We start from the raw sequence: 230,686 nt of genomic DNA on the forward strand, positions 1-230,686 counted from the left end.
GCCCAACACCTTCGAGGCGCTGGACTGGCGCGCGTTCTCCCCGGCGGAACAGCAAGCGCGTCTCGAGCAGGTCATCACCGACGAGCGGCGCGCGGGCTTCGACTTCACGCGCGCACCGCTCATGCGCCTGCGCGCCTTCCGCCTCCAGGACACCGTCTGGCGCCTGCTCTTCAGCCATCACCACCTGATGATGGACGGCTGGAGCCTGGGCCTGGTGCTGCGGGAGGTGTTCGCGCGCTACGACGTCCTCCGCTCGGGACAGGCCCCGGCGCTGCCCGCGTCCCCGCCCTTCCGCGACTACCTGGCCTGGCTCCAGCAGCGCGACACGTCCGGCGACGAGTCCTTCTGGCGCGGCTACCTCGCGGGCTTCCGCGTCCCCACGCCGCTGCCGGGCGACACGCGCACCGGCCCCGCGCCGGGGACGCACGCCAGCCACCCGCTCCTGGAGAAGCACCTCACGCCCGAAGCCAGCGCCGCCCTCCAGGGCTTCGCGCGTCAGCACCATCTCACCCTCAACACCGTGGCCCTGGCGACGTGGGCCCTGGTGCTCGCGAGCTACAGCGGCGAAGAGGACGTCGTCTTCGGCACCACCCTCTCCGGCCGCCCGGCCGAGCTGACCGGGTCCGAGGCGATGGTGGGCATGTTCATCAACACGCTGCCCCTGCGCATCCGCGTGCCCGCCCCGGACACTGCGCTGCTGCCCTGGCTCAGAGCCCTCCAGGAGCAGGTGGCGGAGGCGCGCCACCACGAGTTCACCCCGCTCGTCCAGGTCCAGGCCTGGAGCGATCTGCCGCGCGGCACCCCGCTCTTCGACTCGCTGCTCGTCGTGGAGAACTACCCCATCGACGAATCGCTGCGGCAGCGCTCCCTCAGCCTGGACGTGCGCGACCACCACTCCGTCGAGCGCTCCAACTACCCCCTGGGCCTGGGCATCATCCCGGGGGCCCAGGTGCGGCTGCTGCTGTTCCATGACGCGCCCCGCTTCCCGCACGAGGCCATGGTGCGGCTGCTCGAGCACTGGCGCGTCGCGCTGGAGGGACTGGCGGCGCGGCCCCAGGGCCGCCTGGGCGACCTGTCGCTGCTGTCCGACGCCGAGCGCCAGCAGGTCCTGGTGGAGTGGAACCCCGCTCCGTCCACGGACGCGGCCCTGCCCCTGGTCCACCGCCTCTTCGAGGCCCGCGTGGCCCGTGCGCCGGACGCCCCCGCGCTGGAATACGGCGAGGAGACGCTGACGTACGCGGAGCTCAACGCCCGCGCCAACCAGCTCGCGCGCCACCTGCGCCGGCTGGGCGTGGGCCCGGAGCTGCGCGTCGCCCTGTTCCTGGAGCGCTCGGTCGACCTCGTCGTCGCCATGCTGGCCACCCTCAAGGCGGGCGGCGCGTGGCTCGCGCTGGATCCGGCGCTGCCCTCTGAGCGCCTGACCTTCATCGCCGAGGACGCGGGCGCCCCGGTCCTCGTCACCCACTCGGAGCTCGAGCACCTCATCGACCGGCGCGGCTACGTGCTGCTGGTGGATGAGCACGCGGACCGCATCGAGCGCGAGGCCGAAGGCAACCTGGACGACGCGTGGGAGGACGCCGCGCGGCTCGCCTACGTCATCTACACGTCGGGCTCCACCGGCCGCCCCAAGGGCACGCTGCTGACCCACGGCGGCCTGGGCAACACCGCCGTCGGCGCGGGCCGGGCGCATGGCTACCGCGAGGACAGCCGGGTGTTGCAGTTCGCCAACGCCAGCTTCGACGCCTCCGTCTGCGAGGTGTTCGCCACGCTGCTGTCCGGGGCCTGCCTGGTGCTGGCCCACGCGGATGACCTGCTGCCCGTGGAGCCGCTGCGCGCCCTGCTGGTGGACCGCGCCATCTCCGCGGTGACGCTCACGCCCACGGTGCTCGCGCGGATGGAGCCCCGCGACCTGCCCGGGCTCCAGACCGTCATCTCCGCGGGCGAGGCGCTGTCCCCGGAGGTGGCGCGACGCTGGAGCGAGGGCCGCACGCTCCTCAACGCCTACGGCCCCACCGAGGCCACCATCTGCGCCACCATCAGCGGCCCGGTGGAGGCCGAGCGCCCGAGCATCGGCCGCCCCCTGCCGGGCGCGCAGGTGTACGTGCTGGACGCGCGCCTGGAGCCGGTGGCCCCCGGCATGGCGGGCGAGCTGTACGTGGGCGGCCTGGGTGTCGCTCGCGGCTACCTCGGCCGGCCGGACCTCACCGCCGAGCGCTTCGTGCCGCACCCCTTCGCCACGGAGCCGGGAGCGCGGCTCTACCGCACTGGAGACCGGGCGCGTTGGTTGCCCGACGGCGAGCTGGAGTACCTGGGCCGCATCGACTTCCAGGTGAAGCTGCGCGGCTTCCGCATCGAGCTGGGTGAAGTGGAGTCCGTGCTGCGCGCCGCGCCCGGCGTGCGGGACGCGGTGGTGGTGCCGCGCGAGGACTCGCCGGGCGACAAGCGGCTGGTGGCCTACGTCGTCCCCACTCCGGAGTCGCGCGTGGAGCCCCGCGCGCTGCGCGAGCTGCTGGCGTCGCGGCTGCCGGACTACATGGTGCCCGCGGCCTACGTCGCGCTGGAGGCCCTGCCGCTGTCCACCAGCGGCAAGGTGGACCGTCAGGCCCTGCCCGTCCCGGACGGCACGGGGGCCGCGACGACCGAGTACCTGGCGCCGCGCACCGCGATCCAGCAGGGCGTGGCCGCCATCTGGCGCGAGGTGCTGGGCGTGGAGCAGGTAGGGCTCCAGGACGAGTTCATGGCGCTGGGAGGCCACTCGCTCCTGGCCACCCAGGTCATCTCCCGCGTCCGCGCCGCGTTCGGCGTGGAGCTGCCGCTGCGCGCCCTCTTCGAAAGCGCTTCCCTGGAGGAGCTGGCCCAGCGCGTGGAAGCGGCCACGCGCGACGTGACGTCCTTGAAGCTGCCGCCCCTGCGGCGCGCGTCTCGGGACCAGCCGCTGCCGCTGTCCTTCTCCCAGCAGCGGCTGTGGTTCCTGGAGCAGCTGGAGCCGGGGCTCGCCACGTACCACATGCCCGCGGCCATCCGCGTGAAGGGGCCGCTCGACACGGACGCCTTCGAGCGCGGGCTCGCGGAGATCATCCGCCGCCACGACGTGCTGCGCACCACCCTCCACGCCTCGGGTGGCGAGGCCTACCAGGTCGTCGCCGACCAATCGAACTGGCACCTGCCACGCGTGGACCTGTCCACGCTCCCTGTCGAGCAGCGCGAGGCGGAGGTCCGGCGCATCGCGCTGGCGGAGGCGACGAAGCCCTTCGACCTGACCCGGGGTCCGCTGCTGCGGCTGAGCCTGCTCAAGCTGGCCGAAGGGGAGCACCAGCTGATCGTGGTGATGCACCACATCATCGCGGACGGCTGGTCCATCACCGTGCTCATCCAGGAGCTGAGCGCGCTGTACGCCGCCTTCGTCCAGGGCCAGCCCTCGCCCCTGCCGGAGCTGCCGGTGCAGTACGCCGACTACGCGGTGTGGCAGCGCGAGTGGCTCCAAGAGGAGGAGCTGGAGCGCCAGCTCTCCTACTGGCGCCAGCAGCTCGCGGGCGCGCCGCCCGTGCTGGAGCTGGCCACGGACCGGCCGCGTCCCCCCGTGCAGACGTTCCGCGGCGCGGCGTTTCCCGTGCATATCCCCCGCGAGCTGACGGGGGCCCTGAAGGCCCTGGCCCAGCGCGAGGGCGTCACGCCCTTCATGCTGGTGCTCGCCACGTTCCAGGTGCTGCTGTCGCGGTACTCCGGTCAGCAGGACATCAGCGTCGGTTCGCCCACGGCCGGCCGCCGGCTGGCCGAGTTGGAGCCGCTGGTCGGCTTCTTCGTCAACAACCTGGTCCTGCGCACGCGGCTGGACAGCGATCCGTCCTTCCGTGAAGTGCTCCGCCGGGTCTGGGAGACGACGCTGGGGGCCTACGCGCACCAGGACATCCCCTTCGAGAAGCTGGTGGAGGAACTCCAGCCCCGGCGCGACCTGCGCCACAGCCCGCTCTTCCAGGTGTGGTTCGTCCTGGACAAGGCCCGGCTGGCGGACTTCACCACCGGCGGCCTGACGCTGAGCACGGTGGAGACCGACGCCGGGGTGTCGCGCTTCGACCTGGCCCTCTTCCTATCCGACGCGGAGGAGGGGCTGACCGGCACGCTCGACTACAACACCGACCTGTTCGACGCCTCCACCATCGCGCGCATGGCGGAGCACCTGGGGGTGCTGATGGAGGGGATCGCCCGCGCGCCGGACACGCGGCTGTCCCAGCTCCCGCTGCTGCCGGAGCACGAGCGCCAGCAACTGTGGACGCAGGCGCGTCCCGCCGCGCGCACGCTGCCGGAGGTGCCCCGGGTCCATCGCCTCTTCGAGGCCCAGGCGGCGCGCACCCCGGATGCCGTGGCCCTCCTGCACGGCGCCGACGCGCTCACCTACGGCGAGCTGAACGTCCGCGCCAACCAGCTCGCCCGCCACCTGCGCCGCATGGGCGTGGGGCCCGAGATTCTGGTCGCCCTCTGCCTGGAGGATCCGCGCGAGTTCATCGTCGCCGTGCTCGCCATCCTCAAGGCGGGAGGCGCGTGGCTGCCACTGGATCCGACGCTGCCCTCCGAGCGCCTGGCCTTCATCACCTCGGATGCGTGGGCTCCGGTCCTCGTCACCGACTCGTCGCTGGAATACCTGATCGACCGGCGCGGCTACGTGCTGCTGGTGGACGAGCACGCGGACCGCATCGAGCGAGAGGCGGAGGGCAACCTGGATGGGGCTTCGGATCCGTCCCACCTCGCCTACGTCATCTACACGTCGGGTTCCACCGGCCGCCCCAAGGGCACGCTGCTGACCCACGGCGGCCTGTGCAACACGGCGCTGCAGACGCTCGACTTCATGGACCTGGGGCCGGAGCGCCGGCTGCTCCAGTTCTTCTCCACGTCGTTCGACGCCTCCGTGTCGGAGATCTTCCCCGCGCTGCTGTCGGGCGCCACGCTGGTGCTGGCCTCGCGCGAGGAGAAGATGCCGGGGGCGCCGCTGCTGGAGCTGGTGCGCCAGCAGGCCATCACCACGCTGAAGGTCACGCCCTCCGTGCTCGCGCAGCTGGAGCCGGAGGGGCTGTCGGGCGTGCGCACGCTCATCGTCGCGGGTGAGGCGTGCACGCCGGAGCTGGTGGAGCGCTTCGCTCCGGGCCGTCGCTTCGTGAACGCCTACGGTCCCACCGAGGCCACCGTCTGCGCCACCGTGAACACGGCGGTGCGGGCGCGACCTCTCACCCTGGGCCGGCCCTTCCACAACGTGGAGGCGCACGTGCTGGACGCCCGGGGCGAGCTGGTGCCCATGGGTGTTCCCGGAGAGCTGTACCTGGGCGGCGTGGGGCTGGCGCGAGGCTACCTGGGCCGGCCGGACCTCACCGCCGAGCGCTTCGTGCCGCATCCCTTCGCCACGGAGCCGGGAGCGCGGCTCTACCGCACCGGCGACCGGGCGCGTTGGTTGCCCGACGGCGAGCTGGAGTACCTGGGCCGCGTCGACTTCCAGGTGAAGCTGCGCGGCTTCCGCATCGAGCTGGGCGAGGTGGAGTCCGTGCTCTCCCAATCGCTGTCAGTGCGTGAGGCGGTGGTGGTGCTGCGCGAGGACTCGCCGGGCGTGAAGCGACTGGTCGCCTACGTCGTCCCGCGTGAGGGCCAGGAGGTGGACTCCTCCGCCCTGCGCTCGCACCTGCAGGCGAAGCTGCCCGAGTACATGGTGCCGTCCGCCTTCGTCGCGCTGGAGGCCCTGCCCCTCAACGCCAACGGCAAGCTCGACCGCCACGCGCTGCCTCTTCCCGAGGCCTCCGCTTCCGCCCTGGCCTCCTTCGTCGCTCCGCGCACGCCCGTCGAAATCCAGCTGGCCCACATCTGGGCCCAGGTGCTGGGCCTGCCCCGTGTCGGCGTGCACGACAACTTCTTCGAGCTGGGCGGCGACTCCATCATCAGCCTCCAGGTGGTGGCCCGCGCCCGCCTCGTCGGCCTCTCGCTGGCCACCCGCGACCTCTTTCAGCACCAGACGCTCGAAGCCCTCGCCCGCGTCGCCCGCGCCTCCTCCGACGCCCCGTCCGCGGAGCAGGGTCCGGTGTCTGGCCCGGTGCCGCTGACGCCCATCCAGCACCACCTGCTGCACCACGACGCCTCGCACGCTCACCACTTCAACCAGGCCCTGCTGCTGGCCAGCCGTCAGCCTCTGCAGCCCGCGCACCTGGAAGCCGCCCTGCGTCGGCTGCTTTCGCACCACGACGCCTTGCGCCTGCGCTTCTCGCGCGACGCCTCCGTCGCCTGGGCCCAGCATGGCGTGCCGCCCGAGGAAGCCGGCGACGTCCTGGCCCAGGTGGACCGCACCTCGCTGCCCGCCTCCGGCGCCTGGGCCCAGCACGGCGTGCCTCCCGAGGACGCCGACTTCTTCCTGGCCCAGGTGGACCTCTCCTCCCTGCCCGCCTCCGAGCAGCCCCGCGCCCTGGAGGCCGAAGCTTCCCGCATCCAGGCGTCCTTCGTCCTCTCCCAGCCGCCGCTGCTTCGCGCCTGCCTCTTCCACCTGGGCGAGGGCGCCCAGCGCCTGCTGCTGGTGGCCCACCACCTCGTCGTCGACGCCGTCTCCTGGCGCGTCCTCGTCGAGGATTTGGAGTCCTGTTACGCGGCCTTCGCCGAGGGGCACGCTCCAGCGCTGCCTCCCAAGTCCACTTCCTTCCAGACGTGGGCGCGCCGCCTGGAGGCCCACGCGGCTTCCACCGCGCTGGCGCGCGAAGCCTCCCTCTGGCACGAAGCCCTTCGCTCCACCCCGGCTCCGCTGCCCACCGACGCCTCCGGCCCCAACACTCACGCCTCCGAGCGTCGCCTCTCCCTGGCCTTCGACGCTGACGAGACGCGCCTGCTGTTGCAAGAAGTCCCCACCGCCTGGCGCGCCTCCATCGACGACGTGCTGCTGACGGCCCTCTCCCTGGCGCTGCGCGAGTGGACGGGCCAGGCCCTGGCGCGCATCCACCTGGAAGGCCACGGCCGCGAAGCCCTCTTCGCCGACGTGGACCTCTCTCGCACGGTGGGCTGGTTCACCTCCCTGGTGCCCTTGCAGGTGGAGCTGCCTGCTCATGGCTCCGCGGGAGACGCGCTTCGCACGGTGCGCGACGCTCGCCGCCGCCTGCCCCACCACGGCATCGGCTTCGGTCTGCTGCGCTGGCTGGCGCCGCATGACACCGCCGCCGCCCTTCGCGACACGCCCGCGCCCGAGGTGGCCTTCAACTACCTGGGCCAGCTGGATGCCTCCGTCACGTCCAGCCGCTTCTTCTCGCTGGCTTCGGAAGCCATCGGCTCCAACCTCGCTCCCGGTGGCACCCGGCTGCATGCGCTGGAACTCAACGGCTCGGTGATGGGCGGCCGGCTGCAGCTCGCGTTCAGCTACAGCGCGCACCGCCACCACGAGGCCACCATCGCGACGCTGGCCTCACGATTCCAGCACCACCTGCGCGCGCTCATCACCGAGCGCCACTCCGATGATGCCCGCCGTCTGTCGCCGGGTGACTTCCCCCTTGCCTCGCTTTCCCAGTCCGCGCTGGACGCCCTGCTGCGGCGCACCGGTCAGGACATCGAGAACGTATACCCGCTGTCGCCCACCCAGCAGGGCATGCTCTTCCACGCGCAGCTGTCGCCCGACTCCGCCGTGTACTTCGAGCAGTTGTCCTGGACCGTCGCCTCGCCCCTGGACCTGACGGCCTTCCTGGAGGCGTGGCGCACCTGCATCCAGCTGCACCCCATCCTGCGCTCGTCGTTCCACTGGGAAGGCCTGGAGCGCCCCCTCCAGGTCGTCCACGCCGACGTGACGCTCCCCCTCGAGGAACTGGATTGGCGCGGCCTTCCCTCCGCCGAGCAGCAGGCTCGCTTCGAGCAACTCCTCCGCGAGGACAAGCGCCGAGGCCTGGACCTGCGCCGCGCGCCGCTCATCCGCCTCACCGCCGTCCATCTGGGTGAGTCGTCCGTCCGCTTCCTCTGGAGCCACCACCACCTGCTGGTGGACGGCTGGAGCCTGGGGCTGCTCATCAAGGAGGTGTTCTCCCTCTACGACGTGCTCCGCTCTGGCGCGAAGCCAGAGCGCGCCTCGCGGCCCGCTTTCGGCGAGTACATCTCCTGGCTGCACCAGCGGGATGACTCCGCGGACGAGACCTGGTGGCGCACGTATCTGGAGGGCTTCGCCTCGCCCACGCCGCTTCCGGCGGACTCACGTGCCACGCTCGCGAAGGGACAGGCGGCGTCGCACCTCACCTTGGAGCTGAGCCTCTCCACCGAGGAGACGGCGGCACTCCAGGCCTTCGCGCGAAGCCACCAGCTGACGCTCCCCACGCTCGCGCTGGCCGCCTGGGGACTCGCCCTCTCGCACTTCAGCGGCGAGCACGACGTCGTCTTCGGCCAGACCGTCGCTGGCAGACCTCCGGAGCTTCCCGGCTCCGACACCATCGTCGGCGTCTTCATCAACACCCTGCCCATCCGCGTCCGCCGCGCTCCGGCCTCCTCCTCCCCCCTGCCCTGGCTTGCGTCCCTCCAGGCCCAGCAGTTGGAGCTGCGCCAGTACGAGCACGCGCCCCTCGTCCAGGTCCAGTCCTGGAGCGAAGTCCCTCGCGGCACGCCCCTCTTCGAGTCGCTGCTCGTCTTCGAGAACTACCCCCTCGACTCCTCCCTGCTGGGGCCCTCCTCCTCCATCGTGCTGCAGGACATCCACGGCTTCGAGAGCACCAACTACCCGCTGACTCTCTCCGTCATCCCCGCCGCCGCGCTTCGCTTGCGCGCCGTCGCCGAGACGCCCCGCTTCCAGCCCCAGGCCCTCCAGCGCCTGCTGGCCCACTGGCGTCAGGTGCTCGTCTCCCTCACCACCGCGTCTCGCCTGGGCGACGTCTCGCTGCTCTCCCTCGAGGAGCGCCGTCAGCTGCTGCGCGACTTCAACGCCACCTCCTCCCCCTTCCCGGGCGACAGCTGCATCCACCACCTCTTCGAAGCGCAGGCCTCCCTTCGCCCCGACGCCATCGCCGTCGAGTTCGGCTCCCAGCGCCTCACCTACCGGCAGCTCGACGCCCAGGCCAACCAACTGGCCCACGCTCTTCGCTCCCACGGCGTCGGGCCGGATGACCTCGTCGCACTCTGCCTTGAGCGCTCCGTCGAACTCGTCGTCTCCCTGCTGGCCATCCTCAAGGCGGGCGCGGCGTACCTGCCCCTCGACGCGGACTATCCCGCCCAGCGCCTGGCCTTCATGCTCGAGGACGCGCCCCCGCGCCTGCTGCTCTCCTCGCGCGACCTCTCCGCACGCCTCTCCGTTTCGAGTGCGTTGCCCTGCCTGCTGCTGGAGGAAATGCGCCTCAGCGATTGGCCCTCGTCTCCTCCCGCCTCCGCCGTCACCTCCCGCAACCTCGCCTACGTCGACTTCACCTCCGGCTCCACCGGCAGGCCCAAGGGCGTCGCCATCGAGCACCGCTCCGTGCTCCGCCTCTTCCATGGCAACGACTTCGCCCGCTTCGGCCCCGACGAGTCCTTCCTCCTCATCGCCCCCATCTCCTTCGACGCCTCCACCCTGGAGGTCTGGGGCCCGCTGCTCTTCGGAGGTCGCCTCGTCGTCTTCCCGCCCCAGTCCCCCAGTGACCTGAAGCTCCTCCGCCGCGTCATCGAAGAGCACCGGGTCACCACCACGTTCCTCACGGCGGGCCTCTTCTCGCAGGTGGTGGATCTGGAGCCGGACGCGCTCAAGGGCCTGCGGCAGGTCCTCACGGGAGGTGACGTCGTCTCCGCGCCCCACGTGCGCCGCGTCGTGGAGCAGTTCGCCCTTCCCGTCACCAATGGCTACGGCCCCACCGAGTCCACGGTGTTCGCGGTCTGCTTCCGCGCGACGCAACCTGATCAGGTGGGCGCCAGCGTCCCGCTCGGCGCGCCCATCGCGAACACCCAGGTGTACCTGCTCGATGACGCGCTGGCGCCCGTGCCGCTCGGCGCCCCGGGAGAGCTCTTCATCGGTGGCGACGGCCTGGCGCGCGGCTACCTCTCCCGCCCGGACCTCACCGCCGAGCGTTTCGTGCCTCATCCCTTCGCCACGGAACCGGGAGCGCGGCTCTACCGCACCGGCGACCTCGCTTGCTGGCGCGAAGACGGCACGCTGGAGTTCCTCGGCCGCCTCGACCACCAGGTGAAGCTGCGCGGCTTCCGCATCGAGCTGGCCGAGGTCGAGGCCGCCCTCGCGTCCCATCCCTTCGTGCGCCAGGCCGTCGCCCTCGTGCGCGAAGACGCGCCCGGCGACAAGCGCCTCATCGCCTATGTCGTCGCGCAGCCCGAGCAGTCCCTGGACGCAACGCTCCTGCGGGACTTCCTGCGAGAGCGCCTCCCCGAGTTCATGCGCCCCTCGGCCATCGTGATGCTCGATGCCCTGCCGCTGACCTCCAACGCCAAGGTGGACCGCAAGGCCCTCCCTGCACCGGACGGTGCGGCACCGGCCCGCGCGAACTACGAGGCACCGCGCAATGAAATCGAACAGCAACTCGCCACGATCTGCGGCGAGCTGCTGCGCGTGGAGCGGGTGGGCGTGCACGACGACTTCTTCCAGCTGGGCGGCCACTCCCTGCTGGCCACCCAGCTCGTCTCCCGCATCCGCTCCACCTTCGGAGTGGAGCTTCCCCTGCGGGACCTCTTCGAGGCGTCCACCGTCGCGGAGCTCTCCCTCAGCATCCTCCACCTCACCGCCGCCCAGCAGGCGTCGGACGCGGAGCTCGCGTCGGTGTTGGATCAGTTCGAACAGCTCAGCGAGGAGGAGCTGCAGGCGCTCCTGGACGCCGAGTCCTCCTCGGGCTCCTGAGGACCCCCGCTCCTTCCCTGTCATCCCTCTTCGTGCGTCGTCGAGAAGGTCCTGAGATGAAAGCCACCCAGAACCCCCTCCCCCCTGGCCCGAAACAGCACTGGCTCCTCGGCACCGGCGTCCAGCAGGTGAAGAACCCGCTGCGCCTGCTGATGCGCGGGCACCAGCGCCACGGCGACCTCGTCTACTTCAACCTGTTCGAGGGCCCCACCCTCCTCGTCTGCCACCCGGAGCACGCGCAGCACGTGCTGGTGGAGAACGTCCGCACGTACCGGCCCGTCGGGCCGGAGAACGGCCGCGGCGGGCCGCTGCTGGGCCGGGGGCTGTTCGCCAGCCGAGGTGACTTCTGGATGCGCCAGCGGCGCATGGTCCAGCCCGCCTTCCACCGTCCCCGGATGGGCCCCATGGTGGCGGGCATGGTGCGCGGCATCGAGCGGACCGCGGAGCGGTGGGAGCCGCTGGCGCGCTCCGGCGCACAGGTGGACCTGCTCACGGAGATGCGCCAGCTGGTCATCTCCGTGCTGGGCGAGTCCATCTTCTCCCGCGACGCCTACGCCCAGAGCGAGCCCCTGCGCGGCGGCATCGACCTCATCACCCGCGACATGCACGGCCCCCGGGACTCGCTGGTGACGACCGTGCTGGGCCTGCTGCGGATGCTGCCCGCACGCCGCCGCCGCTTCATGGGCGCCATCCAGGGCCTGAACTCGGCCCTCTACGCCCTCATCGCCGAGCGCCGCCAGGCCCCCGACGTGGGGGACGATATCCTGGGCATGCTCCTGGGCGCCCGGGACGCGCAGGGCGAGGCGATGTCGGACGAGCAGGTGCGCGACGAGCTCGTCTCGCTCTTCGTGGGCGGACACGAGGCCACGGCGGTCGCGGCCACCTGGTGCTGGTACACGCTGGCGCGAAACCCCGAAGCCCAGCAGCGCGTGCGCCAGGAGCTGGCGGAGGTGCTGCGCGGAGAGCCCCCCTCGGAGGCCACCGTCCAGCGCCTCGCGTACACGCGCGCGGTCGTGGAGGAGACGCTGCGCCTCCATCCCCCCGCGTGGCGCGTGACGCGTCAGGCCCGGGAGGAGGGGCGCATTGGCGACTGGACCGTGGCCCCCGGGACGCTGGTGGTCGTCTCCCCCTACATCCTCCACCGCCACCCCAGCGCCTGGGAGCAGCCGGAGCGCTTCATGCCGGAGCGCTTCCTCGCCGAACAACGCGAGCGCCGGGAGCAGCGCCAGGCCTACATGCCCTTTGGCGCGGGCCAGCGGCTGTGCATCGGCAACCACTACACGCTGCTGCTCATCACCACCGCGCTCGCCACGTTGATGCAGCGCCACCAGGTGCGCCTGTCGTCGGAGCGACCCGTGCGGGCCATGTCCGGCTCCACCTACCGCCCCCGCGACGGCCTGATGGCCACCCTCCAGCCGGTCGGCTCGGCTTCCTGACCCTTCTGCTCCTCCTACCGAACCCGCCCCCATGAGCGACCTCCTCAAGCGTCTGGCCGGCCTGTCCCCCGAAAAGCAGGCCCTGCTGCTCAAGAAGCTGCGGTCCACCACCCCGGCCGGGCCCAACACGCCCGCGCGGCAGCAGTCCCTTCCTCCGCTGGGCCCCAGGCCCCAGGGGACGAAGGCGCCCCTGTCCTTCGCGCAGCAGCGGCTGTGGTTCCTGGAGCAGCTGGAGCCGGACACCGCGCGCTACAACATCCCCGCGGCGGTGCGGCTCCAGGGGCCGCTGGAAGTCGCGGTGCTCGAGCGGGCCTTCGAAGCGCTGGGGAACCGGCACGAGTCGCTGCGCACCACCTTCCGCCAGGATCCGGAGACGGACTCGGCCGAGCAGGTCATCTCGACCGTCCAGCCCCTGCGGATGCAGGTCGTGGACCTCTCCTCGCTTCCCTCCGAGCAGCGCCAGTCCGAGGTCCTGCGCCGGGCCCAGGCGGAAGCCGAGCGCCCCTTCGACCTGGTGACGGGGCCGCTGCTCAGGGCCAGCCTGCTGCGCCTGGACGCGGAGGAGCACGTGCTGGTGCTCTGCATGCACCACATCGTCTCGGATGGCTGGTCCACGGCGGTGTTCGTCCGGGAGATGGGGACGCTGTATGCCGCCTTTCTCCAGGGCCGCCCCTCGCCGCTTCCGGAGCTGCCCCTGCAGTACGCCGACTACGCCGTCTGGCAGCGGGCGTGGCTGCGAGACGAGGAGCTGGAGCGCCAGCTCTCCTACTGGCGCCAGCAGCTCGCCGACGCGCCGGCCCTGCTGAAGCTGCCCACGGACCGTCCCCGTCCCGCCGAGCAGTCCTTCCGTGGGGCGGGCCATCCGGTGCTCTTCTCGCGGCAGCTCTCCGATGCGCTCAAGGCCTTCGCCCAGCGCGAGGGCGTCACGCCCTTCATGCTGCTGCTGGCCTCCTTCCAGCTCCTGCTGTCGCGTCACGCGGGGCAGGACGACGTCAGCGTGGGCTCCTCCATCGCGGGCCGCCGGCTGGCGGAGCTGGAGGGGCTCATCGGCTTCTTCGCCAACACGCTCGTGATGCGCACCCGCCTGGACGGGGCCCCCTCCTTCCGCGAGCTCCTCCAGCGCGTGCGAGAGACGACGCTGGGTGCCTACGCGCACCAGGACATTCCGTTCGAGAAGCTGGTGGAGGAGTTCAAGCCCGAGCGCAACCTCTCGTACAACCCCTTCTTCCAGGTCCTCTTCACCGTCCTCAACACTCCCGCGTCCAAGCTGAGCGTGTCCGGGCTCACCCTGCGGCTGCTCGAGCTGGAAACCACTGTCTCCAAGTTCGACCTGGAGCTGGCCTTCACGGAATCCGACGGCTGCCTCCAGGGCCTGTTCGTCTACAACAGCGACCTCTTCGATGCGGCCACCATCGCCCGCATGGCCACGCAGCTCCAGACCCTGCTCGAGGACGTGCTGGTCCGTCCCGACGCGCGGCTCTCCGAGCTGGAGCTGCTGACGCCCTCCGAGCGTCAACACCTGCTGCGCGACTGGAACGAGGCCCGGCGGGAGCTGCCTGAAGTCCCCCTCGTCCACCGCCTCTTCGAGGCGCAGGTCGCGCGCACGCCCGATGCTGCCGCCCTGTGCTTCGGCGCGGAGGTGCTCACCTACGCGCAGCTGAACGCGCGCGCCAACCGGCTCGCCCGCCACCTGCGCCGCGTGGGCGTGCGCCCGGAGGTCCTCGTCGCCCTCTGCCTGGATCGCTCCTTCGACTTCGTCATCGCCCTGCTCGCCACGCTCAAGGCCGGCGGCGCCTTCCTCCCGCTGGATCCGCACCTGCCCACCGAGCGCCTGGACTTCATCATCACGGACGCGGTGGCGGCCGTGCTCCTCACGCACTCCTCGGTGGATCACCCGCTCGACCGGCATGGCTACGTGCTGCGCCTCGACGAGGACGAGGCCCACTTCGCACGCGAGTCCGAGGACAACCTGGACTTCGCCCCGGATGCGCGCTCGCTGGCGTACGTCATCTACACCTCCGGCTCCACCGGCCGGCCCAAGGGCGCCCTGCTACAGCACCGCGGCCTGTGCAACACGGCCCTGCAGACCGTGGACTTCATGGACCTGCGGCCCGGCTGCCGGCTGCTCCAGTTCTTCTCTCCCGGCTTCGACGCGTCCGTGTCGGAGATCATCCCCGCGCTGCTGTCGGGCGCCACGCTGGTGCTGGCTTCGCGTGAGGAGCTGATGCCGGGCGCGCCCCTCGTGGACCTGGTGCGCGAGCAGTCCATCACCACGCTGAAGCTCACGCCCACGGTGCTGGCGCAGCTGCAACCCGAGGAGCTCGCGGGGGTGCGGACGCTCATCGTCGCGGGTGAGGCGTGCACACCGGAGCTGGTGGAGCGCTTCGCGCCGGGCCGGCGGTTCGTCAACGCCTACGGCCCCACCGAGGCCACCGTCTGCGCCGCCGTGAACACCGCGCTCCGGCCGGACCGTGTCACCCTGGGACGCCCCTTCCACAACGTGCAGGCCTACGTGCTGGACGCCTGGCTGCGCCCCCTGCCCATCGGCGTCCCTGGCGAGCTGTACCTGGGAGGCGTCGGCCTCGCGCGCGGCTACCTGGGCCGGCCCGACCTCACCGCCGAGCGCTTCATCCCGAATCCTTTCTCCTCCGAGCCCGGCGCCCGCCTCTACCGCACCGGCGACAAGGCCCGCTGGCTTCCCGACGGCGAGCTCGAGTCGCTCGGCCGTCTCGACCACCAGGTGAAGCTGCGCGGCTTCCGCATCGAGCTGGGCGAGGTCGAGACCGTCCTCTCCCTCCATCCCCAGGTCCGCGACTGCGTGGTCCTGTTGCGCGAGGACTCCCCCGGCCACCGGCGCCTCGTCGCCTACGCGGTGGCTGCCGACTCCGAGGCTCCTCCGGAGATCGACTCCCTGCGCACCTGGCTCAAGGAGAAGCTGCCCGATTACATGGTCCCCGCCTCCTTCGTCCTGCTGGAGGCCCTGCCCCTCTCCTCCAGCGGAAAGGTGGACCGTGGTGCCCTGCCTGCTCCGGAGGCTTCCACCCAGCTCCAGGCGGCCGCCTACGTCGCGCCCCGCGACGAGGTGGAACGGCAGCTGGCGGACATCTGGTCGCGAGTGCTGGGTCGTGAGCAGGTGGGCATCCACGACAACTTCTTCGAGCTGGGCGGCGACTCCATCATCAGCCTCCAGGTGGTGGCCCGCGCCCGGCAGGCCGGCCTGGTGCTCACCACGCGCCACCTCTTCCAGCACCAGACCGTGGCCCGGCTCGCGCAGGTGGTCCAGGTCACCTCCCGGGCCGCGACGGAGCAGGGCGCCGTCACGGGCCCCGTCCCGCTGACGCCCATCCAGCAGCACCTCTTCCAGCACGACGCCGCGCACGCGCACCACTACAACCATGCCCTGCTGCTGACCCCGCTCCACCCGCGGGAGCCCGCCCTGTTCGAGCAGGCACTCCAGCACCTGGTGGCGCACCACGACGCCCTGCGGCTGCGCTTCTTCCAGCACGAGGGACGCTGGCTGCAGGAGAACGCCAGCGTGGAGGAGGCCCCCCTCCAGCTGCTCCGGAGGGACCTCTCCGCGACGCCCTCCGGTGAGCAAGCCGCCGCCCTGGAGGCCGAGGCCGCGCGCCTCCAGGCAAGCTTCGAGTTGTCCAAGCCCCCCCTGCTGCGAGCGGCCCTCTTCGAGCTCGGCGAAGGTCAGCAGCGGCTGCTGATCATCGTGAACCACCTGGTGGTGGACGTCGTCTCCTGGCGCGTGCTGCTGGAAGACCTGGAGACGATCTGCCTCCAGCTCCTGCGGCGTGAGCCGCCGTCCCTGCCCTCCAAGAGCACCTCCTTCCAGACCTGGGCCCGGCGCCTCCAGGCCCACGGGCACTCCGAGGCCCTCGCGGCCGAGGCGCCCCTGTGGCTGGAGGATGGGCGCGTGCACGTCGCGCCCCTGCCGGTCGAAACCACCGGAGAGAACCTTCGTTCCTCCGAGCGCACGCACGCGATCACCTTCGAGGCCGAGGAGACCCGGCTGCTGCTCCAGGAAGTGCCCACGGCCTGGCGCGCCCGCATCAACGACGTGCTGCTGACGGCCCTGGCCCAGGCCCTGGCCGAGTGGACCGGGCAGCGGGACGTGCGGGTGCACCTGGAGGGGCACGGCCGCGAGGAGCTCTTCGCGGACGTGGACACCTCACGCACGGTGGGATGGTTCACGTCGTTGGTGCCGGTGCTGCTGCGCGTGCCGTCGGACGGCGGCACTGGCACGAGCCTGCGCGCCATCCGGGACTCGCTGCTCCGGCTCCCGCATCACGGCATCGGACATGGCCTGCTCAAGTGGATGGGGCCGGAGGCGCTTTCCCAGCCGCTTCACGCCCAGCCCCCGCCGCAGGTGGCCTTCAACTACACGGGCCAGTTCGACACCACCGCCGCCTCCAGCCAGCTCTTCGCGAGGGCCTCCGAGGCCACGGGGCCCTCCCTCGCCCCTTCCGGCACGCGACTGCACGTGCTGGAGATCAACGGCAACGTGCAGCAGGGCCAGCTGCGGTTCCTCTTCAGCTACAGCGAGCAGCTGCACTCCGAGGCCACCATCGCGACGCTGGCGTCGCGCTTCCAGCACCACCTGCGCGCGCTCATCACCGAGCGCCACTCCGAGGATGCCCGCCGCTTCTCGCCGGGCGACTTCCCCCTCGCCTCGCTGTCCCAGTCCGCCCTCGACGCCCTGGTGTCGCGCACCGGCGCCAACATCGAGAACGTCTACCCGCTGTCGCCCACGCAGCAGGGCATGCTCTTCCATGTCCAGCTCGCTCCTGAGTCGAGCGTCTACTTCGAGCAGCTGTCCTGGACCGTCGCTTCGCCCCTGGATCTCCAGGCCTTCCTGGAGGCTTGGCGCGTCTGCATCCAGCTGCACTCCATCCTGCGCTCCTCGTTCCACTGGGAGGGACTCGACGTCCCCGTCCAGGTGGTGCACGCCGACGCGCCCTTCCCCTTCGAGGAGCTGGACTGGCGCGGCCTGCCCGCCGAGGAGCAGCGCTCCCGCTTCGAGCAACTGCTGCGCGAGGACAAGCACCGCGGCGTGGACCTGCGTCAGGCGCCCCTCATCCGGCTGACCGCGGTGCGCCTGGGCGAGCACGTGGTGCGCTTCCTCTGGAGCCACCACCACCTGCTGGTGGACGGCTGGAGCCTGGGGCTGCTCATCAAGGACGTCTTCTCCCTCTACGACGCCCTGCGCTCCGGCAACCGGCGCCTCCCCACCTCCCGGCCCGCCTATGCGGACTACATCGCCTGGCTGCACCAGCGCGAGCCGGGCCGCGATGAGGCCTGGTGGCGCACGTACCTGGAGGGCTTCGCCTCGCCCACGCCTCTTCCGGCGGACTCGCGTGCCACGCTCGCGAAGGGGCAGGCCGCGTCGCATCTCGTCTTGGAGCTGGGCTTCTCCACCGAGGAGACGGCGGCGCTCCAGGCCTTCGCACGCGGCCATCAGCTGACGCTCCCCACGCTCGCGCTGGCCGCCTGGGGGCTCGTCCTCTCGCACTTCAGCGGCGAGCACGACGTCGTCTTCGGCCAGACCGTCGCTGGCAGACCTCCGGAGCTTCCCGGCTCCGACACCATCGTCGGCGTCTTCATCAACACCCTGCCCATCCGCGTCCGCCGCGCTCCGGCCTCCTCCTCCCCCCTGCCCTGGCTTGCGTCCCTCCAGGCCCAGCAGTTGGAGCTGCGCCAGTACGAGCACGCGCCCCTCGTCCAGGTCCAGTCCTGGAGCGAAGTCCCTCGCGGCACGCCCCTCTTCGAGTCGCTGCTCGTCTTCGAGAACTACCCCCTCGACTCCTCCCTGCTGGGGCCCTCCTCCTCCATCGTGCTGCAGGACATCCACGGCTTCGAGAGCACCAACTACCCGCTGACTCTCTCCGTCATCCCCGCCGCCGCGCTTCGCTTGCGCGCCGTCGCCGAGACGCCCCGCTTCCAGCCCCAGGCCCTCCAGCGCCTGCTGGCCCACTGGCGTCAGGTGCTCGTCTCCCTCACCACCGCGTCTCGCCTGGGCGACGTCTCGCTGCTCTCCCTCGAGGAGCGCCGTCAGCTGCTGCGCGACTTCAACGCCACCTCCTCCCCCTTCCCGGGCGACAGCTGCATCCACCACCTCTTCGAGCAGCAGGCCGCCCTTCGTCCCGACGCCATCGCCGTCGAGTTCGGCGCCCAGCGCCTCACCTACCGGCAGCTCGACACCCAGGCCAACCAGCTGGCCCATGCCCTTCGCTCCCGCGGCGTCGGGCCGGATGACCTCGTCGCCCTCTGCCTCGAGCGCTCTGTTGAGCTTGTCGTCTCGCTGCTGGCCATTCTCAAGGCGGGCGCCGCCTACCTCCCCCTCGACGCGGACTACCCCACCCAGCGCCTGGCCTTCATGCTCGAGGACGCGCCCCCGCGCCTGCTGCTCTCCTCGCGCGAGCTCTCCGTACGCCTCTCCCTTCCGGACGCGTTGCCCCGCTTGCTGCTGGAGGAATTGCGCCTCAGCGACTGGCCCTCGTCTCCTCCCGCCTCCGCCGTCACCTCCCGCAACCTCGCCTACGTCGACTTCACCTCCGGCTCCACCGGCAGGCCCAAGGGCGTCGCCATCGAGCACCGCTCCGTGCTCCGCCTCTTTCATGGCAACGACTTCGCCCGCTTCGGCCCCGACGAGTCCTTCCTCCTCATCGCCCCCATCTCCTTCGATGCCTCCACCCTGGAGGTCTGGGGCCCACTGCTCTTTGGCGGACGCCTCGTCGTCTTCCCGCCCCAGTCCCCCAGTGACCTGAAGCTCCTCCGCCGCGTCATCGAGGAGCACCAGGTCACCACGCTCCACCTCACCGCGGGCCTTCTCACCCAGGTGGTGGATCTGGAGCCGGACGCGCTCAAGGGCCTGCGGCAGGTCCTCACGGGCGGCGACGTCGTCTCCGCGCCCCACGTGCGCCGCATCGTGGAGCAGCTCGGCCTCCCCGTCACCGCCTGCTACGGCCCCACCGAGTCGACCCTCTTCACGTCCACCCACCGCATGACGCGGCCCGAGCAGGTGGGCACCAGCGTCCCCATCGGCGCGCCCATCGCCAACACCCAGGTGTACCTGCTCGATGACGCCCTGGCACCCATGCCCCTCGGCGCTCCGGGCGAGCTCTTCATCGGCGGCGACGGTCTGGCGCGTGGCTACCTCTCCCGCCCGGACCTCACCGCCGAGCGCTTCATCCCCGACCCCTTCTCCTCCACGCCCGGCGCACGCCTCTACCGCACCGGCGACCTGGCCCGCTGGCGCGAGGACGGGGTGCTGGAGTTCCTCGGCCGCCTCGACCACCAGGTGAAGCTGCGCGGCTTCCGCGTCGAGCTGGCCGAGGTCGAGGCCGCCCTCGCGTCCCACCCTCTCGTGCGCCAGGCCATCGCCCTCGTGCGCGAGGACGCGCCCGGCGACAAGCGCCTCGTCGCCTATGTCGTCGCTCAGCCCGAGCAGTCCCTGGACGTGACGTCCCTCCAGGGCTTCCTGCGAGAGCGCCTCCCCGAGTTCATGCGCCCCTCGGCCATCGTGCCGCTCGATGCCCTGCCGCTGACCTCCAACGCCAAGGTGGATCGCAAGGCCCTGCCATCACCGGACACCCGCGACCCATCTGGAGCGGACTTCGCTCCGCCCTCCACGCCCACGGAACAGGCGCTGGCCGCGCTGTGGACCCAGGTGCTCCGCGCTCCCCGCGTGGGCCGGCAGGACAGCTTCTTCGCGCTCGGGGGCCACTCGCTGCTGGCAACTCAAGTGGTCGCCCGCCTCCGCTCCACCTTCGGCGTCGACCTGCCCCTGCGCGACTTCTTCGAGTCCCCCACGCTGGAGGCCCTGGCGCGCACCATCGACTCGCGCGGCGACGCGGCCCTGGGGCCACGGCTGCCGCCCCTGGTGCCGGGTGCGCGTCCGGCGTCCCCGCCGCTGTCCTTCGCGCAGCAGCGACTGTGGTTCCTCGACCAGCTGGAGTCGGGCAGCGCGCTGTACAACATGCCCATGGTGCTGTGGCTGGAAGGGCCCCTGGACCCGACCGTGCTGGAGCGCTGCTTCACGGAGCTGGTGCGCCGCCACGAAAGCCTGCGCACCACCTTCGCGGTGGAGGAAGGCCAGCCCGTGCAGCGGGTCGCGCCGCCCACCCCGCTGAAGCTGGAGCGTATCGACCTGGGCCACCTGCCCGTGGAGGAACGCGAGCCTCATGCCCGGAGGATCGCGCAGCAGGCCATCCAGCGGCCGTTCCACCTGGGCCAGGGGCCGCTGCTGACCACCACCCTGCTGCGCCTGTCCGATGAGCGGCATGCGTTGGTGCTCTGCATGCACCACATCATCTCGGACGGCTGGTCCATCCCGCTGCTGATGCGCGAGATGGGCACCCTGTACGAGGCCTTCACCCAGGGCCGGCCGTCACCGCTGCCCGAGCTGGCCGTGCAGTACGCCGACTACGCCGTCTGGCAGCGCCAGTGGCTGCGGGAAGAGGAGCTGGAGCGACAGCTCGCGTGGTGGCGCGAACAGCTCTCGGGGGCCCCTTCGCACCTGGAGCTGCCCACGGACCGCCGGCGCCCATCCGTGCAGACCTTCCGCGGGACGTCTCACCCCGTGCGCCTGCCGCCGGACCTCTCCGCCTCTCTCAGGCTCCTGGCCCAGCGCGAGGGCGTCACGCCCTTCATGCTGCTGCTGGCCGCCTTCCAGCTCCTGCTGTCGCGTTACGCGGGGCAGGACGACGTCAGCGTGGGCTCGCCCATCGCGGGCCGCCGGATGACGGAGCTGGAGGGCGTCATCGGCTTCTTCATCAACACCCTGGTGCTGCGCACGCGGATCCAGCAGGGCGCCAGCTTCCGTGAGCTCCTCCAGCGCGTGCGGGAGACGACGCTGGGCGCCTACGCGCATCAGGACATTCCCTTCGAGAAGCTGGTGGAGGAGCTGAAGCCGGAGCGCAACCTGGCGCACAGCCCCCTCTTCCAGGTCTGGTTCGTCCTCAACCAGCCCGAGCCGGGGGCCCGCTCCGTCTCCGGCCTCTCGCTGCGCCCGCTGGAGATGGACCTGGGCGTCTCCAAGTTCGACCTGACGCTGTTCCTCTCGGACACGCCCGAGGGGCTCGCCGGCAGCTTCGAATACAACACGGACCTCTTCGACAGCACGACCATCGCGCGCCTCGGTGACCACCTGCGCCTGCTCCTGGAGACGGTGGTCGCGGAGCCCGCCGCCCGCCTCGACAGGCTGGAGCTGCTGACACCCTCCGAGCGTCAGCACCTGCTGCGCGACTGGAACGAGGCCCGGCGGCAGCTGCCCGAGGCCCCCCTCGTCCACCGCCTCTTCGAGGCCCGGGTCGCGCGCACGCCCGACGCCACCGCTCTGTGCTCCGGCACGGAGTCATTCACCTACGCCCAGCTGAACGCGCGCGCCAACCAGCTCGCCCGCCACCTGCGCCGCGTGGGTGTGGGCCCGGAGGTCCTCGTCGCCCTCTGCCTGGAGCGCTCTCCGGACTTCGTCATCGCCCTGCTCGCCACGCTCAAGGCCGGTGGCGCCTTCCTCCCGCTGGACCCGCACCTGCCCTCCGAGCGCCTGGACTTCATCGTCACCGACGCGATGGCACCCGTGCTCCTCACCCACTCCTCGCTGGATCACCTGCTCGACCATCGTGGCTACGTGCTGCGCCTCGACGCCGACGAGGCCCGCTTCGCACGAGAGTCCGAGGACGACCTGGACTCCGCTCCGGACGCGCGCTCACTCGCCTACGTCATCTACACCTCCGGCTCCACCGGCCGGCCCAAGGGCACCCTGTTGCAGCACCGTGGCCTGTGCAACACGGCCCTGCAGACCGTGGACGTCATGGCGCTGGACGCATCCAGCCGCGTGCTCCAGTTCTCCTCCGCGGGCTTCGACGCCTGCGTCTGGGAGGTGCTGCCGGTCCTGCTCGCGGGAGGCGAGCTGCACCTCGCGCCGCGCGAGGACCTGATGCCGGGCGCGCCACTGCACACGCTGCTGAGGGAGCGGGCCATCACCGCCGCCACGCTCACGCCGTCGGTGCTGCAGCAACTGGACGCGCGCGGGCTGGACTCCCTGCGAACCCTCACCTCCGCGGGTGAGGCGTGCGCGCCAGAGCTGGTGGAGCGCTTCGCGCCGGGCCGGCGGTTCGTCAACGCCTACGGCCCCACCGAGACCACCATCTGCGCCACCGTCAACGCGGACGTGGACGCACGCCGCGTCACCATTGGGCGGCCCTTCCACAACGTGCAGGCCTACGTGCTGGACGCCTGGCTGCGCCCCCTGCCCATCGGCGTCCCCGGCGAGCTGTACCTGGGCGGCGTCGGCCTCGCGCGCGGCTACCTGGGCCGGCCCGACCTCACCGCCGAGCGCTTCATCCCGCACCCCTTCTCCTCCGAGCCCGGCTCCCGCCTCTACCGCACCGGCGACCGCGCGCGCTGGCTGCCGGACGGCCAGCTGGAATCCCTGGGCCGCACCGACTTCCAGGTGAAGCTGCGCGGCTTCCGCATCGAGCTGGGCGAGATCGAGGCCGTCCTCTCCCAGCACTCCTCCGTGCGAGACACCGCCGTCCTGCTTCGCGAGGACACTCCCGGCTTCCAGCGCCTGGTGGCCTACGTGGTGCCCGCGCACCCCGAGGCCCCTCCGGACCTCGGCGCGCTGCGCTCCTGGCTCAAGGAGAAGCTGCCCGAGTACATGGTGCCCGCTGCATTCGTCACCCTGGAGGCGCTGCCCCTCTCCTCCAGCGGCAAGGTGGACCGCGAGGCCCTCCCCGTTCCGGAGGGAAGCGCGCTGGCGAATGCCGAGGCGTACACCGCGCCCCGCGACGCGCTGGAGGAGGCGCTGGCCTCGCTCTGGGCGGAGCTGCTGGAGGTGGAGCGCGTCGGCGTCCACGACAACTTCTTTGATCAGGGTGGTCACTCGCTGCTGGCCACGCAGGTGGTGTCCCGCCTGCGGGCCCGCTTCGGCGTGGAGCTGCCCCTGCGCGCCCTCTTCGAATCGCCCACCGTGGAGACGCTGGCCCGGCGGCTGGGCGCCGCGCTCCAGCAAGGGCAGACGCCCGGGCTCCAGGTGCCGCCGCTCACACGCGCCCCTCGCGAGGACGGCGTGCCGCTGTCCTTCGCGCAGCAGCGCCTGTGGTTCCTCGACCAGCTGGAGCCCGGAAGCGCCAGCTACAACATCCCCATGGCCCTGCGCCTGGACGGAGTCCTCCAGGTCGACGTGCTCCAGCGCGCCCTGGAGGAATTGGTTTCCCGCCACGAGGTGCTCCGCACGTCCCTGCGCACCGAGGCGGGCGAGGCCCGGCAGCACATCTCACCGGAGCCCCAGCTGCCGCTGACCTGGGTGGACCTCTCCTCCCAGCCCGCCGAGACACGCGAGGCGGAGGTGCACCGCTTGACGGACGCGGAAGCCCGGCGTCCCTTCGACCTGGCCCGGGGACCGCTCCTGCGCGTCACCCTGCTGCGCCTTGAGCAGGACTCGCATGTCCTGCTCTTCACCCTCCACCACGTCATCTCGGACGCCTGGTCCCTGGGCGTGATGGTGCGCGAGGTGGCGGCCCTCTACGAGGCGTTCGCGAAGGGTGAGCCGTCGCCGCTGGCGGGGCTGCCGGTGCAGTACGCGGACTACGCCTTGTGGCAGCGCCGGTGGCTGCGGGGCGACGCGCTGAAGGAACAGCTCGACTGGTGGAGCCGGCAGCTCGCCGGAGCCCCGGCGGTGCTGGAGCTGCCCACGGACCGGCCCCGGCCGCCCAAGCAGTCCTTCCGGGGCGCCCGCCACGGCTTCACGCTCTCCCCCGCGACCGCCGAGCGCCTGCACGCGCTGGCCCAGCGCGAGGGCGCCACGCCATTCATGCTGCTCCTGACGGTCTTCCAGATGCTGCTCGCGCGCTACTCGGGGCAGGACGACATCAGCGTGGGCTCGCCCATCGCAGGTCGCCGGCTGGCGGAGCTGGAGGGGCTCATCGGCTTCTTCGTGAACACCCTGGTCCTGCGCACCCGCGTGAACGCCGAGGCCTCCTTCCGCGAGCTGCTGCGCCAGGTGCGTGACAACACGCTGGACGCCTACGCCCACCAGGACCTCCCCTTCGAGCACCTGGTGGAAGCGGTGAGCCCCGAGCGCGACCTGAGCGTTCCGCCGCTCTTCCAGGTCATGCTGGTGGTGCAGAACGCCCCGGTGTCCGCGCTGCGCCTGCCCGAGCTGCGCCTGCGGCCGGTGGAGGTGGACAGCGCCACCGCCCGGTTCGACCTCACCCTCCAGTTCGCGGAAGGAGCCGACGGCTTCATCGGGTCGCTGGAGTACAACACCGACCTCTTCGACGCCTCCACCGCGGGGCGCCTCACGGAGCACTTCCAGGTGTTGCTGGAGGCCGCGCTCCAGGCGCCGGACACGCGCGTGGGAAGGCTCGCGCTGCTCACCGCCCCCGAACGGCGCCAGCTCCTCACGGAGTGGAACACCCTCCAGACGCACTTCGCCCGGCAGGGCACGCTGCACGGCCTCTTCGAGGACCAGGCGGCCCGCACGCCGCATGCGCGCGCCCTGACCTTCGAGGACACGCACCTCACCTACGGCGAGCTCAACGCGCGTGCGAACCAGCTCGCCGCGTGGCTGCGCGCCCGGGGCGTGGGGCCCGAGTCACGCATCGGCCTCTACCTGGAGCGCTCCGTGGAGTTGGTGGTGGGCCTGCTGGCCATCCTCAAGGCGGGCGCGGCCTACGTGCCCATGGATCCGGCCCACCCGCGAGACCGGCTGGCCTTCATGCTGGAGGACGCGGGCGTTCCGCTGCTGCTCACGCAGACGTCGCTCGTCCCCAACCTGCCGCCCCACTCCGCGCACGTCCTGTGCCTGGACGCGGAAGCGCCCACCCTCGCCACCCTCCCGGCGGAGAACGTGGACGCGGGGGCGCACGAGGAGCACCTCGCCTACGTCATCTACACGTCCGGCTCCACGGGGCGGCCCAAGGGCTCGCTCGTCACGCACGCCAACGTCCTGCGCCTCTTCTCCGCGACGCGGCCCTGGTACGACTTCGGCGAGCAGGACGTCTGGACGCTCTTCCACTCCAGCGCCTTCGACTTCACCGTCTGGGAGCTGTGGGGCGCGCTGCTGTACGGCGGCCGGCTCGTCGTCGTGCCCTACTGGGTGAGCCGCTCGCCCGGGGACTTCCATGCGCTGCTGCAGCGCGAAGCGGTCACCGTCCTCAACCAGACGCCCTCCGCCTTCCGTCAGCTCATCCAGCATGAGCAGTCCCTGGAGAACCCTCCGCCCCTGGCGCTCCGCTACGTCATCTTCGGAGGCGAGGCGCTGGACTTCCGCAGCCTGCAACCCTGGTTCGCCCTGCACGGCGACCGCCAGCCGCGGCTGATCAACATGTACGGCATCACCGAGACCACCGTCCATGTCACCTACCGTCCGCTCAGCGCGGGGGACGCCAGCGGCACCGCCAGCGTGGTGGGCGTGCCCATTCCGGACCTGCAGGCCTTCATCCTCGACGCCTCGCTGGAACCGGTGCCCGTCGGTGTCCCCGGGGAGCTCTACATCGGAGGCCGGGGCCTGGCCCGTGGCTACCTCGGCCGTCCGGGACTGACGGCGGAGCGCTTCATCCCCCATCCCTTCAGCACCACGCCGGGAGCACGCCTCTACAAGACAGGCGACAGGGCGCGCTTCCGCGCGGACGGGCAGATTGACTACCTGGGCCGCACCGACTTCCAGGTGAAGCTGCGCGGCTTCCGCATCGAGCTGGGCGAAATCGAGGCCCTCCTCGAGCAGCAGCCCGGCCTCCGGCAGGCGCTGGTGCTCGCGCGCGAGGACCGCGCGGGGGACAAGCGCCTGGTGGCGTACGTGGTACCGGCGGCGGGACACGCGGTGGACACCGCCACGCTGCGACAGGCGCTCCAGGCGAAGCTGCCCGAGTACATGGTGCCCTCCGCCTTCGTCACGCTGGAGGCCCTGCCCCTGACGTCCAACGGGAAGGTGGATCGCAAGGCCCTGCCGGCCCCGGATGCATCCGCCTCCGCCGCGCCAGCGTCCGAATACGTGGCCCCGCGCACGCCCGTCGAGCAACGGCTGGCGGAGCTCTGGAGGGAAGTGCTGGGAGTGGAGCGCGTGGGAGTGACCGACAGCTTCTTCGAGCTGGGGGGACACTCGCTGCTTGCCGTCCAGGTCATGTCGCGCATCCGCGCCACCTTCGGCGTCGACCTGCCCCTGCGCGCCCTCTTCGAGCACCGCGATGTCGAGGCGCTCGCCCGGGCCCTGGAGCAACTGGGCGCGGGCGTTCCGGGCAGCGGAGACGCCCGGGAGGAATCACCCGCACGGTCCGCCCCACGGCGCCCCACCCCGGTCGGTCGCGCCACGGGCCCGGCCTCCATGGCGCAGCGACGCTGGCTCAGCTACGCGGGCTCGAACCCGAACCGGCCGAAGAACGCCGGCAACGTCCCGCGGTGCGTCCGCATCCAGGGGCGGCTCGACGTCGGGGCGCTGGAGCGGGCCCTGAACACGCTCGTCGAGCGCCATGAAATCCTGCGGACCCATTACGCGCGAAGCGAGGACGGGTTCGCCTTCCAGGTGCCCCCGCTGGCTCCGGTCTGGCTGGAGCGGCTGGACTTCACCGGGCTGCCTCGGGAGCAGTGCGAGGAAGCGGTGCGCCAGCGCGTGTACCAGGACGCGCAGACGCCGTTCGACCTCATGGCCGCGCCCATGTTCCGGGCGTGGCTCTACCAGGTGGGCCCGGAGGAGCACCTGCTCCTGGTGCTGACGCACCACATCGCCTGGGACGGCTGGTCGGAGGCCATCGTCCTCCAGGAAGTCACCCAGGCCTACCAGGCCTACGTCCGGGGCGAGCAACCCCGGCTGCCCGAGCTGCGCATCCAGCACTCGGACTTCGCGTGGTGGCAGCACGAGCAGATGCAGGGCGAGCACCTTGAGTCGCTCGAGTCCTACTGGCGCCGGCACCTGGCCGAGGGCGTCACGATGGTCGACTTCCCCCTGGACAGGCCTCGCCCGGCCACCCGCTCGTACAACGCGCTGTCAACGACCGCCACGTTCCCGGTGGAGCTGTCCGCCGCCATCAAGGCGCACTGCCAGCGCGAAGGCGTCACGCTGTACATGATGGCGATGGCCGCCTACCAGGCCCTGCTCGCGCTGCGCAGCGGCGCGCGGGACGTCACCGTGTTCAGCAACATCGGGAGCCGCGACCACCTGGAGGTCGAGAACCTCATCGGGTGTTTCACCAACGTCATCCTGATCCGCACCAACCTGGAAGGCGATCCCACCTTCCAGGAGCTCCTCACGCGCGTGCGCGATGCGGTGCTCGGCGCGCTTGCCCACTCCGCCCTGCCCTATCAGCGGGTGCTGGACATGATTGGGATGAATCCGGACAGCAAGAGCGCGCGCACCTTCCCCGGCCTCAACATGCAGAACTTCCAGAAGTTCAAGGGCGCCGGGCCCTCGGCCGAGGGGCTTCAGCTCGACCGCGTGAACATTTCCCAGGGCTCGAGCCTCATGGTGAACATGTTCTTCTTCGTCTCCGAGTCGGAGGACCAGCGTGTCTCGCTGATGGCCCAGGCCAACGGCGACCTCTATGAGGCGCGGACGGTGGACCGCATCGTCGAGGACTTCCAGAGGCTCCTGGCGGCGGGCTGCGCGGATCCAACCCGGAGGCTCTCCGCGCTGCTCCCCTGACTACGCACCTTGCCGCTTGAAGGCCTGGGCCTTCTGGCGCTTCCAGTCTGGAGACTGACGGACCAGGCGGACCGTGTCCACCGGGTTCGCCAGCAACTTCGCGGTGGCCTCCTCGCAGAAGATGCCACCCTGGGAACCCTTCACGAGCACCGTGTCTCCACGCTTCAGGAGTCCCGCGACGAACTCGCCAGCCTCATACGGCGTGTCGAAACACCTGATTTGATCCTCGCCAAGGCCCGCGGCCCTGGCGGGCTCCACGTACTGCCTGGCCAGCTTCGCGACCGTCACCAGCAGATCGAGCCGTGCGCAGTGACCACCAATTTGCCCGTAGTACTTCGCCCCGTCCGCCCCCAATTCATTCATCCCGCCCAGGATGGCGATCTTCCGTCCGGGTAGCTCGTACAGGGTATCGAGCGACGCCATCATGGCTTCCGGGCTCGCGTTGTACGAATCGTCGAGGATCAGGCTGCCGTTGTGGCCTTCCAGCGGACTCATGCGGCCAGCGACGGGCTGGATCCGCTCGACGCCGGCCTTGATCTCATCGGGTGTCATGCCCAGCAACGCGCCAACGGCGGCGGCCGCGGCGACGGCTTCAGCCATGTGTCTTCCCACCATGCGAACGGACGCGTCCACGGTGTCTTGTCCCAGGACCAGGGTCCCGTCAAAGCCATCCGCCGCCGAGTAACGCCGGATGCTGTAGCGATACTCACCTTTCGAGGTGCCATAGGTGTGCAGCTTGCTCGCATCCCCCGTGCCCAGCTTGGGAGCGAACCGCTCCTCCTCGGCGTTCACCAGTCCTGTCTGGCTGAGCTCAGCCAACGAAAACTTCTCGTCTACGATTGCCTCGATGCTCCCGAAGCCCTTGAGGTGCGCGGGCTTGGCGGCGGTGACCACGCCAACCCTGGGCCTGAGAAATGAAAAATATCCGATATCGCCTCTGCGGCCCGCGCCCAACTCCTGGACGATCACGTCATACGGCAGCGGTTTCTTGAGACGGCGATTCATCTCAAGCACCACCCCCAGCCAGCCCTTCAGGTTGAAGACACTGCCGGGCGACTCCAGCTCGAAGATGGCCAGCGGAACGCCCAGCTCGCTGTTGTAGTTGCCTGAATGGGCTTGCACCTTGAATCGCTGCGCCAGGACCTTCGCGATGGCAAGCTTCGTGGTCGTCTTGCCCACGCTCCCGGTGACACCCACGATGACCACCCGTGGATTCCTCTTCAGGTAGCGCACAAGCTGGAGCTTCAAGACCCAGGCAATGATACGCGACGCACCTCTCCACACGGTGGATATCATCTGTATGCCTTTATCGTCCGGCCTTCGGTGCGCCGCATGCTAGCCAAGGGATACCCGGAAAGCATAGATTTCACGAGGCAAGGAACCGCCCTGAAGGAAGAGGACCCCCGCGGGTGAACGAGATCAAGCTCAGCGTCGTCATGCCCTACTACAAGCGCCTCCGGGAGTTCCAACGGGTGCTTCCGCTGAACGCGCGCTATTTCAGCCGGCCGGAGTACGAGGTCGTCCTCGCGCTGGATGAGCCCAGCGAAGAAGCGGGCCTGCTGCGCGTCCTCCGGGACTTCCCCTCCATCCGGTGGCGCGTGCTGGTGAACGACTTCGACCATCCGTGGCGACCGCCGTGCCGAGCCATCAACGTGGGCGTGCGGCACGCGCTGGGGGAGAACGTGCTCGTCGTCTCGCCCGAGTCCGCCTTCATCACGGACGTGCCGGCCCGGGGGCTGGACCACATCGCGGCGAACCCCGGGAGCGCCGCGCTGGGCCGCGTGTGCTTCGCGACGTTCGATTCCCTGGAGGCCCATGGGGGCTCGCTGGAGAAGGCCAGCGCGCCGCCCTGGCACCACTACGGCTCCATCTGCGTGCCACGGGAGCGCCTGTTCCTGGTCCGCGGGTACGACGAGGGCTTTGATCGCTGGGGCGGGGACGACGACAACCTGCGCATCCGGCTGATGCAGACGGAGACCTACCTGCATCCGCTGGACGACATGCGCATCCTCCACCTGTCCTTCGAGGCCCGGAAGGTGCGGCAGGCGGCGGAGCCCCCCACGCCGGAGTACGCGGAGCGCATCTTCAACCCCGCCTCCCCCCAGGCCAACCCCGACGGCTGGGGCGAGAGCTTCCAGCGGGTGGCCTTCGACTGGCGCCGGCAGTGAGCCCCGGACCCCTTCGCGCAAAGGACCACCGCCCGTGCTCGTCGCCGTGATGCAGCTTCGAAACGAGGAGTACCACCTGTCAGGCTGCCTGGCGCACCTGCGCGACCACGTGGACGCCATCGTCGCGCTCGATGACGGGTCCACCGACGGCACGCGCGCCGTGCTCGCCGCCGAGCCGAAGGTGGCGGACGTCCTCACCAACCCGCCCCGCGCCGACATGGAGGGCTGGGACGAGCCGGGCAACCGCAGCCGCCTGCTGGAGCGCGCCAAGGCGCTGGGCGCCCGCTGGGTGCTGTGCTGCGACGCCGACGAGCGCTTCGAGCAGGACTTCCTCGTCCGGCTGCCGGCCATCCTGCGCAAGGCGGAGAAGCGCGACCGGCCCCTGATCACCGTGCGCTACCGCGAGCTGTGGGACGGCGTGGCGCAGTACCGGTCCGATGGCCTCTGGGGAAAGAAGACGCGCTGCTGCGCCTTCCCCCTGCCGGACACGATGACCTTCCAGGGCAAGCGTCACACGAAGTTCCACGGCGTGTGGTACCCCCAGCAGCTCGAGGGGGCCCGGCACCTGGTGCTGCCGCACAACCTCTATCACCTGCGCATGGTGAAGCCGGAGGACCGCCTGGCGCGGCGGGAGCGCTACGAGCAGCTCGATCCCGGCTCGCGCTACCAGCGCCTCGGCTACGACTACCTCACCGACACGAGCGGCATGAAGCTCACGCCCCTCGCCGGAGGCCAGGAGTACGCCTTCGACACGCTTCCCGCCGACCTTCGCGCGCGCTACCCCGTGGAAGCCCGCGGCTCGGGCAGCCTGCGCCGGTTCTTCCGCGGCTGGTTCTCGTAGGGACACCGGACATGGCCAACATCCTCATCGCCGCGGGCTCCACCCCCGGCCACATCAACCCGGCACTGAAGATCGCGCGGGCCCTGCAGTCGAGGGGACACCGCATCCACTTCTGGGGCCTGCTGGACGCGCAGGAGCCCATCCGCGCGGAGGGCTTCGACTTCGTGCCGCTCTTCCCGGACCTCTTCCCCGAGGGCGACCTGCGGGAGGTCGGTGCGCTGCGCGCCCGCCGTGACCGCTGGGGGCAGCTGCGCCACATGCACAGGCACATGGGCAGGGTCCGGCGGATGATGGAAGCCATGCTCGAGGGAGAGCTCGACAGGGTCCTCCAGCAGCTGCGTCCCGACCTCTTCCTGTGTGACGTGATCGAGAGGTTCCTGCCCCTCATCGCCCATGGCAACGGGGTGCCCACGGTCCTCGTGAACACCACGGTGCCGGTGGTGCCGCCGCCGCGCCAGCCCGGGCCTTCGGCGGACCGGGGCTGGGGCGCGGTTCGCGCGGGCCTGCGGCGGAAGCTGGAGCAGGCGGGGGTGGGGCTTGGCCTCATCCCGCCCACGACGGAGTTCCTCACGAACCTGGCGCGCAAGTACGGCCATCCCGTGGACGAGGAAGGCGGGCCCGGGCGGTCCATTCTTTCGAGCATGCCCAGGGTGGTGCTCTGCCCGGGTGAGTTCGTCGAGACCGGGGCCACGCCGCGCCCGGAGACCCTTCATTTCCTGGGGCCCTGCATCGCGCTGGACCGCCAGGAGCCGGACTTCGACTGGGCACGGCTCCAGGAGGGCCGGCCGCTCATCCTCGTCGCGCTGGGCTCGGTGCCCTTCGTCTTGAAGCGGCAGCAGGACTTCCTCCGCGTCCTGGGCGACGCGGCTGCCCGGCGACCGGACTGGCAGTTCGTCGTCTCCGCGGGGCCGCTGACTGACCTGGCGATGCTCGAGCGCAGGGCGCCCAACATCATCGCCGCGAGCGAAGTGCCGCAGCTCAAGCTGTTGCAGCGCGCGACGGCCATGGTCACCCACTGCGGCTTCAACAGCACCAAGGAAGCCATCTACTTCGGCGTCCCCATGGTGGCGCTGCCCTTCCAGAACGATCAGCCCCGGGTGGCCCGGCTCGTGACCCATCACGGCCTTGGCGTGCGAGGCTCGCCGTTCGAAGTGACCGGCGAGGGGCTGGTGGCCCTGCTCGACGAGGTCATCACCCAGCCCGCATACCGGCAGGCGGTCCAGGCCATGAGCGTGCGATTCCGCGAGGCGGAGTCGCCCCTGGAGGTGGCGCGCACCCTCGAGCAGTTCCTCGTGGAGGCGCGGAGCCCCGTGCCCCGGCTGACCGGCTCCTGACGCAAGGGCGGAAGCGGGGCACGGTCGCGCTCAAGACGCGGGCCGCTGACGCTCCGGGAGTTCGAGGCCGATGGCCGGTGACGTGTCCACCAGCCGCCCGGACTCGAGCACGAGCAGCCGGTCCGCCACGTGGAAGTAACGGTTGTCGTGGCTGATGACGAGCACCGTCTTCCCCTGCGCCCGCAGGTCCGGCAGGAGCTGGTTGTAGAAGATGTCTTTGAAGGCGGGGTCCTGGTCCGCGGCCCACTCGTCGAAGAGATAGAAGGGCCGCTCCTCCAGGTAGGCCGTCAGCAGCGCCAGCCGCTTGCGCTGGCCCTGGGACAGGCTCGTGGTGGACAGGGTGCCCTCCTCACTGATGCGGACCTTGTGGTCGAGATGGAGGCGGGAGAGGTACTCCCGCGCCCGGGCGCCGCGGTCGGAGGGGTCCAGGCCCAGGAGGTTGTCGAAGAGGTGGAAGTCGGAGAACACCGCCGTGAAGAGCTGGCGGTACTGCTCGCGGTTGGCGTCCGTGACGCGCTCGCCGTCGAGCCAGACCTCCCCAGCATCCGGCACATAGAGGCCGGTGAGCAGCTTGCCGAAGGTCGTCTTTCCGCTGCCGTTGCCTCCGACCAGGAACACCAGCTCCCCGCGCTGGAAGGTCAGGTCGAGGGGGCCCAGCACGAAGCGGCTGTCGTCATTCTCCCGGAAGTACGTATGGGTGACCCCTCTGAGCTCCAGCCGCTCGAAGCGAGGCGGAGGCCCCGCGTAGGGAGGGCTGTCGTCCTCCTTCGCGCTCCAGCCCTGGGGATCCAGCTGCTGGAGCCGCTCGAGCGCGACGTTGCCGCGGCCCAGGACGTTGAGACTGCCCAGCAGGATGTCGAGCGGCTGCTGGAGGTAGAGGATGATCAACGTGCAGCTGGTCAGCGTGGTGGCGCTCACGTCCGTGATGCGTGTCACGCTGAAGAGCAGCAGCCCGAGGAACGCGAAGAAGAGGAACGTGGTCCAGCTCGCGTTGGTGCTGAGGATGTTGGAGCTGACGCCCATCAGCCGGCGCAGCTCCTTCGCGGGAGCCTCCACGCCGTGGGCGAGGAACGCCGCGCGTCGAGGGGCGTGCAGCTTCAGCTCCTTGATGCCCTCCATCAGGGAGCGGAACGCCTTGTTGAGGACGTCGCTCTGGGCGCGGGACTGCTGGAAGTACTTCAGGCTCAGCCGTACCGGCAGCCGGTAGATGAGCCCGCCCATGAGGATGAAGCCGAGCATGAACAAGCAGATGGTGGGCGAGAGCGTGGCCAGGTAGGCGAGGCAGCCGAGCAGCGTGGCGCCGCTGATGGCGATGATGGGCAGCAGCGACAGGCTGTTGCTGACGCTGGGGATGTCCTCCGAGAGCATGGTCTGGAGGCGGTGCATGCCCGTCTCCTCCAGCTGGCGCAGCGTGGAGGTAAGGACCCGGCGGCTCAGACGCATCCGCAGCTCGAGGAGCGCCTCCTGGTTGAGGTGGTTGAGCATGTACTGCGAGGCCAGGCGCGACAGAACACAGAGCAGCAGGATCCCGCTGAACGTGGCGAGCGTCTTCCCGTTCCGGAACGTGCCCTGGCTCAGCGCTGTATTGAGGACGGACACGAGCGCGCTGCTGCTCGCGCCGCTGACGATGCCAGCGAACGTCGCCAGCGCCAGGAGGCCTCGCGAGCGGCTCAGAAGGAAGGCAAGAAGCTTCATCGAGGTGTCTCCGTCACAGCAGGCTCACGGCATTGCCGCCGTGCCATCCCAGCGCGGGAGCTTGTTCTCGGAGAGTTCTCGGAAAGAAGGAAATTCGACCTCCTGACACCGGCGGGCTCCCTTTGCATCCGGGCAGCCCGCGGCGGCGTAGTCAATCGTCTTTCGCATGGCACGCCAGTACTCACCGTCCCGCAGCAGCGGGAAGTGGTGGCTCATGTTCCAAGGGACTTGGTCGAAGTCCTCATAGGCCGCGAGGGTGGCCTTCTGGTAGTCGGCCTCCATCTGCTGCTTCTTCACATCCACCTCGTGAGGGGGAGGTTGTTCCCCCAGAGAGGTGTCTCAAAAAATCCTGGGGCGGAGGACACCGCTCAAGGTGACCTCCCCATGAGAGGTAAGGCGGAGCTATAGGAGCGGCCCCCAAGCCTCAAGCGTGCGAGCACACCACCTTGGAGTGCACGGCCTTGGCTATGAGCAGTATGACCTTGCGCTAACGCCGGGATCAGTTGAGGTGAAGGAAGGAGAGGCAGTGGCGGAACCAAGCCGCGAGCTTCGCGAGCGGAGTGGCCGCGCGTAACTGCCTCACCGTCCGTGCCAAGTCTTCAATGGCCCGAGGCGCAAGCCGACGAAGCTGCCGCTTCAGGTCTGCCCACCACAGCTCGATGGGATTGAAGTCGGGACTGTAGGTGGGCAGGTACACCACGCAGGCGCCAACGGCTTCGACCGCCTGGCGCACACCGGCTACCTTGTGAGCACCCAGGTTGTCCATCAGCACCACATCACCTGGATGGAGCCAGGGGCAAAGCCGCTGGCGGACGAAGCGCACGAAGAGGCGGCCATTGATGGCTCCTCGGTGAGTCATCAACTTGGGCCGGCAGCCCACGCGGATGGCCCCCACGAGCGTCAAGGTCGTCCAGCGGCCTCCAGGACGCACGCCTCGGGCACGTTGCCCTACCGGCGCCCAGCCATACTCGCGTGCCATGGAGGTATGGCAGAAGGACTCGTCGAGAAAGACGAGCCGCCGCACGTCCACGACGCTCAGGAGCGCGGCGAGGACCCGCCTGCGCCAGAGGTTTTGCGGTGCGTCGCGCTCGCAGGCGGTGAAGAACTTTTTTGTGTGAGAAGCCCAGTCGATGCAGAGCCCTCTGCATGGAGGGACGGCTGGTGACGAGGCGCGTGCGGGCCGTCAACTCGGCCATCAGCTCGCGCACCGTCGCGTCCGGCTTCTGCGCCACCAGCCGCTTGAGCGCGGTGGCCACCTTGCCCCGGATAGGCGAGAAGTTGCCGCCGCCTTTGGGCCGCGGCACGACGTCTCCTGTCTCTCGGTACAGCCCAAGGACGCGGCTGACCGTCGCCTCGCCAATGCCCAGCAGGTGGGCAATCTGCGCATACGACAGGCCCTCGTCGTGGAAGGCCCGCACGATGGCCCGTCTCAGCTTCTCCGGGGTGGGATGTCCTTCGCTCATCCCCAGAGAAGATCAAGCCTCTACGATCGCGTCAAACGAGCCCTGGGTTAGCCCGGTCGCTCGCAATCGACCTACAGCCCCCGCGGCGATAGGGCCTCCGCGGTCATGGACGAGCACGGGCCTGAGGCGCCTCTTCCGACTACTTGGCCTGCGGTAGGTTGACGACCTTCAGCCCGGGAACCCCTCTCCCCTCATCCTGCTGAGCCTTGTTATTGGTCATGAAGCGTGCGCCCAGCCAACTCAAACGCCCTTTTCCCTGCTGCGTCCGGATCGAGGTCCTGGCCTTCCGGCGCCCTTGGCGAACGACGTCGGTAAGGTGCTCGCCCCCTGGTAACTCGACCCAATAGACGACCACCAAGCGACTTCCAGGGTCGAACAACATCTCCGTAAATGGCGCGCAGTCAGCATACTGACCGCTCCGATGGGCACCGACGAGACCGGAGACGGTCGCGCATACCTTCTGCTCGAACTCCTCGTAGTGCCCCTCTTCCTTTTGCCTGGCGAACTCTCGATAATCTTTGAGTTCAATCAGATACAGCCACTGCTCCCTGCTTCCCCCAAGAAGCCCCACGAAATCCACCGCCTTGGCGCAGGGGGATTTCTTGATGCCGTTCTCATAGGCCGGGTGGGTATCCCACTTGACGACGTACTGCCACGAGCCATCGAACTCGAGCTTGAACGGAGGCTCCTCAAACGACCAACTCATCCCTCTTCTCCCACACGGTCACGGCCAATGTCTCGTAGCAGTAGCTCCTCCTCCCAGTCGTGGAATTTTGCGTACTCCTGCAAGATGGCGTTGTTCTGGATGTGAGCCAGAGTCTCTCCGAACTCGACCTGCACGGGCCCATGCTGCTCAGAGCGATAGAGCGCGAAGAAGCGTGCATCAACCCGAGGTTCCTCTTTGTACTCAAGTGCGACCGACAGTCTGTGCGCCAGTAGGTAGTCATGGGTGGCGATGAAGATCTGCACTCCCCAAGCAGCAAGCTGGCGGATGAACTCCGTGATTTGGGCGGTCATCTGCGGATTCAGCCCTGCTTCCGGCTCATCCCAGAACAAGACCGCTCCTGGCACCAATGTTCCATTCGCTATCAGGCGCACCAGCGTCGCGACCTTCCGGAGCCCCTCTCCCACCAGGTGGGCCTCGAACTCCTGGCCACCCATCTCGATATAGAAGCGCTCTCCCTTCTGGCGCACCCTGCCTCCGAGGATGTTCTCAATCCGCCCGAGAATTTCTGGAGGCTCCCTCAGAGGAATCTCCGCCAGCGCACGGCACAGGTCTGCATACGTCTCATCGAACGAGACCTTGCGCGTCTCATACAGTTGGACAAACCCCTCGGAGAAGGCCAGCACGTCCCTGCTCGGAATGAAGAGCGCCGAAGGGGGGCGGAGCGGATGAGGCCCTATCTTTGCCAAGTCACCTTTCAGGATGACGGCAGCATCACTGCCACCGCTTTCGCTCAACTGTAGCTCGGCCCCACGCTCCGGCTCCAGGGAGGGTCTCCGGATCAGTCGATCGAGGTCATCCGGCAGGAAGACTCGCCGGAACTTCTCTGCCACCAAGGCATCCCTCTGCGACTCAGTCGCATTCTTGTCCGCAGCCTGACGGAGTGCCGCCAGCAGCGCGTACATTGCTTTTAATGCATGCGACTTCCCCGTGGAGTTCTTCCCAATAACAACGTTGATGCCAGAGCAGAAATTGAACTCGGCACTATCGAAAACGGTGAACTGGGTCAGTTGCAATCTACTCAGCGCCATGGTCGTCCTGATTCATGATTCATGAATGCTTCGGGCGGCTCAGCGCCTCGCGCGCCACCCCAAGCGCCCTGCACGCCTCATCCAGGAATCCTCCCCAGCGCGGCGCGTCGCGATCATACTCCTGCTCAATCCACGGGAGCAGTTCCTCAATCCCCTGGAGGATTGGCAGAAGCCGCTGGGATGTCCATCTTTCGTGCCGCCCTTCCTGATACAGAGCCTCGAGCACTTGTGCCTGCTCCGGAAAGGTCCAGCCCGCCCAGCCGTAGCGATCCGACGACTCGGCCACATGCAGCGGATAGCCGATGAAGCGCTCACGGGGGAAATCCAGCCGCCCGCGCAAGCTCCACCAACTGGACCGCCGGAAATCATCTGCGTCGTAGTGACGGGCATGTTCTCGCGCATCCCGCAGAGTGACCGGCCCTCTGCGCTGCAGCGCCCACAGCTGCTTCCAGCCCTCCCATTTCTTCAGCCCGGAGGAAGAGAGCCGATAGCTCGCCAGGAAGGGGACGGCCTCATCCTCGATTAGCTGGGCCAGCAGGCTGGCCAGGTCCGGACTCGTGGCCCCTTCTGACACCTCCGCAACGGCTTGGACATCGGCTGAGGAGGAGAGCGCCTCAATGATTGCCTGCATTGTCAGCGCGTGGGGGGAGCGCTGAGCGCGAAACAGGCCCTCGACTCGACTGAGCAGCCAGCGCGCACATGCGTCTTGGGTACGCATGGCATCATACTGTCCTCCCTTGCGAGGCTTTTTCCAGGCCAACCATCCTCGCTTGCATTCCCTTGCATCAAGCGCCCGCAGCACCCGATTGGCATTACGCTGATGGCTCCGCTCCAACCAGACCCGCGCGAGCTCAGGACGAAGCCCCTCGGGAGGTCTCTCACTCGACCACTCGAAGGGACGCTGCTCAGGCAATGCGCGCCCATCGCTGAGAGGTTCATTCCTCGCCAGCCCCCAAGCTCCGTAGACGATCCAGTCAATCTCCTCCTGATGAAACACCATCTCCCGGAACAGCAATTCTTCCTCGTGGAAGGCCCTCGCCAAGGCGCGGATGAGCGAGGAGCGAGTAGTACGGTCCCATCCTTGCGCGGACCATCTCCGTGCCGTTTCCTCTGCCGCACTCTCGTCGCCCACCACGAACCTCGGTTCGCACATCCGGCGCTGCTGCGCCAACTGCTCCAGCCTCTGCGCACGCTCTGCCAGTTGTGTGCGCACTGGGCCAGGGGACAGAACAGACCGAGGTACGGGTAGGTTCAACAGCTCTCGGAAAGAGAAGCGGAAGCTCGTGCTGCTGGCGCCGGACTCACGCAGATACCAAGTCGACTGTCGCTTCTCCAAGGACTTCGACGAGAAGAACTGCCTCATCCAGAACCATGCCGTCGAGCTATTCAGGTACGCCAGCAACGCCATGGAGCACTCATGCGCATCAGCACCCGGCAACGCCAAACCCTCTGCGGTGATCGCGATGCGCTGGCCGGGTTCAAGCCGGACAAAGCTGTTCTGCCTCGCGACAACCGGAAATCCAATGAGGACATCGCTCTCGGAGTCCTGGAGACCCCAGGAGAACATCCGCGCCACGGCTTGCCGCAGTTCCGAATCTCCGGCCTCTCTCGGCAGGAGCCCTCCAAACCCTCCGAGTACGCGGAAGATGAGGGGATGTGTCAACACGCCCTCACACGAGAGGTTCGGAAGTGCCTTGAGCTCGCTCTCCCTCAGAGACCAGTCCGTAAAAGCTTGCCCCCCGATCCAAACCCGCCAATGGGACCGGGGCACATGCTGCCGGGAAAAGACCTCTGGCTCTGCAACGATATCCGCGAACCGAGCAGGAGCCCTCCATGTGGACAGAACGCAGTCCTTCAGTCGCACCGGTCCGCCATGTTCCAGGTGAGCCAGCGCCGCTCCCGCATCACCCAGCTCGAGCACCCAAGGATGCTTCGCAAAGGTCTCACGAGAGACCTTCGCCACAGACACAAAATGCCCTTCGAAGCCCGGCTCATCAAAGTGCTCACGCAGCTCCATCCAGACCCGCCCCTGCTCCGGCACGGAGGGGGTAATAGGCTCGCCTCGGTGGCACAGCACGGTCCGCACGGCACTGGAGTCAGGAGGCTGCCTGCGCGCGATGAGCATCATCATGGGAGTGCCATGACCTGGGAGATAGGCCCCCGAGACATCCACGACCGCCGTCAGGTGCTGCCGTGCGAGCACCCGCTCCACCAACGCCTCGCCATACCTTCTCTTGATGAATGAATTGCTCACCAGAGCGCCGAAAAAGCCATTCTCCACCAGGAGGGAAAATGCCAGTTCGACGAAAGGCGCCATCAAGGAGAACTGAAGCTGGGCGCTCTCGTAGCGCGACCGGTAAAGCCTTCTCAGCTCCAGATTGCGCTCGGTGATGAAAGGGGGCTCGACGAGCACGACCTGGTAGCGCTGCGCCTCGGGTCCCTCAATGACTGCGGCCAGCTCCAGCAGTGCATTCCCCGTGCGGATGTTCAGTGGCACCTCATGTAGCCGGACCCGCTCGGGAGAGTCCACATTCTGGAGAAGCGCCCGGAGCAGCGTGCAGCGGGTCATGGCACAAGCAAACAAGCTGATGTCCATGCCCTGGAGCTGGCTCAGCGCGCGCTTCGCCTCGGAATACGAGATGGCAGCACCGCCCCCCCGCAGCTCCAATAACTTCCGGAAGGCGGACTCCAGCAGCATGCCGGAACCGCACGCAGGGTCCATGATTCGCAGCGCCTCGCCACCAAACTCCTGCGCGGCGGGCACAACGGTGTGCTCCACCAAGAACTCGGCGACGAAGGGCGGCGTTGCCACGAAGGCATGCTGCTCACGCGCCTGTCGCGTCAGCGAGAAGAAGAGGTCCGCCATGAACGAAGGCGCCCCCACGGCCCCCCGCCAGCGTGGGTACTCGTTGAACCGCTCGCGGAACAGCTCTAGGAGCTTGCGGCGTGCCCCCTCGGGGAGCGGCGGTAGAGAGCCTAGCGGGCCACGAGGCGCGAGCAGTTGCGCCAACTCCTCCAGCCATCGTGTCGTCTCCGCCTCGTCCACCCACTCTGCCCCGGCCCGCTCCGCCCTCCCATACGGTGCTAGGCCAAAATCTTCCGTAAGCCGCAGCAGGACCGCTGCGGCAACCCACGTGCCGATGCTCTCCTCCACCAAGGCAGCCAACCAGCTCTCGAACCGCTGGCCGTGATGCAGCTCTGGCGCCAGCCGCCAGGTCTCCTCAGCCCACGGACGGATGCTCTCGCGCAGTTCCGGGACTAGCGTCCCCTCGACAAGGCTGGCCGCTGCCAGCACCAGCGTGCGTGCCTCCCGTGTTTCTCGAGTGCTGCCCAAGACGCCTCCTGACAAGCAGACTCACCACATAGCAAGTCCGAGCCGGATCCATGCGCCTAAAGCGGCAACCCGCGCCTGCCCTGTGGGCTTCAGGACCTCTCTTAGGAGTCCAGCTAGGCCCCCGGCACTTGGTGGCCTGCCACGAACGCCCGTGTCCCCTCCACATCGAACAGCCGCTCCACCAGCAGCTTAGCCTCCAGTCGCGGAGACAGGCAGCGCTGGAACTTCGATAGGCGCCCCCGCATATCCCCCCCCGCCTGGGCGGAAGCCAGTTCGCCCCAGTCCACCCGCGGAATCGACTCGATGGCCAGCCTCGCCCAGGACAGGCCCGCATCCTTCACCTTCAGAGACAGATTCCCCGGCGTCCACCGTCGTCCCGTCTCCACCTCCAGCGCCGCAGCCAGCAGGCGGTTGATGGCCCCGCCCGCGAAGGTGTGCCACTGCACCCCCTCGTCCGTCACCTCCAGCGGAGCCTCCCCTTCCCCCACCAGCCCCTCGTACTCCCTCCGCAGCGCCTCCAACTCCAGCTGAGCTACCTTGCCCAGGACCGCCATCGGCGCCTCATCGGCCAGCGTGCGCTTCATCTCCTGACACAGCGTCCAGGACAGGTTCCGCGGGGGCCCCAGCCAGCTCGGCACCCGCCCCTTGTCCGCGGGCTGCACCTGGCACGTTCCCCGCTCCCAATCCACGTGCACCACCAGCCACGGCCGCCCACCGAGCCGGAAGCACAGCGGCCCATGTCCGTCCTCCTGGCTGCGCGCGAATGTAGCCTGCACAGTCCCAATCTCCGTCGGGCCGTGCATCACCCGCAGGAGCGGAGGCGAGGAGAACACCGCATACAGTTCGAAGAAGTTCTTCCGTCCGTAGAGTCGTTCCCCTTCCAGGCCCAAGGACAGCAGCCCCTCGGATTCGTGGAGGATGCGCCGTGCCAGCATGGTCTCCACGAGTTCGCTGACGTCTTCCGCTTCCAGGCCCCGGAAGGGGCTCGCCGCGGCCACCCAGGGCAGCACCTTGTGCCGGGATACCCCGCCCTCCTGGAGCCCCAGGGCCAACACCTGGTGGGCGAGCACGTGCGCGGCCTTGGTGGGCGGGCGGACATCCTCCACCCACCCACGCTCCGCCAGCCGTACGAGCGCCGTGGCCTGAAGCAATGTCTCCGGGCTCTGACACAAGAAAGTGCAATTCGAGCGCATTCCTTCGCGCCGTCCCGTCCGGCCCATGCGCTGGAGAAGGCTCGCCACGGACATCGGAGCATCGACCTGCAGCACCTGATCCAGATCCCCCACGTCGATGCCCAGCTCCATGGTGGAGGTGCAGACAATCGCCGTGTTGTGCCCGCGCGCGAACTGCTCCTCCGCGAGCTCGCGATCCGCGCGGCTCACCGCGCTGTGGTGTATGAACACCTCCACGCCCCGGCCTGCCATGGCCCCCGCGATGCGCTCGGCCTCGGCTCGGCTCTCTACGAAGACGAGGCTTTTCTTCCCCTGTCCCAACCTCGCGGCCTCCGCGGCCACATCCGCGGTGTTCTCCAGGAAGTCGAGGCGCAGATCCCTCACGGCCGGGGGCCGGGGCGGATCCACCCGCCGGTAGGGACGCCGGCTTGAGCCCATCAGCCACTGCCCGATGACGTCCGGGTTTCCCACCGTGGCCGACAGCCCAATGCGCTGCACGTCGCGCCCGCAGAAGTGCGCCAGCCGCTCCAGGATGCTCACCAGATGCGCCCCCCGGTCATCGCTGGCGAAGGCGTGCACCTCGTCGATGATGACCGCCGAAAGCCCGCGGAACAGGGAGCGCGCGTCCGTCTTCTGGCTGATGAGCATCACCTCGAGGGACTCGGGCGTAATCATCAGCACGTGGGCGGGCTCGCGCAGGAAGCGGGCGCGGGCGGTGCCGGGGACGTCCCCGTGCCACTTGAAGGCGTCCAGGCCCACCATGCGCGCGTAGCGCTGCACCCGGGCCTCCTGGTTGTTGAGGAGGGCGCGGATGGGGCACACGTACAACGCGGCCACAGGTGCCAACCCCTCAGAGAGGATGCGGGAGAGGACGGGAAAGAGGCTCGCCTCCGTCTTGCCTCCGGCCGTGGGTGCCAGCACCACCGCGTTGCACCCATCGAGGATGGCCTCCGTGGCCAACTCCTGGACGGGGCGCAGGCTGCGCCAGTCCAGCTCGTTCACCAGAGCATGGCGCAGCTGGGGGTGGAGCCGATGGAAGGCGCTCATGCCCTACCCTTCCAGCCGGCGCTTCGGACGGGGCGAAGGGGTCTCCGCCTCAGGCTCCTCCTCCACCTCGGACGTGCCCCGCCGCGCGGCGAGCTCCTCGGGGCGCAGGCTGGCCTCGTCCACCTCCAGCCGGTAGTGCTGGTGAGGCGAGTAGTCGGGAAACTGGTCCACCCTGTCCAACACGTCCACCAGCTCGCGCAGGAAGAGCCGCGGGGCCACCGTCACCTTGCCCCCGAAGCCCTCGGTGACGCGGCCGACGAGCCCCTCCAGGAAGCGGTCATCCACCGTCCCCTGGACGCGCCCCGGCTCCCGCGCGGGGAAGAGGGCCCGCACCTTTCGCCCCACCTCCAGCAGCCGTCCCGCATCGAAGGGAGGCAGCCGCACCTGGGGAGCGCGCAGGTTGTCGAAGCGGGGCTCCGCGTCGAAGCGGGTGAAGACGCGCTGGTACAGCGGCGAGAGGGCCTTGAGTCCCTTGGGCCCCTCGAAAAGCTCGGGCGTGCCCGTCACCACCAGGTACAGGCCCGGCAGCTCCCCATTCATCAGCATGTCCACGAGCTGCCTCAGGGCGTTGAGGGCCTTCTCGCGGGTGGGCGCGGGCATGCGCTGAAGCGTCTCCACCTCGTCCAGCACCACCACCAGCCCCGCGTGGCGCGATTGGCGCAGCAGCATCAACAGCCCCCGCAGGAAGGCCAGTGCCGCCTGCCCGTCCACGGCCCCCTTCACGCCGGCACGGGAGATGATACCGCGGTCCACGTGCGGCTGACCTCCGAGCCACCCCAGGAGCTGCTGCGCCACGCCCATGTCCCCGGCCACCTGCGCCCCGGCGTAGGCCCGCAGCACCTGCGCAAAGGCCGGATTGCGCGCGCTCAGCTCCGCCAGCTTGTCCTCCAGCCGCTCCTCCACCGCCGCGGCGAAGGCCGGGTCGTCCTCGGACAGCCCCTTGAGGCGCGTTACCTCCTCGCCTACCTCGAAGAGCCACCCGTCCACCACAGCGCGGAAGGCTCCCACCCCCTCGGCCGGCGTAGACAGCCGCTCCACGAGCCGGCGGTACACCGTCTCCAGGTGATGCAGCGGGGTGTCGTTGATGGAGATCTGCACCTCCGCGGTGGCGAACCCCTTCTCCCTCGCCCGCGCGCACAGGAGGCGCGTAACGAACGTCTTGCCGCTGCCGTACTCACCTCGAATCCACTTGGCGCGCCCGCTTCCGGCCCCGCGCGCCACGTCCTCAAGTTCCTCATCCACCACGCGCACCAGGGCGTCCACCCCCGTGGCGAAGTGGTGCAGGCCGCTGTGGGGCACGGCCCCCGTGCGCAGGGCCGCCACGATGTCGCGAGCCTCGGCCTCCGTCACCTTCATGGACGCTCCGCCCTCGCCTGGGGAATGTGGTGATACTGCACATCACCGGTGGGCAGCGTGTCCGTCTTGAAGAACGCTACCCCGACCCGGTGCAGCTTGCGATTGAGCTGGGTCATGAAGCCCGCTACGCGTCCCACGGGCTTGCCGATGCGCGGCGCCAGGTCCATGCCGCGAGCGCTCCCGTTCTGGGCAAGCACCACCAGGGCCGCGCGCTCGGTCGCGTCCAGCAGCGCCAGCACGTTCTCGGCCAGCCCCAACGTCGACGCCCCGGCGGCCACCGCAGCCACGGTGGCACGCGCATCGAACAGGTCTCCTTGCTGCCGGGAGGCCACGGCCACTGCAGCTGGCTTCGGAGGGGGCATCAAGCGGGCCACCTCCACCACCTGCGGCCGCGTGCGCCCCAGCCACCACGCGGGCTCGTCTGCCGCCACGCCCTGTTTGCCGAGCCACGCCAGCGGCACCACCATCTCCTCCAGGCTGCACCCACCGTGAAAACCCACCTGCGGGCCCCCCTGGTGGACGCCCATCTTCCACGCGAAGGCCTTGCGTCCCGGCGTGCCGCCCAGCCCCTCGAGGTCCAGAGCCATGAATCCCTCTGGAGGCTCGGCCCCGGCCGGCAGCTCGCACCAGCGGGCAGAGGCCCCCGGGCCCGCGTGCAGCTCGCGGGTCCAGTATGGCGTGTGGCCATGGTCCGCCGTTACCAGCACGCGACGGTTCGCTATCAGGGCCGCCTTGAGGCTGGGGATGAAGCCCGCGATGTCCTTCGCGTGCACCCGGAAGGCCGCCCCCGTGTTGGCCGATCCAATCTGGTCATCCACGGCATTGAAGACGGCGGATACCACCTCCAGTGATGGGTCACGGAGGGCGGCGAGCAATGCCTGCGCCCCGTCCGCCAGGTCGCCCTTGAGGAAAAGGCGCCGGGGCCGTGCCCCAAGGGCCCCATTCTGCCGGAAGCGCGCCGGGTCGGTGGTGCGCTCCTCCTGATCACGCCACAAGGACTCGGCGCGGAGCGGATCCTTCGGAATCTCCCCGAGGAAGAGCGCCCCCCGAGCATGGCTCGTCACCGTGGGCAGCGGGGCGAGCGCAGGGATGCCGTGCGCCCGGTCCAGCCGCGCCGAGCTTGAGGCGACGAGGCCCAGGGGCTCTAGCGGCTCCTGAGCCAGCTCATCGAGCAGCTCCAGGAACACGGGGTAGCTGCAGCCGTCCAGAACCACCACATACAGCGGTTCCGCCGCAGCCTGCGACACCATCTGCGCCCACAGCCGGTGCAGAGGCACCACGCCCGGGGCAAACAAGGCACGGGTGTAACCCTCCGCCAGCAGGTGCGCGAAGGCCAGGTTCTCCTCGTCGCGCCGGACACGGTACTTCGTCAGGACGGCCTGGGCCTCTTGTTGGAATTCAGCCGTGGTGGCCAGCACGCGACGCAACTTCAGGGCGGCCCAATCCGCGAAGGCGCCGCTCTCCTGGTAGCACCGAACGCGCGCCGCCATGTCCCCATCGGAGGAGAAAGGCTCGGCAAGGTAGCGGCTCAGGCGCGCCATCCCCTCCACCAACTCCAGCTCGCCCCGTTTGAGCGAGGCGGCCCGGTGCTTGCGCAGCTCTTCCACCTCCGCACCAGGGATAGGCTCCCCTTGAGCCGCCTGTTGGGCGAGCCGGCTGAGCCGGTTGGCCAGGCCCAGCGGCAGCAGCCGGCTCTTTTCCACCACCTTCGGCGTTAGGGCCTTCCGACCCAGGTTCTCCGCTTGGGCGAGATAGGGCGCCGCCTGTTCGCCCAGCGAATCCAGCGCGTCCTGGGCCAGATCTCGTACCGTCGCGCGGAAGGACTCCGGGGTGAGCTGCACCAATGGGTGCGAGTCCACGCCCTGCAATGGCCCCCAGATGCTCGGGGGCAGTTCCTCATCAATTTCGAAGAGCGCCCCATGCACCACGAGCGCGCTCAGCCGTTCCATCGCCTTGAGCCGCCGCGAATCCTCCAGCGCCCAGGCCAACACCCGCCCCTCGCCACCGTGCAGCGTGGGCAGAACGCGCCGCAGCAGGCCCATCAGCGCGGGCTCGGCGTCGGGGAGCTGGCGCAGCCACTCGGCGAGCAGCCGCCCTGCCCGCTCACTTCGGATGCGCGCGCCCACGCACGCGTCGAGCAGCAGCTCGTCCAACATCCGCCGGTCGATAACGGTGGGCAGCGTGCGCCCGCGCATGGCCTCGCGCAGGTTGTCCAGGTGCCGCACGGCCAGCGCCTTCGTCTCCGCGTCTGCGCCCACCACTGGCGTTCCCAGTGCCAGCACTAGCACGTCATTCACGTCCACCGAGTGGACGCGCTGTCCGCGGGCTCGTCGCACCACGTCCGGCGGCAGCCGGCGCGCCAGCTTCTCCTCCATCAGCGCGATGAAAGGCTCACCTCCAGCGCGGACGATAAGGCGGCGCAGTGCAAGCTCGGAGCCGGGCCGAGTGACGGTGTAACTGTAGAGCGGGAACGTCAGCCGCTCCGGCACCTCGCGCAGGAACTCGCCATCGAGCGCCAGCACGTAGCCCCGCTCGGCCGGGCCGCCGGCCAACTCGATGATTTTTCGCAGCAGGGCATCCTTCACCGGCTAGCGCCTCCGCACCGTGACAATGACTTCCACAGCCCCGGGCTCCAACGTCACCAGCTGGGATCGCAGCTTGGACCACAACGCGTCGAGTTCCGCTGTGCTGTTGCCGCCGAGCTGCAGTCGCATGCCGTCCAGCACCACCTCGAGTGGCTCCGGCCCCTGTCCTGCCTGCGAGCCCTGCCCTGTTCCGGCAATGACATTCCCCGAGCCGGCCGGAACCGTCACCGCGTTCCCTCCCGGAGACTGCCCTCCCGAAGGCGGCTTTACCGGCGTCATCGCCTCCAGGATGCGTGACAACAACTCCTCCGCGCTCTGGTTCCACGCTTCCACGGGAGCCTTGCGCAACGGCCGGGCCAGCTCGCTGGCGCCCAGCAGCGACTCCAGGTCCGCCAGGCACGCTCGGGCCTCGGGCCCCAGCTGTGGCACCTTGCCCGCCGCCGTCTGGAGCTGGGTGCGGAGCCGCTCGCTCAGCGCATCGAGCGCATCCTTCATGGCCTTGGCATTCTGCACCGCTCCCCGGGCAGCATCCCCGCCCTCGGCGCTCCACGCGTGGAGGAACGCCTCCAGCAGCACGTGGGAGTCCGACTCCCGCGTCACCAACGGCTTGAGGCGAGCAATGGACTCATCCACCTCCGCAATGCGCCGGCTGCCCGCCCCGAGCTGCACCAGCCGCTCACGCACGCTCACTAGCGTCTTGCGGCACTCATCCCCGACCTGTCGCAACTGGCCCACCAACCGGTCCTGTTCGCCGAGCGTCCGCTGGCCGGGGCGTGGCAACCCAAAGAGCGCCCCCGCGAGGTCCACCCCCTGCCCCCACATCGCCACAGACAGCAGCGGCGCACGCACCAGCTTCAGGTTGGCGCGCACGGTGGACTCCACCCGCAGCTCCCACGGACTGCCCGACCCATCCACCACCCGGTAGCCGTACGCCCGGGCAAAGAAGGCCAGGAAGAAGCAGCGCACCGGCGGTGGCAGGCCAAACGTCTCTTCTAGCCGGTTGTCCACCACGCCCCACATCAGCGACGCCGAATTGGCCGCCTCCAGCACTCCTTTTACGTAGCGCGTATCCCGCCGCAGCGTGCCGCGCGTCTGCCCCAGTTCCACCAGCTCCAAGGGGCGCCCCAGGTTGAGCAGCACCTTGCCCTGCCGCTCGTTGAACTCCAGAGGCGTGCCCGCCTCGTGCGCCTTCACCATCCAGTCGCACAGCTCCTGCAGGTCCTCCACCCGCGGCTCGGCCCCGAAGGTCGGGTGCTGCGGGTGACGCCGCTCCATCAGCGCGCAGCCGAGCTGCTCCAGGTTTTCCTGCAGCTCCGGCCGGGACAGCTCTGCGGGCACATCCACCGCGAGCGCCTCGACAACGCCGTGGTCCTTGTACGCCACCTTCAACGAGTCCTGGAACGAGCGCGCCAGGGTCGCCTCCTGCGCCCGCGCCCGATCCACCACGCTCTGCCGGTCTGCGATGGACAGGTTGGCGAGCAGATCCTCCTGGCCTTCCTTGGTTAGAAGGAAGCGCACCGCCGCCAGGTCCTTGAGGAGCCCCATCTCCTGGGGCGTCAGGTGGCGCGGCAGCCAGCACACCGTCCACGCCGAGCCGTTGCGGCGCGTGTAGTCTCGCGCGCGCTGTCGGTCGTCCTCGACCGTGTAGCCCTTCTCGTCCCACGGGTAGTCCACGAGGATGCGGAACTCGTCGCCCGGCTGGGGCCGGAAGGCTGCATGCGGCAGTTCGCGCACGTTGCACAGCTTCACCGAGCCGCGCCGTTGCGTGCCGCGCCAGCGCACCTTGAGGTCGCCCTCCTGCCCCTCGGTGAGCTCCCGGAAGCCCGGCGTTTTTGCCAGCCCCATGGCCTCCGTGAAGACAGAGAAGAACGTGGCGTAGCGCGTGTGTTCGCCTCCAGTGCGCCCGCGCGCGCGCTCCAGCAGCTCGCCGAAGTTAGCGCCCTTGAGCACCACGGACACGTCGTAGTCCGGCGCCGTGCCGGACACCTGCAGCATCCCCACGCGCCGGCTGAGCTGCAACAGGTCCTCCGCCACCCGAGCCCGGCGGCTGCGTTCCGTCTCGCCCGACACCTCCGCGTCGTTTAGCAGCACCAGCCGTGACACCTTCATCCCCGAGCCCTTCAGCCTCGGAGAGGCCTCTGCCAGCAACACCGTCTTGACGATCTCCTCCAGCACCTGCCGGCGCTTCGCGTCGAACGTGCCGCCGGACTCCTCCGCCTCACGCAGCATGGCGTCCATTGCAGGGCGGAAGCTCTCGTAATACAGGCGGTGGATGGCCTTCAGGTCATCGGCGCCCTTGCCCGCCTCCACGCCGCTGGGCGGAAACAGCGCATCGAAGGCTCGCCCCACGGGAAGGAGCTTCCCCAGCTCCAGATTAGGGTTGTGCACTACCAGCAGCTCGTACAGCAGCCGCAGCGCGGTGCGCTCGCGCTGGAGGAGGCTCGACACGTCGATGAGCGCTTCAATGAGCGCCGGATGGAACGGGTAGACGTCCTTCAGGTACTCCACGTCCGCACTCTGGAGCACCGCGGGGAGCACCTTCTTTTGCGACTCGGCGAGCTGGTCCACCGCGGCCCGCACTGCCGCTGCATGGCGCGGCTTGAGGATGCGCTCCTTGCAGATGTGCCGCAGCTCCACGTCCTGCAGCGTCGTCTCCTCGAAGCGCTTGGTGTGGTGGCGCAGGTGCTCGTGCAGCTCGTGGTCGTACGTCAGGTCCGGGAAGAACTCCTGGATGTTGCGCTGCCGCGCGATGAACGCGAACACCGGCAGCGGCCGCTGGCCCCCCGCGTGGTCCACCATCACCGTGAGCTGGTTGATGGCGGCCTTGAACTCGGTCGCCGCCTTGTCGCTCAGCCACAGCAGGAACTCGTCCACCAGGAACACCACCCCGCCAAAGCCCTGCGCCTTGGCGTGCTGCGTGAGCCGCCGCAGCCCCTCGCCCCACTGCGGGTCCACCCCCGCGCTCGCCGCGTCCCGGCCCTTGAACTGCAGGAGCGCCCGCGCCAGCGCCTCCCGCTCCTCGGGGGTGCCCGCCGCCAGCGCCTCGAAGTCCTCGTGTGAGGCCACCACCCCGCCGTCCTCCAGGTGCCGCCAGAACGCCGGCCCGTACAGCTCCGCCTCGCGCCGGGCCTCGTCCAGCACCCCTTGCACGTGGAGGAACTCGAAGGGCGGCTTGCCGTGCCGCGCCAGCGCCCGGTTGAAGGCCTCGTAGACGGCCCTGTCAAAGCTGCTGCCGCCCGCCTCCGACAGCATGTGCAGCCGCACCGTCAGAAGCCGCGCGTCGCGCACCCAGGCGCGGTGCTTCCCCGCCAGCTCGCGCACCAGCGGGTCCGGCTTGCTCCACGCCCGCTCATCGTCCTCCAGCAGCAGGCCCAGCATGGACAGGAAGTGGCTCTTGCCGGAGCCGAACGAACCGTGGACGAAGCGGCCCAGCGGCTCGCCGCGCGCCAGCGCGTGCTTCATGCCCTCGAAGATGACGGGCAGCGACTGGCGCACCGCCGGCGTGAAGACGTACTCGTCCACAAGCCGGCGCCGCTCCTCTTCGCTCTGCGGCACGTCCAGGCGGACCACGAAACCCAGCGCGGTGAGGTCCTCGCGGCTGGGCAGGTTGTAGGCTTCGGAGATGTTCACGCGGTCCTCCTGCGGGCTCTCGTGGCACGCGGGCGCGTCGCGGGGAATCGCTCCGCCCACTCCGACAGCATCTTCTCGGTGACGCCGTCCTTGCCCACCAGGCCCCGCACCACGGCGTCGAACTCGGCGGCCGCCTCCTTGGATTCCCAGGCCACATACGGCACGAGGAACTGCGCGCCGTACAGCAGGCCGTAGCGGTCCGCCAGCGCCACGCCGCTGCCCTCGGACTCCTCATCCAGCTCAATGAGCACCTTGGAGCGCTGGCGCGTCGTCCAGCCGGCCCAGCCGTACAAGCGCTCGGCGCCGTCACGCCAGGGTAGCTCGGTGAAGGCGATGAAGCGCTCCTTGGGCACGTCGAGCGCCCCGCGCAGCGACCAGTACTCGGGACGGAGGTAGTCCGCAGACGCGTATTTGGGCGGCACCGGAGGCGTTACCTTCTCCCCTGCGTCCTCGCGGCGCTGCAGCTCCCATGTCGCCTCCCAGGCGGCGCGCTTGTCCAGGCCCGAGGGCTTGAAGACGTGATTCTTGTTGTTGGGGACGCTGTCGGCGAGCAGGCGCCCGGAGAGCAGGGCCTCCAGGTCGAACTGGGCGTTGCCCGCCAGGCACTCGGCGACGGCGAGCACGCCCGCGTCCGCCTGGAGGGCGGCGACAATCTGGCGCAGCGTGAACGGTGAAGCGCGCCCCTTTGCCCACTCTTCCATGCATTCCGAGAGGTACGTCTCGAACGCCTGCTTCTCCTCGGTGGCGTAGTCCGGACGGTACCAGCGGCGCTTGTAGGTAGGTTGTTCAATGAGCGCGAGGTTGCGGTTGGTGGCGGCAAGGGCCAATCGCTGCTCAATGATGCGACGCTCCGTGGCATCCGGGATGGTGTCCAGGGATGTCACCGGCTCCCAGCCGTGGCGCTCGAACCACACAGTGGGGGCTTCGTCAGCCTCTTCGCCATGGGCGAGAGCCGCACGACGTTCAGAATCCTCCCGCGCGAGCGTGATTTCGAACGGGCGCTGCCCAGGAATGAGCGGCAGAACATCTTCCGGACGTCGAACCTCCGAATCAGACTCAACACCATAGAGACCGTAACACAGCCAGTCGAGTTCCTCCTGGAGTCCTACCATTCGACAAAGTCGTGCCAAGTCGCTTTCACGGCGATCATGCAACGCTGCCCTTAGGATTGAAGCACCGGACCCAGCGTGGCGCTCTATACATCTCCACGCAGAGTCTTCGTTGCGAACACGGGCCAGAACATCCAAGGAACCAGCAAAAGCTTCAACCTGAGCTTGCCGTTCTACCCTCACAGGAAAAGACTTCAGCTTTGTTCCATCACGCTGGTATCGCTCTTCCCAGCCCTCGCCTGTTACACGCCCACCATTCCCCATCTTATCCCCGCCCTTTGGCTGGTAGACCTGCTTCATCCAGAATTCGGCAGTAGACGAGTTAAGCTGACCAAGCAAAGCGAGACACTCCGCCTCTGAGACCCCAACTCTCAGTTTGATCAGCGGCGCAGTCTGCGTAAAGACCGTCCCACCTCGATCAAGGAAAAAATGATTGTGCGTAGCAATTTCCGCAAAGGCAATTTTCAGCGAAGCAAAGTATCTCTCTGGGTAGAACATCGAATACTCATAGAACCTCCCCCCGCTTTCTTTTTTTGTCTTAAACCCCTTTCCTTCTCGCAACCACAACTGAGCACGATACCGCCACATCACATCGAAGTGGCGGCCCAATGCACCAACAGCACACGTCCCCTCGTGAGAGTAAGGAAACAGAATCAACTGCGAATTCTGCATCCCCCAGTCACGAATCAGCTCGCCATTGCCAAGCACCGCAATCTGCTCCGGAGAGATACCAGAGCGCTTATCGGCCCCATGGCGAAGCTCAAACACCTCATCCTCTCGCGTGACCGCCCCAAAACCAATCAATTCACATAGATCGCGGATTTTCTTGAGACATCCGTCTTCTATTTTCTCCTTAAGTTGACTCGCCCCGCCCCCCCGCAATGCTCCATGGATGCCTTTGCAATACGGCGCGTTCAACCAAGGAAACGGAGACGAACTCGGAATCATAGGAAGGATTATTGTTCCCCTGGATGATGCTACTCCAGACCTTACCTTGAGCAGGGTCCTGCGGCACACTTGGCTCTCCGCGCTTCCCCATCACAACCAGCACACTCTTGGTTTGTGCTGGCCTATTACGCCCCACAATGAGCACTGTTGGCGTTCCATGCCCAGGGATATACGCACCAGCGGTGTCGACCACTTTGGTCAAGCTGTAATTCGGAAGCACCTTCTCAACCAGAGCCCTTCCAAACTCTCTCTTCATGAAAGAATTGGCAGTGATAATCCCCACCCAGCCATCGGATGCAGCCAACTGAAACATACGCTCCGTAAATGGGGCTCCCAACGAATACTGCCGAGAGGCAGAAAGATAGCGAACAACCTTTCCCACCTTCTCTTTGTGGTATTCGCGCCTTGCTGCATCCTTTTCAGTGATGTATGGCGGGTTCCCCACCACCACCTCGAAGCCAGCCCTCAACAACGGATGCAGCCGCGCCCTCACTTCGGGCCGAGTAAGCATGTTGTAAGGCTTTTTCTCCACCTCGCCGGTGAAAAGCCCCATCTGCTCAGGCTCCGGGTCGCGCTCTACCTGCTCCAGCGCGTCCGCCCAGTACACCTGTGGGTGGTAATCGCTGGCGGCGCCGAGGTCCGTCTCCCCGGCCAGCTCCATCGCCGTCATCACGAGCCGTGCGCGGGCCAGTCCGCACGCGTAGTCGTTGAGGTCGATGCCCACCACGCGCGCAAGGCAGTCGTTCACCACCTCGTGCACTAGGCGCTCGGGGTACTTCTCGCGCATCCCCGTCACCAGCCGCTTGAAGGCCGCGAGCAGGAAGTGCCCTGAGCCGCACGCCGGGTCGAGCACCCTCACCTTCTCCACGCCCCACTCGGCAATGGCGGGCGTGAGCGTCTCGTCCAGGATGAAGTCGAGCACAAAGTCCGGCGTCTGGAGCAGCGCGTAGCGCTCCTTCACCACCGGGTCGAGGTCCTGGTACAGGTCTCCCATGAGCCGGCCGTCGAAGTGCTCGCCTGTGAAGCGGAAGATGCGCTCGTTCGTCTCCAGGTCGGTCTTGCGCCAGAACTGAATCAACTCCTGTGACAGCGCATCCGTGGGCCGGGCCACCTCGGCCGGTTGGAGCGAGAAGAGCTCGGGTAGGCCTCCGCGCGGACGGGACAAATCCCGGAATACCCACGCAAGGTACGCCGAAGGCCCCAGGTTGGGCGCGAGGTGGCGGAAGAGCTTCTCCGACTCCACCTCCTGAGCCTTGGGGTCCGGGTCCACCAAGCGCAACGGGTGCAGCAGGCCGCGGTCCTCCAGGACGCGGACATACACCGTCTTGAGCACCCACAGCACCGCGGCGCGTCGGGACAGCACGTCCGTCCAGACGATGAAATCCTCGCCCACTTTCTCGTCGCGGTGGAGGGAGCGGGCTCGCTCCTGCGCAGGCCCGGGACGGCGCACCTGCTCGCGAATGTCTTCGGCAATGCGCGCCGTCAGCTTCGCCAGCGCCTTGGTGAGTGCCATTCGCATCTCCAGCTCCATCAGTCCCTCGCCTTCACTTCAAGCGGTTCCGGCACCGGCAGCACCTGCAAGTTCAAGACGGGCTCCTGTCCGTTGAAGAGCGGCTGCCGTTCGCTCACAACGCCCGGAATGACAAGCACCCAGAAACCCAGGTCGCGCTCAGTCACGCGGTCATACAGTCGCCGCGGCACATCCTTCTCCACACTGCAGACGCCCAGAATCCCGGTATCTCCAAGCACCACCACGTTGCCCGGGCGGCCATGCTGCTCCAGCAGCGTGTCCAGCAGCGCGCTCGCTTCCTTCTTGAGCTTGGGCTTCTGCGCGAGGAAGCGCTCGGCTCGCTCGAAGGCGGGGAAGTCCGGCTCCATGCGCTGGAGCAGCCGGTCCTCGAAGCTGACGAACTCCGTCTGGGGCCCCAGGGCGCGCCGCAGGCTACGGGCCACCTCGGCATGCGTCTCGGGTGGCGAGACAACGAGTCGGTAGCCGCGCCCCCGGGACGCCTCGCGCAGCCGCTCGGCCACCACCTCCGCGTAGGGGCGCTGCGGTGAGAGGAGGTCCGAGGGCAGCGGGTCCTGCACCGGGCCGCGCTCCGTTTCCACCCGGGCACTGGAGGGCACCACCTCTTCGCCCACCACTCTGTAGTCGGGCAGCACCTGGTCCAGCACCTCGGGCAGCGCGTCGCGCCGGGGTTCATTCCAGCCCTCCTCACCGAAGGTGGCCCTCATCTGCTGGTAGAGTTCGTCCACCTTCAAGGGCAGGCGAGCACGGCGCAACACGTGGCGAAGCACCTGCGGGCCCTCCAGCGGGGACTGGAAAAGCTCCCCATCTGCCGTGAGGTGCAGGGAGGGCACCAGGTACTCGGCCAGCTTCAAGAAGTCCCCCAGGTACTCGGGGAGCACCCCGCGCAGGGTGCGGCGAGCCGCGGCCGGCTCGGTGGGCTCGCCATCGTCCCAGCCCGCCAGCTTCAGCGCCGTGTCGATGAAGACCTTGAGGGCCTTCTCGTCGAGCGGCGCGGCAAAGAGCACCTCTTGGTCGGGCTCCTCGGGCAGCGGCATGCGGCCCAGGCGCGTCTCGTTCATGCGCTGGAGGAGCCGCACCAACCCCGCCGTATGCAAGCGCGACGAGGGTTCCCATGTCTCCTCCAAGCGCTCCACCAACTCGGGCAGCCGCATGACGCCCGCCGCGGACTCCAATTCCGCGTGGAGGCGCTCCCGCAGCTCCTCCAGCGCCTCGCGGTCCACCTTGACGAGAGCAGTGTTGAGGGTGCGGCTCACCTCGGGCTGCGACAGGCCGAGCGTGTCCGCCACATCCTGCTGGCGCTGGGCGGCAGGCGAGTAGAAGCCGAAGGTCTCCGCCAGCACCTGCTCCTCGCGCGGCTCCAGCCTGCGGCGGGCCTCGGCCCACAGGGACTCCACAGTGGAGCGCAACTGGCCCGGCGCGGGCGAGGCCGTGCTGCGGGTGAGGTGGGTCTCCAACATCTCCACCACCTGCGCCAGCCGCCCGCGACCCACGCCCGGCACGGAGGTGAGGTCCTCGCGCGTAGCCCCGGCCAGCCGGCCCACGGTGCGGAATCCCGCGGACGCCAGGGCCTCCTCCAGGGCCCGCGGCAGGGAGAGAACGGACAGCGCAGCGGGGTCCCCTTCCGCCTCGGGGAAGAGGACGCGGCGGATTCCCTGGGGCGCGGAGGGCTGGATGCCCCGACCGCGCAACTCCTCTTGGAAGGCGAGCACCTCCTCGCGCCGCTTCTTACCCAGGCCGCTGATGGAGGCGAGCTGCGTAGGCTGCAGCGCGACCAGCTCGCCCTGAGTACGCACCCCGGCGCGGCCGAGCACCGCCACCGCCGTGCCCGACAGCCGGCTGGCGCTCAACGGGGCCTCGGGGTTCGCGGATGCGTCCGCCACCTCCAGCAGCGGCTCCGACTGGCCTCCGCGCCCGCGCTCGCCCAGCGCCTCCCGGAAGAAGTCCCGCATTTCGCGCACCGAGGTGAAACGTCGGCGACGCTCCGGGTGCAATGCCTGTTGAAAGAAGCGGGCCAACCCGGGCGAGTCGAAGTCGTCCGCTTCAATGGGCGGAACCTCGTCCGGCGAGGGCACGCGCCCGTCAAAGGGGTGGCGACCGGTGTAGAGCTGGTGGAGGACGAGGGCTGCCGCGTAGCGGTCCGCTGCAGCGTCCCACGCCTTGAGGGTGGGGTCACGCCAGAGGGCAGTGCCCGCGAGGATGGCCTCGGGCGCGTCCCCGGCGAGCGAGAAGTCAATGACGGTGAGGCCGACGTCGCCCACCACCAGGTTCTCCGGCTTGAGATCCTTGTGGGTGATGCCTTGGGACTCCAGGTACTCCAAGGCAGAGAAGAGGTCCTCGGCGAAGCGCCGCTGCGTGTCGCGGTCCGGGCTGAGGTGCGCAGCCAGCCACGTCGAGAGGGTCTCGCCCCGGACCCGGTCCATCACCAAGGTGCGGCGCCCCGGCACCAGGCCGGCGCTGATGTCCTGCCGCACCCGGACGATGTTCTTGTGGTCCAGCCGCTCCAGGATGCGCCACTCCGCCTCCAGCGCGCTCTCCGCCTCGTAGGTGTTGCGCGCCACCTTGAGGGCACGCGTCTGCCCGCTGACGAGGTGCAGCGCGGAGTAGACGGTGGCGAGCCCGCCCACCCCCAGCTTATCCAGCACCTCGTAGTCCGCGCCCAGCCGGGTGTGCTTGGGCAAGTCATCCGGGTCCAGTTGGGGGGCCTCCGTCCGGCGGGCGCCGCGGCGCGTGGGGTCCACGGCCAGGGCCACCGCCTCCCGCGCCTCCTTCATCGAGGCGAAGCGATCCGCTGGGCGCAGGGACAGCATACGCTCCACGGCCTCGTCCAGGGAGCGCGGCACCAGGGCGTTGTGCACGGCCACGTGGAGCAGCGGCCCGCCCCGGCGCATGCGCTCCGCGGTGGACTCGAAGAGGGCGCGCCCGGTGAGAAGCCAGCCCAGCAGCAGGCCCAGCCCCCACTGGTCCGTGTGCGGCGAGGCGTTGGTGAAGCTCTGCGTGACCTCGGGTGCGGCCCATCGCAGCCGCTCGTCCTGCAGTGACGTGACGTGCACTGTGCGGCCGCTCTGGAGCTGCTTGGCGAGGTCAAACCCCGTCAGCCGCACCTGGGAGCAAGGGGCCTTGTCCTCCAGCAGCACCACCTCGGGGCGCAGCAGGCGGTGCACCACGCCCTGTCCGTGGGAGTGGGCCACCGCGTTAGCCACCTCGTCCCAGAGGTGTGCCAGTGCTTTGAGGCCCTCACGTCCGGGGTGCTGAGCCCGGTGACGCGCGAGCCACGTAGGGAGCGTCACGCCCCGGAAGTCCTCCAGCGGCAGGCAGAAGCGGCCCGCGTCGTCCTCGAAGAAGGGCTCGGCGCGGAGGATGGAGGGGTGCTGGCCCACGCGGTTGAGCACCTGGGCTTCCCAGCGCAGGCGCTCCAGCAGGTGCTGGCGCTCGGCGTCGGTGGCCAGCGGCGAGAGGGCGTAGACGCGCAGCAGGGCCCGCGTGTGGGTGAGATCGTTGACGGCGAGGTGATCCACCCACCGCTCGGTGGCCTCGACGGTGGACTCCAGGCGCCAGCCGCGGATGCGCTCCGGGGGGCGCAGGGCCGGGTCCTGCTGGGTGAGGAGGGTGTGGAGGGTGCGCTGGGTGTGCTCGTCCACGTCAGGGCAGCCCCCGCGCGGGCACCTGTCGTGGAAGCCGCGTGCGTCTTGAAGGGCCTCCAGGAGGGTGTGTCGAGTGTGGACGCGCCCGCGGCTGGCGGGGCCCTCCACCTTGTGCTCGCTGGCGTGCGAGAGGAAGACGAAGTGCTCCACCCATCGGCGCGCGGCCTCGGCGGACAGGCGCTTGAGTTCGGAGGCCAGCACCTGGGCCGTCAGCCGGTTCTTCTTCAGCGGGCTGCGGATGGGGCCCTGCGGGACGTCCCAATCGTGGTCCGTGCCGCGCACCACCCCGCGGTAGGCCTTGAGCTCCACCACGTAGAAGCCGTGGGGGGCCACCACCACCACGTCCAGTTCGTGCACTACGCCGGTGCGCTCCACGAGCCACGCGTTGGAGTAGACAGCGTAGTCGTCCGGCAGGCCCTCGACGACGAGGCGGATGGCTTGGCGCTCCGCCTCATGGGCGGGCTCGCCCAGTGGGTAATGGCGTGCGGGCATGAGGGCGGCTCAGAGCAGGACGAGCGTCGTCGTGGTGGAGGGGAACCAGGGCTTGAGCTGCTCCTCGGTGAAGCGCCCGCCCTTCTCCTTCGAGAGTCCGAGGACGAAGTCGGGGGTGGGCAGCCGCTGGCGCACTTGCTCCAAGGAGGGGTCCTCGTGGATGGAGAGCACCCCACCCGCGCCCAACTCCAACGCCACGAGCCCGGCCAGGAAGCGCTCCTTCCAATCGCCGCAGGCTACGGTGAAGACGTCCTGGAAGTAGACACCCTCCAGGGTGCTGCACACGTGGTGGGCGATGAGTCCGCCGCTACCGGGCAGTTCCAGCACCCGGTGATGGGCCTTGATTCCGAGAGGCAGCTTCGAGCGGGCGAAGCGATGGGAGATGCCGAGCCGCTGCGCCTGGGCCTGGAGTCCTCCGCCCCAGGATTTCTTGAGACACCTCTCTGGGGGAATAACCTCCCCCTCGTGAGGTGGATGTGAAGAAGCAGCAGAAGCAGGACAGGACGGCGGAGCGCGGTCGGTTCTCGGCGAAGCGGAAGAAGGAGGCCGTTCTCCGATTGCTCAAGGGCGAGGAACTCGACGCGCTGTCTCGGGAGCTGGGCGTCACCGCGGCGGTGCTGAGCGAGTGGCGGGAGAAGTTCCTGGCTGGGGCCGAGGCCAACCTCAAGAGCCGTGAGCCGGAGCCAGCAGACGACGAGGTGCTGCGGCTCAAGGCCATGGTGGGCGAGCTGATGATGAAGAACGAGCTCTTGGCCGAGAAGGCCCGGCTGCTGGAGGGCAACGCGCCGGGTTTTCCCTGGAGGAAGTCGAGAGGATGAGCGCCACTCTCTCGCCTTCCAGCGGCAAGCCGTACGGGCTGGCGCTCGTGACGACCACCTGGCGCGTGCCTCGCGCCACGGTGTACCGGCACCGCAGCCGCCGCCAGTCCGAGACCCGCCCGGTAGCCCGGCGCGGCCCCAAGACGGCGCTGACGGACGAGGCGCTGCTGGAGGCCATCCGTGGCGTGCTGGCCCGCTCGCCTTTCCTGGGCGAGGGGCACCGCAAGGTATGGGCTCGGCTGCGCGCTCAGGACGTGCGCACCTCGAAGGCCCGCTGCCTGCGGCTGATGCGCCAGGCAGGGCTCTTGGCACCAGGCCGTGCTCGCCGGGTGCTGGGGCCGCGCCACCACGACGGCACCATCACCACCGACAAGCCTGACGTCATGTGGGGCACCGACGCCACCTGCACGGTGACGACGCTGGAGGGCCAGGCCACCGTCTTCATCGCCATCGACCACGGCACCGCCGAGTGCGTCGGCATCCACGCGGCCAAGGTAGGCACCCGTTTCGAAGCCCTCGAGCCCATCCGCCAGGGCGTCAAGGCTCGCTTCGGTGCGTACGGCCGGGGCGTAGCCACTGGGCTGGCCATCCGCCACGACAACGGCAGCCAGTACACCTCCGACGCCTTCCAGGACGAGCTGCGCTTCCTCGGAGCCGAGTCCAGTCCGTCCTTCGTCCGCAGCCCCGAGGGCAACGGCTGCGCCGAGCGCTTCATCCGCACCCTCAAGGAGCAGCTGCTCTGGGTGCACACCTTCTCCACCGTGGAGGAACTCCGCAGGGCCCTGCTGGAGTGGGCCCACCGGTACAACGAGCACTGGCTACTGGAGCGCCACAACTTCCTCTCGCCGAGTCAGGCCCGGCGGGAGCTGATGCAGTCGAAGCAGGCAGCCTGATTACGACCAACCTGGTGTCTCAACAATCCGGTGCGGTACAGGAGGTAGTCGGCCCCGGTGCCTGAAACGGAGGCCTCGGTGAGTCCCGCGAGCAAGGTGTCAACCTGAACATCCGCCAGGTTTGCCAGGGGCGAGGGGGCGCCCATAAGCGCAGGGGCGTCGAAGGCAGCCGGGTGTGTGACGGCCCCGTCCTCCACGACGAGGGAGGCGAGTGCGGCACTGCCCAGCCGACCACGAAAGCGCTCCCAGGATATGCGCTGAGGCTCCAGTAAACGCCACGCCTTGCGCTCCATGATTTCCTCACGGGCCACGGCGTGGAGAGCAACTTCGGTGAAGAGAAGCGCAGTCTGCTGTTGCTCGATCATGGGGTTCCCTGGCAAGCGCGGTGCATTCAAGGGTGTACCGCACCGGATTATTGAGGCACTAGGTGGGTCGTAATCAGTTCGCCTGCCTCGACTTCACAACTTCCGCCAAGCATGTCTCTGCGAGAGGACGCGGTGGTGCTCCAGCAGTAGGTGCTCGTTATACTGGTGGACCCACTCCAGTATGTCCCCCGCAGTTCCTCCTCAGTGGCGAAGGCGCGACTCCAGAGCAGTCGCTGGGTGAGGGACGTAAGAAGTGCTCGGCGCACCGAAGCGGGGCTTGACGCGATGGCGAATGGGCTCGAGGTCCACTCACCGGTTATCCACCTTGGCCGCATGAGGGCCGACGCACTCGGAGGTGGCGCGGTCGACGGCGATGAAAGCGGTGGCTTGACTCTCTAAAGCTGTCACGGTGCCGGTGGCATCGGTGCCCATATGCTCCGCTCGCACTTGCTACCGCGTTGCTCAATCCGACTGAATTACGCGGAGAGGCCCTGCTTGCGACTGGCCCCGAGCCAGCTTCGATTGCTGCTGGTTCGCCGCTGTCCCCACGAACCCAAAAACAAAGGCCCTGGAGTCACCGGCTTGCACCGGGGACTCCAGGGCCTCTATTTGGTCGGGGCGACAGGATTTGAACCTGCGACCACTTGCACCCCAAGCAAGTGCGCTACCAGGCTGCGCTACGCCCCGAGAACCGCCGTCGTGAAACGGTGCTGCCTTATGCCCTCGCCGCTTTCCTGGGTCAAGCGCGAGGTGACGGGCGTCGGTGAAAAAAACCTACTCGTCACCCTCTTCCATTCCCTCGTCGAAGTCCTCGCCCCGGGCCTCCGCCGCGTCCGCCGCCGCCTCTTCCTGCGCGTCGATCTCCGCGTGGTTCTCCGGCGGCGCCTCGCCGTTCAGGGCGCTCTTCAACACCTGGCTCGGCCGGAAGGTCAGGACCCGGCGGGCGCTGATCTCGATCTCCTTGCCCGTCTGCGGGTTGCGGCCCACGCGCGCCTTCTTCTGGCGCACCTGGAAGTTTCCGAACCCGGAGATCTTGATCTTGTCCCCGCGCTCCAACGTCTCCTTCACGGTGTCGAAGACGAGCTCGACGATCTCCGCCGACTCCTTCTTGGAGAAGCCGACCTTCTCGTAGACCCCCTCGATGATGTCCGCTTTCGTCATGCGAGTCCTCTGGCACCCGTGAATGGCCGGTGAACGCGGGGCATGGTGTCAGCCTTCCCCGAACCGTGTCAACGTCCTGACTTCATTCAGGAATTCAGGCGCGCAGGGCCGCCCCCAGCCGCTGGTTCACCTCCGTGATGATGCGCTGGTGGGCCGCCGTGACCTCCGCGTCGGTCAGCGTCCGCTCGGGCGAGCGGTACCTCAAGGCGTACGCCAGGTTCTTCTTCCCCTCGGGGATGGGCTTGCCCGTGTAGACGTCGAACACCAGCGCGTCCTCCACCAGCGGCGCCCCCACCTCCAGGATGACCCGGCGCACCTCCTCGTTGCGCAGCTCCAGCGGCACCACCACCGCCAGGTCGCGCAGCACCGCCGGGTACTTGGGCAGCCCCGCCGCCTGCGGCACCAGCCGCGCCGCCGCGTACAGCGGTTCCGTGTCCAGCTCGAACACGAACACGCCCTCCGGCAGGCCCAGCGCCTTCGTCACGCGCGGGTGCACCTCGCCCACCAGGCCCAGCACCGTCCCGTCCTTCAGCGCCACCTGGGCGCAGGTGCGCGGGTGGTACGCGGGGGCCTCCTCCGGGGTGAAGGCCACGCCCTCCACGTGCAGCGCGTGCAGCAGCGCCTCCACCGCGCCCTTCGCGTCGTAGAAGTCCACGCGCGAGTCCTTCTGCGTCCAGCTCCGGCCGCCGCCCCGCAGGCCCCACACCAGGCCCGCCACGCGGGGCACCTCGCGCGCGGCCGGCCGCATCCCCTGCCCGCCCTCGGCATCCCGGAAGTACGCCCGGCCCGTCTCGTAGAGGCCCACCGACTCCACCTGGTGGCGCACGCTGCGCGACAGGTTCTCCAGCAGGCCCGGCAGCAGGCTCGTGCGCATCACCGACTGCTCGACGCTCAGCGGGTTCATCAGCGCGATGGGCGCTTCCTTCCCACCCAGCACCTCCAGCGACTTCGGCGCCACGAACGAGTAGTTCACCACCTCGGCCAGCCCCGCGCCGCCCAGCGCGTGGCGCAGCCGGCGCTCGGCCTCCATGGACAGGGGCTCCGGCGCCAGCGTCTCCAGGCCGCGCGGCAGGCGCGCCGGGATGTTGTCGTAGCCGTACACGCGGGCGACCTCCTCCATCAGGTCCTCCTCGCGCTCCACGTCCACGCGCGCCCGCGGCACCTCGAACGTCGTCTGGCCCTGCGCCTCCTCCACGGACTTGAAGCCCAGCGCCGTCAGGATGCGCCGGACCTCCGCCTCCGGCACCGCCACGCCCAGCACCTTCTCCACCCGCGCGTAGCGCAGCGTCGCCCGGCGCGGCGCCAGGGGCTCGGGCTGCACGTCCACCCGGCCCGGCACCACCGTGCCGCCCGACAGCTCCGCGATGAGCTGCGCGGCCCGATCCAACGCCGGCAGCACCGCGTCCAGGTCCGCCCCGCGCTCGAAGCGGTGCGACGCCTCCGTGTGCAGCGCGTAGCGCTTCGCGGACCGGCGCACGCCGGAGCCGTGGAAGTGCGCGGACTCGATGACGATGCGCTTCGTGCCCTGCGTCACCTCGCTGTCGCCGCCGCCCATCACGCCCGCCAGCGCCTGCGCGCGGTCGCGGTCCGCGATGACCAGGTCGTCCGCGTCCAGCGTGCGCTCCTTGTCATCCAGCGTGCGCAGCTTCTCGCCCGGCTTCGCGGTGCGGACGACGATCTCATGGCCCGCCACCTTGTCCAGGTCGAACGCGTGCAGCGGCTGGCCATACTCCAGGAGGACGTAGTTGGTGACGTCCACCACGTTGTTGATGGCGCGCACGCCGCACGCCTTCAACCGGTCCTGCATCCACTGCGGCGACGGCTGGACGGTGACGCCCTCCACCACGCGCGCCGCGTAGCGCGAGCAGCGCTCCTTCGCGTCGATGCGCACCTTCACCAGCTCCGTCACCGGCTTGCCGGACTCGGCGGGCTTCGGCTGCGGCACCTTGAGCTGCGCGCCCGTCACCACGCCCACCTCGCGCGCGATGCCCAGGTGGCTGAGCGCGTCCGGCCGGTTCGGGGTGACGTTCACCTCCAGCACGGAGTCATCCAGCCCAATGGCCTCCGCCACCGGGATGCCCAGCTTCGCGTCCGGGGACAGGATGAGCAGGCCGGACGAGTCCTCGGTGATGCCCAGCTCCTTCGCGGAGCAGAGCATGCCGAAGCTGTCCACGCCCCTCAGCGCGGCCTGCTTGATCTCCATGCCGTTGGGCAGCTTCGCGCCCACCGTGGCCAGCGGCACCTTGTCGCCGACCTTGAAGTTCTTCGCGCCGCACACCACCTGGAACAGCGCGGAGCCGCCGATGTCCACCTGCGTGACGGACAGCTTGTCCGCGTTGGGGTGCTGCACCGACTCGCGGATCTGCGCCACCACCACGCCGCGCAGGCCCTCGCCGGGGCGCTCCACCCCTTCAATCTCCAGGCCCGCCGCGGTCAGCTTGCGCGCCAGCTCGTCCACGGACGGCGGCAGCGCCACGTAATCACCCAGCCACTTCACTGAAATCTTCACAGGGTTGTCCTCTTGAGTGGTGGGCCGGAATCAGAACTGCGCGAGGAAGCGCGCGTCGTTCTCGAACATCATCCGCAGGTCGTCGATGCCGTAGCGCAGCATGGCCAGGCGCTCCACGCCCATGCCGAACGCGTAGCCCGTCACCTCCTTCGGGTCGTAGCCCGCGGCGGTGAAGACGTTCGGGTGCACCATGCCGCTGCCCAGCACCTCCAGCCACCCCGTCTGCTTGCACACGCGGCAGCCCTTGCCGCCGCACGACGCACAGGTGACATCCACCTCCGCGGAGGGCTCCGTGAAGGGGAAGAACGACGGGCGGAAGCGCGTGCGCGTCTCCGAGCCGAAGAACGCCTTCACGAACGCGTCCAGCGTGCCCTTCAGCTCCGCGAAGCTCACGTCCTTGTCCACGAGCAGGCCTTCCACCTGGTGGAACATGGGCGTGTGCGTGATGTCCGAGTCCCGCCGGTACACCCGTCCCGGCATCACCGCGCGGATGGGCGGCTTGCGCGACAGCATGTGCCGCACCTGCACCGGCGACGTGTGCGTGCGCAAGAGCGACGGGCTGTCCGCCTTCTTCGCGTGGCCCAGGCTGGGCTCGTCCACGTAGAACGTGTCCTGCATGTCCCGCGCGGGGTGGTCCTTGGGCAGGTTCAGCGCCTCGAAGTTGAAGTAGTCGAGCTCGATCTCCGGCCCGACCGCCACCTCGAACCCGAGCCGCGCGAACGTGCGGACGATGTCCTCCAGCGTGCGCGACACCGGGTGCCGTCCGCCGGGCAGCACCGCGCGCCCGGGCAGCGTCACGTCCAGCTTGGGGCCCTTCAGCTGGGCCTCCAGCGCGGCGTCCTCCGCGCGCTTCGTGGCGTCCGCCAGCAGCTGCTCCAGCTCCGCCTTGACGGTGTTGGCGATCTCGCCGAGCGCGCGCCGCTCGTCCGGGGGCAGCTTGCCCATGCCGCCCAGCACCGCGGACAGCTCGCCCTTCTTGCCCAGGTAGCGGATGCGCAGGGCTTCCACCTGCGAGGGCTCCGACACGCCGGAGATCTCCTGGCGCGCCGCGTCCGCCAACGCCTGCAACCGGTCTCGCATGGTCCTCTTCCCGCCTTCCATTCACGCCCCGGTCGCCTCAAGCGCCGGGCAAAAAAAAGGGCCGCCCCCTGGTGGAGGCAGCCCGTTTCAGCTTCGGGGGCCGGCGTCACCGCCGGCCGTGTCTCAGGCTGCCTTCGCGATGTTGGCGATGGCGGCAAAGCCCGCGGGGTCCGCGATGGCCAGGTCGGACAGGACCTTGCGGTCCAGGCCGATCTTCGCCTTCGCCAGGCCGGCGATCAGCTTCGAGTAGGACAGGCCCACGGTGCGGGCGGCCGCGTTGATGCGGACGATCCACAGCGAGCGGAAGTTGCGCTTGCGCACCGCGCGGTCGCGGGTGGCGTAGTCCAGGGCGCGCTCGACGGCCTGGTTCGCACGGCGGTAGCAGTTCTTGCGACGGCCGCGGAAGCCCTTCGCAAGCTTGAGAATGCGATTACGACGACGACGAGCCTTGAATCCCTTTTTGACGCGCATGACACACTCCTGACTTCTGGAAGGTGGCCCCGGGGCGCTGGCTTCACGCCGCTCCGCCAGGACTCACGATTGGTTCAAACCCAAGGACGACTCAGGCGCCGTAGGGGAACAGCTCCTTGATGACCTTCTTGGCGTCCATGTCGCGCAGGTGGCCCGTGCCACGGTTGCCGCGCTTCTGCTTGGGCGTCTTGGAGAAGGTGAACAGGTGCTTGCTGAACGCCTTGCCGAACTTCACCTGGCCGCTCTTCTTCACGTGGAAGCGCTTCTTCGCGGCGCTGCGGGTCTTCAACTTGGGCATGATCCCAAACCTTCCTTCTGCTTCCTGTCGGCCGGCAGTCTTCGTGACTGACGGCGGACCGGGGCACACGGTCCCCGGACGCTTTGGGCGGAAGCCTCTATCACTCTTTTGAGGCGACGGGGGTAGGATTTCCTACAGCCGTCGCGGAAACGACCGCCGCGGGAACCGCCGGCCTGCCTTCCTGCTTCTTCCCGGCCGCCTCGACCGCCTGGCGGGCGAGCTCCCGGGCGCGCTGGGCCACCTTCGGGTTGGGGGCCAGGATCATGAACATCTGGCGCCCTTCCATCCGGGGGTTCTGCTCCACCACCGCGATTTCCTTCAGGTCCTTCACCACGTCGTCCAGGATGGCGCTGCCCAGCTCCTTGTGGGTGATTTCACGACCCCGGAACTGGATGGTGATCTTCGCCTTGTTCCCCTCCTCCAGGAACCGGCGGGTGTTGCGGACCTTGAACTCGTAGTCGTGCTCCTCCGTCTTGGGGCGGAGCTTCACCTCTTTCAGGTGGACCACGACCTGCTTCTTCTTGGCGTCCGAGGCCTTCTTCTTCTCCTCGTACTTGAACTTGCCGTAGTCCATGATCTTGCAGACCGGCGGCTTCGCCATGGGGGAGATCTCGACGAGGTCGAGACCGTCCGCCTGGGCGCGCGACAGGGCTGCTTCGAGGGACATGACCCCGAGCTGCTCGGCGTTCGGTCCAACGACGCGGACCTCCCGGGCTCGGATACGGCGATTGGTTCTCTGATCGCGGACGATGGGAGGACCCTCCGACGGCTCGGGGATGAGGGCGTGCCTCAATCCCCGGAAGTCGCGCAAGTAGTCCAGCCCGGACGGGCAGTCAAGTCCCCCGCACTGCTGTTCAGGGCAGCGTGGCTTCCTTGACCAGGAGGGCCTCGAAGTCGGCGTACTTCATGGTCTTCAGGTCCTCGCCGCCGTAGCGGCGGGGGGCCACGGCGCCGGCCTCCACCTCGTTGTCGCCCACCACCAGGGTGAAGGGGACCTTCTGCATCTGGGCTTCGCGGATCTTCGCGTTGAGCGTCATGCCGCGCTCGTCCAGCTCCACCCGGAAGCCCTTCGCGCGCAGGTCGTCGCGCACCTTGCGGGCGTAGTCCAGCTGACGGTCCGCCACGGTGACGATGGTGGCCTGCACCGGGGCGAGCCACGCCGGGAATGCACCCGCGAAGTGCTCGATGAGGATGGCGGTGAAGCGCTCGAAGGAGCCGAAGATGGCGCGGTGGAGGACGACCGGGCGGTGCTCGGCGTTGTCCTCGCCCACGTAGGTGAGGTCGAAGCGCTCCGGGGCCAGGTAGTCCAGCTGCATGGTGCCCAGCTGCCACTTGCGGCCGATGCTGTCGGAGACGGCGAAGTCGATCTTCGGGCCGTAGAAGGCGCCGTCACCGGGGGCCAGCTCGTACGGGAGGTTCAGCGACTCCAGCGCCGCCTTGAGGCCGCCTTCCGCGCGGTCCCAGAGCGAGTCGTCACCCAGGCGCTGCTCGGGGCGCGTGGACAGCTTCACCGCGTAGGTGAGGCCCACCGCCTTGTAGACGCGGTCCAGGAGCTGCACGAAGCGCCGCACCTCGTCGGTGATCTGGCTCTCCATGCAGTAGATGTGCGCGTCGTCCTGCGCGAACTGGCGCACGCGGGTGAGGCCGCCCAGCGAGCCCGCGGCCTCGTTGCGGTGGAGCACGTCCTGGGTGTGCAGGCGCAGGGGCAGGTCGCGGTAGCTGTGCTTCTTGAAGCCGAAGTACAGGTGGTGCGACGGGCAGTTCATCGGCTTGAGGGAGAAGTCGTGCTCGCCGGACTCGCTGTCGAGCACCAGGAACATGTTCTCCTTGTACTTGCCCCAGTGGCCGCTCGTCTCCCAGAGGCCCTTGTTGAACATCAGGGGCGTCTTGATCTCCACGTAGCCGTCACCGGCCGTGAGGTTGCGCATCCAGTTGGACAGCGTCTGGTAGAGCGCGGTGCCCTTGGGCGTCCAGAAGGCCGCGCCCGGCGAGTACGGGTGGAAGTGGAAGAGGTCCAGCTCCTTGCCCAGCTTGCGGTGGTCGCGCTTGCGCGCCTCCTCGATGCGCGTGAGGTACGCGTCCAGCGCCTTCTTGTCGAAGAAGGCCGTGCCGTAGACGCGCTGGAGCATCGGGTTGCGGTGGTCGCCGCGCCAGTACGCGCCGCTGGAGGAGAGGATCTTGATGACGCCGATCTTCCCGGTGCTGGGGGCGTGGGGCCCCAGGCAGAAGTCCACCCAGTCGCCGTGGGTGTAGAGCGTGAGCGTCTTGGCGCCCTTGGCGGCGATGTCCTTGACGATCTCCACCTTGAACTTCTCGCCCTTCTCCTCGAAGAGCTTGATGGCGTCCTCCATGGAGATCTCGGTGCGGACGAAAGGCATGTCCTGCTTGAGCTCCGCGTTGGCGGCCGCTTCAATCTTCTCCAGCTCCTCCGGCGTGAAGGGCTTCTCGCGGAAGAAGTCGTAGTAGAAGCCCTCCTCCGTCGCGGGACCGATGGTCACCTGCGTGCCGGGGAACAACTTCTGCACGGCGCTGGCCACCACGTGCGCGGCGTCGTGGCGGATGAGGTCCAGGCCTTCCGGGCTCTTGGACGTGAAGATCTGCAGCTTCGCGTCCTCGTCGAGCGTCCGGGCCAGGTCCATGTCCTGGCCGTTGACCCGGGCGAACAGGGCCGCCTTCGCGAGCCCCACGCCGATGCTCCCCTTCACGAAGTCCGCGATGGTCGTGCCCCGGGCGGTCTGCTTCTGGCTGCCGTCGGGGAGCGTCACCGTGATGGATTCGGACATGGCGGATAAACCCCTGCGCTGGAAAAAACCGCGGGCGGCAGGCTTTTGAGAAAGCCGGCCGCCCGCGAGATGGATCACTTACTGATGATGGGTCGTAGTGGGATCGAACCACTGACCCCTACCGTGTCAAGGTAGTGCTCTACCGCTGAGCTAACGACCCGTCGTGCGGATGGGCGCGGGGAATAACAGCGGGCTCCCGCACCTGTCAAGGAACATGAGCGCGGGCCCTTCTCTTCCCCGCGTTCACGTCTCCAACAACGCGCGGACGCGTTTCATCACCGCGTCGAACATGGCGGGGGTGAGCCTCCCCGTCTGGGTGTTCTGCTGGCTGACGTGGTAGCTGCCCACCAGCCACCGGCCGTCCGGCAGCCGGAACTCGGCGCCATGGCCGAAGGCGGGCCGGGGCGTCGGAAGGGCCCCACCCGTCCGGGCCACCGAGGCCAGCGCGGCGTTCCACCCGATGGCCCCCAGGGCGAGCAGCACCCGGCCGGGCAACAGCGCCATCTCCCGGTCCAGGAAAGGCGCGCACCGGGCGATCTCCTCCGGCAGGGGCTTGTTGTCCGGCGGCGCGCACCGGCCGGCGGCGACGATGAAGGCGTCCGTCAGCTTCAGGCCGTCGTCCCGGCGCTCGCTGTGGGACTGGTTGGCGAAGCCCGCCCGGTGCAGGCCCGCGAAGAGGAAGTCGCCGGAGCGGTCCCCGGTGAACATCCGCCCCGTCCGGTTGGCCCCGTGCGCGGCGGGCGCCAGGCCCACGATGATCAGCCGGGCCCTGGGGTCGCCAAAGCCAGGGACGGGCTTCCCCCAGTAGTCCCAGTCGCGGTAGGCGCGCCGCTTCACGCGGGCCACCTCCTCGCGCCAGGCCACCAGCCGGGGGCAGGCCCGGCACGCGACAATCTCCTGGTGCAGCTTCTCCAGCTTCGTCACGGCCCCTGCACGCTCCCCTTGTAGAGCTGCGTGCGGCGGTAGCGCTGGAGGACGACGCTCAGGACGACCTTGAGGATGGCGCTGGCGGGCACGGCCAGGAGGATGCCCACGAAGCCGAACAGCTCACCGAAGGCGAGCACGGCGATGATGACCGCCACGGGGGCCAGGCCCACCTTCTCCCCCACGACGCGCGGGGTGATGACGAAGCCCTCGGCCAGCTGCCCGAGGATGAAGGTCGCGGCCACCACGGCCAGCTGCCAGGGCCCCTGCCACGACAGGAGCACGCCCAGCATGGCCAGCACCACGCCGATGCCCGTGCCCAGGTAGGGCACCATGTTGCCGAAGCCCGCGATGAGGCCGATGGCGATGGCCAGGTCGATGCGCGCCACGGACAGCCCCACCGCGTAGAGCACCGACAGAATGGCGCCCACGGTGAGCTGGCCCTGCACGAAGGCGGACAGCACCTCGTCCACCTCGCGGAAGCGCTGGCTCACCAGCGCCACGGAGCGGCGCGGCAGCAGGTCCTGGATGCGCCCCATGAGGCGCGGGTAGTCCTGGAGGAAGAAGAACGCCAGCACCGGCACCACCGACAGGCCCAGCAGCGTGGCCGCGAAGCGCGCGGTGTTGCCGGCGAAGCTCGCGACGAGCCGCGCCGCCGTGGGGCCCGCGCTCTGGAGCAGCTCGGAGGCCTTCTCACCCAGCTCCGCGGTGCGCTGGCTCACCAGGTCCGGCAGCGACACGCCCAGGAGCGACTCCACCTGCGGCACCACCTGGGTGCTGGCGCGCTGGAAGAAGCCGGGCAGCTTCGCCGCCTCGTCGCGGAACACCGGCACCAGGTACAGGCCCGCGCCCACCATCAGGAGCGTGCCCGCGAAGAAGAGGATGGACGTGCCCCAGGTGCGGTCCACGCCGCGCTTCTCCAGCAGCGTGACGAGCGGGTTGAACGCGTACGCGCCCGTCAGCGCCAGCAGCACCGGCACCGCCACCCCGCCGAACACGGACAGGAGCGCGAACACCAGCGCCAGCGAGCCCACCATCACGCCGGACCAGACGAAGTCCACCCGGCGGGCCTCCGCTTCGTCCAGGGCCGCGGGGTCGCCGGCCGGGGGCACGGGCTCCGGGTGCACGACGTGCAGCACCGGGGAGACTTCCGGGGGCGCGGCGGGCTGGGGAACCTTCACCGCGCGCTCACTGCCTCTCTTGCGACGTCCGATGACCGCCTCCTGTCCCCGCCCATCCTACGGTGTCTTCGGCCCCTGATTGCGGTCCACGAACCGGCCAAAGCGGTCGCCCGCCACCTTGCGGTCCAGGGCGCCAGCCTTGGCGCGGCCCAGCTCCGCGTCCACCACCACCTGCCGGCCCGCCTGGAGCTGGATGAACGTCTCCGTCCACTCCTCCCGCGTCACCTCCCGGGGACCCGGGACCTGGGTGCGCTCCCCGGGCTTGGCTTTCGGCTCGCCGGGCTTCGCCGGGAGCCGCGCCGCCACCTGGACCCTCCCCTCCTCCACCTGCACCAGCGTGCGCGGGGACAGGGCTCCCGGTGTGACGGGGGCGGCGGCGTCCACGCGGAAGCGCGTGCCCCGGACTCCCGCGACGGCCCGGTCCGTCTCCACCTCGAACTTCGCCTGCGAGCCGGCCAGGGCCTTCTTCACGCTCGCCCAGAGCTTGCCCAGGCCCAGCTTCGCCACGAAGCCCTTGCGCTCCTGGCCCTCGAAGTCGGCCTCGCTGATGAACAGGCGGCTGCCCTCACCCAGCATCAGCACGCTGCCGTCGTTGAGCGTCAGCTTGAGGTTGGACTTCGGGCCCACCTCCAGCGTGTCCTTCACCTCCACGTCCGCGCCCACCGCCAGCGGCCGCGCCGCGCCGCCTTCCGGGGTGCGCGACGCGCTGCCCTCCAGCACCTCCACGCGGCCCACGGCGCCGAAGGCCAGCCCCGGCAGCAGGCCCGCCAGGAGCACCGCCCACGTCCTTGCCTGTCGCTTCACGGCGAACCTCCGCCGCCCTCGGGCGCCAGGGGCCGCAGCTTCACCTTCAGCGTCACCCGCGCCCCGCTGGGCTCGTAGTAGGTCGTGTACGGATAGAATCCGCGCTTCTTCACCTCCACCTGGTGGAAGCCCGAGTCGGCCAGCCGCAGGCTCCGGGACACGCCGGCGAAGTCGTCGCACGTGCCCTGCTCCACGCCGTCCAGCAGCACCTGCGCGTCCGACGGTTCGCACCGAAGCACCAGGTCGCCGCGCTTGGCCGCGTTGGAGGCCATCAGCTGCTCCGCGCGAGCCACCGTCGCGGGCTGCTCCTGCTTCGCCGCGCAGCCGCCCGTCAGGGCCACGGCCAGCGTGAGCACCACCGTTTGACGAAAGCCCATCACGGCGCCACGGTCAGCTCGACGGTGTTCTCCGTCACGCCGGTCACCTGCACCTTGCGCTTCTGGAACGTCTTGTCGCCCAGCTGTCCGGCCAGCTCGTCCGTGGCGCCCAGGAACGTGAGGTCGAAGCGCGCCTGGCCCTTCTCGAAGCGGGGCGTTCCCGGCGCTCCCCGAAGGCCCGTGAGCGAGTCCGCCAGCACCTTGTGGAACGCCTGCACCGCCGCGTAGTCCTTGAGGCCCAGCACGGTCATCCGCACGCGGTTGCCGTTCTGGATGGCGCTGCGCACGTACTCGACGACGGGCGCGCGCACCTCCGCGACGATGCGCTGGCCGCGCTGCCGGGAGATGTCGAACGCCGTGCGCTCGTAGGAGATGAGCGCCTTGCGGGCATCGCCCAGGTCCCGAGGCCCCGACGCGAAGCTCCCCGCGACCTTCGCGAGCTGGCTGCCGTTGTCGGTGGCGAAGACCGCCAGGTCGTACTCGCCCGACACGAGGAACAGCAGCTCCCGGCCCTGCTCATCCACGTACGGCGAGCTGCCGCTCCTGGGCGGCGGCTGCTGCCGGAACACCACGGTGCCGTAGAGGATGTAGTCCGCCTGGGTGAGGTCGCCGATCTCCTTCGCCTCCGTGGCGGACAGCGCCACGCCCGGCTGGAGCCGCACCTTGCCCGCCGCGAAGTGCGGGTCGAGGATCGTCCACTGGTCCTGCTTGAACGCGTCCGTCAGCACCGTGGCCAGCAGGTTGCCGTGGGTCACCAGCCCCTTTGGATCCACCGTCTGTTCCTGCGTGAGGATGACGAGCTTCGGGCGGCCCAGCCGGCGGATCAGCGCCTGCACCGCCTGCAGGTCCTGGTCGAGCTTCTCCGTGCCCACCTCCGCGCGCACGGATACCTTCGCGACGCCGCCCTCCACCTTGCGCTCCAGCACGTCGTAGCGGCGCACGTAGCCGGCGCTGTGCGTGAAGACCTCATCGCGGAGGAGCTGGCTGTTCGCGGTCAGCGTCTCCGCGGACACGCGCACCCCGGCCACCTGCTCCACCGCTCCTCGCAGCGCGGCGTCCTTCGCGTCGGTGAAGGCCTTGTCCTCGTTGCCGTTCACGACGGCGGCCTCGCCCGTGGCCTCCTGGATCACCACCGGCGGCGGCGCGGGCTCGGTCGCGGGCGGCGGCGCGGGCTTGGAGGCGGCCTTGGCCTTGGGGGCGGCGGCCAGCGCTTCGGTCGCGAGCAGCAGGCAGAGCGCGAAGGGTTTCAGGGACATCGTCGCTCCTCCGGGAACGTGGGCCCGCGGCACTCCTACTGCTACTGCGTGACGATGACGACCCGGCCCTCGGCCAGGAAGCGCGTGCTCGCCTCGGTGAGCGCGCGGGCTCCTTCCGCGCTCAGCACCAGGTCGGAGCCCTGGAGCTGCTCGGCCTTCACCACCAGGGGCTTGTCACCCACGCGCGTGGCCTTCCGGGCGGCGTCCAGGCTGTTGAACCAGGCCGCGACGCCCGCCGTGCCGCGCGCCTCTTCCGTGAGCACCGTCGCTCCGTAGAGCGCCTTGCCCGTCGCATCCACCAGCCGGGGCGCGAGCACCGGCGTCAGGCCCAGCCCGCGCGCGTCCACCACGAGGCCCGTGTACTTCGCGGCGCCGTCGTTGAGCACGATGGCCGGCTCCTGCGCGGGCGCCAGCGCCGCGGTGAGCGCCGCGAGCGGCACCTCCACGTCCATCTCCACGCCGCTGTCAGAGAAGTAGCGCTTGGCCACGACCTTGTAGCCGCGGATGGCGCCCTCGACGCGGCCCTTCACCTCGTCACGCGCCAGCTCGTCGCCCACGGTGCGGCCCGCGCTCACCTGGATGCCCTTGGCCTGCTCCAGCAGGTTGCGGAACGCGTCCAGCTTCGCGGCGCGCTCGGCGCCCAGCCGGGCCTGCCCGGGGTTGGCGGCCTTGAGGTCCGGGGCCCCGGCGCCCGTGGCGCGCAGGACCTGGCCCTCCCAGTTGATGCCCGGAGCGCCCACGCCGCGCGCGGCTTCAGCGGCGGGTGCGGCGACCTTCGCTTCCTTGCCCTGGCCCAGCGCCGTCAGCGGCACGACCAGCAACAATCCCCACAGCGAACGCCTCACGGAGCACTCCTCCCGTTGTCGCCGCGAAAGGTCGGCGAGCGCACAGGGAACCTCTCCGGTCATTCAAGGGGGTCACTTCGCGCGAAGTCAAGGCGACCCGGGGGATGGTCGGATCCGCCAGACGACCTCGGCGCTTCGTACCGCGAACCGCCGGTGGCACCGCGCAGTCGCGGTGGCACACCCGGAGGGTAACGCCTGGCGTCAGTTGCCGTTGGTGTGACGGTCGACGTACGCGTCGATCATCTTGCGGTGCCGATCGGTGAGCAGCGTGAAGCGCACGCCGGACTGCTCCTTGCGGCCCAGTTCCTTCCACTCGCGTACGACTTCACCCTCGGCGTAGATGATCTCCTCGGAGCCGGGGAGCTGGAACTGGAGGCCCACGCGGCGCGCGTCGTGCTGGGGCTCGATGAGACGCGAGAGGCTGACGCCTTCCTGGCTGATGTCCGCGGCGCGGGTCATGTACGGCACGCCGCCCATGTACTTGTTGAGGTAGATGTCCAGGGGCGCCCGATTGGCCTTCCGCTTCTCGCTCATTGGCTCATGACCTCCAGCTGGTGCAACAGGCTGCTGCGGGGGTGCAGCGACCTGAAGGCACAGTACGTTCAGACGTCATGCGCGCAAGAAAACGGCGCCCTTCCAGCACGCCAGGCGGGCCAGCATGCGCCGCGTTTTTCCGCTCGCTGGATTCTTCGCATTGGCCTGTGCGCGCGGATGACCGGCAGCGCGTGAGCGGCCCTATAGTCCTCCCATTCTCGTGAAAGGCGGAAGCATGCGTATGCAGTGGAAGGCGGCCCTGGTCCTGATGCTCGGTGCTCCGGGCCTCGCCCTGGCCCAGGCCCCGACGAAGACCTCCAAGCCGGCCGCCGCGCCGGAGGCCGCCGCGAAGGCCGCCCCTGCCCAGGCGCCCCTGGAGCTCAAGACGGATGATCAGAAGGCCATCTATGCGCTCGGCATCTCGCTGGGCCAGAGCGTGACGTCGCTCGCGCTCACCCCGGAGGAGGTGCAGCTGCTCCAGCGCGGCCTCCAGGACTCGCTCAGCGGCACCGCGCCCGCCGTGGATCCGAAGGAGTACAGCCCGAAGATCCAGGCGCTCGCCAAGGCGCGGCAGTCGCAGGTCAACATCGCCACGCTGGACCGCGCGTCCAAGGAGCCCGGCGCCACGCGGCTGCCCTCCGGCGTCATCTACCGGGAGCTCAAGGCCGGCACCGGCAAGTCCCCCCGCGCCATCGACACCGTGAAGGTGCACTACCAGGGCACGCTGGTGGACGGCTCGGAGTTCGACAGCTCCTACAAGCGCGGCATGGCGGTGGAGTTCCCGCTCAACGGCGTCATCCCCTGCTGGACCCAGGGCGTGCAGAAGATGAAGGTCGGCGGCAAGGCGAAGCTCACCTGCCCCGGGAGCACCGCCTACGGCGAGCGCCCGCCCACGGGCTCGCGCATCCCGCCCAACGCCGTGCTCACCTTCGAGGTGGAGCTGGTGGACATCCCCGGCAACACCGCCGCCACGCCGTAGTCCGCTTCCACGGGGGCCCGCATGCGACGGGCCCCCTTTGAAGACGTCACGGCACCGGCGACTTCACGGACCGCCCGCCGAAGGGCGGGTTGGCCATGATGGCCTGGGCCATCCGGTCCGAGAAGGCGCGGCCCTCCCGCTGGAAGGACTCGGTCTCCTCCGCGTTCAGGCGCACGCGCACCTCGAACTGGACGATGCCGCCCACCACGACCTCGATGGACAGCGCCCCGTCCTTCCCGCGCAGCACGCGGTACAGGAGCGGACTCTGGAGGAGCACCTCCTCGTCGCTCACGGGATCTCCGCCACCTGCGTGTCCGCCACGGGCGCGTTGATGACCATGACCTCCGGCGCGCCGCCGGACGTGTAGCCGCCGAACTTGAAGCAGTCCGTGTCCTCCGGCGTGGTGCACTTCCACACGCCCGGATCCGCCTCCACCGGCAGGCGCGTGCAGACCTTCTGCGCCGCCAGGTCCAGCGTCATCATCCGCAGCGGGCCTTCGAAGTTCTTCGCCGGCAGGCCCAGCTCCTTGCCCAGCACCGCCGGGTCATGCGTGCCGTCCGCCGTCTTCGCCTTCTCCACCGCGCCGTGGATGGTCGCCGACGGCGCCGCGAACAGGTAGCAGGCCACGTCGTTGCAGCGGCCGAAGTTCTTCGCGCCCGTCTGCACCACGAACTTCTGGTACGCGCTGTCCGTCATCAGCCACGACACCTTGCGGTCCGGGAAGTTCTTCTCGATGTGCTGATCAATCCCATAGGGGGCGGCCATCGCGTCCGCCTCCTTGGAGATGGCCTTCTGCGTGTCGTCGCAGTGGTCCACCAGCGACGCCGCGGGCGGAGGCGTCGTCGTGTCCGGGGGCTTCGTGCCGCCCTTCACCGACGCACAGCCCACCACGGTCGACAGGGAGCCCAGCACCAGCGCACGAGAAATGAAATTCACGGTCAATCCTCCAGATAAGCGAAATGGGGAATGGCCGGATATCACAGCGCTGCTTCGGTGGCCCGCAACAAAGCCTCCGCGCTGACGGGGGCGCCGGTGGCGTGCCGCATCCACTCGTCCGGGGTGACGGAGCCGAAGGTGGCCATGCGCTCGAACTCCGCGCCCAGCGGGCCGTGCTGCTTCAGGTGCTCCTCAATCTGGAAGGCGATGAGGTGCCCGAGCGGGTAGTCCGGCAGGTACAGCGGGTAGCTGATCATGTGGCTGTAGATGCCCAGCACCGGGCTGTCCTTCCGGCCCAGCACCGGCGCGTAGTAGCGGTTCCACACGTCGCGCGACACCTCCGCCACCGCGTCGCGCAGCTGGGCGGGCGTGGCGTCCGGGTGTTCGTACATCCAGTGCCACGTGGCCATGTCCACCAGCGCCACGCCGGCGATCTCCCACGACTGCCAGAAGTCGTTGAGCACGCGCTCGCGCTCGCTGGCCGCGTCCGGCTTGCCCAGGCCCAATAGCTCCAGGTCGCGCGCCTGGAAGACGAAGGCCAGGGCCTCCGTGAAGGCGTTGTTGGGGACGCCGGACAGGAGCGTGTGGTCCACCTGGTACAGGCTGAAGACCTGCTCCACGTTGTGCCCCAGCTCATGCACCGCGATGTTGTAGCCCTTGTAGTCCATGCCCCCCTTCTCCACGCGCGTGCGCAGGCGGGGGAAGTCACCCCGGCGCAGCGCCTGCTGGGCATGGCCCGCGCCGCGGGACGCATCCACGCGGATGTACGACGCGAGCACGTCCGCCTTCTCCCGCGTGAAGCCCAGCCCCTGGAGGATGCGTGGGATGTCGCGCGCGAAGGCGTCCGCCGTGGGGTAGCGCTGGCGCGTCAGCGCGTCCAGCTGCGCCTCCGGCACCTTCGAGCCCGGACGGAAGCCGGGGTACCAGAGGTCCTGCGGCTCCAGCGGGCGGCCCAGGCGGGTTTGAATCAGCTTCGCCACGCGCGGCACCAGCGGGGACTCCAGGAACTGCGTGAGCAGCGTGCGCACGCGCTCCTCCGGCAGGCCACGGTCCAGCTCGAAGGCGCGGGCGATGCGCGTGGGCGCCACCGGCGAGTACGGATCCACCTTCCGCGATGCATTGAACGTGGCCAGCAGCCGCGCGTAGCGCGTGTCCGGCTCCGGCGCGGTGTCCGCCTTCGCGGCGCGCTGGGGCGCGTTCGCCTCCACCGACTCCGGCGGCGCCACGGTGACCTTGTTGGTGAAGGGGTCCCAGTCCACGCGCGGGTTGTCGATGACGGCGGCGGGAATCGTCTGCGTGACGATGCGCTCCATCACCTGGACGATCATCCGCTGCTTCGCCAGGCCCTTCGGGTCCGTGTAGTCCCCCTTCAGCTCGTCGCGCAGGTTCCAGTGGCTGATGAGCCGCAGCCCCTGGGGGAACAGGCGCTGGCCCTTCGCGTCCACCAGGTGGTGCATCCAGATGTTGTACTCGGCGATGTAGAGGTTCGCGTCCGCGATGGCCTGCGACACCTTCTGCTCCACCGCCGCGGGCACCCGCCGGTTGAAGCGCGACGCCAGCTTCGCCTCCGCCCACTGCCGGCGCGTCCAGGACGGGCCTTCCTTCACGCGCTCGGCCAGCGTGGTGAGCGGGAAGTTGAGCAGCACGACGAAGCCCGGCTTCGCCTGGAACAGGTCCGACGTGACGTTGGAGGACGGGTCATACGCCGCGAGCAGCGGCTCCACCGGCAACAGCGGCCCCAGGTCCAGGTCCGTGAACCACTGGAGCTCCCGCCCCAGCTCGTTCATGTGCCCGTCGAACTGCTCGAACAGCCCCTCCAGGCGCCTGAACGTCGCGTCCAGCCGGGGGCCCGTGGGCAGGAACTGCTCGCGCGCGAAGGCCGCCAGGTCGCCGTCCTCCGGCCGCCACAGCGCGGCCACCTGGTCCACGCCGCGCTCGATGCGCGCGCGCTGGGACTCGCCGTGCTGCGTCACCAGCTCCTGCTTGAGCGCGGCAAGCGCTTCCTTCGTCACGGGAGCGGACGCGGCGGTGGACGCGGTGGCCGGCGGCGTGGGGGCCGTGGAGGTGGAGGACGTGGCGCAACCGGCGCAGCCCAGGGCGGCGACGAGGGGGAGGAAGCGCAGGCGGAAGGTGGGGGCGGACATGCGGGCTCCGGAAAATACAGAAGGCCCGACCCGTGAGAGCCGGACCTTCTTGGGTGAATCAGGAAACGGTCAGGCTCAGGCGGCGCGAACGTTCTGCGCCTGCAGGCCCTTGGGGCCCTTGGTGACTTCGAACTCCACCTTCTGGCCCTCGGCCAGGGTGCGGAAGCCGTCCATGTTGATGGCGGTGTGGTGGCAGAACACGTCCTCGCCGCCGCCGTCCTGCGTGATGAAGCCGAAGCCCTTCGCGTCGTTGAACCACTTCACGGTACCAGTCGCCATTTGCTGTTCTTCTTTCATCGCGGACAGGAAGAGTCGCCGTCCGGTCCTACAGAGGTCAACCCTACAAGACGGGCGAGAGCCTAAGCGCCCGTCCCGGGCGAAGTCCACTCCCTGGATACGTCAGGCGTGAAACGTCACCAGCCGCACTTCTGGCCCTTGTTCTGCTCCTGGAGCCAACGACGCAGCGGGGCGAAGTACTCCAGCATGGGCGTGGCATCCATCTGGCGGGTGCCCGTCATCGCCGCCAGGGCGTCCGGCCACGGCTTGCTCGCGCCCATCTCCAGCATGGCCTGCAGGCGCTGGCCGGCGGCCTTGTTGCCGTAGATGGAGCACTCGTTGAGCGCGCCCTTGTGGCCCGCGGCCTCGCACAGCGCCTTGTGGAACTGGAACTGGAGGATCCGCGCGAGGAAGTAGCGCGTGTAGGGCACGTTGGCGGGCACGTGGTACTTGGCGCCCGCGTCGAAGTCCTGCTCCGTGCGCGCCACCGGGGCGCCCACGCCCTGGTACTTCGTGCGCAGCGCCCACCAGCTCTTGTTGTAGTCCGCCGGCTTCACCTTCCCGCTGAACACGTCCCAGCGCCACTGGTCCACCAGCAGGCCGAAGGGCAGGAAGGCCACCTTCTCCAGCGCGTCCTTCAACTGGAGGTTGATGACGTTCTTGTCGTTCTTCTCCACCGCGGAGAGCAGGCCCGCCTGCTGGAGGTAGGCCGGGGTGATGGAGAGCGTGAGCGCGTCGCCAATGGCCTCGTGGAAGCCGTCGTTGGCGCCCGCCTGAAAGAGGACGGGGAGCTTGTAGTAGTACGTGTAGTAGTAGTTGTGACCCAGCTCGTGGTGGATGGTGACCAGGTCCTCCTCGGTGGGCTTGATGCACATCTTGATGCGCAGGTCGTTGTCGTACGTCACGTCCCAGGCGGACGCGTGGCAGACGACGTCGCGGTCGCGGGGCTTGGTGAACTGCGAGCGCTCCCAGAAGGTCTGCGGCAGCGGCTTGAGGCCCAGCGAGGTGAAGAACTTCTCACCCAGCTTCACCATCTTCTGCGGGTCGTAGCCCTGCTTCACCAGGGCGCTGCCCACGTCCAGGCTGGCCTGGCCGGGGAACGGCTCCACCAGCGGGTAGATGTTGTTCCACTCCTGCGCCCACATGTTGCCCAGCAGGTGCGCGGGGATGGGCTTGCCGGCGGGCACCTTCGCCTCGCCGTACTGCTTCGCGAGCCGGCCGCGCACGTAGCAGTGCAGCTCGTCGTACATGGGCTTCACCTGGCCCCAGAGCCGCTGCGCCTCCTGCTCGAACTCCGCGGGCGGCATGTCGTAGGACGACCGCCAGAGCGTGCCCAGGTCGCTGAAGCCGATGTCCTTCGCGCCCGAGTTGGAGAGGTCCACCAGCTGCGTGTAGAGCGGGCGCATGGGGCGGCTGATGGCGTGCCAGCCGGTCCACGCCTCCAGCAGCTCATCCGCGTTGCGGCTCTCCGCCATCACGTCGGACAGCTCCTCCAGGTCGCGGCACTTCCCCTTGCCGTCCTTGCCGCAGTACTTGCCCTTGCCGTAGAGGCCCTCCAGCTTCGCGGCGGTGGAGGCCAGCTCCGAGCGCTGCTTGGGGTTCGCCGGGGCGGGCAGCGTCTGGGACACGCGCAGGAGGTGCAGCATGCGCGCGGTGTCCGCGTCCAGCTTCAGCCCGTCGAAGCGGCGCGACTCCTTGATGGCGTTGTTGACGTAGGCCATCACCTCTTCGTTGACGGAGGCGGCGTTCCGCTCCGTGTCGTCGGTGATGTACGTGCTCTTGATCCACTCGGCGGTGGCCTGGCGGGTCCAGAGCTGCTTCAGGTCCGCGTTGAGCTTCTCGGCGAACTGCTTCGCCTCCGCGGGCGTGGCCTTCGCGGCCGGAGCAGGCGTCGTCTGCGCGCTGGCGGCGGGCGCCGCGAGCGACAGGGCGGCCAGGGCCGCGCGCATCAGGGACTGGGGGGAGCGGGTCATGGGCGCGGACACTATGGGAAGTGCCCTGCCCTCGCACCCGCGAAGTCACGGCGCCCGCGCGCCCTGTCCGCGGGGTGAACGCCTGGCCCCTGCCTCCCGACGCAGTGCGAAAACCGCGCGGTCCTTCTCCTTCGCCTCCAGCATGAAGTCCGCCGGCCCGTCGAGCGCGGCCACCATGGCCTGGAAGTCCGCCGGGACGATGAAGTCCGAGTGCGCGCCGGGCCGTCCGTCCACCTTCTGTGACGCCAGGTGGAATTTGGGCCGCAGGTCCAGGGCGCGCCAGGTGGCGGAGGCCTCGCGCACCAGCTCCTCCACGGACAGGGGCGGATCCGAAGGAAGCACCGCGTTGTGCAGGTTGTCGCCCACCATGGGCACGCCGTGCTCGCGGGCCAGCGGTAGCACTTCGCGTGCGGTCCAGACCTTGTCGTCGTGCTCGATGGTGAGCCGCTGGCGCAGCTCCTCCGGCATCGTGTCCAGCATCCGGTGCGCGGCCTCCAGCGCCTCGGGACGGCTGGGGGCGGCGCCGCCCACGTGGATGACGACGCGGCACTCGGGGCCCGCCTCCAGCATGTCCAGCACGCGCGCGCTGTAGCGCAGCTCCGCGAGGGCGGCGTCGCGCACACGCTCATGGCGCGAGGACAGCGACGCGCCGGCTGGGGACGGGTGCAGGGACAGCCGCTGCTGGGACTGGCGCGCGATGCGGGCCAGCGAGGCGAACTCCCGCGCGAAGGTCTTCCACCACGGCAGCGTGTTCACCGGGTGCGAGCCGAACGGGATGAGCGATGAGCCGATGCGGAACAGCTGGATGCCGTGCGCCTCGTTGAAGCGCAGCAGCTGCTCCAGCTCCTCCAGGTTCTGCGCGATGAGTGCTTCCAGGCGCTGCGGCGTCGCGGTGGCGAGCCGGCAGGTGTGGCTGGCGCTCACGCCCAGCGTCAGGGATTGGGCCACATAGCCCAGCCGATAGGTCGAGAGGCCTTCCATGCCTGGAAAGGTCGGCACGCTCGCGCCGCATGACTGGACCCGGGGGGTCGTCCGGAGGGCAACCAGCCACGACGGGCGCGCCCTGCCGTGCCGCTACAGGCAGTGACAGCTTTGTCTCATGCTCCTGGGACACACGAAGGATGCGCACTGGCCCGCGCCAGAGGCGGCGATGGAACAGGCGCGCGAGTTCCTGGAAGCCTGCCGGGACAAGCACGTGCTTGTCGCGCCGCACACGGACGTGGATGGGCTCACGTCCGGGGTGCTGATGCTCCGGGCCCTCCAGTCCCTGGGAGCCCGGCCGACGGCGCGCCTGCCGGGCAAGGGAGAGGACGTCCACCATCCCGGGTTCCTGGAGCGGCTGGGGGCCTCGTCCGTGGAGGCGCTGGTGGTGCTGGACATGGGCAGCCGCGCGGAGCCGCTGCTCGCCGGGGTGCCCACGCTGCTGGTGGACCACCATGCGTCGGAGTCCTTTCCACCCGGAGCCCAGGTGCTCACCGCCTACGGCCATGAGCCCGTGGCGAACACGAGCCTGCTCACGTACGTGCTGACGTCGTCGTTCGTCGTGCCCGGTCCGCTGGAGTGGCTGGCGGTGCTGGGGACGGTGGCGGACCTGGGCGTGGACGCGCCGATGCCGTTCCTCAAGGACGCGCTGCGGCGGGCGAAGCGCTCGTCCGTCACGGAGGCGGTGGCGCTGCTCAACGCGGCCCGCCGCTCCAGCCGGTTCGCGGCGCCGCTGGCGATGCAGGTGCTGCTGCGCGCGGGCAGCGCGACGGACATCGCGGAGGGGCGTGTGCCCGGCGTGGACGCGCTGCGCGACTGCCGGCTGGAGGTGCAGCGCGAGGTGGCCCGGTGCGCGAAGACGCCGCCGCGCTTCGCGGGGAACCTGGCGCTCCTGATGTTCAGCTCCGAGGCGCAGGTGCACCCGCTGGTGGCGATGCGTTGGGTGCAGCGGTTGCCGGACCACATCGTCGTCGCCGCCAACACGGGCTACCTGCCCGGCCGCGTGAACTTCGTGCTGCGAAGCCGCGCGCCGGTGGACCTGCTCGCGCTGCTGCGGGGACTGGACCTGCCGGCGATGGGAGGCTCGTACGCGCACGGCCATTCGCGCGCCACGGGTGGCAGCCTTCCCCCCGCGGACTTCCTGCGCCTGATGGAGGCCCTGGGCTTCCGGGGGCTGAGCGACCGGGACGTGGAGCGGCGCGGCGTCGCGCCCTGACAGGCAGATGGGACGCCGGGGCGATGAGCGGCACAAGCCCGTTGCGATATGACGGGGCGGATGCCTCGCGCCCTCTCCGCCCTCCTCTTCTCGCTGTGCCTCGCCTGCGGTTCGACGAAGGACGATCCCCCCACGCCCGGTGGCGAAGCCTGTGAGCGGTATTCGTTCCCGCTGTCGGACACCACGTCGGCCAATCACGTGAGCTCGTGCGGCAGCACCGCGTGCGGCAACGGAGAGAACCCGCCCAACTCCGGCCTGCACTGCTCCACGTGGCTGTCGTGCCGCAGCTTCGACACGGAGCAGCCGCGCTGTTCGTGGATCCACAACCTGGAACACGGCCACGCGGTGTTCCTCTACAACTGCCCGGAGGGCTGCCCGGACGAGGTCGCGAAGCTGGAGGCGGCGATGGCCCGGGCCGCGGTGGGCAGCAACGGCGTGCGCCGCGCGCTCGTCGCGCCGGACTCACAGCTCCCCCAGCGCTTCGCCGCGCTGCTGTGGCGCCGCACGTACCTGATGGACTCCGTGGATCCGGACGCGCTCACGTGTCTGCTCGCGCTGCAGGACGTGGACGCCAACGAGCCGGGCCTGGTCTGCCCTCCGTGAAACAACAGTGAGCACGCGACAGGTAGTGCTGGCGCGAGAGGAATCCACTCCACCAGGGGTGTGATGGGCCAGCCAACCTTGCGCTGACTCGGTCAACGTCTCTTAATTCGACGCACGCGCCCGCCCCTGTTTCATCCGCCCCCGTGTCACTCGCGGCGGCACTGACACCCCTTCGCCGGGGGCGGCGCGTCGCCATGACCGAGACCGTCGACGCCCCCGTGTCCCCGAAGGGGCCGGCTCCTCGCAACATCGCTGATGCGTTCGAGGCCCAGGCCTCGCTCCGTCCCCACGCCGTCGCCGTCCGCTGTGACGGACAGCAGCTCACGTACGCGGAGCTGGATGCCCGCGCGAACCAGCTCGCGGGCTGGTTGAAGGCTCGGGGCGTGGGCCGTGAGCGGCCCCAGGTGGGCGTGTGCCTGCCACGCTCGGTGGACCTCATCGTCACGCTGGTCGGCATCCTCAAGGCGGGCGGCGCGTATGTTCCGTTGGATCCGGAGTACCCCTCGGAGCGGCTCGCGTTCATGGCCACGGATTCGCGCGTGCGGATCATCGTCACGCACGCCGGGCTGGAGTCGCGGCTGCCCGCGGGGGACTGGCGCACGCTCTGCCTGGACACGCAGGCGGAGGCGCTGGCGGGCTTCAGTGACGGGCCCATCGCGCGGGACGTGGTGGAGGACGACCTGGCCTACGTCGTCTTCACGTCCGGCTCCACGGGCCGGCCCAAGGGCGTGTGCGTGCCCCACCGGGGCGTGCTGCGGCTGGTGCTGGACACGGACTACGTGCACCTGGGACCGGACGAGGTGCTGTTGCAGCTGGCGCCCGTGGCCTTCGACGCGTCCACGTTCGAGCTCTGGGGCGCGCTGCTCAACGGCGGCCGCGTGGCGGTGTTCTCGCGCGGGGCCGCCGCGCTGGACGAGCTGGGCGACTTCCTGCGCGCGGAGCGCGTGACGACGGCGTTCCTCACCACCGGCCTGTTCAACACGCTGGTGGACCGGGGACTGCCGGGCACGGAGACGCTGCGGCAGCTCTACACGGGCGGCGAGGTGATGTCCCTGCCCCACGCGCGCCGGGCGCTGGAGGCCCTGCCGCGCACGCGCATCTTCAACTGCTACGGCCCCACGGAGAACACCACCTTCACCAGCTGCCAGCTCCTGCGCGCGCCGCTCGGCTCCGAGCCCGCGCCCATCGGCCACGCCATCTCCGGCACGCGGATGTACGTGCTGGACGCGGATGGGCGCGAGCTGCCCGCGGGCGCCGTGGGCGAGCTGTACACGGGAGGCACCGGCGTCGCGTGGGGCTACTGGGAGCGCCCCGACCTCACCGCCGAGCGGTTCCTGCCGGATCCCTTCAGCACCGAACCGGGCGCGCGCATGTACCGCTCGGGGGACCTCGCGCGCAGGCTCGAGGACGGCGCGGTGGACTTCGTGGGACGCGTGGACCACCAGGTCAAGGTGCGCGGCTTCCGCATCGAGCCGGGAGAGGTGGAAGCGGCGCTGCGCCTGCATGGCTCCGTGCAGGAGGCCGTGGTGATGGTGCGCGAGGACGTGCCGGGGGACCGGCGGCTGGTGGCGTACGTGACGGCCTCCGAGTTCCTGACGGCGCCGGTGCTGCGGGCCCACCTGAAGGGCCACCTGCCCGCGCACATGCTGCCCTCGGCCATCGTCGTCCTGGACGCGATGCCGCTCACCGCGAACGGCAAGGTGGAGCGCAAGGCCCTGCCGGATCCGCGCGACTGCCCCGGGGCCGAGGAGGACTTCGTCGCGCCGGAGACCGCGCTGGAGCGGACCGTCGCGAAGGTCTGGTCGGACGTGCTGCGCGTGGAGGCGGTCAGCGCCACGGCGGACTTCTTCGAGCTGGGTGGCCAATCCCTCCTGGCCACGCAGGCCATCGGCCGGCTGTGCGACGTGCTCGGGCGTCCCGTCCCGCTGCGCTCGCTGTTCGCCTTCCCCATCCTGCGGGACTTCGCCGCCGCGCTGGAGGCAGCCGCTCCAGCAGCGGAGCGTGCCGAAGCGCCCATTCCTCCGTGCGCGGATGCGGCGCGGGAGCAGCTGTCGTTCGCGCAGCAGCGGCTGTGGTTCCTGGACCAGTGGATGCCGGGCTCCGCGCTGTACTCACTGCCGTTCGCGTTCCGGTTGGAAGGCCCCCTGGAGCCGGTCGTGCTGGAGCAGGCGCTCCAGGCCGTGGTGGACCGGCATGAGTCCCTGCGCACCACCTTCCCCGGTGAAGGCACCGCCATCCAGCACGTCGCCGCGCACCTGCCCGTGATGCTGGAGCGCGCGGAGTCCCGCTCGGAAGAAGAGACGCTTGCGTGCATGCAGCGTGAAGCGGAGCGGCCGTTCGACCTGGCCCGGGGGCCGTTGTTCCGTGCGCTGCTCATCCGTGAAGCGGAGCGGCGGCACGTGCTGGTGCTCAACCTGCACCACATCGTCTCCGACGGCTGGTCCTTCGGCGTGCTGTACCACGAGCTGTCCACCGCGTACCGCGCACGGGGAGCCGCCACGGACCTGGCGCCCCTGCCCATCCAATATCCCGACTACGCGGCGTGGCAGCGTCAGTGGCTCCAGGGCGACGTGCTCCAGCGGGAGCTGGGCTTCTGGGAGCGGCAGCTCGCGGACGTGCCGCGGGTGCTGGAGCTGCCCACCGACCGGCCGCGTCCCGCGGTGCAGCGGTTCGCGGGCGCCGTCCACCGCTTCACGGTTCCCGCCCGGCTCCACCGTGCGCTGGACGAACTGGCCCGCCGGGAGGGGGCCACGCTGTTCATGGCCCTGCTCACCGGCTTCCAGGTGCTGCTGTCGCGCTACAGCGGACAGCGGGACTTCGTGGTGGGCACGCCCATCGCGAACCGCACGCGGAAGGAGCTGGAAGGCCTCATCGGCTTCTTCGTCAACACGCTGCCCATCCGTGCGCGCTTCGAGGGAGCGCCGTCATTCCTCCAGCTCCTCGGACAGGTGCGCGACCGCGCGCTGGGGGCCTACGCCCATCAGCACCTGCCGTTCGAGAAGCTGGTCGAAGCGCTCCAGGTCGAACGCGAAGCGAGCCGGACGCCCCTCATCCAGGTGCTGTTCGCGCTCCAGAACGCGCCCACGTCCCGGCTCCAGTTCCCGGACGTCACCGTCACCCCGCTGACGCTGGACACACGCACGTCCAAGTTCGACCTGTTCCTCGCTTTGGAGGAGGCCGGTGATGAGCTGGCGGGCACGCTCGAATACGCCACCGCGCTGTTCGATGCGGCCACCATCGAGCGCCTGACGGAGCACTACCTCCAGGTGCTGCGATGCTTCGTGGAAGCGCCGAACCGGGCCACGGGGGACGCGGTCTTCCTGTCGGAGGTGGAGCAGCGGCGGGTGCTCCGGGACTGGAACGCGTCGGCACGTCCCTACCCTTCGGAGCTGTCCATCGTGGACGCCTTCGCGTCGCAGGTCGCTCAGCGGCCCGACGCCATCGCGGTGAGCCATGGTGCCGTGACGCTCACCTACGCGGAGCTGGATGCACGCGCGGAGCACCTGGCCCAGCGCCTGCGGACACTCGGGGTGGGCCGGCGCACGCCGCAGGTGGGCGTGTGCCTGCCGCGCTCGGTGGACCTCATCGTGTCGCTGCTGGCCATCCTCAAGGCGGGCGGCGCCTACGTCCCGCTGGACCCGGAGCATCCCTCCGAGCGGCTCGCCTTCATGGCCACCGATGCGCGGCTGGTCGCCATCGTCACGCATGAGGCCCTGGCCTCCGGGCTGCCCCCGGGTGCGTGGACGCCCGTGTGCCTGGATGTGCCCTGGGAGGCCGTGTCGGACGGGCGCGCGGCCGAGGCCGTGATGCCGGTGGATCTGGCGCACATCATCTACACCTCCGGCTCCACGGGCCGGCCCAAGGGCGTGTGCATCCCGCATCAGGGCGTGGTGCGGCTGGTGCTCAACCCCGACTACGTGCACCTGGGGCCGGGCGACCGGATGGCGCAGTCCACGACCATCGCGTTCGACCTGTCCACGCTGGAGATCTGGGGCGCGCTGCTCAACGGGGCCACACTGGTCCTGTTCACCAAGGACGAGATCATCGACCCGGAGGTCCTGACGCGCAGGCTCCAGGAAGAGCGCATCACGCACATGGTGCTGGCCACGGCGCTGTTCAACCACGTCGCCCGCACGCGGCCCGAGTCCTTCCGCCACCTGTCCTGGATGATCTTCGGCGGCGAGGCCGCGGATGTCGCCAGCGTCAACGCGGTGCTCTCGCACGGCGGGCCCACGGCGTTGATCAACGGCTATGGCCCCACGGAGAACACGTCGTTCAGCACGTGGCACCGGGTGCCACACGCGGGCGTCGAGTCCGTGCCCATCGGTGGACCGCTCGCCAACAGCACGGCGTACGTGCTCGATGCCCGGCTCCAGCTGGTCCCTCCCGGCGTCGTGGGCGAGCTGTTCGTGGGCGGCGATGGACTGGCGCTCGGGTACTGGGACCGGTCCGGCCTCACCGCGGAGAAGTTCATCCCCCATCCGTTCAGCGACACGCCCGGCGCGCGGCTCTATCGCACCGGGGACCTGGTCCGGCAGCGCGCGGATGGCGTCCTGGAGTACGTCGGCCGCCGCGACCACCAGGTGAAGCTGCGCGGCTTCCGCATCGAGCTGGGCGAAGTGGAAGCGGCCCTGCGTCAGCACCCCGCGGCACGGGAAGCACTCGTCCTGCTGCGCGAGGACACGCCGGGCGACCGCCGGCTCGTGGCCTACGTCGCGGCCTCGGGAGTCGCGGACGCGGTGTTCCGCGAGTTCCTCCAGGCCCGGCTCCCGGGCCACATGGTGCCCGCCGCGTTCGTGGTGCTGGAGTCGCTGCCCCTCACGCCCAACGGGAAGATCGACCGGCGCGCGCTGCCTGTTCCCGAAGCCTCCGGCACCGAAGGCTTCATCGCGCCCCGGAGCCCGCTCGAAGCGCGGGTCGCGGGAATCTGGGCCTCCGTGCTGGGCGGGCGCGAAGTGGGGGCGCACTCCCACTTCTTCGACCTCGGCGGCCACTCGCTGCTGGCCACGCAGGTGGTGTCACGCGTGCGGGAGGCCCTGGGCGTGGCCCTGCCCGTGCGCGCCCTCTTTGAGGCACCGCGCCTGGAGGCGTTCGTCCGGGTCGTGGGAGGCCTGCTCGCGGAGGGACACCGGGAGGCCTCGCGCATCCCGGTGACGCCGCGTGGATCCGGGCTGCTTCCGCTGTCCTTTGCGCAGGAGCGGCTGTGGTTCCTGGGCCGGCTCCACGACGCGCCGGGCGTCTACAACATGCCCATGGCTCTGCGCCTGGACGGTCCACTGGACATCACGGTGCTGCGCGCCAGCCTGGAAGCACTCGTGTCGCGGCACGAGTCCCTTCGCACCATGTTCCCCGAAGGTGACCGCCCCACGCAGCACATCGCCGAGGAGCCCGTCCTCACGCTGGAGGTCCAGCGGTTCAATGCCTCGGGACCGGAGGACGTGCGGGTCCAGACGCGCTTGCGGCAGGAGGCGGAGCGGTCCTTCGACCTCGCGAAGGGGCCCCTGTTCCGGGCACTCCTTCTCCAGCTCGAAGGCACGTGTTCGGTGCTGGTGCTCAACCTGCACCACATCGTGTCCGATGGCTGGTCGTTGGGCGTGCTCTACCGCGAGCTTTCCTCCGAGTACCGCGCACGTCTCCAGGGCCAGTCGCCTGAGCTGTCCCCGCTGCCCTTGCAGTACGCGGACTACGCCGCGTGGCAGCGCCAGTTGCTCCAGGGCGACGTGCTCCAGCGGCAGCTCGACTTCTGGAAGCAGCAGCTCGCGGACGCGCCCCATGTCCTGGAGCTGCCCACGGATCGCCCGCGCCCCGCGGTGCAGCGGTTCGAAGGCGCAACGTTCCGCTTCGCGTTGCCCTCCGGGGTCCGTCATTCATTGGAGGCCCTGGCCCGTGAGGAAGGGGCCACGCTGTTCATGACGCTGATGGCGGGCTTCCAGCTGCTGCTGTCGCGCTACAGCGGCCAGCGGGACTTCATCGTCGGCACGCCCATCGCCAACCGCACGCGCGAGGAGCTGGAAGGCCTCATCGGCTTCTTCGTCAACACGCTGCCGCTGCGGGTCCACCTGCGTGACGGCGCGTCCTTCCGCGAAGTGCTGCGGCAGGTGCGTGACCGGGCCCTGGGTGCGTATGCGCATCAGGAGCTGCCGTTCGAAAAGCTCGTGGAGGAGCTGCACGTCGAACGTGCGCTGAGCCATGGACCGCTGGTGCAGGTGATGTTCGCCTTGCAGAACGCGCCCGGCACGTTGCCCCAGCTACCGGGCCTCCAGGTCCAGGCACTGGAGCTGCCGCTCCAGACCTCCAAGTTCGACCTCAGCCTGATGCTGGAGGAGACAGGTGACGGGCTCTCGGGCGTCCTCGAATACGCGAGTGCCCTCTTCGAGCCCCGCACCATCGAGCGGATGGCCGGCCACTTCCACCAGCTGCTCGAAGGCGTGCTCCGCCAGCCGGATGCCGCCCTCCACGCCCTGCCCTGGATCTCCGAGGCAGAGCGGCAGCAGGTCCTCTTCACCTGGAACGACACCGCGCGTCCCTACCCGCGCGAAGCCTCCCTGGTGCGTGCCTTCGACGCGCAGGTGGCCGCGCGGCCAGATGCCATCGCCGTGCGCCACGGCGCCCGGGCGCTCACCTACGCGGAGTTGGACACCCACGCCAATCAGCTCGCGTGGGCCCTCAAGGCTCAGGGCGTCGGGCGGGATGCGCCGCGCGTGGGCGTGTGCCTGCCGCGATCCATCGACCTCGTCGTGTCGCTCGTCGCCATCCTCAAGGCGGGCGGCGCCTACGTGCCGCTGGATCCGGACTATCCGGCGGACCGGCTCGCCTTCATGGCCACCGATGCGCGGCTCGTCGCCGTCGTCACCGAGTCGGCGCTCGCGAGTCAGGTCCCCGAAGGCCCCTGGACGGTCCTGCGGCTGGACGCGCTGCCGGCGGGGCTGGCACGTCACGCGCCTCCGGATGCGTGCACGGGCGAGGACCTGGCGCACATCATCTACACCTCGGGCTCCACGGGCCGGCCCAAGGGCGTCTGCATCCCGCACCGCGGCGTCGCCCGCCTGGTCCTCGATCCGGTCTTCATCCAGCTTCGTCCCGAGGACCGTGTGGCCCAGGCTTCCACGGTCGCCTTCGACGCCTCGACGTTCGAGTTGTGGGGCGCCCTGCTCAATGGCGCGACGCTGGTCATGCTGTCCAAGGAAGAGGTCATCGAACCCACGGTGCTCGCGCAGCGGGTCCGCGACGAGGGCATCACGGTCCTGTTCCTCACCACGGCGCTCCTCAACCACGTCGCGCGCACCGACCCGGCGCTCCTCAAGGGGCTCCGCTGGCTCCTGTTCGGTGGCGAGGCCGCGGACCCGGCCTGCATCCGGGCACTCCTCTCCCACAGCAAGCCCGAGCAGGTCATTCACGCGTACGGCCCCACGGAGAACTCGGTGTACAGCACCTGGTTCTCTCCGACGCGGGTCGAACCCGATGCGGTGACGGTGCCCATCGGCCGCCCGGTCTCCAACAGCACGGCCTACGTGCTGGATGCGCACCTGCACCCGGTGGCACCGGGCATCATCGGCGAGCTGTTCGTCGGCGGTGACGGCCTCGCCTGGGGCTACTGGGAGCGGCCCGACCTCACCGCGACCGCCTTCATCCCCCACCCCTTCGCCTCCGTCCCTGGCGCTCGCCTCTACCGCACCGGAGACCTCGTCCGGCAGCGGAACGACGGGGCCTTCGACTTCGTGGGCCGCCGCGACCATCAGGTCAAGGTGCGCGGCTTCCGCATCGAGCCGGGCGAGATCGAAGCCGTGCTTCGCCAGCATGCGTCCGTGCGTGAAGCCCTGGTCCTCGTGCGTGAGGACTCACCGGGCGACAAGCGGCTGGTCGCCTACGTCACCTTCCGCGATGACGTGACCGCCAGCGACCTGCGCACCCACGTCCAGGGGCTGCTTCCCAGCCACATGGTCCCTTCCGCGTTCGTGCTGCTGGACGCGCTGCCCATGACGCCCAACGGGAAGGTGGACCGCCGCGCCCTGCCGGTCCCCGAGGGCGAGGAGCCGCCGACGGGAACACGCACGCTGACCGCGCTGGAGCAGACGTTGAGCGCCATCTGGTGCGCGGTGCTGCAACGGGCGCACATCCCCGTCGATGCGAACTTCTTCGACCTGGGCGGGCACTCCCTGCTGGCCACGCAGATCGTCTCCCGGACCTCGCAGGTGCTGGGCGTGCCCGTCCCCGTGCGGACCCTCTTCGAGTTCCCCACCATCGAAGCCCTGGCCGGAGCACTGGAAGCACGGACGCAGGACCCGTCCCAGTCCGTTCCCGCGCTCAAGGCCTGGCACCGTGAAGGACCGCCGCCCCTGTCCTTCGCGCAGGAGCGGCTCTGGTTCCTCAACCAGTTCCACGCGGACCGGGCCGCGTACAACATGCCCATGGCGCTGCGGCTGGAAGGCACGCTGGACGTGGACGTGCTGGAGCACGCCCTCCAGGCGCTCGTGGACCGGCACGAATCCCTGCGCACGGTGTTCCCGGGTGAAGGCGTCCCCGTGCAGCACATCCTGCCCCGGCTGCCTGTGTCCCTCCGCCGGGTCGAGGCGTCCTCCCGGGACGAAGCCGAAGCCCTGCTGCGCGAGGACGCGGAGACGCCCTTCAATCTCTCCGAGGGTCCGCTGTTCCGCGCCCTCCTGGTAAGCGAGGACGCGCGACACCACGTGCTGCTGCTCAACCTGCATCACATCGTGTCCGACGGCTGGTCCCTGGGCGTGCTCTACCGGGAGCTGTCCGCCGAATACCAGGCGCGGCACGCGGGCCGGGCCTCCGACCTGGCTGCCTTGCCGGTGCAGTACGCGGACTACGCGGCGTGGCAGCGCCAGTGGCTCCAAGATGACGTGCTCCAGCGGCAGCTCGACTTCTGGAAGCAGCAGCTCGCGGACGCGCCGCACGTCCTGGAGCTGCCGACCGACCATCCCCGTCCCTCCGTGCAGCAGTTCGCGGGGGCCACCCACGTCTTCACCCTCCCGCGAGCCGTGCTCGAAGCGCTGGAGGGATTGGGCCGCCAGGAAGGGGCCACGCTGTTCATGACACTGATGGCGGGCTTCCAGCTGCTGCTGTCGCGCTACAGCGGCCAGCGGGACTTCATCGTCGGCACGCCCATCGCCAACCGCACGCGCGAGGAACTGGAAGGCCTCATCGGCTTCTTCGTCAACACGCTGCCGCTGCGGGCCCACCTGCGCGACGGCGCGTCCTTCCGCGAAGTGCTCCGTCAGGTGCGCGACCGGGCCCTGGGTGCGTATGCGCATCAGGAGCTGCCGTTCGAAAAGCTCGTGGAGGAGCTGCACGTTGAACGGGCCCTGAGCCATGGACCGCTGGTGCAGGTGATGTTCGCCTTGCAGAACGCGCCCGGGAACCCGCCCCAGCTTCCGGGCCTCCAGGTCCAGGCGCTGGAGCTCCAGACCCCGACGTCCAAGTTCGATCTCACCCTGGCCCTGACCGAAGTCCCGGAAGGTCTCAGCGGCACGTTCGAGTACGCGACCGCGCTGTTCGAGCCCCGCACCCTCGAGCGGATGGCCGACCACTTCCGTCGCCTCCTCGAAGGCGCGCTCCGTCAACCCGACGTGGGCATTCACGCCCTGCCCTGGCTCTCCGAAGCGGAGCACCAGCAGGTCACCATGGCCTGGAACGAAACCGGCCGGCCCTATCCGAGGGACCTCTCCCTCGCGCAGGCCTTCGAAGCCCAGGTGGCCACGCGGCCGGACGCCATCGCCGTGCGCCATGGGGCCCAGGCGCTCACCTACGCGGAGCTGGATGCCCGCGCCAATCAGCTCGCGTGGACGCTCAAGGCCCAGGGCGTCGGACCGGAGGCGCCACGCGTGGGCGTGTGCCTCTCCCGCTCCATCGACCTCATCGTGTCACTGGTCGCCGTGCTCAAGGCGGGTGGCGCCTACGTGCCGTTGGATCCTGACTACCCGGCGGACCGCCTGGCCCTCATGATCTCCGATGCGAAGGTGCATCGGATCATCACGGGAACGGCGACCTCGAGCCGGTTCTCTTCGGACAGCGTCGGGTGCATCCGCATTGATGCGTTGGAGGCCACTGCCCATTCCGGCTCACCGTACGACGCGACCCGGTTCCATCCCCTGGAGCCCGCCTACGTCATCTACACGTCCGGCTCCACGGGCCGGCCCAAGGGGGTCTGCGTTCCGCATCAGGCCGTGATGCGGCTGGTGATGGATCCCGACTACATCCCCTTCGGCCCGGAGGACCGGGTGGCTCAGGCAGCGACGGTGGCCTTCGACGCCTCGACCTTCGAGGTGTGGGGCGCGCTGCTCAACGGCGCCACGCTCGTCCTGTTCTCCAAGGAGGAGATCATCGACCCCACCACGCTGGCCCGGGGTCTGCGCGACGAGCGCATCACCGCGCTGTTCCTCACCACGGCCCTGTTCAACCACGTCACCCGGATGGAGCCCACGGCCTTCAATGGCCTGTCCACGCTCCTCTTCGGTGGCGAGGCCGTGGACCCGGCCTGCGTGAACCGGCTGCTGGCCCACGGTGGGCCCCGCAGGCTGTTGCACGTCTACGGCCCCACGGAGAACACCACGTTCAGCACGTGGCACCTCGTCACGGAGCCCGTCACGGGCACGGTGCCCATCGGCAAGCCCCTCTCCAACAGCACGGCCTATGTGCTGGACGCGCACCTGCACCCGGTGGCGCCGGGCATCGTCGGCGAGCTGTTCGTCGGTGGTGACGGCCTCGCCTGGGGCTACTGGGAGCGGCCCGACCTCACCGCGACCGCCTTCGTCCCCCACCCCTTCGCCGCCGTCCCGGGCGCACGCCTCTACCGCACGGGCGACCTCGTCCGGCAGCGCCACGATGGTGCCGTCGAATTCGTGGGCCGTCGCGACCATCAGGTCAAGGTGCGCGGCTTCCGCATCGAGCCGGGCGAAATCGAGGCCGTGCTTCGCCAGCATGCGTCCGTGCGCGAGGCCCTGGTCCTCGTGCGTGAGGACTCACCGGGCGACAAGCGGCTGGTCGCCTACGTCACCTTCCGCGACGCCGTGACCGCCAGCGACCTGCGCACTCACGTCCAGGGCCTGCTTCCCAGCCACATGGTCCCTTCCGCGTTCGTGTTGCTCGACGCGCTGCCGCTCAACGCGAACGGCAAGGTGGACCGCCGCGCCCTTCCCCGTCCCTCGGATGCCGCGGACGCGGCGGAGGCCGGCGTGATGCCTCGCACGCCGCTGGAGCAGCGGATCGCGGACCTGTGGGCGGAGGTCCTGGGACGCACGGCCATCAGCGTCACCGCGAGCTTCTTCGACCTGGGCGGCCACTCGCTGCTCGCGGCGCAGCTCGTGTCCAAGCTGTCGGAGCACTTCCCGTTCAAGGTCCCGCTCCAGGTCCTCTTCCAGAGTCCGACGGTCGCGGCGCTCGCGCAGTGGATCCAGGCGAAGCTCACGCCGGATGCACCGGTGACCGCGCAGGGGCCCACGCTCCCCGAAGGCATCGTGCGGCTCCAGGAGGGACGCTCGGACCTTCCGCCGCTGTGGTGCATGCACCCGGTGGGCGGCACGGTGTTCTGCTACCAGGACCTGGTGCGGGCGCTCGGCCCCGACCGCACGGTGTATGGCTTCCAGGCCCCTGGCGTGAATGGCGAGTGCCCTCCGCTGACGAGCATCGAGCTGCTCGCGTCGCACCACCTGAGCGCCATGCTCCAGTGGCAGCCCCAAGGGCCCTACTACCTCGTCGGCCTCTCCATGGGCGGCACCATCGTCTACGAGATGGCCCAGCGCCTGCTCAGGTTGGGCGTCCCGCCCGCGCTGCTCGTCTTCCTCGACACGCCCGGTCCCGGCCAGATGCCCACGCGGTTCGAGGACGACGCCGCGCTGCTCGCGGCCATGTTCGGAGACGACACGCCCACGCTCGCCCAGCGCCTGCGCTCACTGCCTCCGCACGAGCAGATGAAGGAGGTGCTGCGCCAGGCCCGCGAAGGTGCGACCGTGCCGGACTCGTATTCGCTGCGCGACCTGGAGATCTTCCTGGACGTCTGGAAGGCGCACATGCGGGCCCTCTTCAGCTACGAGCCCGTGCCCTACGAGGGACCCGCCACGTACCTCAAGGCCCAGGTGCACGTGCCGCCCCACCCGCTGCATCCGGAACAGCCGTGGCGACAGCTGGTGCTGCACGGGCTGGAGGTGCTGCCGGTACCCGGCAACCACCAGACGATGATCGAACCGCCGCATGTCGAGGCCATGGCGCGGCACCTCACCGGGTGCCTGCGGCGGGTGGAGGACGCAGCGCCCCGAAGCTCGGTCGCATAGCGGGCCTGGGAGCCCCCGGCGGCGTGTCCGAGGAGCGGACGGCCGGGGGGCGTTGCACCCCGAACCGGAAGGACTGAGAGCGCTGAAGCGTACTAGCGCCTCCATGACCAACACCATTCGACGCGCCTTCGCGGCGCTGCTGACGCTGACGTGTCTCGGGGCGCTGACCGCCCAGGCCGCCACGGGTGTGCAGGGCCCCGTGCCCCCCGCCTTCCAGAACCGCATGATGGTGGGCCTCTTCGAGGAGGCCGGCCAGAACTGGATGCGGGACAGCGACGTGCCGTGGGACGCGCGCTACCGCTACTTCACCAAGGGCTGGTCGGACAACTGGGGCTACGGCGCCCGTGACGGCAGCTGGGCGGCCAGCTTCTTCACGGAGACGAAGGCGCAGGGCTTCGTCCCCGTCGTCACCTACTACCAGCTCTTCGCCGAGCCGGGCGGCGGCGAGGGGGAGTCGCTGGCGAAGCTGAAGAACGCCAGCACCATGCGCAGCTACTTCGAGGACGTGAAGCTGCTCCTCCAGCGCGCGAAGACCTTCGGCAGCCCGGTCATCCTCCACGTGGAGCCGGACGCGGTCGGCCTCCTCCAGTTCCAGACGGCCTCCAACCCCAACGCCTACGCGGCCATCGCCGCCTCGGGGATGCCGGAGCTCGCGGGCCTGCCCAACACCGTCGCCGGGTGGAGCCTGGCGTTCCTCCAGCTGCGCAAGGCCGTGGGCGCGAACAACGTCGTGCTGGGCCTGCACATCTCCGCGTGGGCCAGCGGCAAGGACATCGCGTTCAACTCGCTGACGGATCCGCTCCAGCCGGAGGTGGACAAGGTCGTCAACTTCCTCAAGCCGCTGGGGCTGGGCACCAACGTCACCGGCGCCACCTACGACGTGATCGTGGGCGACCCGCTGGACCGCGACGCGGACTTCTACCGGCTCACGCAGGGCGCGGATCACACCTGGGACATGAGCGATTCGGCGCCCCTCACGTCGCGCTCGTACAACCGCTACGCGGAGTGGCTGCGCCTCTGGAACCAGACGTCCGGCAAGCGCTGGGTGCTGTGGCAGATCCCGCTGGGCAACTCCAACCACCTCAACATCAACAACGGCGGTGGGGCGCGCCAGGGCTACAAGGACAACCGCACCGAGTACTTCTTCGGCGCGAGCGGTGACGCGCACCGGCGCAAGTTCGCCAACGCGGGCGTCGTCGCCCTGATGTTCGGCGCGGGCGCGGGCGGCCAGAGCTCCTACCAGAACGACCAGGCCGCCGACGGCCAGCCGTACCTGAAGCGGCGCGCGGGGGTGTTCCTCAACGCGGGTGGCCTCCTCCTGCCCGCGGCCGGCACCACGCTTCCGCCCCCGGGCGGCGGTGGCTCCACCGATGGCGGCACCGTGGACGCCGGCACCCCGCCGGTCGACGGTGGCACCCGTCCGGACGGAGGCACCGACGGCGGCGTGGACGGCGGAACGCGTCCGGATGCTGGCACCGACGCGGGCACCGGCTCCTCCGACGCGGGCACCCCGGGCGACACCTCGAAGTACGGCTTCGAGTCCAGCGCGCAGGGCTGGACCGCGGGCGGCGCCGCCCTGTCGTCCGTGAGCACCACCACGTCCAAGGCCTACGCGGGCACCCGTTCGCTGGCCGTGCCCTTCAACGGCACGGCCGGCAAGGGCACGGTGGCCGTGGCCAACGCGGCCGTGCCGTCCGGCAAGACGGTGACGTTCCGGTTCTGGCTGCCCACCGGCAGCAAGATCACCGGCGTCCAGCCCTACACCCTGGAGGGCGCGTCCGCGAACTGGCGCTGGACGGGCAACTGGATCGCCGTCAGCAGCCTCAAGGCCGGCGCCTGGAACAACATCACCGTGAAGCTGCCCTCCGGCTCCACCACCCCGCTGTACCAGCTGGGCGTGGAGTTCCAGACGACGGGCACGTGGAAGGGGACGGCGTACCTCGACGCCGTCATCTGGTAGTCCAAGCAGTTCCCGGTCCCGCGGGCGCGTGCAACCGCCCGCGGGACCGACGTAGGGTAGCGGCCCCCGTGAGCACCCTGCCCTCCGCCGCCCCTGTCTCCCGCGAGCGCGTGCGCGCCATCGACTGGCTGCGCGGCCTCTCCGTCCTCGTGATGATCCAGACCCACTCGCTCGTGCTGCTCACCCCGGAGCTGCGCAAGAGCGAGTGGACCGGACGGCTGCTCAAGGTGGACGGGCTGGTGGCCCCCGCGTTCATCTTCTCCGCCGGGTTCGCGCTGGCGCTGCTCATGGTGCGCAGCGCCGCCGCGGGGGTGCTGCACGAGCGCGTGCCCCGCAACCTGCGCCGCATCGCGGAGGTGTTCGCCGTCGCCGCGCTCGTCAACGCCGTCTGGTTCCCCATCCGCTCCGAGCCCGTGTGGCTGCTGCGCCTGGACATCCTCCACTGCGTGGGCCTGTGCCTGATCATCACCCTGCCCCTGGCCGCGCTGCTGGCCTCGCGTCCGCGCGTGCTCGCGGGCACCGCGTTCGTGCTGGCGATGGGGGCGTTCGCGCTGGCGCCGTTCAGCGACTCCGCGGGCGAGCCCTGGGCGTCCTTCCTGCGCAAGTCCTCCTGGGCCCCCTTCCCGCTGGTGCCGTGGATAGGCTTCGCGTGGCTGGGCGCCTTCGCGGGCTGCATCGCGGGCGCGTGGGGCCGCAAGGGGCTGGCGCGGGCCCTGGGCTTCCTCATCGCGCTGGGGCTTCTGGGGACGCTGCTGCCGGGCGTGCTCAACAACCTCTACCCGCCGCACCGCTTCTTCGTCACCAACCCGTCCAACTCCGCCACCCGCTTCATGTGGGTCTGCGCGGTGCTGCTCGGGATGCTCTGGGTGGAGGGACGGATGGCGGCGGACGCGAAGCCTTCCCGCGCGCGCCGCTTCCTGGAGGTCTTCGGGACCGCGTCGCTGTCCGCGTACTTCTTCCACGAGATGCTGCTGTACTACCGCCTCTTCGGCGTCTTCTCGTTCCAGAAGCTGTGGGGCGACTCCAGCGGGTGGCTGAAGTACGCGGGCCTGCTCGCGCTGCTCATCGCGTGCACGTTCGTGCTGTGCGTCGCGTGGGATCCGGTGGAGCGCGCGGTGAAGAAGGGCTTCGCGCGCGCCAGCCGGTGGCTGCTCAGTGCGCCGCGTTGGCCGCGGCCTGCTCGAAGGCGCGGATGATCTCCGGCGGGGCCTGCACCAGCTCAATCAGCACGCCCTCGCCGCTCAGCGGGAACTGATCGCTCGCCTTCGGGTGGATGAAGCAGACGTCGAAGCCCGCCGCGCCCTTGCGGATGCCGCCGGGCGTGAAGCGCATGCCCTGCCCCTCCAGCCACTTGACGGCCCCCGCCAGGTCGTCCACCCACAGGCCCACGTGGTTGAGCGCCGGGTCGTGCACCTTCGGACGTCCGTCGGGATTGACGGGCTGCATCAGGTCCACCTCCACCTTGAAGGGGCCCGCGCCCGCCACGACGATGTCCTCGTCCACGTTCTCCTTCTCGCTGCGGTAGGTGCCATGGGCCTGAAGGCCCAGCGTGTCCACCCACAGCTTGCGCAGGGCGCCCTTGTCCAGCCCCCCGATGGCGATCTGCTGGATGCCCAGAATCCGGAACGGTCGTGTCGTCTCCATGCCGCGGACCGTCGCAAAAGGGGTCCCCCCACGCAAGCGCGGCCCACGTGCGGACCCGGGAAAAATTCACCAGATAAACCCATTCCGCGGGTCGGCCGTTTCCAGGGGCACGCTGACTTCCTCCCGTTGTCCCGGAGCCGCCCATGTCCCCCTTCTTCTCGAAGCGCCGCGTGTCCTTTGTCAGTGGTGCCCTCCTCTGCGCCAGCCTCGTGAGCGCGTGCTCCGCGAGGGAGCCGTCGCAGGGCGTGGCGCGCGGCGAGCTGCGTCCCCAGGCCGTCGCGACCACCGAGAGCGCCCCCGCCGAAGAGTCCCGTGCGCTGATGGCGCCCCCGTCGCCCCCGCCGCCCTCGACTCCGGTCGCGGCCCCGGCCGCCAGGAAGCGCCGTGACGCCACCGCCGCGCAGGCGCCCGCCCCGGAGTACGAGAGCGCCGTCGCCGCCGGCGCCCCGGCCCCTTCCGACAGCCTCATGGCCGCGGAGCCGCCGGAGATGCGCCGCGCGGCGCCGGTGAAGGAAGGCAAGGCCATGAGCGCCCTGGCCATGGGAGGCGCCGCCGCCCCGATGCCGGTCCAGCAGCCGATGGAGAAGTCCAAGCAGGAGCTGGCCGACGACAAGAGCGCCGAGGGCGGCAACACCTTCGAGACCTACAAGGCCCACGCCTTCACCGAGACGGCGAAGGACAACCTGTCCACCTTCGCGGCGGACGTGGACACGGCCTCCTACTCCATGGCGCGGCGCTACCTGCAGCAGGGGCAGCTGCCCCCCACCCAGGCGGTGCGCGTGGAGGAGTTCGTCAACTACTTCAAGTACCGCTACACCCCGCCGGAGGACGGCGCCTTCACGGTGCACCTGGAGGGCGCGCCGTCGCCCTTCAACGCGCGCCGCCAGTTCGTGCGAGTGGGCGTGCAGGGCAAGGTTGTCTCCCGCTCGCAGCGCAAGCCCGCGCACCTGGTGTTCCTGGTGGACACCAGCGGCTCCATGGCCTCGTCGGACAAGCTGCCGCTGGCCATCGAGTCCATCAAGGTCGCGGTGAAGAACCTCAACGAGAACGACACCGTGGCGCTCGTCACCTACGCGGGCTCCACGCGGGACGTGCTGCCCCCCACGCCCGCCACGGACGTGAAGAAGATCCACGCGGCGCTGGACACGCTGGTCGCGGGCGGCGGCACGGCCATGGGCTCCGGTATGGAGACGGCCTACAAGCACGCGGTGAAGAAGGCCGCGGCCGGCGTGGTGTCCCGCGTGGTGGTGCTCACCGACGGTGACGCCAACATCGGTCCCAACCTGAGCCCCAAGGCCATGCTGGCCAGCGTGCAGAAGTACGTGTCCGAGGGCGTCACCCTCACCACGGTGGGCTTCGGCATGGGCAACTACCACGACTCGCTGATGGAGCAGCTGGCCGACAAGGGCAACGGCAACAGCTTCTACGTGGACAGCATGAAGGAGGCGCGCAAGGTCTTCGAGACGCAGCTGACCGGCACGCTGGAGGTCATCGCGAAGGACGTGAAGTTCCAGGTGGAGTTCAGCCCCAAGGCCGTCAGCCGCTACCGCCTGATGGGCTACGAGAACCGCGACATCGCCGACAACGACTTCCGCGACGACAAGGTGGACGCGGGCGAGATTGGCGCGGGCCACACCGTGACGGCGCTCTACGAGGTGGAGCTCACCGGCGAGGCGCCGCAGGAGCTGGCCACGGTGCGCATCCGCGCCAAGGCGCCCAACGGCACGGAGGCCAAGGAGCAGGCCTTCCCGCTCACCCGCGCGAACCTGAAGCCGTCCATGGAGGCCGCGTCCCAGGACTTCCGCTTCGCCGTCGCCGTGGCCGCCACCGCGGACATCCTCCGCGCCGCGCCCGCCGCGGAGGGCTGGAGCCTGGCCACCACGCAGAAGCTGGCGGAGGGCGCCGTGGGCGGCGACTCCGACCGCACCGAGTTCGTCCGCCTCATCGGCCAGGCCCGCGCGCTGACCACCGCGTCCGCCCGCGGCCGCTGAAGGAAGCACCCAGCACGAAACACCGGGGAACGCGCAGCAAGGGGGGCCTGGCCCGCCACCGGAATCAGCCGGTGGCGGGCCAGGCTTTTTCAGGCATCAGAACGTTGAGTAGGTCGGCGCCGTCGTGCTGGTGAAGAAGTCCGCGTAGTTGGCGTAGTAGTAGCTGCCGCCCCGGCCGCCGAGCGTGCCCGTAAACTGGCCCGCCGCTCGCAGCGTCGTGCCGTCCGACAGGATGGTGATGCCGCCGGAGGTGATCTGCCCGTAGGGGTAGTCCGCGCGCAGGTCCGCGTCGCGCACCACGGACAGCGTCGCCGGGTCGATGTGCTTGATCGCCAGGTACCGCGGGGACGAGCCGCTGTAGGTCCCCTTCTTGGTGAAGGACACGGCGAGCCCCAGGCTGTTGCCCGCGATGGAGAGCCTGGGCTCCACGCTGTAGGAGTAGCCAATCTCTACCGACTCACCCGCCGGATACGCGCAGCTGGTGCCGCCGGTCCGGGTGAGCGTGACGCTGTACGACGGCGGGCTCGTGGTGAGCTGGGTGCCGCTCAAGGTGAAGTCGCAGCCCTGCGAAGAGCCCGACACGGGAGTGATGACCCCCTGCGACTGCTGCGCCAGCTCCACGCCGTCCTCCGGCTCCGGAGCACCACAGGCGGAGAGCACGAGGGCAGAACCCAGACACACCACGGACGTCAGCTTGTTCATCATGGGAATTCCTTTCCGATTTTGGGGAGGGGGAAGGCCGGGACGCTAACAAGCCTGTGTGATGGAACCAAGACGCGGAGTCTTGACTGCCATTGACGCGGAGCGACGCGTGTATAGTGCGCGGTATGAACCGACCCGCTTTCTGGAAGTCTTCGCTGGTTTTGACCCTGACCACGCTTGCCTGTGGGGCATGCGGGGACTCTGCCTCCGGTGGAGGCGTGAGCCTGGGTTCAGAGCAGAAAGGGATTGCGACCTTCTACGACGCCAACGGGGGCGGCAACTGCTCGTTCGACCCCGGCGGCGACCTGATGGTGGCCGCGATGAACCAGGCCCAGTACGACAACAGCGCCGTCTGCGGCGAGTGCGTGGACATCGTCGGCCCCAAGGGCACCGTGCGCGTGCGCATCGTGGACCAGTGCCCCGACTGCGAGAAGGGCCACCTGGACCTGTCGCGCGAGGCCTTCGACAAGGTGGCGGAGGCGAAGGACGGCCGCGTGGACATCACCTGGACGCCGGTGTCCTGCGACGTGGCCGGCCCGGTGCGGTACCACTTCAAGAACGGCAGCAACCCGTGGTGGGCCGCCATCCAGGTGCGCAACCACCGGCTGCCCATCAAGAAGCTGGAGTGGAAGCGCGACGGCGACTGGAAGGCCCTGGAGCGCCAGAGCTACAACTACTTCGTCTTCGAGGGCATCGGCGAAGGCCGCTTCCAGCTGCGCGTCACCGCCAGCGACGGCCAGCAGCTGGTGGACTCCGTGGAGAAGGTGCTGGACGACGACACGGTGGACGGGGCGGAGCAGTTCGCGCCCCAGAAGTAGGCACGCCCCCGCCGCCCCGTCCGTCAGCGAGTTAGAACGTCATGATGGACGGGGCCGTGGTGCTGGTGAAGAAGTTCGGGTAGCTGGCCAGGTACGTGTTGCCCGTGCCCGTCTGCCCGTAGATGGTGCCGTTCTTCGTGCCGTACACGGTCAGCGTCGTTCCGTCGGACGCGATGGACAGGCTGCCCGAGTAGATGGAGCCCCGGCCCAGGTAGACGGACAGCCCCGTGGAGCGGACGGTGGCCAGCGTGTCCGGCGCCAGGTGCTTGAGGCCCAGGGACTGGGGCGCGCTGCCGCTGACGCTGCTCTTGTACGTGTAGCTCACGGCCACGCCCAGGTCGTTGGCCGCCAGCGACAGCGTGGGCGCGGTGCCCGTGGAGGTCCCCACCACGACGCTGCCCGCGCCGTACGCGCAGGTGGCGTCCGCCGCGCGCGTGACGGTGACGTTGTAGATGGGGGGAAGCGTGCCCGGCTGCGCCGCGGACGACACCGTGAAGGTGCAGCCCTGGGAGACCCCCGTCACCAGCGCGGACTCCTGGGTGGCGAGGCCGTCATCGCCTTCCACGCCGGCACCACACGCGGTGAGGCCGGCGACCGCGCAAAGTGAAACAACAGACTTGAGGTTCAGCATGGCATTGCACTCCAGGGTTGGGGGTGTGTGCTGCGCCGCCCCCTATAAAGGCAAGCGTCAGGCATTGGAAACGAATTGTTTCAATATGCGACGATGGTGGGGGCCAGGGTGCTGGTGAAGAAGTCCGGGAAGACAGCCACGTAGCGGTTCCCCGCTCCCGTCTCTCCGGCGATCGCGACGTTCTTGGTGCCGGTGGCGATCAGCGTCGTGCCATCCGGTCCGATGCCCAGGTTGGCGGAGTAGATATAGGTCCCCATCGAGACGGGAGTCAGGCCCGCGGAGCGGACGACGGACAGCGTGTCCGGCGCGACGTGCTTGATCGCCACCGCCATGGGCGAAGGGCCGCCCGTCCGGTACGTGTAGCCCACGGCCACGCCCAGCTCGTTGGCGGCCAGCGACACCATGGTCGGCGGATTGGCGTTGGAGTACCCGACCGTCACGGTGCTCGCGCTCCAGGGGCAGGTCTCGCTCGCCTCGCGCGCGAGCCGGATGTCGAAGATGGGGGGAACCTGGACGCGCTGCACGTACGACACCGTGAAGGTGCAGCCCTGGGACGTCCCCGTCACCAGCGCGGACTTCTGGGTGGCGAGCGCTCCGGCTTCTTCCGCTCCACCACACGCCATGACCACGGCGAGCGCACCCAGGGAAACAACCGACTTGAAGAGATGCATGGCATTGACCTCCAGGGGTTGGGACCGCGCCAACCCCTTAGAGGCCAAAGCCAGACACGACAACCGTTTTCTTCAATCCTTACCGCCGCAGCATGCCGCGCAGCAGCTCCAGGGCCTCGGTGACGCCCTGCCAGACCTGGAGCGCCTTGATGCCCTCGCCTTCGCCCTGCACGTTGCGGCGGGCGGCGCGCTCCAGCGGCAGCAGCGCGCCCTCCACCAGTTCGATCTGCCGGCTCAGCTCCGCCGGAGACGGGCCGTTCGCGGCGCGCTGGAGCGACTCCGCGGGGGTGGGCAGGGACACCGACACCGGCCGGTCCGCGAGCGCCGTGATGGCCTTGGAGAGCTGCGCCATGTACGGGCCGAAGTCCGGCGCGGGCGCCTGGGGCATGGGCGCGTTGCGCAGCGTGGGCGCCTCCTCCGCCTGGGCGGCCACGCGCTCCGTGAGGGCCTTGAGCAGCTGCGCCAGGTGCTTGAGGTACGGGGCCAGGTCCGTGGCCGGAGCCTGCGGCACCGGGGCCGCCTGGGGCGCGGCCGGGAGGGACACCTGCACCGGGGCGGGCGGCTTCCGGGCGGCCTCGCGGCCCACGCGGGCCACCTCCAGCACGGCCTCGCGCAGGGCCTCCAGGTGCGGGGCCACGGGCGTTTCGTCACTGGGGGCGTTCGCCTGCGCGGCGGCCTGCACCACCGCGTCGCGCACGGAGCCCAGCTGCTCCTCGATGGCGCCCAGCTGTCCGGTGACGCGCGCCACGGGGTCGTCCTCCTTGCCCCCCATGCGCTTCACGCGGGCGAAGCCCTGCTTGATCTCCTCCCAGCGCTTCGCCTTCTCCGGCGTCAGGCGCCCGCGCATCTCCTGGAGCTTGAGCAGGTTCTGCTCCGCGGCGGTGGTGAGCGTCTGGGATTCGCCCTGGTAGTGGTCGTCGATGCGGCGCTCCAGCTCGTCGTCCGTCATCGCGGAGACGACCTTCTCCGCCAGCTTGCCCATGTTGCGGTAGCTGCCCTGCAGCTTGAAGGGCGGCTCCGTCCGGAAGCGCTCGTCCTGCGCGGCGGACGCGATGTACTGGAGGTTCACCTTGAGCAGCACCTGCTGCACGCGGAACAGCCGCTGGAAGACGGCGATGATCTCCTGGAGCTCCGCCGCCGCGTAGCCGTGCTTCAGCTCGCCGGAGGGGACGTCGTCGCCCTTGGCCATCCGGATGAGGCGGTGCACGTCCTGCGGGTCGCGCGTGGCCAGCGGCGCGAGCACCGGGTTGGAGGTGAGCGCGTTCTCCAGGTAGCTGAGGGCGAACAGCTCCTCCTTGCCGTCCAGGATGTCACCCAGGTTGTACGTGTCCGCGCGGTTGGCGAGCATGTCCGGGATGCGGAAGCGCTCGCCGGTCTCCGTGTACGGGTTGCCCGCCATCACCACGCAGAACTTCTTGCCGCGCAGGTCGTACGTGCGCGTCTGGCCATTCCAGACACCCTCCACGCGGCGCTGGCCGTCGCACAGGGAGATGAACTTCTGGAGCAGCTCCGGGTCCGTGTGCTGGATGTCGTCGAGGTAGAGCATCACGTTGTTGCCCATCTCGAAGGACAGGTTGATGCGCTCCACCTCCTGCCGCGCGGTGGCGTTGGGCGCCTCCGACGGATCCAACGACTTCACGGAGTGGCCCAGCGCCGGCCCGTTCACCTTCACGAAGGTGAGGCCCAGGCGGCTGGCCACGTACTCCATCAGCGTCGTCTTGCCGTAGCCCGGCGGCGACATGAGCAGCAGCATGCCCATGCGGTCCGTGCGCTTGCCCTCGCCCGCCGCGCCCAGCTGCTTGGCCAGGTTCGCGCCGATGAGCGGCAGGTACACCTCGTCGATGAGCCGGTTGCGCACGAAGCTCGTGAGCACCTTGGGCGTCAGCTCCTCCAGCCGCAGCTTGCGCCGCTCGCGGTCCAGCAGGTCGCGCAGGTACGCGCGGTAGGCCACGTACGCGGGCACGCGCACCTGGCGGAACTCGCCCAGCCGCGCCAGGAACTCGTCCAGGCGCAGCGCCAGCTTGCGCTCCTGGATGCGCGGGTGGCTGCCCAGGAGGCCCGTGGCCTCCGTGGCGGTGATGGCGCCCGCCGTCTCGCGGTCCAGCTTGCGGTCGGTCAGGAGCACCACCGCCGTCTCCAGCGCGACGTGGGCCGCCTCGCCCGGGCCGCCCTCACGGCGGGCCAGGAACGCGTCCACCCAGGCGCGGGCGATGCGCAGGCGCTCCGGCAGGTTCTTCTCCAGGCCGCGCAGGTCGTCGTCGAACGCGGTGCGCGACCCGTGCCGGTCCAGGTGCGCGAGGAAGGCGTCCCGCAGCGCCAGGGCCTCGCGGCTGGTGGTGAAGCGCGGGCGTTCCACCGCCAGCTCCTCCACGAGGTAGCGGCCCGCCTGCCGGCCCTCCGCGGGCGAAGCCGTGAGGCCATGCCCCTGGAGGAACGCGAGCACGCGCTCCCCCAGCTCGTCTCCCAGCGCCACCAGGTCCGAGCCGGTGTCGAACGCCTGCCGCAGCCGGGCGAGGCTGCGCGCGCGGCGGTGGAACACGCCCCGGAGCGCGTCGTCCCCGTCGAACGCCCAGTAGAGCGCGGCCCAGGCGCGAGGCACCGGGGCGAAGCGCAGCAGCCCCGCGCCCTGGTGCAGCGCGAGCAGCTTCTCCAGGATGGCCGCCGCGTCCGCGTCATGCACGCCGCGCTCGTAGCCCTCGTCGAAGCGGTCCGCCGCGTACGCGCGCACGCGCTCCAGCAGCTGCCCCTGCGCGCCGGCCTCGTACAGCGCCGCGGGCGTGAGGCCGCCCTTCCCCTCCTCCGCGTCCATCAGCAGCCCGGCGGCCAGGTACTCCGCGCGGTACACGTCGCGCGTCTCGGAGACCAGGTGCTGGTCCCAGAGCTCGCGGTACTTCAAGAGCTCCGGGTCCTCCAGCTTCTGCGTGTAGTCGGAGCCGGTGAGCTGGAGGTACAGCGCGCCGTCGCGCGGCACCAGCGTCAGCTCCAGCGGCTGGGTGTTGACGTGGAAGCGGTAGGGCCCCAGCTTGATGAGCCCCTCGCCGCCCTCGAACAGGTCCTGCTTGTCGCGCAGGGCGCGCAGGGCGTCCTGCTTCGCGGACTTCACCCGCGACAGGACCTCATCCGCGCGGACGCTGTCCTGGAGCGCCAGCAGCTGTTCCGCCAGCTGCCGCAGCTTGAGGATCATCGCGTCGGACGCGAAGTAGGCGTTGAGCTCGTCGTCCGCCTTGAACGACTTCGCCCGGCGCTGCACGCCCTGGAGGATGCGCTCCGCGGCGCCGAAGAGGCCCGAGGCCCGGCGCTGCCGCTCGTCCACCAGCGCCTGCTTGCGCGCGCCGAAGGCCTCCAGCAGCTCCTCGCGCTTCTGGGTGATCTGTCCCAGGAACTCGTCGAACTCGCCGAAGCGGCCCTCCAGTTCCTCCAGCAGCACGGTGAGCTTGGAGAGCGCCTCGTCGCACTTCTCCGGCGAGTCCGCCTGCGACAGCGCGTTCTCGATGCTCTGGCCCAGCAGCTTGAACTGCGCGCCGAACTCCGCGCGCTTCTCCTTGCCGGACAGCTCCTTGCGCTTCGCCTGGAGCCCCGCGCGCACGCGGTTGAGCCGGCTGAACAGCTCGGAGATGCCTTCCAGGATGCGGGCCCGGGCCAGTGGGTCGCCCACCTGGAGCCCTCCCACCACCTCGCCCAGCACCTCCAGGCCCTGGCCGGTGCGCTCCAGGTCCTCGGCCAGCGGGGCCAGCTCCGCGGTCGTCGCCAGCGGCTCCAGCCGCTCCATCAGCCCGTCCAGCCGCGAGGCCAGGGGCTGGAGCGCTTCACCCTTCTGGAGGAAGTCCACGCACGCGGTGCTCACCGCGTCGGACGCGGCCACCACCGCCTGCTCCAGGGCGTCCACGCGCCCCAGGTCCATGTAGCGCACGTCCTTCAACGTGATGAGGTGCCCGCGGTGCCGGCGCAGGTCCGCCAGCGCGCGCATGAAGCCCTCCGCGTCGGTGAGCCCCTCCGGCTGCGCGTTGAGCAGCAGCGTCTCCTGCGCCTGCAGCGCCTGCGCGAGCGACTCCTCGGCGCGCTTGCGCATCGCGAGCACCTTCTCGAACTCGTCGATGATGAGCTCGGAGGTGCGGCGCAGCTGCTCGATGGGCTCCTGGAGCCCCACTTCCGCGTGGGACAGCCAGTAGTACGCGTCCAGCGCGCGCGTGGCCGCGGAGACCAGGTCCTCGTAGGTGCGGCGGGTGGGCTTGTCCGTCTTCGCCACGCGCGGCAGCGTCAGCGCGTCGCTGATGCCGCGCACCAATTCCGCGTTGCCCACCTTGCCCAGGTAGCCCGGCGCGGGGGGCAGCTTCGCCGCGTGCTCGTCGGAGACGAACGGCGTCTGCCACACCTGCATGGGGTGAACGCGCGTGGGCTCCTGCGACGTGGCGCGGAACACCACCAGCCCGCCGTCCGCGAAGAGGCTCATGCCGTTCGCCTGCAGCGGCGTCTGCACCTCCTTGCGCACCAGGTTGTACGGGAAGAGCACGTAGCTGCCCTCGTCCCGGCGGTGGAAGACGTAGAGCACGTCCTCACCGTTGGGCGAGCGCACCGCCTGGTGGAACTCCATCCCTTCCGACGCGCCGTCGAAGACCTTGTAGTCGCCCGTCTGGAGGTAGTAGCCGCCCGGGAAGACGATGCCCTGGTCCTCCGGCAGCCGCACGCAGGACTGGCCGATGGCGTCGATGCGCACCACGTGCTGGGTGCGCGAGTTGAACACGAGGTAGCGGTGCGCCTTCTCCCGGAACGGGAGGATGCGCAGGAGGATGAGCCCGCCCACCTGCGTCCAGGCGAACTCCGCGTCGTCCAGCGACTGATCCGGGTCGTCCACCGGCTCGCTGTAGATGCCCAGGCCGGTGGTGGTGTTGTCCTCCACCTTCACGGTGAGGTCGCCCTTCACCGTCTCCACGAAGACCTGATCCAGCACGTTGACGTGCGGGTGCTGGCCCAGCACGTACTGCTCGCGCGTGGCCACCGTCCACTCGAAGTCGTGCGATGGCGGGTAGACGTGGTCGCGCTCCCCCTGGTTGTCCACGTAGGTGGCGCGGCCCTCCACGTCCACGTTGAAGCGGAAGACCTTGAGGTCGCGCGCGGACTGGCCCGTCTGGAACACCGCGAGCAGGCGCGAGTCCCGCCGCCGCAGCTGCAAGAGCTTCGCGTCCTTGTAGTACTTGTACAGCTCGCCGAAGTCCTTCACGAACCGGGGGTCCGCGAGGAAGCCGCCGGCCTCCGTGGGAGGCACGGCGGACAAATCGAACCCCTCGGCCGTCTTCTCGAAGCGGTGCAGCGAGAAGACGTCCGAGACGTTCGTCTCCTTCTTCAGGCCGATGAAGACGTTGTAGCCGAAGAGGAGGTACTTCCCGACGCTGACGATGTCGCGGGGGACGCAGTTGTTCTCCGTGCGCACCCGCTCGTTGCCGATGACGGTGAGTTCCGTGCCGCCGAACAGCGCCTTGCGCCGGGCGTTGAGGGCGTTCGCCTGGGTGGCCAGCGCGTCCGCCTGGGAGTGGAGGCGCGCACGGATGACCTCGTAGCTGCCGCCCTCCAGCGTCGCCTCGCCCCCGGGCACCTGGGTACCCGGGGTCTTGGAGCTGTCAGTTGCCATGGATGTTCACCGAAGAAGGGAGTGCGATTGGCGGTGGCGCTTTTCAGCCCTGCTGCTTCTGCGCGAGGGCCGCGGCTTCCGACTGCACCAGCGCCTTGATGCCGGCGGCGGTGGCCTCCGTGGGGCTCACCGACATGCGGTTGAGCAGCGCCGCGACGGCCAGGTTCTGCGCGTCGTTGCTGAGGCCCGGCTTGGAGAGGATCTCCTTCAGGTCCGCCGGCAGGTCCTTCTCACCGTTGAGGTAGCCGCCGAGCGCCTTCTTCAGGGACTCGCCGTGGTCCAGCGCGCCGTCCACCGAGCTGCCGAAGGACACGGCCTTGACGAAGTTCTCGAAGAACTTCCCGTCGCCGCCGACGATCTGGAACTTCGCGTTGCCGAACGCCTGGGCCAGGACGGTGGCCTGGGCCTGCGCGATGTCCTTGCGCACGTTGATGGCGGCCAGCTCCACGTCGCGCTCCTTCTGGAGGCGCAGGCGGTACTCCTCGTGCTCGCGGCCCACGCCGTCCAGGGCCTTCATCGCGGCGGCCTTCTCCGACAGGCCCCGCGCCTCGGCCATCAGCTTCTCCTGGATGGCGTTGGCCTCGGCGAGCAGCTTCTCGCGCGTGGCGAACGCCTCCGCCTCGCCGCGCTTGTGGATGGCGCTCGCTTCCGCCTCCTGCACGCGGGCGTTCGCCAGGCCCTTCTGCTCGGAGCCCGCGGCCTCGGCGAGCAGCTTCTCGCGCACCGCGGAGGCCTGCGCCTGGCCCTGCTTCTCGATGACGGAGGCCTCGGCCTCCTTCACGCGCACCTGGGCCATGCCCAGCTTCTCCGTGGCGACCGCGTCCGCCTCACGCACGCGCACGCTGGCCAGGCCCGCCGCGGCGGACTCGGCCTGGATGCCTTCCGCCAGCCGCATCTTCGCCTTGGCCTGCTTGTCCGCGGCCTCCAGGTCGGCCTCGGCCAGGGTCAGCTTCTCCTTGGCCATGAACACGGCGATCTTCGCGCTCGCGTCCGCGGCCGTGACGTCCTTCACGGACGCCTCTTCCGCGTGCGCCTGGGCGGTGATGATGACCGCCTCCTTGGTGCGCTTCGCGTCCGCCGTCACGCGCAGGTCCTTGATGTTCTCCTCTTCCTGGGCGACGGTCTTCTCCACCGCGATGCGGGCGCGGACGACGTCGGCGATGGCCTTCTTCTCCGTCTCCAGCGCCTTCTCCTTCGCGATGCGCTGCAGCTCCGTCTCACGCTCGCGGTTGATGGCCTCCAGGGCGCGGTCCTTCTCCACGCGCTCGGTCTCCACGCCCACCACGCGCTCGCGGTTCTTCTGGGCCACCTGCACCTGGCGCTGCTTGTTCTCCTCGTTGATGGCGATCTCTTCCTCCGCCTTGATGCGCGCCAGCTGCGCCTTGGCGAACTCCTCGCTCTTCACGCGGTCGGCCTCGGCCGTCTCACGCGCCTGGATGCTGTCGATCTCCCGGCGCTGCTTGGCGGCGGCCTCCTCGCGCTGACGCTCGAGGGCGAAGATGGCCTCGTCGGCCTCGACGTTGCGCTTGGTCACCGCCATGCGCTCGGACTGGCGCAGCTCGTTGGTGAAGACGTTCTGCTCGGTGGTGAGCTGGGTGATCTTCCGGATGCCCTGGGCGTCCAGGATGTTGTCCTTGTCCAGCATCTCCACCGGGGTCTGCTCGAGGAAGTCGATGGCGCAGTCCTCCAGCATGTAGCCGTTGAGGTCGCGGCCGATGGTCTCCACGACCTTGTCCTTGATCTCGTCGCGCTTGGTGTAGAGCTGCTCGAAGTTGAAGGACTTGCCCACCGTCTTGAGGGCCTCGGAGAACTTGGCCTCGAAGAGGTTCTCCAGCGTCTCCTGGTCGGAGGCGCGCGCGCAGCCGATGGACTGGGCCACCTTGAGCACGTCCTCACGCGTCTTGTTCACGCGCACGAAGAAGGTGACCTTGATGTCCGCGCGGATGTTGTCCTGGCAGATGAGGCCTTCCTTGCCGCGGCGGTCGATTTCGACCGTCTTCAGCGAGATGTCCATCACCTCCGCGCGGTGGACGATGGGCAGCACCACGGCGCCGGTGAAGGTGACCGTGGGCTCCACCTTCATGGTGTTGACGATGAGCACCTTGCCCTGGTCCACCTGGCGGTAGAACTTGGCCACGCTGACGAAGATGCCGAAGAGGATGATGACGCCGCCGCCGATGATTGCTGCAAGGCTGATGGGATCCATGGCCTATCCTGAGAAGTCCGTTGGGCGGGCCTTGTTCCAAGCACTCGGGGTCCCCCGCGAAAGCCACCCGGTGCCGCTTGTCGCGCCCGTCCGGAGGAGCCCGGCGGACGCCAATGTTCATCGTTGAGAGCGGGCTCGCGCGATGGCCGCTGCCTTCAGCGGATCCCGCAGCTGCTCCATTTCCTGCGGAAGGAGCCAGTCCACCGGCTCCACCTCGTAGACGCCCCGCTCCGCGTCGTAGCCGAGGATGAGTGCCGGCTGGCCGCGCTTGAGCTGGTTGGGCTTGTCACAGAAGACGTTGAGGATGAGGCCCGCGGCCCCGTCATCGAAGGTGGCGTGGCCGTCCTTCGCCGTCACGCTGCCGCTGGAGATGGTGCACACGCGGCCCATCAGCGCCTCGCGGCCCGGAGCGCGCCGGGCGATGAAGATGGGGCGCAGCGGCCGCACCGCGAGGCCCCCCGCCACCAGGCCCACCGTCGCGCAGACGAGGCCCAGGCCCGTGCTCACGAGCCACGAGGGCAGCATGGAGAGCGCCGCGTGCGTGGCCTGTCCGCTGAGCAGCGACAGCGACCAGGAGAGGAACACCACCAGGCTCACCGACACCGTGACGGGGATGCCGCCGAAGCCCAGCATCGCGAGCAGGCCCGTGGCGGCCTCCGCGTCGTGCAGGTGCGAGTGGCCCGCGTGGCCGACGTCATGGCCGCCGACGGCCTTCGCGCCGCCTTCCAGGAGCCCCGACGTCGCCTTGGCGCCGCCCTCGAACGCGCCGCTGACCGCCTTGGCGCCGCCCTCCAGGTCCACGTCGCCGTCCAGCATGTCGATGCCCGCCGCGCCGACGATCACGCACAGCCAGTACGCCAGCACCACGCCGAGGAGGATGGTGAAGATCGCGGTCGGGAACGCCAGCAGAGCGGCGAGGAAGGTCGTCATGCCTCGGGAATAAATTTGGAGGTGGGAGTCGCAACGAACTCTAAACGACTGCACCCATATCCGAAAATGCCACCCAGGGCTTTTCCGGTCGCCTGCTGTCCGTGCCGCCAGGGGGCAACCGGATTGCCGCCCCGGCGTGGACTGCGCACTACAGGGAGGCGATGCCCTCCCATGCCGCCGTCTCAGAATCCGAGCCTCCCCGGCCTGCGAGCCGCCGGGGGATGACCCAGCTGGAGCGGCTGCGGCAGGAGGGCCACCGGCGGCTGGGGACGATGAAGCGCGGCTTCCGCTACGTGGACGCGAGGGGCCGGCCGGTGTCGCAGCCGGAGCGGGAGCGCATCGACGCACTGCGACTGCCGCCCGCCTGGACGGACGTGGCCATCTCGCCGAAGGCGTCCGCGCGCCTCCAGGCGGTGGGCCGGGACGGCGCGGGCCGCTGGCAGTACCGCTACAGCGAGGCACACACGCAGAAGCAGCGCGACGCGAAGTACCAGCGCATCGTGGGCTTCGCGCAGGCGCTGCCGAAGATGCGCCGCCAGGTGGGCAAGGACCTGCGCAAGCGGGGCCTGGGCCGGGAGCGGGTGCTGGCGGGGATGCTGCGCATCCTGGGCACCTGCTTCATCCGCCCGGGCAGCGAGCGCTACGCGGAGGAGCACGGCAGCTTCGGGCTGGCCACGCTGCGGGCGCGGCACGTGAAGGTGCAGGGTGACACGGTGGTGTTCGACTACCCGGGCAAGTCCGGCGTGCGGCAGCACCGCGAGCTCAAGGACCGGCGCGTGGCGACGCTCGTGCGTCAGTTGTTGAAGGTGCCCGGGCGGGACGTCTTCAAGTTCGTGCTCGACGACGGCGCGGTGGTGGACGTGCGGCGCCGGCACATCAACGAGTACATCCAGCAGGTGATGGGCCCGGGCTACAGCGCGAAGGACTTCCGCACCTGGGCCGGCACGCTCATCTGCGCGTGCGCGCTGGCGCGGGCCCGTGAGCGCGTGAAGGAGGACGGCGATGGCGGCCCGGTGAAGAAGACCGTGCTCAAGAAGAGCATGGTGGCCGCGGTGCGAGAGGCCTCCGAGCAGCTGGGCAACACGCCCGCCGTCGCGAAGGCGTCGTACATCTACCCGTCCGTGCTCGTCCTCTTCGAGCGGGGCCAGGTGGTGGACCGCTACTTCCACTCCGTGGACGAGCTGGCGGCGGGCGCTGGCGAGGGCATGCACTGCTCGGAGAAGGCGCTGCTCCACATGCTGGGCAAGAGGAAGGGCGGCATGAAGCAGGCGTCCGTGTAGCACGGGCCTGGCCGGGAGGGAGCCGAGCGGTAGCGGTTCCCCTCTCACGCGCACCGGGAAGGCGCTAGCGTCCGGCCCGTGCCCGAGTACGTCACCCACCGCGACGCCCTTCCCCGCTCCGAGCTGGAGGCTTTGGGGGACGCCCTGCTCGGATCCCGCTTCGTCGCGCGCAGTCCGCTGATGGGCACGTTCCGCGCCAGCCGGGGCTTCGCGTTCATCTTCACGCGCGAGGGCCGGGCGACGCTGGAGGCCCGCTTCCCGTTCCTGTCCGTCTACCTGCGCCGCATCCTCGACGACGACACCGCGCGCGGGCTCCTGCCCTGGACGCGGCGCTGGTTCGGCGGCCGTGACACCCGCCCGCGTCCCAACGCGTTCTATCTGAACCTGCTGCTGCTGGACGCGGGCACGCCGGTGGGGCGCCACATCGACGCGACGTTGCAGGAGCCGAGCGGCGTTCCGGACGCGACGCCCGAGCACGTGAGCGTCCTGTACCTGCGCGTTCCGCAAGGCGCGCGGGGAGGCGCGCTGCGGCTGCTGCGCGACAACCAGCTCCAGGGCGAGGTGCGCCCCAAGCCGGGACTGCTGGTCCACTTCCGGGGGAACCTCCAGCACGAGGTCCAGGCCTTCACCGGCGGCCCGGAAGGCGCCCTGCGCGCGAGCCTCGTCTGCGAGCAGTACGCGTTCGCGGAGGACGTGCTCGCCCGCCTCCCGGTCTTCCGCATCCAGTCCAAGGCGGGCTTCTCCGCCTACCTGGAGGCCCAGCGCGAGCGCGACGGCGCGGCCCCTTCCGTGGGAACGCTGGAGGAGTGAGCGTCTGAGGGAGCCCCGCTCCTGGAGCGTGCGGCCACCCGGGCAGACCACCGCTTGCGCCCACCGGCCGCCGTCACAACCCTTGTGGTTCAACTTCACGAGGGAGCACGACCATGGCCGGCAAGAAGTTGGAGGGTTACGGCTCGACCAGCGAGCAGCGCCAGCGCCACCTCGAGAATGACGCCTTTTCCGAGCGGGCGCCGCAGACGCCGGAGGAGTTGGAGGAGGCACGCAGTGATCCGGAGCACGACGGACACCAGGTGGTGACCCTCCATCCGTTGGATCCGGAGCTGAAGGACGACGACCGCTGAGCCGCCACCCGCGCCGGACTGCTAGGGTCCGCGCCCGCGATGAGCCAGAGCCTGACCTTGCTTGCGGGCCCCGACGCCCTGCGCATCCTCCGGGAGCGCGGGCTGCGTGCGGAGGACGTGGACATCCTTCCGGGCGCTTCGGGAGGACCGAAGTGGCTGGGGCTGGAGGGAATCGACCGCGTCCTGTTCGGCGAGTTCCTCCAGCAGCCGCGCACCCGGCCGCTGCACCTCATCGGCAGCTCCATCGGGAGCTGGCGGCTGGCGTGCCTGGCGCAGAAGGATCCGGTGGCCGCGCTCAAGCGCTTCGCGGACGCGTACCTGGAGCAGCGCTACCCGCCCAAGCCCCCGCCGTCGCTGGTCAGCGAGGTGAGCGCCACGGTGTTGGAGTCGCTGCTGGGCCCGGATGGCGCGGAGCAGATCCTCACGCACCCGTGGGCGCGGCTGCACGTGGTGACGACCCGGTGCAAGGGCCTGCTGGCGTCGGAGCAGTCCAGCGTGCAGCTTGCGGGCTTCGTGCTGGGCGCACTGGCGAACGCGGTGAGCCGCCGGACGCTCGGGCTCCACATGGAGCGCGTGGTCTTCCACACCGCCGGGGACGCGAGCCCCTTCGCCGGACTCAAGGACCTGCCGTCGGTCCACCGTCCCCTCACCCGCGACAACCTGCGGCCGGCGCTCATCGCGTCGGGCTCCATCCCGCTGGTGCTCGCGGGCGTCCATGACATCCCGGGTGCGCCCCCCGGCACGTACCGCGATGGCGGCGTCGTCGACTACCACCTGGACGTCGACTACGGCACGGGCGACGGGCTGGTGCTCTATCCGCACTTCTACCCGTACGTCGTGCCCGGCTGGTTCGACAAGTCGCTCAAGTGGCGCCGCGCGGGGCCGCTCAACTTCCGCCGCGCGCTGATCATCACGCCGTCACCCGCGCACCTGGCGCGGCTGCCCGGTGGGCGCATCCCGGACCGTTCGGACTTCACGGGCATGAAGGACGAGGACCGCATCCGCGCCTGGAAGCAGGTGCTGGCGGAGGGCGACCGCATGGCCGACGAGCTGCGCGAGCTGCTCGCCACCGGCCGCATCGCGGATCACGTCCTGCCGTTGTAATGAGGGCCCCATGCTTCGAATCCTCAGCGGCGCGCTGCTCATCCTCACCCTGAGCGGCTGCGCGGCGTCTGCTCCGCGCCCCTCCCCCACCACCCCATCCAAAGGCACCGCCCCCATGCGCCTCGGCAACTTTTCCGTCAGCCTCGCAGTCAAGGACCTGGCCGTCTCACGCGCGTTCTACGAGAAGCTCGGCTTCCAGGCCATTGGCGGTGACCCGGCCCAGAACTGGCTCATCATGCAGAACGAGACCAGCACCATCGGCCTCTTCCAGGGCATGTTCGAAAAGAACATCCTGACGTTCAATCCCGGCTGGGACCGCAACGCAAAGCAGCTCGCTGACTTCGACGACGTCCGCGAGCTCCAGCGGACCCTCCAGGCCCGCGGTATCACCCTCTCCGCCACCGCCGACGAGTCCTCCACCGGGCCCGCGAGCCTCATGCTCACCGACCCCGATGGCAACACCCTCCTGGTGGATCAGCACGTCCCGAAGCCGCAACGGTGAGGCGGAGCGTGGAGCCGCTCAGGAAGCGAGCCACGTGCGAAGCGCGGCGTAGACCTCCGGGTGGTCGAGCAGGTCCAGGTGGTTCGCGCCCAGGATGATGCGCTGGTTCGCCTCCGGGAACCGCAACGTCAGCTCCGGCAGTGCATGGCGCCCGAGCGCGCTGTCCACCGGGACCAGCCCGTCACCGGGCAGCCGCTCCGACAGCGCCTTCGCGGTGGACGCGGCGACCGCGTAGCAGTCCACGCCCTCCGGCAGGGTGAGGCCGCGACGGGCATCCCCACCCCACCCGAAGCGCGCCCGCCCTTCCCAGTGCGCATCGAGCACGTTGCCGAAGCGCAGGTCCGTGACCCCGGCACCGCGGATCCGCCCCAGGCGCGCGAACGGCGCGCTGTAGGGGCTGAGCTCCAGCAGCACGTCCACCCAGCTTCCACCGCGCTCCAGCGGCGACCCGTGATGGGGCGACCCCAGGCAGACGAGCCCGCGCAACAAGGGACGCCAGCCATGGCCCGCAGCCTCCGCCGTGAGGCACGCGCTCCGGGCCACGAGCCCACCCATGCTGTGGCCCACGAGCGTCAGCGACTTGAGCGGCACGGGCCAGCAGGACACGAGCCGGTCCAGCAACTCCGAGAACGCGCGCCCGTTCCAGGAGATGTGCAGGCCGCTGTTGTAGTGGAGGTAGACCGGCGTGTAGCCAAGGTCGCGCGCCAGCGCCGCGCCATGGTCATGCCCCCGCCGGCGCCACTGGAGGTCGTTCATCGACGAGCCATGGACCAGCACGAGCAGCCGGCTCCCGGCCTGTGGAAGGGCTTCGCGCAGGGCCTGCGGCTCCAGGCGCAGCGGCTGCCCATGGACCCGAAACGCCATCGGAATGGCGAGCGGGTTGCCCTCCTCCTCCAGCGCATCCCCCAACACGCCGTTCAGCGCGGAGACCACCGCCTCCCGCTGGGGCCCGGGGGAGCTGTCACCCAGCCACGGTGAGAGCTGCGCGAGCACGGCATCCAGCCCTGCTCCGACGTGCCGGGTGACGCCCTGGAGCGTCCCGTAGAGCCACCCCGTCACGACCCGCGCCGGGCGCTCCAGCGGCCTGCCCAGCACGGATGGCCCGCTGGCGATGGTGCAGTGCATCTCCTCCACGAGCCCCATCACGCCCCGGGTGGCCTGCACCGCGAGGCGGCTGGCCCCACGCAAGGCGTCGGCGTTCTTCAGGGGTCCCGGCGACTGGCTGCTCATGGGTCACGCCTCCATGGCCAAACCTACCGGACCGTAACCTACCCAACCGTAGGTCCAGGGTCAAACCTGGGACCGGTTCAAGCGCTCCAGCTCCTCGCGCAGGGCGCGGTTCTCGGCGCGGAGCGTGTGGAGTTCGCTCACCATCGGGCGCATCGCGACGTCGACTTCGGCCTCGGTGAACCTGGGCGTGATGTGCTGGGGACAGTTCCAGTCGAAGCCTTCGACCCGGAGCACGAAGCCGCGCTCCACCTTCGCGTTATGTCCGGGGACCACCAGGCGATCGAGCGTGGCGGCATCCGTTTCGCGGGTGATCACGGACGCTCGCGCCAGGACCTTCAGGCGCGCCTGGTGCGGGTAGTCCACGAAGATGAGCGCGACGCGGTCGTTCTCGCTGACGTTGCCCGCGGAGATGTACTGCTTGTTCCCCCGGTAGTCCGCGAAGCCCAGCGTGTGGGCGTCCAGCACCCGGACGAAGCCCTGGGGCCCGCCCCGGTGCTGGATGTAGGGCCAGCCATTGGAGCCGAGGCTCGCCATGTAGAAGCTGTCGCGCTGCGAGAGGAACTCCGTCTCGTCCTCGGTGAGCACATCCGGTGCGTCTCCCGTTCGCTCGACACGGGCATAGGCCGCGCGGCTCCCGAACTGCTCCTGGAGCGCTTTGACCGCGGGGGTGAAGGCAAGTCTGGAGAATCGTCCCATGGCACTGTTTCTAGCCATCCAGGGCCGTGAAATAATTAGCTGGACTGACAACGCTTCATTGCCAATTCCGCAAGAATCATGGACCAGCTCTTCACGCTTCGGACCTTCGTCGCCGTGGCCAGGCAGGGAAGCTTCACGGGCGCCTCCCGCAGGCTCCGCATCTCCCCTTCCGTGGCGACGCGAGCCATTGCGCAGCTCGAGGAGCGCCTGGGCCTCGCGCTCCTCACCCGCACCACCCGCTCCGTGCGCCTCACCGAACGCGGGCAGGTCTACCTGGAGAGCTGTCAGCGGCTGCTCGAGGACCTCGACGAAGCCGAGCGCCGCGTCCGGGGGGAGAACGCCGAACCGCGAGGCGAGCTGAGCCTCTCCGCGCCCATCGTCTTCGGGCGGCTCCACGTCCTGCCAGTGGTCCAGAAGCTGCTCGCCGCGCATCCCGCGCTGTCCGTCCGGTTGCACCTGTCGGACCGGAACCAGCACCTCGTGGACGAAGGCATCGACGCGGCCGTGCGCCTGGGGGACCTGAAGGACAGCGGGCTGATCGCCCTCAAGGTCGGCACCGTCCGCCGTGTACTGGTGGCCAGCCCCCAGTACGTGAAGCGGCGAGGGACGCCCCGGTCGCCCGCCGAGCTGATCCGCCACGAGCTGATCGCCTTCGAGAACCTCGACGCGACGAACGAGTGGCGCTTCGGCGAGAAGGAGAAGCCGGTCCGCGTCCAGCCCCGGCTCATCCTGAACAGCGCCGACACGGCCATCGCGGCGGCGGAGCGGGGAATGGGCATCGCGCGCACGCTCTCGTATCAGGTGGCGGACGCCGTGCTCGCGGGACGCCTGGTCCTGCTCCTCGGGGCGTTCGCGCCACCGCCGGTCCCGGTGAGCGTCATCTACCCTGGACGCCGGAGCGCCTCCGCGAACGTGGGCGCGTTCGTCCGCACGGCGCGCAGCCACTTCGAAGAGCACCCGCTGCTGCCCGTCGAGGCGTGGCGCCCGTCCCGAGGCTCCTGATGGGCCTGTCTCAGCCCGCGATGTTCAGTTCGAACACGTTGCGTTGAGGGCCGAACTGGGAAGGCACGGGGTCCAAGGACACACCCAGCTTGCGTGCCTTCTTTTCGTACTCTCGAGCGTCGCCGCCCGTGACGATCTGCGCTGACGCGAAGAGGCCCAGGACCTCGGCGACCCGTGCCGGGTCTACATCCTTGAACCTGCACTGGATGTCATTCAGCCCCAGGGCATCAAGGCCCAGGGTATCCATCACCCAGGGCTCCTGCTTTCGATGGAACCGGCAATGGATCGCTCCGGTCTTGATGAGCTCCTCGATGTCACCGTCAGCCACGACCTCGGCGAACAGGTCGGGGGCAACGAGCCTCTCCGAATTGACCCAGTGCACGGCCAGCGGATGATGGACCGAGCACACCGTCGCGGCGACCCGGGAGAGCGTCATCAGCCGGTTCGCCGGATGAAGCGTCGCGGTCATCAACTCCATCACCGAGATCGCGTGTGCCGCCGTCCGGACCTGTTCAGCGCCTTCCCACTTGGGAGAGCTCGCGAAGGCGACGCTGATCGGCTTCAAGTCGGTGACGGGCCCTTGAGTCACGACGGTCATCGCGGGCCCGGTCCTGTCTTCATATTGAAGCGGCAGATCGGTGTGCTCGATGCGGAGCGCACCTCCAGCGTCCTGGCCGTCGGCGATCCGAGACTTCTCCATGACTTCGACGAGGCGCCTCGAGAAGGTGCCAATGTCAAATCCCGGCGGCTCCGGGTAGAGCAGATCGATTCGGGTCACACCCACCCGGACCGGGCCAGGAACCTGGTGCTTGGGTGACAGCGGCTTCTTCTTCGAACGGAAGAGGTCAAAAAGCATGGGTGGTTCCTAGCTTCCCACGCTAGCTGGATCGCCCGTTGGGGTCCCGCTCCAGGACTGCCACGTTGACCTCCGCACGCACCTCGAAACCGAGGCTGCGGTAGAGCGCAATGGCAGAGGTATTGGTCGTCCACGCATGCAGGAAGGCACGGTCACCGCGCAGCTGAATGGCTGCGACGACGGCTGTCGACAGTCGGCGTGCCAGGCCCTGCCCCCGGAAGTCCGGGTGGGTGCAAACCCCGCTCACCTCCGTGTGGCCGGGGAAACGCATGCGCTCCCCGGCCATGGCGGCGAGCCTGCCGCCACGCCGGATGCCCAGAAAGCGCCCCATCTGATGCGTTCGAGCCAGGAAGGGACCGGGCTCGGTCAGCGAGGCCAGCGCAAGCATCTCGGGCGCGTCGGCGTCGGTGAGCGGTTCAATGTCGTCCTCGCGCCCCTCAATCAGCTGCCGGTTGGCGACCATCTGCACGCCACCGGCGGTCTTGGCGGCGCGCAGCCCCGGTGGAACCAGGACAGGAGGAACCTGGAGGACGTAGACACGTTCGCCGGGACGCACCAGCGCCGCGAGCGCCTCCTGGGCTTCGGGCGCATCATCCCGCGTCGAAGCGAAGAGGTTGACGTCTGGAACAAACCGTCTGGCACGCTCGTCGCCTTCGGCCACCGAGACGTGGAAGGTGGTGAGGGAGGCCCAGACAGGACGGTCGAGCTCAAGCATGCCGACGGACTCCTTTCGCGAGCCGGGCTGCACGGGCGCCGAGCGAACCAGGCCCTGCCCGGCGCGAACCGCCCGCGAAGCAAGGCTGACGCGGAAAAGAGAAAGGGCCCCGGCGTTTCCACCGGGGCCCTCTCAGAGTTGCGGGGGCAGGATTTGAACCTGCGACCTTCGGGTTATGAGCCCGACGAGCTACCAGGCTGCTCCACCCCGCGTCACCGTGCTGCACTGCTGCTGCTCTCGCTTTGAACACCCGGAGTCGAAACTTTCATTTCGACTCCGGGCTTTTCAAGTTGCGGGGGCAGGATTTGAACCTGCGACCTTCGGGTTATGAGCCCGACGAGCTACCAGGCTGCTCCACCCCGCGGCGAGAACGAGAGGCTAAGTACCGAAGCCTCTCGTCAGCGTCAACAACTACTTGCCCAACTTGCTGAGCAGATCCGCGAAGGTGCCGAAGCCCTTCTTGCCACCGCCCTGCGGCTGCTGCGTCTTCTGCCACGCCTCCACTTCGGCGCGCTCCTCGGCGCGGATGGCGCCGGGGATGGACAGGCGGATCTTCCCGGAGGCGTCGATGTCGATGATCGCCGCCTTCAGCTCCTGCCCGATGGAGAAGTGCTTGCGCATGTCCGTGCCGCGATCCGTGCCCGTCTCGCTGGCCGGGATGAGGCCCTTGCCGCCCGGGAACGCGAGGAACACGCCGTAGGGCTCCAGCCGGTCCACCTTGCCGACGACGACCGCGCCCACCTTGGGACGGGGCGCCGCGGGCTCCTTGGGAGCCGCCGCGGCCTGGGCCTGCTGCGCGGTACGCTCCTCGGGAGGACGCTGGGCCTCCTCCTCGGAGATGCGGCGCAGGCCGATGCGCTTGTCATTGGGGTCGATCTTCTCGACGGAGACCCAGATGACCTCGCCTTCCTTCACCGCGTCGCGCGGGTGCGCGATGCGCCGGTCGCTCAGCGCGGAGATGTGCACCAGGCCATCCACGCCCGGGCGCAGCTCCACGAACGCGCCGAAGGGCTGGAGCCGGACGACCTTGCCCTGCATGCGGTCGCCCTCCTTGATCTCCTCCAGCGCCTTCTTGAACGGATCCTCCTGGCGCGAACGCAGCGACAGGGTGATGCGCTCCTTCTGCTTGGCCTTGTCCGGGGAGTTGGGCTGGCCCTCCTCCATGCGGAGGATCTCCACCTCCACCTCGTCGCCCTGCTTCACCACGTCGCTGGGATGCGCGACGCGCGTGTAGCTGAGCTCGGAGACGGGGACCATGCCCTCCACGCCGCCCAGGTCCACGAACACGCCGAAGTCGCGCACGCCGGAGACCTTGCCCTTGACCGTCTTGCCCACGGCCAGGTTCTTGCGCGTCTCCGTGGCCAGCCGGCGCTGCTCGTCCTCCAGCAGCGAGCGGCGCGACAGCACCACGTTGCGGTCGCGCACTTCCGTCACGCGGAACTGGAGCTTCTCGCCGATGAACTGATCCGGCTTCTCCACGAAGCGGATGTCCAGCTGGCTGATGGGGCAGAAGGCGCGCGTCTCACCGATGGCGACTTCCACGCCACCCTTGTTCACGCTGAGGACCAGGCCCTCCACCGGCATGCCGGAGGCGCGGGCCTCCGCGAGCATGGCGAAGGACGCGTTGCCCTTGGCCAGCGCGCGGCTGAGCAGGATGCCCCGGGCGCCCATCTCCACGACGTGCGCCTCCAGGCGGTCACCCACGCCGAAGCGCAGGATGCCCTCGTCGTCCTTGAGCTCGCGCAGCTCGATCATCGCCTCGGACTTGGCCGAGCCGTCCAGCGACACGAACGCGGTGTCCGCGCCCAGCTGGAAGATGGTGCCGGCGACCTTCTCGCCAATGCGCACGCCACGGCGGCCCGGAGCGCCACCGTCCTTGACCTGCGCCTCGAACATGTCCGCGAAGGACTCCGTCTCCGGGACCTCCTCGTACAGGGGGCTGGAGGGCGCGGGCGCCGGCGTCACCGGACGCGGCGCGGGAGCCGGCGTGGAGGCCGCGGAGGCCTGCGCGTCGGCGCCCGTCTGCTCCGCGGTCGCGGTCGCCTCGGCGGGCTTCTCACCCTCCAGGGCGCGCGTCTCGATGGAGCCCGAGGCGCGCTTCACGACCACCATGGGACCGGAGGGACGGCGCTCGCCGCCCCCGCTGCCACCCCGGCGCTCGCCGCCACGGCCACCGCCGCGCTCACCACCGCCACGGGGCGCGTCGCCCTGGGGACGGGGCTGCGACTGGGCGTCGCGCGGACCGCGATCGCCGCGGCCCGGGCCGCTCTTCTCGTCGCGGCCGCCACCGCCACGGCCACCGCCGCGCTCGTTGCCCTGGCCCCCCGAAGGGATGCCCAGCATCACGTCGCCAAACGTGGCCTTCGGCTTCTTGGGACCGAAACCGCCAGGACCGCCCGAATTACCGCCGCTCTTCTCGTCGCTCACTGCCGAGACCTTCCGTTGACGATTTCGGCCCGGGACTTCCTTGAAGTCGGGGCCTCTTGAAAAAGGCGGCGCACTCTACACGCGCGCCATGCCCGGAGGAAGCCGCATACGGCCATCCCCCTAAAATTCGGCCTCCTATCGCAACGCAAAGGGGCCTGTCCTGCATTCCGTTGGAGCTCCCAGCCACCGCCTGGAGGGCAGCCTTCCCACCGGGCGCCGCGCCGCGTCTACCGGGCGAGCCCCAGCCGCCGGCCCACCTTGCGGAGGACGGCGCCCGCCTCCGGGACGCCCAGGGCGGCGGACACCGCGAAGTAGACGACCCCGAAGGGCACCGCCGTCGCCAGCAGCCCCAGCACCGGGTGCAGCCGGGGCGGCACGAGCAGCCCTCCGCCCCACTCCACGCCCACCCCGGGCATGGGGCCCAGGAGTCCGGTGAGGCCCTGTTTGACGGCCAACGCCACGAGCCCGCCCATCACCGCCGCGCCGTACAGCCGGGGGAGCAGCCCCGCCGGCAGGCCCACGGGCCCGACCCTGGAGCGCAGCTTGCGGCGCAGGAGCGTGGTCTCCACCCAGGCCACGATGCCGCTGGACAGGGTGAGGAAGGCCGCGCCCAGCTCCCGGGGAAACCCCAGCCGCTCCGGCAGCCACAGCGCCAGGAACCAGGCCCCCACGGTGCCCAGCGTCACGCGCACGATGGCGTAGCGCAGGGGCGTCTTCGGATCCTTCAGCGCGTAGAAGGCGGACGCGTAGAGCCGGCCCACGGTGGAGGCCACCAGGCCCACCGCCGCGCCCATCAGCAGGTACCACAGGTAGCGCGAGTCCGCCGCGCCGAAGCGGCCCGTCTGCAGCAGCGCACCGCTGACCAGGTCCCCCAGGAACAGCAGCGCGGCGGCGGACGGCACCACCCAGAAGGCGATGCGCCGCGAGCCCGCGTCGATGCGGCCTCGCAGCTTCGCGTGCGCCTGGGCCTCATCTTCTCCCGTGGCGCGCGCCATCTCCGGCAGCTCCGCGGCGGACACCGCCATGCCGAAGAGGCTCACCGGGATGAGGTAGATGGTCTGCGCGTAGAGCAGCGAGGACAGCGCGCGGTTGGAGATGAGCGACGCGAACGCGGTGTCCACCCACGCGCTGAACTGCACCACGCCGCGCCCCAGCACCACCGGGCCGAAGTTCTTCAGCACCTGGCGCACCGACGCGCTCGCCAGCGACACCACCGGGCGGAAGTGGCCCAGCAGGCGCATCACCGTGGGCACCTGCACCGCGAACTGGAGGAAGCTGCCCAGCACGACGCCGTAGGCCAGCCACTCCGTCAGGGCCTCCTCCGCTGCGCGGCCGCCGGACGTGCCCTGCCAGCCGCCCACCGCCAGCAGCGTGGCGATGATCACCACGTTCCACACCACCGGCGCCAGGTAGGACAGGAGGAAGCGCCGGTGGCTGTTGAGGATGCCCAGGCACCACGCGCTCAGCACCAGGAAGCCCGTGCCGGGGAAGAGGATGCGCACCAGCCGCACGGCCAGGTCGCGCTCGCCGCCCTCGAAGCCCGGCGCGATGAGGTCCACGAACAGGGGCGTGGCCAGCATGCCCAGCGCCACCATCACGCCGGTGGCCAGGGCCAACAGCCCGAATACCGCGCCCGCGACCCGGTCCGCCTCGTCCGCGTCCTTCTTGCCCAGGAGCTGGGCGTAGACGGGGATGAAGGAGCCGGACAGCACGCCCTCGCCGAAGAGGTTCTGGAGGAAGTTGGGGATGCGCAGCGCGGCCTTGAAGACGGCGGCGGCCTCCGCGTTGCCCAGGTAGTGCGCGAAGACGCGCTCGCGCACCAGGCCCATCAGCCGCGACGCCAGGATGCCGACGCCCACCAGCATCGCGCCCCGCCCTCCCGCGCTGCGTTCAGGGGCGGACGGTGGGGTGGCTGCCGGGGAGGTGGGCGGAGGAGGCGTCGCGGGAGCGGGGGCGGTCACGAAGGGGCGGACTCTACGTCCGGCGTTCTTCGGCATGCAGCAGGAAACCCTTCGACCGCTGTTTCACTTGACGGTCACTTCCCGGGTTGCGAGGGTCCGCCCCAATGGCCGGAAAGTCCGACACCGAGCGGTCCGACGTCGCGCGCATCCGCGCCGTGCTGGCACGCGAGCTCGAGACCATCAACGAGTACGAGGCCTTCGCGGAGGACTCCTCCAATCCGGAGGTCCGCGCCTTCTTCCTCCACCTGGCGGCGGAGGAGAAGGAGCACGTGTCCGAGGCCACCCACATGCTCCGGATGCTCGACAAGGGGCAGGACACGCACTTCGCCAGGCCCTTCGTCCCCGGCCACTTCCAGGCCGCCGTGGCGGGTGGCCCCGCGGAGCCCGCCCTGCCCGCCGCACCGCCCTCGCCCGTGGTGACCCAGGCGCCGCCCGCGGTGGGCCGCCTGACGGTCGAGCCCCTGACGAACCTGCCGCCCCAGCGCCTCATCTACGGCGTCCCCGCGCCGCCGCCTTCCGCCAACGGCCACCCCCTCACCATCGGCAGCCTGCGCCGCGGTGGTGGCGGTGGCGGCGGCTCCGGTGGCGGTCGCTGAAACCCTTTCGCATTCGCCCTTCCCTCCCCTCCTCTGCCGCCGCTCGTGACGGAGACACCGATGCCTGACTTCCTTGGACATGCCGAGAACCCGCTGCGCGAAGAGGAGTGGGCGCGCCTCAACGAGACGGTGATCCAGGTGGCGCGCCGCTCGCTGGTGGGCCGCCGCATCCTGGACATCTACGGGCCGCTGGGCGCCGGCGTGCAGACCGTGGCCTACGACGAGTTCCAGGGCGTGTCCCCGGGCGCGGTGGACATCGTCGGGGAGCAGGAGACCGCGATGGTCTTCACCGACGTGCGCAAGTTCAAGACCATCCCGATCATCTACAAGGACTTCCTCCTGCACTGGCGGGACATCGAGGCGGCGCGCACGCACAACATGCCGCTGGACGTGTCCGCCGCCGCCGGTGCCGCCGCGCTGTGCGCGCAGCAGGAAGACGAACTCATCTTCTACGGCGACCAGCGCCTGGGCTACGAGGGCCTGATGACGGCCAACGGCCGCCTCACCGCCACGCTGGGGGACTGGACGGCGCCGGGCGGCGGCTTCCAGACCATCGTGGAGGCCACGCGCAAGCTCAACGAGGCCGGCCACTTCGGGCCCTACGCCGTGGTGCTGTCGCCGCGCCTCTACTCGCAGCTGCACCGCATCTACGAGAAGACGGGCGTGCTCGAAATCGAGACCATCCGCCAGCTCGCGTCCGACGGCGTCTACCAGTCCAACCGCCTGCGCGGTGAGTCCGGCGTGGTGGTGTCCACGGGCCGGGAGAACATGGACCTGGCGGTGGCCATGGACATGGTCGCGTCCTATCTGGGCGCCAGCAAGATGAACCACCCGTTCCGCGTGCTGGAGTCGCTGCTGCTGCGCATCAAGCACCCGGACGCCATCTGCACGCTGGAAGGCGCCGTCCCCGCCGCTCCCCCGGCGCGCCGTTAGTCCCCTTCCACACGGAGGCTTATGGCCAAGGTCCTGGTCATCGACGACGAGACGAACCTGCGCAAGGTGCTGGCCGCCCTGCTGCGCCGCGACGGGTTCGACGTCACCGTGGCGGAGAACGGCGAGCAGGGCCTGGCCGAGTTCCACAAGAACGGCGCGGACATCGTCGTCACCGACCTGGTGATGCCCAAGCTGGGCGGCATGGACGTGCTGGCCGCCGTCCGTACCGCCAACCCGGACGTGCCGGTGATCATCATCACCGCGCACGGCACCGTGGACTCCGCCGTGGAGGCCATCAAGGCGGGCGCGTTCGACTACATCACCAAGCCCTTCGAGCAGACGGAGCTGTCCTCCGTGGTGGCCAAGGCCGCCAAGACGAACGAGAGCGCCAAGCGCTCCGTGCGCGCGGACCACAAGGCCCGGTCCGCCATCATCGGCGAGTCGCCCCAGATTCAAGACGTCTACAAGATCATCGACAAGGTCGCGGACACGCCCTCCACGGTGCTGATCACCGGGGAGAGCGGCACGGGCAAGGAGCTCATCGCCACCGCGCTGCACGGCGCATCCAGCCGCCGCGACAAGCCGTTCATCAAGATCAACTGCGCCGCCATCCCCGCCACGCTCCTGGAGAGCGAGCTGTTCGGCTACGAGAAGGGCGCCTTCACCGGCGCCGTCACGTCCAAGCCCGGCCGCTTCGAGCTGGCCGACGAGGGCACCCTCTTCCTGGATGAAATCGGCGAGATCCCCGTCGAGATGCAGGTGAAGCTCCTGCGCGCGCTCCAGGAGGGCGAGTTCGAGCGCGTGGGCGGCATCAAGACGACGCGCGTGAACGTGCGCCTGGTGGCCGCCACCAACCGCGACCTCCAGGCGGAGATTGAAGCGGGCCGCTTCCGCAAGGACCTGTACTACCGGCTGGCCGTGGTGCCCATCGTGCTGCCCGCGCTGCGCGAGCGCCGCAGCGACATCCCGATGCTCGCCCAGCACTTCGTGGACAAGTACAACCGGCGCCTCAACAAGAAGATTGAAGGCATCGCCGACGACGCGCTCGCGCTGCTCCAGGCGTACGCGTGGCCGGGCAACATCCGCGAGCTGGAGAACCTCATCGAGCGCGTGCTGCTCTTCGCGGACGGCCCCCACATCACCGCGAAGGACCTGCCGGAGCCGGTGCGCGGGGGAGCGGGCGTGCAGGCGGGGGCAGCGGTCGCCGCCTCGCTGGGCACGCTGGACGTCCCCGTGGGCGAGGTGGGCCTCAAGGACATCGTGCGCATGAAGGCCGCGGAGCTGGAGCGGGACCTCATCGTCAAGAAGCTGGAGGAGACGGGCGGCAACGTCACCCGCGCCGCGCGCCTCCTGCAGATCAGCCGCAAGTCGCTCCAGACGAAGATGAAGGAGTTCGGCTTGCGCGACACCACCCCGGACGGTCAGGAAGACGGCCCGGACGAGTAGCCCCGGGGCGCCGAAATATCGCCTTTTCGCCAGCGGTTTCGGCCCCCGCGTACCTTCTTACCCTCAGGGAGCCTGAATGCGGCCGAATCTTCCCACCCTCGGTGGACCACCGAAGCGCAATCCCTTCGGACCGGTGGTTGCCGTCTCCGTCATCCTCGGCGCGGCCGCGGGTGGCGTGTGGTGGTGGAAACAGCGCATGGCGGATGTCCCCATGGACGTCGCCTCGCAGACCGTGACCGCGCTGGACGCCGGCACCGTGGCCCAGGCCCCCGTGGCCCCACCCGCGCCCACCGACCCCGTGAAGGCCGCCGGCCTGGAGCGCGCGTCCGTCCGCATCGAGGGCCCGCTGGAGACGGCGCTCGTCCAGGCCTCGGACGCCACCGTGGGCCCCGCCCTGGCCCAGGTGGTGACACGCACGCTGGTGTGGTGGGTGCGCGTACCCGGTGAAATCCTCCGGGGGGACACGCTGGACGTGCTCTACCAGCGCCGCCCCAACGAGGAGCCGCTGGTGTACGCGGTGCGCTTCGTGAGCGGCAAGACGGGCCAGACGCACCGCGCCTACCGCTTCACGCCCGCGGGTGAGCCGAACGCCCACTACTACCTGCCCAACGGTGACGAGCTGGAGCTGCGGATGGAGAAGTCGCCCATCGACAGCTACGAGCAGATCACTTCCCTCCTGCGCGACGGCCGCGGCCACAAGGGCGTGGACTTCCGCGCGCCGGTGGGTACCACCGTCCGGGCGCCCTTCGCGGGCGTCATCAAGCGCAAGAACTGGAACTTCGGCAGCAACGGCAACTGCATCGAGCTGGTGGAGTCCGGGGGCAAGGGCCGCCGCGCGCTCTTCCTGCACCTGGCGGAGCTGCCCAAGTCCATCCAGCCCGGGATGCGCGTGTCGGCGGGCCAGGTGCTGGCCCAGAGCGGCAACACGGGCCACTCCTTCGCCCCCCACCTGCACTATCAGCTCATGCTGGGCGAAAACCGGGTCCTGGACCCCTTCGACCAGCACAAGACCTACCGGGCCTCCCTGGCGGCGGCCCAGAAGGGCGCCTTCGACACCGAGGTCCAGCGGCTGGACGGACTGCTCGGGACGTCAGTGGCCGGCAAGTAAGGCCCACCCATTTCTTGACACTCCTCCGACGGCACGGCTAGCTGGCAGGCCTGGGCCGTGGTCGTCGGAGGTAGTGGATGCACAGGTTTCGCGCCGTCATCGCCGCGCTGACGCTGGGCGTGCCTTTCGCCGCCAGCGCGGCGGACATCACGCGGATTGCTTCCTCGTTCGAGGACGACGATCCGTTCGACCTCTTCTTGGACGTGGGTTTCGAGCGCACGCAGACGCGCGCGAAGATCGTCCGCGAGCAGCTCGGTGGCGAAGGCGCCACCGACGTCCGGGAGGTCAACGAGCTCTGGTACAAGGGCGTGGACGCGCGGCTGAATCTGGCCGTGGCCTTCGGGCTCTGGAAGGACCTGGAGTTCAGCTTCAAGCTGCCCATCGTCTTCCAGCAGAACGAGACCTGGAACTTCGTGTCCGGCACGAACCAGCGTAACTCGACCATCACCAACAGCTGCTTCAACGCGGACGGCTCGCCCTACTCCGCCGAGGGCTGCGTGGGCCGGCTGTTCCAGGTGCCCCAGGAGAGCTACCGGGGCGGCCTGGGCAACGTGCACTTCGGGCTGGCGTACGCCTTCTTCAACCAGGAGAAGGACGACACCAAGCCCACGTGGATCATCGGCATCGACTACGAGGCGCCCACCGCCAAGCAGCGCGACCCGAGCCTGGACAACACGGACCCGGATGGCGACCGCGGCAACGTGGGTGACCGCGTCCACAAGTACCAGCTCTACACGTCCTTCTCGCGACGCATGGGCGTGGCGGAGCCGTACTTCAAGGCGTCCCACACCATCCCGGTGCGCGGCCCCGGCGCCTACTCCAACTGCGATCAGTCCGGGGCCCCCCCGCCCAACTTCGGCGACCGGCCCAACCTGGGCGCCCCGGGCAACTGCTACCGGGAGCCGTGGACGCGCAAGGAGACCGGCATCCAGGCTCCGTCTCAGACGGCGCTCACCTTCGGCATGGAGCTGGTGCCCTTCGAGAACGCGGCGAAGAACCAGAAGTTCACCCTGGACCTGCGTCTCCTGGGCAACTACGTGGGCCGCGGCCGGTACTACAACGAGCTGAGCTCCGCGCTGCGCAAGCTGCTCACCTCCGAGGACTACCTCCAGGTGGGCGGCCAGCTCGGCGTCACCGCTCGCGCCGCCCAGGCCTTCACCATCCGGGCGTCCGGCAACTTCCTCTACAACACGGACCACCTGCTCACGACCGAGGCCATCGGCCAGGACGTGAACGAAGACGGCCGCATCGACACCGCCCCGGGCTCCCCGGAGCTGAACCCCACGTTCGACTGGCGCTACGACACGGTGTCCCGCCGTTTCCGGGCCATCCAGAGCACCACGTTCCGCTTCGACCTGGGCGCGACCTTCAGCTTCTGAAGGCCCGCCCCCGAGGCAGCGGTAGACCTTCCCCTACCGCTGCTTCAGCCCCAGGCCCAGCCGGTACACCTCCTGGCCGGGCCACCCCGCGCGGCGGGCCAGCTCCGTGCTCAGCGGCTTGAGCTTCTCGCCGCGAGCCAGGCCCGCCTCCAGCGCCTTGCGCAGCTCGTCCTCGCTCCAGCGCTGCTCGCCGGTGCGGCCCTCCACCAGGACCACCACCTCGCCCCGGGTCTCCTCGCCCGCGTAGCGCGCGACGAGCGTGGACAGCGGGCCCCGGACGAACTCCTCGTGCAGCTTGGTCAGCTCGCGCGCCACGCACGCGCGCCGGTCGCCCCAGGCCTCCTGGAGGTCGGCCAGCGTCTCCGCCAGGCGGCGCGGGGATTCGTAGAGGACGCAGGTGGCGGACAGGGGGGCCACTTCATCCAGCATGGCCCGGCGCTCCGGCCCCTTGCGCGGCAGGAAGCCCAGGAAGTGGAAGCGCCCCGTGGGCAGTCCTGATGCGCTCAGGGCGGCCACCAGCGCCGTGGGCCCGGGCACCGGCTCCACCTTCAGGCCGCGCTCCAGCGCCTCCGCCACCAGCTTCTCCCCCGGGTCGCTGATGCCGGGGCTGCCCGCGTCGGTGATGAGCGCGCAGTCCTCCCCGGCCTCAAGGCGGTCCAGGATGCGCCCGGCGCGCTGCCCCTCCGCGAAGGCGGGCAGGCTGACCAGGTCCTTCCCGGTGATGCCGAAGTGGTCCAAGAGGATGCGCGAGTGCCGGGTGTCCTCGCACGCGAGGAAGCCCACGGTGCGCAGCGTCTCCAGGGCCCGGGCGGTGACGTCCCCCAGGTTCCCGATGGGCGTGGCCACGAGGTAGAGCGTTCCAGCCAAGGACGGATTCCTTTACATGCCAGCGTCGAAGGCGGCGGGCAGGTGCTCCACCCGGGCGTGCTCGCCCTGGCCCACGACGGAGATGACGTCGAAGCGCACCATGCGCCCGTCGATGCCGTTCTGGAAGAGATAGTGCAGCGCGGCCTTCACCACCCGGCGCTGCTTGGCGAAGGACACGGTGTGCGACGGGTCTCCCCACGCCGCGGTGGAGCGCATGCGCACCTCCACGAAGCACATGAGCTCGCCCTGCTCCGCCACGATGTCCAGCTCCCCGTAGCGGCACGTCCAGTTGCGCGCCACCACCCGGAAGCCCTGCGACTCCAGCAGGCGCACGCCCTCCGCCTCCGCCACATTCCCCACGTCCCGCCGCGTTCCCATTCCGCCCCCGCCGCCCCACGCACTTCTTCGCGGCGGCTAGACGTTAACGGTGCCGTCCGACATCTGGCCGAAGCCGGGGTGGGCGGTGACGTGCAGGACCTGGGTGAGCGTGCCCAGGTGCTTGAGCATGCGGGCGACGAGGGGCAGCTTCGCCTCGTCCACGCCCGTCAGCACGTCGTCCAGGAGGAAGGGGCGCTTCACCCGGGCGCACGTCTTCTCCACCACCGTCAGGCGCAGCGCCAGGTAGTAGAGGTCGATGTCCTTCGGGGACAGCTCGCCCACCGGGATGCGCTTGTTCGGCGCGAGCAGGAAGGCGTTGCCCTCCCGGTCCCACTCCACGCCCTGGTAGCGCTTGTCCGTGAGCGCGGTGAGGTACTGCACGCAGCGGTCCTTCAGGAGCGCCTGGACCGACAGCATGTCGGACGTGAGCACGTCCGCGGCCTGCGACAGCACCAGCGGGGACGGATCCTCCAGCGGATCCACCGGCACGGGCGCCTGGCCGGGGGCCGCGACCACCTGCACCGGGGGCGCCTTCGCCAGCGCGATGGACTCCTTCAGGCGGGACAGCTCGCGCTCCACCTCGCGCAGGTCGCGCACGTAGGTGCCCTTGGCGGACAGCTCAGCGTTGAGCTCCTCCTGCTGCGCGCGCAGCTCCTGCCCGTCGCGCAGGGCGCCCTGGTACTCGGCGGAGGCCTCGAACTCCTCCAGCTGCGTCTGAAGCTCGCCCAGCCGGATGCCGAGCAGGTCCTTCTGCTCCAGCGCGCCGGGGATCTCCTCGTAGGTCTCCAGGTTCAGGGCCTTGATGGCCATGCGCACCGGCGCGTCCTCGAGCTCGAACTCGTCGAGGATCTTCTTCTGCCGCGCGTCCTTGCGGTTGTCCTTGGAGCCCTTGCGCGTGGCGTGCTGCAGGTCATCCACGTAGCGCAGCGCCAGCCACCCGGCCGTGCCGAAGGCGGGGATGTTGATCAACGCCAGGTAGCGCCACAGGGGCTGCGCCGCGACGATGCCCAGGCCCACGCTCAGGCCCATGAAGAGCACACCCGCGCCCAGGCCGCCCCAGAAGACGCGGTTCTTCGTGAGCGGCGGCACCTGCAGCGACACGTCCTCCAGCTCCGGATCGCGGTCCGTCTCCAGCCGCGCCAGCGCCTCGTCCCGCCGCGCCACCGCCTTCGGGTAGCGCTTCACGCGCGAGAGGATGTCCAGCGGCAGGCCCAGCGACTCCGGCGAGGGCGCCGCGCGCCAGGCGGCCTCCGCCTCCGCGATGGCGGCCTTGAGCCCCTCGCCGCCCTTGAGCTTCGAGTCCGCCTCGAAGATGAGCGACGACAGCTCGTCCACCTTGAACTGGAGCTGATCCACCGCCTTCGCGGTGACGAGCTCCTTCTCCAGCACCTTCACCTTCGCCTCGGCGGCCGGGACGTCCTCCGCCGGCAGCACCTGGGCGGCGGCCGCCAGCGACGGCGTGGTCCCGGAGGCCTTCGCTCCCGCGGCCGCGGCGGCCTTGGGCGCGCTCTTGCGGGGACGGCGCGACGGCAGCATCACCAGCTGGAGGCAGTACACCTGCTCGAAGGTGGTGCGCGGAGGCAGCCCCGCCTGACCGCGCAGGTACTGGTTGATCTCCGAGACGTCCGTGGACACCAGCTCCGGCTGGCTCGTGGTGGGGTTGAGCCGGTGCAGCGAGCCGGAACCGCCCAGCTCGCGCAGCACCCGGTACGTCATCCCGTCCTGGCCCACGAACGTCAGCGCGGCCTTGCCCGAGCGCCCCGCCGACCCCACCAGGCTGGAGTCCCCGCCCCGGCCGTCCGCGAACAGCAGCGACAGCGCGAGGCTCCCCAGCGGCAGCACGTCCGCCGTGGGCGGCTTGAGGATGAGGTACCCGGTCTTCAGCGGGAAGCGCCCGGCGGGAGAGAACCCGCGGACGTTCTGGATGGCGACCTCGACGAAGTGCATGGCGCGCGCAGTCTAGCCCGAACGAAAAAAGGAGCGTCCAGTGACGGACGCTCCTTCTCGCACGCGGCCGAGCAGGCCGCGAGAGGGTTTCTGAGGACCTACTAGCCCGGAGCGACGGCGGACTTGGCGGCCTTGGCGGCGGCCTTCTCCGGATCCACCTGCACGTCCACGCGCGAGGCCTTGCCCTTCAGCTCGCGGAGGTAGAACAGGCGCTTGCGGTTCACGTCGCCGCGGGTGAGGACCTCGATCTTCTCGTAGCGCGGGCTGTGGATGGGGAAGATGCGCTCCACGCCGACGCCGAAGGACATCTTGCGCACGGTGAAGGTCGCGCGGTTCGTGCCCTTGGTCTTGCGGATGACCACGCCCTCGAAGGCCTGCACGCGCTCCTTCTCGCCTTCCTTGACCTTCCAGTGGACGCGAACGGAATCACCCGTGCGGAACGCGGTGATGTCCTTGCGCAGGAACTTGTTTTCGACGTGCTCGATGAGGCTGCGGCGCATGACGGACTCCAGAAAGCGGAACTTGACGCGTAGGACGCGTGGAAAAGAGCGGGCCGTCCTAGCAGAGACCGCCGGGACGAACAAGCCTGCAACAAAAGGTTCCGCGAGAACACGCAGGGTTACAACGCTTCTTCTTCCCTGGCGAGCAGTTTCTGATCCGCCTTGCTGAACTCCAGCCGCGCGAACAGGTCTGGCCGCCGCTCCTGTGTGAGCTTGATGGCCTTCCACCGGCGCCAGCGGGCGATGCGCGCGTGATCGCCGGACTGGAGGACGGCCGGCACCTCGGCGCCCCGGAAGACGGGCGGACGGGTGTAGTGCGGGTGCTCCAGCAGCCCCTCCTCGAAGCTCTCCGCCACGGAGGAGGCCACGTTGCCCAGGACGCCCGGCACCAGCCGCGCCACCGCGTCCACCACCGCCAGGGCGGCGATCTCCCCGCCCGTGAGGACGAAGTCGCCCAGCGACAGCTCCCCGTCCAGGAAGGGCATCACCCGCTCGTCCACGCCTTCGTAGCGCCCGCAGACGAGGATCAGCCCGGCCTCGTGCCGCGCCAGCTCGCGCGCCGTCGCTTGCGTGAACGTGGGCCCCCTGGGGCTCATCAAGAGCGCCTTCGCGCCAGGCAGGCGGGCGCGCGCGGCCTCGATGGCGGCCACCAGGGGCTCGGGCTTCATCACCATGCCGGCGCCGCCGCCGTAGGGCGCGTCGTCGGTGACGCGGTGCTTGCCCTCGGCGAAGTCACGCACGTCGGTGAGCGTGACGGAGATGAGCCCCTTCTCCTGGGCCTTCCCGAGGATGCTCGCGCCCAGGTAGCCGGACAGCATGCCGGGGAACAGCGTGAGGAGCTCCACGGGGTAGCTCACCCGCCGTCTCCGTCGCCAGAGCCTCCAGCAGGGCCTTCCGGCCCGTCCGCCTCCAGGTACTCCGGCGGCCGGATGACGATGCGCCCCGCGGGCACGTCCACCGTGGGGACGAACTCGTCCGCGAAGGGCACCACCAGCTCCGGCCGGCCCTTCGCGCGGATCACCAGGTTGGGCACTTCACCGGTGGCCCAGACCTCTTCCACCGTGCCCAGGGGGGCGCCCTGCTCGTCCACGGCGGCAAGGCCCACGAGGTCGCCCTGGAAGAACTCGCCCTCTTCAGGCGGCTCCAGGTCCTCGCGGTAGACGAGCACCTTCGCGCCCACCAGCGCCTCGGCGGCCGTGCGGGACTCCACGCCCTCGAAGCCCACGAGGTCTTCCTTGTTCGCCGGGCGGAAGGACTCCACGGCGTACTCGCGCTCCTCGCCAGAGCGCAGGCGCAGCCGGACGCGCTCGACGGTGCCGAGCGTCTCCGAGGCGGGGTCGAACGCACGGACCGCCACCTCGCCGCGCAGCCCGTGCGCACGGGCCACGTAGCCCAGCTCCAGACACGCCTGCGCGCTCACCGCGCGGTGTCCGGAGCGGGCGGCGCCGGGGGAGAACCCGGGGCGCGCCGGTCGTCAAGAATCTCCAGGCGGACCTTCTGGCCCTGCTTCTGGGCGGCGGCGTTGAGCAGCGTCCGGAGGGCGTTCACGGTGCGCCCATCACGGCCGATGACCTTGCCGACGTCCTCGGGGGCGACCTTCAGCTCATAGAGCCGGCCGCCATCCGCCTCGGAGATGCGCAGGGCGACCTGGTCGGGTTGATCAACCAGGGCCTTCGCCAGATACGTGAGCAGCGGCTCCACGTCTTGTCCAGACGGGGGCGTGCTCAGGCGGTGGTCGCCGGGGCCTGCTTCTTCGCCGTCTTGATGAGGTCCGCGACCGTCTCGGAGGGCAGCGCGCCGCTCTTCAGCCAGTAGTTCAGCCGCTCCTCGTTGAACTGCACCTTCGCGGGGCTGTGGTTGGGGTCGTAGGAGCCGACCTGCTCCAGGAACTTGCCGTCGCGCGGGCTGCGCGAGTCGGTGGCAACCACGTGGTAGTACGGCATCTTCTTGGCGCCCGCGCGGGCAAGACGGAGGACAACGGCCATGGAACGCTCCAGCGAAAACGTGTGACTTCTACGGTAACAGGCGGAGGGGGGCGCTCTTAGCGCCCTGCCGACTGGATTGTCAAGGAAGCTCGGGTGCTTATGTCACGTCGGGGCTTCCGCGGCCGTCTCGTCCCGGTTGGCGAGCTGACCACAGGCCCCGGCGATGTCCCGGCCCCGGTTCTTGCGGATGTATGCCGCGACGTGCGCCTCGGCAAGGATGGCCCGGAACTCCTCGGCCCGCTGCTCGCCCGTCGTCTGGAACCCCAGGCCGGGGTTCTCGTTGTAGGGAATCAGGTTCACCTTCGCGGGAATGTCGCGCAAGAGCTCCCTCAGCCGGTGCGCGTCCTCGTCGGTGTCGTTGAAGCCCTTGAGCAGCACGTACTCGAAGGTGATGCGCCGGCCCTGGCGCAGCGGGAACTTGCGGCAGGCGTCCAGCAGCGCCGCGATGTTCCACTTGCGGTTCACCGGCATCGTCTTGCTGCGCTGCTCGTCCGTGCTGGCGTTGAGCGAGATGGCCAGCTTGACGTCCGTCTCCTGGCCGAAGCGTTCAATCATCGGCACCAGGCCCACGGTGGAGACGGTGATGTGCCGGTGGCTGAAGTTGGGCCCCTCCTCCGACTGGAGGATGGAGAGCGCCGTCTTGAGGTTCTCGAAGTTGTGGAGCGGCTCGCCCATGCCCATGAACACCAGGTTCGTGAGCGGGCGCAGCGTCTCCAAGTTCTCGTTGCGGCGCACCTCGCGGTTCACCGCGTGCACCTGGGCGACAATCTCCCCGGGGGTGAGGTTGCGCTTGAGGCCCAGCGTGCCCGTCATGCAGAACGAGCAGGCCATCGCGCAGCCCACCTGCGTGGACACGCAGAGCGTCTTGCGGTCCTCCGCCGGCATGTAGACGGACTCGATGAAGCGCCCGTCGCGCGTCTTGAAGCGGTACTTGATGGTGCCGTCGACGCTGCGCTGCTCCAGGTCCTTCACCAGCGGGACGATCTCCGCCTGGGCCTTGAGCTTCTCGCGCAGGGCCTTGGACAGGTCCGTCATCTCGTCGAACGTCGTGGCGCCGCGCTGGTGCAGCCAGCGGTAGAGCTGCGCCGCGCGGAACGGGCGCTCGCCCAGCTGCTCGCTCAGGAACAGCGCGAGCTTCTCGCGCGACAGGCTGGCCACGTCGGTCAGCTTCGCGGGGGCCGGCACCGGCAGGGGCTCGGTGACAGGGAGGGCTGTGGCGGTAGGCTCTGACATCGTTCAGTCGGGGCTAACGAAGGGAAATGGGGCGTGCTTCCCACAAGAAGGCACGGCAAGTCAAAGGAGTGCCCGTCCCCTCCCCTGCCTACCCCTTCGAGTCGTGGTGCTCGGCGACGCCGCGCTTCCAGTAGCCCGTCACCCGCATCCAGCTCTTGTTCAGACCGCGCTCGTTCACCAGGTGTTCCCGGATGGGCTTGAGCGACGTGGACTCGCCGGCCACGAACACAAAGCCGTCCCCGGGGGGAGGTGTCCAGGCGCGCAGCGCGTCCTCCAGGTGCTTCGTCGTGCCGGCCTCCGCGCCGCCCCGGTGCAGCCAGGTGAGCTTCACGTCCGCCTTGCTGACGATGCGCTGCTCCTCCGCCGCGTCCGCGACCTCGATGAAGGCGAACGCGCGCTTGCCCGCGGGCAGCTCCTCCAGGCGGCGGGCGATGGCCGGCAGCGCGCTCTGGTCCCCCGCGAGCAGGTACCAGTCGAAGTCGTCCGCCACGTCGTGCGTGCTGCGCGGACCGCCAATGCCCATGAAATCGCCGGGCTTCGCCTGCGCGGCCCACATCGACGCGGGACCTTCACCGTGCAGCACGAAGTCGATGTCCAGCTCGTTCGCCTTCGGGTCGAAGCGGCGCGGCGTGTAGTCGCGCGACGCGGGCTTCTCCAGCCCCTCCGGCATGGCCAGCCCGTGGGGCCCCACCACCGGCATGTCCGGCTTCTTCACGCCGGGCTTCGCGAAGAAGCACTTCACGTGGTCATCCGCGCCGGGGGACGAGAAGCCCTCCAGCTCCGGGCCCCCCAGCGTCACGCGCACCATGTGCGGCGACAGCCACGTCACGCGTTGGACCTCCAGCAACCGCAACTTCACCGGGAACGGCCCCCGCCGGGCCACGCGCTCCGAATCGCCGCTCATGCGTGCTTCCTTGCCGATTGTGATTTTCATTATCGGTAGCAAGGACCGTCCGGGAGGGCAACCGGATACGGACAGGCCGGCGAGCTTTGGAAAAGACGACGGCCCGGGTCCGCGCCGCGTGGGGCGTGGACACCGGGCCGCTGTCACCAGACTGGAAGCTGATCAGCCGTGGATTTCGGTCTCGCGGAAGAAGTACGCGACCTCGTTCTTCGCGTTCTCCAGGCTGTCCGAGCCGTGGACCGTGTTCGCGTCGATGCTCTGGGCGAAGTCCGCGCGGATGGTGCCCTTGTCGGCCTTCTTCGGGTCCGTGGCGCCCATCAGGTCGCGGTTCTTCTGGACGGCGTTCTCACCCTCCAGGGCCATCAGGACCACCGGGCCGGAGATCATGAAGGACACCAGGTCCTTGAAGAACGGCCGGGCCTTGTGGACGGCGTAGAAGCCCTCGGCCTCCGCCTGGGACAGCTGCTGCCGGCGGATGGCGACGGGCTTCAGGCCCGCCTTCTCGAACCGGGCGATGATCTCGCCGACGTGGTTGTTCTTCACTCCGTCGGGCTTGATGATGGACAGCGTGCGCTCGATGGCCATGGTGTTTGGCTCCTCGTGTGTGTGTCGCGTGAAAGGTTCGACTTAGCGCTTCGGGGGGCCGCGCTTGACGGCCTCCTGCAGCGTGGTGCCCAGCTCGGCGGGGCTGGCGGCCATCAGGATGCCCGCGCCCTCCATCGCCTTGATCTTCTCCGAGGCCGTGCCCTTGCCGCCGGAGATGATGGCGCCCGCGTGGCCCATGCGCTTGCCCGGGGGCGCGGACTGACCGGCGATGAAGCCGGCGATGGGCTTGGTGAACTCGCGCTTGACGTACTCGGCGCCCTCTTCCTCCGCGCTGCCGCCGATCTCACCGATCATGATGACGGCGTCCGTCTCCGGGTCGGCCTGGAAGAGCTTCAGCACGTCCACGAAGTTGGTGCCGTTGACGGGGTCGCCGCCAATGCCCACCGCGGTGGACTGGCCCAGCCCCAGCTGCGTGAGCTGGTGCACGGCCTCGTAGGTCAGCGTGCCGGAGCGGGACACCACGCCGATGCGGCCCGGCTTGTGGATGTGGCCCGGCATGATGCCGATCTTGCACTTGGCGCCGGGGGTGATGACGCCCGGGCAGTTCGGGCCAATCAGGCGCACGCCCGGCTTGCCCTGCAGGTAGCGCTTGGCGCGCACCATGTCGTTGACCGGGATGCCCTCGGTGATGGTGATGATGAGGGAGATGCCGGCGTCCGCGGCCTCCATGATGGAGTCGGCGGCGAAGGGCGGCGGGACGAAGATGACGGACGTGTTCGCGCCCGCCTGCTTCACCGCGTCGGCGACCGTGTTGAACACGGGAACCTTGCCTTCGAAGGAGGTGCCGCCCTTGCCCGGCGTGACACCGCCCACAATCTTCGTCCCGTACTCCAGCATCTGCTTGGCGTGGAACGAGCCCGCCGAGCCGGTGATGCCCTGGACGAGGACCTTCGTGTTCTCGTTGACGAGGATGCTCATGGCGATCTTTCAGGTAAGAGGGGGCGAAGGCCCTACTTGATGGCCGCCACGGCCTTCTCGGCCGCCTGGCGCAGGTTGTCCGCGGGGGTGATGGCGAGGCCCGAGTTGCGGAGCAGCTCCTTGCCCTGCTCCACGTTGGTGCCTTCCAGGCGCACGACGAGCGGGATCTTCAGCTGCACTTCCTTCGCCGCCGCGATGATGCCTTCCGCGATGACGTCACACTTCATGATGCCGCCGAAGATGTTGACGAGCACCGCCTTGACCTGCGGATCCGCGAGGATGAGCTTGAAGGCCGCCGTCACCTTCTCCTTGCTCGCGCCGCCGCCCACGTCCAGGAAGTTGGCCGGAGCGCCGCCCACCAGCTTGATGGTGTCCATGGTGGCCATGGCCAGGCCCGCGCCGTTCACCATGCAGCCGATGTTGCCGTCCAGCGCGATGTAGGCCAGGTCGTGCTCCTTGGCCTGCGTCTCGCGGGGCTCCTCCTCCGCCAGGTCGCGGTACTCCAGCAGGTCCTTGTGCCGGTAGAGCGCGTTCTCGTCGAAGTTCACCTTCGCGTCGAGTGCCACCACGCCACCGCTCTTGCGGATGACCAGCGGGTTGATCTCCACCAGGGACGCGTCCGTCTCCACGTACATCTTGTAGAGCGAGGAGCAGAACTGGACGAACTTGTTCACCGTGGGGCCCGTCAGGCCCAGCCCGAAGGCCAGCTCGCGGCCCTGGAAGTCCGCGAAGCCCACCGCGGGGTCCACGACGGCGCGGAGGATCTTCTCCGGGTGCTTCTCCGCCACTTCCTCAATCTCCACGCCGCCCTCGGTGGACGCCATGAAGGTGATGCGGCTGGTGGCGCGGTCGAGCGTCACGCCCAGGTACAGCTCCTGCCCGATGTCCAGGCCCTCTTCGATGTAGACCTTGTTGACCTTCTGCCCTTCCGGGCCGGTCTGGATGGTCTTGAGCATCATGCCCAGCATCTTCTGGGTGAGCTCCTTGGCCTCCGCGGGGCTCTTGGCCAGCTTCACGCCGCCGCCCTTGCCGCGGCCACCCGCGTGGATCTGCGCCTTCACGACGACGACGGGCGTGGCGAGTTCCTTCGCCGCGGCTTCCGCCTCGTTGGGAGACAGCGCGAGGATGCCGCGCGGCGTGGGCACGCCATACTTCCGGAAGAGTTCCTTGCCCTGGTACTCGTGGATCTTCATCGAATCTCCGGGTGGGACGAGGGGAGACGAGGACAGCCCCTACACGGGGCGTCAACGCGGGCCCTCATTGCGCAGAAAACGACGGATGGCAAGGCCGTTTGGCCTCCAGCGTCGCAGCGGGACACAGGCTCCGCCCGCCAGGGATAACAGCCGGTGTCCGGGGGAATGAGGCGGCCTTCACCCAAACGGGCACGGCCCCGCCCGGCGCCCCACCGGCAGGGGGCGCAGGCACGGGGCCGCGAGGAAGCCAGGACAGGGGGCGGGAAGGACTACCCCGGACCGCTGGACGCCTTCTGCTCCTCTTCCTTGAAGAAGATGTCCTTGATCATCAGCTTGCTCACCTCGCGGTTCATCACCGCGATGGAGGTGGTGAGGGGGATCTCCTTCGGGCAGACCTTCACGCAGTTCTGCGCCTTGCCGCAGTCCTGGATGCCGCCGGGGCCCATGAGGGCGCGCGTGCGCTCCTCCGCGTTCAGCTTGCCCGTGGGGTGCATGTTGAACAGGCGGGCCTGGCTGATGGGCGCCGCGCCGATGAAGTCGTTGTCCACGGTCACCTGGGGGCACGCCTCCAGGCAGCTGCCGCAGGTGATGCACGTGGACAACACGTACATCACGGACTGGTCCTTCTGCGACTGGCGCGGGCCGGGGCCCAGGTTGTACGTGCCGTCGACGGGGATCCACCCCTTCACGCGCTTGAGCGACTCGAACATGCGGTCGCGGTCCACGGTGAGGTCACGCACCACCGGGAACTTCTTCATCGGCTCCAGGGTGATGGGCTGCTGGAGCTTGTCCACCAGCGCGGAGCACGCCATGCGCACCCGGCCGTTGATGTTCATGGCGCAGCTGCCGCACACCTCCTCGAGGCACGCGGCGTCCCACACCACGGGGGCCACCTTCTTGCCCTCCACGGTGACGGGGTTGCGCTGGATCTCCATCAGGCAGGAGATGACGTTGGCGCCCTTCGAATAGGGAACCTTGAACTCGTCGAAATGCCCGGGCTTGTTCGGATCATCCTGCCGCCAGATGCGGAAGGTGACGGTCTTCGAGCTGACGGCGCTGGCCTGTGCGGTGTCCATGGTGCGGCTGCCCTTCCCTTCACTGCCAAATCAGGTGGCGGAAACCCGCGCCGCAAGAAGCGCGCGGGCCCGAAAAAGCAACGAACGCCCTACGCGTACCAGCGGGGCTCGGGGTCCAGCACCGGCGTGGGCAGGTCCTGGTAGGAGATCTGCGGGCCCTGGGAGGCGTACGTGGCGATGGTCGTCTTCGCCCACTTCTCGTGGCGCTTGCGCCACAGGTCCATCCACTGCGGATCCTCGCGCGGGTCCTTCGACTTGGGCTCCGGCAGGGAGAAGTCCGGCTTGTAGTGGGCGCCGCGGCTCTCGTCGCGCAAGAGCGCGCTGGTGGCAATCACTTCGCCCAGCTCCAGCATGTTCCACAGCTGGTTGGTGTACGACAGCGCGCGGTTGGCGACCACGCCCGTGTCCAGCACGTTGACGCGGCTCCAGCGGTCCTTCAGGCCGCGGATGGTCTCCACGGTCTTCTTCAGGCGGTCGTTGTAGCGAACGACGGTGCAGTTCTCCGTCATCACCTCGCCCAGCTCCTTGGCGAGCTGGTACGGGTTCTCCGCTCCGTTCATCGCCTTGATGGTGGCGAAGCGGTCCTGCCAGTACTTCTTCGCGTCCGCGAAGTACTTCTCCGGCATCGCCGAGGCGCTGGTCGTCTGGCTCTTGGCGAAGGACACCATCGCCGGGCCGCCGATCATGCCGGAGTAGATGCAGGACAGCAGCGAGTTGGCGCCCAGGCGGTTCGCGCCGTGGAAGGCGTAGTCCGCCTCGCCGGCCGCGTACAGGCCGGGGATGCGGGTGCTCTGGTTCACCGGGCTGCCGTCCAGCGGCGTCTGGGTGCGCGAGTCCGCCTCGAAGGAGACGTGCAGGCCGCCCATGGAGTAGTGCATGCCCGGGAAGATGACCATGGGCGTGTGGCGCGGATCATCTCCGACGAACTTCTCGTAGATCTCCATCACGCCCTTGATCTTCGCGTCGAGCGTCTTGGCCGGGATGTGCGTCACGTCCAGGTACACGCCGTCGCGCCCTCCCAGGCCCATGCCCAGGTCGCGGCAGACCATGAAGATCTCCCGCGTCGCCACGTCGCGCGGCACCAGGTTCTTGTACTTGGGGTACTTCTCTTCCAGGAAGTACCAGCGCTCGCTCTCCGGGATCTCCCGGGGGTTGCGCGTGTCGCCCTTCTTCTTGGGCACCCAGACGCGGCCGCCCTCGCCGCGCACGGACTCGCTCATCAGGCGCAGCTTGTCCTCGCCCGGGATGGAGGTGGGGTGCACCTGGATGAACTCGCCGTTGGCGTACAGCGCGCCTTCCATGTACGCGCGGCCCGCGGCGGTGCCGGTGTTGATGATGGAGTTGGTGGAGCGCCCGAAGACGATGCCGGGGCCGCCCGTCGCCAGGCACACCGCCTCCGCCGGGAAGGTGCGGATCTCCATGGTGCGCAGGTCCATGGCCACGCTGCCGATGCAGCGGCCGGACTCGTCCTTCACCGTGCCCAGCCACTCCCAGTACTCGTACTTGGTGACCTTGCCCTCCGCCTCGTAGCGGCGGACCTGCTCGTCCAGCGCGTAGAGCAGCTGCTGGCCGGTGGTGGCGCCCGCGAACGCGGTGCGGTTGTGCAGGGTGCCGCCGAAGCGGCGGAAGTCCAGCAGGCCTTCCGGCGTGCGGTTGAACGTCACGCCCATGCGGTCCAGCAGGTAGATGATGCCGGGCGCCGCGTAGCACATGCCCTTCACGGACACCTGCTCCGCCAGGAAGTCGCCGCCGCGCAGCGTGTCCTTCACGTGGATGTCCGGGTGGTCGCCCTCACCCTTCGTGTTCACCGCGCCGTTGATGCCGCCCTGGGCACAGACCGAGTGGGAGCGTTTGACCGGGACGAGCGAGAGCACGTCCACCTGGTGGCCCGCCTCCGCCAGCTTGATCGTCGTCATCAGCCCGGCCAGACCGCCGCCCACCACCGTGAATCGCGCTGCTGCCGCCATCATCGTCTCCTTGACCACTGGACGCCCGGGGGGGTGCCTTCACGGGGGGCCGCTGAAGTCCTGCTTCGCGACACGTGCCCCGCTCCCGTGATCCAGTGCGAGTCCAACACGCTAGTTAACTTGGAAAAATACCGCCGCAAGGACGGTGGGCCGGGGGATAAGCCCGGATCATTCACGGCATCAGGCGGGGCCCGCCAGCAGGATTCCGGCGGGCCCGACCGACGTACCGGACTACAGCTTGACGAGTTCGACGGTGCCCTTCACGGAGGTGAAGGACTTGTTCAGCTCCGCCTTCTCCGCGTCGTTCAGCTCCACCTCGATGATCTTCTCCACGCCGCCCGCGCCGATCTGCGCGGGGACGCCGAAGAAGAAGTCCTTGATGCCGTACTGGCCCTTGAGCAGGGCGGCGGACGGCAGCACGCGCTTGCGGTCGAAGAGGAAGCTCTCCGCCATGGCGATGGAGGAGGAGGCCGGGGCGAAGTAGGCGCTGCCCGTCTTGTACAGGCCCACCAGCTCCGCGCCGCCCTTGCGGGTGCGGTCGATGATGGCGTCCAGCTTGTCCTTGGCGATGAGCTGGGTGAGCGGCACGCCGCCCACGGTGCTGTGGCGCACGAGCGGGACCATGTCGTCGCCGTGGCCGCCGAGGACGAGCGCCTCCACGTCACGGATGGAGCAGCCCAGGGCCTCGGCCACGAAGCACTTGAAGCGGCTGGTGTCCAGCACGCCCGCCATGCCCACGACCATGTTGTCCTTCAGGCCGGCGATCTTGTGGAGCGCGAACACCATCGCGTCCAGCGGGTTGGCCACGTTGATGACGAAGGCGTCCGGGGCGTGCTGCTTGATGTTGCCCGCCACGTCCTTCATGATCTTCAGGTTGACGTCCAGCAGGTCCTCGCGGGACATGCCGGGCTTCCGGGGCACGCCGGCCGTGATGATGATCACGTCCGAGCCCGCGACGTCCTTCCAGTCCGTGGAGCCGGTGACGCGGCAGTCGTAGCCGTCCACCGCGGAGAGCTGGTTGATGTCCAGCGCCTTGCCCTTGACCAGACCCTCGGCCGCCGGGATGTCGTAGAGCACCACGTCGCCGAGGTTCTTCTGGACCGCCAGCAGCGCCAGGTTGCCGCCGATCTGACCGCCGCCAATGAGGCCGATCTTCTTCTTGCGATTCTGAGCCATGGTTTCGCCCTCCTGCTTTGGGGTGGGGACTACATGTGCTTGATGATGGCCTGACCGAACTCCGAGCACTTCACCTCGGTCACGGACTCCTTCGTCTCCAGCTTCATCAGGCGCGCGAAGTCGTACGTCACGGTGCGCGCGGCGATGGCCTTGTCCATGCCCTTGATGATGAGGTCCGCGGCCTCGTGCCAGCCCAGGTGGCGGAACATCATCTCGCCAGAGAGGATGACGGAGCCCGGGTTCACCTTGTCCTGGTCCGCGTACTTCGGCGCGGTGCCGTGGGTGGCCTCGAAGACGGCGTGGCCGGAGACGTAGTTGATGTTGCCGCCCGGCGCGATGCCGATGCCGCCCACCTGCGCCGCGAGCGCGTCCGACAGGTAGTCGCCGTTGAGATTGAGCGTGGCGATGACGTCGAACTCGTCCGGACGGGTCAGCACCTGCTGCAGGGTGATGTCCGCGATGGAGTCCTTGATGATGATCTTCCCGGCGGACACCGCGGCCTTCTGCTCGGCGTTGGCGGCGTCCTCGCCCTTGGCGGCCTTGGTGGCCTCCCACTGGTCCCAGGTGTAGACCTTGTCACCGAACTCACGCGCCGCGAGGTCGTAGCCCCACTTGCGGAACGCGCCCTCGGTGAACTTCATGATGTTGCCCTTGTGGACCAGCGTGACGCTCTTGCGCTTCAGGTCCACCGCGTACTGAATGGCGGCGCGCACCAGGCGCTCCGTGCCCTCCTGGGACACGGGCTTGATGCCGATGCCCACGTTCGCGGGGAAGCGGATCTTGCCCGCCTCCTTGGGGAACTCCTGCTTCAGCCAGCCCAGGAACTTCTCCGCCTGCGCGGTGCCGGCCTCGAACTCGATGCCCGCGTAGATGTCCTCCGTGTTCTCACGGAAGATGACCATGTCCACCTTGTCCGGCTGCTTCACCGGGCTGGGCACGCCCTTGAAGTAGCGCACGGGCCGCAGGCAGACGTACAGGTCCAGCATCTGGCGCAGCGCCACGTTCAGCGAGCGGATGCCACCGCCCACCGGCGTCGTCAGCGGGCCCTTGATGCCCACCAGGTACTCGCGGAACGCGGCGACCGTCTCGTCCGGCAGCCAGTTGTTCACCTGCTTGAAGGACTTCTCGCCGGCCAGCACTTCGTACCAGGAGATCTTCTTCTTGCCGCCGTAGGCCTTCTCCACCGCCGCGTCGAACACGGCCTGCGAGGCCTTCCAGATGTCGCGGCCGGTGCCGTCGCCCTCGATGTAGGGGATGATCGGGTTGGACGGAACGGTCAGCTTGCCGTTCTGCAGGGTGATCTTCTCGCCAGAGGGAGGCGCCATGAACGCAAACTCCTGATTGAGACCGGGGTCTTGAGAGGCGGCGGATAGTCGGGAACCCGCCCCCGGTCGTCAAGGAGTTTGGCCGCACGCCGCCCTGGGTTCGTCACACCCGGGGTGTGCCGCGCTTATCGCAGCCAATGGTCCGGAAGCAGGATCGTTTTTCCGGACTTGAGCGCGGACTAGAAGCTGGCGAGCCCCGGCGCCGGCAGCTGGACGCTCACGGCCGTCCCCTCCTCCAGGCGCTCCAGCGCGAGCTCCCCGCCCATGGCGTCCACCAGCTCCCGGGCCCGGGCCAGCCGCCGCTGGGTATTCCCCACGCGCAGGGGCGACAGCACCACCGAGCGCGTCTCCCGCTCGGACAGGCTCACGCCCGGCATCACCACCAGGAAGCGCGGTCCCACGTCGCCAAAGTCGTCCGGCGGCTCCACCACCACCCGCACGGTCTGGGCGCCCTGCGGCGCCGCGTCCGCCGCGTGGGCGACGAGCAGCAGCAGGACCTGCTCCAGGCGGCGACGGCTGACCCGGGCGATCACCGGGTCCTCGGGGAGCTCCAGCGACACCTCCACGCCGTGCAGCCGCCGCGTCGCGCCCAGCAGCCCCAGCGCGTCGCGCACGGACACCGCCACGTCCACCTGGAAGACGTCCGGGAAGTCCACGGGCTCCAGCCCCTGACCGCTGGAGGAGGCTTCCGCGTCCCCCGGCAAACCCTTCACATCCAGCGCTGCGCTCATTCGCGGCTCCCTTCCCCCAAGCCCAGAAGCGCCGACCATAACGGCCACCCCTGACAGGGTCCATTGTCTGACGGCCCCGGGTCTCCCCCACCTTTCCTGGTCAGGAGAGTTACAGCCCCGCGCCACTTTGCTGATAAGGACGCGCACGCTGGGTCCGTATCGCTCCTCGGAAAACCCGTATAGCAGCGGTCAATCATGACCCGGGGTGAGTCACGGCCAGGGACGGAAAAACAGCAGCGGCATATAAATTCGATTTGACTGTTACGGCCGAGATCTCCATGATGAGGACCCAGAATCCAGAGCCGCCAGCGTCTCCAGTGAATCAGGGAGGAAGTGTTGTGCTCGCAACATCGCCGACCACCAACGGTACCGCTGCCCGCAAGAGGGGAGTCCTGACGATGGATGGAGGGATCCCGGCATCCTCGAAGTTCCGGCATGCGATCGAATTCGGCAGTGGCGACGCGCTGCGCAACGTGATTCCCCTTCCTCCCGCTGAAGCCGCCCTGGATGACTCGGGCTATTCGCTGCACGGCACGGGCCCCTCGGCCATCACCTGCGCGGTGGGGCGTCCGGACGCGGTGCTGGGTGACGTGACGCGGCTGTCCCCGACGGTGGTGTGGGTGGCCCCGCGGCAGCCGCTGGTGGACACGACCGAGTCGCGCACCTTCCCCGTGTACCTGGCGTGCAACGGCGCCACGATTGGACCGCTCAATGGCGCCTTCATCCGTACGGACATGGATGTCCCGAACGCGCCGGTGGGGCTGCAGCTGGTGGGTGTGACGCTGGAGCAGGGCCGGCAGATCCTGGGCTTCCTGTCGGACGCGCTCCGCCAGGGCGTGGCGGTGCCGGCGGCCTCCGCGCTGCCCGTGCAGGACACCATCGCGGACCCGGAGCGGATCCGCTCCATCTTCACCGCCATCTGCGCCGCCGGGAACAAGGGCGTGCTGCGCCGCCAGGGCCGGGTGGTGCGCATGGTGCTGGAGCGCTTCCACTCCGCCACGGGTCAGCTCGAGTGGCGCACGGAGGATTCCACGCCGGACTTCGGCGAGCCGTCGTACGACATCGACGTCATCGGCTACAACTCCGCCTACCGCCTGCGCGCGGAAGCGGGCCGCAGCGAGGGCGACCGCCTCTTCACCGCCCTGCCGGCGCAGCTGTTCCGCATCCGTCACCGCTGGCACCGCCGCGTCCCCGCCCCCGAGGGCGTGCACGCCCGGTTCCACCACCCGCTGTGGCGGGAGCAGGGGCTGCTGCGCCGCGAGGTGCTGGACCTGTCCTTCTCCGGCCTGTGCATGCGCTGCCAGCCGCAGGACCTGCTCTTCCCCGGCCTGCTGCCGCCCCTCATCGAGCTGGAGCTGGGCGACGGCCAGCGGGTGAGCGTGCGCGGCGAGGTCCGCTACGTCAGCAGCGTGCGCGAGGACGGCACCGTGCTGTGCGGCCTGAGCCTGCTGCCCTACTCTTCCGACGAGGCGCGCTGGGTGCGCTTCGTGTCCCAGACGATGTCCCCGGCCACGCGCACCAGCGAGGGCCTGGTGGAGGAGCTGTGGGACCTGTTCAACCGCTCCGGCTTCTTCAGCCTGGGTGGCAGCTCCCCTGCGGAGTTCGAGGAGCTGAAGCAGAACTTCGCGTCGCTCGCGAAGCGCGCCGCGGAAGTGCCGCAGCTGTTCTGCAACGCGGTGTGGCCGTCCGAGCGCGGCATTGAAGCGACGCTGTCCTTCACCAAGCCGTACCGCCACGCGTGGCTGGGCCACCAGGTGGCGAAGCGGCCCGGCAAGCCGCCGGAGGGGCTGAAGGAGGCGGGCGCCATCATGCGCGACCTCTACCTGCGCACCTTCGAGCACCCGCAGAGCGACCCGGACTTCCACTGGGTGGTGGCCTACGTGGAGGCCCTCAACCCGTGGATCAACAAGGCGCACGTGAAGTACGCGCAGCGGCAGATGGAGGCCGGGTCGAGCCTCGCCTTCACGCGGAAGATCCAGAAGATGAAGGCCTACAGCCACGAGCTGACCGGCCGCGTGCACCCGTACAGCGTGGGCCCCGCCACCGCGAGCGAGCTGAGCCTGCTGGCCGCGACCGTCGCGCATCAGTTCCCCGAGTGCTACGTGCAGTCGTTGGACCTCACGCGCGACCGGCTGGACATGGGTCCCGTGACGGCCAGGTGGAAGAGCTTCGGCATGGAGCGCGAGCGCACCGTGCTGGTCGCGCGCCGCGACGGCGTGCCCTGCGCCGCCGCCGTGGTGGAGCTGGGCCAGCTGGGCGCGAACCTCTTCCGCCTGCTGGACAACACGCGCCTGTTCTCCCTGCTGGGGGATGGAACGCGCGCGTACTCCGCCCTGCTGGACGCGGCCCGCCGCTGGTACGCCGCGCGCAACCGCCCCTCCTTCCTCTACCTGCGCGAGGACGAGGGCGGGGACTACGTGCAGGAGTGCGGCCTGCACGACGGGCCGGATCCCTACCTGTGGATCATCTCCTCCAAGCTCGTCCCGGATTTCCTCGAGCACATCAGCGAACTCACCATCGGGCGCCGTGGTGCCCACTCACGTTGAGGTTTCCCCCCATGAGCAAGCCCCTCGTCGAAGAGCAGTACCTCCCCCACGTCTCCGACGTCCGTCACGTGCTGGCGAACGGCCCCCACGTGACGACGCTGCTGGACCCCAACGTGGACCCTGCCCTGCTGGAGGCCTTCCTCATCCAGCTGTGTGCCCTGGGCGTGTACATGACGGAGCCCGTGGACGGGTGGATCCGCCGCGCCGGTGAGGCCTGTGTGAAGGCGGGGATGGTGGACGTGGGCGAGAAGCTCATCACCCACGCGAAGCACGAGGCCGGTCACCACCTGATGATGGTGGAGGACACGAAGAACCTGGTGGCCGGCTGGAACGCGCGCCGCTTCCCCAAGCTGGACGCGGAGGCCCTGATGGCGCAGGCCCCCACCCGGGCCATGCAGGAGTACCGGGAGATCCACGAGGAGACCATCGCCGGCCCCATGCCGGGCGGCCAGGTCGCCATCGAGTACGAGATTGAGAACCTGTCGGTGGTGTTCGCGCCCCGGCTCATCGAGCAGTGCAAGCGCGTGCTGGGCCCGGACGTGATGAACTCGCTGTCGTTCATCAAGGAGCACGTGGAGCTGGACGTGGGCCACACGGCGCTCAACGAGGTCATGCTCAACAAGCTGCTCGGCCAGAAGCCCGAGCACGCGGCGACCATCGCGAAGACGGGCGCCCGTGCCCTGGACATCTACCTGCGCTTCTACGGCGACTGCATGGCGAAGGCGAAGCAGCTGCTCCAGTCCGCCGCCGCCTGATGCTCAGGCGCCGAGCTGCGCCGCCCGGCGCGACCCGCGGCTGCCCCAGCGGGTCAGCGGGCGGACGGACTGCTTCAGGGCCGCGTGGACCTGGGTGACGCCCGCGCGGTTCGTGGCCGCGTAGACGTAGCGGTCCGGGCGCAGGACGACCAGGTCCGCGGCGTGCTGGGCGAACCACGCGCCCAGCTTGCCCTCCAGATCCACCACCTCACCGGAGCGGCCCGCGCCCGAGCGCGCCGCCGGCGCGACCGACAGCCACACGCCGCCGATGTCCTCCGCCATCGCCTTGGCGGCCTGCTGGACCTCGGCGGGCGCACCCGGCCGCGTCAGCACCGCGAAGCGGTGGCCGATGACGTCATCCAGCGGGCGCTCCCCTTCCTCGCCGTGCTCCACGCGCGGCTGCGGGAAGTAGGCGCCTTCCGCCGCCTGCTTGGACTTGCCCCGCCTGCCGCCGAAGACGAACCCTTCCGCGTGGAAGAGGTTCGGCTTCATCTTGTACTCGCGGATGAAGGGGCCGGTGACGGGCATGTGGTACAGCAGCTTGATGAAGGCGTTGCGCGCGCGGGCCACGAACGGGCCGCCCGACGCCAGCATCGAGCCCAGCGAGTCCGACAGGCGCATCATCTCCGCGGCGTGCGGCCGGCGCTCCACCTCGTAGGTGTCCAAGAGCGACGCGTCCGCCGCGCCGCCCAGCACGTGCGCCAGCTTCCAGGTGAGGTTCGCCGCGTCGCGCAGGCCGGAGCACAGGCCCTGGCCCAGGAAGGGCGGCATCAGGTGCGCCGCGTCCCCGAGCAGGAACACGCGGCCCACCCGCCACTTCTCCGCCATGCGGCTGTGGTAGGCGTAGAGGTTGACGCTCTTCACCTTCACGGAGTCCGGATCAATGAAGGGGGCGATGATGCTCCGCACGTACTCGGGGGTCTTCACGTACTCCAGGTCCTGCCCCGGCTTCACCACCGTGTCGAAGCGGATCTCGTCGTGCGCGGTGCGCGTCACGATGCCCACGCGCTCCGGGCCGCAGGGGTAGTAGGTGAAGTCCGGCGCGGACGACGGCGTCTCCACGGAGATGGCCAGCGCGTGCTCCAGCGCCGTGGTGCCCTCCAGCTTCAGGCCCAGCCGGCGGCGGATGCCGCTCTTGGCGCCGTCGCACGCGAGCAGGTAGCGCGCGCGCACCGTCAAGGTGCGGTTGGCGACGTGGTCCTTCACGCGCACCGACACGCCCTCGTCGTCCTGCATGAAGGATTCGACCTCGTGGCCGCGCCACAAGGTGACGTGCGAGTAGCGCTCCAGGCCCCGGTGCAGCGCGGCCTCCAGGCGGGGCTGGTTGAACAGCGAGCCGATGGGGTGGCCGTTGGGGCGCTCCACCTTGGTGAAGTCCACCTCGGCGAGCATCCGCATCTCGTCGTCCACGTAGGTCATCTTCAGGCACGGGTGGAAGCCCGGCCCCAGCTCGCCCGTGAGCCCCGCGGCCTGGAAGATGCGCTGCGCTTCGTCGTCCGCGTTGATGGCACGGGACTGGGTGTGCGCGGTGGTCTCCTTCTCGATGACCACGGTTCGCAGGCCGTATTGCCCCAGCAGGTTCGCCGCCATGGCACCCACCGGGCCGCTTCCGACGACGATCACATCAACAGATTCCGGAGCCATTACTCCCCTCCCGTTGTGTGCCAGCTGATCCGTTTTGAACCGTGCGACCGGACGACCGAAGCCCCCCTCGGTCGTAAGTAATAATACCTATAAACTCCGGCAACCCCACTCTGGATACGCCGTTGCAGCGCGCTCCTGGTTGCCCGGGCCCCGGGTCAGAGACACCCGGTCCGCCCCATCCGGCCGCCTGATAATGAAACGCACCCCTCGGGAAACCTTGCAGGACTGAGCAGTACTCCGGGTCCGGAGTCTGCCTTTCGGGCAGTGATTTCCTGCAACGCTACAAACGTTTCGCGGCAACGGCAGGAATTGTGGGAGTTGTTGGGATTCCCGGAGCTGCGGATGTATGCGAATGCCCCTGGGGAGCGCCCCTTGTACGCCGCTCCAGACTGGGCGACAGTGGTGGAGTCTTCTCCCCCTGAGCCCCTTGGAGCGCCCAGCGATTATGCCCAGACTGCAACTTTTTGAATTAGAGGATCAGCCCTGGTTCCCGAAGGTGCTTCGCCGGGGCGTGACGGACTTCCTGGCGTACGTGTGGAGCCTGTCGGACGACCGCTATTCGGAGTTCGTGAAGCGGCTCAAGGGCGCGATGGCGGCGATGGGCGAGACGCAGCTTTTGGACATGGCGTCGGGCAGCGCGGGGCCGGTGCCGAAGCTGCTGGAGATGCTGGAGACGCAGGAGGGCTACAAGGCGACGGCGCTCCTGACGGACCTGTACCCGGAGACTGCCGCGTTCGAGAAGGTGAAGGCGGCGAACCCGGGGCGCATCGACTACGTGACGACGCCGGTGGACGCGACGGCGGTGCCGGCGACGTACAAGGGCTTCCGCATCATGTGCAACTCGTTCCACCACCTGCCGCCGGAGCTGGCGCGCAAGGTGCTGGCGGACGCGGTCGCGCAGCGCCGGGGCATCGCCATCATGGAGCTGGTGGAGCGGCGAGGGCCGGCCATCGCGATGACGGCGGCGGCGCTGATCAACGTCCCCCTGACGACGCCCTTCATCCGCCCGGTGCGCGCGGACCGGCTCGCCCTCACCTACCTCATGCCGCTCATCCCCATCGCGGCGGCGTTCGACGGCGTGGTGTCCTGTCTGCGCACCTACTCCGTGGAGGAGATGCGCGAGCTCACCCACGGTCTGGGCGACGACTACGTCTGGGACATCGAGCGGCTCACCAACCCGGGGAACCCCTTCGGGATGATGATGCTCATTGGCCGACCGGCCAATGCCTCGCAGGCTTGAGTGGGCTGTCAGCAGGAGGTCACTGACGCCCCGGGCCGACGCGGGGCGTCGTGATTTCCGGGTTTGAAGGGGGTTCAATGGCCGCTCCTTCAACGAGGAGCAGGCTCATGGAATGGCTCGAATTCAAGCGCTGGTCTCCCGAAGTCCAGCACGCGCTGGCACTGCAGGCGGCCCGGTTGGGCCAGACGGCGATGCACGCCGAGCCGCCGCGGCCGTCCGCGACGATGGTCGCCGCGCACCGCCTGTGCACGCTGCTGCGCCAGTATCCGCGCACCAACCCCTGGGGACACCCGGCGTCGGAGTGCTGAGACGCTGACTGAAGCACCCGGCCCGTCCGTGGGAGCGCCACGGGCGGGACGGGCGCCTTGGGGGTGGCGTCAGGCCCCGGTGGGGGTCCAGGCCACGCGCAGGTGCTGGATGGAGCGGATGGTCAGCGACTGCGTCGTGCCGAAGTCCGGGTTCTCCTCCACCAGCCGCAGGTCCGGGAGCAGATCCAGCAGCAGGTTGGTGGCGATGACCGCCTCCAGCCGGGCCAGCGGCGCCCCGATGCAGAAGTGGATGCCCCGGCCGAAGCCCAGGTGGGTCGGGTGGTGCCGGGAGACGTCGAAGTGCTCCCCGTCCGCGAGCAGCGCGGCGTCACGGCTTCCGGACGCGTAGAGCAGGAGCAGCCGCGAGCCCCTGGGCAGCGCGACGCCCGCGAGCTCCACGTCCTCCAGGGTGGTGCGGATCATCCCGTGCGCCACCGAGTCGAAGCGCAGCGTCTCCTCGATGAGGTGCGGCACCAGCGAGCGATCCTCGCGCAGCCGCTGCCAGAGGCCGGGCTGGAGCAGGGCCTGCTTCCAGCACTGGGCGAGCAGCGCCGTCGTCGTCTCATGGCCCGCCGCCAGCATGCTGCCGGCGATGGCGATGATCAGCTCCGGCAGCGTGAGCGCCTCGCCGTCCGCGTCGGTGGTGACCAGGTAGCTGACCAGGTCGTCCCGGGGCTCGTCGGTCCGGGCGCGGATGAGGCGGGCGACGTAGTGCTGGAAGGTGACCCAGCTTCGCGCGAGCGGCGGCTGCTCCTCCGCGGGGACGCGGGTGAAGATCATCCGGAAGAAGTCGTCGCACCAGCGCTTGATGTCCGCCATGTCCTCCTGGGGGATGCCCGCCATGCCCAGGATGACCCGCACGGGCAGCGGGTACGCGAACTGCGTCACCAGGTCCGCGTGTCCCTTCCGCGCGAAGGCGTGGATGAGCTCCTCGGAGACGGCGCGGATGGGGGCTTCCTGCGCGGCGATGCGCTGGGCGGAGAAGCCGCGTCCCAAGAGCTTGCGCAGCCGGGTGTGCGCGGGCGGATCCGAGTTGATCAGGCTGTCCGCCAGGGGATAGCCCTCGGCGAGCACCGAGAGCGTCTCCGGGGACAGCACCGACCCCATGTTGCCCAGGTCCGCCGACGAGTAGCGCGCCGGATCCTTCAGCACGTGGCAGATGTCCTCGTAACGGCTCACCAGCCACATCCCCAGCATGGGGTTGTAGCTGACGGGCGCGTCCCGTCTCAGCTGCGCGTAGAACGGATGCGGGTCCTCGACGTGCGGTCCCGCGAACGGGTTGTACTGGGCACCCAGATGGGGGCACTTCATGGCGGCTGGGGCCTTGCTGCCATGCGGGTCGATGTGGATTGCCTCGGACTGCCCTTCCACCTTCACTGCTTCCACTGCGGTACTCACCTTGAGCTTCCTCTCAGGATCCCCCCACAGCGGAATATTATAACCTGACCTGACAGGTCTTCTCAGCGAGTCCTGTGAACCCCATCCGTCAGGAAATCAGGGTTGTTAGGACCCTGACTGATACGGGGGATGAGACAGGGCGTGTTTCCGGAGGACGGAGCGCTCCACCTTGCTCATGGCGTTGCGCGGCAGTGTTTCAATTGCAACAAAGCGGGTGGGCACCTTGAAGCGCGCGAGCGACTGGCGGCACCACGCGTCCAAGTCCCCGGGCAGGGCGTGGCCGGGGCGAAGGACGACGAAGGCCACGGGGACCTCGCCCCAGTGCGGATCCGGCACGCCGACGACGGCGGACTCCAGGATGGCGGGGTGGTTGGCGAGGACGGCTTCGATCTCCGCCGGGTAGAGGTTCTCCCCTCCCCGCACGATGAGGTCCGTGCGGCGCGACAGGAGGGTGAGGCGCCCCTTCGCATCCAGGACGCCCACGTCGCGGGTTCGCAGCCAGCCGTCGTGGAAGGCGTCGCGCGTGGCCTCGCGCTGGCGCCAATAGCGGGCCATGAGCGTGGGGCCGCGGACCTCCACGTCCCCTTCCTGTCCCTCACCGAGCGTCGCGCCGTCCGTCCCGACGATGCGGACCTCGAGGCCCGGCAGGGGCGGCCCCGCGGTGCGGCCATCCGCTTCGTCGGGACGTTCGGTGGTGACCTGGGAGCAGGCCTCGGTGAGACCGTAGGTCTGGAGGGCCCGGAGTCCCGCGGCGCGGGCCCGCGTGAGCAGCGCCGTGGGGACAGGGCCCCCGCCGATCAACGCGCACTGGAAGGTGTCAGGCAGCTTGCGGTCCTGCCTCGCGTCGAGCACGCGCTCCAGGGTGGTGGCGACGAAGCTGGCGTGCGAAGCGCCCTCGGTGTCGATGGCGCGGTTGACCGCGTCCGCGTCGAAGCGCTCGTGCAGGAGGAGGCAGCCGCCCTCGTACGCGGTGCGCGTGAGCATGGCCAGGCCGCCGACGTGGAACAGGGGCAGCGTGCCCAGCCAGCGCGGCGCGGGGTGCGCGCCCAGGTTCGCGGCCGAGGCCCGGCACGAGGCACGGAAGGCGCCTTCGGTGAGCACGGCGCCCTTGGGCCTTCCCGTCGTCCCGCTGGTGAAGAGGATGACCCGGGGCGTGTCCGCGTCCCAGGCGCGTGCGGGCACGGAGCTCGTGACCCCGCCGTCCGGGAAGGACTCCAGGGGCTCCAGGGACTCCACTCCGGGAAGGCGGTCGCGCAGGGCGCCGAGTGCCAGCGTGAGCCGGGGCTCGACGTCCTCCAGCAGGGGCTCCAGCTCCGCCGCGGTGAGCCGGGCGTTGAGCGGCGCGAAGACCGCGCCCAGACGGCCCAGCGCCCAGAAGAGGAAGGTCACGGCCGGGTGACTCGTGGACAGCAGCGCCACGCGGTCGCCCTGCCCCACTCCGCGCGCGTCCAGGGCTCCGGTCCAGCGCGTCACCACTTCGTCCAGCGCGCGGAAGGTCCACGTCTGATCCGCGAAGCGCAAGGCCGCGGCTTCGGGATGCAGACGCGCGCCTTCGCGGATGGGGCAGTCGTGGATCATGGCCGCGCAGCTCCGTGAGTGGGACGGCCGAGGCGCATGGCTCAGCGGTCCCGGATGAGGTCCGGGTTCAGTCCCAGCCCGGGCACGTCGCGCAGCCGCACGAGTCCCCCGTGGGGTTGATAGGGATGGTCGCGCGGTTCGTCAGCAAAGAGCCGCCCCACGGCGAGCCCGGAAGCCAGCTCTCCCGACGGGAGCGCGGAGGCCAGGTGCGCGGCGCCCGCGCGGGCCACCACGCCGTCGATGGAGCTGGTGACGAACGCGTGCATGCCCAGGTGGGCCGCTCGCAGCGCCACCACCATGGAGGGCAGCAGCCCCCCGAGCACCATCGGCTTGATCACCACCGCGCCCACCGCGGGCCCGCCGCCCAGGTCCATCGTGAGCAGCGTGCGCACCGCCGCGGGCGTGGCGAGCGTCTCGTCCGCGGCGATGATGCACGGCGCGCGACGCTGCACGCGCCACAGCGCCTGCAGGTCCTCCGGAGGCGTGGGCTGCTCCACCAATTCCAGGTCGTACCAGCCCAGCCGGTCCAGGGCGCGGTTGGCCTCGGGTTCGGACCAGCCGCCGTTCGCGTCCAGGCGCAGGCGCACGCGGGGGCCCACCGCCTCGCGCACGGCGCGCACCCGGGCTTCATCCTCGTCCAGCGAGCGGCCCGCGACCTTCACCTTCAGCGTCTGGTAGCCCTCCTCCACCGCCTCTCGCGCCTGACGGGCCAGCGCCTCCGGCTCCTCCGCGCCCAGCAGCGCGTTGACCAGGACCTCCTGCCGCGCCTCCTCCGCGAGCAGCCAGCACAGGGGCACGCCCTTGCGCTGGGCCAGCAGATCCAACAGCGCCAGCTCCAGGCCGTGCTGCGCGGCGGGGACGGGCTCCCCGGTGTCGATGAGGCGGATCCGCGCACCGCGCTGACGCAGCTCCGCGCTGGCAGACGGCACGAGCGTGGCTTCGATGCCCTCGATGCTGTCCTCCAGCGACTGGCCCCGGAGGGAGCTCAGCCACGCGCGCAGCACCGTGTGCGTCATGGTCAGCGGCTCCGTGCCGAACTCCGGCAGCGGCATCGCCTCGCCCTGCCCCACGCGGCCGTCCTCGTCCCGCAGCCGCACGAGGAACCCGTCGCGCGTGGCGTAGGTGCCCCGCGCCGTCTTCAGGGGGGTGGCCAGCGTGAGGTGCAGCGGGGTGAGCGTCGCGTCCGTGATGCGCATGACGCCCCTTCAGCGCAGGTACAGCCCGACCGCGAACAGCAGTCCGAACACCATCTGCAGCTTCGCCGTCCCACCCAGCGCGGGGTTGAGCGCCGCGCCCTGCGCCTTCAGCATCAGCTTCAGCGGCGGCACCACCAGCGGCAGGCTCAGGAGCGGCAGGAAGACCCAGGCGCTCGCGTACCCCTTGGCGAACAGCACGAACGGCGTGACGTAGGAGGCCACGAGCAGCAGCACGTACTCCGCGCGGCCGAAGCCCGTGCCGAAGCGCACCACCACCGTGCGCTTGCCGGCCTTCACGTCCGTGCTCGCGTCGCGCTGGTTGTTCACCACGATGAGGCACGTTCCGATGGCGCCCACCGGCAGCGACGCCCACCAGGCCGCCGGGCCCACGACGCCGGCCTGCACGTAGTACGTGCCCGTCACCGCGACGATGCCGAAGAAGATGAGCACGAACAGGTCGCCCAGACCGAGGTAGGCCAGCGGGAACGGTCCTCCCGTGTACGCGTAGCCGCACAGCAGCGAGGCCACTCCGATGGCCACGATGGGCCAGCCGCCCACCGCCACCAGGTACACCCCCACCAGCGTCGCCAGCGCGAAGCACCCGAGGCCGCCCATCAGCACCGCGCCCGGCGCGATGAGCCCGCTCTGCGTCACGCGCTTGGGCCCCAGGCGCTCCTCGGTGTCCGCGCCCTTCTTGAAGTCGTAGTAGTCGTTGATGAAGTTGGTGCCGATCTGAATCAGCACCGCGCCCAGCAGCGCCGCGAGCGCGGGCACCAGGCGCCCCACACCGTTGCCGTACGCGAGCGCCGTGCCCACCAGCACCGGCACCGCGCCCGCCGTCAGCGTCTTCGGACGCACGGCCATCAGCCACGTCTTCAGCGTGGGCCGGGGAGGAGCCGCGTCGGAGGGGTTGGAAGCCAGGGTGCTCACGGGTGGGCGGCCTCTCGCGCCAGGATGGCGGGTTCGAACTGCGGCGCTTCGTACCAGGGCGTCTGGAGGAACGAGAGCACTTCGCGCACGTACTCCTCCGGCGCCTCCAGGTGCGGGGCGTGCGTGACCCCGGCGAACGCGTGGCGCCACACCACCGGCAGCTCCGCCGCCATGCGCCGCGCCAGGGTCGTGAACTTCACGTCCTGGTCGCCCGTGAGCAGCAGCGTGGGCAGCCGCTGCCGGTGCAGCGACGGCCAGTAGTCCGGCTGCACGCCCAGGCCCAGGGTCTCCAGCGCTCCGGCGAGCCCCTCCGCCGTGCACGCCTTGCGGCGCTCGCGCAGCGCGACCTGCTCCGGGTCCGGAAGGCGGCGCAGCCCGTCGAAGAGGGGCAGCGCTTCCCAGCGGTCCACGAAGGCGTCCACGCCCTTCGCGCGGATGAAGTCCACGAGCTTCGCGTCCGCCTCGCGCCGCTCGGAGCGCTCCTGGCGCCGGTGCAGTCCGGGCGAGCCGCTCTCCATGATCAGCCGGCCGAAGCACTCCGGCGCCTGGACCGCCGCGCCCAGCGCAATCCTGGCGCCCTGCGAATAGCCGAGCAGATCCACGTGGCCGCCCAGCTCGCGCGCCAGCCGGATGACGGCGTCCACCGTCTCCAGGAAGCCGTCGCGGCCCGTCTTCTCCGGCAGTGGCGTGCGGCCGTGGCCGGGCAGGTCCACCGCCACGACGCGCACGGAGCGGCCGAGCAGCGGACGCAGGTGTCCGAACGAGGCGCCGCTGCCGGTGAAGCCGTGCAGCGCCAGGAGCGTATGGGGGCCTTCGCCCCAGGTGTCATAAGCGAGCGTCACGCCCATGGTCCTTCTCCCAGTGCGGTGGCCATCCGCGTGAAGAGGTGTCGGTGTGCATCCACGTTGGTGGCCCGGTCCACCTGGACCTCCACCAGGTGGAGGCCGCCTTCCAGCCCGGTGCGCACCGCCGCGCGCAGGGCCGAGGCCGTCGTGGGCCGCTCGAAGCGCGCGCCCGCGAGCGCCGCCGCGTGCGACAGGTCCACGCCGTGCGGCGTGCCGAAGAGGGCCTCGAACACGTCAGGCTTCGCCACCTGCGCCAGCGGCAGGAAGGAGAAGATGCCGCCGCCGTCGTTGTTCACGACGACGACCGTCAGGGGCACGCGCGCCCGCGCCGCCGAGACGAGCCCGCCCACGTCGTGCAGGAGCGCCAGGTCACCGGACAGGAGCACCGCGGGCCTTCCGGCCGCCGCGGCCATGCCCGCCGCGCTGGACACGATGCCGTCGATGCCGTTGGCGCCCCGGTTCGCCAGCACGCGCAGCGGGACTCCGCCACCGTGCGCGAACGCATCCACCGCGCGGATGGGCATGCTGCTGGACACGAAGAAGAGCGCGTTCGCCGGCAGCGCCGCCACCACCTCGCGCGCCAGCCGGGGCTCGGTGAGCGCGTTCGGCTGTTCCCCGAGCGCCGTCTCCAGCGCGTTGCGGGCCACCCGCTCCGCGTTCACGAAGCCCTGCGCCCAGCGGCCCGGGCCTCGCGACAGCCCTTCCGTCAGCGCACGGCACGCGAGCACCGCGTTGCCTTCCACCACCCGCGCCGCCCGGTGCGCCGGGTCGTACAGCGCGCCCTCGTCGCTGAAGACGGTGATGTCCGCGTTGGAGCCATCCAGCCACTGCTGCGGCGACTTGGGCGTCAGGCCTCCGCCGAAGCGCAGCACCAGCTCCGGCGCGTGGGTCCGCGCGAACGGCTCATGGCGCAGGAGCGCGTCGTAGAGCGACACCGTCAGCGGGCCGCCGCCGTAGCGCGCCTGGGACGTGGCCTCCGCGAACACCGGGTAGCCCGTCGCCAGGCTCAGCGCCGCGATGGCCTCCGCGAAGCCGTCGTCCTCGTCGCGCGGGCCGCACACGATGACGCCGCGCTCGGTGGCGGCGATACGCGCGCGCACGGCCTCCAGCGCCGCCGCGTCCGGGGCGCGCGACGGCGGCGCGATGCGGGTGATGGGCGCGTCCGTCCGCCCTTCCCTCGCGAGCGCCGTCAGCGTCTCCGCGCCGAAGTCCACCTCGATGGGCGCCAGCGGTTCGCGGAACGGCACGTTGAGCTGCACGGCGCCCCGGGGCGCGCGGCACGCGGTGCTCACCGCGCGGGCGGCCGTGGCGCGCAGGTGCGCGAGGGCGGGGCTGCTCGCCTCGGGCAGGCCCACGTCCGCGAACAGCCGCGCGAAGTCGCCGTAGAAGCGCGCCTGGGGCACCGTCTGCGGCGCGCCCCAGCCCTGCAGCTCCAGCGGCCGGTCCGCCGTGAGGATGACCAGCGGCACCTGGGCCATGGCCGCCTCGATGACGGCCGGGAAGAAGTGCGCGCCCGCCGAACCGCTCGTCGCCACCAGCACCACCGGCTGGCGCGACTGCTTCGCCATGCCCAGCGCGAAGAAGCCCGCGCTCCGCTCGTCGATGACGGACCAGACGCGCAGGCCCGGCGTGCGCGCGCAGGCGAGCGCCAGCGCCGACGAGCGGGAGCCCGGACACACCACCGCGTGCCGCACGCCGCCCCGCACCAGCTCTTCCAGCAGCGCGCGCGACCACAGCACGTTGAGGTTGGCGTCCAGGGACATCACCGGCCCCCCAGCGCGCGCAGCATCGCCAGACTCTTCATCTCCGTCTCCCGCCACTCGGACTCCGCGCTGGAGCCGGCGACGATGCCCGCGCCCACGAAGAGCCGGGCCTTCGCCCCACGCACCAGCGCCGAGCGCAACGCCACCACCAGGTGCGCGCGCCCGGGGCCCACCCAGCCCACCGGCCCCGCGTACCAGCCCCGGTCCAGGGACTCGTGCTCCACCAGGAACGACAGCGCGCGCTCGCGCGGCGTCCCCCCCACCGCGGGCGTGGGGTGCAGCGCGGTGACGACCTTCGCGGTGTCCACGCCGTCCGCCAGCTCCGCGCGGATGCCCGTGCGCAGGTGCACCACGTTCTTCAGCGCGAGCACCGACGGCTGCGCGTCCGCGGACACGCTCGCCGCCACCGGCGTCAGCGCCTGGAGGATGTAGCGCACCACCGCGTCGTGCTCGCGCCGGTCCTTGTCGCTGGCATCCAGCGCCTCCGCGCCGCCCGGCGCCGCGGAGCCCGCGAGCGCCTCCGTCTCCAGCCGCCGCCCGTCCACCCGGCACAGCGTCTCCGGCGTCGCGCCCAGGAAGCCCGTGCCGTCCGGCGCGCGGAAGAGGAACGTGGCGCAGCGCGGGTTCTGTTCACGCAAGCGCGCCAGCACGTCCACCACGTCGAAGGGCTCCGGACCTTCCGCCTCCAGCGCCCGCGCCAGCACCACCTTGTGCAGCTGGCCCGCGCCAATGGCCTCCACCGCGCGGTCCACCAGCGCTTCGAAGTCCCGCCGCGAGGAGGCCGTGCGCAGCGTCACCGGCGCGCCCACCGGATGCCGGTAGGCCTGCGAGAAGGAGGCCCGCACGCGCTCCAGCCGCGAGCGCACCACGTCCTCCGCGCCTGCTCCTTCCAGCGCGAAGACGGCGACAGCCAGTGCACCGCCGTCGCGCCACACCAGCACCTCCGGCAGCGTCCAGCGCGCCAGGCCATGCGAGCGCCACGCGCCGTCCACCGGCTGCGTCGGGCTGAAGCGCATGCCGCCGAACCAGGGACCGGGCAGCTGGGGAGCCGCCGCGTCCAACCACCGCACGCTGTCGTGGCCGAGCGCGCCGAGCACCACCGGCAGCTCGCCGGGGGCGTGCGCCTCGAGGACGCCCGCCTCGCCCCAGCCCGCCACCGCCTCGCGCGCCACCGGGCGCTCCCAGTAGACGGAAGGCACGCCCAGGCTGCCCGCTCCGGCCAGGGGATCCACTCCGGCCAGCGGCATCATCCCGGCGACCCATCGCGGATCCTCAGCGGGACTGAGCGGCGTCATCAGCCATTCTCCTGCACCTCGGGGGAGGCAAGTGACATCAGCTTCGATTGTCTTCTAAGCGATCTCGGCTATACATGCACCATGGAGTTCAAAACCGCTTGAACTCCATGGATTACAAATTCCAGCAACTCCAGCGAGGGAGCCGCCGTGGGAGCCCAGCAACCAGACGACCCAGCCGGGCGGCGTGACCCGGGTGCACACCGCGTCCTACGCGCCGCGCATCCTTCGGGCACCCGCATCCAGGTGGGGGGCGTGGAGGTGGGTGGGCCGGGCTTCGTGGTGATGGCGGGGCCGTGCGCGGTGGAGGGCGCGGAGCAGCTGGAGCTGGCGGCCCGCGCGGTGGCGCAGGCGGGTGCGCACCTCTTGCGCGGGGGCGTGTTCAAGCCGCGCACCAGTCCGTACGCGTTCCAGGGCATGGGGGAGCCGGGGCTGAAGCTGTTGGTGGACGCGGGCCGGCGTCACGGCCTGCCCATCATCAGTGAGGTGATGGAGACGGAGCAGCTGCCCCTCATGGCGCAGCACGCGGACATCCTCCAGGTGGGCGCCAGGAACATGCAGAACTTCGGGCTCCTGCGCGCGCTGGGCCGGCTGCGCAAGCCGGTGCTGCTCAAGCGGGGGCTGTCCGCCACGGTGCAGGAGTGGCTCAACGCCGCCGAGTACATCCTGGCGGGCGGCAACGAGCAGGTGCTCCTGTGCGAGCGCGGCATCCGGACCTTTGAAACGTCGATGCGCAACACGCTGGACCTGGCCGCGGTGGCGTGGGCGAAGGAGCGCACGCACCTGCCGGTCATCGTGGATCCGTCGCACGCCACGGGCATCCCGTCGCTCATCGCGCCCATGTCGCTGGCGGCGGCGGCCTGCGGGGCGGATGGTCTGTTGATTGAAGTCCACCCCCGGCCGGAGCAGGCGCTTTGTGATGGGCAGCAGGCCATGTCGCCCGGGGATTTCGCTACGTTGATGCAACGGCTGCCCGGCGTGCTCGCCGCGGTGGACCGTCACCTCTACACGCCGGCGGGGCCGGCACAGATCGCGGGGGCGCGATGAGCACCGAAGTCCGTCAGATGTTCTCCTCCATCGCCACGCGCTACGACGTGACGAACGAAGTCCTCTCGCTCGGCATCCACCGGCTGTGGCGGCGCTCCGCGGTGAAGCTCAGCGGCGCGAAGGAAGGCAGCCAGGTGCTGGACTGCGCGACCGGCACGGGCGACCTGGCGCTGGCGTTCAAGCGCAAGGTGGGCTCCACGGGCCGCGTGGTGGGCACGGACTTCTGCCCGGAGATGCTGGAGAGCGCGCCGGCCAAGGCGGCCAAGGCGGGCCTGGAGGTGGAGTTCCAGGTGCAGGACGCCATGGCGCTCACCCTGCCGGACAACAGCTTCGACGTGGCGTCCATCTCCTTCGGCATCCGCAACGTGGATGATCCGGTGAAGTGCCTCCAGGAGATGGCGCGCGTGGTGCGCCCCGGAGGCCGCGTGGTGGTGCTGGAGTTCGGCCAGCCCACGGGCCCGTACGGCGCGCTGTTCCGCTTCTACAGCAAGACGGTGATGCCGGCGATTGGCGGCCTTTTGACGGGCAACCGCGCGGCGTACCAGTACCTGCCCCGCACCGCCGCGGCCTTCCCCGCCGGCGACCGCTTCCTCTCCCTGATGGACCAGGCCGGCGCCTACTCCGAGCGCGCCGCCCACCCCCTGCTGTTTGGAACCGCCTACGTCTATGTCGGCACCGTCCGTTGAGGCACGACGCCTTCTCGTCTCGCAAGTCGTCGCGTCCGTAGACCCCAGACTCCAGCAGGCGCTCCAGGGGGCCGTTGCGTCCCCGGGGCCCTGCCCCCGCCCGGCGGGCGCGCAGACCGTCGTCATCGCCGGGCACCGCGCCGCGGGAAAGACGCGCCTGTTGCCGCTCGTCTCGAAGCTGCTCGGGCGGCCCGGCCTGGACCTGGACGCGGAGCTGGAGCGCCGGCACGGGCGCCCGCTCCGCACCTGGGTCGCGGAGTCCCCCACCACCTTCCGCGCCGCCGAGCGCGAGACGCTGGGCCTCTTGCCCCCAGGCAGCGTGGTGGCCGTGGGCGGCGGCTTCCTGTCGCATCATCCGGACGCGCTCGCGGGGCACTTCACGCTCGTCGTCCCCGTCACCTTCGACACGTACCGCGAGCGGCTGATGGCGGACACCACGCGCCCCCGGCTGCGCACGGACGTGTCGCTGGAGGAGGAGCTGCACTCGCTGTTCCACGAGCGCGAGGCGCTGCACGCCCGCGTCCCCACCATCTCCCTGGCGGACTTCCTCCGGGGCTGTCTGGTCCAGGAGCCCGCGTGATGGCCACCCGGCGCATCATCACCCTGCCCCCCACCCTCACCGGCGCGGACGCCGTGACCTTCGCGCGCGACGGCCTCAAGCGCGGCGCGGACGTCATCGAGGTGCGGACCGACCTGCACGCGCCCGGCGACGTCGACCCGGAAGCGCTCGCCCGCGTGCTGCCGCTGCTCGTCTCCGAGCGGGGCAAGCCGCTGCCCGCGCCGTGGGTCCAGGCCGCGTGGCGCGTGGACCGGGACGTGGAGCGCGCGCAGGACATGGACGCGCCGCCGGGGAAGCTGCTCGCGTCGCACCACGCGGAAGGGCCGCTGACGACGGCGGAGGCGCTCCAGCGCTGGTCCCGTCCCATTCCTCCGGATGCGCTGGTGAAGCACGTGGAGCCCATGGACGGGCCCGCGCATCTGGTCACGCTGCTGGAGACGCAGGCCCAGCTCTCCCAGCGCTTCGGCGCCGAGCGCGTCACCGTGCTGGGCATGGGGCCCGTCGCCATCCCGGCGCGCGCGGTGCTCTCGCGCAGGAACGGGCTGGAGTACGTGGCCATGGGCGGCCCGTGGACGGCCGCGCCGGGACAGCGCCTGCTGGACGACGTGGTGCGCGAGCACCGCAAGGCGAAGGCTCCGCACGCGCTCCGGCTGGGCATCCTGGGCACGGCCATTCAGCACTCGCGCTCGCCGCGGATCCACCGTCAGCCGTTTGATCGCATCGACCTGGCGGAGGACGCGCCGGTGGAGGCGGTGGTGGACGCGATGCTGCCGCACTACGCGGGCTTCGCGGTGACGAGCCCGTTCAAGATGCGGCTCGCGAAGCACACGGGCTCGTCGCTGGACGCCATCAACACGCTGGTGCGCCGGGGCTCGCGGTGGGAGTCCTTCAACACCGACACGGAAGGAGCGCGCGCGGTGCTGGAGCGGCTGGGCGCGAAGGACGTGGCGGTGCTGGGCGACGGCGGCTCCACGCAGGCGCTGCGGCTGGTGGCCGCTGAACAGGGACTTGCCCTCAGGGTCGTGCGGCGTGCGGAGATTCAAACGCCGCTGACGGGGGATTGGGTCTGGACGTGGCCAGACCGGGTGGCTCCGCCCGAAAACCTGAGATTCCAGGGGGCACGCGTGGCGGTGATCGCATACGGTGCGCCCGGCCGGCGCGTCGCCGCGGAGATCGTTCGCCGCGGGGGCACCCCTCTCCTGCTCGGTGCGGCGTGGTTCGTCGCCCAGGCCCGGCGGCAGCGACAACTCTGGGAAACGGCGACATGAATACCTTTGGCACCCTCTTCCGGTTGACGACCTTCGGCGAAAGCCACGGCCCCGCGCTGGGCTCCGTCATCGACGGCTGCCCCGCGGGCGTTCCGCTCACGCGCGAGCTGATCCAGGCGGCGCTGGACCGCCGGCGTCCCGGGCAGTCCGCCCTGGTGACCCCGCGCAACGAGCCCGACACCGTCGAGATCCTCTCCGGCGTCTTCGAGGACAAGACGCTGGGCACGCCCATCGCGGCCATCGTGCGCAACGCGAACCAGCGCTCGCAGGACTACAACCAGCTGGCCAGCGTGGACCGGCCGGGCCACGCGGACGCCGTGTGGCGTGAGCGCTACAAGCACCGCGACCACCGGGGCGGCGGCCGCACCAGCGGACGTGAGACGCTCTGCCGCGTCATCGGCGGCGCCATCGCGGAGGCGTACCTCGCGCGCGACCTGCCCTCGATCAGCACCGTGGCCTACGTCTCCCAGGTAGGCGAGCTGGTCGCTCCCGTTCCGGCGCCGGGCCTCACCCGCGCCATGGTGGACGCCCACCCCACCCGTTGCCCGGATGAAGCCGTCCGTGAAGAGATGGCCCGGCAGATCCTCGCCGCGAAGGAGGCCGGGGACAGCCTGGGCGGCTCCATCGACGTGCGCGTGGAGGGCCTGCCCGTGGGCCTGGGCGAGCCCATCTTCGGCAAGCTGAAGGCGCTCATCGCGCAGGCGCTGGGCAGCATCGGCGCCGTCACCGGTGTCGTGTGGGGTCCGCCGGATCTGATCCAGCGTCTTGGACAGCCCGGCACGAAGTTCCACGCCGTGAAGGACGCGTACGGCGGCATCCAGGGTGGGCTCGCCAACGGTGAGCCCATGCAGGTGCGCGCCTTCTTCAAGCCCCCCGCGACGCTCGCGGATCACGCCAAGGGCGGCCGTCACGACCCGTGCATCATGCCCCGCGCCGTGCCGGTGCTGGAGGCCATGGTGTCGCTCGTCATCGCCGACCTCGTCCAGCAACTCAACGCCCGCCCCCACTCCGCATGAGCCCGCTTCCTCCCGGTTCCTACCGCCCCCCGGCCGACCGCTGGGGTTCCTTCACGAAGCTCGTCGCCAAGCTGCCCGAGGGCAGCGTCGCCGTGGTGGACCGCACCGTCGCGCGCTTCCACCCCACGCTCATCCCCGCCATCGAGGCCCGCAAGCCCCGCGCCATCATCCAGCTGGTCGGCGGTGAGCGCGCCAAGAGCCTCGCGTCGCTGCAGAAGGTGCTCGCGGGCGGCATCACGCTGCCGCGCTCCGGCACGCTCGTCGCCGTGGGCGGTGGCACCGTGGGCGACGTGGCCACCGTGGCCGCGCACCTGCTCAAGCGCGGCGTGCGGCTGGTGCAGGTGCCCACGACGCTGCTCGCGGCGGTGGACAGCAGCCTGGGCGGCAAGGGCGCGGTGGACCTCGTGGTGCGCGGCCGCGTGGTGAAGAACCCCGCGGGCGTCTTCCACTACGCGGACGAGACGTGGCTGTGCCCGGAGCTGTACGCCACGCTGTCCGACGCGCAGGTGCGCGAGGGCTCCATCGAGGCGTGGAAGATGGTCGCGTCGCTGGATGCGTCCCTCTTCAAGCGCTACGTGCGCACGCCGCCAGCGCTGGAGAAGCTGGTGAAGGACGCGCGCGGCCTGAAGGAAGGCGTCTGCGCGAAGGACCCCTACGAGCACCAGGGCCTGCGCCGCGTGCTCAACTTCGGCCACACCTTCGGCCACGTGCTGGAGAGCCTGTCGCGCTTCAAGCTGTCGCACGGCGACGCGGTGGGCCTGGGCATCCTCTGGGCCCTGGACGTGGGCCGGCACCTGGGCATCACGCCGGAGCCGGTGGCGCATGAAGTGGAACGCGCGCTGGCCCGGGGCCCGGGCGTGCTGGGCCGGGACCGCGCCGCGGAGATCTCCCAGCGCGCGCCGTTGAAGGACGTGGTCGCGCTGCTGGACGCCGACAAGAAGGCCGGCGCCAACGGCGAGCTGCGCATGGTGCTGCTCACCGCCGTGGGCACCGCCGAAGTCGTGGATGTGATGCCGAAGACATGGCGGGCCCTGTGGCCCGCCTGGACCCGTGGAGCCCGCCCTTGAGCCACGCCTCGCCGAGCCGTCTCACCGTCGACCCGAGCGCCTTGAGCGCCTCACCGCTCACCCCGCCCGTGTCGAAGTCGGACGCCCAGCGAGCCCTGGTGTTGGGACACCTCACGGGCGCCTGGCCGCTGCCGTCGGTACAGGCGGAGTCGGACGAGGACCTTCCCGCCGACGTGCGCGTGCTGCGCCGGGGCGTGGAGGCCCTGCGCCTTCCGCCCGGCCCCGTGCGTGACGTGGACTGCGCGGACGGCGGCGCCCCTTTCCGCATCCTCGTGACACAGGCCGCGGTGACGCCCGGCGCGCGCGTGCGCTTCACCGGCACGCCCCGCCTGGGCGAGCGCCCGCACGGCCCGCTCTTCACGTCGCTGAAAGAGGCCCTGGGCCCCGCGGGCCTGACGCTCACCGAGGGCACCCCGTGGCCGGTGGAGCTGCACGCGCCCCAGGACACCGCGAAGCTCGCGCCGGTGTTCCGCGTGCCGGGCGCGCAGAGCAGCCAGTACGCCTCCAGCCTGCTCCTGGGCTGTGCGGAGCGGTTCCTGCGGGAGAAGCGCGCGTGGAGCGTGGAGATTGAAGGCACGCTCACCAGCGCCGGCTACATGGACCTCACGGTGGCGTGGCTGCGCCGCTTCGGCTTCACCGTGGAACAGTCCGAAGGTCACTATTCCGTCACGGGCTATCAGGCGCCTGAATCCGTCCCATCACTGCCGGGCGACTGGTCGTCGTTGGGCTACCTGGTGCTCATCGCCTGGCGCACGGGTGGCACGGTGGAGCGCGCGGAGCCGCAAAGCGCCCACCCGGACCAGGCGATCCTCCGGCTGGCCGCTGAAGTGGGCCTCAAGATGATCCCCGCGGGCGCGCCCGACACCTGGCGCTTCGGGGGTGAAGCCACGGGCGAGCTGCGCGCTTCCGGCAAGGAGTGCCCGGACCTGCTGCCCACGCTGGCGGCGCTCGCGTGCGTGCTGCCCCGTCCCACCACGCTGCTGGACGTGGGCATCCTGCGGGTCAAGGAGAGCGACCGGCTGGAAGGCATCCGCACGTTGGTGTCTGCCTACGGCGGCACCACGGAACTGTCGGCCGGAGCCGACAGTGAGTCGCTGCGCATCCTCCCGCCGAAGACGAAGCCCGCGCGCTTCGCCATGGACAGCCGGGGCGACCACCGCCTGGCGATGTCAGCGGCCACCCTGTGTGTGCTGTCCGGGGTGCCTCTGGAGCTGACGGGGCCGGAGTGCGTGGAGAAGAGTTTTCCGGGCTTCTGGCGACAGCTCGCGCGCTCGGGAGTCCGCTATTCCTGAGCAGCGGAGCGGACCGGAAACTTCGCCTCTCGGACTTATCGTTCTTTTTTGTTGAAAGCGTCCGCCGCCCTGTGAAATCTCCGCCCATGCCCAAGGACACGCTGACCGTCACCGACAATCGGACCGGGAAGACGTACGAGATCCCGATCGAGAACGGCTGTATCCGCACCCCCGACCTGCGCCAGATCAAGACCGGCAGCGACGACTTCGGTCTGATGGGTTACGACCCCGCGTTCCTGAACACGGCGAACTGTAAGAGCGCCATCACGTTCATCGACGGTGACAAGGGCATCCTCGAGTACCGCGGCTACCCCATCGAGCAGCTCGCGGAGAAGTCCTCCTTCCTGGAGGTGGCCTACCTGCTGCTCAAGGGCGAGCTGCCCACGCAGAAGGAGCTGGAGAACTTCACGTTCAACGTGACCCACCACACGCTGGTGCACGAGAACATCAAGTCCTTCATCGACGGGTTCCGCTACGACGCGCACCCCATGGCCATGCTGGGCTCCACGGTGGCGGCGCTGTCCGCGTTCTACCCGGACGCGAAGAACATCAAGGACGCGCGCAGCCGTGAGATCCAGATCACGCGCCTCATCGCGAAGATGCCCACCCTGGCCGCGTTCTCGTACCGCCACGCCATGGGCCTGCCGTTCGTCTACCCGGACAACGACCTGTCCTACGTCGCCAACTTCCTGGCGATGATCAAGCGCATCGGCACGAGCGCCTTCAAGGTGCACCCCACGCTGGAGAAGGCGCTGGACGTGCTCTTCATCCTGCACGCGGACCACGAGCAGAACTGCTCCACCACGTCCGTGCGCACGGTGGGCTCCTCGCAGGTGGACCCCTACTCCGCGGTCGCCGCGGGCGTGGGCGCGCTCTACGGCCCGCTGCACGGCGGCGCCAACGAGGCGGTGCTCCGCATGCTCCGCGAGATTGGCAGCAAGGCCAACATCCCGGAGTTCATCAAGCAGGTGAAGGGCGGCGAGGGCGAGAAGAAGCTCATGGGCTTCGGCCACCGCGTCTACAAGTCCTACGACCCGCGCGCCAAGGTCATCAAGCGCGTGGCGGACGAGGTCTTCGACGTGACGGGCAAGAACCCGCTGCTCGAGATTGCCCTCGAACTGGAGCGCATCGCGCTCGAGGACGAGTACTTCGTGAAGCGCAAGCTGTACCCGAACGTCGACTTCTACTCGGGCCTCATCTACGAGGCGATGGGCTTCCAGGCGGAGATGTTCCCCGTCCTGTTCGCCATCCCCCGCACGGTGGGCTGGTGCGCGCAGTGGGAGGAGATGGTGACGGACAACGAGCAGAAGATCGCCCGTCCCCGCCAGGTCTTCACCGGCGCCGCGCGCCGCGACTACGTGGCCCAGGACAAGCGCACCGGTAAGTAGTCGCCGGTGGCTGTAGCAGCCACGCAAAGCACGAAGGGGCGCGGGACTCGAAGCTTGAGCCCCCCGCCCCTTTCGCTTTGCGGGCCCTATCCGTGGACCGCGGCGGCGCCGCCCGGCTCGCTGTAGAGCGCGTCGATGACGTCCGCGTACTTCTGCTCCACCACCTTGCGGCGCACCTTCATGCTGGGCGTGAGCTCGCCGCCGTCGATGGAGAACTCCCCCGGCAGCACGCGGAAGCGCTTGATGCCCTCGAAGCGCGACAGCTTCGGGTTCACGTCCCGCTCAAGGGCCTCGTGCAGGTGCTGCTGGAGCCGCGGGTCGTTCACCAGCGTGGCCACGTCCTCCGGCCAACCCTTCTCCCGCGCCAGCTTCCGCACCCGGTCCGGCTCCAGCGTCAACAGCGCCACCAGGTAGTTGCGCCGGTCCCCCACCACCAGCGCGTGCCCCACGGGGGACACGGCCTTGATCAGCTCCTCGATGTTGGCCGGGGACGTCTTCTTGCCGCCGGAGGTGACGATGATCTCCTTCTTGCGCCCGGTGATGCGCAGGAAGCCCTCGGCATCCAGCTGCCCCACGTCCCCCGTGTGCAGCCACCCGTCCGCCAGCAGCTCCTGCGTGGCCTCCGGGTTGCGGTGGTAGCCCAGGCACACGTTGCCGCCCCGGACGAGGATCTCCCCGTCCTCCGCGATGCGCACCTCCACGCCCAGCATGGGGCGGCCCACCGTGCCCAGGCGGGCGCACTCGGCGGTGCTCACCGTGGCGGGGCCGGACACCTCCGTCATGCCCCAGACCTCCAGGAGGACGACGTCGATGGAGGCGAAGAAGTCCAGCACGTCCCGGCCAATGGGCGCCGCGGAGGTGGAGAACAGCTTCGCCTTCTCCAGGCCGATGCGCGTCTTCAACGGCTGGAACACCAGCCGCTGGGCAAGCGCGAACTTGGCCTCCATGAACGACGGCACGCGCTCCTGGTTCAGCATGCGCGTGTTGCGCTCCAGCGCCGTGGCGCGGGCCCACTCCACCAGCCGGCGCTTGAGGGGCGGCTGCGCGGCGAGCCCCTCCTCCGCCTTCGACTTGAACTTCTCCCAGACGCGCGGCACCGCGAAGAAGATGGTGGGGCGCACCTGCGTGAGGTTCCTGCCCAGCGCGTCCAGCGAGTCCGCGAAGTACACCTGCGTGCCCAAGAGCAGCGGGCTGTGCAGGGAGACGATCTGCTCCGCGATGTGCGACAGCGGCAGGTACGACACCAGCCGCTCGTCCTCCATGTCCCGGAAGCCCATGGTGTCGCCCAGCTGCTTCGACGTCCAGGCCAGGTTGCGGTGGCTGAGCGCCACGCCCTTGGGCTGGCCGGTGGTGCCGGACGTGTAGATGAGCGTGGCCAGCGCGTCCGGGTGGAGCGCGTGGACGCTGTCCCAGTAGGGGTCTTCATCCTGCTTCGCGCCGGAGGCCAGCACGTCCGCGTAGCGCAGCACGCCTTCCGGCAGGGGCGTGGGCGCGTCCACGACGATGAGGTGCTTGAGCGCGGGCAGGCGCTTCTGGACCTCCAGGCCGGTGGCCAGGTGCTTCGCGTTCTCCACCAGGAGGAAGCGCGCCTCGCAGTGGCCCAGGATGTAGACGAGCTGCTCCACGCTGCTGGTGGTGTAGAGCCCCACCGGCACGCCGCCCAGGGCCATGGCCCCCAGGTCCGCGACGTGCCACGCCTCGCGGTTGAAGCTCAGGATGCCCAGCGGGTCGCCTTCCCGGAACCCCAGCGCGTGCAGCCCCAGGGCGAACCGCTTGACGCGCTGGGCATAGTCGAACCACGAGGTGGGGACATAGGCGCCTCCATGGTGGGACCAGAGCGCCGGGCGGTGTTCCAGCCGCGCGGCCTGGTCATGGAGCGCATGCAGCATCGTCTTGGGCAGGTCCATCCGGCGGAACGTAGTGGAAGCCCACCGCCTGTTCCACGTCCCCCCGTCTCAGCCGTTGACAGCATGTTCACCGGCTTTGTATGCCGCGCCCGACCATGAGCATCGACTTCACCTGCCAGAAGTGCGAGGCCAGCTTCGAGTTGGAAGCCCAGGACCTCATCGAGGGGACGGAGAAGATTGTCTGTCCCCACTGCGACGCGAAGGCGCCCGCCAACCTCACGGAGGACTTCGTCGCCGCGCTCACGGAGATGCGCGCGCAGATCGCCACCCTGAGCAAGAAGTTCGCGGTGACGATGACGCTCGAGGCCGAGGAGCTCGAGGACGAACTCGACGACGAGGACGAAGACGAGGAGGAGGACGACGAGGACGACGTCGACGAGGACGAAGACGACGAGGAGTCCGAGGACGACGAGGACTACGACGACGAGGAGTCCGAGGAAGAAGACCGCTAGCCGTCTGGTGCCCCCTCTTCCCGCCTGCCCGGCCGCCCTCCAACCGGGTGGGCCAGGGCCCGGGGGCCGCTCGCGACAGGGGGAGGGCGGTGCCCTCCCGGTGAAGGGAGAGGTGCGTAGGTTAGGGATGTGAAAACGTCCAACCGCGCCAATTTCTTCGTCGCTCCGTTCACGGCCGTGGTGCTGGCGCTGGGGGGAGCGTTGTTCCTTCCCGCGTTCGGGATCCCCGGCGCCATCGCCGCCTCCGAGACGGCCGAAGGGAAGAAGGAGAAGCCCTGCATCACCGAGAAGGGCAGTGACCCCAAGGCCTGCTCGGAGCTGGTGGAGCTGGAAGTGAAGGACGTGGTGCCCTTGATGGAGGCGCAGACGCACGCCGTCGTGCTGACCACCAAGGACGGCGAGACGGTGCTCCCCCTCTTCGTGGACGAGGGCGCGGCGGTCTCCATCGCCTTCCGCCTCGCGGAGCGGCCGCCCCCCCAGCCGCTGTCGCAGGACCTGCTGGACGACGTGGTGTCCAAGCTGGGCGGCAAGGTGACGGAGGTCCGCATCGACGACCTGCGCGACAACGTCTACTCCGGCCGCGTCTTCCTGCAGCAGGGCAAGAAGGAGCTGGCGCTGGACGCCCGGCCTTCGGACTCCATCGCCATGGCCATGCACAGCCAGGCCCGCATCCGCGTGACGCGCAAGGTGCTGGCGCTGGCGGGCATCACCCGCGCGGAGATTGAGGCCCTCCAGAAGCAGCAGGACCTGGGCGTGGGCGGCAGCGGCCCCGGCGGCGACGACATGGGTCCCCTGCCCCCGCCGCCCCCCATGGGCCCCAGCGCCGGCCACCCGAAGCCGCCGTCGGAGGACATCGGCATGGACCACTCCGCCCGCGAGCAGCCGCTGATGGAGCCCATGGGCAAGGGCCAGGAGATCGACCTCTAGCGCCCGAAGCCCCACACCCCGGAACGATGAAAGCCCGGCCCCCCCTCCCAGGGTAGCCGGGCTTTCTTCGTCTCAAGCGTCTGAGAGCCACGAATGGCGTGCGCCGGCTCGCGGTAACTTTCCGCCTGGCGCGTGAAGCGAAGAGTTAGTCCTTCGGGCGCAAGCCTGTCAAGCCGCCCACCCCGTGGGGCTAGGATGGGCGGTCCTATGCGCAAGGCGAAGATCATCTGCACGTTGGGTCCGGCGTCGGACTCGAAGGAAGTCATCGAGGGACTGGTGAAGGCGGGCATGAACGTGGCCCGGCTCAACTTCTCCCACGGTACGCACGACGAGCACCGCCAGCGCGTCCAGCGCATCCGCGCGGTGTCGAGGAAGCTGGGCGTGCCGGTGGCCATCCTCCAGGACGTGCAGGGCCCCAAGGTGCGCCTGGGGAAGTTCGAGGGCGGCCAGCTGATGGTGAAGGCCGGCGACACGGTGACGGTGACGACGCGCGCGGTGCTGGGCCAGGGGAACGTCATCCCCACGCCGGTGCGCTCGCTGCCCCGGGACGTGGAGAAGGGCCACGAGGTGCTCCTGGACGACGGCCGGGTGCGCCTGCGCGTGCTGAAGGTGAGCGGCCAGGACGTGTCCTGCCGCGTGGAGGTGGGCGGCCTGCTCAAGGACCACAAGGGGCTCAACCTGCCCGGCACGGCCATGTCGGTGCCCACGCTGACGGAGAAGGACAAGGTGGACCTGGCCTTCGGCCAGGAGGTGGGCGTGGACTACGTGGCGCTGTCCTTCGTGCGCACCGCCCAGGACGTGCGCCAGGCGCGGGCGCTGGTGGCGAAGGGCAAGACGCCCATCATCTCCAAGATTGAAAAGCCCCAGGCGGTGGAGAACCTGGAGGCCATCGCCGCGGAGTCGGACGGGGTGATGGTGGCCCGCGGCGACCTGGGCGTGGAGATGCCGCTGGAGCAGCTGCCCGCCATCCAGAAGCGCGCCGTGCGGGAGGTCAACCGCATGGGCGGCATCGTCATCGTCGCCACGGAGATGCTGGAGAGCATGGTGCTCAACGCCCGGCCCACGCGCGCGGAGGTGTCGGACGTGGCCAACGCCATCCTGGATGGCGCGGACGCGGTGATGCTCTCCGGTGAGACGGCGGCGGGCCGCTACCCGGTGGACGCGGTGGCCACCATGGCGCGCATCGTGGAGGAGACGGAGCGCACCGGCCTCATCACCCTGCCCCACTCCCCCTTCGAGCGCTCGGAGGACCTGGGCACCGGCATCGCGGCGGCGGCGGTGGCCGCGTCGCGGCAGCTCAACATCGGGACCATCATCGCGTACACGGAGAGCGGCCACTCCGCGCGCCTCATCTCCGAGTTCCGCCCCGGCGCGCGCATCCTCGGCCTGACGCCCAACGCGGACACGGTGAACCGGATGGGGTTGTACTGGGGCGTGACGGGCCACCTGGTGAAGCGCGTCAGCACCACGGAGGCCATGCTCAAGCAGGTGCGCCGGCTCTGCCAGGAGCTGCGCTTCTGCGAACCCGGCGCGCCCTTCATCCTGGTGGCCGGCGTACCGCTCAACGTGCCGGGCAACACCAACATGATGAGCATCCACCGCATCTGAGAGCAGCCTGCGGTGGAGGCCTGGGGCGGGAGGCCCTAGAGGACCTTCTGCTCGAAGTCGTAGAGCTTCTCCACGGAGAGCTGGCGGTAGCGCTCCACGTTGAGGGCCCGGCGGGCGCACTCCCACACCAGGTCCTTGGCGGGGCGCTCCGGCTCCTTCTTCTTGCGGCGCTTCACCTCGGCCTTGATGGCCTTGAGCGCCATGGCCGGGTGGTAGCAGAAGGCGGAGGAGAACAGCAGGTGGCCGCCGAAGGGCACCAGGCGCGCCTCCAGCACGTCCCCCGTCTCCAGGCCCGCGATGTGACGGCGCTCCGTCACGTCGAAGTCCTTGCCGGAGAAGAGCTCGCGCAGGCGCACCATGCCCTTGGCCAGCTTGCGGACTTCAAAGAGGCCGTGGACCGTCTCCGTGAAGCTGCGGAAGGCGTTGGCCTCCTCCGGGGGCGCGGACTTCTGGCGCTCCTCGTACAGCTCCGCGGCCGGCGTCTTGCCCGTGAGCGGCGAGACGCGGTCGTAGAGGTAGTAGTCCAGGAACGACGCCATCCGCAGCTCGAAGAGCTTGTCGTCCTCGAAGACTTCGCCGGTGAGGCGGAAGTACTCCGCCTTCGCCTCCAGGAGGTCCGGCTTGCGCGCCTCCGAGGAGCCGAAGGCGATGAGCTGGTCCAGGTACGGCTGGTACGACAACGGGGTCAGCGCGGTGTCCATGGCCGTTGCGAGCTTTCTTCCTACGAACCCGCCATCAGCGTCGCGAAGCGGCTGAACAGGTAGCGCGCGTCGTGAGGGCCGGGCGAAGCCTCGGGGTGGTACTGCACGCTGAAGGCCCGCGCGTCCGGTACGGCCAGGCCCTCCACCGTGCCGTCGTTCAGGTTGATGTGCGTGACGACGGCCTTGCCCTTGAGGCTGGCGTCGTCCACCGCGAAGCCGTGGTTCTGCGCGGTGATCTCCACCTTGCCCGTGGTGAGGTCCTTCACGGGCTGGTTGCCGCCGCGGTGGCCGAACTTCATCTTGTACGTCCGGCCGCCCAGCGCCAGCGCCATGATCTGATGCCCCAGGCAGATGCCGAACACCGGCACCTTGCCCAGCAGCGCCGCCACCGTGCGGTCCGCGCCCTTCACCGCGGCCGGGTCACCCGGGCCGTTGGCCAGGAAGACGCCGTGCGGCTTCTTCGCCAGCACCTGCTCCGCCGTGAAGTGCGACGGCACCACCGTCACGCGGCAGCCCACGTCCACCAGGTACTGGAGCATGGAGCGCTTGAGGCCGTAGTCGTACGCGATGACGTCGTACTTGAGCTCCGGCTCCGGCTGCTTGTCGCCCGTGCCCAGGAACACGTCCGGCGTGGGCGTGGTGAAGAGGTAGGGCTCCTTGCAGGACACGCCCGTGGCCAGGTCCAGGCCCTCCATGCCCACGGCGCTGCGCGCGCGCTCGGCCAGGGCGGCGGCGGACACGTTCTCCGTGGAGATGATGCCCGTCTGGGCGCCGTGCGTGCGCAGGTGGCGCACCAGCCGGCGGGTGTCCACGCCCTCGATGCCCACGCGGCCGTGGCGCGCGAGGTACGCGTCCAGCGTCTCCTGCGCGCGCCAGTTGGAGGGCGTCTTCGTCAGCGAGCGCACCACCATGCCCACCGCGTGCGGCAAGCCCGCCTCCTCGTCGCCCGCGTTCGCCCCGATGTTGCCCATCTCCGGGTACGCCATGGTGACGATCTGCCCCACGTACGAGGGATCCGTGAGGATCTCCTGGTAGCCGTACATGGACGTGTTGAAGACCACCTCACCCACCGTCTCGCCGGAAGCGCCAAAGGCGCGTCCCTCGAAGGTGGTGCCATCCGCCAGTGCGAGCACCGCCCGCTTCGTCATCACCGCGACTCCTTGAGCTGACCGTCCTCGAACACACACCGGCCGCCCACCCACGTCTGCGTCACGCGACCCTTCAGCGTGCGCCCGTGGAAGGGCGTGTTGCGACTGCGGGAATAGAACCGGTGGGCATCCACCGTCCACTCCTCCGAAGGAGACACAAGGGTGATGTCCGCCGGGGCACCAGGCGCCAGGTGACCGCCCGGCAGGCTGAATACCCTCGCCGGCCCGTCCGACAGCAGCTCCACCGCCCGGCGCGGGGTGAGCACGCCCTCGTGCACCAGCGCCAGCGTGAGCCCCAGGGCCGTCTCCAGCCCGACGATGCCGTTGATGCCCTTCTCGAACTCCACCAGCTTGTCGGACACGCCATGCGGCGCGTGGTCCGTGGCGATGGCGTCCACCGTGCCGTCCACCAGCGCCTCGCGCAGCGCCTTCACGTCCGCGTCGCCGCGCAGGGGCGGCGCCATCTTCGCGTGGGTGTCGTAGTCCCCCACCGCCCGGTCATCCAGGGTGAAGTGGTGCGGCGCCACCTCGCAGGTGACGCGCAGGCCGCGCTTCTTCGCCTCGCGGATGAGCCGCACGCTGCCCTCGCACGACACGTGCGCGACGTGCAGGCGCCCCTTCGTCTCCTCCAGGAGCACCAGGTCGCGCGCCACCATGGCCACCTCCGCGGAGGCGGGAATCCCGCGCAGGCCCAGCCGCGTGGACGTGGCGCCCTCGTGCATGGCGCCGCCGGCGGACAGCGTGAGGTCCTCCTCGTGGACCATGACCGGCACGTCGAACTGCGTGGCGTACTGGAGCACGCGGCGCATCAGGGCCGCGTTCATCACCGGGCGGCCGTCGTCGGTGAGGGCGACGCAGCCGGCGGCAATCAGCTCGCCTGCTTCCGACAGCTCCTCGCCCTTGAGCCCCTTGGTGATGGCGCCCGCCGGGTACACGTGGCACAGGGCCGCGTCCCGCGCGCGCGACAGCACCAGCTCCGTGACGAGCGCGCTGTCGTTCACCACCTTGGTGTTGGGCATGGCCACGACGCCGGTGAAGCCGCCCGCCACCGCCGAGCGGCAGCCGGTGAGGACCGTCTCCTTGCCCTCTTCTCCCGGCTCGCGCAGGTGCACGTGCAGGTCGATGAAGCCCGGCACCAGCCACCGGTCCGTGGCGTCCACCACGCGCGCGTCCTGGGGCGCGGGCAGCGGAGCTTCCGACACCTGCGCCACCCGGCCGTCCGTCACCAGCACGTCGCGGACGCCGTCCACGCCATTTCGCGGGTCGATGACACGCGCCCGCTGGAAGAGCACTGGGGTCATGATGCGCACGCCTCCAGGATGGCCCGGCGCACCGCGACGCCGTTGGCCACCTGTTCCAGGATGACGCTGCGGGGCCCGTCCGCCACCGCCGGCGACAGCTCCACGCCGCGGTTGATGGGGCCCGGGTGCAGCACGGGGGCGTCCGGCTTCATCCGCTCCGCGCGGGCGGGCGTCAGGCCGAACAGCCGCGAGTACTCCCGCTGGGACGGCAGGAACGCTTCCGACATGCGCTCCGTCTGCAGCCTCAGGCACATCACCGCGTCCGCCTGGGGCAGCACGGCGTCCAGCTGGTGCGTCACCTCTCCGCCCATCTCCTCCAGCCCTGGCGGCAGGAGGGTGGGCGGCCCGCAGAGCACGACCCGGGCCCCCAGGGCCTTGAGGCACAAGAGGTTGGAGCGCGCCACGCGGCTGTGCAGCACGTCACCGACAATCAGCACCGTGCGCCCGTCCAGGCGGCCCCAGCGCTGCCGCAGCGTGAAGGCGTCCAGCAGGGCCTGGGACGGGTGCTCGTGCGCGCCGTCGCCCGCGTTGACCACCGCGCACTTCACGTTCCGGGCGACGAGGCCCGGCGCGCCGGAGGAGCGGTGGCGGATGACGATGACCGCCGGCCCCATGGCCTCGATGTTGCGCGCGGTGTCCAGGAGCGTCTCGCCCTTGGACACGGAGGAGCCCGCGTGGCTCCAGTTGAGGACGTCCGCACCCAGCCTCCGCGCGGCCACCTCGAAGGAGGAGCGCGTCCGGGTGGAGTCCTCGAAGAAGAGGTTCGCCACGACGCGGCCGCGCAGCACGTGCGAGGCATCCGGTCCGCCGGGCAGGTGTGCCTGGGCACGGTCGAGCAGCGCTTCCAGCTCGTCCCGCCGCCAGCCTGCGATTCCGAGAAGATGTCTCATGGGGCCGGGGCCGCCGCGTACCGCGCGCCGCACGTTGCGTCAAGCACGGCGCGTGGTGGCGACCCGGCCAGCGTCCGTCAGCGCACCGGTTCGAAGAAACGGTCCACCCGGAGGCCCGTGCCGCCAAACAGGTTGCCCAAGAGGCCCCCCCAGCCGAGCGACAGCCAGACGACCATGGCCTTGCCCTTGATGTGGCCGTACGGCACGTAGGCGACCTCGGCGCCGCCCGGGCCGCCCAGGTTGTAGCGGCTGTCCGCGCTGTTGTCCCGGTTGTCGCCCATCACGAAGACGCTGTCGGCGGGCACCGTGTACGGGCCCTCGTGGTCGCGGCCCGGCAGGCGCATGGGGTGCTGGAGCGACGAGTGCACCACGCCGCCCAGGTCCTCGCGGTAGAGCACCTCTTCCTGGTCGAACCAGCGGCCCGTGGTGTCGTCCTGGTTGTGCACCACGAAGTCCGGCGACACCAGCGTGCGCGGCTGCGGCTCGCCGTTGATGCGGATGACGCCGTCGACGATCTCCACCGTGTCGCCGGGGATGCCGATGACGCGCTTGATGAAGTCCTTGGACTCGTCCACGGGGTTGTTGAAGACGATGACGTCCCCGCGCTGCGGCGCCCGCACGATGCGGAACGGCACCACGTTCATGAACGGGACGCGCACCCCGTAGATGAACTTGTTCACGAAGACCTGATCGCCAATCTGCAGCGTGGGCAGCATGGAGCCGGACGGGATGCGGTACGGCTCCACCAGCACCGTGCGGATGACCAGGGCGATGAGCAGCGCCTTGCCGAAGCCGCCCACGAAGTCCCACACGGACTGCTTGCGGTACGCGCCCAGGTGCTCCTGCGTCAGCGTCTCCAGCGCCTTCGTCTCCGTGCGCAGCTGCTCCACGCTGCCCGCCACGGAAGCGGACTCCACGCGCAGGGCCTGCTCGGTGATGCGGTCCGCCGCGGCCGGGGACACCTTCGTCCCCACGCGCGACAGGATGCGCTCGTCCTCGGCGATGAGCTCGCGCGCCTCGTGGCGCAGCGTGCGCAGCTGCGACTCCTTCTTGGAGGCGTTGCGCCACACCAGCAGGCCCACGAAGGCCAGCACCATCAGCAGGCCGAAGCCCTTCATCAGGGGCTGGGCCCAGGACGCGGTGGCGGGCGCCGACTCGATGAGGATGAGGTACGGGATGAACGCCAGGCCCACGCCGCACAGCGGGGCCCAGAGGCTGGTGAGCAGCTCGCGCCACATCAGCTGGCGGCGGGCCTTGAGCTGCTCCGGGGTGCGGCGCGCGGCCATGGCCGCTCCCAGCTTCATGGAAGGACTGGCCGTGCTCATGGGGCTTACTGCTCCGTCTTGAGGACCGCGAGGAAGGCTTCCTGCGGAATCTCCACCGTGCCCACCTGCTTCATGCGCTTCTTGCCCTCCTTCTGCTTCTCCAGGAGCTTGCGCTTGCGGCTGATGTCACCGCCGTAGCACTTGGCAAGGACGTTCTTGCGCATGGCGGAGATCGTCTCGCGGGAGATGATCTTCGCGCCGATGGCGGCCTGGATGGCCACCTCGTACATCTGCTTGGGAATCACTTCCTTGAGCTTCTCGCAGACCTCGCGGCCGCGCAGGTACGCGCGCTCGCGGTGCACGATGACGCTGAGCGCGTCCACCGGCTCCCCGTTGATGAGGATGTCCAGCTTCGCCAGGTCCGCTTCCGCGTAGGCGGACAGCTCGTAGTCCAGGCTCGCGTAGCCGCGCGATACGCTCTTCAGCCGGTCGAAGAAGTCGAACACGACCTCCGCCATGGGCATCTCGTACGTCACCTGCACGCGGGTGCCGCTGGAGCCCAGGTACTTCATGTCCTTCTGCACGCCACGCCGGTCCTGGCACAGCTTCAGGATGGCGCCCAGGTGCTCGTTGGGCACGTGGATGTGGCAGGTGAGGATGGGCTCCTCGAACTTCTCGATGTTCTGCGTGGGCGGCAGCTTCGCCGGGTTGTCCACCAGCAGCGTCTCACCCTTGCTGGTGGTGATGCGGTAGACCACCGACGGCGCCGTGGTGATGAGGTTGAGGTTGTACTCGCGCTCCAGGCGCTCCTGGACGATCTCCATGTGGAGCAGGCCCAGGTAGCCGCAGCGGAAGCCGAACCCCAGCGCCGTGGAGGACTCCGGCTCGTAGGTGAAGGCGGAGTCGTTGAGCGTCAGCTTCGCCAGCGCGTCGCGCAGGTTCTCGTAGTCCGCGGAGTCCACCGGGAAGATGCCGGAGAACACCATCGGCTTGACTTCCTTGAAGCCCGGGAAGGCAGTCTCCGTGGGCCGCGCCTCCTCCGTCACGGTGTCGCCGACCTTCGCGTCCTGCAGCTCCTTCACGTTCGCGACGAGGACACCCACCTCGCCCGCCATGAGCTGCGTCACCGGGCGCGAGAACGGGCTGAACACGCCCAGCTCCTGCACCTCGAAGACCTTGTTGTTGCTGAACATCTTGATCTTCTGCTTGAGCTTCAGCGTGCCTTCCAGCACGCGCACCAGCGTCACCACGCCCCGGTAGTTGTCGTACCAGGAGTCGAAGATGAGCGCCTTGAGCGGCGCGCTCGGCGAACCCTGCGGCGGCGGCACGCGCTTGACCACCGACTCCAGGATGTCGTGGATGCCGAGGCCCTCCTTGGCGGAGGCCGGCACCGCGACGGACGCGTCGATGCCGATGACGTCTTCAATCTCCCCGCGCGTGCGGTCCACGTCCGCGCTGGGCAGGTCGATCTTGTTGATGACCGGGATGATCTCCAGGTTGTGGTCCAACGCCATGTAGACGTTGGCGAGCGTCTGCGCCTCCACGCCCTGGGTCGCGTCCACGACGAGCAGCGCGCCCTCGCACGCGGCGAGGCTGCGGCTCACCTCGTAGGCGAAGTCCACGTGCCCCGGTGTGTCGATGAGGTTGAGGACGTAGTTCTGGCCGTCCTTGGCGGTGTACGTCATCCGCACGGACTGGGCCTTGATGGTGATGCCCCGCTCTCGCTCGATGTCCATGTTGTCGAGGAACTGGGCCTGCGCCTCACGCTTGGTCAGCGTGCCTGTCTTCTCCAGGAGGCGGTCGGCCAGCGTCGACTTTCCATGGTCGATGTGGGCGATGATGCAGAAGTTGCGGATGTGCGCGTTTTCAGCCGGCATGTTCAGGGCGCTCGTCGGTCGCGAAGCGGGCGTAGGTAACACCGAACCGCCCGAAAATCCACGACCGGCGCACTCCTGCCCGCCGGGCACTCCACCCGCCTGACGCCCCGAAATCCCCCCGGCGTCCAGGCCGGGGGGACGGGGAGCGCACTAGCCCCGGGCGCGGACGGGCCCGGCGGCCTGCTCGCGGAAGAACTGCACCGTGCGGCGCAGGCCCTCCGCCAGCTGCACGGACGGCTCCCAGCCCAGCACCTTCTTCGCGTGGGAAGCGTCGATGCAGGAGCGCAGCTGCTCGCCCGGCTTGCCCGGCGCGTGCGCGGCCTTCAGCGAGCTGCCGCCGGCCTCCGCGATGAGCTCGTAGAGGCGGTTGATGTCCGTCTCCACGCCGGTGCCGATGTTGGCGGCGCCCACGTAGTCGCTCTGGAAGGCCAGGTAGTTGGCGCGGGCCACGTCCGGACCGAAGACGAAGTCACGCGTCTGCTTGCCCTCGCCGAAGATGGTGCAGCCCTGCCCCGCGATGGTGCGCTGGCAGAAGATGGCCACCACGCCCGCCTCGCCGTGCGGGTTCTGCCGGGGGCCGTACACGTTGGCGTACCGCAGGGCGACGTACGGCAGGCCGTACTGCGCCCGGTAGTAGCCCAGGTACAGCTCGCCCGCCGCCTTGGAGACGCCGTAGGGCGACACCGGCCGCGTGGGGTGGTCCTCGCGGGCGGGGAAGTAGTCCTGCTCGCCGTAGATGGCGCCGCCGGTGGAGCTGAAGATGACCTTCTTCACGCCGGACTGGCGCGCGGCCTCCAGCAGGTTCGTCATGCCGCGGATGTTCACGTCCGCGTCGAAGCCGGGGTCCTCCACGCTCTTGCGCACGTCCATCTGGGCGGCCAGGTGGCAGAGCACCTGGGGCTTCTCGGTGCGGATGAGCTCCGCGGCTTCCGGGCTCCGGATGTCGTGCACGGCCAGCCGCACGCGCGGATCCAGGTTCTCCTTCTTGCCGCTCGACAGGTTGTCCAGCGCGATGACCTCGTGGCCATTGCGGAGGAACTCATCACACACGTGCGAGCCAATGAAGCCCGCGCCGCCCGTTACCAGGACTTTCACGCCGTTCTCCCCCGGTCCGGCCGCCAGAGGGGGCCGGACCGTCGTCTACCTCGCGTTCACTCGCGCGCGGCCAACCTATGCTCCAGAGGGGCGACCGGCAACCTCTCGGAAGTACGCGATGGTGTCCCGCAGACCCTCTTCCAGCTTCACCTTGGGCTCCCAGCCCAGGAGCGTGCGCGCCCGGGTGATGTCCGGCTGGCGCTGCTTCGGATCATCCTTGGGGAGGGGCTGGTAGACGATCTTCCCACCTCCGCCCGCCGCTTCCCGCACGGCCTCCGCGAACTGCTTGATGGTCATCTCGCGCGGGTTGCCGATGTTCACCGGGCCCCGGACGTCCGAGAGGATCAGCCGCACCAGGCCGTCCACCAGGTCCTTCACGTAGCAGAACGAGCGGGTCTGGCTGCCGTCCCCGAAGACGCTGAAGTCCTCGCCCCGGAGGATCTGCCCCACGAAGGCCGGCACCACGCGGCCGTCGTTGAGGCGCATGCGCGGGCCGTAGGTGTTGAAGATGCGCACGATGCGGACGTTCACGCCGCGGCTGCGCTCGTAGGCGGCGCTGATGGCCTCCGAGTAGCGCTTGGCCTCGTCGTACACGGAGCGCGGCCCGATGGGGTTCACGTTGCCCCAGTAATCCTCCTTCTGGGGGTGCACGAGCGGGTCTCCGTACACTTCCGACGTGGAGGCCATGAGGAACACGGCCTTCTTCTTCTCCGCCAGCTTCAGCGCGTTCTCCGTGCCGATGGAGCCCACGCGCAGCGTTTCGATGGGGAGGTTCGCGTAGTCGATGGGCGACGCGGGCGAGGCCAGGTTGAGGACGAAGTCCACCGGCCCGTCCACCTCCAGCCCCTCCGTGATGTCCTGCTTCACGAACTGGAAGCCCGCGCGCGGCTTGAGCGTGCGCACGTTCGCTTCGTTTCCGGTGATGAGGTTGTCCACCGCGAGGACGGACTCCGCGCCGTCATCCAGCAGCCGCTCACACAGGTGCGAGCCCACGAATCCGGCCCCACCCAGCACCACCGCCCGCTTGCCACGCATGCTCGTCACGTCACGCCTCGTTCGTCAGGAAAGTTCGTCGAAGGTTGCCTGGCCCGGCAGCTGCGCCTTGTACTTCTCCAGCACCAGGTCGATGCCCTGCCGGATGTATTCGGCCACGGGCACCTTCGTCTTCTGGTTCAGCGCCTTGAGCAGTTCGTTCTGCTCCGGAGTGATGTAGATGGTGGTGCTGACTTTCTTTCGGGCCATGGCGATACGTGAAAATATATGGAATGACGTGGCCTGCGAAAGCACGGAAGTGAAGCGGCGCGAACATGGCGCCCCACCTGCTTGGGAGGCACCTTGGCTTCTAGCAACCGTTTGATTTTCCTGGGCTTCGTGGCGGCAGGCGTCCTCTCCGGTTGCGCCTCCAAGAAGGCGGCGGAGACCTCTGACGCAGCGCACAAGCGCCCGGAGGCGGAGGCCATCCGGGGAAAGCAGGAGCCCGGGGAGACCGTGACGGAGCTGGACGCCAACGGCGACGGCCGCACGGACGTCTGGGAGTACCGGGTGAAGGACGTGCTGGTGCGCAAGGAGCTGGACCTGAACTGGGACGGCCGCGTGGACGTCACCCAGTACCTGGATCCGCAGGGCGCGAAGGTCCGCGAGGTGATGGACCTGGACTACGACGGCAAGGTGGACGCCACGTACCACTACGCGGAAGGCAAGCGCACGAAGGGCGAGCGCGACCTGGACGGCAACGGCCGCGCGGACTCGTGGCTCTACTACGAGAACGACACGCTCGTGCGGAAGGAGCGCGACGCGAACCACGACGGCCGGGTGGACTACTGGGAGTACTGGGAGAACGGCCAGGTGGACCGCATTGGCGAGGACCTGGACGGCGACGGCACCGTGGACCAGTGGACCCGCAACCCGAACCCGGCGGCGAAGCCCAAGGAGTGACGTCGGGGGCCGGCGCCAGCGCGCACCGCGAGGGCGCGCCGGCGGGCGGTACGACGAAGGCCTACGGGGCGCTGGTGCCCGTGCGCCCGTAGGAGTCCTCCAGGCGCACCACGTCATTCAGCTCGGGGGTGCTGACCTCGAGGATGTCGCAGTCGGTGATGGCGACCATGCGGTGCTTCGTCAGCGGCTTGATGTGGTAGCTCTCACCGGGGTTCATCTCCTTCTCGATGAGGCCCTGGCCCTCGTCGACGACGAAGAGGAGCTTGCCGCTCTGGACGTGGATGGTCTCGTCCTTGACGTTGTGGAACTGGAGGCTCAGCTTGTGGCCGGCCTTCACGTGCAGGAGCTTGCCCACGTAGCGCTCCGTGTGGGCCCAGATGAGCTCGTGACCCCAGGGCTTCTCCACCCGCTTCGTCGTCGTCATGTTGCTTCGTCTCTTCCTTGCCCAGCAGCGCTAGTTCGTGCCGGCCACGTACGCGTCGAGCTGGGTCTCGCGCTTGAAATCCGTCAGGTACCGGCCCGCGGCTTCCTTGCTGGCGAAGCTGCCCATCCGGACGCGGTACCAGGTGCCCTTTCCAGGCACCTCGGCGGCCAGGATATAGGGGGCATAGCCCTTATCACGCAACCGCGCGGCGAAACGGTCGGCGTCCTGGCGGCTCTGGAAGGCGGAGAGCTGGAGCGTGAACGCCCCCCCCTTCACCGCCTCCGACGGGCGCGGCGGCTCGGCGGGCAGCGCCTGGGCCCGGGCGATGGCCTCCTTCATGCCCCCGTCGCGCGCGGCGGTGCGGGTGGCGACCGGCGTCTCCTCCACCTTTCCCTTCACGGGCTCCGGCTTCACCGGCTCCGGCTTGGCGGTGGCGACCTTGGGGGCTTCCGCGGGCTTGGCTTCCGGCTTCGCGAGGGGCTTGCCGTTGGCGATGGCGTCCTCCTCGGCGGCGTCCATCGCGGGCAGCTCGCCCGTGTCGGGGTCCGGCGTGGGGGCGGGGGCGGCGGGCTTCGCGGCGACCTTGGGGGCTTCCGCGGGCTTCGGCTCCGGCTTCACCTCGGGCTTCGCGGCGGCGGCGGTGGCCTTGGGGGCCTCCGGCTTCGCGGCGGGCTTGGGCAGCGGCGGCAGGGGCTCGGCGCCCGTCTTGCGGGTGAGCTCGTCCGGGAAGGTGAGCGGCGGCTCCTGGCGCGCGTCGTTGAGGACCTGCGCGTTGGCGTCCAGCGCGGAGAGCAGGTCCGGGGCGGCGGCGGTCTGCGCGTCGCTGGAGAGCTTCTTGCCCACCACCACGCCCAGCACGAACACGGCGCCCATCACGACGATGCCGGCGATCAACAGGCTGACGATCTGCCGGTTGTCCAACGAGACGTCGAACTTCTCCTTCATCCGGTGGGCGTCACGCATGGCGGGGCAAACCTCATTGCGCGCTCGGGCCGTGTAACGGCCTGTAGCGACAGCGTGCGCGCAAGCTACGCCCCACCCCCAGGCGGGTCAAATTCACGGAGACCGCGTGGGAGCGACGCGCGCGAGGCCTGAAGTCAGGCGCCAGACGCGCCGGGTGGGCTCAGACGATCCACCCGCCGCCGAGCACGCGATCCCGGTCGTAGACCACCGCGGCCTGGCCCGGCGTGACGGCGCGTGCGGGCGCATCCAGCTTCACCGACACCAGCCCGTGCTGCGAGATGTGGATCCGCCCCGGGGCGCCCGCGTGGCGGTGGCGGATGCGGACCTCCACGGCCTGCTCCGGCGGGGGCGGCCCGTCCACCCAGTGCGGCTGGAGCAGCCCGAACTGCGCGCGGCCCGTGCCCTCCGCGGGGCCCACGACGACGCGGTTCGTCTCCGGCTCCAGGCGCTGCACGTAGCGCACCTCGCCGCCGCCCAGGTTGAGCCCCTTGCGCTGCCCCACGGTGAAGCGGTGGATGCCGTTGTGCGTGCCCAGCACCTTGCCGTCCGGATCCACGACTTCACCAGACGGCTGGGGGCCGGCGACCTTCTCCACGAACCCGGCGTAGTCGCCGTCAGGCACGAAGCAGATCTCCATGCTCTCCGGCTTGTGGGTGGTGGGGAGGTGGTGGCGCTCGGCGACGGCGCGCACCTCCGTCTTGGTGAGGTGGCCCACCGGGAAGAGGACGTCCTTCAGCTCCTCCTGGCCCAGCGTGAAGAGGAAGTAGCTCTGGTCCTTGGCGGCGTCCACGGCGCGGCGAAGGTGGAAGCGGCCGTCCACCTCCTCCACCTGGGCGTAGTGGCCGGTGGCGAGCCGGGCGCCCAGGGCGCGCGCGCGCTTGAGGAGGAAGTTGAACTTCACGTCGCGGTTGCAGCTCACGCACGGGATGGGCGTCTTGCCGCCCAGGTACGACTGGACGAACGGGTTGACGACCCGGTCCTGGAAGATCTCCTCGGCGTTGGCCACGTAGAACGGGATGCCCAGCGTCTGGGCCACCGCGCGGGCGTCGTCGATGTCGTCCGGACTGCAGCAGCTGCCACACTTCGCGTTGCCCTCGTAGGACCAGACGCGCAGGGTGATGCCGATGACCTCGTGGCCCTGCTCCTTGAGCAGGGCGGCGGCGGCCGAGGAATCCACCCCGCCGCTCATGGCAACGACGACTCGCATGGGGCCCCTTCCTACACGCCCCCGGGCCGGGACGCACGGCCCGAGGCGCTCCAGGCCCCCTCCCCTGCCCTCCGGCCGGAGAGGAAGCCCCCTTCTCAAGGACTCCGCGAGGCCCAGGCCGTGAGCCGGGCGCGGAGCTCATCCGCGGTGTTCAGCGACGGATCATCGAGCACCGTCTCCATGAGGTACCGGGTCGCCTCGCCCACCTTCGGCGAGGGGCCGATGCCCAGCGTCTTCATGATGTCGCCCCCGGTGAGCGCCAGCTCCTTCGCGGACAGGGGGGGCTTCGCGGCGGCCAGCGCCTCCAGCCGCGAGGCCAGCGCCTCCAGCGCCGGAAGCTGCTCCGGAGCCCGGACCTGGACGCGGGCGCGGGCCACGGAGAGGAGCGCGGGCAGGTTCGCGAGTCCCACGCGGGCGAGCAGCCGGCGCAGCGCGGGGTCCGTGTCGTTCACGCGCGTCTCCAGCTTCGCGTGCTCGACGAGCAGGCCGATGAGGTCCGCGGACTTGTTGGGGAACTTCAGGCGCAGGCACAGGTCCTTGGCCTGCGTCGCGGTGTCGATGTCCGCGAGCAGCGTGGCCATGCGCAGGTCCGCGTCCAGCGGCGCGGCCTGCACGGCGGCGCGGGCCAGCCGGGCGGCCTCCGCGTCCGCGCGGGCCACCTCCGGAAGAAAGCACTCCATCAGCCCCGTGTCCGCGAGCAGGTGCAGCCCCGTCTCCGCGCGGGGGGACAGCAGCAGTTTGAGCAGCTCCTCGCGCACGCGCTCCAGCGCGACCTTGCGGAACACGGCCAACGTCGCGGGGATGGCGTCGCGGGTGGCGGGGTCCAGGGTGAAGCCCAGCACGGCGGCGAAGCGCACGGCGCGCAGCGGGCGCAGGCCGTCCTCGGAGAAGCGCTCCAGCGCGGAGCCCACGCAGCGGATGAGCTTCGCGGGCAGGTCCACCTGGCCGCCGAACGGATCCACCAGCTCGCGGTCGAGCGGGTTGTACGCCATGGCGTTGATGGTGAAGTCGCGCCGCGACAGGTCCTTCACGATGTCGCGCTCGAAGGACACGGAGCTGGGGCGCCGTCCGTCCAGGTAGTCCCCTTCCGAACGGAACGTCGTCACCTCCACGTGGTTGCCGCCGGTGACGACCGTCACGGTGCCGTGCTGGATGCCGGTGGGGATGACCTTGCGGAAGGCGCGCTGGACCTCTTCCGGCAGCGCGCTCGTCGCGACGTCGAAGTCCTTCGGGTGGACCTTGCGGACCATGTCCCGCACGCAACCGCCGACCAGGTAGGTGGGGTGGCCCAGCTCGCGCAGGCGGGTGATGACTTCGAGCACGGGCTTCGGGATTTCGGCGTCGTGGAGGTTGGCGATCATGACCACGAAAGGGGTGGGAGGAGGCGGGCGCGTACGTTGCCGTCTTCCAGCGGGCCTGACCACTGCGGAGGCCCCGTGAAGGCCGGCATACGACAAATGACCTATACGTGTGCAAATGAAAGTCTTCAGGAAACTCTCACCCACACGCCCCGACAATCATTTCAACGCAGCACCTACCGCGGGCGGGGCCAGGGGCCGCCGCCCCCAGCGAGGAAGACCATGCTCAAGTCCATCAGCAGCTACACGTTCAAGAACCCCTCCCGCCTGCAGATTGATCGGACGTCGGACGGCTCGAAGACCGTCTACGGACAGCAGGTCAACGGCATGAACTACTTCCTGGACAAGCGGAACGTCGGCATCTCCGACCGGTCCCGGGACAGCGTCATCGACAACGTCAGGAAGGTGGAGAGCGGGGAGCGCAGCGAGATCAACGCGCACCAGCGCGAGGTCGTGGGCTTCGCCCGGGACGCCTTCGAGAGCTTCCGCAAGGGCGACGTGCGGCAGGGGGCCGTGGAGGCCACGGGAGCGGTGCTCAACGCGGCGGGCTCGGTCTTCAAGTCCACGTACACGGAGACGCCGCACGAGAAGCAGGGCATCCACCCCTACTGACTCCTGCCTGCTGACGGGGCCGGGGAGCGTTCCTGGAGCGCTCCCCTTCCCCGCCATCCCGCACGGCGTGCGGCGGGTGCATCTGTTAACGATGCACCCGCCATGTCCGACTCCCCAACCACCGCGGTGCACGTGCACGACGCCTGTGAGGTGTACGTGGGCCGCGCCTTCCGCGCCTGGGCGAAGCCCGGCCCGCTCAACCCCGTGCCGGGCCGCTTCGGCAACCCGTTCAAGCCCGGGGGCGTGAAGACCTGGAAGGCGATGATCCGCACGTACTTCGAGCCCTGGCTGGCGAAGCTGCCCGCAGACGAAGCCGCGCGGATCCGCGACGAGGCCCAGCGGCGCATGGCGCCCGGCCCGGACGCGTTCGAGTCCTTCCGCTGGTACCTGGAGCTGCGCACGCAGCACGACGCGGACTTCCTGCGCGACGTGCGGACGTTGCGCGGCAAGCGGCTGGGCTGCTGGTGCAAGCCGGGCCCATGCCACGCGGACGTGCTGGCCGCGTGGCTGGACGCCAGTCCGCGTCAGTGACGCGCGTTCTCCCGCTCGCGGACCTGCGCGGGCTGGGGCGTAAGCGTCGCGTCCGCCTGCCGCCGCGTGCCCAGCACTTCCGACAGCGTCAGGCACGCCTGGGCAATGGCATTGCGCGCGGCGAGTGAGTCCGCCAGCGGATCCAGCATCACGAAGTCGTGGATCATCCCCTCGTACTGGAGGGCCAGCGTCGGGACGCCCGCGTCCACGAGCCTGCGCGCGTAGGCCTGGCCCTCGTCGCGGAGCACGTCGCACTCGCCGTTGAGGATGAGCGCGGGAGGAAGGCCCCGCAGCTGCGCATCGGTCGCGCGCAGGGGGCTGACCGTGGCCTCCGTGCGCACGGAGGAGTCCGGGGCGTAGTTGTCCCAGAACCACTGCATCCCGCCGCGGGTGAGGAAGTAGCCGTCCGCGTACCGCTCGTAGGAGGCCGTGTCGAAGCGGGCATCCGTGACGGGATAGAACAGCACCTGCTGCAGGATGCGCGGGCCGCCGCGCTCCTTCGCCACCAGCGTGAGCGCCGCCGCCAGGTTCCCGCCCGCGCTGTCCCCGGCCACGGCGATAAGCTGGCCATCCAGGTCCGCTTCGCCGCCGTTCTTCGCGATCCACTGGAGCGCGGCGTAGGCCTGCTCGAGCTGCGCGGGGTACTGGCCTTCAGGCGCGGGCGTGTAGTTGACGAACACGACCGCGCACCGGCTCCCCACGGCCAGCTCCCGGATCAGCCGGTCGTGCGTGTCCTTGTCGCCCAGCACCCAGCCACCGCCGTGGAGGTAGAGCACCGCGGGGAGTTTCTCCGACACGTCCGCGGGCCGCACGATGCGGACGGAGACCCGGCCGTCGGGGCCCACCGGCAGGACGCGGTCCTCGACACGGGCGGGCTTCTTCACGCTCTTTCCCGACTGCACGCTCCGGAGCACGGCACGCGCATCCGTGGGAGGCAGGGTCTCGAGCGCGGGTCCGCCCGCTGTCTTCAACTGCTCCAGGAACGCACGGGCATGGGGATCCAGGCCGGCGTCGGAGGGCTTCTTCGCATCGGTGGGCATGGCGTCTCTCCTCTTCGGGCGAGGATGGCCATGCACGCCCGGAGTGGGAGACGCAGGCACACGGTGGGCTTGTCCGGAGGGCACCGTGTGGCTCACCCGGGCCGGTGAACCGCACGGGCTGGCTGAACCGAGGGCGCAGGAGCTGCTACGAAGGGCCCCATGGGACTCGATGCGAGCTACCAGGCCCTTCCCGGCGGCTCCCCTCTTCTGGCTCTGGCCCGGGCGAACGCCGGCGTGGGCGGATGGATGATCTCCGTCACCCGGCTGCTCAAGGATCCTCGTGAGGAGAGTCTGGCGCCGGGCGGCCCGGATGCCGACGAGCTCGTGCTCCTGGAGGCCGTGCGGGACATCCTGCGGACCCGCCCCGACCTGGCGACCCAACAGGTCGAGCTCCACCGGAGGTGGGATCACCTGCACTTCGTCCTGTCCGCCCGTCGCAGGGACGGCTTGGGAATGGACGACAACGACGACTCCCTGGCCGGCATCGCGATCCAGGGCGAGGCGGGGATCGCCCGGCATGTGGTGGCGCCCCAGGGCGTGCCCTTGCGCTACACGCGGCCCGAGACGGTGGAGCGGATCGCCCGGATGCTGGAGGCGGTGCGCTTCGACTCCCTCCGCGAGCACTTCACCGTCGAGCGCATGCGACAAGCGGGCGTCTACAAGTGTCCGCACGAGGATGGCCTCGAAGAAGCCTGGCAGTGGCTGCGCGAGCGCTTCGACCTCTTTCGCGCCTTCTACGTCACGGCCGCGAAGCACGGGGACGGCGTCCTGGTCCGCGTGGACTGAGATGAAATACACGTTCGTCTTCACCACCGCCGCGGTGCTCCTCGCCTTCCTGGCATCGCGGCTTCAGGGACCCGGCTGGCTGCTGCTGTGGCCCGCGTGGAGCTTCGCCATCGTAGCGCTCGCCTACGCCGGAGTGGGTGCGCGGGCCTTCGGGAAGCAAGCGGATGGACGGATGCGTCCGTGGGCGGTGCTCGCGCTCCTGCCCTACCTGCTGCTCACGTGGGGCACCTGGCATCTCGCACGGCGCATCTCCCGGGAGCGCGTCCTTGACGAAGTGGTGCCTGGGGTCCTGGTGGGACGCCGGCTGCTGCCCGGCGAGCTGCCCCCGGGCGTCAGCGCGGTGCTCGACCTGACCTCCGAGTTCATCGAGCCGGAAGGCATCCGAAGCGCCTGCCGCTACGTGTCGCTGCCCATCCTGGATGCTTCGACGTTGCCCGTGGATCAGGTGGCCCCGGTCCTTCGCGAGCTGGCCGCCCTGCCCGGGCCGCTGTACGTTCACTGCGCGCAGGGGCATGGGCGCACGGGCATGATCGCCGCCGCGCTCCTCGTTGCCCGGGGGGATGCACCGGACGCGAAGACGGCCCTCGCGCGGGTGCGGCAGGCTCGGCCCGCGGTGCGGCTCTCCGTCCAGCAGGAGCGCGCGCTCGACGCGTTGGCCGCGGCACTGGTCTGAACCGCGAGACCCGGACACGGCACCGGGCCTCGCGGGTGCTCAAGAGCGCTCAGCTCTCGGCGGTCGGGGTCCGCTCCGCTTCCGGATGGGCGGCGTCGCAGACCGGCGCGGTGTCCTCGGACTGCTGGGTCTGCGCCGAGGAGACGGAGGCGGTCTCCTCTGAAGGCTGCGCGGGCGCGAAGCACCCGACCGACTCGCCACAGGTGGTGCGGTAGGTCCCCTCGTAACAAATCTGATCGCAGTAGCCCGTGCAGACGTCCCAGCACTGCGGCGGATAGGCAAACGCGGCGGCGGGGGCCACGGCAAGGATGGCGGCGACAGCGTTCAGGGACTTCCTCAGCGCGTTCATCTGCACTCCTGGGGTGTGAGGGGCGTGCCTGCGCAAAGCCAAGCACGCCCGCCAGCAGACGCCACCCCCCGGCCCAATGACAGACGCCTCACGCCACCACTGCCATCGACTGAACACTCACACCCGACCCGGGTCCCCATCCACGAAAGTCAATAGCGGCAAGCCGCGATGTCCAGCCTGCCTGGCTGGAATCAGACTGCGCACCCACCCTTTCGTCGGAGTTGCCATGCGCCTCAATCCATTGCTGGCCGTCGCAGCCGCTCTTGCCTTTTCCCCGGCGGTGAGCTTCGCCCTGCCCATCCAGTGCACCGACGTCTGTGCGGAGCCCACCTACTGCGATGAGGTCTGTTTCGTGGTCATGCGCGCCTCCACCTGTGGCGCGTCCGGGTATGCCTGCTTCCCCCCGGACAGCGCTCCTGCTTCGAGCGGTGACGAGCTGGCGGCGACCTGCGCGGACTGCGCCACGGAGCGGACCGCCTGTCTCCAGCGCGTGAAGTACGGCGACCTCGAGGAGGTCCAGGCGTGCATGGACGCCCACGCCGAATGCAGCCAGCTGTACTGCGTGAGCGCGCAGTAACGCGACGCGGAGCTCAAGGGGCCCCGCCGACCAGGCCTGAACAGCCGCCTCGAGCACAATCAAGCAGGTCGCCGAGTCCTCGACTTCGCAACATCCTTCCGCGTGACATCACGGACGCCGCCTCGAAGCTCACGGCGCAGGGGGCCCGGTATCCCGAGGCGCTGGAGAAGATGACCGGCCGCTGACGCGCCTTCACACCGTCTTCGCGGCCAGCTCCCTGGCCGCCTCGACGAAGAGGCGCAGCGGCGCGGAGCGCTGCGCACGGCTGGGGTAGTAGAGGAAGAAGCCGGGGACCGTGGGCGCGTAGGCCTCCAGCACCCGCACGAGCCGCCCGGTGCGCAACGGCTCCGCCACGGCCGGCTCGAAGGCATACGCCAGCCCCACGCCCGCCTCCGCCAGGGCCGCCGGCAGGTGCAGGTCGTTGCTGACGACGCCTCCGCGCACCGGCACGCGCCAGTTCCTACGGCCGCGCTCCAGCTCCCAGGGATAGAGCGCTCCGGTCGTCTGCGAGCGGAAGGTGATGCACTCGTGGCGCAGCAGGTCCTCGGGCTTCTGGGGCGTGCCGTGGCGCTTGAGGTAGGCCGGCGAGCCCACCACCACGAAGCGGAACGCGTCGGTGAGCCGCACCTGCACCATGTCGCGCTCGATGGCCTCGCTCAGCCGCACGCCCGCGTCGTAGCCCTCGGCCACGATGTCCACGAGGCGGTCCTCGATGACGACCTCCAGCTCCACTCGCGGGTGACGCGCGCGAAAGGTGGGGACCACCGGGGCGATGACGTAGGGCACCGCCGCCGTCAGCACCGTCAGCCGGACCCGGCCCACGGCCTCCCCCGGCCGCGCGGAGACCTCTCGAAGCGCGGCGAGCGTCTGACCGACCGCCGGGCCCGCCTCCTCCACGAGCCGCCTGCCCGTGTCCGTCAGCGCCACGCTGCGCGTGGTACGGGTGAGCAGCACCACCCGCAGCTGCTCCTCCAGCTGCCGCACCGCCTGGCTCACCGCGGCCGTGGAGACGCCCAGCTCGCGCGCGGCGCCGCTGAAGCTGCGCAGCCGGGCCACGGCGAGGAACACCTGCAGCTGCGTGAAGGGCGCCGTATTCATTCGCGAGGACCGTACCCGAGCCCACTGTTAAGCACGGGTTAAAAGCCTATTGGCCTCCTCGCGCGTAGTCATCCACGGGTCCGGCGCGTATCTCTCTTCCCGTGAACGGGGCCTGGTGGCCCCAAGCCCCCCGGAGAAGAGACACATGCCCACCGTCAACGCCTACGCGGCCCGCTCCGCCACGTCGCCCCTCGGCCCCATCACGATCCAGCGTCGTGAGCTGGGCCCGCGCGACGTCCTCATCGAGATCAAGTTCTGCGGCATCTGCCACTCGGACATCCACACCGTCCGCGGCGAGTGGGGCGAGACGACCTACCCGCTCGCGCCCGGCCATGAGATCGCCGGCATCGTCACCCAGGTCGGCCCCGGGGTGACGAAGCACGCTGTCGGCGACCGCGTCGGCGTCGGCTGCATGGTGGACGCCTGCGGCGACTGCGCGCCCTGCCGCAAGGGCGAGGAGCAGCACTGCCTCAAGGGGATGGTCGGAACGTATGGCGCCATCGGGCGCGATGGCCAGGTCACGCAGGGCGGCTACTCCACCCACATCGTCGTGACCGAGGACTTCGTCCTCAAGATCCCCGAAGGCATCGCGCTCGACGCCGCCGCGCCGCTCCTGTGCGCCGGCATCACGACGTACTCGCCGCTGCGCCGCTGGGGCGCGGGCCCCGGCAAGAAGGTGGCCATCGTGGGCATGGGCGGCCTGGGTCACATGGGCGTGAAGTTCGCTCGCGCGATGGGCGCGGAGGTGACCGTCCTGTCGCAGTCGCTGAGCAAGAAGGAGGACGGCCTGCGCCTGGGCGCGCACCACTACTACGCCACGAAGGACCCGGAGACGTTCCAGAAGCTCGCGGGCACGTTCGACCTCATCGTGAACACGGTGAGCGCGAAGATCGACCTGAACGCCTACCTGTCCCTGCTGGCCCTGGACGGCGCGCTGGTCAACGTGGGCGCGCCCGCGGAGCCGCTCTCCGTCAACGTGTTCTCCCTCTTCATGCCCCGCCGCGTGTTCACCGGGTCGCTCATCGGCGGCATCCCGCAGACGCAGGAGATGCTGGACTTCTGCGCGAAGCATCACATCGGCGCGGACATCGAGGTCATCCCCGCCAGCAAGATCAACGACGCCTACGAGCGCGTGCTCTCCTCCGACGTCCGCTACCGCTTCGTCATCGACGCCGCGACCCTGAAGTAACACCCCACGGGAGAAACCATGCGAATCGCAGCCACCGCCATCGCGGATGAGCCGCTTCACCCTTGGGCGCATCCACGCTGTCGCTCCCCGGGCGGCACGCTGACACCGCTGGGGGGGAAGCCGCGAAGAGCGTCGTGAATAGCCTGTCCGCCGGTGGCCGGAGCTCTCCGGCCCGGGGAGGCAGCATGAAGCAGACACGCGGATTCGCCGTGGCGCTGGCTGTGACCACCTTGCTCACGGGAGCGCCCGACGTCCAGGCCCGTGGCACGGTTCCTTTCGACGCGGAGGCACCGGTTGCGTTCAGCGGCGGCGCCGCCGTCCGGTGCGGTGACACCATCACCGTACATACGCGACTGACTCACGACCTCAACTGCCCCAGCTCGGCGCCCTTCGCGCTCCAGGTCGTGGGCGAAGGCGTCGTCCTGGACCTGGGCGGCCACACCGTGCGCCGCACGGGTCCGGCGAATACCGATTCGCAAGGCATCGCGCTCCGGACCCACAGCATGGTGCGCAATGGCACGATCCAGGGATTCGGCCGGGCCATCATGGTTCCCAGCGGCTCCGGTGTGGTGAACGTGCGCCTCCACAAGCTCGCGCTCCTCGGCGGCTACGCGGGTGTCTTCAACGAGGCCACCACGAACTTCCTCATCACCGAGTGCCGTGTGAGCGGGAACAGCGTCGGGATGCGGGGGGAGCTGGATGCGTCCAGCGGCAACTTCGACGTGAGGTCGTCGGTGTTCACCCACAACGAACTCGCGATGCTCGCGGACTTCCACAACATCGACGTGCTCAGCTCCACGTTCACGTCCAATGGGAGCGCCTTCAACTGCTGGGAAGGCCTCATCCGCATCAGGTCGAGCACGATCGCGGGGAACGACACGGTCGGCTCGATCCGCAATGACCCCGGCTTCCGGATCTGCGACGAGATACGGTTCGAGAACACGGTCATCGCGAACAATGCCGCGTTCGCGCCGGCCACCGAGCCGGTTTGGGAGCCGCTCAAGCTCTCGATGCTCGGCTCGCTCGTCTCCAACAACGGCACGGGGCTCGCTGCCGCGGTGGTGACGGTCTACATCGACGGCAACACCTTCCATGACAACGCGAGCGGCCTGACCCTGTCCGACCGCGAAGGCACCACCGTCCCTGGCCCGCTCACGGGAATCATCCGCGGCAACCGGTTCCTCAACAATGACGGGGATGGACTCCGCGTGAATCCGCCTGGCACTCCCACGCTGATCAACAACCTTGCCCTGGGCAACGCGGGCTTCGGCCTCTACGCGCCCACCGCCTTCGACGGCGGCGGAAACGTCGCGCGGAACAACGCCGCGGGCGACTGCGTCGGCATCAGCTGTTCGCCCTTCTGACGGTACCCGCCGGCGCAGCCACACCCGGCTGCCCTGGCTGGAACAATGAACCTCCAGACACCTTCACGCACCCGGGTCGCCTTGAGGCGCACCCGGGGCCTTTCACTAGCGTGGCCTCCATCCATTCCACCTGGAGGTCGCGACATGGAAACGGAACGCGGAAGGGCCTGGGTGCCCTGGCTGGTGACAGCGCTGGTGTCGGTGCTCGCGGGCCTGGTGCTCTATCTGTCGCATCGCAGCACGACCCGCGCGGACGCGGAGGCGGCTTCGGCAACGGCCCGGGCCGGCGAAGCGGAGGCCGCGAAGCAAGCGCTGGAGGCGAAGCTGGCCGCGCTGGAGGCGGAGCGCGCGAAGCTGTCCACGGAGAAGGAGCAGCTCAGCACGGAGAAGGAGCAGCTCAGCCAGACGGTGCAGGAGCAGGAGGCGGAGCTGGCCCGGCTCAAGGCCACCTACGAGGACCTGCAGGACAAGATGAAGAAGGAGATCGCCGAGGGCGCCATCCGCCTGACGCAGGACGGGGGCCGGCTCCAGGTGGACCTGGTGGACAAGGTCCTCTTCGATTCGGGCGACGCCAGCATCAGCGCGCGCGGCCAGGAGGTCCTCACGCGGCTGGGCGGCGTGCTGTCCAAGGTGGATGACAAGCTCATCCAGGTGACGGGCCACACCGACGACTCCCCGCCCACGCAGAAGCTCCAGGCCACCTTCCCCACCAACTGGGAGCTGTCCGTCGCGCGCGCCGTCAACGTGGTGCGCTACCTCCAGGACCAGGGCGGCGTGCCCGCGAAGCGCATGCTCGCGGCGGGCTACGGCGACACGCGGCCCCTGGCGGCCAACGCCTCGCCGCAGGGACGCGCCCGCAACCGCCGCATCGAGCTGCTGTTGATTCCGGAGCAGGCTGCCCGGCGCAACCCCGCCATCGCGAAGGCGGCCACCGCGAAGGCGACGCCCGTGAAGGGGACTCCCGCGAAGGCGCCCGCCGTGAAGCCCGCCGTCGGGAAGAAGCCCGGCCGGTAGGCTCGCCGGTCCTATTCGGAGAGGTGGCGGGACGCCCGCCACTTCTTGCCGTTGAACAGGTAGACCCAGGTGGCGTTGCCCTCGCCCCAGTCGACCAGCCCCTGGCGCGCGGTCCTGGGCGTGCCATGGCGGCCCGGCTTGGACCGGATGCCGTAGAGCTGCAGGCAGCTCACCTCACGCGGGAGGGCGACCACCTCCCGGACCCTCCCGTCCTTCGTGAAGAGCACCCGCACCGGCACGGCCCCGTTGCATGAGTAGCCCTGGCCCGGGAACGCGTAGTCCGGCTGGCCATCCTTGTCGAAGTCTCCCTGGACGCAGGGCCACCCGCCCGTCTTCAAGACGTTGATGTCCACGCCAATGTCCTCGAGCTGGGTCGTCGCAGTCCCCGGCGTCCCCACGCAGAGGCAGCTCGTGCTCTGCTCCGCCGAACACGCCGGATCCGCGAAGGTGAGCGCCACGCGCTCGCTGTCCGGCTTCTCGGGCGGAGAGGCCTCCGCGAGGCCCACGGCCGCCAGCGAAAGCATCCCAAGCCATATCCGATACATCCGCTTCATTCGGTCGCTCCCGGTGTCTGTCTGGCGGGGCGACATACCAGGAACTGGCGGTCAGGCGCTGAGGGCCTGACCGCCTCTTCTTTTCGTCGGGCGGTGTCCCGCTACCGGAACTGCCAGGCGCGGACGTAGTTGACCTCGAACGCGTTGCCCTCACCGGTCGGGGTCGAGCTGTCCGGGGTGCCGCTCGCGCTGCCGAACCACAGGTCCAGCAGGAGGTACATCGGGTCCCCCATGGTGACGTCGATGGTGAGGAACGGCTGCCCGTCGAAGTAGAAGGTCTGCCGGTTCGGCTCCCACTTCACGGCGTACGTGTGGAAGGCCGCCGACAGGTCGGGCGTCTGCAACGTGCGGGTGCCCGCGGTGGGGTTGCTGGAGCCGTTGGGCCACACGGTGGCGGCGAAGGCGACCGGGTGCAGGTTGCTGTCACCCCAGCCGCTGTTGGGGCCACCGCCCGGGTACGCCTCCATGATGTCGATTTCAGGGCGGCGGTCCCCCGGGTGGGCGAGGAGCCAGAACGCGGGCCACACGCCCCTGCCGATGGGCAGCTTCGCCTGCATCTCGAAGTAGCCGTAGCGCTGCTGGTACTTCCCGTCCGTGTCGATGGTCCGGTTGAAGAAGCTGCCGCTGGCGTCGCGCTGCGGCCAGATCTTCAGGACGCCGTTGCGGACCGCGTAGTTGACGGTGGGGTTGGAGGACTCGTACCAGATGTGGTCGTTCCACACGCTGGTGTTGAAGCCGTTGTTGAACTCCTCCTGGAAGGTCAGCACGTACGCGCTCGCGTCCTGCCCGACGGGCCCGTTGCCCGGAGGCTGCCCGCCGCCGACGGTGAGCGTGCCGACGATGTAGCGAAGCTCGCCGTCCGCCGTGACGCCGCTGCCCGCGGCCAGCGCGACGCGCGGATAGGAGGGCGCGGTCATGCTGTAGAGCCCCACGCGAACCGTGTACGTGCCCGCCGCCAGGTTGGTGGGGAGCGCCACGACGCGGTTGTAGGCGATGGCGCCGCTCCAGGAGGTCGTGCTCACGGGCGGCAGGTGGTCCGCGCCCAGGTTGGGGTACTGCACGCCGTTGGCATCCACCAGGTGGACGAAGACGTAGTAGCTCTGGCTCATCGGCACCGCGTTGAACCGCATCCCCAGCGTCACGTTCTGCCCGGCCTGACCGGACAGGCTGGGGGTGGAGAGCTGGAGGACCTGGGTGGTGGCGGGCTGCTGCGCGCCCACGGTGAGCGTGCCGACGGTGTAGCGGAACTGATCATCGACGGTGACGCCGCTGCCCATCGCCAGCGCGACGCGGGCCCACGGCGAGTGGGTCTGGGAGAGGCCCACCCGGATGGCATAGGTGCCCAGTGGCATTGACGTGGGAAGCGTCACGGTGCGGTTGTAGGCAACGGCCCCGCTCCACTGCGACGTGCCCACCGGCGGCAGGTGGTCCGCGCCAGCAGGGGCGTGGTTCACGCCGTTCTGGTCGATGAAGTGGATGAAGACGTTGTAGTTCTCCGCCATGGGCACGGCGTTGAACCGCATCGCCAGCGTCACGGCCTGGCCCGGCTGCGCCGACAGGTTGGGGGTGCCGAGCCGCTGCACGGTGCTCGTCTGCGCGGCGCTGACCGCCGGGACCAGCGCCAGGAACAGGGCGGCGAACAGCGGGGTGAAGCGTGGGGCTGGACCTCGTCTGGATGACTGCATGCGAATCTCCCGGGAGTGGACGTAGGCACTGCCCGGCAAGGAGAACGCGCACTTCACGGTTAGGCGTGGAAATCCAGTTGTCCAGATTTTGGAGCTATACCGTTTTGAACAGTCCAGGTCTGCGGAACCATGAGCCGGAAGCAGCCCGCCCGGCTTCTATCCCTGAGTCCGCCAGCTGATGCCCTGGGAGGCCGTGTCCCGCCAGGTGGAACGGGGGGTTGTTAGAACCGCCGAGGAAACACAGCCGTTGCGACGTCGCTGTTCCCCCGTCGTCGGGCATCACCCTCGACATGGCCCCTCCGGAACTGCTCCGCGGTGTGAAGTGGAAGGACTTGAGGACGCTCTCGACCCGGGAGCTCCTCATCGAGAACAACCTGACCCTTCCCTGGTTCCTGGTCTCGATGCTGCTGGCGTACTTCGAGCACTACGCCCTCGCCCTGCCCTTTTCGGCCTTCTTCTTCCTCACGGGCCTGAGGCAGGTCCACAACGGCTTCCACCGCGCACTGGGCACGAACCGGTTCCTGACCTGGCTCACGCTGTATCTCAACAGCGTGCTGATGGTGGTCTCGCTCCACGCGGTGAAGTTCAATCACCTGAGACATCACCGCTACACCCTGGCGGAGGGGGACTACGAGGGGAAGTCCGCGGGCATGTCCTGGTACGGCGCCATCCTGTACGGCCCCGTCCACATGTTCCTGATCCACAAGGTGACGCTCCAGCAGGGAGACGGGAAGTACCGCTGGAACGTCCTGTTCGAGCTGGCCTCCATCGCGGTCTTCGTCGCCGGGGTCTTCCACCTGCGGCTTCACTTCCTCATCTACCACGTCGCGGTGATGGTCCTGGGTGAGTGCCTGATGGCCTTCTTCGCCGTGTGGACCGTGCATCACGACACGCAGGACGCCCCGGCGCTCGCGCGGACCCAGCGCACCGGGTGGAAGAACCTGGTCACGTTCAGCATGTTCTATCACCTGGAGCACCACCTCTTCCCGGCGGTGCCCACCATCAAGCTGCCAGAGCTGGCCAAGCGCCTGGACGCGGCGCTTCCCGGATTGGAGAAGCGCGCGACGTTCTGAAGGGGACGGGCTCAGTCCTGCTTCAGGGTGCGGAACACGGCGGGCAATTCCTGCTCACCCAGGCCCGCGCCCAGGGCCCGCCGGTAGTTCTCCAGCAGCTCCCGGGGGAAGCGGGAGCTGATGCGGGCGTCCGTGCTCAGCCGGACGATGTGCTCGAGGGCCGCGACGTGGGTGTTGAGGCTGCACTGCTGGCCGGTGAAGTCGTTGTTCTCGATCATCCCCTGCGCGGCGTCGGCGGTGACGGAGATCAACCCCAGGAAGGAGTTCTTCTGGGCGAAGAAGGCCTTCGGGTCCAGCCCTTCCGCCTGACACATCGCCGCGGCGTGGAGGACCGCCAGGGAGCCTCCGTAGAAGGCCTCCAGGATGGCGCAGTCGAGCGTCGCGGCGGAGCCGATCTTCTCGTCGACGAAGACAGAGTTCCTGGCGATGGCCTGGAGGGTCTCCAGGTGCCGGTCGAAGACGGCGCGCGAGCCCGCGTAGAAGACCGTGGCGTAGTCGGTGGCCACGAACGCGGGAAAGGCGAGGATGGCCGCGTCCAGGTAGTCCACGCCATAGGCCCTCGCCCACTCCAGTCCGCTCCGGGCGTCCGCCGGTGAGCCACTGGTGAGCTGGACGACCGTCTTTCCGGCCAGGGCCGACGCGACGGCCTGCGAGGAGAGCAGCTCGGCGCTGGCGGCGTAGGTGGACACCGAGATGACCACCAGCTCCCGCCCGGACACGGCCTCCACCAGGTTCTCGAACGCGGCGGTGCCACCGCCCACAGCCTTCGCCTTGCTCGGCGTCCGGTTCCACACCGCGACGTCATGCCCCGCCGCCGCGAAGGCCCGCGCCAGCGAGGTTCCCATGAGCCCACTGCCAATCACCGCCAGCTTCGTCATCTCAATCCCCTGTTGTTTCGAGCAAGCGCGGTCCTGGGACCGGTGCCTGGGGATGAGAGCACAGACACCGCGGCAACGCCCAACGACGATTCCTCGAGGTCTTGAAACCATTTCCGTGAAACCGAAGGGCTCATCTCCGGCTGGCGCAACGCCGGCAATCACCGCCGGTACTCGCGCGACGTGCTTCGGCGCATCGTCGTCATCGCTGCCATCCGGGAGGCATTGCAATCGCTGCCTATGGAGCGCGCACCGCCTGCGGAGGACTGGGCTCGGAGCTCAGCTCGGCGCCTGTCCGCTCCGCAATCCAGAGGACGTGCCCGGGGAGCAGGGCCCGGGGCCCCGGTTGCCCGACCCGGGCTGGCCGCCAACGCCTGTCCCTCCTGCTCGCCCTCCTTCCCGGCGTCCTCCCGCACTCCCTGTGCGCCCGCACCGCGTCATCCCCATCCCTCCCTCCGAGGAGACGCCATGGCCAGGAAGATGAAGGCAGTGCAGGTGCCGAAGGCGGGAGGCCCGCTGGAGCTCGTGGAGCGCGAGATCCCCGAGCCCGGTCCGGGGCAGGTCCGGCTCGCCGTGGAAGCGTGTGGCGTCTGTCACAGCGATGCCATCACCAAGGAGGGCTGGATGCCCATCCAGTACCCCCGGGTGCCGGGCCATGAAGTCGTGGGCCGCATCGACCGGGTGGGTTCCGGCGTGACGGCCTGGAAGGAAGGACAGCACGTCGGCGTGGGCTGGCACGGAGGCCATTGCGGCCAGTGTGTCGCGTGCCGCAGCGGAGACTTCGTCACCTGCGAGAAGCAGCAGATCTGCGGCATCAGCTACGACGGCGGCTATGCGGAGTATCTCCTCGCGCCCCAGGAAGCCCTGGCCCGCATCCCGGAGGGGATGAGCTCCGAGGATGCCGCGCCCCTGCTCTGCGCGGGCGTCACCACGTACAACTCCCTGCGCAACATGGGGGCGCGGCCGGGGGACCTGGTGGCGGTGCAAGGCATTGGCGGCCTGGGCCACCTGGCCATCCAGTACGCCCAGAAGTTCGGCTACCGCACCGTCGCCATCTCGCGCGGCGCGGACAAGCGGCCGCTGGCGCTCGAGCTGGGCGCGCACGAATACATCGACACGGAGAAGGGCTCCCCGGCCGAGGCCCTCCAGAAGCTCGGGGGCGCGCGCGTCATCATGATGACCGCGTCGAGCAGCAGCCTGGCGGGCGAGCTGCTCGGAGGCCTGGGGCGCAATGGCACCCTGCTGCTGTTGGGCGCGGGCGCGGAGCCCATCCCCGTCAGCAGCCTGTCCATGATTGGAAAGCGCACGCGCATCCAGGGCTGGCCCAGCGGCGTGCCCCAGGACTCGCAGGAGACCATGGCCTTCAGCGCGCTCGCGGGGGTGCGCTCGCGCAACGAGGTGTTCCCCCTGGACCGCGCTTCGGAAGCCTTCGAGCGGATGATGAGCAACAAGGCCCGCTTCCGGGTCGTGCTCAAGATGCGCTGAAGGCTCGTGCTTGCCGGGGAACGGGCGGGGTGGGAATGCTTGCGGCATGTCCCCTTCCCGCCCGCTGCTGCGCCTCGCGGCGCTGTCCCTCGCCCTGGCCCTCCCGGCACCCTCCAGGGCCGACGCGCCCCTCCCTTCCGCGCGGGAGCGTGAGGCCGCGCTGCTCGTGGGGAGCGTGCTGGGAGGGACGCCCATGCTGGAGGACCTGCGCTCGCTGGTGGACGAGGTGGGCGGCCGGGCCACGGGCTCCGAAGCCAACCACCGCTCCGTGGAATGGGCGCTGGAGCGCTTCCGCGCCGCGGGCGTGACGGCGCGCGCGGAAGCCTTCCCCATGCCGGCGCTGTGGCTGGAGCGCGGCGCCACCGCCTCCGTGCAGGGCCCGGGCGTGCGCTTCGCCCCGCGCGTGGCCGCGATGCCCTTCTCCACCGCCACCGCCAAGGGCGGCCTCACCGCGCCCCTGCTGGAGGTGGGCCGCGGCACGGACGCGGACTTCCAGCGGCTGGGCGCGAAGGCGCGGGGCGCGTTCCTGCTGGTGGAGACGGACGAGCTCAAGGACGTCGACGGGCTGTTCCGCGAGTACGACGAGGCGGCGCTCATCGAGTCCCGCGCGTTCGCCGCGGGCGTGGCCGGCGTCGTCTACATGGGCAGCCGGCCCGGCAACCAGCTCTACCGGCACAGCGTCTCCGTGGGCCCCCGGAACACCCGCCCCATGATGGTGATGGAGCGCGACGGCGCGAAGCGCGCGCTGCGGCTATTGCGCGCGGGCAAGGCCCTGAGCCTCACCGCGGCGCTGGACCTGCGGACAGGCGGCCCCTACGAGGCACGCAACGTCATTGGCGAGATTCGCGGCACCACGCGCCCGGACGAGGTCGTCGTGCTGGGCGCGCACCTGGACAGCTGGGACCTGGGCGGTGGCGCGCTGGACAACGGGGCCAACGTCGCGATGCTCCTCGACCTCGCGCGGCAGATGCAGCGCCTGGGCCTGAAGCCCGCGCGCACCGTGCGCTTCGCGCTGTGGAACGGCGAGGAGCAGGGCATGTACGGCTCGGCCGGCTATGCGCGCACGCACGCGGCGGAGCTGGACCGGCACACGCTGGCGCTGTCGGTGGACATCGGTTGCGGGCGCATCACCGGCTTCTACACGAACGGCCGGGCGCCGCTGGTGCCGCTGGTGGACCGGGCGCTGAAGCCGGTGGAAGGCCTGGGGCCCTTCACGCAGCTGAACGTGCCGGTGGTGGGCACCGACAACTTCGACTTCATGATGCACGGCGTGGCCAACCTCATCGCCAACCAGGAGCCGGCCACGTACGGGCCCAACTACCACGCGCGCTCGGACGAGTTCGAACAGTGCGACGCCCGCACGCTGCGCGCCAACGCGGCCGTGGTGGGCGCGCTCGCGTGGGGCTTCGCCACCATGGACGAGAAGCTGCCCCGCCAGAGCCGCGCGGAGGTGGAGGCGCTCATCCGGGACACCGACCTGGGCCAGCAGATGAAGGCCTTCAACGTCTGGGAGGAGTGGGCCGCTGGCACCCGGGGACATCCCCTGGAGGGCAAGCCCACCCCCGCCCCGCGCTGAGGGCTACTGCTGGCGGATGTAGACCGCGTTGATGCGGTTGTTCCCCGCGCCCGGCGCGCTCTTCACCGTGAGGCGCCCGTCGTGCACCGCGACGCGCGCGATGCCGGTGGTGAAGCCGTAGCCGGTGGGCATGCCGCTGAGCACCACCGTGTCCTCCGCCTGGATGCGGTAGGCGCCCACATAGTTGAACGGCTCGCCGGCCAGCATGCTCACCTCGTAGACGCCGTTGGGCACGGCGATCTCCCAGACGCGCTCGCCGCCCTGCTGCATGCGCGCGTGGCGCTGCGCGACGATGTCCACGTCATGGCCCGCGTCCACCATGTTGGCCGTGTTGTCCACGTTCCACCCATAGGTGAAGCCGAACTGCCGCGCGCCGTAGACGAGCCCGTTGTCCGGCAGGTAGCCGAAGTTCTCCAGGGGCGGGTTGGACGCGGGCTGGAAGTTGATGTCGATGCCGAACTTCCGCTTCACCTCCAGGAACGCGAGCTTGTTGTTCACGGCCGGGCTGCTGCTGCGCACCGTGAGCTTGCCGTCGCTCACGTCCACCAGCTTCACCGCTTCGAAGAAGTGCTGATCCGCCGTCGGCGTGCCGCGCAGCACGTCGCCGTAGTACTCGACGCTGAAGGCGTACTCGCTGTCGGTGAAGTCCGAGTCCCCCGCCACCAGCCGCACCTCGTAGTAGCCGTTGGGCACGGCCAGCTCCCAGGTGTAGTTCGCGCCGTTCTGCGTGCGGATGAGGGTGTCGTACGCCTGCGACGGGGTGTTGGGGTTGTTGCGGTCCCGCGTGTTGGCGGTGTTGTCCTGGTTCCACCCGTAGGTGAAGCCGTTGCCCCGGTTGCCGTACACCTGGCCGGAGTCCGCCACGAAGCCGGCGGGCACCGGCACGTTCGCGGGCTGGAAGTTCACCCGCAGCTCGAACGGCGCGAACGGCGAGAAGGGACCGGGGGACTGGGCCTGCGCCGGTGCGGACGCCAACGTCAGGCCCAGCGCCGTGGCGGCGGACAGCAGGAGATGCTTCATCGGAAACCTCGGGGAGCGGAGTGGGAATCGCGGCTTAGCGCGATTTCCTCAGCTCACCGCACGGTTTCGCAGGGCCTGCTCCCCGGGCCTCCCACCAGGGGGCCAGGCCCGCCCCCGTCAGAGCGACGGCTGGTCCTGCTGCAGCCGGGCTTCCACGTGGCGCTGGAGGGCCTGCAGCTGCTCGAGCCTGTCCCTCAGCTCGCCGCGCAGGTCTCGCTCGTCGGTGTGGAGGACCTCGTCGTGCAGCCCATCGATGCTTTCGGCCAGACAAGCATGGAGGAGGTGGATCTGCTGCGGGGAGAGCTCCAGGACCATGGGACACCTCACTGTCGGAAACAGCGGTGGCACTCCTCCCCCACGCACCCGAGGGAGCGGGTGCGAGCGCGCGCGCGTCAGGCCGTGAAGGCCGAGGCTGCTGCTGCTCCTGAGGCCTGGCGCGCAGGCGATCGCGGAACACCGTGAAGTGTAAGCACGCGGTCGCCCACCGCCCCATGGCCCGGCCAGACATCGCCCGGCCGGGTGTTCGGTCTTCCACACCCCGGGTGCGGCGCGCCCAGGCAGGGGGCCGCACCCCGGGTTCGCGCTACCGCAGCGCGATCAGCGAGGCCACGAGCAGCGAGACGACGCTCATGACCTTGATGAGGATGGCCACGCCGGGGCCCGACGTGTCCTTGAACGGGTCGCCCACCATGTCGCCGACGACGGCGGCCTTGTGGACCGCCGAGCCCTTCGCGTGGCCCGGCAGCTTGCCCTTCTCGATGAACTTCTTGGCGTTGTCCCACGCACCGCCCGCGTTGGCCATGTAGAGGGCCATGGTGGCGCCGACGACGAGCGAACCGGCCAGCAGGCCCGCGAGCGCGAGGGGCCCCAGGATGTAGCCCACCAGCGGCGGGGCGACGATGGCGATGAGGCCCGGGAAGATCATCTCGCGCAGGGCGCTCTTGGTGGAGATGTCGACGATCTTCTTGGGGTCCGGCTCGGCCTTGAGCTCCATCAGGCCGGGAATCTCACGGAACTGACGGCCAATCTCCTCGACGATGGCGCCGGCGGCGCGGCCCACGGCGAGCATCGTGGAGGCGCCCACGAGGAACGGCAGGATGGAGCCCAGCAGCAGGCCCACGATGACGTTCGGGTTGGTCAGCTCCAGGCTCATCTCCGCCAGACCGTTGGCGATGCGCGTGTGGTTGACCTCCAGGTTGAACGCCGAGAAGAGCGCGATGACGGTGAGCGTCGCGGAGCCGATGGCGAAGCCCTTGCCGATGGCCGCCGTGGTGTTGCCCACCGCGTCCAGCTCGTCGGTGATGGCGCGCACGTCCGGGCCCAGGCCGGACATCTCGGAGATGCCGCCCGCGTTGTCGGAGATGGGGCCGTACGCGTCCACCGTCATCACGACGGCGGTGCCACCCAGCATGCCCACCGCCGACAGCGCGATGCCGTACAGGCCGAGCGCGCGGTCCGCGATGTAGGCCACCAGGGCGATGGTCGCCATGGAGATGCCCACGCTCTCCATGCCCACCGCGAGGCCGCGGATGAGGTTGGTGCCCGCGCCCGTGATGGAGGCCTCCGCGATGCGCTGCACCGGCGTGGAGGACGTGTAGTAGTCCGTGACGAGGCCGATGATGGCGCCGCCGAAGGCGCCCGCGGCCAGCGCCACCGTGATGGACTGGGACAGGCCGAACACGTTCATCATCACGAACGACAGGCCCACCAGGATGACGGGGGGCATGATGAGCGCGCTGCGCAGGACCTGCGCGGGGTTCATGTGCTTGAGCGCGCGAGCGATGAAGATGCTCAGCAGGCTGACCACCAGGCCCACCGCGGACAGCACCAGCGGGAGGATGACGCCCGCGACCTTCGCGGAGCCCGTCGCCGAGGAGTCCACCACGAGGCGGGAGAGCTCCGTGGAGTTGGCCGTCAGCGCGATGGCCATGGCGGCGACGATGGCGGCCACCATGGACTCGTAGATGTCCGCGCCCATGCCGGCCACGTCGCCCACGTTGTCACCCACGTTGTCGGCGATGACGCCGGGGTTGCGCGGGTCGTCCTCGGGGATGTTCTCGATGACCTTGCCGGCGATGTCGGAGCCCACGTCCGCGGCCTTGGTGTAGATGCCGCCGCCCACGCGCGCGAAGAGCGCGATGGAGCTGGCGCCCACGGCGAACGAGTGGAGGATGGGAGAGAGCTCCTTGCTGGACCGGAAGAAGTAGTAGACGGCGCCCATGCCGATGAGGCCCAGGCCGGCGACGGCGAGGCCCATCACGGCGCCGCCATCCAGCGCGACCAGCAGCGCGTTCGGCTTGGAGCCGGTGCGCGCGGCCTGCGCGGTGCGCACGTTCGCGAACGTCGCGGCCTTCATGCCGATGTAGCCCGCGAGCAGCGACAGGAACGCGCCCGCCACGAAGCTCGCGCTCGCCGTCGGCCCCAGCGCCAGGCCGATGGCGATCGCCACGACCACGCAGTAGATGGCCAGCACCTTGTATTCGCGGACGAGGAACGCCATCGCGCCTTCGCGGATGTAGCCCGCGATGCGGTTCATCGTCGCGTCACCGTCAGGGAGCGCCTTGACGCGGAAGTAGAAGAACGCAGAGAAGAGCAGACCCACGGCGCCGATGACGCTCGGTGCGATTGCCCAGAAATTCGACTCGAGACTCGACAACTCCATCCGTTCCTCCAGAGCAGTCCCGGGGGCCTCAGACCGCTCGCCCTGCGGATCGCTCGCGTACCGCGCGAAATGTGCGGAGGGCCTATACGTGATTTCAGGGCAAGCTGGGAGCCTCGGAGCGGATCCGCGGCCAGCCGGGCCCGTCCGGGGCCGCCAGCGCGGAAGGGGCCCGCCGCGTCAGACACGACCGGTGGGGAGGGCCGAGGGGGCCGAAGTGCCCGGATTCACTCATGATTCACGGGCACAGCGGGCCCCTGACGCGCTGGAACGCCCCACCCGGACCGGCGGATGGGCCGCGAGGGCACGCGGGGTGAAGGTTTGAGGCCCCCCCTTTACACAGGCGCCGCTCTCAACGCGCGCGCAGGAGGTCCTTGAGCCGTGCCGTCTGGTCCGCGCTCCAGCCCTCGGGGCGCAGGAGCGCGGCCCAGCCGTCCACGTGCTCGCCGGTGTAGACGTGGCCGTAACCCGGGGGCACCGCCATCCCCAGGGGAAGGTCCGCCGTCACCTGCCAGAACGTCACGAAGGGGATCCACACCATTCCCCCCAGGACGTCGGCGCCTCGCGGCTCGCGCAGCCAGTCCGGCCGCCGCACCAGCAGGTGGGGACTCCACCAGGTGATGGGGTCGGAGGGGTGGAGCAGGTACAGCACGCGCGAGTCCCCCCAAGGCTCGGACGCGGGCGGGATGTCGCTGCCCGGCCGGCGGCTGAAGCGGACGATGCGGCCCTGCCGGTAGATGGGCTCCACCTCGGGGCTGCCCGGGTCCCGGTGGTCGGTGAACGCGCGATACAGGGTGTTGAAGTTCGGCGGCCCGACGAAGAGCACCCCGTCGGTGCGGTTGGCCAGGTCCCGCTCGCCGCTGAACGCCGTCTCTCCGCCGTAGGAGCCCAGGCTCTCTCCGAACACCAGCAGCTTCGGCCGCTGTGCGGGAGGAAGCCGGGACCAGCGCTCGTAGACCGCGTCGAAGAGCGCGCGGCCCGACTCCCGGGCCCGCTCCTGATCCACCAGCACGGAGAGCCACGACCACAGGTGCGAGTACTGCATGGAGACGATCGCGGAGTCGCCGCCGGTCATGTACTCGAAGGCGTCCACGGCCTCTGGCACCACCCAGCCGCTGCCCGTGGTCGTCGCCACCAGCAGGTACGCGCGGTCAAAGCCCCCTGCCCGCTCCAGGTCGTCGACCGCGAGCGCGGCCCGGCCCTCCGCGTCCGGCGCGGAGGCATAGCCGGCGTACGCACGGATCGGCTCCTTCACGGCCGTGCCATGGAACCGGGAGAGGTCCTCGACGGAGGGCCCCCGCCCCACGAAGTTGCGCCCTTCCCGTCCCAGGGACTCCCACGCGATGCGTGAGCCAGCGCCTCCGGAGCGCAGCGCGGTGCGGGGCTGAACCACGCCCTCGTCGGTCATCGTGTCCTGCACCGCCAGGGTGCGGTCCGCCATCGCGATGAGCCCGTCCCACAGCACGCCGCTGGCCACCAGCGCGGTGAGCACCACCACGGCCAGGCCGCTCGTCGCCCGGGCCGCGCGAGGACCGATGTGCCTCGCGAGCCGCGTGGCCAACGCGCGGGACACGGCGCGCAGACCGCGTCCCATGGCGACGAGCAGGAAGAAGATGACCGCTCCGACGAAGGGGGCGAGCAGATACCCCGCGCCCCCCGACGCGGACATGCCCATGAGCTCGCGGATGCGCTGCTGCCAATGCCAGCCCAGCAGCAACGAGGCGGCCAACGCCACGCCGCCCGTGATGAAGAAGGCTTGCCACGCGCGCGGGCGCGGGGTCCTCGCGGGGCGGTCCGCGAACTCCCGCCACAGCCACGCCACCAGACACCCGAGCCCATAGCCGATGGCCGCGCTGAGGCCGCTGACGAACCCCTGGAAGGGCCCGCTGCGCGGCAGCAGCGACGGAGTGAAAGCCAGACATGCGAAGAGCAGCGCGACCCAGGACCCCGGCAAGGTGTAGCGGAGCCAGCGAGGCCAGGTCCTGCTTGCACGTCTGGCATGGCGCGCCGTGGCGGGCTGCTCGGCGTGGGTGAGGAAGTGCTCCATGCGGGCTCCCGGCAGGTGCGCCGGCCTTGGCCTGCCAGCCAGGAGACGCCAGGCATTGAGGCTCGCCGTCCCTTCAGGGCGCACTCCAGAGGGTAGGCCCCGAGACCGCCCCCCGGCAGCGTGCGCCCGGCATGCCTGGCTCCGTTACAGCCGGTGAGCGCAGCCTCCCTTGAGCGCGCCAGGCGTTATCGCAGGGCCTGTCCCTCACCTGTAGAGGAAGCATCCGTACTACCTTCCCCGCGGACTTCGCGGGCATGAATCCAGGGGAAGGACACGGCGCTTGAGCACTCGGAATGTCATCGTCGTCGGAGGGACCGGCGACATCGGACGCGCCGTCACCGACAAGCTGCGCGCGGAAGGGCTTCGCGTACTGAGCGCCGCGCAGGACGTGACGGCGGAAACCTCGGACGCGTTGCACGTGGATGTCACCCGCGAGGACTCCGTGCTGTCGATGTTCGACAAGGCGGAGGCCCGGTCGGGGCCGCTCTCGGTCCTGGTCAACTGCGCGGGCTTCGGGGTCTTCACGCCCATCCACGAGACGTCCCTCGAGGATTGGAACCGCAGCCTCGCCGTGAACCTCACGGGGACGTTCCTGTGCGCGCGCGAGGCCTTCCGGCGGATGAAGTCCCGAGGCGGCGGGCGGATCATCCACATCGGCTCCGTGAGCGACCACCTCACGCTCCCCATGAACGGCGCCTACGCCGCGACCAAGCACGGCGTCCGCGGGTTGACCGGCGTCCTGAACGAGGAGGGCCAGGCGTTCGGCATCCGCGCCACGCTCCTGTCGCTCGGTGCCGTCTACACCGCCTTCTGGAAGACCCGGCCGGAGTTCAGTCCCGCGGACATGCTCTCCGTGGAGGACGTGGCCCAGTGCATCTGGGAGATCGCCATCAAGCCCCTGAACGTGCGGGTCGACGAGATCCGCCTTGTCCCGCCCCGAGGTGTCCTCTGATGGAAACGCAGCCGAAGGCCCCTGTCGCCGTCGTCACCGGAGCCAGCCGGGGGATTGGCGCGGCCATCGCCACCGCCCTGGCCCGGAACGGATTCGAGGTGGCCCTGCTGTCCCGTGACGTGGCCGCGCTGGAGCAGCTCCAGAAGCAGCTGGTGGAGGCCGGGGGCCGCGCATGGCCGCTGGCCTGCGACGTCGCGAGCCGGGACGACGTGACGTCAGCGCTCGACCAACTGGAAGCGAAGGTGGGCGTGCCGAGAGTGCTCGTGAACAACGCGGGCCTCGGTGGACCGTTCCATCGCGCGGACGAGGTGAGCGTCGCCGAGTGGGACCTGCTGTTCGGCGTGAACGTGGAGGGCGTGCGCAACCTGTGTCAGTGGGCGCTGCCGCGCATGAAGGCGCAGGGCTACGGGCGCATCGTGAACATCGCGTCCATCATGGGCCTCTTCGGGGGAGCGCAGTCGTCCACCTACGCGGCCACCAAGCACGCGCTCGTGGGCTACTCGAAGGCCATCGCCGCGGAGTGGGGAGCCTACGGCATCACCTGCAACGCGCTCTGCCCTGGCTACATCGAGACGGAGATGCTGGCGAACGCGCCCGCGGCCGCACGTCAGCGGCTGCTGGAGCGGATCCCCGTGAAGCGCTTCGGAACGCCAGAGGAGGTCGCGGGCCTGGTGGCGTTCCTCGCAGGGCCCGCTGGCGGCTACGTCAACGGGAGCGCCCTGGTGATGGACGGCGGGCTGTCGTCGCATCTGGCGTCGGACCTGCCGTCGTTCTGACGCCGGGCTCTCCTGGCAGCAGCACCTGCTCCAGCAGCACGCGCAGCTCCTGCTCCAGTCCCGGCACCGAGGCGTCGCGCAGGTTCCCGCCGCCCCGGAAGAGGGACAGGCCTTCGAAGAGGGCGACCAGCAGTGCGGCGCGCCGCTCCCTGCGCGCCGGGGTGAGGTCGGGGGCCAGCTCCCGCAGCAGCTCCACGACGCCCGCGCGATAGCCGGCGTAGAAGACCGAGAGCGCGTCGGCGACCATGGCGTCCCTCGCGGCCATGGCCCACAGCTCCGCGAAGAACCGGCAGGCGCGAGGTGAGTCCTGGTCCTCCAGCACGGCGTCCACGGCCCGCCGGAGCCGCTGCGCGGGTTCGCTTCCTCCGCCTTCCACCCGCTCGCGGACCCGCTGGAGGGCCTGCTCCAGGTAGCGCGCCAGCAGCGCCCGCACCACGTCCTGCCTGGCCGGGAAGTAGTACTGGAGGTTGCCCAGGCTCACGCCCGCGCGCTGGGCCACGGCGCGCAGGCTGAGTCCGGCATAGCCATCCTCGGCCAGGACCTCCATGGTCGCGTCGAGGATGCGCTCCACACGCTCGGTGCCCTTGGCGTGCACCGCCGTCCCCTTCCGGGGGCTCGCGGACGGCAGTGTCCCCTCGGGTTTCCTGCTCGCGCGGCGGGCCATCACGCCGCCTCGCGAGCCAGGTGCTCGTCGATCCGGACCTCGACGCCACAGGCCCGCAGGGTGGCCAGCGTCTCCTCGGGGCGGGGCTCATGCTCCGGGAACCACACGCCCGGGGGTGGCGGTGGCGCTCCATCCAGCCCCAGGAGCCGCTCCGTGCCCAACAGCGCTCCGACGGCGGTGAGATGGGCCTGGCCCCGGGGATCCACCATCTCGATGCGGACCTGCCCCCGTTCTCCCTCCACGTCCGCCACCCACGCGGCTTCGCCTCCCGTGTTGCTGCCGGTGAGCAGGGTGCGGCGCAGCGACGTCCAGCGGGGATGCTGGAGCAGCCGCAGGATGCCCAGCCGCTGGAGCACGACGAGCGTCCAGGTCGCGGACCCCGAGTCGAAGCCCAGCCGCGTCGTCACCGTTCGCGCGCCCAGCACCCGGGGCAGCGTCGCCTGTTCGGGCGTGTCGAGCCGGAAGACCCGGGTGGGGCGTCCGTCGGAGAACGTCACCCGCCGGCCGTCCGTCAGCGGCATCACCTGCCGCTCCTGGCCGTCCTCCATCACCTCGAAGGACAGGCCCAGCCGGTCCATGTACTCCAACGAGTCGGGCCCCGCCTGATCCGCGAGCGCGAAGCGGATGGCCACCTCCACGCGCTCCAGGCGCCCCACCCTCCGCGCCGCGATGGCCACGAGGCGCGGCACCAGCCCCGCCATCCACGCGGAGCCGAGCAACACCGGCGCGCCCGGCGCTACACCGGAGAGCCGGAGCACCGTGGCCTTCAACCGGGACGTCCACCGCGTGATGTCCAGCACGGGCACCCCGTCGCGTGACGCCGCCAGCAGCAGCGTGTCTTCCGGGTCGTTGACCAGGGACAGCACGGCCCGGGGCTTCCCACCCAGCGCCGTCAACGCGTCGGGCGAACGGACATCCAGCGCCACGCCCTCCGCCCGCCCCAGCCGCGCGGCCAGCTCCCTGGCGGGCGCTTCCCGGCGCCCGGCGATGAGCAGCGGCAGGTCCGGGTGACGCTCCCGCAGCAACACGGCGAGCTGGGCACCCACCACCCCATAGCCCCCCACCAGCACGACACGGCCCTCGGACTCCATGGCGATCCTCCTGCACAGGCACGGACCCTTTCCGTGACCCGCTTGAAATATAGGTCAAGTGACCTATTTCTTCACGACATTCGACTTCGCCCCTGGAAGCGCGTCACGGTTGCGGCCGTGGGCATGGGCTTCACCCGGGGGCTCTTCCTCCTCTTGATGGCCCCCTCGTGCTCTTCGCCGGCTGTGGCGGCCTGAGCGTGCCGCAGACCTCCTTCACCGCGCCCCCATGCCCCCCTGAAGGACTCGCCTAGACCCTGGAGGCCGCGGCCTCCAGCGCCGCGAGGATGAGGGGCAGGTCCGCCGCTTCCGTCCGCCAGTTGGAGAAGGCCGCGCGCAGACCCGGGCGACCGGCGTACTGCGTGGGAGTGAAGTGCACGCGCCCGTCGGCCTGCAGCGCCTCGAGAAGGCGGTCACGCCGCGCGGCATCCCCCGATCGCAGCGCGAAGCAGACGATGTTCAGCGTCACGGGAGCGAGCAGCGCGTAGTGCGGTGACGCCGCGATTCCCTCCCCCAGGCCACGGGCGAGCGCGCAGCTGCGCTCGACGAGCGCGCGGTGCCCGTCGCGGCCGTAGGCCATGAGCGTCATCCACGCGGGCAGCGCCCGGAAGCGGCGCGAGTTCTCGGGCGTGCGGTGCAGCAGATCCGGCCCCTGGCCGAGGTAGGCGGCCACCGCGCGGAAGACGCGCTCCTGCAACGCGAGGTGGCGCGTGAAGACGATGCCGGAGTCGTAGGGGACGTTGAGCCACTTGTGACCGTCCGCCGCGACCGAGTCCGCGTGAGCGAGCCCCCGCAGCAGCTGCGCATGCGCCGGGCTGCAGGCCGCGAAGATGCCGAAGGCGCCGTCCACGTGCAGCCAGGCCCCGTGGCGGCGACACGACTGCCCCAGCGCCTCCAGGTCGTCGAAGTCCCCGGTGTTCACTTCCCCCGCGCTCGCGAGCACGATGGCCGGGGCACCACCAAGCGCCGCGAGCCGCGACTCGAGCGCCTTCGGATCCATGACGGGCCGGCCCGGGAGACAGGGGACGCCCTCCACCGAGCGCCGTCCCATGCCGAGAATGGAGAGCGCCTTGAGCACGCTCGCGTGCGGCGCGCCGCCCAGCACCACGGGCTTCGGCAGCCCCCACAGCCCCTCCTCGCTCACGTCGTGGCCGAGCCGCTCCATCACCCACTGTCGCGCGGTGGCCAGCGAGACGAGGTTCGCCGCCGTCGCACCGCTGACGAAGGCGCCCTCGAAGGACTCCGGCAGGCCGAAGAGGGAGCGCAGGAGTCCCAGCGCCTCGCGCTCCACGCTGGTGGCGAGCGAGTCGCCGTCGTTGCTCACGTTCTGGTCGTACGTGGAGACGAGCCAGTCGCCCATGAGCGCCGCGGGGGTGGTGCCGCCGGTGACGAAGCCGAGGTAGCGCGGCCCCGCCGAGCCGGAGAGCCCGGCCTCGTAGCGGCGGCGGAAGAGCGCGAGCGCCTCCCCGGCGCCCAGTCCTGCATCGGGCAATCCCAGCGGCGCGGGCGGCGCGGGGCGGATGCCCGCGGGGCGCTCGGGCAGGGCGGTGAGGAACTCGAGGGCGCTCGCGCGGGCCTGCTCGAGCAGGTCCGGAAGCAGGGAGAGGTCACGGGAGAGCAGGTCGCTCATGGTCGCAAGGGTCCCCAGTGGAAGCCAGTGCCACGTCAGTCCGCGAAGGTGGGCGGCCGGGTCTCGGTGAGCTCGGGGGCGGGCGTGCCGCTGGACATGGCGAGGAGTCCCTTGAAGCAGCGGACGGCCAGGAGCCAGTTCTTCGGCGACTTCATGTCCAATCCCCCCAGGAGCTGTTTGAGCATGCTGAGCGTGTCGAAGTAGACGCGCTCGCAGACGAGCTTCTCGGCCTCGTCGAAGATGAAGTACGCGCTCATGCGCACCCGGAAGCGGCTGCCCGTGGGCGGAATGGCTCCCAGCGGTCCCAGGTGGGTGCCCATCAGCCAGAACTCGACGATGACGGCGTCGTCGCTGTGTCGCAGGGCGATGATTTCATGGTGCTGGTCCGGAAACGCCACGCGCGTTTCCCGGTAGTAGTCCCGCACCGCGGGGTTCCCGTCATGCACCTTCATGGTGGGGACCAGCTCGTAGTGCGGATGCGGGAAGGTCGACAGGACCGCGTCCCAGTCCTGCTTCACCTCGTCGCGAAAATGATCCAGGACCAGCTTCTGTCGCGCCTTGCGCTTGGCTTCAGTCGTCACGGGGGCCTCAGGGGAATGGCGGGAGATCTACACCGGAGGGACCGCAGGCGCCCGACAAGAACCGAACCCGTGACCTGGCAGCATCGGCCATGCTGACATGGATTGTCATGACAGCCGTTGCAACCTTCCGTCGTGCCGCGAGCGCTGCTGCCCTCCTGGCTCTCGTCGGGTGCGGGTCTGCGACCGCCGGGGGTGGAGGGAGCCCTGCGCGCGCGAAGTGGGTCGGTTCGGTCATCAGGACGCCGGACGGCGGCCAGCTCCGGACGACCATCTATTACGGGCCCTGGCAGTGCAGCGCCGCGTTTCTGTCCCGGTGCGAGCGGAAGTGCTCGGCGCAGGGCTATCCGCTCATGGGCTGCATGTGGCTGGCCGATATCAAGGGGGACTGGCAGGGACGCTACCTCTTCCTGCCCGCGGAGGCGGGTGGACGCCTTGCCATCACCCACTGCTGCTGCGACTACCCGACCGTGTCGAACGGCCGCCAACTGCGGGAGAAGTGGAAGAACGCACGTGAAGGTTTTCGTCGCCAGTGGGGCTCTGAGTTCGGAGAGTGGCCGTCAACCAACGGAGTCAACTGGCAAGGCCACCACATTTTCGACCTGGCGCACGGCGGTCCGCCGGTGGCGCCCGACAACGTGCTTCCGGTCCCGCAGGACGTGCATCAAGTCTTCAACGACGAGTACCCTGCCTGCTACGCCCCTGGCGGCAAGTGGCTCATGCCGGGCCCCGCGCGTCCGTACGTCGATTGAGGAGCCGCCATGTCCCTGGAAAGACTGCTGGCCGAAGTCTCCCAACGCCACTTCCCTCGTCCTCCTGCCACACTCGCGCAAGTCTCTGTCTTCGAGGCACGCGTGGGATGGAGGCTTGATGAAGACCTGCGCGCCTTCTACCTGCACTGCAACGGATGTGACCTCTTCGTCTCCTCGCCGGACACCCGCTTCCGGGTGCTGCCGCTCGAGCAAATCCTGCGGGCACGCGTCGCTATCCGCGGCAACGATGGGGACGAGGCCGGACCGGCATCCCTCTACACGCTGGTGGACATGCAGGACTCCGACTACGTCGTCCTGGACACGGCACGGAGTGAGTCCGGCCGCTACCGCCTCTTCGATGCGTGGCACGAGACATTCCCCGAACTGGTGCCCGTTGCGTCATCCTTCGGCGAGTTCCTGGAAGAGGCTCTTCGCAGCAGCAACAGCGCCTTCTGGCTGGACGGGTGAGCACCGCCCGCGCGTGGCGCACGAGGGACACCCGCCGCCAGCGAGCAACTTGTCCGAGCCCTTCGCGGGCTCAGCCGAAGGTGGTCCAATGGACGCTCGGCACGACGCTCCGATCCATCGCCTGGGGGAAATCGATGTTCACAAGGCAGATTGCACTCGCGGCCTTGACCGCATTCTTGGGATGCACGTTTTCCGGCCGGAGCGGCATCAGCGAAGTCTCTGCAAAGGCGTTGAGACAGGAGACCGGAGACGAACCCTTCCTCCTCTGGTCAACTGGCGAAGTCGTGCCTCTAGGGCCAGGCGCACGCAAGGCCCTGCTGCACGCGCCAGATTCGGCCATGCGGGTTGCTGGCGGACTCACCTGGGCGGTCACCTATACAGACGTGGTCACGCGCAGCGGAAAGGGCTTCGATGATCCGGAGCAAGGCTTGGAGCGGCGCAAAGCGCTCGAGGACACGCTCCTCTATGTCGACAAGGTCCTCGGTGCGAACCACAGAGCGGTGATCGCTGTCACAGTGGAAGCGTCACTCCACGAAAGCAGCAACATCCTGGCGAGCGCGGCTTCAGTCCACCCGGCCTCGACGTCGCCGGGGATCGTGGCCGGCCATACCGCGACCCACATCCAGACGGGGATCGACCCTGATCCCACGCTTCCCGACCTGGTGGTGAGATTCAATTTCTTCCACCGCTTCCATCCGGGGCCCACCCCTCCTCCGGTGGGGACAACCGATATGCGCTCGGTTGCGCTCCATGAGGTCACGCACGCGCTCGGAATGGCGAGCCTGATCGGCCCAGACGGAACGAGTCGGCGGACAGGGACGAATCCCGGGGTATACACAACGTTTGATACCTTGTCGGTCCGTCCCGGCGGGGGCGCCCTCGTCGACAAGACCGGACGGTTTGTCGCGACGCCCCAGGACCTGAGTGGCGGCTCCGCCAACGAAGCAGGCTGGGCCGGTCCGCTCGCGCAGGCGAGCCTGGGCCGGCTGCCCAGACTTCACAGCCCAAGTCCTTTCGAGAACGGCAGCAGCCTGTCCCACTGGTCACTCCAAGGGCCCGTGACCGTCATGCAGCCAGCGATCGCCCAGGCGGTCAGGCGGCGCAACTACCTGCCTGTCGAGGAGCAAATGCTGCGCGACCTCGGCTATGTGAACGCCCAGACCCCAACGAGCCGTCTCCTCGCGTTCCATCCAGGGACACGCCTGGCCACCGACATGTTCGTCCAGGCACTCGCCACGCAGGAACTGGACGACACGCCGGGCGAGGATCTCGTCGTGCTCGGCACCGTGCAAGGAAGGAACGTGCTGCGCGTCTATTCGGGACACAGTTCGAGCACCGCCTACGACTATCCGGTTTCACCCAACCTCTCATACATGTCAGTCGGCACTGTCGGCCCGCAGGGCCGCCGCGGCTTGTTGCTGGCATCGAACAGCCAGGAGAGTCTCCTGGCGCTTGGCGGGCTGAAGCTTCCACTGGACCGAACCCATCTTCGCGACGATGACTTCTCACACCGACACTTCGTCCATGGCCCGCAGTCGAACAGCCAGACCCTTCCCCATGACCCCGGCGTCGCTTCGGGTGATATCAACGGCGATGGCTTGACCGACTGGGTCACGTCCTCCCCGCGCTACGGACTCCTCGCGTTCGAGAGCGATCCCTTCCATTACTTCGACCGGCTCAAGAGTCCGCAGACCGTGCTCGCGCTTGGCCCTCAGGTCAATGTCGGACTGGACCTTGCGACCTACCAAACAGGGGGTCCGCCGCCGGGGATTGATGTTCCGTTCTGGCAATCGGTTCAGGGGCGAGACATCGCGACGCGCGACCCACCGACCGGCGCGCTCATGTTCCGGGCGAGGCAGGGGCCCGACGCCTACCGGATCGAACGGCTCGCGCGATACGGGGTGATTGGATTCGCCGGCCTCCGCAATCTCTCCACTGACGACTACGACCTCGCCCGGCTTCGCGTCGACGCCAACGGCAACTATCGCTTCGAGCAGCGATGGACCGAGATACGAGCTGTCTCCGACATCGCCATCTCCGGTTTGCGGGAAGAAGCGTTTGTCGCCACGGGGACGGCCCACACCATTGAGCGAGTATCGCTGACGACCTCCTCGCTCGGACGCCTCGCAGGTTCGACCGCAGGCTACCAGGACGGTCCCCTTGCCTCCGCGCTGTTCAACACACCGACAGCCCTGTGCATCAAAGGGCAAATAATCTACGTGATCGACAGCGGAAATGCCCTGATCCGCCGCATCGACCTCGACAAGCGGGAGGTGAGCACGGTCGCAGGCCGCGCCGGAGTCCGGGTCTATACCGATGGCCCATTCGGTACCGGCTCCTTCGCGTTCGCCGCGCGAAGCGACAATTGCGCAATCATTGGAGACAGCCTCTACGTGCTCGACGGTTTTGGCACTTGGGATACGAATCAACTGCGGAAGGTCAACCTGAACAACGGCCACGTTTCAACGGTCCCCCAAGATGGGCTCGGACGGTTTGAGGCGCCCGGCGGCCTGAGTGCACTTGACCTGAAATTGTTCGTCCTCCAGGGCAACTTCAACCAGCTCACAGTCAATTCAGTCGAGTCCAGCCCCACCGCAGGGACCATGGCAAAATCCACCATGCTCCGGCTGGCCGACATTGATCATGACGGTGCCGACGATCTGGTCGCACTTCTTACGCCTGGTCTTCGGGCAATGAATTGTTACCACTCAAATCGTGATGGTGGTTTCCGCTTCCTGAAGCAGGTGGTCTTTGATCAGCCTCCCGGGTCGGTTGAACTCCGGGACGTCGACAGAGACGGACACGTGGATGCCGTCGTGACCTTCGCCGCATCCCTCCGGGTGCTGCGTGGTGACGGCACCTGCAACTTCACCGAGGAGATGAGCCGCCGCGTCGGCCTGTCAGGACACGTGACATGGTCAGCGCTCCACGACATTGATGCCAATGGCCGGCCCGACCTGGCCCTGATTGATGACACCGGTCAGTTCCTCGTCATGCTGGCCGACGACTTCGGCCGATGGGGTAACGGACCCGGCGACATGGGTGAAGATTATCGGGTCCGTCTCGACCTTCCCAACGCGAGCTGGTTCACCCTTGCCGACGTCAACGCGGACGGCAGGCCGGACATCCTGGTCCGCACGGGTGACGGCAGGGGCGTGACGGTTCGCCTCGGCAGGGCGCCGTGAACACCAGGAAATACACGCGCCACTACGGCAGTCGCTGTGCCTCGCCCAACCAACGACGGACTTCGTCCAGGTACTCGCGCGGCAGCGCGTGCCCGCTGTCGAAGGCCCGGCGCGTCTTGCGCTTGGAGGGCGCGGCTTCGAACAGCTTCCGGGTGTCCTCTTCGGTGGAGAAGGGATCGCGGTTCGCCGTCAGCAGCAGCCAGGTCTGATGGACCTTGCCCATCCGGTTCACCGGCGCGGCGTCGCCCAGCACGGGGTCGACATGCGGCGGCACCATCGTCACCAGGTGGGTGACGCGAGGCTCGCGCGAGGCCAGGAGCAGGCCCACCTGCGCGCCCATGCTGTAGCCGGCGACGAGCACCCTCGGCGGCTTCTTGCCCTGGGCCAGCACCTTCGTGAGGAGCACCTGCGCATCGCGCACGGTGTCGACAATCATCGCCTGATAGGGACCGGGCTCACCGGCGTGTGCCCGCTTCGCGAGGGCCCCGGGCCGCGCATCGGGGGTCGCCCGTGCGCCGTGCCGCCTCGCGTCCATGAGGTAGACCCGGTAGCCAGCACTCCGCAGCTGCTCCGTCAGGACGCCACCGAAGGTCGGCTCCGCGTCGGACAGCCAGTCGTCCTTGCTCCGGGTGAGGCCGTGCAGCAGGACGGCCACGGGCGGATTCGTCCCCTGCCCTTCCGGCTCCAGCACCCACACGGGAATGGGCGACCCATCCTCCGCGCGAACCTCCAGCGGGACCGCGGGGCTCGCGGCCTGGGCCACGGAGGTGGTGAGGAACATCAACCCCAGCAACAGCGAACGCTTCAGCATGGACGCCTCCATCGAGAGAGGCCCTGGAGCCTGCGGGAGCGAGGGTCAGCCAGGCGTCACCCGCCAGCTGACCTCCATTTGACGTGACCGCGGGTAGCATCCGGGTCACTCCCATGCGCGTGCTCGTCATCGAGGACAACCGAGACCTCCAGGCCAACATCGCCCGCTTCCTGGAGCCGGACTTCCTGCTGGACTTCGCGGGCACCGGCCCCGAGGGGCTCGCGCTCGCGCTGGCCCACCCGTACGACGTCATCGTGCTGGACCTGATGCTGCCCGGCATGAGCGGCATCGAGGTGTGTGAGCGCTACCGGCAGGTCGCGCCCCGGCTCGTCCCCATCCTGATGCTGACCGCCCGGGACACGCTCGAGGACAAGGAGGAGGGCTTCCAGGCGGGCGCGGACGACTACCTCGTCAAACCCTTCTCGCTCCGGGAGCTGCGCTGGCGCCTGGAGGCCCTGGCGCGCCGACCCATCCCTCCGAGCGGGCGGACGCTGACGCGGGGCGGGCTCACGCTGGAGCCGGAGAGCGGGCAGGCGCGCTGGGGTGGGCGCACCGTCCGGCTCAACCGCACCGAGGCCCTCCTCCTGCGGTGGCTGATGGAGGCCGCCCCCGAAGCCGTCCCCGCGGCGACGCTGGCGGAGCGGCTCTGGGGGGACGAGGCCCCCGAGTCCAGCGCGCTGCGCACCCACGTCTATGCCTTGCGCAAGGCACTGGCGGGGCTGGGGCTCGACGAGGCCATCACCACCCGCCGCAACGAGGGGTACCGCCTGGATGCGCGCTAGGACCCGGTCGGTGCGCGCCATGCTCCGGCGCGCCATGGGGCTGTCCGCCGCGTTCGCGCTGGTGATGATGGGCGGGTTCTTCACGCTCTTCAGCTACGACCTCGAGGACGTCATCTTCAGCCGCATCGTGGCCGCGGAGGCGGACCGGCCCGAGCCGGGCCACTTCCCCGGAGTCACCCGGTATGACGGCCACGCCGCGCTGCCACCGTGGCTCGCGGAGCGGCTGCGTCCTGGCGCGCCTCCGGGCGAGTACGAGGTGGCCGCCGGGAGCCACGGACACTTCCACGTCGCGGTGCGCCCCGGCGCTGACGGAGACCGCCGGTACTTCGCATTCGACGTGACGCGCCTGACGAGCACGACGGACAACCTGAAGCGGACCGCCGGACTGCTCCTCACCAGTGCCCTGCTGGCGCTGCTGGCCGCCGCGCTGCTGGCCCACCTCGTTGCCCGCAGGCTCGGCCGGCCGCTGGAGCGGATGGTGGAGTGGATCCGGACCGAAGGGGCACCACCGCCCAAGGACGACGGCGGAGTGACCGAGGTCCGCGCGCTGCTGGACGCGCTGCTCGCACGCGACGCGCGCATCCTGGAGCAGTTGGAGCGTGAGCGGCGGTTCAACCGCGATGCCAGTCATGAGCTGCGCACGCCCCTGGCCGTGGCGCAGGGGGCGGTGGAGATTTTGGAGCTCGACCCACCGCGAGACGCGGAGACGTTCGACCGGCTGCGCAGGGCCGTGAGCCAGATGGGCCTGCTGACGGAGGGCATCCTCTGGCTGGCCCGGGAGCGCCGCTCCGAGGAAAGCTGTGACCTGCTCCGTGTCTCGCGAGAGCTGCTCGCGTTGTACGGGCACCTCCGGCGGAGTGATGGCATCGAGCTCACCATCGAGTCCGCGGGCGAAGTCCACGCCCCCCTCCCGGCCTCCGTCGCCAGGGTGATGATGGGCAACCTCCTCAAGAACGCGCTCGCGTACACGGACGCAGGGCGAATCGTCATCACCATCGAGCCCTCGGCGTGGACCCTCTCCGACACGGGGGCTGGCTTTGGCCGCGCCGAGCCCGGGAGCGAGAGCCACGGCATTGGCCTGTCGCTGGTGGAACGGCTGGCCCAGCGCTTCGGGTGGACGTTGTCCATCGACGCCCTGGAGCCCCGAGGCACCCGCGTGCGGCTGAGCTGGCGCGTCTGACCGGGGACAAGCGAAGGCATCCAGCAAGACATGCACGAGCCATCCGCGCGCGAAGTAGGATGCGCGCATGATCAAGGTCTACGGCTTCTCCCGAGTGAACAAGATGGCCCGCGGCAAGACCCGCGACCTGCGCGTGCTGTGGGCGCTGGAGGAGATGGGGCTGCCGTACGAGGTCGTGGGGATGGATCATCCGCAGCGCGACCTCGATACGCCCGCGTATCGCGCGCTCAACCCGTTCGGACAGATTCCGGTGATCGACGACGACGGCGTGGTCGTCACCGAGTCGGGCGCGATCCTGCTCTACCTCGCCCGCAGGAGCGGCAAGCTGATGCCGCGCGACCTCGCCGGCGAAGCGCAGGTGCTGCGCTGGTGCGTCGCGGCGCTGAACACGATCGAAGTCCCGATCCTGACCGCATGGTTCGTCGACCTGAACGGCGGCAAGGGCACCCAGGCGAGCGATGCGCTTCACCAGTGGGGGGACATGCGCCTGAAGCAGCTCGACGGCTGGCTCGCGGGCAGGGAGTTCGTCGCGACCGACGAGTTCACCATCGCGGACCTCTTGATGACGCATGTGCTGGGCGCCGGCATCGATGAGAGTGTCGTCAGGGCCTATCCCAACGTGCTCGCCTTCCAGCGGCGCTGCATCGCGCGTCCGGCCTGGAAGAAGGCGTTCGACGCCTACTGCGACCGCGTCGAAGCGGCCTGAGCGCGGGGCGCCGAGGACTCGGCGTGCTATCCATCGCGCGGACTCCGCCGGTCGATCCCCCGCTTGAGGGAGAGTTTCCACCCTCGACTCCATCACCACCAGTCTACGGCAAGGTCATGAGCACAAGCCCCACCAGCAATGACATCCATGCGCGCACGGTCAATTCATACGTCGCCATTCCGGTCGAACAGCGCGATCCGAACGCCTGTGCCGCGACTGTGTGGATCCGCGACGCTGAATTGGTGCGGCTCACCGCCGCAGCGGACCGTCACGTAAAGCTGGCGTATCTCTTCAGCAGCCAGTGCATCGTGCCGGATGCATGGCGCTATACAGTGACCGCTCGGGACGGAAAGATGGTCGCGCAAAAAAGACTCCGCTCCACCCGTACCGATTTGCTCCCGAACTCGAACTACGTTGATGTCCATGCCCGTTCGGCAGTGGGCCAGCCGATCATCCTGTTGCTACTGGAGTCACCCGGCGACAAGGAGTTCGAGCCTGTTCCCGATGGCAGTGCGCTGCTCGTCAAAGGCCCGGCACAAGGCAAGGGGCCGGGCAAGACTGGCGGCGCCATCAAAAAATACGTCCTTGAGGCGCTCAACGAAGCCATGTTGGGGCTTCCCGATGGGGAATACGCACTCGTCATCGCCAATCCCATCCCATACCACTGCAACCTCAAGCTGCTGGCATCGCTCACGCCCCAGCTCGCGAATCCGGATGACAATACGATGACAGCCGACAGCCCCCGCGTCACTGGCAAGACATTGAACGGTGTACGCGATTACGTCTGGCAAACGCTCTGGCGGGTATCGTTCGTGGTGCAAGACTTCCTGGAACGCTGCACCCAGTACGCGCCGGTCGCGATCATCAACTGCTGCACCGGCGCGCTGCAGGCACACGTCTCGGCGGCACTGATTCCGACGTTTTCTGAAGTTCTGTTCGAGGGTCCTCATCCATCCACCCAGTGGAACATCAAGTACGGAAGAAGGAAGCCAGCAAAGACCGGCTCTGGAACCCAGGCCGGAGCTGCCAGTCCCAGGCGCCGCGTCACTCCTCCCGCAGCCTTCGCCAAGGTAGAGACGCCGAGCACGACTCGGTAGCTCAGGCCGAAGCAGCCTGCTGTCCGGCCCAACGGGAAGCACAGTGAAGGTGGCGCTGCCCATTGGGGTGGAGCGCTGCGCCGTCGTGGAGATCAAGCACTCACGAAGCGAACCTCTATCGACTCGAATATGCGAGGTGGCTGAGCGGATGGCCTCAGGCAGTGCTGGTCGCGTCCGGCACACTCGCCGGAGCCCCACGGCGAGAGGATGACGTCGTTGCCGTCGACTGGGCACGCTGGGTGCCGGACGACGTGGTCGACGGGTTCCTCGACGGCCTCTGAGGCTTCAGGTGCTCGGCCCTTCCGCCGCTCAGGCCCACTCCGTCAGCCCCTCGCGCTGGTACAGGGTCGCGAACGAAGGCCGCGCCTTCAGTTGGGTGGCGACCGCGGCCAGGTGCGGCCACGCCGTGGCGGGCTTCGGCATGGCGCGGGACCAGCGCATCAGCATGACGAGGTAGAAATCCGCGACGCTGAGCGTCTTCCCCAGCAGGAAGGGGCCGTTCGCGGCGAGGTGCGCATCCAGCACCTGCCACGCGCGCTCGATGCGGCCCGCGACGGTGGAGCGCACGGCTTCGGCATGGGCCTCCCCCGCGGGCTCGTGGGGGTACCACCACTGCCGGAACAGCGGCTGCACCATGTTCGCCAGGTGGAACATCCACTGGTAGTAGGCCATGCGCGCCGCGCTTCCCGGCGCGGGAGCCAGGCTCGCCTCCGGATGGCGGTCCGCGAGGTACGTCACCAGGGCCGCGGCCTCGAAGTGCGGCTTTCCGTCAATCAGCAGGGTCGGCACGACGCCATTCGGGTTGAGCGCCAGATACTCGGGGCGCTTCTGCTGTCCGGCGCCAGTGTCGACGCGCTCCAGGGAGTGCGGCTGGCCGAGCTCGAGCAGCACCCAGTGCACCAGCATGCTGGCGGCACCCGGCGAATAGTAGAGCGTGTACATGCGGTCTCCGTGCGAACGGGGTAACGAGTTGCGGCATCGTCTCAGGGATCGCGGTCCTGGGGGGGAACTCTTCCGCCCATCCCTCGGCACCCGCCCCCGGGGAGCGCCCGTGCCGAGGACGCTCACGCTCCGCCGGCGCCCTCCATCAGGAAGTCGATGACGGCACGCACGGCGGGCAGCTGGCCCCTGCGGTGTGGCGTCAGGATCGTCGTCGTCACCATGCCCGCCGTCCAGGCGGGAAGCACCCGAACCAGCCGCCCGGCCTCCACGTCCGCGCGGGTGAACGTCTCCGGCAGACAGACGACGCCCAGCCCGGCCGTGGCTGCCTTCAAGAGCACCAGTGACTCATCAGCGGTCATGCGTGCCCGCGGCATCACGGTGACCGTCTCCCCTGCCCGCCCGCGCAGCCGCCATGAAGTGGCCGTGGCGCTGGTCAGGAGGCCGTCGTGTTCGCTCAAGTCCTCGGGCCTGCGAATCCTGCCGCAGCTGGACAGGTAGCCGGGTGACGCCACCAGGATGGTGGACTCCACCGTGAGCCGGCGCTGCACCAGGCCCGAGGCGGGCAAGGGCGAGAAGTGACTGCGCACGGCGATGTCGAATCCCTCCTGCACCAGGTCCACGAAGCGGTCTGTCGCGTGAAGTTCGACGCGGACCTTGGGATGCGCCAGTGCTAGCAGGGGCAGACGGTCCGCGAGCCGGAACTGCGCCGTGGGGACCGACGTGGTGATTCGCACCACGCCACTGGGCTCCGCCTGCCGGCGGCGCACCACGTTCTCCGCGGCCTCCGCCTCCATCACGGCGGCGCGGGCATGGTCGAGGAAGTCCCGTCCCACGTCCGTCAGCGTGAAGCTCCGCGACGTGCGCTGGATCAGCCGGGCGCCCAGCGCGTCCTCCAGTTCGGCCACGCGCTTGCTCACCGTGGACTTGGGAATGCCCAGCCGCCGCGCCGCCGCGGCGAAGCCACCGCTCTCCACGGCCTGGACGAAGAGATGGAGGTCGTTGAGATTCATGGGCCGCGCCTCATCGTCCACGGGTGTGGACCTTGCATTCGCGTTCCGCTGTCTACACGGCGCGCGTTGCCACGGCCATCTTGTCCCCATCGAAGGCATCACGCCTTCCACCTCGGACAGGAGCCTCACCATGGCATTGCCTACCCTCTTCTACGGTGTCCCCTCTGGTTGCTCGTTTGGCTCCATCGTCGCGCTGGAGTGGCTGGGCCGCGCCTACCAGCTGTGCCGCATCGCCATGCCGGAGGACGTCACCTCCGCGGATTACCGCCGGATCAACCCCATCGCGGAGACGCCCACGTTGATGACGGAGACGGGCGCGCGCATCAGCGAAAGCATGGCCATCCTCAACCACCTGGGCGCGCGCGGCGTGGGCACCGGGCTGTCGTTCGCCCAGGGCACCGAGGACTTCGACCGGTTGAACCAGATGCTCGCGTACCTGAACACCACCTTCTTCAGCGCCTTCGCGCCGCTCTGGTACGCGATCGAGCACGCCGAGCTGCCGGAGTCCGAAAAGCAGGCGCTGCGCAACCTTGGGGCCCGCAAGGTGATCTCCGCGCACGCGAACCTGGAGGCACTGATGGGCGACACGCCGTGGCTTCTGGGAGACCACCGCACGCTGGCGGACGCCTACTTCATCGGCATCGCCCGGTGGACCCGGTACCACGAGGTGCTGGACCGCCGCGACTACCCGAAGCTCCAGGGCCTCTTCGAGCGGCTGGAGGCGGACGCCGGCGTGCGCTTCGCCCATGCCATTGAGAAGGGCGAGACGCCTCGGGGCAGCGGCGCCTTCCAGGGGCACATCCGCCTCGCGGAGGCCCTGCAACAACTGCCCGCGTGAGCCGCGAGGCCTCGGCGTGCTCCCATGGCGGAGCAATGGAAGATGGCACGGCTTTCGCGAATTCGCGGATTCGCTGCATCTGTGCTCCAGTGGGTTCCCCTCCCCTATCGCCTTGCGTCCAT

Annotated in this window: 167 protein-coding genes, 4 tRNA genes and 3 pseudogenes (1 of these 174 cut by a window edge); 64 read left to right on the plus strand and 110 right to left on the minus strand. The window is 69.6% G+C overall.

The genetic code is table 11. The features are described 5' to 3' along the window. The 3 genes in view from NR792_RS08880 to NR792_RS08890 are tightly spaced (at most 56 nt apart) and all read left to right on the plus strand, a layout consistent with a single transcriptional unit that may run on beyond the window. On the plus strand, positions 1-10,798 hold the 3' portion of the coding sequence (locus tag NR792_RS08880) for a non-ribosomal peptide synthase/polyketide synthase (RefSeq protein ID WP_375759635.1). Its footprint begins 7,061 nt before the window's first position; the window shows 10,798 of its 17,859 coding nt (coding positions 7,062-17,859); its start codon lies off the left edge, out of view; its stop codon occupies positions 10,796-10,798. Between the two features lie 56 nt (positions 10,799-10,854). Beyond that, positions 10,855-12,234: a cytochrome P450 gene (locus tag NR792_RS08885; RefSeq protein ID WP_375759636.1), complete on the plus strand. Its 1,380-nt coding sequence runs from the start codon at positions 10,855-10,857 to the stop codon at positions 12,232-12,234. A 31-nt stretch (positions 12,235-12,265) separates the two neighbouring features. Further along, positions 12,266-27,883, plus strand: coding sequence for a non-ribosomal peptide synthase/polyketide synthase (locus tag NR792_RS08890; protein ID WP_375759637.1), 15,618 nt, complete (start codon positions 12,266-12,268; stop codon positions 27,881-27,883). Here NR792_RS08890 and NR792_RS08895 read toward each other — a convergent pair whose 3' ends face one another. After that, positions 27,884-29,089: a Mur ligase family protein gene (locus NR792_RS08895; RefSeq protein WP_375759638.1), complete on the minus strand. Its 1,206-nt coding sequence runs from the start codon at positions 29,087-29,089 to the stop codon at positions 27,884-27,886. 203 nt (positions 29,090-29,292) lie between these two features. On the opposite strand from NR792_RS08895, the gene NR792_RS08900 reads away from it, so the two are divergent. Genes NR792_RS08900 through NR792_RS08910 form a run of 3 tightly spaced genes read left to right on the plus strand, consistent with a single transcriptional unit; the run spans position 29,293 to position 32,226 of the window. Then, a complete protein-coding gene (locus NR792_RS08900) occupies positions 29,293-30,051 on the plus strand; it encodes a glycosyltransferase family 2 protein (protein WP_375759639.1) in 759 nt (252 codons plus the stop codon). A gap of 34 nt (positions 30,052-30,085) precedes the next feature. Continuing rightward, positions 30,086-30,892 carry a glycosyltransferase family 2 protein gene (locus tag NR792_RS08905; RefSeq protein ID WP_375759640.1) on the plus strand — a complete coding sequence of 269 codons (807 nt, stop codon included), beginning with the start codon at positions 30,086-30,088 and terminating at the stop codon, positions 30,890-30,892. An 11-nt stretch (positions 30,893-30,903) separates the two neighbouring features. After that, entirely contained in the window at positions 30,904-32,226 is a 1,323-nt protein-coding gene (locus NR792_RS08910; protein WP_375759641.1) for a glycosyltransferase, read from the plus strand. A gap of 30 nt (positions 32,227-32,256) precedes the next feature. On the opposite strand, the gene NR792_RS08915 is transcribed toward NR792_RS08910, so the two are convergent. The 15 genes and pseudogenes from NR792_RS08915 to NR792_RS08985 all read right to left on the minus strand — a co-directional run bounded on the left by NR792_RS08915 (position 32,257) and on the right by NR792_RS08985 (position 58,311). Beyond that, positions 32,257-33,921 (minus strand): cyclic peptide export ABC transporter, encoded by a 1,665-nt coding sequence (locus tag NR792_RS08915; protein ID WP_375759642.1) that lies wholly within the window; start codon positions 33,919-33,921, stop codon positions 32,257-32,259. A gap of 24 nt (positions 33,922-33,945) precedes the next feature. Then, on the minus strand, positions 33,946-34,218 hold the full coding sequence (locus NR792_RS08920) for a hypothetical protein (protein ID WP_375759643.1): 273 nt from the start codon (positions 34,216-34,218) through the stop codon (positions 33,946-33,948). Positions 34,219-34,420: 202 nt separating this feature from the next. Then, complete coding sequence (locus NR792_RS08925) at positions 34,421-34,951, minus strand: IS630 family transposase (RefSeq protein WP_375759644.1); 531 nt, start codon at positions 34,949-34,951, stop codon at positions 34,421-34,423. A gap of 175 nt (positions 34,952-35,126) precedes the next feature. Beyond that, positions 35,127-35,384 (minus strand): annotated as a pseudogene (locus NR792_RS08930) (helix-turn-helix domain-containing protein); the annotation flags it as partial. Between the two features lie 139 nt (positions 35,385-35,523). After that, entirely contained in the window at positions 35,524-36,090 is a 567-nt protein-coding gene (locus tag NR792_RS08935; protein WP_375759645.1) for a hypothetical protein, read from the minus strand. Next, positions 36,087-37,139, minus strand: a complete 1,053-nt coding sequence (locus NR792_RS08940; RefSeq protein WP_375759646.1) for an ATP/GTP-binding protein — start codon at positions 37,137-37,139, stop codon at positions 36,087-36,089. Before NR792_RS08940 ends, NR792_RS08935 begins: the two co-directional genes overlap by 4 nt. 19 nt (positions 37,140-37,158) lie before the next feature. Beyond that, positions 37,159-40,473 carry a DUF7008 domain-containing protein gene (locus NR792_RS08945; protein WP_375759647.1) on the minus strand — a complete coding sequence of 1,105 codons (3,315 nt, stop codon included), beginning with the start codon at positions 40,471-40,473 and terminating at the stop codon, positions 37,159-37,161. A 113-nt stretch (positions 40,474-40,586) separates the two neighbouring features. After that, entirely contained in the window at positions 40,587-42,692 is a 2,106-nt protein-coding gene (locus tag NR792_RS08950) for a DEAD/DEAH box helicase (protein WP_375759648.1), read from the minus strand. 3 nt (positions 42,693-42,695) lie between these two features. Beyond that, entirely contained in the window at positions 42,696-44,048 is a 1,353-nt protein-coding gene (gene brxD, locus NR792_RS08955; protein ID WP_375759649.1) for a BREX system ATP-binding protein BrxD, read from the minus strand. After that, positions 44,045-46,633, minus strand: a complete 2,589-nt coding sequence (gene pglZ / locus NR792_RS08960) for a BREX-2 system phosphatase PglZ (RefSeq protein ID WP_375759650.1) — start codon at positions 46,631-46,633, stop codon at positions 44,045-44,047. The genes brxD and pglZ overlap by 4 nt, the downstream gene beginning before the upstream one ends. A gap of 3 nt (positions 46,634-46,636) precedes the next feature. Further along, on the minus strand, positions 46,637-50,263 hold the full coding sequence (locus NR792_RS08965; protein ID WP_375759651.1) for a hypothetical protein: 3,627 nt from the start codon (positions 50,261-50,263) through the stop codon (positions 46,637-46,639). Next, a complete protein-coding gene (gene pglX / locus NR792_RS08970) occupies positions 50,260-52,320 on the minus strand; it encodes a BREX-2 system adenine-specific DNA-methyltransferase PglX (protein ID WP_375759652.1) in 2,061 nt (686 codons plus the stop codon). Before pglX (NR792_RS08970) ends, NR792_RS08965 begins: the two co-directional genes overlap by 4 nt. After that, a complete protein-coding gene (gene pglX, locus NR792_RS08975; protein WP_375759653.1) occupies positions 52,226-53,833 on the minus strand; it encodes a BREX-2 system adenine-specific DNA-methyltransferase PglX in 1,608 nt (535 codons plus the stop codon). Before pglX (NR792_RS08975) ends, pglX (NR792_RS08970) begins: the two co-directional genes overlap by 95 nt. A gap of 17 nt (positions 53,834-53,850) precedes the next feature. Next, entirely contained in the window at positions 53,851-57,984 is a 4,134-nt protein-coding gene (locus NR792_RS08980) for a protein kinase (RefSeq protein WP_375759654.1), read from the minus strand. A gap of 9 nt (positions 57,985-57,993) precedes the next feature. Further along, positions 57,994-58,311 carry a hypothetical protein gene (locus NR792_RS08985; RefSeq protein ID WP_375759655.1) on the minus strand — a complete coding sequence of 106 codons (318 nt, stop codon included), beginning with the start codon at positions 58,309-58,311 and terminating at the stop codon, positions 57,994-57,996. A 143-nt stretch (positions 58,312-58,454) separates the two neighbouring features. Here NR792_RS08985 and NR792_RS08990 point away from each other — a divergent pair. Then, positions 58,455-59,695, plus strand: a pseudogene (locus NR792_RS08990) (IS3 family transposase). Here NR792_RS08990 and NR792_RS08995 read toward each other — a convergent pair. The 17 genes and pseudogenes from NR792_RS08995 to NR792_RS09075 all read right to left on the minus strand — a co-directional run bounded on the left by NR792_RS08995 (position 59,653) and on the right by NR792_RS09075 (position 74,283). Further along, positions 59,653-60,060, minus strand: a complete 408-nt coding sequence (locus NR792_RS08995) for a hypothetical protein (RefSeq protein ID WP_375759656.1) — start codon at positions 60,058-60,060, stop codon at positions 59,653-59,655. The pseudogene NR792_RS08990 and the gene NR792_RS08995 overlap by 43 nt on opposite strands. Before the next feature lie 610 nt (positions 60,061-60,670). Then, positions 60,671-60,747, minus strand: a tRNA-Pro gene (locus tag NR792_RS09000). Positions 60,748-60,942: 195 nt separating this feature from the next. Further along, positions 60,943-61,221: pseudogene (locus tag NR792_RS09005) on the minus strand (integration host factor subunit alpha); the annotation flags it as partial. Between the two features lie 94 nt (positions 61,222-61,315). After that, positions 61,316-63,730, minus strand: a complete 2,415-nt coding sequence (gene pheT, locus NR792_RS09010) for a phenylalanine--tRNA ligase subunit beta (RefSeq protein WP_375759657.1) — start codon at positions 63,728-63,730, stop codon at positions 61,316-61,318. A 30-nt stretch (positions 63,731-63,760) separates the two neighbouring features. Continuing rightward, complete coding sequence (gene pheS / locus NR792_RS09015; protein WP_375759658.1) at positions 63,761-64,810, minus strand: phenylalanine--tRNA ligase subunit alpha; 1,050 nt, start codon at positions 64,808-64,810, stop codon at positions 63,761-63,763. 123 nt (positions 64,811-64,933) lie between these two features. Further along, a complete protein-coding gene (gene rplT / locus NR792_RS09020) occupies positions 64,934-65,281 on the minus strand; it encodes a 50S ribosomal protein L20 (RefSeq protein ID WP_207050691.1) in 348 nt (115 codons plus the stop codon). A gap of 91 nt (positions 65,282-65,372) precedes the next feature. Next, entirely contained in the window at positions 65,373-65,579 is a 207-nt protein-coding gene (gene rpmI, locus NR792_RS09025) for a 50S ribosomal protein L35 (RefSeq protein WP_014397248.1), read from the minus strand. 100 nt (positions 65,580-65,679) lie between these two features. Next, positions 65,680-66,390, minus strand: a complete 711-nt coding sequence (gene infC, locus NR792_RS09030; protein ID WP_375759659.1) for a translation initiation factor IF-3 — start codon at positions 66,388-66,390, stop codon at positions 65,680-65,682. A gap of 43 nt (positions 66,391-66,433) precedes the next feature. Then, entirely contained in the window at positions 66,434-68,362 is a 1,929-nt protein-coding gene (gene thrS / locus NR792_RS09035) for a threonine--tRNA ligase (protein WP_375759660.1), read from the minus strand. Positions 68,363-68,450: 88 nt separating this feature from the next. Further along, a tRNA-Val gene (locus tag NR792_RS09040) sits at positions 68,451-68,522 on the minus strand. A gap of 83 nt (positions 68,523-68,605) precedes the next feature. Then, complete coding sequence (locus NR792_RS09045) at positions 68,606-69,286, minus strand: uracil-DNA glycosylase (RefSeq protein WP_375759661.1); 681 nt, start codon at positions 69,284-69,286, stop codon at positions 68,606-68,608. Further along, a complete protein-coding gene (locus NR792_RS09050; protein ID WP_375759662.1) occupies positions 69,283-70,467 on the minus strand; it encodes an AI-2E family transporter in 1,185 nt (394 codons plus the stop codon). The genes NR792_RS09045 and NR792_RS09050 overlap by 4 nt, the downstream gene beginning before the upstream one ends. 57 nt (positions 70,468-70,524) lie before the next feature. Then, entirely contained in the window at positions 70,525-71,271 is a 747-nt protein-coding gene (locus tag NR792_RS09055; RefSeq protein WP_375759663.1) for a FecR domain-containing protein, read from the minus strand. Then, positions 71,268-71,648: a hypothetical protein gene (locus tag NR792_RS09060; RefSeq protein ID WP_375759664.1), complete on the minus strand. Its 381-nt coding sequence runs from the start codon at positions 71,646-71,648 to the stop codon at positions 71,268-71,270. The genes NR792_RS09055 and NR792_RS09060 overlap by 4 nt, the downstream gene beginning before the upstream one ends. Next, complete coding sequence (locus tag NR792_RS09065) at positions 71,648-72,904, minus strand: hypothetical protein (RefSeq protein WP_375759665.1); 1,257 nt, start codon at positions 72,902-72,904, stop codon at positions 71,648-71,650. The genes NR792_RS09060 and NR792_RS09065 overlap by 1 nt, the downstream gene beginning before the upstream one ends. Before the next feature lie 41 nt (positions 72,905-72,945). Further along, positions 72,946-73,749: an LPP20 family lipoprotein gene (locus NR792_RS09070; protein WP_375759666.1), complete on the minus strand. Its 804-nt coding sequence runs from the start codon at positions 73,747-73,749 to the stop codon at positions 72,946-72,948. A 201-nt stretch (positions 73,750-73,950) separates the two neighbouring features. Further along, positions 73,951-74,283, minus strand: a complete 333-nt coding sequence (locus tag NR792_RS09075) for a PilZ domain-containing protein (protein ID WP_375759667.1) — start codon at positions 74,281-74,283, stop codon at positions 73,951-73,953. Between the two features lie 235 nt (positions 74,284-74,518). On the opposite strand from NR792_RS09075, the gene NR792_RS09080 reads away from it, so the two are divergent. Further along, positions 74,519-75,262 carry an FKBP-type peptidyl-prolyl cis-trans isomerase gene (locus tag NR792_RS09080; RefSeq protein WP_375759668.1) on the plus strand — a complete coding sequence of 248 codons (744 nt, stop codon included), beginning with the start codon at positions 74,519-74,521 and terminating at the stop codon, positions 75,260-75,262. Positions 75,263-75,308: 46 nt separating this feature from the next. Here the strand turns inward: NR792_RS09080 and NR792_RS09085 are convergent, their stop codons facing one another. The 6 genes from NR792_RS09085 to uvsE all read right to left on the minus strand — a co-directional run bounded on the left by NR792_RS09085 (position 75,309) and on the right by uvsE (position 81,590). Continuing rightward, complete coding sequence (locus NR792_RS09085) at positions 75,309-75,554, minus strand: hypothetical protein (RefSeq protein WP_375759669.1); 246 nt, start codon at positions 75,552-75,554, stop codon at positions 75,309-75,311. Next, positions 75,551-76,198, minus strand: a complete 648-nt coding sequence (locus NR792_RS09090; RefSeq protein ID WP_375759670.1) for a hypothetical protein — start codon at positions 76,196-76,198, stop codon at positions 75,551-75,553. The genes NR792_RS09085 and NR792_RS09090 overlap by 4 nt, the downstream gene beginning before the upstream one ends. Positions 76,199-76,239: 41 nt before the next feature. Then, the gene (locus tag NR792_RS09095) at positions 76,240-78,342 is read right to left on the minus strand and encodes a hypothetical protein (protein WP_375759671.1); all 2,103 of its coding nucleotides are present in this window, start codon (positions 78,340-78,342) and stop codon (positions 76,240-76,242) included. Positions 78,343-78,417: 75 nt separating this feature from the next. Continuing rightward, positions 78,418-78,621: a cold-shock protein gene (locus tag NR792_RS09100; protein WP_014397260.1), complete on the minus strand. Its 204-nt coding sequence runs from the start codon at positions 78,619-78,621 to the stop codon at positions 78,418-78,420. 134 nt (positions 78,622-78,755) lie between these two features. Beyond that, positions 78,756-80,591 carry a M2 family metallopeptidase gene (locus NR792_RS09105; protein WP_375759672.1) on the minus strand — a complete coding sequence of 612 codons (1,836 nt, stop codon included), beginning with the start codon at positions 80,589-80,591 and terminating at the stop codon, positions 78,756-78,758. Positions 80,592-80,636: 45 nt separating this feature from the next. Beyond that, positions 80,637-81,590, minus strand: coding sequence for a UV DNA damage repair endonuclease UvsE (uvsE, locus tag NR792_RS09110; RefSeq protein ID WP_375759673.1), 954 nt, complete (start codon positions 81,588-81,590; stop codon positions 80,637-80,639). 100 nt (positions 81,591-81,690) lie between these two features. Between uvsE and NR792_RS09115 the strand changes: the two genes are divergently transcribed. The 5 genes from NR792_RS09115 to NR792_RS09135 all read left to right on the plus strand — a co-directional run bounded on the left by NR792_RS09115 (position 81,691) and on the right by NR792_RS09135 (position 98,837). Next, on the plus strand, positions 81,691-82,788 hold the full coding sequence (locus NR792_RS09115; RefSeq protein ID WP_375759674.1) for a DHH family phosphoesterase: 1,098 nt from the start codon (positions 81,691-81,693) through the stop codon (positions 82,786-82,788). A 60-nt stretch (positions 82,789-82,848) separates the two neighbouring features. Next, on the plus strand, positions 82,849-83,391 hold the full coding sequence (locus NR792_RS09120) for a DUF3105 domain-containing protein (RefSeq protein WP_375759675.1): 543 nt from the start codon (positions 82,849-82,851) through the stop codon (positions 83,389-83,391). A 194-nt stretch (positions 83,392-83,585) separates the two neighbouring features. Beyond that, complete coding sequence (locus NR792_RS09125; RefSeq protein ID WP_375759676.1) at positions 83,586-95,681, plus strand: amino acid adenylation domain-containing protein; 12,096 nt, start codon at positions 83,586-83,588, stop codon at positions 95,679-95,681. A gap of 103 nt (positions 95,682-95,784) precedes the next feature. After that, entirely contained in the window at positions 95,785-97,641 is a 1,857-nt protein-coding gene (locus NR792_RS09130) for a hypothetical protein (RefSeq protein WP_375759677.1), read from the plus strand. A gap of 68 nt (positions 97,642-97,709) precedes the next feature. After that, positions 97,710-98,837, plus strand: coding sequence for a heparan-alpha-glucosaminide N-acetyltransferase domain-containing protein (locus tag NR792_RS09135; RefSeq protein WP_375759678.1), 1,128 nt, complete (start codon positions 97,710-97,712; stop codon positions 98,835-98,837). On the opposite strand, the gene NR792_RS09140 is transcribed toward NR792_RS09135, so the two are convergent. After that, positions 98,794-99,285, minus strand: coding sequence for a VOC family protein (locus NR792_RS09140; protein WP_375759679.1), 492 nt, complete (start codon positions 99,283-99,285; stop codon positions 98,794-98,796). The two genes, NR792_RS09135 and NR792_RS09140, sit on opposite strands and share 44 nt — an antisense overlap. 143 nt (positions 99,286-99,428) lie before the next feature. Between NR792_RS09140 and NR792_RS09145 the strand changes: the two genes are divergently transcribed. Continuing rightward, on the plus strand, positions 99,429-101,276 hold the full coding sequence (locus NR792_RS09145) for a von Willebrand factor type A domain-containing protein (protein ID WP_375759680.1): 1,848 nt from the start codon (positions 99,429-99,431) through the stop codon (positions 101,274-101,276). Between the two features lie 96 nt (positions 101,277-101,372). Here the strand turns inward: NR792_RS09145 and NR792_RS09150 are convergent, their stop codons facing one another. Beyond that, positions 101,373-101,981, minus strand: a complete 609-nt coding sequence (locus tag NR792_RS09150; RefSeq protein ID WP_375759681.1) for a hypothetical protein — start codon at positions 101,979-101,981, stop codon at positions 101,373-101,375. 215 nt (positions 101,982-102,196) lie between these two features. Between NR792_RS09150 and NR792_RS09155 the strand changes: the two genes are divergently transcribed. After that, positions 102,197-102,796, plus strand: a complete 600-nt coding sequence (locus NR792_RS09155) for an expansin EXLX1 family cellulose-binding protein (RefSeq protein WP_375759682.1) — start codon at positions 102,197-102,199, stop codon at positions 102,794-102,796. Between the two features lie 31 nt (positions 102,797-102,827). Here the strand turns inward: NR792_RS09155 and NR792_RS09160 are convergent, their stop codons facing one another. From NR792_RS09160 to NR792_RS09180, 5 genes are all read right to left on the minus strand, one after another. Further along, a complete protein-coding gene (locus tag NR792_RS09160) occupies positions 102,828-103,427 on the minus strand; it encodes a hypothetical protein (protein WP_375759683.1) in 600 nt (199 codons plus the stop codon). Positions 103,428-103,507: 80 nt separating this feature from the next. Beyond that, a complete protein-coding gene (locus NR792_RS09165; RefSeq protein WP_375759684.1) occupies positions 103,508-104,098 on the minus strand; it encodes a hypothetical protein in 591 nt (196 codons plus the stop codon). 79 nt (positions 104,099-104,177) lie between these two features. Next, positions 104,178-109,724 carry a DNA repair ATPase gene (locus NR792_RS09170; protein ID WP_375759685.1) on the minus strand — a complete coding sequence of 1,849 codons (5,547 nt, stop codon included), beginning with the start codon at positions 109,722-109,724 and terminating at the stop codon, positions 104,178-104,180. Positions 109,725-109,767: 43 nt separating this feature from the next. Next, positions 109,768-111,930, minus strand: a complete 2,163-nt coding sequence (locus tag NR792_RS09175; protein ID WP_375759686.1) for a flotillin family protein — start codon at positions 111,928-111,930, stop codon at positions 109,768-109,770. Between the two features lie 117 nt (positions 111,931-112,047). Continuing rightward, the gene (locus NR792_RS09180; protein ID WP_375759687.1) at positions 112,048-112,860 is read right to left on the minus strand and encodes a hypothetical protein; all 813 of its coding nucleotides are present in this window, start codon (positions 112,858-112,860) and stop codon (positions 112,048-112,050) included. 221 nt (positions 112,861-113,081) lie between these two features. Here NR792_RS09180 and NR792_RS09185 point away from each other — a divergent pair, with 221 nt between their 5' ends. From NR792_RS09185 to NR792_RS09205, 5 genes are all read left to right on the plus strand, one after another. Beyond that, positions 113,082-114,140 (plus strand): DNA topoisomerase IB, encoded by a 1,059-nt coding sequence (locus NR792_RS09185; RefSeq protein WP_375759688.1) that lies wholly within the window; start codon positions 113,082-113,084, stop codon positions 114,138-114,140. A gap of 78 nt (positions 114,141-114,218) precedes the next feature. Continuing rightward, on the plus strand, positions 114,219-114,950 hold the full coding sequence (locus NR792_RS09190) for a 2OG-Fe(II) oxygenase (RefSeq protein WP_375759689.1): 732 nt from the start codon (positions 114,219-114,221) through the stop codon (positions 114,948-114,950). 113 nt (positions 114,951-115,063) lie between these two features. Next, complete coding sequence (locus NR792_RS09195; protein ID WP_375759690.1) at positions 115,064-115,261, plus strand: hypothetical protein; 198 nt, start codon at positions 115,064-115,066, stop codon at positions 115,259-115,261. A 39-nt stretch (positions 115,262-115,300) separates the two neighbouring features. Next, complete coding sequence (locus tag NR792_RS09200) at positions 115,301-116,365, plus strand: patatin-like phospholipase family protein (RefSeq protein WP_375759691.1); 1,065 nt, start codon at positions 115,301-115,303, stop codon at positions 116,363-116,365. Positions 116,366-116,375: 10 nt separating this feature from the next. Continuing rightward, complete coding sequence (locus NR792_RS09205; protein WP_375759692.1) at positions 116,376-116,867, plus strand: VOC family protein; 492 nt, start codon at positions 116,376-116,378, stop codon at positions 116,865-116,867. Between the two features lie 18 nt (positions 116,868-116,885). Here NR792_RS09205 and NR792_RS09210 read toward each other — a convergent pair whose 3' ends face one another. Then, positions 116,886-118,097 (minus strand): lipase family alpha/beta hydrolase, encoded by a 1,212-nt coding sequence (locus tag NR792_RS09210; protein WP_375759693.1) that lies wholly within the window; start codon positions 118,095-118,097, stop codon positions 116,886-116,888. Positions 118,098-118,157: 60 nt separating this feature from the next. Further along, positions 118,158-118,793 carry a pyridoxamine 5'-phosphate oxidase family protein gene (locus NR792_RS09215; RefSeq protein ID WP_375759694.1) on the minus strand — a complete coding sequence of 212 codons (636 nt, stop codon included), beginning with the start codon at positions 118,791-118,793 and terminating at the stop codon, positions 118,158-118,160. A gap of 78 nt (positions 118,794-118,871) precedes the next feature. Between NR792_RS09215 and NR792_RS09220 the strand changes: the two genes are divergently transcribed. Next, positions 118,872-119,795: a LysR family transcriptional regulator gene (locus NR792_RS09220; RefSeq protein WP_375759695.1), complete on the plus strand. Its 924-nt coding sequence runs from the start codon at positions 118,872-118,874 to the stop codon at positions 119,793-119,795. Between the two features lie 10 nt (positions 119,796-119,805). On the opposite strand, the gene NR792_RS09225 is transcribed toward NR792_RS09220, so the two are convergent. The 6 genes from NR792_RS09225 to murJ form a co-directional block, all read right to left on the minus strand. Continuing rightward, on the minus strand, positions 119,806-120,651 hold the full coding sequence (locus NR792_RS09225) for a hypothetical protein (protein WP_375759696.1): 846 nt from the start codon (positions 120,649-120,651) through the stop codon (positions 119,806-119,808). Positions 120,652-120,673: 22 nt separating this feature from the next. Next, the gene (locus NR792_RS09230; protein ID WP_375759697.1) at positions 120,674-121,366 is read right to left on the minus strand and encodes a GNAT family N-acetyltransferase; all 693 of its coding nucleotides are present in this window, start codon (positions 121,364-121,366) and stop codon (positions 120,674-120,676) included. Between the two features lie 138 nt (positions 121,367-121,504). Beyond that, positions 121,505-121,578, minus strand: a tRNA-Met gene (locus NR792_RS09235). A 78-nt stretch (positions 121,579-121,656) separates the two neighbouring features. Further along, positions 121,657-121,730: transfer RNA gene (locus NR792_RS09240), tRNA-Met, on the minus strand. A 47-nt stretch (positions 121,731-121,777) separates the two neighbouring features. Further along, complete coding sequence (locus NR792_RS09245; protein ID WP_375759698.1) at positions 121,778-123,793, minus strand: S1 RNA-binding domain-containing protein; 2,016 nt, start codon at positions 123,791-123,793, stop codon at positions 121,778-121,780. A gap of 227 nt (positions 123,794-124,020) precedes the next feature. Next, positions 124,021-125,658: a murein biosynthesis integral membrane protein MurJ gene (gene murJ, locus NR792_RS09250; RefSeq protein ID WP_375759699.1), complete on the minus strand. Its 1,638-nt coding sequence runs from the start codon at positions 125,656-125,658 to the stop codon at positions 124,021-124,023. Between the two features lie 200 nt (positions 125,659-125,858). On the opposite strand from murJ, the gene NR792_RS09255 reads away from it, so the two are divergent. The 5 genes from NR792_RS09255 (at position 125,859) to NR792_RS09275 (ending at position 131,216) form a co-directional block, all read left to right on the plus strand. Beyond that, on the plus strand, positions 125,859-126,350 hold the full coding sequence (locus tag NR792_RS09255) for a ferritin family protein (protein WP_375759700.1): 492 nt from the start codon (positions 125,859-125,861) through the stop codon (positions 126,348-126,350). 60 nt (positions 126,351-126,410) lie between these two features. Then, on the plus strand, positions 126,411-127,283 hold the full coding sequence (encA, locus tag NR792_RS09260; RefSeq protein WP_207050727.1) for an encapsulin nanocompartment shell protein EncA: 873 nt from the start codon (positions 126,411-126,413) through the stop codon (positions 127,281-127,283). A gap of 21 nt (positions 127,284-127,304) precedes the next feature. Continuing rightward, a complete protein-coding gene (locus NR792_RS09265) occupies positions 127,305-128,729 on the plus strand; it encodes a sigma-54-dependent transcriptional regulator (RefSeq protein WP_375759701.1) in 1,425 nt (474 codons plus the stop codon). Positions 128,730-128,805: 76 nt separating this feature from the next. Continuing rightward, positions 128,806-129,837: a M23 family metallopeptidase gene (locus NR792_RS09270; RefSeq protein ID WP_375759702.1), complete on the plus strand. Its 1,032-nt coding sequence runs from the start codon at positions 128,806-128,808 to the stop codon at positions 129,835-129,837. A gap of 77 nt (positions 129,838-129,914) precedes the next feature. Beyond that, positions 129,915-131,216 (plus strand): hypothetical protein, encoded by a 1,302-nt coding sequence (locus NR792_RS09275; protein WP_375759703.1) that lies wholly within the window; start codon positions 129,915-129,917, stop codon positions 131,214-131,216. Between the two features lie 33 nt (positions 131,217-131,249). On the opposite strand, the gene rsmI is transcribed toward NR792_RS09275, so the two are convergent. The 17 genes from rsmI to icd form a co-directional block, all read right to left on the minus strand. Continuing rightward, on the minus strand, positions 131,250-132,083 hold the full coding sequence (gene rsmI, locus NR792_RS09280) for a 16S rRNA (cytidine(1402)-2'-O)-methyltransferase (protein WP_375759704.1): 834 nt from the start codon (positions 132,081-132,083) through the stop codon (positions 131,250-131,252). A gap of 12 nt (positions 132,084-132,095) precedes the next feature. Beyond that, entirely contained in the window at positions 132,096-132,461 is a 366-nt protein-coding gene (locus NR792_RS09285) for a YraN family protein (protein WP_120589962.1), read from the minus strand. A gap of 36 nt (positions 132,462-132,497) precedes the next feature. After that, entirely contained in the window at positions 132,498-134,408 is a 1,911-nt protein-coding gene (locus NR792_RS09290) for an ATP-binding protein (protein ID WP_375759705.1), read from the minus strand. Between the two features lie 101 nt (positions 134,409-134,509). Then, positions 134,510-134,908 (minus strand): 50S ribosomal protein L19, encoded by a 399-nt coding sequence (gene rplS / locus NR792_RS09295; protein ID WP_375759706.1) that lies wholly within the window; start codon positions 134,906-134,908, stop codon positions 134,510-134,512. A 119-nt stretch (positions 134,909-135,027) separates the two neighbouring features. After that, positions 135,028-135,765 carry a tRNA (guanosine(37)-N1)-methyltransferase TrmD gene (gene trmD, locus NR792_RS09300; protein ID WP_375759707.1) on the minus strand — a complete coding sequence of 246 codons (738 nt, stop codon included), beginning with the start codon at positions 135,763-135,765 and terminating at the stop codon, positions 135,028-135,030. Continuing rightward, positions 135,762-136,328, minus strand: coding sequence for a ribosome maturation factor RimM (gene rimM, locus NR792_RS09305; RefSeq protein ID WP_375759708.1), 567 nt, complete (start codon positions 136,326-136,328; stop codon positions 135,762-135,764). The genes trmD and rimM overlap by 4 nt, the downstream gene beginning before the upstream one ends. Beyond that, on the minus strand, positions 136,325-136,609 hold the full coding sequence (locus NR792_RS09310; RefSeq protein ID WP_375759709.1) for a KH domain-containing protein: 285 nt from the start codon (positions 136,607-136,609) through the stop codon (positions 136,325-136,327). Before NR792_RS09310 ends, rimM begins: the two co-directional genes overlap by 4 nt. A gap of 23 nt (positions 136,610-136,632) precedes the next feature. Next, on the minus strand, positions 136,633-136,893 hold the full coding sequence (rpsP, locus tag NR792_RS09315) for a 30S ribosomal protein S16 (RefSeq protein WP_014397299.1): 261 nt from the start codon (positions 136,891-136,893) through the stop codon (positions 136,633-136,635). A gap of 102 nt (positions 136,894-136,995) precedes the next feature. Next, positions 136,996-138,126, minus strand: a complete 1,131-nt coding sequence (gene rlmN / locus NR792_RS09320) for a 23S rRNA (adenine(2503)-C(2))-methyltransferase RlmN (RefSeq protein WP_375759710.1) — start codon at positions 138,124-138,126, stop codon at positions 136,996-136,998. 88 nt (positions 138,127-138,214) lie between these two features. After that, on the minus strand, positions 138,215-139,030 hold the full coding sequence (locus NR792_RS09325) for a siderophore-interacting protein (protein WP_375759711.1): 816 nt from the start codon (positions 139,028-139,030) through the stop codon (positions 138,215-138,217). A 162-nt stretch (positions 139,031-139,192) separates the two neighbouring features. After that, positions 139,193-139,615 carry a nucleoside-diphosphate kinase gene (gene ndk, locus NR792_RS09330; protein ID WP_120546387.1) on the minus strand — a complete coding sequence of 141 codons (423 nt, stop codon included), beginning with the start codon at positions 139,613-139,615 and terminating at the stop codon, positions 139,193-139,195. A gap of 42 nt (positions 139,616-139,657) precedes the next feature. Further along, positions 139,658-140,554, minus strand: a complete 897-nt coding sequence (sucD, locus tag NR792_RS09335; protein ID WP_375759712.1) for a succinate--CoA ligase subunit alpha — start codon at positions 140,552-140,554, stop codon at positions 139,658-139,660. Positions 140,555-140,586: 32 nt separating this feature from the next. Then, on the minus strand, positions 140,587-141,747 hold the full coding sequence (gene sucC / locus NR792_RS09340; RefSeq protein WP_375759713.1) for an ADP-forming succinate--CoA ligase subunit beta: 1,161 nt from the start codon (positions 141,745-141,747) through the stop codon (positions 140,587-140,589). Positions 141,748-142,016: 269 nt separating this feature from the next. Then, positions 142,017-142,823 (minus strand): succinate dehydrogenase iron-sulfur subunit, encoded by an 807-nt coding sequence (gene sdhB / locus NR792_RS09345; RefSeq protein ID WP_375759714.1) that lies wholly within the window; start codon positions 142,821-142,823, stop codon positions 142,017-142,019. 89 nt (positions 142,824-142,912) lie between these two features. After that, a complete protein-coding gene (sdhA, locus tag NR792_RS09350; protein WP_375761592.1) occupies positions 142,913-144,790 on the minus strand; it encodes a succinate dehydrogenase flavoprotein subunit in 1,878 nt (625 codons plus the stop codon). 231 nt (positions 144,791-145,021) lie between these two features. Continuing rightward, entirely contained in the window at positions 145,022-145,966 is a 945-nt protein-coding gene (gene mdh, locus NR792_RS09355) for a malate dehydrogenase (RefSeq protein WP_375759715.1), read from the minus strand. Between the two features lie 29 nt (positions 145,967-145,995). Next, entirely contained in the window at positions 145,996-147,291 is a 1,296-nt protein-coding gene (gene icd / locus NR792_RS09360; RefSeq protein WP_375759716.1) for an NADP-dependent isocitrate dehydrogenase, read from the minus strand. Positions 147,292-147,428: 137 nt separating this feature from the next. Here icd and NR792_RS09365 point away from each other — a divergent pair, with 137 nt between their 5' ends. The 3 genes from NR792_RS09365 to NR792_RS09375 all read left to right on the plus strand — a co-directional run bounded on the left by NR792_RS09365 (position 147,429) and on the right by NR792_RS09375 (position 151,323). Further along, on the plus strand, positions 147,429-148,076 hold the full coding sequence (locus NR792_RS09365; RefSeq protein ID WP_375761593.1) for a hypothetical protein: 648 nt from the start codon (positions 147,429-147,431) through the stop codon (positions 148,074-148,076). Positions 148,077-148,420: 344 nt separating this feature from the next. Then, on the plus strand, positions 148,421-150,568 hold the full coding sequence (locus NR792_RS09370; RefSeq protein ID WP_375759717.1) for a hypothetical protein: 2,148 nt from the start codon (positions 148,421-148,423) through the stop codon (positions 150,566-150,568). Between the two features lie 11 nt (positions 150,569-150,579). Continuing rightward, positions 150,580-151,323, plus strand: a complete 744-nt coding sequence (locus NR792_RS09375) for a hypothetical protein (protein WP_375759718.1) — start codon at positions 150,580-150,582, stop codon at positions 151,321-151,323. A 3-nt stretch (positions 151,324-151,326) separates the two neighbouring features. On the opposite strand, the gene NR792_RS09380 is transcribed toward NR792_RS09375, so the two are convergent. Continuing rightward, positions 151,327-152,967 (minus strand): bifunctional 3-(3-hydroxy-phenyl)propionate/3-hydroxycinnamic acid hydroxylase, encoded by a 1,641-nt coding sequence (locus tag NR792_RS09380; protein WP_375759719.1) that lies wholly within the window; start codon positions 152,965-152,967, stop codon positions 151,327-151,329. Positions 152,968-153,412: 445 nt separating this feature from the next. Between NR792_RS09380 and NR792_RS09385 the strand changes: the two genes are divergently transcribed. Together NR792_RS09385 and NR792_RS09390 are read left to right on the plus strand one after the other, a co-directional pair. Continuing rightward, the gene (locus NR792_RS09385) at positions 153,413-154,207 is read left to right on the plus strand and encodes a hypothetical protein (RefSeq protein ID WP_375759720.1); all 795 of its coding nucleotides are present in this window, start codon (positions 153,413-153,415) and stop codon (positions 154,205-154,207) included. A 107-nt stretch (positions 154,208-154,314) separates the two neighbouring features. Beyond that, on the plus strand, positions 154,315-154,515 hold the full coding sequence (locus NR792_RS09390) for a hypothetical protein (protein ID WP_120525317.1): 201 nt from the start codon (positions 154,315-154,317) through the stop codon (positions 154,513-154,515). A gap of 69 nt (positions 154,516-154,584) precedes the next feature. On the opposite strand, the gene NR792_RS09395 is transcribed toward NR792_RS09390, so the two are convergent. From NR792_RS09395 to NR792_RS09425, 7 genes are all read right to left on the minus strand, one after another. Beyond that, on the minus strand, positions 154,585-155,913 hold the full coding sequence (locus NR792_RS09395) for a cytochrome P450 (protein ID WP_375759721.1): 1,329 nt from the start codon (positions 155,911-155,913) through the stop codon (positions 154,585-154,587). 105 nt (positions 155,914-156,018) lie between these two features. Further along, positions 156,019-157,491 carry an o-succinylbenzoate--CoA ligase gene (gene menE, locus NR792_RS09400; RefSeq protein WP_375759722.1) on the minus strand — a complete coding sequence of 491 codons (1,473 nt, stop codon included), beginning with the start codon at positions 157,489-157,491 and terminating at the stop codon, positions 156,019-156,021. A gap of 41 nt (positions 157,492-157,532) precedes the next feature. Beyond that, positions 157,533-158,687, minus strand: coding sequence for an o-succinylbenzoate synthase (gene menC, locus NR792_RS09405; protein WP_375759723.1), 1,155 nt, complete (start codon positions 158,685-158,687; stop codon positions 157,533-157,535). Positions 158,688-158,696: 9 nt separating this feature from the next. Continuing rightward, positions 158,697-159,551, minus strand: coding sequence for a 1,4-dihydroxy-2-naphthoate polyprenyltransferase (locus NR792_RS09410; RefSeq protein ID WP_375761594.1), 855 nt, complete (start codon positions 159,549-159,551; stop codon positions 158,697-158,699). A gap of 62 nt (positions 159,552-159,613) precedes the next feature. Further along, positions 159,614-160,465: a 2-succinyl-6-hydroxy-2,4-cyclohexadiene-1-carboxylate synthase gene (menH, locus tag NR792_RS09415; protein WP_375759724.1), complete on the minus strand. Its 852-nt coding sequence runs from the start codon at positions 160,463-160,465 to the stop codon at positions 159,614-159,616. Further along, positions 160,456-162,225 (minus strand): 2-succinyl-5-enolpyruvyl-6-hydroxy-3-cyclohexene-1-carboxylic-acid synthase, encoded by a 1,770-nt coding sequence (gene menD, locus NR792_RS09420; protein WP_375759725.1) that lies wholly within the window; start codon positions 162,223-162,225, stop codon positions 160,456-160,458. The genes menH and menD overlap by 10 nt, the downstream gene beginning before the upstream one ends. Beyond that, complete coding sequence (locus NR792_RS09425; RefSeq protein WP_375759726.1) at positions 162,225-163,520, minus strand: isochorismate synthase MenF; 1,296 nt, start codon at positions 163,518-163,520, stop codon at positions 162,225-162,227. Before NR792_RS09425 ends, menD begins: the two co-directional genes overlap by 1 nt. A 147-nt stretch (positions 163,521-163,667) precedes the next feature. Here NR792_RS09425 and aroF point away from each other — a divergent pair, with 147 nt between their 5' ends. From aroF to NR792_RS09465, 8 genes are all read left to right on the plus strand, one after another. After that, positions 163,668-164,564 (plus strand): 3-deoxy-7-phosphoheptulonate synthase, encoded by an 897-nt coding sequence (gene aroF / locus NR792_RS09430; RefSeq protein ID WP_375759727.1) that lies wholly within the window; start codon positions 163,668-163,670, stop codon positions 164,562-164,564. Further along, positions 164,561-165,250 carry a bifunctional demethylmenaquinone methyltransferase/2-methoxy-6-polyprenyl-1,4-benzoquinol methylase UbiE gene (gene ubiE / locus NR792_RS09435; RefSeq protein ID WP_375759728.1) on the plus strand — a complete coding sequence of 230 codons (690 nt, stop codon included), beginning with the start codon at positions 164,561-164,563 and terminating at the stop codon, positions 165,248-165,250. The genes aroF and ubiE overlap by 4 nt, the downstream gene beginning before the upstream one ends. Positions 165,251-165,374: 124 nt before the next feature. Continuing rightward, the gene (locus tag NR792_RS09440) at positions 165,375-165,830 is read left to right on the plus strand and encodes a shikimate kinase (protein WP_375761595.1); all 456 of its coding nucleotides are present in this window, start codon (positions 165,375-165,377) and stop codon (positions 165,828-165,830) included. Beyond that, positions 165,830-167,077: a shikimate dehydrogenase gene (locus tag NR792_RS09445; protein WP_375759729.1), complete on the plus strand. Its 1,248-nt coding sequence runs from the start codon at positions 165,830-165,832 to the stop codon at positions 167,075-167,077. The genes NR792_RS09440 and NR792_RS09445 overlap by 1 nt, the downstream gene beginning before the upstream one ends. After that, entirely contained in the window at positions 167,074-168,093 is a 1,020-nt protein-coding gene (aroC, locus tag NR792_RS09450; protein WP_375759730.1) for a chorismate synthase, read from the plus strand. Before NR792_RS09445 ends, aroC begins: the two co-directional genes overlap by 4 nt. After that, positions 168,090-169,160, plus strand: coding sequence for a 3-dehydroquinate synthase family protein (locus NR792_RS09455; protein ID WP_375759731.1), 1,071 nt, complete (start codon positions 168,090-168,092; stop codon positions 169,158-169,160). Before aroC ends, NR792_RS09455 begins: the two co-directional genes overlap by 4 nt. After that, positions 169,115-170,452 (plus strand): 3-phosphoshikimate 1-carboxyvinyltransferase, encoded by a 1,338-nt coding sequence (locus NR792_RS09460; protein WP_375759732.1) that lies wholly within the window; start codon positions 169,115-169,117, stop codon positions 170,450-170,452. Before NR792_RS09455 ends, NR792_RS09460 begins: the two co-directional genes overlap by 46 nt. An 86-nt stretch (positions 170,453-170,538) precedes the next feature. After that, entirely contained in the window at positions 170,539-171,840 is a 1,302-nt protein-coding gene (locus NR792_RS09465) for a citrate synthase (protein ID WP_375759733.1), read from the plus strand. 86 nt (positions 171,841-171,926) lie between these two features. On the opposite strand, the gene NR792_RS09470 is transcribed toward NR792_RS09465, so the two are convergent. Further along, positions 171,927-173,747: an AMP-dependent synthetase/ligase gene (locus NR792_RS09470; protein WP_375759734.1), complete on the minus strand. Its 1,821-nt coding sequence runs from the start codon at positions 173,745-173,747 to the stop codon at positions 171,927-171,929. Between the two features lie 95 nt (positions 173,748-173,842). On the opposite strand from NR792_RS09470, the gene NR792_RS09475 reads away from it, so the two are divergent. From NR792_RS09475 to pyk, 3 genes are all read left to right on the plus strand, one after another. Beyond that, positions 173,843-174,199: a hypothetical protein gene (locus tag NR792_RS09475; protein ID WP_171420667.1), complete on the plus strand. Its 357-nt coding sequence runs from the start codon at positions 173,843-173,845 to the stop codon at positions 174,197-174,199. 129 nt (positions 174,200-174,328) lie between these two features. After that, positions 174,329-175,126: a bifunctional nuclease family protein gene (locus NR792_RS09480; protein WP_375759735.1), complete on the plus strand. Its 798-nt coding sequence runs from the start codon at positions 174,329-174,331 to the stop codon at positions 175,124-175,126. Positions 175,127-175,333: 207 nt separating this feature from the next. Continuing rightward, positions 175,334-176,734, plus strand: coding sequence for a pyruvate kinase (gene pyk, locus NR792_RS09485; protein WP_375759736.1), 1,401 nt, complete (start codon positions 175,334-175,336; stop codon positions 176,732-176,734). 35 nt (positions 176,735-176,769) lie between these two features. On the opposite strand, the gene NR792_RS09490 is transcribed toward pyk, so the two are convergent. The 9 genes from NR792_RS09490 to NR792_RS09530 all read right to left on the minus strand — a co-directional run bounded on the left by NR792_RS09490 (position 176,770) and on the right by NR792_RS09530 (position 186,253). Next, the gene (locus NR792_RS09490; RefSeq protein WP_120553415.1) at positions 176,770-177,435 is read right to left on the minus strand and encodes a hypothetical protein; all 666 of its coding nucleotides are present in this window, start codon (positions 177,433-177,435) and stop codon (positions 176,770-176,772) included. Positions 177,436-177,455: 20 nt separating this feature from the next. Next, entirely contained in the window at positions 177,456-178,583 is a 1,128-nt protein-coding gene (gene carA, locus NR792_RS09495) for a glutamine-hydrolyzing carbamoyl-phosphate synthase small subunit (protein ID WP_375759737.1), read from the minus strand. Continuing rightward, entirely contained in the window at positions 178,583-179,884 is a 1,302-nt protein-coding gene (locus NR792_RS09500) for a dihydroorotase (RefSeq protein ID WP_375759738.1), read from the minus strand. The genes carA and NR792_RS09500 overlap by 1 nt, the downstream gene beginning before the upstream one ends. After that, positions 179,881-180,774 (minus strand): aspartate carbamoyltransferase catalytic subunit, encoded by an 894-nt coding sequence (locus NR792_RS09505; protein ID WP_375759739.1) that lies wholly within the window; start codon positions 180,772-180,774, stop codon positions 179,881-179,883. Before NR792_RS09505 ends, NR792_RS09500 begins: the two co-directional genes overlap by 4 nt. Before the next feature lie 77 nt (positions 180,775-180,851). Continuing rightward, positions 180,852-182,099, minus strand: coding sequence for a signal peptidase I (gene lepB, locus NR792_RS09510; RefSeq protein ID WP_375759740.1), 1,248 nt, complete (start codon positions 182,097-182,099; stop codon positions 180,852-180,854). Positions 182,100-182,104: 5 nt separating this feature from the next. Next, a complete protein-coding gene (lepA, locus tag NR792_RS09515) occupies positions 182,105-183,916 on the minus strand; it encodes a translation elongation factor 4 (RefSeq protein ID WP_375759741.1) in 1,812 nt (603 codons plus the stop codon). Between the two features lie 150 nt (positions 183,917-184,066). Beyond that, positions 184,067-185,011, minus strand: coding sequence for an NAD-dependent epimerase/dehydratase family protein (locus NR792_RS09520; RefSeq protein ID WP_375759742.1), 945 nt, complete (start codon positions 185,009-185,011; stop codon positions 184,067-184,069). 75 nt (positions 185,012-185,086) lie between these two features. Then, positions 185,087-186,046 (minus strand): UDP-glucuronic acid decarboxylase family protein, encoded by a 960-nt coding sequence (locus NR792_RS09525; protein ID WP_375761596.1) that lies wholly within the window; start codon positions 186,044-186,046, stop codon positions 185,087-185,089. Between the two features lie 24 nt (positions 186,047-186,070). Then, positions 186,071-186,253 (minus strand): ribbon-helix-helix domain-containing protein, encoded by a 183-nt coding sequence (locus tag NR792_RS09530; RefSeq protein WP_014397342.1) that lies wholly within the window; start codon positions 186,251-186,253, stop codon positions 186,071-186,073. A 93-nt stretch (positions 186,254-186,346) separates the two neighbouring features. Between NR792_RS09530 and NR792_RS09535 the strand changes: the two genes are divergently transcribed. After that, a complete protein-coding gene (locus tag NR792_RS09535; protein ID WP_375759743.1) occupies positions 186,347-186,946 on the plus strand; it encodes a hypothetical protein in 600 nt (199 codons plus the stop codon). Between the two features lie 61 nt (positions 186,947-187,007). Here the strand turns inward: NR792_RS09535 and NR792_RS09540 are convergent, their stop codons facing one another. From NR792_RS09540 to NR792_RS09555, 4 genes are all read right to left on the minus strand, one after another. Next, the gene (locus NR792_RS09540) at positions 187,008-187,370 is read right to left on the minus strand and encodes a cupin domain-containing protein (protein WP_014397344.1); all 363 of its coding nucleotides are present in this window, start codon (positions 187,368-187,370) and stop codon (positions 187,008-187,010) included. A gap of 30 nt (positions 187,371-187,400) precedes the next feature. After that, on the minus strand, positions 187,401-188,333 hold the full coding sequence (locus NR792_RS09545; RefSeq protein WP_375759744.1) for an SPOR domain-containing protein: 933 nt from the start codon (positions 188,331-188,333) through the stop codon (positions 187,401-187,403). A gap of 160 nt (positions 188,334-188,493) precedes the next feature. Next, positions 188,494-189,540 (minus strand): tRNA 2-thiouridine(34) synthase MnmA, encoded by a 1,047-nt coding sequence (gene mnmA / locus NR792_RS09550; RefSeq protein ID WP_375759745.1) that lies wholly within the window; start codon positions 189,538-189,540, stop codon positions 188,494-188,496. 95 nt (positions 189,541-189,635) lie between these two features. After that, complete coding sequence (locus tag NR792_RS09555) at positions 189,636-190,901, minus strand: CCA tRNA nucleotidyltransferase (protein ID WP_375759746.1); 1,266 nt, start codon at positions 190,899-190,901, stop codon at positions 189,636-189,638. Between the two features lie 219 nt (positions 190,902-191,120). On the opposite strand from NR792_RS09555, the gene NR792_RS09560 reads away from it, so the two are divergent. Together NR792_RS09560 and NR792_RS09565 are read left to right on the plus strand one after the other, a co-directional pair. Then, the gene (locus tag NR792_RS09560; protein ID WP_375759747.1) at positions 191,121-191,510 is read left to right on the plus strand and encodes a hypothetical protein; all 390 of its coding nucleotides are present in this window, start codon (positions 191,121-191,123) and stop codon (positions 191,508-191,510) included. A gap of 102 nt (positions 191,511-191,612) precedes the next feature. After that, complete coding sequence (locus tag NR792_RS09565; RefSeq protein WP_375759748.1) at positions 191,613-192,041, plus strand: DUF4326 domain-containing protein; 429 nt, start codon at positions 191,613-191,615, stop codon at positions 192,039-192,041. Here the strand turns inward: NR792_RS09565 and NR792_RS09570 are convergent. Beyond that, the gene (locus NR792_RS09570) at positions 192,035-193,081 is read right to left on the minus strand and encodes an alpha/beta hydrolase (RefSeq protein ID WP_375759749.1); all 1,047 of its coding nucleotides are present in this window, start codon (positions 193,079-193,081) and stop codon (positions 192,035-192,037) included. The two genes, NR792_RS09565 and NR792_RS09570, sit on opposite strands and share 7 nt — an antisense overlap. A 159-nt stretch (positions 193,082-193,240) precedes the next feature. Here NR792_RS09570 and NR792_RS09575 point away from each other — a divergent pair, with 159 nt between their 5' ends. Then, entirely contained in the window at positions 193,241-193,867 is a 627-nt protein-coding gene (locus NR792_RS09575) for a DUF1877 family protein (RefSeq protein WP_375759750.1), read from the plus strand. 1 nt (position 193,868) lies between these two features. Continuing rightward, a complete protein-coding gene (locus NR792_RS09580) occupies positions 193,869-194,540 on the plus strand; it encodes a tyrosine-protein phosphatase (protein ID WP_375759751.1) in 672 nt (223 codons plus the stop codon). 49 nt (positions 194,541-194,589) lie between these two features. Here the strand turns inward: NR792_RS09580 and NR792_RS09585 are convergent, their stop codons facing one another. Beyond that, on the minus strand, positions 194,590-194,889 hold the full coding sequence (locus NR792_RS09585) for a hypothetical protein (RefSeq protein ID WP_375759752.1): 300 nt from the start codon (positions 194,887-194,889) through the stop codon (positions 194,590-194,592). 226 nt (positions 194,890-195,115) lie between these two features. Between NR792_RS09585 and NR792_RS09590 the strand changes: the two genes are divergently transcribed. After that, positions 195,116-195,466: a hypothetical protein gene (locus tag NR792_RS09590; RefSeq protein ID WP_375759753.1), complete on the plus strand. Its 351-nt coding sequence runs from the start codon at positions 195,116-195,118 to the stop codon at positions 195,464-195,466. 192 nt (positions 195,467-195,658) lie between these two features. On the opposite strand, the gene NR792_RS09595 is transcribed toward NR792_RS09590, so the two are convergent. Beyond that, on the minus strand, positions 195,659-196,564 hold the full coding sequence (locus NR792_RS09595; protein ID WP_375759754.1) for a LysR family transcriptional regulator: 906 nt from the start codon (positions 196,562-196,564) through the stop codon (positions 195,659-195,661). Positions 196,565-196,709: 145 nt separating this feature from the next. Here NR792_RS09595 and NR792_RS09600 point away from each other — a divergent pair, with 145 nt between their 5' ends. From NR792_RS09600 to NR792_RS09610, 3 genes are all read left to right on the plus strand, one after another. Then, complete coding sequence (locus NR792_RS09600; RefSeq protein ID WP_375759755.1) at positions 196,710-197,753, plus strand: NAD(P)-dependent alcohol dehydrogenase; 1,044 nt, start codon at positions 196,710-196,712, stop codon at positions 197,751-197,753. Between the two features lie 185 nt (positions 197,754-197,938). Beyond that, positions 197,939-199,117, plus strand: a complete 1,179-nt coding sequence (locus NR792_RS09605; protein WP_375759756.1) for a right-handed parallel beta-helix repeat-containing protein — start codon at positions 197,939-197,941, stop codon at positions 199,115-199,117. A gap of 144 nt (positions 199,118-199,261) precedes the next feature. Next, positions 199,262-200,131, plus strand: coding sequence for an OmpA family protein (locus NR792_RS09610; protein ID WP_375759757.1), 870 nt, complete (start codon positions 199,262-199,264; stop codon positions 200,129-200,131). 11 nt (positions 200,132-200,142) lie between these two features. Here the strand turns inward: NR792_RS09610 and NR792_RS09615 are convergent, their stop codons facing one another. Together NR792_RS09615 and NR792_RS09620 are read right to left on the minus strand one after the other, a co-directional pair. Then, positions 200,143-200,655 carry a hypothetical protein gene (locus tag NR792_RS09615; RefSeq protein ID WP_375759758.1) on the minus strand — a complete coding sequence of 171 codons (513 nt, stop codon included), beginning with the start codon at positions 200,653-200,655 and terminating at the stop codon, positions 200,143-200,145. Positions 200,656-200,786: 131 nt separating this feature from the next. Then, positions 200,787-202,370: a family 16 glycosylhydrolase gene (locus NR792_RS09620; RefSeq protein WP_375759759.1), complete on the minus strand. Its 1,584-nt coding sequence runs from the start codon at positions 202,368-202,370 to the stop codon at positions 200,787-200,789. A gap of 332 nt (positions 202,371-202,702) precedes the next feature. Between NR792_RS09620 and NR792_RS09625 the strand changes: the two genes are divergently transcribed. Further along, positions 202,703-203,443, plus strand: a complete 741-nt coding sequence (locus tag NR792_RS09625) for a fatty acid desaturase (protein WP_375759760.1) — start codon at positions 202,703-202,705, stop codon at positions 203,441-203,443. Between the two features lie 11 nt (positions 203,444-203,454). Here the strand turns inward: NR792_RS09625 and NR792_RS09630 are convergent, their stop codons facing one another. Continuing rightward, on the minus strand, positions 203,455-204,432 hold the full coding sequence (locus tag NR792_RS09630) for an NAD(P)-dependent oxidoreductase (RefSeq protein ID WP_375759761.1): 978 nt from the start codon (positions 204,430-204,432) through the stop codon (positions 203,455-203,457). Between the two features lie 354 nt (positions 204,433-204,786). Between NR792_RS09630 and NR792_RS09635 the strand changes: the two genes are divergently transcribed. Next, a complete protein-coding gene (locus tag NR792_RS09635) occupies positions 204,787-205,803 on the plus strand; it encodes an alcohol dehydrogenase (RefSeq protein ID WP_375759762.1) in 1,017 nt (338 codons plus the stop codon). A gap of 46 nt (positions 205,804-205,849) precedes the next feature. Further along, entirely contained in the window at positions 205,850-207,379 is a 1,530-nt protein-coding gene (locus tag NR792_RS09640) for a M28 family metallopeptidase (protein ID WP_375759763.1), read from the plus strand. Positions 207,380-207,382: 3 nt separating this feature from the next. Here the strand turns inward: NR792_RS09640 and NR792_RS09645 are convergent, their stop codons facing one another. From NR792_RS09645 to NR792_RS09660, 4 genes are all read right to left on the minus strand, one after another. Then, entirely contained in the window at positions 207,383-208,399 is a 1,017-nt protein-coding gene (locus NR792_RS09645; RefSeq protein ID WP_375759764.1) for a hypothetical protein, read from the minus strand. Positions 208,400-208,516: 117 nt separating this feature from the next. Continuing rightward, the gene (locus NR792_RS09650) at positions 208,517-208,714 is read right to left on the minus strand and encodes a hypothetical protein (protein ID WP_375759765.1); all 198 of its coding nucleotides are present in this window, start codon (positions 208,712-208,714) and stop codon (positions 208,517-208,519) included. Positions 208,715-208,982: 268 nt separating this feature from the next. Next, positions 208,983-211,061: a sodium-translocating pyrophosphatase gene (locus NR792_RS09655; RefSeq protein WP_375759766.1), complete on the minus strand. Its 2,079-nt coding sequence runs from the start codon at positions 211,059-211,061 to the stop codon at positions 208,983-208,985. Positions 211,062-211,410: 349 nt separating this feature from the next. Beyond that, complete coding sequence (locus NR792_RS09660) at positions 211,411-213,012, minus strand: alpha/beta hydrolase (protein WP_375759767.1); 1,602 nt, start codon at positions 213,010-213,012, stop codon at positions 211,411-211,413. 373 nt (positions 213,013-213,385) lie between these two features. Here NR792_RS09660 and NR792_RS09665 point away from each other — a divergent pair, with 373 nt between their 5' ends. Then, positions 213,386-214,057, plus strand: a complete 672-nt coding sequence (locus NR792_RS09665) for an SDR family oxidoreductase (RefSeq protein ID WP_375759768.1) — start codon at positions 213,386-213,388, stop codon at positions 214,055-214,057. After that, complete coding sequence (locus tag NR792_RS09670) at positions 214,057-214,833, plus strand: SDR family NAD(P)-dependent oxidoreductase (protein WP_375759769.1); 777 nt, start codon at positions 214,057-214,059, stop codon at positions 214,831-214,833. The genes NR792_RS09665 and NR792_RS09670 overlap by 1 nt, the downstream gene beginning before the upstream one ends. On the opposite strand, the gene NR792_RS09675 is transcribed toward NR792_RS09670, so the two are convergent. The 4 genes from NR792_RS09675 to NR792_RS09690 form a co-directional block, all read right to left on the minus strand. After that, a complete protein-coding gene (locus NR792_RS09675) occupies positions 214,763-215,497 on the minus strand; it encodes a TetR/AcrR family transcriptional regulator (RefSeq protein ID WP_375759770.1) in 735 nt (244 codons plus the stop codon). The genes NR792_RS09670 and NR792_RS09675 overlap by 71 nt on opposite strands. Then, the gene (locus tag NR792_RS09680) at positions 215,497-216,588 is read right to left on the minus strand and encodes a saccharopine dehydrogenase family protein (RefSeq protein WP_375759771.1); all 1,092 of its coding nucleotides are present in this window, start codon (positions 216,586-216,588) and stop codon (positions 215,497-215,499) included. The genes NR792_RS09675 and NR792_RS09680 overlap by 1 nt, the downstream gene beginning before the upstream one ends. A 247-nt stretch (positions 216,589-216,835) precedes the next feature. Next, positions 216,836-218,215: a pyridoxal phosphate-dependent decarboxylase family protein gene (locus NR792_RS09685; protein WP_375759772.1), complete on the minus strand. Its 1,380-nt coding sequence runs from the start codon at positions 218,213-218,215 to the stop codon at positions 216,836-216,838. A 35-nt stretch (positions 218,216-218,250) separates the two neighbouring features. After that, a complete protein-coding gene (locus tag NR792_RS09690; RefSeq protein WP_375759773.1) occupies positions 218,251-218,796 on the minus strand; it encodes an ester cyclase in 546 nt (181 codons plus the stop codon). Positions 218,797-218,885: 89 nt separating this feature from the next. On the opposite strand from NR792_RS09690, the gene NR792_RS09695 reads away from it, so the two are divergent. The 3 genes from NR792_RS09695 (at position 218,886) to NR792_RS09705 (ending at position 223,198) form a co-directional block, all read left to right on the plus strand. Continuing rightward, entirely contained in the window at positions 218,886-219,545 is a 660-nt protein-coding gene (locus NR792_RS09695; protein WP_375759774.1) for a hypothetical protein, read from the plus strand. Between the two features lie 9 nt (positions 219,546-219,554). Beyond that, entirely contained in the window at positions 219,555-220,013 is a 459-nt protein-coding gene (locus tag NR792_RS09700) for an SMI1/KNR4 family protein (RefSeq protein ID WP_375759775.1), read from the plus strand. Between the two features lie 134 nt (positions 220,014-220,147). After that, positions 220,148-223,198 carry an FG-GAP-like repeat-containing protein gene (locus NR792_RS09705; RefSeq protein WP_375759776.1) on the plus strand — a complete coding sequence of 1,017 codons (3,051 nt, stop codon included), beginning with the start codon at positions 220,148-220,150 and terminating at the stop codon, positions 223,196-223,198. A gap of 22 nt (positions 223,199-223,220) precedes the next feature. Here NR792_RS09705 and NR792_RS09710 read toward each other — a convergent pair whose 3' ends face one another. Further along, on the minus strand, positions 223,221-224,009 hold the full coding sequence (locus tag NR792_RS09710; protein ID WP_375759777.1) for an alpha/beta hydrolase: 789 nt from the start codon (positions 224,007-224,009) through the stop codon (positions 223,221-223,223). Between the two features lie 113 nt (positions 224,010-224,122). On the opposite strand from NR792_RS09710, the gene NR792_RS09715 reads away from it, so the two are divergent. The 4 genes from NR792_RS09715 to NR792_RS09730 all read left to right on the plus strand — a co-directional run bounded on the left by NR792_RS09715 (position 224,123) and on the right by NR792_RS09730 (position 227,774). After that, a complete protein-coding gene (locus NR792_RS09715; RefSeq protein ID WP_375759778.1) occupies positions 224,123-224,791 on the plus strand; it encodes a response regulator transcription factor in 669 nt (222 codons plus the stop codon). Then, entirely contained in the window at positions 224,781-225,971 is a 1,191-nt protein-coding gene (locus tag NR792_RS09720) for a sensor histidine kinase (protein ID WP_375759779.1), read from the plus strand. The genes NR792_RS09715 and NR792_RS09720 overlap by 11 nt, the downstream gene beginning before the upstream one ends. 67 nt (positions 225,972-226,038) lie before the next feature. Next, positions 226,039-226,677, plus strand: coding sequence for a glutathione S-transferase family protein (locus NR792_RS09725; protein WP_375759780.1), 639 nt, complete (start codon positions 226,039-226,041; stop codon positions 226,675-226,677). A gap of 116 nt (positions 226,678-226,793) precedes the next feature. Further along, positions 226,794-227,774, plus strand: coding sequence for a hypothetical protein (locus tag NR792_RS09730; protein ID WP_375759781.1), 981 nt, complete (start codon positions 226,794-226,796; stop codon positions 227,772-227,774). Between the two features lie 309 nt (positions 227,775-228,083). Here NR792_RS09730 and NR792_RS09735 read toward each other — a convergent pair whose 3' ends face one another. Continuing rightward, complete coding sequence (locus NR792_RS09735) at positions 228,084-228,716, minus strand: glutathione S-transferase family protein (protein WP_375759782.1); 633 nt, start codon at positions 228,714-228,716, stop codon at positions 228,084-228,086. A 122-nt stretch (positions 228,717-228,838) separates the two neighbouring features. Next, complete coding sequence (locus tag NR792_RS09740) at positions 228,839-229,726, minus strand: LysR substrate-binding domain-containing protein (protein WP_375759783.1); 888 nt, start codon at positions 229,724-229,726, stop codon at positions 228,839-228,841. Between the two features lie 130 nt (positions 229,727-229,856). On the opposite strand from NR792_RS09740, the gene NR792_RS09745 reads away from it, so the two are divergent. Further along, on the plus strand, positions 229,857-230,564 hold the full coding sequence (locus NR792_RS09745) for a glutathione S-transferase family protein (protein WP_375759784.1): 708 nt from the start codon (positions 229,857-229,859) through the stop codon (positions 230,562-230,564). Positions 230,565-230,686: the final 122 nt, after the last annotated feature.

The organism is Corallococcus exercitus, assembly GCF_042231735.1.
Lineage (GTDB): Bacteria > Myxococcota > Myxococcia > Myxococcales > Myxococcaceae > Corallococcus > Corallococcus exercitus_B.

Coding starts and splice junctions, on each gene's coding strand:
- sucC (WP_375759713.1), bottom strand. CDS start 141,747: ATGAAGATCCACGAGTACCAGGGCAAGGAACTCTTCCGGAAGTATGGC.
- thrS (WP_375759660.1), bottom strand. CDS start 68,362: ATGTCCGAATCCATCACGGTGACGCTCCCCGACGGCAGCCAGAAGCAG.
- NR792_RS09165 (WP_375759684.1), bottom strand. CDS start 104,098: ATGCATCTCTTCAAGTCGGTTGTTTCCCTGGGTGCGCTCGCCGTGGTC.
- NR792_RS09615 (WP_375759758.1), bottom strand. CDS start 200,655: ATGCTTTCGCTGGCGGCCGTGGGCCTCGCGGAGGCCTCTCCGCCCGAG.
- NR792_RS09200 (WP_375759691.1), top strand. CDS start 115,301: ATGAGCCAGAGCCTGACCTTGCTTGCGGGCCCCGACGCCCTGCGCATC.
- NR792_RS08885 (WP_375759636.1), top strand. CDS start 10,855: ATGAAAGCCACCCAGAACCCCCTCCCCCCTGGCCCGAAACAGCACTGG.
- NR792_RS09425 (WP_375759726.1), bottom strand. CDS start 163,520: ATGACGCCGCTCAGTCCCGCTGAGGATCCGCGATGGGTCGCCGGGATG.
- rplT (WP_207050691.1), bottom strand. CDS start 65,281: ATGCGCGTCAAAAAGGGATTCAAGGCTCGTCGTCGTCGTAATCGCATT.
- NR792_RS09375 (WP_375759718.1), top strand. CDS start 150,580: ATGAGCAAGCCCCTCGTCGAAGAGCAGTACCTCCCCCACGTCTCCGAC.
- NR792_RS09500 (WP_375759738.1), bottom strand. CDS start 179,884: ATGACCCCAGTGCTCTTCCAGCGGGCGCGTGTCATCGACCCGCGAAAT.
- NR792_RS09700 (WP_375759775.1), top strand. CDS start 219,555: ATGTCCCTGGAAAGACTGCTGGCCGAAGTCTCCCAACGCCACTTCCCT.
- rpmI (WP_014397248.1), bottom strand. CDS start 65,579: ATGCCCAAGTTGAAGACCCGCAGCGCCGCGAAGAAGCGCTTCCACGTG.
- pheS (WP_375759658.1), bottom strand. CDS start 64,810: ATGCGAGACCGGTTGCAGGCGTTGGCGGACGCGGCGCGCCAGGAGATC.
- NR792_RS09390 (WP_120525317.1), top strand. CDS start 154,315: ATGGAATGGCTCGAATTCAAGCGCTGGTCTCCCGAAGTCCAGCACGCG.
- NR792_RS09115 (WP_375759674.1), top strand. CDS start 81,691: ATGCTCCTGGGACACACGAAGGATGCGCACTGGCCCGCGCCAGAGGCG.
- pglX (WP_375759652.1), bottom strand. CDS start 52,320: ATGATTCCGAGTTCGTCTCCGTTTCCTTGGTTGAACGCGCCGTATTGC.
- NR792_RS08915 (WP_375759642.1), bottom strand. CDS start 33,921: ATGAAGCTTCTTGCCTTCCTTCTGAGCCGCTCGCGAGGCCTCCTGGCG.
- NR792_RS09490 (WP_120553415.1), bottom strand. CDS start 177,435: ATGGACACCGCGCTGACCCCGTTGTCGTACCAGCCGTACCTGGACCAG.
- aroC (WP_375759730.1), top strand. CDS start 167,074: ATGAATACCTTTGGCACCCTCTTCCGGTTGACGACCTTCGGCGAAAGC.
- NR792_RS09160 (WP_375759683.1), bottom strand. CDS start 103,427: ATGCTGAACCTCAAGTCTGTTGTTTCACTTTGCGCGGTCGCCGGCCTC.
- NR792_RS09180 (WP_375759687.1), bottom strand. CDS start 112,860: ATGACGACCTTCCTCGCCGCTCTGCTGGCGTTCCCGACCGCGATCTTC.
- NR792_RS09210 (WP_375759693.1), bottom strand. CDS start 118,097: ATGAGCAGCCAGTCGCCGGGACCCCTGAAGAACGCCGACGCCTTGCGT.
- NR792_RS09740 (WP_375759783.1), bottom strand. CDS start 229,726: ATGAATCTCAACGACCTCCATCTCTTCGTCCAGGCCGTGGAGAGCGGT.
- NR792_RS09600 (WP_375759755.1), top strand. CDS start 196,710: ATGCCCACCGTCAACGCCTACGCGGCCCGCTCCGCCACGTCGCCCCTC.
- icd (WP_375759716.1), bottom strand. CDS start 147,291: ATGGCGCCTCCCTCTGGCGAGAAGATCACCCTGCAGAACGGCAAGCTG.
- mdh (WP_375759715.1), bottom strand. CDS start 145,966: ATGGCTCAGAATCGCAAGAAGAAGATCGGCCTCATTGGCGGCGGTCAG.
- NR792_RS09125 (WP_375759676.1), top strand. CDS start 83,586: ATGACCGAGACCGTCGACGCCCCCGTGTCCCCGAAGGGGCCGGCTCCT.
- NR792_RS09145 (WP_375759680.1), top strand. CDS start 99,429: ATGTCCCCCTTCTTCTCGAAGCGCCGCGTGTCCTTTGTCAGTGGTGCC.
- sdhB (WP_375759714.1), bottom strand. CDS start 142,823: ATGGACACCGCACAGGCCAGCGCCGTCAGCTCGAAGACCGTCACCTTC.
- NR792_RS09650 (WP_375759765.1), bottom strand. CDS start 208,714: ATGGTCCTGGAGCTCTCCCCGCAGCAGATCCACCTCCTCCATGCTTGT.
- ubiE (WP_375759728.1), top strand. CDS start 164,561: ATGAGCACCGAAGTCCGTCAGATGTTCTCCTCCATCGCCACGCGCTAC.
- NR792_RS08910 (WP_375759641.1), top strand. CDS start 30,904: ATGGCCAACATCCTCATCGCCGCGGGCTCCACCCCCGGCCACATCAAC.
- NR792_RS09120 (WP_375759675.1), top strand. CDS start 82,849: ATGCCTCGCGCCCTCTCCGCCCTCCTCTTCTCGCTGTGCCTCGCCTGC.
- NR792_RS09275 (WP_375759703.1), top strand. CDS start 129,915: ATGCACAGGTTTCGCGCCGTCATCGCCGCGCTGACGCTGGGCGTGCCT.
- NR792_RS09265 (WP_375759701.1), top strand. CDS start 127,305: ATGGCCAAGGTCCTGGTCATCGACGACGAGACGAACCTGCGCAAGGTG.
- menD (WP_375759725.1), bottom strand. CDS start 162,225: ATGTCCCTGGACGCCAACCTCAACGTGCTGTGGTCGCGCGCGCTGCTG.
- NR792_RS09725 (WP_375759780.1), top strand. CDS start 226,039: ATGATCAAGGTCTACGGCTTCTCCCGAGTGAACAAGATGGCCCGCGGC.
- sdhA (WP_375761592.1), bottom strand. CDS start 144,790: ATGGCGGCAGCAGCGCGATTCACGGTGGTGGGCGGCGGTCTGGCCGGG.
- NR792_RS09585 (WP_375759752.1), bottom strand. CDS start 194,889: ATGAACGCGCTGAGGAAGTCCCTGAACGCTGTCGCCGCCATCCTTGCC.
- NR792_RS09195 (WP_375759690.1), top strand. CDS start 115,064: ATGGCCGGCAAGAAGTTGGAGGGTTACGGCTCGACCAGCGAGCAGCGC.
- menE (WP_375759722.1), bottom strand. CDS start 157,491: ATGATCCACGACTGCCCCATCCGCGAAGGCGCGCGTCTGCATCCCGAA.
- menH (WP_375759724.1), bottom strand. CDS start 160,465: ATGGGCGTGACGCTCGCTTATGACACCTGGGGCGAAGGCCCCCATACG.
- NR792_RS09100 (WP_014397260.1), bottom strand. CDS start 78,621: ATGGCGACTGGTACCGTGAAGTGGTTCAACGACGCGAAGGGCTTCGGC.
- NR792_RS09185 (WP_375759688.1), top strand. CDS start 113,082: ATGACCCAGCTGGAGCGGCTGCGGCAGGAGGGCCACCGGCGGCTGGGG.
- NR792_RS09680 (WP_375759771.1), bottom strand. CDS start 216,588: ATGGAGTCCGAGGGCCGTGTCGTGCTGGTGGGGGGCTATGGGGTGGTG.
- mnmA (WP_375759745.1), bottom strand. CDS start 189,540: ATGCGAGTCGTCGTTGCCATGAGCGGCGGGGTGGATTCCTCGGCCGCC.
- NR792_RS09670 (WP_375759769.1), top strand. CDS start 214,057: ATGGAAACGCAGCCGAAGGCCCCTGTCGCCGTCGTCACCGGAGCCAGC.
- NR792_RS09290 (WP_375759705.1), bottom strand. CDS start 134,408: ATGCACTTCGTCGAGGTCGCCATCCAGAACGTCCGCGGGTTCTCTCCC.
- NR792_RS09380 (WP_375759719.1), bottom strand. CDS start 152,967: ATGGCTCCGGAATCTGTTGATGTGATCGTCGTCGGAAGCGGCCCGGTG.
- rplS (WP_375759706.1), bottom strand. CDS start 134,908: ATGCGCCGCAGCCTCATCGAGCACGTCGAAAACAAGTTCCTGCGCAAG.
- lepB (WP_375759740.1), bottom strand. CDS start 182,099: ATGAGCACGGCCAGTCCTTCCATGAAGCTGGGAGCGGCCATGGCCGCG.
- NR792_RS09385 (WP_375759720.1), top strand. CDS start 153,413: ATGCCCAGACTGCAACTTTTTGAATTAGAGGATCAGCCCTGGTTCCCG.
- NR792_RS09075 (WP_375759667.1), bottom strand. CDS start 74,283: ATGAGCGAGAAGCGGAAGGCCAATCGGGCGCCCCTGGACATCTACCTC.
- ndk (WP_120546387.1), bottom strand. CDS start 139,615: ATGGCCATCGAGCGCACGCTGTCCATCATCAAGCCCGACGGAGTGAAG.
- NR792_RS09710 (WP_375759777.1), bottom strand. CDS start 224,009: ATGCTGAAGCGTTCGCTGTTGCTGGGGTTGATGTTCCTCACCACCTCC.
- NR792_RS09225 (WP_375759696.1), bottom strand. CDS start 120,651: ATGCTTTTTGACCTCTTCCGTTCGAAGAAGAAGCCGCTGTCACCCAAG.
- NR792_RS09685 (WP_375759772.1), bottom strand. CDS start 218,215: ATGAGCGACCTGCTCTCCCGTGACCTCTCCCTGCTTCCGGACCTGCTC.
- NR792_RS09695 (WP_375759774.1), top strand. CDS start 218,886: ATGCTGACATGGATTGTCATGACAGCCGTTGCAACCTTCCGTCGTGCC.
- NR792_RS09080 (WP_375759668.1), top strand. CDS start 74,519: ATGCGTATGCAGTGGAAGGCGGCCCTGGTCCTGATGCTCGGTGCTCCG.
- NR792_RS09470 (WP_375759734.1), bottom strand. CDS start 173,747: ATGGACCTGCCCAAGACGATGCTGCATGCGCTCCATGACCAGGCCGCG.
- NR792_RS09255 (WP_375759700.1), top strand. CDS start 125,859: ATGGCCGGAAAGTCCGACACCGAGCGGTCCGACGTCGCGCGCATCCGC.
- NR792_RS09635 (WP_375759762.1), top strand. CDS start 204,787: ATGGCCAGGAAGATGAAGGCAGTGCAGGTGCCGAAGGCGGGAGGCCCG.
- NR792_RS09215 (WP_375759694.1), bottom strand. CDS start 118,793: ATGGGACGATTCTCCAGACTTGCCTTCACCCCCGCGGTCAAAGCGCTC.
- NR792_RS09460 (WP_375759732.1), top strand. CDS start 169,115: ATGGCGGGCCCTGTGGCCCGCCTGGACCCGTGGAGCCCGCCCTTGAGC.
- NR792_RS09230 (WP_375759697.1), bottom strand. CDS start 121,366: ATGCTTGAGCTCGACCGTCCTGTCTGGGCCTCCCTCACCACCTTCCAC.
- pyk (WP_375759736.1), top strand. CDS start 175,334: ATGCGCAAGGCGAAGATCATCTGCACGTTGGGTCCGGCGTCGGACTCG.
- NR792_RS09745 (WP_375759784.1), top strand. CDS start 229,857: ATGGCATTGCCTACCCTCTTCTACGGTGTCCCCTCTGGTTGCTCGTTT.
- NR792_RS09580 (WP_375759751.1), top strand. CDS start 193,869: ATGAAATACACGTTCGTCTTCACCACCGCCGCGGTGCTCCTCGCCTTC.
- NR792_RS09525 (WP_375761596.1), bottom strand. CDS start 186,046: ATGCGTGGCAAGCGGGCGGTGGTGCTGGGTGGGGCCGGATTCGTGGGC.
- brxD (WP_375759649.1), bottom strand. CDS start 44,048: ATGAAGGTGACGGAGGCCGAGGCTCGCGACATCGTGGCGGCCCTGCGC.
- NR792_RS08935 (WP_375759645.1), bottom strand. CDS start 36,090: ATGAGTTGGTCGTTTGAGGAGCCTCCGTTCAAGCTCGAGTTCGATGGC.
- NR792_RS09205 (WP_375759692.1), top strand. CDS start 116,376: ATGCTTCGAATCCTCAGCGGCGCGCTGCTCATCCTCACCCTGAGCGGC.
- NR792_RS09565 (WP_375759748.1), top strand. CDS start 191,613: ATGTCCGACTCCCCAACCACCGCGGTGCACGTGCACGACGCCTGTGAG.
- NR792_RS09640 (WP_375759763.1), top strand. CDS start 205,850: ATGTCCCCTTCCCGCCCGCTGCTGCGCCTCGCGGCGCTGTCCCTCGCC.
- NR792_RS09095 (WP_375759671.1), bottom strand. CDS start 78,342: ATGTCCGCCCCCACCTTCCGCCTGCGCTTCCTCCCCCTCGTCGCCGCC.
- NR792_RS09630 (WP_375759761.1), bottom strand. CDS start 204,432: ATGGTTTCAAGACCTCGAGGAATCGTCGTTGGGCGTTGCCGCGGTGTC.
- NR792_RS09270 (WP_375759702.1), top strand. CDS start 128,806: ATGCGGCCGAATCTTCCCACCCTCGGTGGACCACCGAAGCGCAATCCC.
- NR792_RS08950 (WP_375759648.1), bottom strand. CDS start 42,692: ATGAGCGCCTTCCATCGGCTCCACCCCCAGCTGCGCCATGCTCTGGTG.
- NR792_RS08940 (WP_375759646.1), bottom strand. CDS start 37,139: ATGGCGCTGAGTAGATTGCAACTGACCCAGTTCACCGTTTTCGATAGT.
- NR792_RS09590 (WP_375759753.1), top strand. CDS start 195,116: ATGCGCCTCAATCCATTGCTGGCCGTCGCAGCCGCTCTTGCCTTTTCC.
- NR792_RS09530 (WP_014397342.1), bottom strand. CDS start 186,253: ATGGCCCGAAAGAAAGTCAGCACCACCATCTACATCACTCCGGAGCAG.
- NR792_RS09475 (WP_171420667.1), top strand. CDS start 173,843: ATGAGCATCGACTTCACCTGCCAGAAGTGCGAGGCCAGCTTCGAGTTG.
- pglX (WP_375759653.1), bottom strand. CDS start 53,833: ATGGCACTCACCAAGGCGCTGGCGAAGCTGACGGCGCGCATTGCCGAA.
- NR792_RS09555 (WP_375759746.1), bottom strand. CDS start 190,901: ATGATCGCCAACCTCCACGACGCCGAAATCCCGAAGCCCGTGCTCGAA.
- NR792_RS09570 (WP_375759749.1), bottom strand. CDS start 193,081: ATGCCCACCGATGCGAAGAAGCCCTCCGACGCCGGCCTGGATCCCCAT.
- NR792_RS09150 (WP_375759681.1), bottom strand. CDS start 101,981: ATGATGAACAAGCTGACGTCCGTGGTGTGTCTGGGTTCTGCCCTCGTG.
- NR792_RS09730 (WP_375759781.1), top strand. CDS start 226,794: ATGAGCACAAGCCCCACCAGCAATGACATCCATGCGCGCACGGTCAAT.
- NR792_RS09065 (WP_375759665.1), bottom strand. CDS start 72,904: ATGTCCCTGAAACCCTTCGCGCTCTGCCTGCTGCTCGCGACCGAAGCG.
- NR792_RS09365 (WP_375761593.1), top strand. CDS start 147,429: ATGGTCCGGAAGCAGGATCGTTTTTCCGGACTTGAGCGCGGACTAGAA.
- NR792_RS09140 (WP_375759679.1), bottom strand. CDS start 99,285: ATGGAGACGACACGACCGTTCCGGATTCTGGGCATCCAGCAGATCGCC.
- NR792_RS09220 (WP_375759695.1), top strand. CDS start 118,872: ATGGACCAGCTCTTCACGCTTCGGACCTTCGTCGCCGTGGCCAGGCAG.
- NR792_RS09540 (WP_014397344.1), bottom strand. CDS start 187,370: ATGACGACGACGAAGCGGGTGGAGAAGCCCTGGGGTCACGAGCTCATC.
- NR792_RS09595 (WP_375759754.1), bottom strand. CDS start 196,564: ATGAATACGGCGCCCTTCACGCAGCTGCAGGTGTTCCTCGCCGTGGCC.
- NR792_RS09505 (WP_375759739.1), bottom strand. CDS start 180,774: ATGAGACATCTTCTCGGAATCGCAGGCTGGCGGCGGGACGAGCTGGAA.
- NR792_RS09170 (WP_375759685.1), bottom strand. CDS start 109,724: ATGGCAACTGACAGCTCCAAGACCCCGGGTACCCAGGTGCCCGGGGGC.
- NR792_RS09675 (WP_375759770.1), bottom strand. CDS start 215,497: ATGGCCCGCCGCGCGAGCAGGAAACCCGAGGGGACACTGCCGTCCGCG.
- NR792_RS09175 (WP_375759686.1), bottom strand. CDS start 111,930: ATGGATCCCATCAGCCTTGCAGCAATCATCGGCGGCGGCGTCATCATC.
- NR792_RS09560 (WP_375759747.1), top strand. CDS start 191,121: ATGCTCAAGTCCATCAGCAGCTACACGTTCAAGAACCCCTCCCGCCTG.
- NR792_RS09605 (WP_375759756.1), top strand. CDS start 197,939: ATGAAGCAGACACGCGGATTCGCCGTGGCGCTGGCTGTGACCACCTTG.
- NR792_RS09370 (WP_375759717.1), top strand. CDS start 148,421: ATGGATGGAGGGATCCCGGCATCCTCGAAGTTCCGGCATGCGATCGAA.
- murJ (WP_375759699.1), bottom strand. CDS start 125,658: ATGCTGGTGGGCGTCGGCATCCTGGCGTCGCGGCTGATGGGCCTGGTG.
- NR792_RS09410 (WP_375761594.1), bottom strand. CDS start 159,551: ATGGCCGTGCGTCCGAAGACGCTGACGGCGGGCGCGGTGCCGGTGCTG.
- NR792_RS09455 (WP_375759731.1), top strand. CDS start 168,090: ATGAGCCCGCTTCCTCCCGGTTCCTACCGCCCCCCGGCCGACCGCTGG.
- NR792_RS08980 (WP_375759654.1), bottom strand. CDS start 57,984: ATGCCCGCACGCCATTACCCACTGGGCGAGCCCGCCCATGAGGCGGAG.
- NR792_RS09720 (WP_375759779.1), top strand. CDS start 224,781: ATGCGCGCTAGGACCCGGTCGGTGCGCGCCATGCTCCGGCGCGCCATG.
- encA (WP_207050727.1), top strand. CDS start 126,411: ATGCCTGACTTCCTTGGACATGCCGAGAACCCGCTGCGCGAAGAGGAG.
- NR792_RS09705 (WP_375759776.1), top strand. CDS start 220,148: ATGTTCACAAGGCAGATTGCACTCGCGGCCTTGACCGCATTCTTGGGA.
- NR792_RS09610 (WP_375759757.1), top strand. CDS start 199,262: ATGGAAACGGAACGCGGAAGGGCCTGGGTGCCCTGGCTGGTGACAGCG.
- NR792_RS09715 (WP_375759778.1), top strand. CDS start 224,123: ATGCGCGTGCTCGTCATCGAGGACAACCGAGACCTCCAGGCCAACATC.
- NR792_RS09285 (WP_120589962.1), bottom strand. CDS start 132,461: ATGGGAACGCGGCGGGACGTGGGGAATGTGGCGGAGGCGGAGGGCGTG.
- carA (WP_375759737.1), bottom strand. CDS start 178,583: ATGACGAAGCGGGCGGTGCTCGCACTGGCGGATGGCACCACCTTCGAG.
- NR792_RS09105 (WP_375759672.1), bottom strand. CDS start 80,591: ATGACCCGCTCCCCCCAGTCCCTGATGCGCGCGGCCCTGGCCGCCCTG.
- NR792_RS09545 (WP_375759744.1), bottom strand. CDS start 188,333: ATGCGTGACGCCCACCGGATGAAGGAGAAGTTCGACGTCTCGTTGGAC.
- NR792_RS09060 (WP_375759664.1), bottom strand. CDS start 71,648: ATGGGCTTTCGTCAAACGGTGGTGCTCACGCTGGCCGTGGCCCTGACG.
- sucD (WP_375759712.1), bottom strand. CDS start 140,554: ATGAGCATCCTCGTCAACGAGAACACGAAGGTCCTCGTCCAGGGCATC.
- NR792_RS09445 (WP_375759729.1), top strand. CDS start 165,830: ATGGCCACCCGGCGCATCATCACCCTGCCCCCCACCCTCACCGGCGCG.
- NR792_RS09645 (WP_375759764.1), bottom strand. CDS start 208,399: ATGAAGCATCTCCTGCTGTCCGCCGCCACGGCGCTGGGCCTGACGTTG.
- NR792_RS09620 (WP_375759759.1), bottom strand. CDS start 202,370: ATGCAGTCATCCAGACGAGGTCCAGCCCCACGCTTCACCCCGCTGTTC.
- NR792_RS09655 (WP_375759766.1), bottom strand. CDS start 211,061: ATGGAGTTGTCGAGTCTCGAGTCGAATTTCTGGGCAATCGCACCGAGC.
- rlmN (WP_375759710.1), bottom strand. CDS start 138,126: ATGTCAGAGCCTACCGCCACAGCCCTCCCTGTCACCGAGCCCCTGCCG.
- NR792_RS09325 (WP_375759711.1), bottom strand. CDS start 139,030: ATGAGCGGCGATTCGGAGCGCGTGGCCCGGCGGGGGCCGTTCCCGGTG.
- NR792_RS09575 (WP_375759750.1), top strand. CDS start 193,241: ATGGGACTCGATGCGAGCTACCAGGCCCTTCCCGGCGGCTCCCCTCTT.
- NR792_RS08890 (WP_375759637.1), top strand. CDS start 12,266: ATGAGCGACCTCCTCAAGCGTCTGGCCGGCCTGTCCCCCGAAAAGCAG.
- NR792_RS09130 (WP_375759677.1), top strand. CDS start 95,785: ATGACCAACACCATTCGACGCGCCTTCGCGGCGCTGCTGACGCTGACG.
- rpsP (WP_014397299.1), bottom strand. CDS start 136,893: ATGGCCGTTGTCCTCCGTCTTGCCCGCGCGGGCGCCAAGAAGATGCCG.
- NR792_RS09465 (WP_375759733.1), top strand. CDS start 170,539: ATGCCCAAGGACACGCTGACCGTCACCGACAATCGGACCGGGAAGACG.
- menC (WP_375759723.1), bottom strand. CDS start 158,687: ATGCGCATCACGGACGCGACGCTCACCCCGCTGCACCTCACGCTGGCC.
- lepA (WP_375759741.1), bottom strand. CDS start 183,916: ATGCCGGCTGAAAACGCGCACATCCGCAACTTCTGCATCATCGCCCAC.
- NR792_RS09735 (WP_375759782.1), bottom strand. CDS start 228,716: ATGTACACGCTCTACTATTCGCCGGGTGCCGCCAGCATGCTGGTGCAC.
- NR792_RS08995 (WP_375759656.1), bottom strand. CDS start 60,060: ATGATCGAGCAACAGCAGACTGCGCTTCTCTTCACCGAAGTTGCTCTC.